Source organism: Micromonospora sp. ZG13, assembly GCF_059359355.1.
The window spans coordinates 113,665-343,250 of sequence record NZ_JCADBQ010000003.1; the positions used below are offsets into that span (position 1 = coordinate 113,665).

The 229,586-nt window shown below is 73.8% G+C and carries 205 protein-coding genes, 2 tRNA genes, 1 other RNA gene and 5 pseudogenes (2 of these 213 only partly in view); 73 read left to right on the top strand and 140 right to left on the bottom strand.

Annotated features, from left to right (window positions below; genetic code table 11):
* Positions 1-383, bottom strand: partial view of a hypothetical protein gene (locus AC5L34_RS08060; protein ID WP_494824309.1) — the start only. It extends 496 nt beyond the left edge of the window; the window shows 383 of its 879 coding nt (coding positions 1-383); it begins with the start codon at positions 381-383; the stop codon falls past the left edge of the window.
* Positions 384-562: 179 nt separating this feature from the next.
* Between AC5L34_RS08060 and AC5L34_RS08065 the strand changes: the two genes are divergently transcribed.
* Complete coding sequence (locus AC5L34_RS08065; RefSeq protein ID WP_494824311.1) at positions 563-1,204, top strand: NAD(P)-dependent oxidoreductase; 642 nt, start codon at positions 563-565, stop codon at positions 1,202-1,204.
* 13 nt (positions 1,205-1,217) lie between these two features.
* Here the strand turns inward: AC5L34_RS08065 and AC5L34_RS08070 are convergent, their stop codons facing one another.
* Positions 1,218-1,682: a PPOX class F420-dependent oxidoreductase gene (locus AC5L34_RS08070; RefSeq protein WP_363898277.1), complete on the bottom strand. Its 465-nt coding sequence runs from the start codon at positions 1,680-1,682 to the stop codon at positions 1,218-1,220.
* A 94-nt stretch (positions 1,683-1,776) separates the two neighbouring features.
* The gene (locus tag AC5L34_RS08075) at positions 1,777-2,418 is read right to left on the bottom strand and encodes a DUF6642 family protein (protein WP_089001809.1); all 642 of its coding nucleotides are present in this window, start codon (positions 2,416-2,418) and stop codon (positions 1,777-1,779) included.
* 305 nt (positions 2,419-2,723) lie between these two features.
* Here AC5L34_RS08075 and AC5L34_RS08080 point away from each other — a divergent pair, with 305 nt between their 5' ends.
* Positions 2,724-3,512, top strand: a complete 789-nt coding sequence (locus AC5L34_RS08080) for a D-Ala-D-Ala carboxypeptidase family metallohydrolase (protein ID WP_441174197.1) — start codon at positions 2,724-2,726, stop codon at positions 3,510-3,512.
* Positions 3,513-3,687: 175 nt separating this feature from the next.
* Here AC5L34_RS08080 and AC5L34_RS08085 read toward each other — a convergent pair whose 3' ends face one another.
* From AC5L34_RS08085 to AC5L34_RS08095, 3 genes are all read right to left on the bottom strand, one after another.
* Positions 3,688-4,122, bottom strand: coding sequence for a hypothetical protein (locus tag AC5L34_RS08085; RefSeq protein ID WP_441174198.1), 435 nt, complete (start codon positions 4,120-4,122; stop codon positions 3,688-3,690).
* A gap of 99 nt (positions 4,123-4,221) precedes the next feature.
* Positions 4,222-4,947, bottom strand: coding sequence for a response regulator (locus AC5L34_RS08090; protein ID WP_494824658.1), 726 nt, complete (start codon positions 4,945-4,947; stop codon positions 4,222-4,224).
* Complete coding sequence (locus AC5L34_RS08095; RefSeq protein WP_494824314.1) at positions 4,926-6,179, bottom strand: sensor histidine kinase; 1,254 nt, start codon at positions 6,177-6,179, stop codon at positions 4,926-4,928. Before AC5L34_RS08095 ends, AC5L34_RS08090 begins: the two co-directional genes overlap by 22 nt.
* Positions 6,180-6,313: 134 nt before the next feature.
* Between AC5L34_RS08095 and AC5L34_RS08100 the strand changes: the two genes are divergently transcribed.
* From AC5L34_RS08100 to AC5L34_RS08115, 4 genes are all read left to right on the top strand, one after another.
* Positions 6,314-7,210 carry an ABC transporter ATP-binding protein gene (locus AC5L34_RS08100; protein WP_494824315.1) on the top strand — a complete coding sequence of 299 codons (897 nt, stop codon included), beginning with the start codon at positions 6,314-6,316 and terminating at the stop codon, positions 7,208-7,210.
* The gene (locus AC5L34_RS08105; protein ID WP_441174201.1) at positions 7,207-8,004 is read left to right on the top strand and encodes an ABC transporter permease; all 798 of its coding nucleotides are present in this window, start codon (positions 7,207-7,209) and stop codon (positions 8,002-8,004) included. The genes AC5L34_RS08100 and AC5L34_RS08105 overlap by 4 nt, the downstream gene beginning before the upstream one ends.
* Before the next feature lie 2 nt (positions 8,005-8,006).
* Positions 8,007-8,750: a YqeB family protein gene (locus AC5L34_RS08110; RefSeq protein ID WP_494824317.1), complete on the top strand. Its 744-nt coding sequence runs from the start codon at positions 8,007-8,009 to the stop codon at positions 8,748-8,750.
* Between the two features lie 135 nt (positions 8,751-8,885).
* Entirely contained in the window at positions 8,886-10,301 is a 1,416-nt protein-coding gene (locus AC5L34_RS08115; protein ID WP_494824319.1) for an amino acid permease, read from the top strand.
* On the opposite strand, the gene AC5L34_RS08120 is transcribed toward AC5L34_RS08115, so the two are convergent.
* From AC5L34_RS08120 to AC5L34_RS08150, 7 genes are all read right to left on the bottom strand, one after another.
* Positions 10,265-10,948, bottom strand: coding sequence for a 4Fe-4S cluster-binding domain-containing protein (locus AC5L34_RS08120; RefSeq protein ID WP_494824321.1), 684 nt, complete (start codon positions 10,946-10,948; stop codon positions 10,265-10,267). The two genes, AC5L34_RS08115 and AC5L34_RS08120, sit on opposite strands and share 37 nt — an antisense overlap.
* The gene (locus AC5L34_RS08125) at positions 10,941-11,930 is read right to left on the bottom strand and encodes a ComEA family DNA-binding protein (protein WP_494824322.1); all 990 of its coding nucleotides are present in this window, start codon (positions 11,928-11,930) and stop codon (positions 10,941-10,943) included. Before AC5L34_RS08125 ends, AC5L34_RS08120 begins: the two co-directional genes overlap by 8 nt.
* Entirely contained in the window at positions 11,914-12,129 is a 216-nt protein-coding gene (locus AC5L34_RS08130; protein WP_089001817.1) for a DUF2997 domain-containing protein, read from the bottom strand. The genes AC5L34_RS08125 and AC5L34_RS08130 overlap by 17 nt, the downstream gene beginning before the upstream one ends.
* Positions 12,126-12,578: a hypothetical protein gene (locus tag AC5L34_RS08135; RefSeq protein WP_494824324.1), complete on the bottom strand. Its 453-nt coding sequence runs from the start codon at positions 12,576-12,578 to the stop codon at positions 12,126-12,128. The genes AC5L34_RS08130 and AC5L34_RS08135 overlap by 4 nt, the downstream gene beginning before the upstream one ends.
* Positions 12,579-12,609: 31 nt before the next feature.
* Positions 12,610-14,241 carry an AAA family ATPase gene (locus AC5L34_RS08140; protein ID WP_441174207.1) on the bottom strand — a complete coding sequence of 544 codons (1,632 nt, stop codon included), beginning with the start codon at positions 14,239-14,241 and terminating at the stop codon, positions 12,610-12,612.
* A gap of 154 nt (positions 14,242-14,395) precedes the next feature.
* Positions 14,396-15,868, bottom strand: coding sequence for a serine hydrolase domain-containing protein (locus AC5L34_RS08145; protein ID WP_494824326.1), 1,473 nt, complete (start codon positions 15,866-15,868; stop codon positions 14,396-14,398).
* A gap of 146 nt (positions 15,869-16,014) precedes the next feature.
* Positions 16,015-16,527 (bottom strand): ArsR/SmtB family transcription factor, encoded by a 513-nt coding sequence (locus AC5L34_RS08150; RefSeq protein ID WP_441174209.1) that lies wholly within the window; start codon positions 16,525-16,527, stop codon positions 16,015-16,017.
* Positions 16,528-16,632: 105 nt separating this feature from the next.
* Here AC5L34_RS08150 and AC5L34_RS08155 point away from each other — a divergent pair, with 105 nt between their 5' ends.
* Positions 16,633-17,565 (top strand): ParA family protein, encoded by a 933-nt coding sequence (locus AC5L34_RS08155; protein WP_494824328.1) that lies wholly within the window; start codon positions 16,633-16,635, stop codon positions 17,563-17,565.
* Positions 17,562-18,098 carry a hypothetical protein gene (locus AC5L34_RS08160; protein ID WP_494824330.1) on the top strand — a complete coding sequence of 179 codons (537 nt, stop codon included), beginning with the start codon at positions 17,562-17,564 and terminating at the stop codon, positions 18,096-18,098. The genes AC5L34_RS08155 and AC5L34_RS08160 overlap by 4 nt, the downstream gene beginning before the upstream one ends.
* Before the next feature lie 33 nt (positions 18,099-18,131).
* On the opposite strand, the gene AC5L34_RS08165 is transcribed toward AC5L34_RS08160, so the two are convergent.
* Positions 18,132-19,112: an MBL fold metallo-hydrolase gene (locus AC5L34_RS08165; protein WP_441174212.1), complete on the bottom strand. Its 981-nt coding sequence runs from the start codon at positions 19,110-19,112 to the stop codon at positions 18,132-18,134.
* Between the two features lie 154 nt (positions 19,113-19,266).
* Positions 19,267-20,247, bottom strand: a complete 981-nt coding sequence (locus tag AC5L34_RS08170) for a serine hydrolase (protein WP_494824332.1) — start codon at positions 20,245-20,247, stop codon at positions 19,267-19,269.
* A 59-nt stretch (positions 20,248-20,306) separates the two neighbouring features.
* Here AC5L34_RS08170 and AC5L34_RS08175 point away from each other — a divergent pair, with 59 nt between their 5' ends.
* From AC5L34_RS08175 to AC5L34_RS08185, 3 genes are all read left to right on the top strand, one after another.
* The gene (locus tag AC5L34_RS08175; RefSeq protein ID WP_441174214.1) at positions 20,307-21,263 is read left to right on the top strand and encodes a LysR family transcriptional regulator; all 957 of its coding nucleotides are present in this window, start codon (positions 20,307-20,309) and stop codon (positions 21,261-21,263) included.
* A 338-nt stretch (positions 21,264-21,601) separates the two neighbouring features.
* Positions 21,602-22,612 (top strand): ATP-binding cassette domain-containing protein, encoded by a 1,011-nt coding sequence (locus AC5L34_RS08180; protein WP_101414329.1) that lies wholly within the window; start codon positions 21,602-21,604, stop codon positions 22,610-22,612.
* A complete protein-coding gene (locus tag AC5L34_RS08185; protein ID WP_494824334.1) occupies positions 22,609-23,460 on the top strand; it encodes an ABC transporter permease in 852 nt (283 codons plus the stop codon). Before AC5L34_RS08180 ends, AC5L34_RS08185 begins: the two co-directional genes overlap by 4 nt.
* Before the next feature lie 100 nt (positions 23,461-23,560).
* On the opposite strand, the gene AC5L34_RS08190 is transcribed toward AC5L34_RS08185, so the two are convergent.
* The 4 genes from AC5L34_RS08190 to AC5L34_RS08205 all read right to left on the bottom strand — a co-directional run bounded on the left by AC5L34_RS08190 (position 23,561) and on the right by AC5L34_RS08205 (position 28,464).
* On the bottom strand, positions 23,561-26,983 hold the full coding sequence (locus tag AC5L34_RS08190; RefSeq protein ID WP_494824335.1) for an ATP-binding protein: 3,423 nt from the start codon (positions 26,981-26,983) through the stop codon (positions 23,561-23,563).
* Positions 26,984-27,111: 128 nt separating this feature from the next.
* Entirely contained in the window at positions 27,112-27,429 is a 318-nt protein-coding gene (locus AC5L34_RS08195; RefSeq protein WP_494824336.1) for a hypothetical protein, read from the bottom strand.
* Between the two features lie 80 nt (positions 27,430-27,509).
* Positions 27,510-27,770 carry a hypothetical protein gene (locus tag AC5L34_RS08200; protein WP_363623956.1) on the bottom strand — a complete coding sequence of 87 codons (261 nt, stop codon included), beginning with the start codon at positions 27,768-27,770 and terminating at the stop codon, positions 27,510-27,512.
* 16 nt (positions 27,771-27,786) lie between these two features.
* Entirely contained in the window at positions 27,787-28,464 is a 678-nt protein-coding gene (locus AC5L34_RS08205; protein WP_441174221.1) for a hypothetical protein, read from the bottom strand.
* A gap of 256 nt (positions 28,465-28,720) precedes the next feature.
* On the opposite strand from AC5L34_RS08205, the gene AC5L34_RS08210 reads away from it, so the two are divergent.
* On the top strand, positions 28,721-29,620 hold the full coding sequence (locus AC5L34_RS08210; protein WP_494824339.1) for a cellulose binding domain-containing protein: 900 nt from the start codon (positions 28,721-28,723) through the stop codon (positions 29,618-29,620).
* 120 nt (positions 29,621-29,740) lie between these two features.
* Here the strand turns inward: AC5L34_RS08210 and AC5L34_RS08215 are convergent, their stop codons facing one another.
* From AC5L34_RS08215 to AC5L34_RS08225, 3 genes are all read right to left on the bottom strand, one after another.
* The gene (locus tag AC5L34_RS08215; protein WP_494824340.1) at positions 29,741-30,646 is read right to left on the bottom strand and encodes a hypothetical protein; all 906 of its coding nucleotides are present in this window, start codon (positions 30,644-30,646) and stop codon (positions 29,741-29,743) included.
* 285 nt (positions 30,647-30,931) lie between these two features.
* A complete protein-coding gene (locus tag AC5L34_RS08220; RefSeq protein ID WP_494824342.1) occupies positions 30,932-32,257 on the bottom strand; it encodes an AAA family ATPase in 1,326 nt (441 codons plus the stop codon).
* 22 nt (positions 32,258-32,279) lie between these two features.
* Positions 32,280-33,128 (bottom strand): sugar phosphate isomerase/epimerase family protein, encoded by an 849-nt coding sequence (locus tag AC5L34_RS08225; protein WP_494824344.1) that lies wholly within the window; start codon positions 33,126-33,128, stop codon positions 32,280-32,282.
* 183 nt (positions 33,129-33,311) lie between these two features.
* Here AC5L34_RS08225 and AC5L34_RS08230 point away from each other — a divergent pair, with 183 nt between their 5' ends.
* Both AC5L34_RS08230 and AC5L34_RS08235 read left to right on the top strand, forming a co-directional pair.
* Positions 33,312-36,584 carry an NACHT domain-containing protein gene (locus tag AC5L34_RS08230; protein WP_494824346.1) on the top strand — a complete coding sequence of 1,091 codons (3,273 nt, stop codon included), beginning with the start codon at positions 33,312-33,314 and terminating at the stop codon, positions 36,582-36,584.
* A gap of 109 nt (positions 36,585-36,693) precedes the next feature.
* Entirely contained in the window at positions 36,694-37,014 is a 321-nt protein-coding gene (locus AC5L34_RS08235; RefSeq protein ID WP_494824348.1) for a GYD domain-containing protein, read from the top strand.
* 166 nt (positions 37,015-37,180) lie between these two features.
* Here the strand turns inward: AC5L34_RS08235 and AC5L34_RS08240 are convergent, their stop codons facing one another.
* The 5 genes from AC5L34_RS08240 to AC5L34_RS08260 all read right to left on the bottom strand — a co-directional run bounded on the left by AC5L34_RS08240 (position 37,181) and on the right by AC5L34_RS08260 (position 41,013).
* Positions 37,181-38,014 (bottom strand): peptidase, encoded by an 834-nt coding sequence (locus AC5L34_RS08240; protein ID WP_494824350.1) that lies wholly within the window; start codon positions 38,012-38,014, stop codon positions 37,181-37,183.
* Positions 38,011-39,315, bottom strand: a complete 1,305-nt coding sequence (locus AC5L34_RS08245; RefSeq protein WP_441174647.1) for a VWA domain-containing protein — start codon at positions 39,313-39,315, stop codon at positions 38,011-38,013. The genes AC5L34_RS08240 and AC5L34_RS08245 overlap by 4 nt, the downstream gene beginning before the upstream one ends.
* 62 nt (positions 39,316-39,377) lie before the next feature.
* Positions 39,378-39,653: a DivIVA domain-containing protein gene (locus AC5L34_RS08250; protein WP_441174230.1), complete on the bottom strand. Its 276-nt coding sequence runs from the start codon at positions 39,651-39,653 to the stop codon at positions 39,378-39,380.
* Positions 39,653-40,723 carry an FAD-binding oxidoreductase gene (locus tag AC5L34_RS08255; RefSeq protein WP_441174231.1) on the bottom strand — a complete coding sequence of 357 codons (1,071 nt, stop codon included), beginning with the start codon at positions 40,721-40,723 and terminating at the stop codon, positions 39,653-39,655. The genes AC5L34_RS08250 and AC5L34_RS08255 overlap by 1 nt, the downstream gene beginning before the upstream one ends.
* Positions 40,720-41,013 carry a hypothetical protein gene (locus AC5L34_RS08260; RefSeq protein WP_441174232.1) on the bottom strand — a complete coding sequence of 98 codons (294 nt, stop codon included), beginning with the start codon at positions 41,011-41,013 and terminating at the stop codon, positions 40,720-40,722. The genes AC5L34_RS08255 and AC5L34_RS08260 overlap by 4 nt, the downstream gene beginning before the upstream one ends.
* A 293-nt stretch (positions 41,014-41,306) precedes the next feature.
* Here AC5L34_RS08260 and AC5L34_RS08265 point away from each other — a divergent pair, with 293 nt between their 5' ends.
* From AC5L34_RS08265 to AC5L34_RS08285, 5 genes are all read left to right on the top strand, one after another.
* A complete protein-coding gene (locus AC5L34_RS08265; protein WP_441174233.1) occupies positions 41,307-42,365 on the top strand; it encodes a DUF5919 domain-containing protein in 1,059 nt (352 codons plus the stop codon).
* Positions 42,362-43,195, top strand: a complete 834-nt coding sequence (locus tag AC5L34_RS08270; RefSeq protein WP_441174234.1) for an inositol monophosphatase family protein — start codon at positions 42,362-42,364, stop codon at positions 43,193-43,195. Before AC5L34_RS08265 ends, AC5L34_RS08270 begins: the two co-directional genes overlap by 4 nt.
* A gap of 339 nt (positions 43,196-43,534) precedes the next feature.
* Positions 43,535-44,287: a hypothetical protein gene (locus AC5L34_RS08275; RefSeq protein WP_441174235.1), complete on the top strand. Its 753-nt coding sequence runs from the start codon at positions 43,535-43,537 to the stop codon at positions 44,285-44,287.
* A 64-nt stretch (positions 44,288-44,351) separates the two neighbouring features.
* A complete protein-coding gene (locus AC5L34_RS08280; RefSeq protein WP_441174236.1) occupies positions 44,352-44,975 on the top strand; it encodes a hypothetical protein in 624 nt (207 codons plus the stop codon).
* Positions 44,976-45,195: 220 nt separating this feature from the next.
* On the top strand, positions 45,196-48,270 hold the full coding sequence (locus AC5L34_RS08285) for a DEAD/DEAH box helicase (protein ID WP_441174237.1): 3,075 nt from the start codon (positions 45,196-45,198) through the stop codon (positions 48,268-48,270).
* Positions 48,271-48,410: 140 nt separating this feature from the next.
* Here AC5L34_RS08285 and AC5L34_RS08290 read toward each other — a convergent pair whose 3' ends face one another.
* Together AC5L34_RS08290 and AC5L34_RS08295 are read right to left on the bottom strand one after the other, a co-directional pair.
* Entirely contained in the window at positions 48,411-48,713 is a 303-nt protein-coding gene (locus AC5L34_RS08290) for a helix-turn-helix domain-containing protein (RefSeq protein WP_441174238.1), read from the bottom strand.
* 2 nt (positions 48,714-48,715) lie between these two features.
* Positions 48,716-48,964, bottom strand: a complete 249-nt coding sequence (locus tag AC5L34_RS08295; protein WP_441174239.1) for a type II toxin-antitoxin system RelE/ParE family toxin — start codon at positions 48,962-48,964, stop codon at positions 48,716-48,718.
* A 350-nt stretch (positions 48,965-49,314) separates the two neighbouring features.
* On the opposite strand from AC5L34_RS08295, the gene AC5L34_RS08300 reads away from it, so the two are divergent.
* The 3 genes and pseudogenes from AC5L34_RS08300 to AC5L34_RS08310 all read left to right on the top strand — a co-directional run bounded on the left by AC5L34_RS08300 (position 49,315) and on the right by AC5L34_RS08310 (position 50,789).
* Positions 49,315-50,325: a hypothetical protein gene (locus tag AC5L34_RS08300; protein WP_441174241.1), complete on the top strand. Its 1,011-nt coding sequence runs from the start codon at positions 49,315-49,317 to the stop codon at positions 50,323-50,325.
* 12 nt (positions 50,326-50,337) lie between these two features.
* Positions 50,338-50,604, top strand: a pseudogene (locus tag AC5L34_RS08305) (macro domain-containing protein); the annotation flags it as partial.
* A gap of 68 nt (positions 50,605-50,672) precedes the next feature.
* Positions 50,673-50,789: a macro domain-containing protein gene (locus AC5L34_RS08310; protein WP_441174242.1), complete on the top strand. Its 117-nt coding sequence runs from the start codon at positions 50,673-50,675 to the stop codon at positions 50,787-50,789.
* 23 nt (positions 50,790-50,812) lie between these two features.
* Here AC5L34_RS08310 and AC5L34_RS08315 read toward each other — a convergent pair whose 3' ends face one another.
* A complete protein-coding gene (locus AC5L34_RS08315) occupies positions 50,813-52,021 on the bottom strand; it encodes an aminoglycoside phosphotransferase family protein (protein ID WP_441174243.1) in 1,209 nt (402 codons plus the stop codon).
* A gap of 204 nt (positions 52,022-52,225) precedes the next feature.
* Between AC5L34_RS08315 and AC5L34_RS08320 the strand changes: the two genes are divergently transcribed.
* The 3 genes from AC5L34_RS08320 to AC5L34_RS08330 all read left to right on the top strand — a co-directional run bounded on the left by AC5L34_RS08320 (position 52,226) and on the right by AC5L34_RS08330 (position 56,899).
* Positions 52,226-53,773: a sigma-70 family RNA polymerase sigma factor gene (locus AC5L34_RS08320; protein WP_441174244.1), complete on the top strand. Its 1,548-nt coding sequence runs from the start codon at positions 52,226-52,228 to the stop codon at positions 53,771-53,773.
* Positions 53,774-54,359: 586 nt separating this feature from the next.
* Positions 54,360-56,213 (top strand): hypothetical protein, encoded by a 1,854-nt coding sequence (locus AC5L34_RS08325; protein WP_441174245.1) that lies wholly within the window; start codon positions 54,360-54,362, stop codon positions 56,211-56,213.
* Between the two features lie 5 nt (positions 56,214-56,218).
* On the top strand, positions 56,219-56,899 hold the full coding sequence (locus AC5L34_RS08330; protein ID WP_441174246.1) for a hypothetical protein: 681 nt from the start codon (positions 56,219-56,221) through the stop codon (positions 56,897-56,899).
* A 67-nt stretch (positions 56,900-56,966) separates the two neighbouring features.
* Here AC5L34_RS08330 and AC5L34_RS08335 read toward each other — a convergent pair whose 3' ends face one another.
* Positions 56,967-58,199, bottom strand: coding sequence for a multidrug effflux MFS transporter (locus AC5L34_RS08335; protein ID WP_441174247.1), 1,233 nt, complete (start codon positions 58,197-58,199; stop codon positions 56,967-56,969).
* Between the two features lie 79 nt (positions 58,200-58,278).
* Between AC5L34_RS08335 and AC5L34_RS08340 the strand changes: the two genes are divergently transcribed.
* Positions 58,279-58,722 (top strand): MarR family winged helix-turn-helix transcriptional regulator, encoded by a 444-nt coding sequence (locus AC5L34_RS08340; RefSeq protein WP_441174248.1) that lies wholly within the window; start codon positions 58,279-58,281, stop codon positions 58,720-58,722.
* A gap of 81 nt (positions 58,723-58,803) precedes the next feature.
* On the top strand, positions 58,804-59,244 hold the full coding sequence (locus AC5L34_RS08345; RefSeq protein ID WP_441174249.1) for a VOC family protein: 441 nt from the start codon (positions 58,804-58,806) through the stop codon (positions 59,242-59,244).
* Between the two features lie 4 nt (positions 59,245-59,248).
* On the opposite strand, the gene AC5L34_RS08350 is transcribed toward AC5L34_RS08345, so the two are convergent.
* The 4 genes from AC5L34_RS08350 to AC5L34_RS08365 all read right to left on the bottom strand — a co-directional run bounded on the left by AC5L34_RS08350 (position 59,249) and on the right by AC5L34_RS08365 (position 64,570).
* Positions 59,249-59,737 (bottom strand): WapI family immunity protein, encoded by a 489-nt coding sequence (locus tag AC5L34_RS08350; protein ID WP_441174250.1) that lies wholly within the window; start codon positions 59,735-59,737, stop codon positions 59,249-59,251.
* 93 nt (positions 59,738-59,830) lie between these two features.
* Positions 59,831-60,268 carry a membrane protein insertion efficiency factor YidD gene (gene yidD, locus AC5L34_RS08355; RefSeq protein ID WP_441174251.1) on the bottom strand — a complete coding sequence of 146 codons (438 nt, stop codon included), beginning with the start codon at positions 60,266-60,268 and terminating at the stop codon, positions 59,831-59,833.
* A 474-nt stretch (positions 60,269-60,742) separates the two neighbouring features.
* On the bottom strand, positions 60,743-61,888 hold the full coding sequence (locus tag AC5L34_RS08360; RefSeq protein ID WP_441174252.1) for a hypothetical protein: 1,146 nt from the start codon (positions 61,886-61,888) through the stop codon (positions 60,743-60,745).
* Positions 61,889-62,191: 303 nt separating this feature from the next.
* The gene (locus tag AC5L34_RS08365) at positions 62,192-64,570 is read right to left on the bottom strand and encodes an acylase (protein ID WP_441174253.1); all 2,379 of its coding nucleotides are present in this window, start codon (positions 64,568-64,570) and stop codon (positions 62,192-62,194) included.
* Positions 64,571-64,743: 173 nt separating this feature from the next.
* On the opposite strand from AC5L34_RS08365, the gene AC5L34_RS08370 reads away from it, so the two are divergent.
* Positions 64,744-66,264 carry a gluconokinase gene (locus AC5L34_RS08370; RefSeq protein ID WP_494824357.1) on the top strand — a complete coding sequence of 507 codons (1,521 nt, stop codon included), beginning with the start codon at positions 64,744-64,746 and terminating at the stop codon, positions 66,262-66,264.
* Between the two features lie 10 nt (positions 66,265-66,274).
* On the opposite strand, the gene AC5L34_RS08375 is transcribed toward AC5L34_RS08370, so the two are convergent.
* The 7 genes from AC5L34_RS08375 to AC5L34_RS08405 form a co-directional block, all read right to left on the bottom strand.
* The gene (locus AC5L34_RS08375) at positions 66,275-66,559 is read right to left on the bottom strand and encodes a putative quinol monooxygenase (protein ID WP_089001854.1); all 285 of its coding nucleotides are present in this window, start codon (positions 66,557-66,559) and stop codon (positions 66,275-66,277) included.
* 26 nt (positions 66,560-66,585) lie between these two features.
* Positions 66,586-67,344, bottom strand: coding sequence for a MerR family transcriptional regulator (locus AC5L34_RS08380; protein ID WP_441174255.1), 759 nt, complete (start codon positions 67,342-67,344; stop codon positions 66,586-66,588).
* 174 nt (positions 67,345-67,518) lie between these two features.
* A complete protein-coding gene (locus AC5L34_RS08385) occupies positions 67,519-69,726 on the bottom strand; it encodes a trypsin-like serine protease (protein WP_494824359.1) in 2,208 nt (735 codons plus the stop codon).
* Positions 69,727-69,882: 156 nt separating this feature from the next.
* Positions 69,883-71,412: a hypothetical protein gene (locus tag AC5L34_RS08390; RefSeq protein ID WP_494824361.1), complete on the bottom strand. Its 1,530-nt coding sequence runs from the start codon at positions 71,410-71,412 to the stop codon at positions 69,883-69,885.
* Positions 71,413-71,476: 64 nt separating this feature from the next.
* Complete coding sequence (locus AC5L34_RS08395; RefSeq protein WP_494824363.1) at positions 71,477-72,586, bottom strand: hypothetical protein; 1,110 nt, start codon at positions 72,584-72,586, stop codon at positions 71,477-71,479.
* A 92-nt stretch (positions 72,587-72,678) separates the two neighbouring features.
* Entirely contained in the window at positions 72,679-73,098 is a 420-nt protein-coding gene (locus AC5L34_RS08400) for a hypothetical protein (protein ID WP_441174259.1), read from the bottom strand.
* Positions 73,099-73,398: 300 nt separating this feature from the next.
* Positions 73,399-73,632, bottom strand: a complete 234-nt coding sequence (locus AC5L34_RS08405) for a zinc-ribbon domain-containing protein (RefSeq protein WP_089001858.1) — start codon at positions 73,630-73,632, stop codon at positions 73,399-73,401.
* A 107-nt stretch (positions 73,633-73,739) separates the two neighbouring features.
* On the opposite strand from AC5L34_RS08405, the gene AC5L34_RS08410 reads away from it, so the two are divergent.
* Both AC5L34_RS08410 and AC5L34_RS08415 read left to right on the top strand, forming a co-directional pair.
* Positions 73,740-74,105, top strand: coding sequence for a type II toxin-antitoxin system RelE/ParE family toxin (locus tag AC5L34_RS08410; RefSeq protein WP_441174260.1), 366 nt, complete (start codon positions 73,740-73,742; stop codon positions 74,103-74,105).
* A complete protein-coding gene (locus AC5L34_RS08415; protein WP_494824366.1) occupies positions 74,102-74,419 on the top strand; it encodes a helix-turn-helix domain-containing protein in 318 nt (105 codons plus the stop codon). The genes AC5L34_RS08410 and AC5L34_RS08415 overlap by 4 nt, the downstream gene beginning before the upstream one ends.
* Before the next feature lie 73 nt (positions 74,420-74,492).
* Here AC5L34_RS08415 and AC5L34_RS08420 read toward each other — a convergent pair whose 3' ends face one another.
* The 4 genes from AC5L34_RS08420 to AC5L34_RS08435 form a co-directional block, all read right to left on the bottom strand.
* Positions 74,493-75,371, bottom strand: a complete 879-nt coding sequence (locus AC5L34_RS08420) for an SRPBCC family protein (RefSeq protein ID WP_441174262.1) — start codon at positions 75,369-75,371, stop codon at positions 74,493-74,495.
* On the bottom strand, positions 75,364-75,921 hold the full coding sequence (locus AC5L34_RS08425; protein WP_101414288.1) for a helix-turn-helix domain-containing protein: 558 nt from the start codon (positions 75,919-75,921) through the stop codon (positions 75,364-75,366). Before AC5L34_RS08425 ends, AC5L34_RS08420 begins: the two co-directional genes overlap by 8 nt.
* An 88-nt stretch (positions 75,922-76,009) precedes the next feature.
* The gene (locus AC5L34_RS08430; protein ID WP_441174264.1) at positions 76,010-77,353 is read right to left on the bottom strand and encodes a class I SAM-dependent methyltransferase; all 1,344 of its coding nucleotides are present in this window, start codon (positions 77,351-77,353) and stop codon (positions 76,010-76,012) included.
* Positions 77,350-78,750, bottom strand: coding sequence for an FAD-binding oxidoreductase (locus tag AC5L34_RS08435; protein ID WP_441174265.1), 1,401 nt, complete (start codon positions 78,748-78,750; stop codon positions 77,350-77,352). The genes AC5L34_RS08430 and AC5L34_RS08435 overlap by 4 nt, the downstream gene beginning before the upstream one ends.
* 109 nt (positions 78,751-78,859) lie before the next feature.
* Between AC5L34_RS08435 and AC5L34_RS08440 the strand changes: the two genes are divergently transcribed.
* Positions 78,860-79,144 (top strand): DUF427 domain-containing protein, encoded by a 285-nt coding sequence (locus AC5L34_RS08440; RefSeq protein WP_363624043.1) that lies wholly within the window; start codon positions 78,860-78,862, stop codon positions 79,142-79,144.
* Between the two features lie 6 nt (positions 79,145-79,150).
* Here the strand turns inward: AC5L34_RS08440 and AC5L34_RS08445 are convergent, their stop codons facing one another.
* From AC5L34_RS08445 to AC5L34_RS08475, 7 genes are all read right to left on the bottom strand, one after another.
* Complete coding sequence (locus AC5L34_RS08445) at positions 79,151-79,615, bottom strand: hypothetical protein (protein WP_494824369.1); 465 nt, start codon at positions 79,613-79,615, stop codon at positions 79,151-79,153.
* Between the two features lie 246 nt (positions 79,616-79,861).
* Positions 79,862-81,817, bottom strand: a complete 1,956-nt coding sequence (locus AC5L34_RS08450; RefSeq protein WP_494824370.1) for a VWA domain-containing protein — start codon at positions 81,815-81,817, stop codon at positions 79,862-79,864.
* Between the two features lie 2 nt (positions 81,818-81,819).
* On the bottom strand, positions 81,820-83,283 hold the full coding sequence (locus AC5L34_RS08455) for a magnesium chelatase ATPase subunit I (RefSeq protein ID WP_441174267.1): 1,464 nt from the start codon (positions 83,281-83,283) through the stop codon (positions 81,820-81,822).
* 186 nt (positions 83,284-83,469) lie between these two features.
* Positions 83,470-84,537: a hypothetical protein gene (locus AC5L34_RS08460; protein ID WP_494824371.1), complete on the bottom strand. Its 1,068-nt coding sequence runs from the start codon at positions 84,535-84,537 to the stop codon at positions 83,470-83,472.
* 77 nt (positions 84,538-84,614) lie between these two features.
* On the bottom strand, positions 84,615-85,286 hold the full coding sequence (locus AC5L34_RS08465) for a response regulator transcription factor (RefSeq protein ID WP_357661184.1): 672 nt from the start codon (positions 85,284-85,286) through the stop codon (positions 84,615-84,617).
* The gene (locus tag AC5L34_RS08470; RefSeq protein WP_441174269.1) at positions 85,283-86,527 is read right to left on the bottom strand and encodes a sensor histidine kinase; all 1,245 of its coding nucleotides are present in this window, start codon (positions 86,525-86,527) and stop codon (positions 85,283-85,285) included. The genes AC5L34_RS08465 and AC5L34_RS08470 overlap by 4 nt, the downstream gene beginning before the upstream one ends.
* A gap of 179 nt (positions 86,528-86,706) precedes the next feature.
* On the bottom strand, positions 86,707-87,675 hold the full coding sequence (locus AC5L34_RS08475; protein ID WP_363898467.1) for an aldo/keto reductase: 969 nt from the start codon (positions 87,673-87,675) through the stop codon (positions 86,707-86,709).
* Between the two features lie 75 nt (positions 87,676-87,750).
* On the opposite strand from AC5L34_RS08475, the gene mgrA reads away from it, so the two are divergent.
* Positions 87,751-88,746, top strand: a complete 996-nt coding sequence (mgrA, locus tag AC5L34_RS08480; protein WP_441174270.1) for an L-glyceraldehyde 3-phosphate reductase — start codon at positions 87,751-87,753, stop codon at positions 88,744-88,746.
* Between the two features lie 13 nt (positions 88,747-88,759).
* Here the strand turns inward: mgrA and AC5L34_RS08485 are convergent, their stop codons facing one another.
* The 3 genes from AC5L34_RS08485 to AC5L34_RS08495 form a co-directional block, all read right to left on the bottom strand.
* Positions 88,760-89,701, bottom strand: coding sequence for a phytanoyl-CoA dioxygenase family protein (locus AC5L34_RS08485; protein WP_157747210.1), 942 nt, complete (start codon positions 89,699-89,701; stop codon positions 88,760-88,762).
* A gap of 221 nt (positions 89,702-89,922) precedes the next feature.
* Positions 89,923-89,995: transfer RNA gene (locus AC5L34_RS08490), tRNA-Ala, on the bottom strand.
* A gap of 111 nt (positions 89,996-90,106) precedes the next feature.
* Positions 90,107-90,697: a YqgE/AlgH family protein gene (locus AC5L34_RS08495; RefSeq protein ID WP_089001872.1), complete on the bottom strand. Its 591-nt coding sequence runs from the start codon at positions 90,695-90,697 to the stop codon at positions 90,107-90,109.
* A 151-nt stretch (positions 90,698-90,848) separates the two neighbouring features.
* Between AC5L34_RS08495 and AC5L34_RS08500 the strand changes: the two genes are divergently transcribed.
* Positions 90,849-91,652, top strand: a complete 804-nt coding sequence (locus tag AC5L34_RS08500; protein ID WP_494824374.1) for an S-methyl-5'-thioadenosine phosphorylase — start codon at positions 90,849-90,851, stop codon at positions 91,650-91,652.
* 58 nt (positions 91,653-91,710) lie between these two features.
* The gene (gene mdlC / locus AC5L34_RS08505; RefSeq protein WP_441174272.1) at positions 91,711-93,306 is read left to right on the top strand and encodes a benzoylformate decarboxylase; all 1,596 of its coding nucleotides are present in this window, start codon (positions 91,711-91,713) and stop codon (positions 93,304-93,306) included.
* Positions 93,307-93,447: 141 nt separating this feature from the next.
* On the opposite strand, the gene AC5L34_RS08510 is transcribed toward mdlC, so the two are convergent.
* The 10 genes from AC5L34_RS08510 to pruA all read right to left on the bottom strand — a co-directional run bounded on the left by AC5L34_RS08510 (position 93,448) and on the right by pruA (position 102,648).
* Positions 93,448-94,410, bottom strand: a complete 963-nt coding sequence (locus tag AC5L34_RS08510) for a hypothetical protein (protein WP_494824376.1) — start codon at positions 94,408-94,410, stop codon at positions 93,448-93,450.
* 40 nt (positions 94,411-94,450) lie between these two features.
* Positions 94,451-94,921 (bottom strand): hypothetical protein, encoded by a 471-nt coding sequence (locus AC5L34_RS08515; RefSeq protein WP_441174274.1) that lies wholly within the window; start codon positions 94,919-94,921, stop codon positions 94,451-94,453.
* Between the two features lie 254 nt (positions 94,922-95,175).
* Positions 95,176-95,551, bottom strand: a transfer-messenger RNA (tmRNA) gene (gene ssrA / locus AC5L34_RS08520).
* Positions 95,552-95,657: 106 nt separating this feature from the next.
* Positions 95,658-96,137, bottom strand: a complete 480-nt coding sequence (smpB, locus tag AC5L34_RS08525) for an SsrA-binding protein SmpB (RefSeq protein WP_088979560.1) — start codon at positions 96,135-96,137, stop codon at positions 95,658-95,660.
* A gap of 135 nt (positions 96,138-96,272) precedes the next feature.
* On the bottom strand, positions 96,273-97,148 hold the full coding sequence (ftsX, locus tag AC5L34_RS08530; protein WP_441174275.1) for a permease-like cell division protein FtsX: 876 nt from the start codon (positions 97,146-97,148) through the stop codon (positions 96,273-96,275).
* Between the two features lie 65 nt (positions 97,149-97,213).
* On the bottom strand, positions 97,214-97,894 hold the full coding sequence (ftsE, locus tag AC5L34_RS08535; RefSeq protein WP_089001878.1) for a cell division ATP-binding protein FtsE: 681 nt from the start codon (positions 97,892-97,894) through the stop codon (positions 97,214-97,216).
* A gap of 118 nt (positions 97,895-98,012) precedes the next feature.
* A complete protein-coding gene (gene prfB, locus AC5L34_RS08540) occupies positions 98,013-99,134 on the bottom strand; it encodes a peptide chain release factor 2 (protein ID WP_089001879.1) in 1,122 nt (373 codons plus the stop codon).
* 305 nt (positions 99,135-99,439) lie between these two features.
* A complete protein-coding gene (locus tag AC5L34_RS08545) occupies positions 99,440-99,955 on the bottom strand; it encodes a PadR family transcriptional regulator (RefSeq protein WP_089001880.1) in 516 nt (171 codons plus the stop codon).
* A 152-nt stretch (positions 99,956-100,107) separates the two neighbouring features.
* Positions 100,108-100,911 (bottom strand): tryptophan 2,3-dioxygenase, encoded by an 804-nt coding sequence (locus AC5L34_RS08550; protein WP_441174278.1) that lies wholly within the window; start codon positions 100,909-100,911, stop codon positions 100,108-100,110.
* Positions 100,912-101,019: 108 nt separating this feature from the next.
* Entirely contained in the window at positions 101,020-102,648 is a 1,629-nt protein-coding gene (gene pruA / locus AC5L34_RS08555) for an L-glutamate gamma-semialdehyde dehydrogenase (protein ID WP_441174279.1), read from the bottom strand.
* Between the two features lie 351 nt (positions 102,649-102,999).
* On the opposite strand from pruA, the gene AC5L34_RS08560 reads away from it, so the two are divergent.
* Positions 103,000-104,181 carry a hypothetical protein gene (locus AC5L34_RS08560; protein ID WP_494824379.1) on the top strand — a complete coding sequence of 394 codons (1,182 nt, stop codon included), beginning with the start codon at positions 103,000-103,002 and terminating at the stop codon, positions 104,179-104,181.
* A gap of 61 nt (positions 104,182-104,242) precedes the next feature.
* On the opposite strand, the gene AC5L34_RS08565 is transcribed toward AC5L34_RS08560, so the two are convergent.
* Positions 104,243-104,752 (bottom strand): DUF6912 family protein, encoded by a 510-nt coding sequence (locus AC5L34_RS08565; RefSeq protein ID WP_441174281.1) that lies wholly within the window; start codon positions 104,750-104,752, stop codon positions 104,243-104,245.
* A 215-nt stretch (positions 104,753-104,967) separates the two neighbouring features.
* Between AC5L34_RS08565 and AC5L34_RS08570 the strand changes: the two genes are divergently transcribed.
* Both AC5L34_RS08570 and AC5L34_RS08575 read left to right on the top strand, forming a co-directional pair.
* Complete coding sequence (locus tag AC5L34_RS08570; protein ID WP_089001884.1) at positions 104,968-105,195, top strand: helix-turn-helix domain-containing protein; 228 nt, start codon at positions 104,968-104,970, stop codon at positions 105,193-105,195.
* 104 nt (positions 105,196-105,299) lie between these two features.
* Positions 105,300-105,896, top strand: coding sequence for an Rv3235 family protein (locus tag AC5L34_RS08575; RefSeq protein ID WP_494824381.1), 597 nt, complete (start codon positions 105,300-105,302; stop codon positions 105,894-105,896).
* Positions 105,897-106,009: 113 nt separating this feature from the next.
* Here AC5L34_RS08575 and secA read toward each other — a convergent pair whose 3' ends face one another.
* Positions 106,010-108,931 carry a preprotein translocase subunit SecA gene (secA, locus tag AC5L34_RS08580; protein ID WP_494824383.1) on the bottom strand — a complete coding sequence of 974 codons (2,922 nt, stop codon included), beginning with the start codon at positions 108,929-108,931 and terminating at the stop codon, positions 106,010-106,012.
* A gap of 160 nt (positions 108,932-109,091) precedes the next feature.
* On the opposite strand from secA, the gene AC5L34_RS08585 reads away from it, so the two are divergent.
* Entirely contained in the window at positions 109,092-110,255 is a 1,164-nt protein-coding gene (locus AC5L34_RS08585) for a GNAT family N-acetyltransferase (RefSeq protein WP_441174284.1), read from the top strand.
* The gene (locus tag AC5L34_RS08590) at positions 110,252-111,361 is read left to right on the top strand and encodes a GNAT family N-acetyltransferase (protein ID WP_441174285.1); all 1,110 of its coding nucleotides are present in this window, start codon (positions 110,252-110,254) and stop codon (positions 111,359-111,361) included. The genes AC5L34_RS08585 and AC5L34_RS08590 overlap by 4 nt, the downstream gene beginning before the upstream one ends.
* A gap of 134 nt (positions 111,362-111,495) precedes the next feature.
* Here AC5L34_RS08590 and hpf read toward each other — a convergent pair whose 3' ends face one another.
* The 5 genes from hpf to mtrA all read right to left on the bottom strand — a co-directional run bounded on the left by hpf (position 111,496) and on the right by mtrA (position 117,367).
* Positions 111,496-112,125: a ribosome hibernation-promoting factor, HPF/YfiA family gene (gene hpf / locus AC5L34_RS08595; protein ID WP_441174286.1), complete on the bottom strand. Its 630-nt coding sequence runs from the start codon at positions 112,123-112,125 to the stop codon at positions 111,496-111,498.
* A 249-nt stretch (positions 112,126-112,374) separates the two neighbouring features.
* Entirely contained in the window at positions 112,375-113,079 is a 705-nt protein-coding gene (locus tag AC5L34_RS08600; protein WP_441174287.1) for a ComF family protein, read from the bottom strand.
* A gap of 5 nt (positions 113,080-113,084) precedes the next feature.
* Positions 113,085-114,881 (bottom strand): LpqB family beta-propeller domain-containing protein, encoded by a 1,797-nt coding sequence (locus tag AC5L34_RS08605; RefSeq protein WP_441174288.1) that lies wholly within the window; start codon positions 114,879-114,881, stop codon positions 113,085-113,087.
* The gene (mtrB, locus tag AC5L34_RS08610; protein WP_441174289.1) at positions 114,878-116,665 is read right to left on the bottom strand and encodes an MtrAB system histidine kinase MtrB; all 1,788 of its coding nucleotides are present in this window, start codon (positions 116,663-116,665) and stop codon (positions 114,878-114,880) included. The genes AC5L34_RS08605 and mtrB overlap by 4 nt, the downstream gene beginning before the upstream one ends.
* A 12-nt stretch (positions 116,666-116,677) precedes the next feature.
* A complete protein-coding gene (mtrA, locus tag AC5L34_RS08615; protein ID WP_089001893.1) occupies positions 116,678-117,367 on the bottom strand; it encodes an MtrAB system response regulator MtrA in 690 nt (229 codons plus the stop codon).
* Between the two features lie 199 nt (positions 117,368-117,566).
* Here mtrA and AC5L34_RS08620 point away from each other — a divergent pair, with 199 nt between their 5' ends.
* Genes AC5L34_RS08620 through AC5L34_RS08640 form a run of 5 tightly spaced genes read left to right on the top strand, consistent with a single transcriptional unit; the run spans position 117,567 to position 122,830 of the window.
* A complete protein-coding gene (locus AC5L34_RS08620; RefSeq protein WP_494824386.1) occupies positions 117,567-118,409 on the top strand; it encodes a hypothetical protein in 843 nt (280 codons plus the stop codon).
* Positions 118,406-118,972, top strand: a complete 567-nt coding sequence (locus AC5L34_RS08625; RefSeq protein WP_494824388.1) for a DUF4129 domain-containing protein — start codon at positions 118,406-118,408, stop codon at positions 118,970-118,972. Before AC5L34_RS08620 ends, AC5L34_RS08625 begins: the two co-directional genes overlap by 4 nt.
* Positions 118,969-120,534: a DUF4350 domain-containing protein gene (locus tag AC5L34_RS08630; RefSeq protein WP_494824389.1), complete on the top strand. Its 1,566-nt coding sequence runs from the start codon at positions 118,969-118,971 to the stop codon at positions 120,532-120,534. The genes AC5L34_RS08625 and AC5L34_RS08630 overlap by 4 nt, the downstream gene beginning before the upstream one ends.
* Entirely contained in the window at positions 120,531-121,523 is a 993-nt protein-coding gene (locus AC5L34_RS08635; protein ID WP_363624103.1) for an AAA family ATPase, read from the top strand. The genes AC5L34_RS08630 and AC5L34_RS08635 overlap by 4 nt, the downstream gene beginning before the upstream one ends.
* Entirely contained in the window at positions 121,520-122,830 is a 1,311-nt protein-coding gene (locus tag AC5L34_RS08640; RefSeq protein WP_494824391.1) for a DUF58 domain-containing protein, read from the top strand. Before AC5L34_RS08635 ends, AC5L34_RS08640 begins: the two co-directional genes overlap by 4 nt.
* Before the next feature lie 25 nt (positions 122,831-122,855).
* Here AC5L34_RS08640 and AC5L34_RS08645 read toward each other — a convergent pair whose 3' ends face one another.
* Positions 122,856-123,848: a stage II sporulation protein M gene (locus AC5L34_RS08645; RefSeq protein WP_441174294.1), complete on the bottom strand. Its 993-nt coding sequence runs from the start codon at positions 123,846-123,848 to the stop codon at positions 122,856-122,858.
* Positions 123,849-123,947: 99 nt separating this feature from the next.
* On the opposite strand from AC5L34_RS08645, the gene AC5L34_RS08650 reads away from it, so the two are divergent.
* From AC5L34_RS08650 to AC5L34_RS08665, 4 genes are all read left to right on the top strand, one after another.
* Positions 123,948-124,925, top strand: a complete 978-nt coding sequence (locus AC5L34_RS08650; RefSeq protein ID WP_494824393.1) for an RDD family protein — start codon at positions 123,948-123,950, stop codon at positions 124,923-124,925.
* A gap of 95 nt (positions 124,926-125,020) precedes the next feature.
* Positions 125,021-125,467 carry a hypothetical protein gene (locus AC5L34_RS08655; protein ID WP_494824395.1) on the top strand — a complete coding sequence of 149 codons (447 nt, stop codon included), beginning with the start codon at positions 125,021-125,023 and terminating at the stop codon, positions 125,465-125,467.
* Positions 125,464-126,336, top strand: a complete 873-nt coding sequence (locus AC5L34_RS08660; protein WP_494824397.1) for a tetratricopeptide repeat protein — start codon at positions 125,464-125,466, stop codon at positions 126,334-126,336. Before AC5L34_RS08655 ends, AC5L34_RS08660 begins: the two co-directional genes overlap by 4 nt.
* Complete coding sequence (locus tag AC5L34_RS08665) at positions 126,324-126,491, top strand: hypothetical protein (RefSeq protein ID WP_441174298.1); 168 nt, start codon at positions 126,324-126,326, stop codon at positions 126,489-126,491. Before AC5L34_RS08660 ends, AC5L34_RS08665 begins: the two co-directional genes overlap by 13 nt.
* 137 nt (positions 126,492-126,628) lie before the next feature.
* Here the strand turns inward: AC5L34_RS08665 and ahcY are convergent, their stop codons facing one another.
* The 13 genes from ahcY to AC5L34_RS08730 all read right to left on the bottom strand — a co-directional run bounded on the left by ahcY (position 126,629) and on the right by AC5L34_RS08730 (position 142,172).
* Positions 126,629-128,128, bottom strand: a complete 1,500-nt coding sequence (gene ahcY, locus AC5L34_RS08670) for an adenosylhomocysteinase (RefSeq protein ID WP_089001900.1) — start codon at positions 128,126-128,128, stop codon at positions 126,629-126,631.
* Positions 128,129-128,430: 302 nt separating this feature from the next.
* Positions 128,431-129,594: a mannose-6-phosphate isomerase, class I gene (gene manA / locus AC5L34_RS08675; protein WP_441174299.1), complete on the bottom strand. Its 1,164-nt coding sequence runs from the start codon at positions 129,592-129,594 to the stop codon at positions 128,431-128,433.
* Positions 129,595-129,597: 3 nt separating this feature from the next.
* A complete protein-coding gene (locus tag AC5L34_RS08680; RefSeq protein WP_441174300.1) occupies positions 129,598-130,596 on the bottom strand; it encodes a cation diffusion facilitator family transporter in 999 nt (332 codons plus the stop codon).
* 76 nt (positions 130,597-130,672) lie between these two features.
* Positions 130,673-131,869, bottom strand: a complete 1,197-nt coding sequence (locus AC5L34_RS08685; protein ID WP_334609861.1) for an SIS domain-containing protein — start codon at positions 131,867-131,869, stop codon at positions 130,673-130,675.
* On the bottom strand, positions 131,866-132,048 hold the full coding sequence (locus AC5L34_RS08690; protein ID WP_121396478.1) for a Trm112 family protein: 183 nt from the start codon (positions 132,046-132,048) through the stop codon (positions 131,866-131,868). Before AC5L34_RS08690 ends, AC5L34_RS08685 begins: the two co-directional genes overlap by 4 nt.
* 62 nt (positions 132,049-132,110) lie before the next feature.
* The gene (locus tag AC5L34_RS08695; protein WP_441174301.1) at positions 132,111-133,496 is read right to left on the bottom strand and encodes a phosphomannomutase/phosphoglucomutase; all 1,386 of its coding nucleotides are present in this window, start codon (positions 133,494-133,496) and stop codon (positions 132,111-132,113) included.
* 69 nt (positions 133,497-133,565) lie between these two features.
* A complete protein-coding gene (locus AC5L34_RS08700) occupies positions 133,566-134,864 on the bottom strand; it encodes a hypothetical protein (RefSeq protein WP_441174648.1) in 1,299 nt (432 codons plus the stop codon).
* A 278-nt stretch (positions 134,865-135,142) separates the two neighbouring features.
* Positions 135,143-135,817, bottom strand: a complete 675-nt coding sequence (gene nfi, locus AC5L34_RS08705; protein WP_441174302.1) for a deoxyribonuclease V — start codon at positions 135,815-135,817, stop codon at positions 135,143-135,145.
* A gap of 62 nt (positions 135,818-135,879) precedes the next feature.
* A complete protein-coding gene (locus AC5L34_RS08710) occupies positions 135,880-136,272 on the bottom strand; it encodes a hypothetical protein (RefSeq protein ID WP_441174303.1) in 393 nt (130 codons plus the stop codon).
* Between the two features lie 325 nt (positions 136,273-136,597).
* Entirely contained in the window at positions 136,598-137,050 is a 453-nt protein-coding gene (locus AC5L34_RS08715; protein WP_441174304.1) for a hypothetical protein, read from the bottom strand.
* Positions 137,047-141,396 (bottom strand): toxin glutamine deamidase domain-containing protein, encoded by a 4,350-nt coding sequence (locus AC5L34_RS08720; protein ID WP_494824402.1) that lies wholly within the window; start codon positions 141,394-141,396, stop codon positions 137,047-137,049. The genes AC5L34_RS08715 and AC5L34_RS08720 overlap by 4 nt, the downstream gene beginning before the upstream one ends.
* A gap of 18 nt (positions 141,397-141,414) precedes the next feature.
* Positions 141,415-141,753: a hypothetical protein gene (locus tag AC5L34_RS08725; RefSeq protein ID WP_494824404.1), complete on the bottom strand. Its 339-nt coding sequence runs from the start codon at positions 141,751-141,753 to the stop codon at positions 141,415-141,417.
* Positions 141,753-142,172, bottom strand: a complete 420-nt coding sequence (locus AC5L34_RS08730) for a YbaB/EbfC family nucleoid-associated protein (protein ID WP_231925779.1) — start codon at positions 142,170-142,172, stop codon at positions 141,753-141,755. The genes AC5L34_RS08725 and AC5L34_RS08730 overlap by 1 nt, the downstream gene beginning before the upstream one ends.
* Positions 142,173-142,246: 74 nt before the next feature.
* On the opposite strand from AC5L34_RS08730, the gene AC5L34_RS08735 reads away from it, so the two are divergent.
* A complete protein-coding gene (locus AC5L34_RS08735) occupies positions 142,247-143,479 on the top strand; it encodes an SUKH-3 domain-containing protein (protein WP_494824406.1) in 1,233 nt (410 codons plus the stop codon).
* A gap of 22 nt (positions 143,480-143,501) precedes the next feature.
* Here the strand turns inward: AC5L34_RS08735 and AC5L34_RS08740 are convergent, their stop codons facing one another.
* Positions 143,502-144,941: an aldehyde dehydrogenase family protein gene (locus AC5L34_RS08740; protein WP_494824408.1), complete on the bottom strand. Its 1,440-nt coding sequence runs from the start codon at positions 144,939-144,941 to the stop codon at positions 143,502-143,504.
* 219 nt (positions 144,942-145,160) lie between these two features.
* On the opposite strand from AC5L34_RS08740, the gene AC5L34_RS08745 reads away from it, so the two are divergent.
* A complete protein-coding gene (locus AC5L34_RS08745; protein ID WP_494824409.1) occupies positions 145,161-147,104 on the top strand; it encodes a proprotein convertase P-domain-containing protein in 1,944 nt (647 codons plus the stop codon).
* A gap of 61 nt (positions 147,105-147,165) precedes the next feature.
* Here the strand turns inward: AC5L34_RS08745 and AC5L34_RS08750 are convergent, their stop codons facing one another.
* The 10 genes and pseudogenes from AC5L34_RS08750 to AC5L34_RS08795 form a co-directional block, all read right to left on the bottom strand.
* Entirely contained in the window at positions 147,166-147,978 is an 813-nt protein-coding gene (locus tag AC5L34_RS08750; RefSeq protein WP_494824411.1) for an ABC transporter permease, read from the bottom strand.
* 55 nt (positions 147,979-148,033) lie between these two features.
* Entirely contained in the window at positions 148,034-148,939 is a 906-nt protein-coding gene (locus AC5L34_RS08755; RefSeq protein ID WP_441174311.1) for an ABC transporter permease, read from the bottom strand.
* Positions 148,936-150,102, bottom strand: a complete 1,167-nt coding sequence (locus tag AC5L34_RS08760) for an ABC transporter ATP-binding protein (RefSeq protein ID WP_494824413.1) — start codon at positions 150,100-150,102, stop codon at positions 148,936-148,938. Before AC5L34_RS08760 ends, AC5L34_RS08755 begins: the two co-directional genes overlap by 4 nt.
* Before the next feature lie 5 nt (positions 150,103-150,107).
* Positions 150,108-151,292, bottom strand: coding sequence for a polyamine ABC transporter substrate-binding protein (locus AC5L34_RS08765; protein WP_494824415.1), 1,185 nt, complete (start codon positions 151,290-151,292; stop codon positions 150,108-150,110).
* Positions 151,293-151,653: 361 nt separating this feature from the next.
* Positions 151,654-152,631, bottom strand: coding sequence for an ABC-2 membrane transporter-related protein (locus AC5L34_RS08770; RefSeq protein ID WP_441174314.1), 978 nt, complete (start codon positions 152,629-152,631; stop codon positions 151,654-151,656).
* A complete protein-coding gene (locus tag AC5L34_RS08775) occupies positions 152,628-153,527 on the bottom strand; it encodes an ABC transporter ATP-binding protein (RefSeq protein WP_441174315.1) in 900 nt (299 codons plus the stop codon). The genes AC5L34_RS08770 and AC5L34_RS08775 overlap by 4 nt, the downstream gene beginning before the upstream one ends.
* Positions 153,524-153,919 (bottom strand): GntR family transcriptional regulator, encoded by a 396-nt coding sequence (locus AC5L34_RS08780; protein WP_441174316.1) that lies wholly within the window; start codon positions 153,917-153,919, stop codon positions 153,524-153,526. The genes AC5L34_RS08775 and AC5L34_RS08780 overlap by 4 nt, the downstream gene beginning before the upstream one ends.
* A 381-nt stretch (positions 153,920-154,300) precedes the next feature.
* Entirely contained in the window at positions 154,301-154,501 is a 201-nt protein-coding gene (locus tag AC5L34_RS08785; protein WP_441174317.1) for a DUF397 domain-containing protein, read from the bottom strand.
* Positions 154,492-155,259: pseudogene (locus AC5L34_RS08790) on the bottom strand (helix-turn-helix domain-containing protein). The gene AC5L34_RS08785 and the pseudogene AC5L34_RS08790 overlap by 10 nt, the downstream one beginning before the upstream one ends.
* Before the next feature lie 443 nt (positions 155,260-155,702).
* Complete coding sequence (locus AC5L34_RS08795; protein WP_089001915.1) at positions 155,703-156,071, bottom strand: DUF3499 domain-containing protein; 369 nt, start codon at positions 156,069-156,071, stop codon at positions 155,703-155,705.
* Between the two features lie 152 nt (positions 156,072-156,223).
* On the opposite strand from AC5L34_RS08795, the gene AC5L34_RS08800 reads away from it, so the two are divergent.
* Positions 156,224-156,673, top strand: coding sequence for a metallopeptidase family protein (locus AC5L34_RS08800; protein WP_089001916.1), 450 nt, complete (start codon positions 156,224-156,226; stop codon positions 156,671-156,673).
* Positions 156,674-156,708: 35 nt separating this feature from the next.
* Here the strand turns inward: AC5L34_RS08800 and AC5L34_RS08805 are convergent, their stop codons facing one another.
* The 3 genes from AC5L34_RS08805 to AC5L34_RS08815 form a co-directional block, all read right to left on the bottom strand.
* The gene (locus AC5L34_RS08805) at positions 156,709-156,966 is read right to left on the bottom strand and encodes a WhiB family transcriptional regulator (RefSeq protein WP_007455784.1); all 258 of its coding nucleotides are present in this window, start codon (positions 156,964-156,966) and stop codon (positions 156,709-156,711) included.
* Positions 156,967-157,777: 811 nt separating this feature from the next.
* A complete protein-coding gene (locus AC5L34_RS08810; RefSeq protein WP_494824420.1) occupies positions 157,778-160,285 on the bottom strand; it encodes a bifunctional FO biosynthesis protein CofGH in 2,508 nt (835 codons plus the stop codon).
* A gap of 248 nt (positions 160,286-160,533) precedes the next feature.
* Positions 160,534-161,493, bottom strand: a complete 960-nt coding sequence (locus AC5L34_RS08815) for a hypothetical protein (RefSeq protein WP_494824422.1) — start codon at positions 161,491-161,493, stop codon at positions 160,534-160,536.
* Positions 161,494-161,591: 98 nt separating this feature from the next.
* Here AC5L34_RS08815 and cofD point away from each other — a divergent pair, with 98 nt between their 5' ends.
* A complete protein-coding gene (gene cofD, locus AC5L34_RS08820; protein WP_441174320.1) occupies positions 161,592-162,539 on the top strand; it encodes a 2-phospho-L-lactate transferase in 948 nt (315 codons plus the stop codon).
* Positions 162,536-163,624, top strand: coding sequence for a coenzyme F420-0:L-glutamate ligase (locus AC5L34_RS08825; RefSeq protein ID WP_441174321.1), 1,089 nt, complete (start codon positions 162,536-162,538; stop codon positions 163,622-163,624). The genes cofD and AC5L34_RS08825 overlap by 4 nt, the downstream gene beginning before the upstream one ends.
* Positions 163,625-163,636: 12 nt before the next feature.
* On the opposite strand, the gene AC5L34_RS08830 is transcribed toward AC5L34_RS08825, so the two are convergent.
* Both AC5L34_RS08830 and AC5L34_RS08835 read right to left on the bottom strand, forming a co-directional pair.
* Positions 163,637-164,641, bottom strand: coding sequence for an ArsR/SmtB family transcription factor (locus tag AC5L34_RS08830; protein ID WP_441174322.1), 1,005 nt, complete (start codon positions 164,639-164,641; stop codon positions 163,637-163,639).
* A gap of 278 nt (positions 164,642-164,919) precedes the next feature.
* Positions 164,920-165,954 carry a hypothetical protein gene (locus AC5L34_RS08835; RefSeq protein WP_494824424.1) on the bottom strand — a complete coding sequence of 345 codons (1,035 nt, stop codon included), beginning with the start codon at positions 165,952-165,954 and terminating at the stop codon, positions 164,920-164,922.
* 198 nt (positions 165,955-166,152) lie between these two features.
* Between AC5L34_RS08835 and AC5L34_RS08840 the strand changes: the two genes are divergently transcribed.
* Complete coding sequence (locus AC5L34_RS08840; RefSeq protein WP_441174649.1) at positions 166,153-166,707, top strand: NUDIX hydrolase; 555 nt, start codon at positions 166,153-166,155, stop codon at positions 166,705-166,707.
* Here AC5L34_RS08840 and AC5L34_RS08845 read toward each other — a convergent pair.
* Entirely contained in the window at positions 166,676-167,767 is a 1,092-nt protein-coding gene (locus AC5L34_RS08845) for a mannose-1-phosphate guanylyltransferase (RefSeq protein WP_441174324.1), read from the bottom strand. The two genes, AC5L34_RS08840 and AC5L34_RS08845, sit on opposite strands and share 32 nt — an antisense overlap.
* A gap of 61 nt (positions 167,768-167,828) precedes the next feature.
* On the bottom strand, positions 167,829-168,974 hold the full coding sequence (locus AC5L34_RS08850; protein ID WP_101414235.1) for a glycosyltransferase family 4 protein: 1,146 nt from the start codon (positions 168,972-168,974) through the stop codon (positions 167,829-167,831).
* Between the two features lie 150 nt (positions 168,975-169,124).
* Here AC5L34_RS08850 and AC5L34_RS08855 point away from each other — a divergent pair, with 150 nt between their 5' ends.
* A complete protein-coding gene (locus tag AC5L34_RS08855) occupies positions 169,125-169,814 on the top strand; it encodes a TIGR03089 family protein (protein ID WP_441174325.1) in 690 nt (229 codons plus the stop codon).
* Between the two features lie 83 nt (positions 169,815-169,897).
* The gene (gene heR, locus AC5L34_RS08860) at positions 169,898-170,665 is read left to right on the top strand and encodes a heliorhodopsin HeR (RefSeq protein WP_441174326.1); all 768 of its coding nucleotides are present in this window, start codon (positions 169,898-169,900) and stop codon (positions 170,663-170,665) included.
* On the opposite strand, the gene AC5L34_RS08865 is transcribed toward heR, so the two are convergent.
* Together AC5L34_RS08865 and AC5L34_RS08870 are read right to left on the bottom strand one after the other, a co-directional pair.
* Complete coding sequence (locus tag AC5L34_RS08865) at positions 170,641-172,659, bottom strand: acetoacetate--CoA ligase (protein WP_494824427.1); 2,019 nt, start codon at positions 172,657-172,659, stop codon at positions 170,641-170,643. The two genes, heR and AC5L34_RS08865, sit on opposite strands and share 25 nt — an antisense overlap.
* 160 nt (positions 172,660-172,819) lie before the next feature.
* Positions 172,820-173,338, bottom strand: coding sequence for an acyl-CoA thioesterase (locus AC5L34_RS08870; protein ID WP_089001929.1), 519 nt, complete (start codon positions 173,336-173,338; stop codon positions 172,820-172,822).
* Between the two features lie 23 nt (positions 173,339-173,361).
* Here AC5L34_RS08870 and AC5L34_RS08875 point away from each other — a divergent pair, with 23 nt between their 5' ends.
* A complete protein-coding gene (locus tag AC5L34_RS08875) occupies positions 173,362-174,024 on the top strand; it encodes a hypothetical protein (protein ID WP_441174328.1) in 663 nt (220 codons plus the stop codon).
* A 41-nt stretch (positions 174,025-174,065) separates the two neighbouring features.
* Here the strand turns inward: AC5L34_RS08875 and AC5L34_RS08880 are convergent, their stop codons facing one another.
* Positions 174,066-175,229, bottom strand: coding sequence for an acyl-CoA dehydrogenase family protein (locus AC5L34_RS08880; protein WP_089001931.1), 1,164 nt, complete (start codon positions 175,227-175,229; stop codon positions 174,066-174,068).
* A gap of 249 nt (positions 175,230-175,478) precedes the next feature.
* Between AC5L34_RS08880 and AC5L34_RS08885 the strand changes: the two genes are divergently transcribed.
* Positions 175,479-176,906, top strand: a complete 1,428-nt coding sequence (locus tag AC5L34_RS08885) for a UDP-glucose dehydrogenase family protein (protein ID WP_089001932.1) — start codon at positions 175,479-175,481, stop codon at positions 176,904-176,906.
* 162 nt (positions 176,907-177,068) lie between these two features.
* On the top strand, positions 177,069-181,976 hold the full coding sequence (locus AC5L34_RS08890) for an SCO7613 C-terminal domain-containing membrane protein (protein WP_441174329.1): 4,908 nt from the start codon (positions 177,069-177,071) through the stop codon (positions 181,974-181,976).
* A 1,065-nt stretch (positions 181,977-183,041) separates the two neighbouring features.
* Here the strand turns inward: AC5L34_RS08890 and purE are convergent.
* From purE to mca, 7 genes and pseudogenes are all read right to left on the bottom strand, one after another.
* Positions 183,042-183,533 carry a 5-(carboxyamino)imidazole ribonucleotide mutase gene (purE, locus tag AC5L34_RS08895; RefSeq protein WP_089001934.1) on the bottom strand — a complete coding sequence of 164 codons (492 nt, stop codon included), beginning with the start codon at positions 183,531-183,533 and terminating at the stop codon, positions 183,042-183,044.
* Positions 183,534-183,586: 53 nt separating this feature from the next.
* Positions 183,587-184,768, bottom strand: a complete 1,182-nt coding sequence (locus tag AC5L34_RS08900; RefSeq protein ID WP_441174330.1) for a 5-(carboxyamino)imidazole ribonucleotide synthase — start codon at positions 184,766-184,768, stop codon at positions 183,587-183,589.
* 90 nt (positions 184,769-184,858) lie between these two features.
* Positions 184,859-185,584 (bottom strand): annotated as a pseudogene (locus AC5L34_RS08905) (hypothetical protein); the annotation flags it as partial.
* A 65-nt stretch (positions 185,585-185,649) separates the two neighbouring features.
* Positions 185,650-186,904: pseudogene (locus AC5L34_RS08910) on the bottom strand (thioredoxin domain-containing protein); the annotation flags it as partial.
* An 84-nt stretch (positions 186,905-186,988) separates the two neighbouring features.
* Positions 186,989-189,478: a putative bifunctional diguanylate cyclase/phosphodiesterase gene (locus AC5L34_RS08915; RefSeq protein ID WP_441174651.1), complete on the bottom strand. Its 2,490-nt coding sequence runs from the start codon at positions 189,476-189,478 to the stop codon at positions 186,989-186,991.
* 221 nt (positions 189,479-189,699) lie between these two features.
* Positions 189,700-189,993: a hypothetical protein gene (locus AC5L34_RS08920; protein ID WP_363904647.1), complete on the bottom strand. Its 294-nt coding sequence runs from the start codon at positions 189,991-189,993 to the stop codon at positions 189,700-189,702.
* A 48-nt stretch (positions 189,994-190,041) separates the two neighbouring features.
* Positions 190,042-190,923 carry a mycothiol conjugate amidase Mca gene (mca, locus tag AC5L34_RS08925; RefSeq protein WP_441174331.1) on the bottom strand — a complete coding sequence of 294 codons (882 nt, stop codon included), beginning with the start codon at positions 190,921-190,923 and terminating at the stop codon, positions 190,042-190,044.
* A gap of 193 nt (positions 190,924-191,116) precedes the next feature.
* On the opposite strand from mca, the gene AC5L34_RS08930 reads away from it, so the two are divergent.
* Complete coding sequence (locus tag AC5L34_RS08930) at positions 191,117-191,551, top strand: DUF4307 domain-containing protein (RefSeq protein ID WP_441174332.1); 435 nt, start codon at positions 191,117-191,119, stop codon at positions 191,549-191,551.
* 155 nt (positions 191,552-191,706) lie between these two features.
* On the top strand, positions 191,707-192,204 hold the full coding sequence (gene greA, locus AC5L34_RS08935) for a transcription elongation factor GreA (protein ID WP_441174334.1): 498 nt from the start codon (positions 191,707-191,709) through the stop codon (positions 192,202-192,204).
* A 150-nt stretch (positions 192,205-192,354) separates the two neighbouring features.
* Here greA and ilvA read toward each other — a convergent pair whose 3' ends face one another.
* Genes ilvA through AC5L34_RS08950 form a run of 3 tightly spaced genes read right to left on the bottom strand, consistent with a single transcriptional unit; the run spans position 192,355 to position 196,181 of the window.
* Positions 192,355-193,575, bottom strand: a complete 1,221-nt coding sequence (gene ilvA / locus AC5L34_RS08940; protein WP_089001942.1) for a threonine ammonia-lyase — start codon at positions 193,573-193,575, stop codon at positions 192,355-192,357.
* A gap of 50 nt (positions 193,576-193,625) precedes the next feature.
* Complete coding sequence (locus AC5L34_RS08945) at positions 193,626-195,023, bottom strand: amidase (RefSeq protein ID WP_494824433.1); 1,398 nt, start codon at positions 195,021-195,023, stop codon at positions 193,626-193,628.
* Between the two features lie 15 nt (positions 195,024-195,038).
* Entirely contained in the window at positions 195,039-196,181 is a 1,143-nt protein-coding gene (locus AC5L34_RS08950; RefSeq protein WP_441174336.1) for a cystathionine gamma-synthase, read from the bottom strand.
* A 114-nt stretch (positions 196,182-196,295) separates the two neighbouring features.
* Here AC5L34_RS08950 and AC5L34_RS08955 point away from each other — a divergent pair, with 114 nt between their 5' ends.
* From AC5L34_RS08955 to AC5L34_RS08985, 7 genes are all read left to right on the top strand, one after another.
* Complete coding sequence (locus AC5L34_RS08955) at positions 196,296-196,706, top strand: HIT family protein (protein ID WP_494824435.1); 411 nt, start codon at positions 196,296-196,298, stop codon at positions 196,704-196,706.
* A gap of 566 nt (positions 196,707-197,272) precedes the next feature.
* On the top strand, positions 197,273-197,935 hold the full coding sequence (msrA, locus tag AC5L34_RS08960; RefSeq protein WP_089001946.1) for a peptide-methionine (S)-S-oxide reductase MsrA: 663 nt from the start codon (positions 197,273-197,275) through the stop codon (positions 197,933-197,935).
* Positions 197,936-198,198: 263 nt separating this feature from the next.
* On the top strand, positions 198,199-199,983 hold the full coding sequence (locus AC5L34_RS08965) for an N-acetylglutaminylglutamine amidotransferase (protein ID WP_441174338.1): 1,785 nt from the start codon (positions 198,199-198,201) through the stop codon (positions 199,981-199,983).
* A gap of 2 nt (positions 199,984-199,985) precedes the next feature.
* Complete coding sequence (gene ngg / locus AC5L34_RS08970) at positions 199,986-201,800, top strand: N-acetylglutaminylglutamine synthetase (RefSeq protein ID WP_441174339.1); 1,815 nt, start codon at positions 199,986-199,988, stop codon at positions 201,798-201,800.
* Positions 201,797-202,981, top strand: a complete 1,185-nt coding sequence (locus tag AC5L34_RS08975; protein ID WP_441174340.1) for an osmoprotectant NAGGN system M42 family peptidase — start codon at positions 201,797-201,799, stop codon at positions 202,979-202,981. The genes ngg and AC5L34_RS08975 overlap by 4 nt, the downstream gene beginning before the upstream one ends.
* 346 nt (positions 202,982-203,327) lie before the next feature.
* Positions 203,328-204,257 (top strand): ribonuclease Z, encoded by a 930-nt coding sequence (locus AC5L34_RS08980; protein ID WP_441174341.1) that lies wholly within the window; start codon positions 203,328-203,330, stop codon positions 204,255-204,257.
* Entirely contained in the window at positions 204,254-204,763 is a 510-nt protein-coding gene (locus AC5L34_RS08985; protein ID WP_441174342.1) for a GNAT family N-acetyltransferase, read from the top strand. The genes AC5L34_RS08980 and AC5L34_RS08985 overlap by 4 nt, the downstream gene beginning before the upstream one ends.
* Positions 204,764-204,817: 54 nt before the next feature.
* On the opposite strand, the gene AC5L34_RS08990 is transcribed toward AC5L34_RS08985, so the two are convergent.
* Both AC5L34_RS08990 and AC5L34_RS08995 read right to left on the bottom strand, forming a co-directional pair.
* On the bottom strand, positions 204,818-206,188 hold the full coding sequence (locus AC5L34_RS08990; protein ID WP_441174343.1) for a cystathionine beta-synthase: 1,371 nt from the start codon (positions 206,186-206,188) through the stop codon (positions 204,818-204,820).
* A gap of 77 nt (positions 206,189-206,265) precedes the next feature.
* Positions 206,266-206,622 carry a YkvA family protein gene (locus tag AC5L34_RS08995; RefSeq protein WP_441174344.1) on the bottom strand — a complete coding sequence of 119 codons (357 nt, stop codon included), beginning with the start codon at positions 206,620-206,622 and terminating at the stop codon, positions 206,266-206,268.
* Positions 206,623-206,769: 147 nt separating this feature from the next.
* Here AC5L34_RS08995 and AC5L34_RS09000 point away from each other — a divergent pair.
* The 3 genes and pseudogenes from AC5L34_RS09000 to AC5L34_RS09010 form a co-directional block, all read left to right on the top strand.
* Positions 206,770-207,830: pseudogene (locus tag AC5L34_RS09000) on the top strand (SGNH/GDSL hydrolase family protein); the annotation flags it as partial.
* Positions 207,819-208,622: an SGNH/GDSL hydrolase family protein gene (locus tag AC5L34_RS09005; RefSeq protein ID WP_101414210.1), complete on the top strand. Its 804-nt coding sequence runs from the start codon at positions 207,819-207,821 to the stop codon at positions 208,620-208,622. The pseudogene AC5L34_RS09000 and the gene AC5L34_RS09005, both read left to right, overlap by 12 nt.
* Positions 208,623-208,699: 77 nt before the next feature.
* On the top strand, positions 208,700-209,962 hold the full coding sequence (locus tag AC5L34_RS09010) for an acetyl-CoA C-acetyltransferase (RefSeq protein ID WP_441174345.1): 1,263 nt from the start codon (positions 208,700-208,702) through the stop codon (positions 209,960-209,962).
* 250 nt (positions 209,963-210,212) lie between these two features.
* Here AC5L34_RS09010 and AC5L34_RS09015 read toward each other — a convergent pair whose 3' ends face one another.
* The 3 genes from AC5L34_RS09015 to AC5L34_RS09025 form a co-directional block, all read right to left on the bottom strand.
* A complete protein-coding gene (locus AC5L34_RS09015; RefSeq protein ID WP_441174346.1) occupies positions 210,213-210,533 on the bottom strand; it encodes a hypothetical protein in 321 nt (106 codons plus the stop codon).
* 223 nt (positions 210,534-210,756) lie between these two features.
* Positions 210,757-211,572 carry a Bax inhibitor-1/YccA family protein gene (locus tag AC5L34_RS09020; protein ID WP_363893701.1) on the bottom strand — a complete coding sequence of 272 codons (816 nt, stop codon included), beginning with the start codon at positions 211,570-211,572 and terminating at the stop codon, positions 210,757-210,759.
* Between the two features lie 110 nt (positions 211,573-211,682).
* Positions 211,683-211,763 (bottom strand) — tRNA-Leu (locus tag AC5L34_RS09025).
* 102 nt (positions 211,764-211,865) lie between these two features.
* Here AC5L34_RS09025 and AC5L34_RS09030 point away from each other — a divergent pair.
* Positions 211,866-213,698, top strand: coding sequence for a DUF6311 domain-containing protein (locus AC5L34_RS09030; protein ID WP_441174347.1), 1,833 nt, complete (start codon positions 211,866-211,868; stop codon positions 213,696-213,698).
* A gap of 132 nt (positions 213,699-213,830) precedes the next feature.
* On the opposite strand, the gene AC5L34_RS09035 is transcribed toward AC5L34_RS09030, so the two are convergent.
* From AC5L34_RS09035 to AC5L34_RS09095, 13 genes are all read right to left on the bottom strand, one after another.
* Positions 213,831-215,162: an NAD(P)/FAD-dependent oxidoreductase gene (locus AC5L34_RS09035; RefSeq protein ID WP_441174348.1), complete on the bottom strand. Its 1,332-nt coding sequence runs from the start codon at positions 215,160-215,162 to the stop codon at positions 213,831-213,833.
* Between the two features lie 104 nt (positions 215,163-215,266).
* Entirely contained in the window at positions 215,267-215,827 is a 561-nt protein-coding gene (locus AC5L34_RS09040) for a hypothetical protein (protein WP_089001958.1), read from the bottom strand.
* A gap of 232 nt (positions 215,828-216,059) precedes the next feature.
* The gene (locus AC5L34_RS09045; protein ID WP_441174350.1) at positions 216,060-217,466 is read right to left on the bottom strand and encodes a DUF58 domain-containing protein; all 1,407 of its coding nucleotides are present in this window, start codon (positions 217,464-217,466) and stop codon (positions 216,060-216,062) included.
* Positions 217,466-218,470: an AAA family ATPase gene (locus AC5L34_RS09050; protein WP_089001960.1), complete on the bottom strand. Its 1,005-nt coding sequence runs from the start codon at positions 218,468-218,470 to the stop codon at positions 217,466-217,468. Before AC5L34_RS09050 ends, AC5L34_RS09045 begins: the two co-directional genes overlap by 1 nt.
* Positions 218,467-219,054 (bottom strand): hypothetical protein, encoded by a 588-nt coding sequence (locus tag AC5L34_RS09055; protein WP_441174351.1) that lies wholly within the window; start codon positions 219,052-219,054, stop codon positions 218,467-218,469. The genes AC5L34_RS09050 and AC5L34_RS09055 overlap by 4 nt, the downstream gene beginning before the upstream one ends.
* A 64-nt stretch (positions 219,055-219,118) precedes the next feature.
* Positions 219,119-219,865 carry a DUF4129 domain-containing protein gene (locus AC5L34_RS09060; protein WP_494824441.1) on the bottom strand — a complete coding sequence of 249 codons (747 nt, stop codon included), beginning with the start codon at positions 219,863-219,865 and terminating at the stop codon, positions 219,119-219,121.
* 78 nt (positions 219,866-219,943) lie between these two features.
* Positions 219,944-220,684 carry a uracil-DNA glycosylase gene (locus AC5L34_RS09065; protein ID WP_441174353.1) on the bottom strand — a complete coding sequence of 247 codons (741 nt, stop codon included), beginning with the start codon at positions 220,682-220,684 and terminating at the stop codon, positions 219,944-219,946.
* The gene (locus AC5L34_RS09070) at positions 220,677-221,363 is read right to left on the bottom strand and encodes a dienelactone hydrolase family protein (protein WP_089001964.1); all 687 of its coding nucleotides are present in this window, start codon (positions 221,361-221,363) and stop codon (positions 220,677-220,679) included. The genes AC5L34_RS09065 and AC5L34_RS09070 overlap by 8 nt, the downstream gene beginning before the upstream one ends.
* Positions 221,364-221,564: 201 nt before the next feature.
* Entirely contained in the window at positions 221,565-222,047 is a 483-nt protein-coding gene (locus AC5L34_RS09075) for an LppU/SCO3897 family protein (RefSeq protein ID WP_441174354.1), read from the bottom strand.
* Positions 222,048-222,164: 117 nt separating this feature from the next.
* On the bottom strand, positions 222,165-223,187 hold the full coding sequence (locus AC5L34_RS09080) for an HAAS signaling domain-containing protein (RefSeq protein ID WP_441174355.1): 1,023 nt from the start codon (positions 223,185-223,187) through the stop codon (positions 222,165-222,167).
* Positions 223,184-223,516, bottom strand: coding sequence for a PadR family transcriptional regulator (locus tag AC5L34_RS09085; RefSeq protein WP_089001967.1), 333 nt, complete (start codon positions 223,514-223,516; stop codon positions 223,184-223,186). The genes AC5L34_RS09080 and AC5L34_RS09085 overlap by 4 nt, the downstream gene beginning before the upstream one ends.
* Before the next feature lie 1,093 nt (positions 223,517-224,609).
* Complete coding sequence (locus AC5L34_RS09090) at positions 224,610-225,539, bottom strand: Ppx/GppA phosphatase family protein (RefSeq protein WP_494824661.1); 930 nt, start codon at positions 225,537-225,539, stop codon at positions 224,610-224,612.
* A 27-nt stretch (positions 225,540-225,566) separates the two neighbouring features.
* Complete coding sequence (locus tag AC5L34_RS09095; protein WP_494824444.1) at positions 225,567-226,565, bottom strand: ArsR/SmtB family transcription factor; 999 nt, start codon at positions 226,563-226,565, stop codon at positions 225,567-225,569.
* Positions 226,566-226,663: 98 nt separating this feature from the next.
* Between AC5L34_RS09095 and AC5L34_RS09100 the strand changes: the two genes are divergently transcribed.
* A complete protein-coding gene (locus AC5L34_RS09100; RefSeq protein ID WP_494824446.1) occupies positions 226,664-227,563 on the top strand; it encodes a CE1 family esterase in 900 nt (299 codons plus the stop codon).
* A 74-nt stretch (positions 227,564-227,637) separates the two neighbouring features.
* Here AC5L34_RS09100 and AC5L34_RS09105 read toward each other — a convergent pair whose 3' ends face one another.
* The 4 genes in view from AC5L34_RS09105 to eno are tightly spaced (at most 34 nt apart) and all read right to left on the bottom strand, a layout consistent with a single transcriptional unit that may run on beyond the window.
* A complete protein-coding gene (locus tag AC5L34_RS09105; RefSeq protein ID WP_363893663.1) occupies positions 227,638-228,174 on the bottom strand; it encodes an amino-acid N-acetyltransferase in 537 nt (178 codons plus the stop codon).
* 2 nt (positions 228,175-228,176) lie between these two features.
* Entirely contained in the window at positions 228,177-228,734 is a 558-nt protein-coding gene (locus AC5L34_RS09110; RefSeq protein ID WP_089001973.1) for a DUF501 domain-containing protein, read from the bottom strand.
* A 34-nt stretch (positions 228,735-228,768) separates the two neighbouring features.
* Complete coding sequence (locus AC5L34_RS09115; protein ID WP_494824448.1) at positions 228,769-229,407, bottom strand: FtsB family cell division protein; 639 nt, start codon at positions 229,405-229,407, stop codon at positions 228,769-228,771.
* 32 nt (positions 229,408-229,439) lie between these two features.
* Positions 229,440-229,586, bottom strand: partial view of a phosphopyruvate hydratase gene (gene eno / locus AC5L34_RS09120; RefSeq protein WP_101414196.1) — the end only. The gene runs 1,137 nt beyond the window's last position; the window shows 147 of its 1,284 coding nt (coding positions 1,138-1,284); its start codon lies beyond the right edge, outside the window; it ends in the stop codon at positions 229,440-229,442.

Here is a 229,586-nt window from a genome sequence, read left to right on the forward strand (position 1 = left end):
TCCCGGGCCCACTGCGTCCAGTCGCCCGACCAGACCGGTCGGGTGGGGATGTCCGCCAGCGGCGCCTCGACCACCCAGCCGTCCGTCGGGTCGTGGCCCACGCGGACCGCGACCGTGAACGGCAGCGCGTCGGGGTCGGGCGGAGGCGGCGGGGGCGTGCCGGGTAGGAGACCCCAGGCGAGGAGCCAGGCGGTCAGCACCGCCGTGACGACGGCCGCGAGGACCCCGGCGAACCAGCGGCCGGCGGGCGGGCCGGCGGGTGAGAGCCGACGCAGCAGCGACCACAGCCGATCCGACCGGCGCGTCCCCGGTTCCTCCGCCGGTGCCGTCGACGGACCGGGGGGCACGGGCGTCTCGGCGGGCGCGTCACGTTCCTCCGTCATCGCGTCCACCCCCGCCCTCAGCGGTCACGGCCCGATACCAGTGCACCCCGACACCGGGCGAGGGCGCAAGGGCGGTTGCGCCGGCCGGTATCCCCGGTCCGCCAGCGCGCGGCGGCACCGGTCAATAGCCTGGAGACGGGCTACGTCCGCCGGGCCGGACGGGCCGGGCGGGAGGCGGTATGAGCAACATCGTCGTTTTCGGCGCGGGTGGCACCGCGGGCTCGCGGATCACCGCCGAGGCGGTCGGCCGGGGTCACCGGGTCACCGCCGCGGTGCGCCGGCCGGAGGCTACCTCGTACCTGCCACCGGCCGTCACGGTGGTGACCGGGGACGCCACCAGCGAGCGGAGCGTACGGGAGCTGGCGCCCGACACGGACGTCATGGTGGTGGCGATCGGCGGCGGCGAACACGACCTCTGGCTCGACGCGGCGCGGAACCTGGTCGGCGGCCTGCGGGGCATGCCGGGCGCGCCCCGGATCGTCCACGTGGGCGGCGGCTCGACCCTGCTCACCCCGAAGGGCACCCGTTACCTCGACGAGCCGGACTTCCCCGAGGAGTACCGCGACGCGGCACTGGGGCAGGCCGACGCCCTCGACTTCTACCGGTCCTCGGCCGACGGGGTGACCTGGACGTACGTCTCCCCGCCGCCGCTGGAGTTCCATCCGGGCGAGCGCACCGGGCACTACCGCACGGGCGGCGACGAGCCCGTGACCGACCACGAGGGTCGCTCGGTGCTCAGCTACGAGGACCTGGCGGTGGCGATCGTGGACGAGATCGAGCAGCCGCGCCATGAGAACGCCCGCTTCACCGCCGCGTACTGAGGGCGGGGGCGGGTCAGTCGGCGAGGTGGGCCGGGAAGCCGCCGGTGGCGATCGGACCCCAGGCGTCGATGGTGACCCGGATGAGCGACTTGCCCTGACGCAGCATGGCCGCCCGGTACTCGTCCCAGTCCGGGTGCTCGCCGGAGATGCAGCGGAAGTACTCCACGAGCGGTTCCAGCGCCTCCGGCAGGTCCAGCACCTCGGCGGTGCCGTCGAGGTGTACCCACGGGCCGTTCCAGTCGTCGGAGAGCACGCACGCCGACACCCGGGGGTCGCGGCGGACGTTGGCGACCTTGGCCCGCCCGGGATAGGTGGAGATCACCAACCGTCCCTCGCCGTCCACCCCGGCGGTGACGGGGGACGACTGCGGCCGGCCGTCGGCGCGGGTGGTCATCAGCACCACCCGGTGCCGCGGCCGGAGGAACTCGGTCAGCTCGGCCCGGTCGACCCGGGTGTTCGTCGCGATGCTGCGTGCCATCGTTCGTTCCTACCAGGGCGCCCGCCGCACGGCGACCGCACCGGCCTACCCGGGCGCGGTGGCCCACCGGCCACGCGGGCGCACGCGGGCGACCTCACCGGGGTCGCGGGGCGGCGCGGCGGGCGGCGGGCTGGGCGGGCACGCGGGGGCGGACCGACGGCCGCCAGGCGCGGCCGTTGGCGTAGATCACCCGGAATCCGAGGTACGAGGCGAGCGGCGCCCAGTGCGCCGAGCCCATCCGCAGCTCGGCGGCGTTGTGGCGCTGGCCGTTGGCCAGCACGTCGAGCAGGACGGTTTCGAAGGCGGCCGATTCGACCCAGTCCACCTCGCGGGTGTACCCGCAGATCAGCGCCGCCCCCGTGGCGTCGAGGAAGCCGCGCAGCACCGCGTCGGAGGCGCGCAGCACCGAACAACTGCCGAAATAGAGCCGTCGGCCTTCGCAGCGACCCGCCATCAGCTCGGCGACGTCGGCGAGCGCCACCGATTCCCAGTCGGTGAGGCAGAGCCGGCTCGGCTCGCCGTGCATGGCGAAGAAGCCGACCCGGTGGTCGGCGTACTGCTTGAGCAGCCAGCGGTCGACGAAGTAGAACAGCTCGTCGCGGGTGGCCGCGTCCTTGTGGATGAAGCGGATCTTTCCGAGCCGTTCGAGCAGTTCGAGGGTGGGCAGGACGGAGCCGCGCTCGTTGAGGTCGCGGTGCCACTGGCCCTCGATGCAGAAGACGCCACCACGTGCCATGCCGCCCCCTCCCCCGCTCCCGCCGGCGCTGACGTTACCGGGTCGGACCGGCCGGCTCACATCACCCTGCGTGTGCCCGACTGCCGCTTTCCGTGCCTTTCGCGGTCCCCTGTCGTCGAATGCCGACCCTTGGGTGTTTCGCAATTCGCGTACTGCCCAGGCAACGCCCAGGAACGGCGAATCGTGAGGACAATTCTTGTTAATTGCCGCGAACCGTCCGTCGCCCTGCCAGGGTGGAAATCACGGGACGGGCAGGCCGATGTCCCGGACGCCACCCCAATCGCACTCCTATCGGGAGGACTTCTGTGCGCGTTAACACCCTGAAACGGGCCGCTGTCGCATTCGCCCTGGCGTTGCCGGCAGCCGCTGTCGCCACGGTGGTCGCCGCGCCAGCGGCCCACGCCGACGGCTGCTACACGTGGAAGCGCAACCTCTACCAGGGACGCTCCGGCGACGACGTCCGCCAGTTGCAGATCCGGGTGGCCGGGTGGGCCGGCAACCGGGACATCGTGGAGAACGACGGTCGCTACGGACCGAAGACCGCCGCCGCCGTCAAGCGGTTCCAGTCCGCGTACGGGCTGCGCGCCGACGGCGTCGCCGGGCCGCAGACGTACGGCAAGCTCTACGACCTCCAGGACAACGACTGCACGCCGCGGCACTTCAGCTTCAGCGAGATGGACGACGGCTGCGGTCGCGGCGGCTGGAGCGGCGGTCCGCTCTCCCCCGCGCAGACCAGGCAGAACGCGCTGCGCACGATGTGGAAGCTGGAGGCGATGCGGCGCAGCCTCGGCGACAAGCCGCTCTACGTCAGCAGCGGCTTCCGCAGCCGTGTCTGCAACAGCCAGGTCGGCGGGGCGTCGGACAGCCAGCACCTCTACGGCAACGCCGCCGACCTGACCTCCCGCACCAGCTCCCTCTGCCAACTGGCCCGCGACGCGCGCAGCCGGGGCTTCAGCGGGATCTACGGGCCCGGCTACCCGGACCACGACGACCACGTGCACGTGGACTCGCGACGGGAGAACGACCGGGACGACACCCCGAACACCACCAGCTGGTCCGCGCCGGACTGCGGGATCGGCGCCGGCAACGACTGACCCGCCCGGACGGCCACGCCGGGCGACCGGGCGGCGACGGTCACCGGCGGTCGACGGGTGACGGATGAGAGGTGACGCCGGCAGGTGGCACGGCGACGCCGGCCCGGGACGCGGGATGACACCCCGTGTCCCGGGCCGGTTCCGTTCCCGGTCGTGCCGGCGGGCGTACCCCCGCTCAGCTCGCCCGGGGCCAGCGCGGCGCGGTGGTGGGGGAAGCCACCGGCCGGCCGGGGCCGGCGGGCCGGGCGCCGGGCGCGACCGCCCGCGGACCGCCCGGGTGCCCGGCGGACGCGCGGGAAGCCGGCGCGGGGCCGGTCACCGTGAACGGGAACGGCACGTGCACGAAGGGGTTGCCGTGCCGCACCAGCGCGTCGACCTGCCGCTCGTTGAGCCCGTGCCGCTCCAGCACCCGCCGGCCCCAGCGGTGCAGCCGGCACGGGTACGTCGCGCCGTCGTTGCGGCACAGCGGGCCCGCCGGCCACTCCTCGGCGGCGTGCACCACCACGGCCCGCACCGCGAGCCGGACGTCCTCGGGGGTCAGCGACGCCGGTACCGGCACCTCGCCCAGGATCTGGTCGATGGGATCCGTCGACTGCTCACCAAATCGCACGGCAGACCTCCCGCGGCTCCGGCAGCGGTGCGGCCGACCCGCCGCACCGCATCCTCGGCGACTGGTACGGCCCGGCGCGCCGAAAGGTTCAACCCCGCCTCAGACGAGGCCGGCGTCGTGCACCAGCAGGGCGACCTGGACCCGGTTGTTGAGGTCGAGCTTCACCAGCAGCCGCGACACGTACGCCTTCACGGTCGCGACGCTCATGAACAGCTCGGCGGCGATCTCCGCGTTCGTCCGGCCCCGCCCGACCGCGACCGCGACCTCGCGCTCCCGCTCGCTGAGCCCGGCGAGCTGACGCCGCGCCCGCTCCCGGCGTGGCTCCGGGCCCCCGGGCGCGCCGGGCGCGGTCACGTGGTCGATCAGCCGGCGGGTGACCGCCGGGGAGAGCGTCGCCTCCCCCGCCGCCACCCGGTGCACCGCCCGCACGATCTCGGCCGGCGGGGTGTCCTTGAGCAGGAAGCCGCCGGCCCCCGCCCGCAGCGCCCGGAGCACCTGCTCGTCGGCGTCGAAGGTGGTCAGCACCAGCACCTCCGGCGGGTGCGGCGACGCGCGCAGCGCCTCGGTGGCCGCGAGGCCGTCGACCCGGGGCATCCGGATGTCCATCAGCACCACGTCGGGCGCGCAGGCGGCCACGGCGGCGGGCACCTCGCCGCCGTCGGCGGCCTCCCCGACGACGAGCAGGTCCGGCACGCCGCCGAGGATCATCGACAGCCCGGCGCGCACCAGCGCGTCGTCGTCGACGATCAGCACCCGCACCGGCCGGTCGGCGGTGGGGCCCGGCCCACCCCCGCCCGGCCCGGTCACGCCGGCCACGGCAGCCAGGCGGCCAGCCGGAAGTCGCCGGAGTCGTCCCGCCCGTACTCCAGCCGGCCGCCGGCCAGGCTGACCCGCTCGGCGATGCCGACCAGGCCCGTGCCGGCGCCGGGGATCGCCGGGTCGGCGACGCCGCCGACCGGCCACCGGTTGCGTACCTCCACGGTCAGCCCGTCACCGGGTGCGCCGGCGACGTCGACGGTGACGGCCGCCCCGACGGCGTGCTTGCGGGCGTTGGTCAGGCCCTCCTGCACGATGCGGTAGACGCTGCGCCCCACCGCCGCGGGCACCTGCTCCCCCGCCGTGACCACGTCGCGGACACCGACCCGCACCCCGGCCGCCCGCGACTCCTCGACGAGCGCGGGCAGGTCGCCCAGGGTCGGCTGTGGGCGCTCCGGGTCCTCCTCGGTGACGGTCTCCGCGCGGAGCACCCCGATCACCTCGCGCAGGTCCTGCAGCGCGGCGTGGGCGCTGCCCCGGATCACCCCGGCCGCCCTCGCCACCTCCCCCGGCGGCGCGTCCGGCCGGAACTCCAGCGCGCCGGCGTGCAGGCTGAGCAGCGAGATCCGGTGCGCCAGCACGTCGTGCATCTCCCGGGCGATGCGGGTGCGCTCCAGGTGCCGGGCCTGCGCCACCCGCAACTGCTGCTCCGCCTCGGCCCGCTCGGCGCGCTCGCGCAGCGACACGACGAGCTGCCGCCGCGCCCGGACGAACATCCCCCACGCCAGCACGCAGAGGCTGATCACCACTCCCCAGAGCGTCGTCGCCCAGTACGGCATCTGGGGGTCCGGGCGCAGGTAGCTGAAGGCGAAGTTGGTGACCAGACCGGCGGCGGTCACCCCGAGCGCGACAGCCGTACGACGGTGCACCACGGCCGTGAAGTAGAAGATCAGCAGCGGGACCGCTGACGCCATCGAGAACACGGTCAGCGGCAGGGTCGCCACCGTCAGCCCCAGCGGCCAACGGCGGCGCGCCCAGATCAACGCGCAGCAGACGAGGCCGAGCACGGCGTCGACCGGGACCATCCAGCGCTGCGGCAGCGGGGTGGCGAACTCGGGGTCGGGCGACGCCGCGTCGGCCGTGGCGAGCAGGACCCAGCCGAGGGAGAGCAGGAAGCAGAGGCAGTCCACCACCCAGTCGCGGGTGGTGCGCCGCGGCAGCCGCCCGGCCCGGGCCGTCGGGTCGACGCTCAGCGCCCCCGGCAGCAGCCAGGGGTGCTCCGGTACGGCGGCACTGGTCACGCCCGCAATGCTAGGCAGCCCCACGACGGGCCGACCAGCTACCAAAGTCGAGACCAGGGTGTCGACCAAGGTAGCCACCGGACTGCACCGTCGGCCGCAGCGCACGGCCGGGTGGCTCCGGCAGCGTGACCGGCATGATCGACGTGGAACACCTCACCAAACGGTACGGGCGGCACACGGCCGTCGACGACGTGTCGTTCCGCTGCGGGCCGGGCACCGTCACCGGCTTCCTTGGGCCCAACGGCGCCGGCAAGTCCACCACCATGCGGATGATCTGCGGCCTCACGCCGCCCAGCGGCGGCGGCGCCACGGTCGGCGGCCGGCCGTACCGGGAACTGCCGAACCCGGGACGCGAGGTGGGCGTGCTGCTGGACGCCTCGGCGCAGCACGCCGGGCGCACCGGGCGGGAGGCGCTGACCGTGGCCGCCGCCACGATGGGGGTGGACCGTGGGCAGGTGGCCACCAAGCTCGACCTGGTCGGGCTGAACGAGGTCGCGGCCGGGCGCCGGCTGCGGGCGTACTCCCTGGGGATGCGCCAGCGGCTCGGCCTGGCGCACGCCCTGCTGGGCGACCCCCGGGTGCTGATCCTCGACGAGCCGGCCAACGGCCTGGACCCGGAGGGGATCTTCTGGATGCGCGGCCTGCTGCGCGACTTCGCCGACCGGGGCGGCACCGTGCTGCTCTCCTCCCACCTGCTGCGCGAGGTGGAGGCGGTCGCGGACCGGCTGGTGGTCATCGGGGGCGGCCGGATCGTGGCCCAGGGCGACAAGGCCGAACTGCTGGCCGGCGGCGGGACGCTGGTCCGGGCCCGCGACGGCGTGGCGCTGCGCGGCGCGCTGGAGCGGTCCGGGCTGGCCGTCACCGAGGGCACCGAGGGGCTGCTGGTGCACGCCGACGCCGGGGCCGTCGGGCAGGCCGCCGCCGACGCCGGCGTCGCCCTCACCGAGCTGCGGGCAGCCGGCAGCGGCGGCCTGGAGCAGCTCTTCCTCACCCTGACCGCCGGCGCGTCGACCCAGGAGGCCGTCCGATGAGCACCACCACCACCGCCAGCCCGCCCACCGCCGCCGCCACCCCCGGCCATCCGGGCGTACGCCGGCCGTCGCTGCTCCGGCTCACCGGGGTGGAGCTGCGCAAGCTCGTCGACACCCGGGCCGGGCTCTGGTTGCTGATCACCATCGGGCTGCTGGCCGCCGCCCTCGTGGTGGTCCAGTTGATCTGGGCGGACGACGCCGCGCAGACCTTCGACAACTTCTTCGTCCCCTCGATGCTGCCGATCGGCCTGCTGCTGCCCGTGCTGGGCATCCTGTCGATCACCGGGGAGTGGTCGCAGCGTACGGCGCTGACCACGTTCGCCCTGGTGCCCCGCCGGGGCCGGGTGATCGTCGCGAAGCTGGCCGCGATGGTGCTGGCGGCGCTGGCGTCGGTGCTGGTGAGCCTCGGCGTGGCCGCCGCCGGCACGCTGGTCGCCGGGGTCACCGGCGGCGCCGGCAGCTGGCGCCTGGAGTGGGCCCTGGTGTTGCACGCCGTGGTGCTCCAGGTGGCCAACGTGCTGATGGGGGCCGGCTTCGGCCTGCTGCTGCTCAACACCCCGCTGGCGATCGTCGGGTACCTGCTGCTGCCGACCCTCTGGTCGATCCTGGGCGAGATGATCCGGCCGCTGCGTGGCCCGGCGGGCTGGCTCGACACGGGCCGGACCATGGAGCCGCTGCTCACGCCGGACGTGACCGCCGGGCAGTGGGGACGGTTCGCCGTGTCGCTGCTGGTCTGGCTGGCCGTTCCACTGGTCGCGGGGCTGATCCGCACGCTGCGGCGCGAGGTGTCCTGACGGTGGACGGCTACGGCGCACCCACCGTCGTCGACGGCGGCGCGGCGGAACTGGCGATCCTCTGGGGCGGCTTCCCGGCGCTCGGCGCGGGCGCGGGGTGGCTGCTCGTCACCGGCGCGGAGTGGGTCGCCGGGCTGCCCTGGGCCCCGGCGCGGGACCTGTTCGAGGTGGTCGCCCGGCTACCGGACCCGCAGGCCGGCATCGGCGGAGTGGCCCTGGGCACGCTGGGCGGCCTGCTGGTCGCCGCCGTGGGCACCGCCGAACGCCTCGCCGTCAGCGTCGACACCGAACGCGTACGGCTGCGTCGCGACCGCGCGGACCGGGAGGTCGGGCGGCGGGCGGTGCGCGCGGTCTTCGTCGACGGCAAGGACCTCGTGCTGCTCGGCGCGGACGACCAGGAACTGCTCCGGGAGCGTTCGGACCTGGCCGCCGCCCGGCTGCGCGACGCGTTCCGCGCGCACGGCTGGCCGTGGACCGACGGCGACCCGCACCGGGACGCGTACCGGCGGTGGGTGCCGGGCCTGCCCGGGCTGCCGACCGGCGCGGACGCGCTGCTGCGGGCCCGGCAGCGCGCGCTCGACGCCGACCGGGGCGGCGAGGCCCGGGAGCTGCGCGGCGAGCTGGGCCGCGCGGGGGTGGTGATCCGCGACGACGGGCGACGGCAGTACTGGCGGCTGACCCGGGCCGCCCCGCGTCCCCGACCGGAGGACGCGGCTTCGGCCGAGCCGGAGGTCGACGGCCGGTAGCGGCCCGCGTCGCAACCCGGCCCGGGTGTCCTCGTTGGAGATTTACCGGCGTCGTTGCCGGGTACCCGCATGGGCATCGCAGCCGGCGGGTCGGGCACGCCGGACGGGTCGGGAAGGGGGACGACGATGACCTCCATGGGAAGGACGACGGGCGGCGGCGGCACGGGGATCTTCCGTCGCAAGCCGGTCGAGGAGATCGCCGACGAGACCGGTGACGGGCTGGCGCGCTCCCTCGGGCTCTGGCAGCTCACCGCCATCGGGGTGGGCGGCATCATCGGCGCGGGCATCTTCGCCCTGGCCGGCGCCGTCGCGAGCGAGACGGCCGGCCCGGCCGTGCTGGTGTCGTTCCTGATCGCCGGGCTGGCCAGCGCGGCGGCGGCCCTGTCGTACGCCGAGTTCGCGGGCATGATCCCCAAGGCCGGCTCGGCCTACACCTACGGCTACGCGGTGCTCGGTGAGGCGGTGGGCTGGTTCATCGGCTGGGACCTGCTGCTGGAGTACACCGCGATCGTGGCCGTCGTGGCGATCGGCATCTCCGGCTACTTCTCGTTCCTCGTGGGCGAACTGGGGGCGGACCTGCCCGCCTGGATGCTGGGCGCCCCGGGCACCGGCGAGGGGCGGGTGGTCGACCTGTTCGCGGTGATCCTCTGCCTGTTCATCGCCTTCCTGCTGAACCTGGGGATCAAGTCCGCCGCCCGCTTCGAGACGATTGTCGTCGGGCTGAAGATCGCCGTGGTGCTGTTGGTCGTCGTGGTCGGCTTCTTCCACATCCGCACCGAGAACTACTCGCCGTTCTTCCCCTTCGGGGTGGGTGGGGCGTTGACCGGCGCGGCCACGGTCTTCTTCGCCGTGTTCGGCTACGACGCGATGAGCACCGCCGCCGAGGAGTCGAAGGACGCCCGCCGGCACATGCCCAAGGCGATCATCTACTCGCTGGCGATCTCGATGGTCCTCTACGTGCTGGCCACGCTGGTGCTGACCGGCATGCAGAACTACCGGGACATCGACCCGGAGAGCGGCTTCTCCTCGGCGTTCGCCTCCGTCGGGCTCTCGGGCCTGGCCAGCGTGATCGCCGTCGGCGCGATCATCGGCATCCTCACCGTGATGTTCACCTTCATGCTCGGCGTCACGCGGGTGTGGTTCTCGATGAGCCGGGACGGTCTGCTGCCGGGCTGGTTCGCCAAGCTGCACCCGGTCCGCCGGGTGCCGAGCCGGGTCACCTGGATCGTCGGCGTGGGCTCGGCCCTGATCGCCGGCTTCCTGCCGATCCGGGAGGCGGCGGAGCTGACCAACATCGGCATCCTGCTGGCCTTCGTGGTGGTCTGCGTCGCGGTGATCGTGCTGCGCTACCGCCGCCCGGACGCGCCGCGTACCTTCCGGCTGCCCGGCATGCCGGTGGTGCCGGCGCTGGGCGCGGCCTTCTCCCTCTGGCTGATCACCTACCTGGCGCCGGAGACGTGGCTGCGCTTCGCCGTCTGGTTCGTGCTCGGCGCGATCATCTACGCCCTCTACGGCTACCGACGCTCGGCGCTGGCCCGCCGCCGGGGCTGAGGGCGGGCCACCGACGCCAGCAGCTCGTCGAGGGCGTCGACCTCGGCCCAGCCGTTCACCGCCACGCGGCCGGCGGCGTCGACGGTCACCTCGACCCGGTCGGGGCTGCGCGACACCTCGTCGAGCAGGCCCGGGAAGCGGCCGTCGAGCAGCACGAACTCCTGGTTGGTGGAGCCCACCCAGGGCCGCCGGGTGTCGATCCGGTCGGCCAGGAACGGCCCGGCGACGAGGAGGTCGGTCGCCGCGAGCAGCGCCGCGACGTCGTCGCGGCCCGCGTCGACCGCGCGACGCAGCCGGGCCGTGGTGTAACCGGTGAAGGTCATCACCGAACGACCGGCGGCGCGTACCCCGGCGGCGACGACCGCCAGCGGGGCGGCCTGGTCGAAGGGCTCGCCGCCCAGCAGCGTCAGCCCCTCGGTGCCGGCGTCGAGCACCCGGCGCACCAGGTCGGCGGGGGCCACCCGCTCCCCGCCACGGAAGGTCCACATATGCGGGTTGAAGCAGCCGGGGCAGCGGATCTCGCAGCCCTGCACCCAGACGGCCGTCCGCTCGCCCGGCCCCTCGGCGCGGGTGGCGGCCAGGAAGCGGGCCACCGCCACCGTCCGCGCGCCGGCCGACGGGCGGGGCGCGGGACCGTCGTCAGACATCGAGGACCCGGCCGGGCGGCGGCTGCCCGGGCGCCGGCCCGGCGGGCGGGACGCAGTCCAGGGTGTCGCGCAGGCGCGCGTACTCGTGGGGGGCCAGGTTGGCGGCGGCGGCGAACTCGGCCAGGCTGCCGAAGGACCCGCGCCGCTCCCGCTCGGCCAGGACCTGCCGGGCGCGCTGCGGGTCGAAGCCGGGCAGCGCGGCGAGGGCCTCCGGCCCGACCGTGTTGACGTCGACCTTCCCGGACTCCCCGTCGGCCCACGGGTCCGACGGCGGCGCGAGCGGCTCGGACCCGAAGGAATCGACCGGCTGGTACGGCACCATCGTCGGATCGGCCGCCGGCGGCGGATACCCGGCCGGCGCGGGCGGCTGTCCCACCGGCGACCCGGGCGGCTGGGCCGCCGGCCCGAACGGCTGGGGCGGGTACGGCGACGCGGCCTGCGGGTAACCGGCCGACGGGGGTGGGTAGGCGGCCGACGGGTACGGGGACGGGGACGGGTACCCCGCCGGTGAGCTGGGCGGGTACGTCAGCGTCATGCCCGGATAGGGGGCGGGCACCGGACCGGCGGGAGCCGCCCGGGGCAGCGGGGCCAGCGGGTACGCCCCGCCCGGCCACGCCGCCGCCGACCTGGCGCGGCGGTGCGTGAGCCAGCGCAGCCACGCCGGGTTGATCAGCGCGGCGTGCAGGATGCTGGACGCCCAGACGGCCAGGAGCACACCGACCGCCCAGTCGCTGACGGCGCTCTCCTTGTCCGACTCGCCGACGAGCATGAACGCCGTCCAGCCCACCACGGCGTAGACGATGCCGGGAATCCACCACGCCGCGCGGCGGGCCCGCACGCCCACGTAGATGAACCCGAAGCCGCCGAGGCAGCTGCACCCGAGGACGGGCAGCAGCAGCCACCAGCTCTGCAACACCTGCCAACTGGCGCTCGGCCTCGGCACGGCCGGGGGCGGCCAGCCGGGGCTAGGCGCGTTCGACATCGCGCTCCTCCTGCCGTGCGGGCACGGCGGCGCGCTCGTGGTCGGCGGTGTACGCGCTGCGTACCGTGCGGGCCGCCAGCAGGTCCTCCAGCACGGCGACGTAGTCGAGGCAGCCGTCGCCGAGCACGTCCCGGGTCTCGGCGCTCACGACGCCCTCGCTGGTCACGGTGACCACGATCCGTGGCTGCCGCGCCGTCACGACCGGCCCTCGACGGCGAACACCAGCCGGACGCTCGCGTCCTCGGCGACCTCTTCGGACTCCAGGCGCAGCCCGGCGGCGGGGGCCTGCTCGCGCAGCCGCTCCAGCACCGCCCGTTGGACCTGCCGCCCGTACGCGGCGTCGATCGCCCGGACCGCCTCGACGGCCCGCTGCTCGTCGACCTCGCCCGTGAAGTGGGCCGACCAGATGCTGTCCTCACCGCGCCGGAAGCCGGCCCGCACGTCGGCCCAGTCCGCGACGATCGCGTCGGGCTCGGCGGTGACCACCGCGGCGGTGTCGCGCAGCGCGGCGACGAGCAGCGTCTCGTCCCGCATCCGCGTCTGCACCTCGCAGACGACGTGGCCCTGCCCGTCCCGCCCGGCGGTGGCGGCGTGGGTCGCGGCGACGGCGGCGACGGCCAGCGGCAGGAGTATCAGTGAGACGCTCATCGGGACCCTTCCGTTCGTGTCGACGCCCACACTAGAACTCGACCGCCCGTCCGCCCTGACCCCGCTGCGGCCCCGGGCCGCCGGGCCGGGACCCGCCGGGACGGCCACCGAGATCCCAGTCCTCGGCGGCGGTGGCGGCGACGGCGCGGGCGTCGGCCCAGGAGCGTACGGCGTCGATGCGTTCCGCCTGGGTGACGCTGAGCGGCACCATGGCGACCAGGGCCCGGATCAGGTCGTCGCGGCGCAGTGGACGCCGTTCGGCGAAGGCGTCGAAGAGCCCCCCGACGACGGCCTGCTCGATCTCGGCCCCCGAGTACCCCTCGCTGAGCCCGGCCAGCTCGCCGAGCAGGGCGTCGTCGGGCGTCAGGGCGCCGGCGACGGCCGGGTTGCGCAGCCGCCGGGCGAGGTGCACCCGCCAGATCGACGCGCGCTCCGCGCGGGTCGGCAGGTCGACGAAGAAGATCTCGTCGAAGCGCCCCTTGCGCAGCAGTTCCGGGGGCAGCCGTTCGAAGTCGTTGGCGGTCGCGATGACGAAGACGGGCCGGGACTTCTCCTGCATCCAGGTCAGGAAGGAGCCGAAGACCCGGGCGGAGGTGCCGGAGTCGTTGGCCCCGCCGACGAAGCCCTTCTCGATCTCGTCGACCCACAGCACGCAGGGGGCGGTCGCCTCGGCGGTCCGGATGGCGGTGCGCATGTTCTGCTCGCTCGACCCGACGAGCCCGGCGAAGACGCGTCCGACGTCCAGCCGCAGCAGCGGCAGGCCCCAGGCCGAGGCGATGGCCTTCGCGGTCAGCGACTTGCCGCAGCCGGGCACGCCGGTGATCAGCACGCCCCGGGGGGCGGGCAGCCCGTACGCCGCCGCCTCGGCCAGCCAGGAGCCGTCCCGCTTGGCCAGCCAGCGCTTCAGGTTCTCCAGCCCGCCGACGTCGGCGAGGTCGACCGCGGCGTCGACGAACTCCAGCAGCCCCGACTTGCGTACGGTCTGCCGCTTCTCCTCGTGCACCACGGCGAGGTCGCCGCCGTCGAGCACGCCGTCGTTGACCATGGCCCGGGCGAACGCGTTCTCCGCCTCGTGCAGGGTGAGCCCGAGGGCCGCCTTGGCGAGCCGCTCCCGGCCGAGGTCGTCCAGCGCGATCCGGATCCGGCCGGTCGCGGAGTTGGCGGCGATCATGCCGTCCAGCACCCGCCGGATCTCCGTCTCGGTGGGCAGCGGGAAGTCGACGATCGTCACGTCCTTCTCCAGTTCCACCGGGATGTGCAGCACCGGCGAGACCAGGACGAGGGTGCGCGGCACCGGGCCGGCCTTGAAGGCCGCCACCACGTCCCGCAGCCGGCGGATGACGCCGGGGGTGCCGGGCCGGTCGCCGCTGCCGTGCGCGGGATGCAGGTCCTTGAAGATCAGCACGCTGGGCTGGTCGACGCGCAGCGCCACGGCCAGCGCGTCGTCGGGGTCGGTGGTGCCCTTGCGGGTGGTGCCGTCGGGCTGCACGAGGCCCGTCGTCAGCGACCAGGCCCACACCGCCCGGGGCGTACGGACGAGGGTGGCGTCCCGGGCGACGGCGCAGACCTCGGCGACCACCCGCTGTTCCTCGGACGACTCGACGTAGAGGACCGGGAAGCGCGCCTTGAGCAGCTGCGACAGCGTGTCGCGGAACGGCACCACACGCGCCCCCTTCCCCCGGACCGCAGAGCGACGCGACTCTAACAGCCCCACCCGCCCCCGGCCCGGGCGTCGATCACGAGGTCGTCGGCGCGTACCCCGGCGTCTCCCCCGCCGACCTCGTGACCGCCGTGCGCCCGTCCGCCGGGCGCGGGGTTCAGGGGCGGGCGATGATCATCACGGCCAGGGCCGCCAGGAGGGCGGAGAACGCCGCCGAGGTCAGCCGCCGCCACGGCGGGGCGCCGGCCAGCGGCGGCAGCCCCCGCCAGCGGTACGCGGCCAGCACGATCCCGGCCGCCGAGAGGCCGGCGCCGAGCGGCCAGAGCCAGCCGGGCACCACCGACCAGTTGCCCAGCCGGTGCCCGAGGCCGAGGTAGAGCACCGCCCAGGCGACGGCGGGCGCCAGGGTCAGCCGGTCGGGAGCCCGGCGGACGGCGCCGAGCAGGCTCAGCCCGCCGAGGAAGGTGAACACCACCGCGAGCCCCGCGGTGATCCAGACGGGCAGCGGCGGGCCGTCGCCGTCGGCGTCCCGCGCCGGTACGCCGAGCAGCCGCAGGGCGATCGGCTCGACGCCCTTGTCGGTGTTGCCGAGCACCACCACGCCCCGCCCGGTGGCCCGCTCGAAGCCGAGGTAGGTGCGGAAGCCGCCGGTGCCGCCGTTGTGCCAGACGATCTCGCGGTCGCCGTACCGGGTGGTGAACCATCCGTAGCCGATCCGGTTGCGGTCGTCCTCGGTGAAGCGCGGGGTGGCGGCGTCGGCGCCGGGGGCGGTGCCGGCGAGCGTCGCGCCGAGCAGCCGGGCCAGGTCCCCGGCGGTCGACCAGGGGCCGACTCCCGCCGGCGCGTAGCCGTCGGCGACCCAGGGCTCGGCCGGGCGACCGCCGGCCGTCGAGCCCTCGGCGTGTCCGGGCGGCAGGGCGTCGGCGTCGGTCGCCACCACGGTCGACGTCATGCCGAGCGGTCGCAGCAGCTCCCGGTCGAGCAGCTCCGGGTACGACGTGCCGGCCCGGGTGGCGAGCGCCTGCCCGAGCAGGGCCACCCCCAGGTTGGAGTAGTGGACCTCGCCGCGCCCGTCGCCGGGCTCTTCGCTGCCGGCGGCGTCGACGAGCCGACGCGCGTCCCGACCGGCGTACGGGTTGCCGCCGGTGACGTTCGCCCACCAGGTGTCGACCACGTCCCCGACCGAGGTGACCGCGAGCCGGGGCAGGCCGGAGCGGTGGCTGGCCAGCTCGGCGAGGGTGACCTCGCGGGCGGGCCCGGTCAGCGCGGGCATCAGGGCGCCGGCCGGCTCGTCGGGGCGTACCGCGTTGGTCGCGACCTGCCGGGCGAGGAGCATCCCGGTCATCGCCTTGGTGATCGAGCCGATCTCGAACGGGGTGCCCGGTTCCACCGGCCCACCGGCCGGGTCGCGGTCGCCCAGGCCGGCGGTGCGGACGAGGCCGTTCTCCAGCACGGCGACGGCGAGGCCACGGTGGCCCTCCGGGTCGGGCACCGCCGCGCGGACGTCGGCGGCCAGCGCGGCGTCGCCGGTGCTCTGCCCGCCCAGTCGGGGCGCGCGCGGCATGATCCCGATGGCCGCGACGGCGGCGACGAGGCCGACGACCAGGGCGAGGGCGGTTGGCTTACGCATTGGTGCTTCCCTCCGTCGGGGGCTTTCGGCGGGTCGGCACCCACCGGGCCCGGCGAGGCGTCAACCGGGCGACGGCGGTGGGCGGCGGGTCAGCGGCGGGCGACGGCGGTGCGGCGGTCAGCGGAGTGCGGCGCCGGTGCGGCGGGTCAGCGGCGGGCGGCGGTGAGGATGGCCAACAGCGGCACGACCCGTTCGGCCGTGACGGCGTAGCGGCCCCGGCCGGCGCTGTGCAGCCAGCCGGCGGCGGTGAGCTGGCGCAGGTGGTGGTGCAGTTGGCCGGTGGTGCCCAGGCCCTCGATCTCGGCCAGCTCGCCGGTGCCGTGCCGGCCGCCGAGGATCTCCCGCAGCAGGCGCAGCCGCACCGGATGCGCCAGGGCGCTCAGCACGCCGGCCAGCTCCGTCCAGTCGCCCGCGAGCACGTCGTCGACCATGCGCCCGTACTGCCAGTCGTAGCGCTGGTCGTCGAGGCGGACGGTGCCGGTGTAGAGCACCGCGCCGCCGCCGTCGGCCGGAATCCGTTGTTTCAGCCCGTCGAGCGCCCAGAAGACGTCGCCGGCCGCCGGCGCCGCCTCGACCGGGGGCGTCGCCGCCCCGAAGCGCTCCATCAGGGCGGCGACCTGCGCCTCCAGCGCACTCAGCCGTTCCTCGATCTCCGCCACACGTCGATAATACGAACATACGTATTTACGAGCAAGAGCGGGTCCCGGAGCGGGTGCCGCACCGCTCCGGCGGCCCGCTACCGTTCCCGGTCTGGGGAGGTGCCGGTGTACGTCGTATCGGTGATCAACTACAAGGGTGGGGTCGGCAAGACCACGGTGACCGCCAACCTCGGTGCCGAGCTGGCCAACCGGGGGATGAAGGTGCTGCTCATCGACCTCGATCCGCAGGCCAGCCTGACGTTCGGCTTCTACGATCCCGACGACTGGCGGGACCGGCTGCGCGACGGCCGGACGGTGAAGCGCTGGTACGACGGCCTGCGCGGGGACGTCCCCGCGACGACCCTGGGCGAGCTGGTCGTCTCACCCGGCCCCGCGAACGCGCGGCTCACCGGCGCGGGCCGGCTCGACCTGATCGCGTCCCATCTCCAGCTCGTCGACATCGACCTGGCGCTGGCCCGGGCCGTGGCCGACGGCGACGAGTACGACCGCGAGCTGTTCCGGGTACGCGGCTCACTGGCCGAGGGGCTGCACGACGACGCGCTCGGCGGCTACGACATGGTGCTCATCGACTGCCCGCCGAACTTCAACGTCGTCACCCAGTCGGCCATCATCGCCAGCGACCACCTGCTCATCCCGGCGAAGGCCGACTACCTGTCCACGTTGGGCATCGACTACCTGCACGGCAACGTCCGGGAGCTGGTCGACCAGTACAACGCCGACGCCCGCCGGTTCGCCACGACCCGCCGGCACCACAAGGTCGCCCCCGGCGTCGCCGGCGTGGTGTTCACCATGATCCAGGTCATGGCGCAGCGGCCGATCGCCGCCCACCAGGGCTACATGGACCAGGTGCGGGCGCTCGGCCTGCCGGTCTTCCCCACCTCCCTGCGGGAGAACGTCACCGCGTTCGCCACGAACGCCCCGCGCGGCGTGCCGGTGGTGCTCCGCGACCGGGTCGCCACCCCGGCCGTCCGCGACGAGCTGCGCCAGCTCGCCACCGAGTTCCTCGACCACCTCCAGCCCGAGCGGGTCGGGGCGTGACCGGGCCGGCCCGCGATGTCGCCGAACTGGTGGCCGCGCTGCTCCGCGCGCTGCCCGCCGCCGACCTCGCCGCGCTGGCCGAGGGACGGGCCCGCCTCGCGGTGGTGCCGGTCGACGCGGCGCCGCCCGCCGCGCCGACCGATCTGCTCGCCTCCGTCGGCAACCCGGCCACCGACGGGGCCACCCCGGCCACCGCGCTCCCCGACCGGGCCGCCCCGGCCACCGCATCCTCCGACCGGATCACCCGCGCTGGGCGCCCGGGCACGACAGCCGCCGCCCCCGCCCGGCTGCCCGCCCGGCGGGCGGCACCGGCGCCGGACCCGGCCCGGGCCCGCGCCGCGCTGGCGGCCATGGCCCGGCGCGACGACGGTACGGCGTACCTCTCCGGCTGGACCGCCCGCGACCTGCGGGTGCTCGCCGCGAGCCTGGAGCTGCGCGGGGTCGCCGGGCTACGCAAGGCGGACCTCGTCGGCCGGATCGTCGACCGCACCATCGGCTACCGGCTCGACTCCGCCGCCATCCGCCGGCTCTGATCCGACCGTGGCGGCCCCGGCCACCGACCGTCCTCAGAAGTGGTACGCGGTGTGGTACTCGGGCACGATCACGCGGCTGCGCGGGGAGACCCGGCGTACGGCCGCGACGAGCGCGTCGAGCCGCTCGCGGTCCGACGGCGCCACGGGCACCGGGTTGCGCAGCTCGGTCTCGAAGTTGTCGAAGTGCACCGGCACCACCACCTTCGGCCGGTCCAGGGCGTCGAGCAGCCGCTCGGCGTAGTCGGCGGTGGCCGTGCTGCTGGGCAGCGCGACCATGGCCACGTCGGGGGCCAGCCCGGTCAGGTTGCGCTCGGCGAAGTCGCTCGCGCCCATGAAGAACACCGACGGGCCGTCGGAGACCCGCAGCAGGTAGGCGAGGGTGTCGCCCTCGGGCAGGTCGGCGATGGTCGCCGGCTTCGGCGGCGGGCTGACCCGTACGCCGGGGAAGGCCATCGAGTAGGACGCGTTGCGGCTGTGCAGGGAGCTGACGACCTCCACGGTGTACGCGCCGAAGTCCAGCACCTCCCCGCCCCGCACCGGGCTTAGCCTGCCCGACGGCAGCCCGTACGCGAGCCCCAGGTGGTAGGCGGTGAGCGTGCCGATCACCCGGGCGCCGGTGCGCCCGACGATGTGCGGGGTGTCCATGTAGTGGTCCCAGTGGGTGTGCGTGACGAGCACCGTCTCGGCCCGGTCCACCAGGGAGTCGACGACGTCGGCGCGGACCTTCAGCTCGGTGGCCTGGTCGAAGGCGCCCTTGAACAGCCCGGTGTCGATCCGGCTGAGGAACGGGTCGACCAGGACCGTCCGGTCGCCGATGTCGATGCGCCAGGCCGACGTACCCCACCAGCGGAAGCTGACCGGGCCGCGGCGGCGGCCCACCGGGGCGGCGGCGACCGGTGCGGTGGTCGGCGGCACGGCGTGCGCCGGGGCGGCGCCGGCGAGCCCGCCGGCGGTGACCAGCGCGGTGCTGGCGGCGGCGTCGCGCAGGAAGCGGCGGCGGTCGAGGTTGGGCATGCGGAACTCTCCCCGTCGTGGTGCTGATCGGTCGGTGCCGAGCCAATCAGCACGAACCCCGCCCGGTCCAAGATCCGGGTCCGACACGGTCGATATCCGCCGGCATATCGGGCCAGCTCGGCGGGGTCTTCGGCGGGGTCTCGCGGCCGGAAAGTCAGCCGGCGCGCAGGGCCTCGACGGCGGTCCGGGCGGCCTGGCCCATCGCCAGGTCCACGTCGATGCGGCGGGTGGCGAGTTGGCTGGCGCGGACGAAGACGGCGACGGCGTACCGGCCGCCGTCGGGATACTCGACCACGCCGGCCTCCAGGTGCAGGCCCGGCAGGGTGCCGGTCTTGCCGGCCACCCGTACGCCGGGCGGGAAACCCGAGGCCAGCCGGGTCCAGAAGAGCTGCCGGGCCATCCAGCCCCGGACCATCTCGCACGCCTCGGGCGGGCCGGCCTCGTCCCGCCAGATCAGGCCGAGCAGCCGGGTGATCTCCCGGGCGGTGCTCGACGTGGTGTGCGCCGGGTCGAACATCCGCATCGCGCGGACCCGCTCGGGCGGCAGGGTCGGGAAGATCCGGGCGAAGTCCGCCTCGGTACGCGCGCCGACGTCGGCGAGCATCGTCTCGACCAGCTGCCGGGGGCCGCCGACGATCCGGGTACGCGGCAACCCCAGCTCGGCGGCCAGCATCGGCAGCACGTCCGCCCCGACCCGGCGCAGCAGCAGGTCGGCGGCCGTGTTGTCGCTGACCGACATGGCGAAGTACGCCAGGTCCCGCAGCGACACCTCGGCGTCGTCGGCGCAGCCGGCGATCCCCCACCCGCCGAGCCGGTCGTCGGCGGTGACGAGGACCCGCTCCCGGGGGTCGAGCTGGCCGGCGACGACCTGCCGGGCGAACTCCAGCACCAGCAGTACCTTGAAGATCGAGGCGATCACCACCTGCTCGTCCGCCCGGAGGGCCACCTCCCGCCGGCCACCCGGTCGTCCCGCTCCCGCGAGCCCCGGCCCTCCCGGCCCCGCCTGTTCGTCGGCCGCGACGCAGCTCCCGTCGGCCGCGTCGCAGCTCCCGTCGGGCGCGTCGAGGTCGACGGCGTGCAGGCAGCCGACGACCCCGGCCCGTTCGAAGATCCCGCCGATCCGCTCCGTCGCCACCTGCGCACCGTAGCCGCCGCCCGCCGGCCCGCGTCGGGGCGCTGGCGTAGGGTCCGGCCGTGGACCTGCTCCGGCACCTGCGCCACTTCGTGGTGGTCGCCAACGAGCTGCACTTCGGTCGCGCCGCCGAGCTGCTCGGCATGGCCCAGCCGCCGCTGAGCCAGTCCGTGCAGCGCCTGGAGCGGGAGCTGGCGGTCGAGCTGTTCGACCGCTCCCGCCGGCAGGTGCGGCTGACCGTCGCCGGCCAGTTGCTCCTCGGCGAGGCCGAGGAACTGCTCGCCGGGGAGGGCCGGCTGCGCAACCTGATGCGGCAGGTACGCGACGGGGTGTCGGGGGTGCTCCGGGCCGGGGTGCCGCCGGAGACCCCCGCGGTGACCCTGCGCGAGCTGCTCGACCGGCTGGCCGGGCGCGCCCCCGGCCTCGACGTGGACCTGCACGAGCTGACCAGCGGCGAGCAGGAACGGATGCTGGGCGAGGGGCGGCTGGACGTCGGCCTGCTCCACCACCCCGTCACCGACGGCGGGCTGCGCCTCGGCGCCGCCGTCGACGTACCGCTGGGGGTGCTGCTGCCGCGCGCCTCGACGCTGGCCCGGGGCCGGGAGGTCGAGCTGGCGGCGCTGGCCGGCCTGGACCTGGTGACCGCGCCCCGGGCCACCGCGCCCGGCTGGCACGACCACCTGCTGGAGGTCTGCCGCCGGCACGGGTTCACCCCCGGCCGGGTCCGCCCGGCGCGCAACCCGGAGTTCCTCTTCGGCCTGGTGCTGGCCGGCGGCGGGGTGGCCGTCGAACCGGCGGCGACGGCCCGTCGGGAGCCCCGGATCGCCTGGCGGCCGATCGCCGGATCACCCCTGGTCCGACGCACCTCGGCGGCCTGGCCGCGCCGGGCCGCGCATCCGGCCGCGCCGATGTTCGGGCAGCTCGCGGCGGAAGTGCTCGCCGACGGGTCGGAGCCCCCGCCACCGCCGCCCACGCCGTCGCCCCGCCCCTGGCCGGTGCTCTTCGACGAGCCGGCCTGACGCCCGCCGCCCCGCCAGTTCCGATCTGGCGGGGCGCTGGCCGTCGTCTAGCGCCTCCCGGGTGGGACCGGAGCCGGGAGGGGGACCCCGACGTACAACCACAGCTTCCCGGGCTCGTTGAAACAGAGTCGACCACGCGTACGACGGGTGGCCGAACCGGTCGGCATCGTGTCGTACGGGTGCGGTTCCATCGGCCGGTACCCGACCGGCTCCGCACGGTCTTCAACCGCGCCGCACGCCGGCACGACGGGCTACGTCGGCCGGGTGGACCCGCGCGACGGTCGTGCCCCGCGCCCGTACGTCTCCTGAACGTGTCACGCATGAGGAAGGTAGAACGCATGAAACGCACCACCGGCCTGGCCATCGAGGCCGAGGGCCTGACCCGGTCGTTCGGGGACACCCGGGCGCTCGCCGGCATCGATCTCCAGGTCCCGGCCGGCACCGTCTACGGCCTGCTCGGGCCCAACGGCGCCGGCAAGACCACGGCGGTACGGGTGCTGGCGACGCTGCTGCGCCCCGACGGCGGGCGGGCCCGCGTCTTCGGTCACGACGTCGTCACCGAGGCCGACGCCGTACGCGCCCGGATGAGCCTGACCGGCCAGTACGCCTCCGTGGACGAGGACCTGACCGGGCTGGAGAACCTGATGCTCCTCGCCCGCCTGCTCGGGCACCGCAAGCCGGCCGCCCGGGCGCGCGCGGAGGGCATGCTCGCCGCGTTCGGCCTGACCGAGGCGGGCGACCGGCAGGTCAAGAAGTACTCGGGCGGCATGCGGCGGCGCATCGACATCGCGGCGAGCATCCTCAACACCCCCGACCTGCTCTTCCTCGACGAGCCGACGACGGGGCTGGACCCGCGCAGCCGCAACCAGGTGTGGGAGATCGTGCGGGCCGTCGTGGCGCACGGCACGACCGTGCTGCTGACCACGCAGTACCTGGACGAGGCCGACCAGCTCGCCGGCCGCATCGCGGTGGTGGACCACGGCCGGGTGATCGCGGAGGGCACCCCGGGCGAGCTGAAGTCCTCGGTCGGCTCCGGCACCGTCCACCTGCGACTGCGCGACCCCGGGCAGCGGCCGGAGGCGGAGAAGCTGCTCCAGGCGGCGCTCGGCGTACCGGTGCAGCTCGCACCCGATCCGGTCGCGCTCACCGCGCGCGTCGGCGGGGCCGGCAGCGACCTCGACGCCGGCGCGCAGGCCGCCCGCGCGCTCGGCGACCTGGCCCGCGCCGGGATCGTCGTCGACGACTTCTCCCTCGGTCAGCCGAGCCTGGACGAGGTCTTCCTGGCCCTGACCGACCACCCCGCCGTCGCGGCCGACGAGCGGGACGATGAGCTGGAGGCAGCCCGATGAGCAACGCCACCACGACCGGGCGCGCCCCGTCCGTCTACGTACCGTCGGCGGAGGCGCTCTGCACCGTCCTCGCGCCCGGCGCGCGACCGCCCCGACCGAGCGCGCTGTCGGCGTCGCTCGCGTTCGGCTGGCGCGCGCTGCTGAAGATCAAGCACGTGCCGGAGCAGCTGTTCGACGTGACGGCGTTCCCGATCATCATGGTGCTGATGTTCACGTACCTGTTCGGCGGCGCCCTCGCCGACAGCCCGCGTGACTACCTCCAGTTCTTCCTGCCCGGCATCATGGTGACGAGCGTCGTGATGATCACCATGTACACCGGGGTGGGGCTGAACACCGACATCGAGAAGGGCGTCTTCGACCGGTTCCGCACGCTTTCGGTCTGGCGGCCCGCCCCGCTGGTCGGCATGATCTTCGGCGACGTGCTGCGGTACGTGCTGGCGGCCGTGGTCATCCTCGGCGTCGGGCTGGTGCTGGGGTTCCGGCCCGACGGGGGGCTGCCCGGTGTGCTGGCCGGGATCGGCCTGCTCGTGGTCTTCTCGTTCGCGTTCTCCTGGGTCTGGACGTTCTTCGGTCTCGTCCTGCGCAGCGAGAAGTCCGTGATGGGGGTGAGCATGATGGTGCTGTTCCCGCTGACCTTCCTCAGCAACGTGTTCGTCGAGCCCGCGACGATGCCCGGCTGGCTCCAGGCGTTCGTCAAGGTCAACCCGATCACGCAGCTGGTGGCCTCGGTACGCGCGGTCATGTCGGGCACGTCGGACGCGTCGGCCACGATGTGGACGCTGCTGTGGAGCGCCGGCTTCGTGGTGGTCTTCGGCACGCTGACGATGTACCGCTACAACCGCCGCTGACCGATCCACCGGACGGGCGTCGCGTGGGTCGCGGCGTCCGTCCGCCGGGCCGGCTGCGCGCGGCTGCCGGCGTGCGCGAGGGGGATCGGTCGCGGATCGGCTACAGGCGCCAGGGCAACGGGTCGGGCGGGAGGTAGCGGCAGGTGCTGCCCGTGGACACGGTGTCGCGCAGGTGGCCGGCGAGCGCCGGGTGGCGCTGGTCGAGCTTGCGCAGCGCGTCCCGGATGCGGGCGGTCACCGCCTTGCGGGCCCGCTCGGCCTCGTCGCCGAGGCGACGGCTGCGACCGGCCAGCCCGGCGGCGGCGCGCAGCTCGGCGAGCAGGGCACCCCGCTCGGCGTCGAGGTCGGCCATCCGCCGCCGGTCGCCGCGCTCGGCGGCCCGGTCGATCTCGTCGTCGAGCCGTTCCAGGTGCCGCCGGTAACGGGCCTTCGCCTCGTCGTCGAGGACCGGGTCGCCGCCCATCCGGCGGGCCGCGACGAGTTCCGGCCCGGCGGTCGGGTCGAGCAGTTCGACCGCAGGGACGTCGACGCCCGGCCGGCTCAGCAGCACGTGCAGGTCGCGCAGCCCCTTCGCGTCGGGCAGATGCACCACCACGCCGGCGTACGCGAGCTGCCAGACCGGCCCGTCGCGGCGGAACCCGTACGCCCGGCCCGGCGCCTGCTCGCCGGCGGACGCCTGCCTGCCGCCGGACGGCTGCGCCACGGCGGCACCGGTCGGAACGGCGGCGCCGGCCGGCACCCGCGGCCCGGTCGCCGCCCGCGGTTCGTGCGGCCCGGTCGCCGCCTGCGGGCCGGGCGGCCAGACGACCGCCACCTGCGGAGCGGCGACGAGGTTCGGGACCGGGCCGGTGATCGCGAGGAGGGCCCCGGAGTGGCCGACGGGCGGCGCCCCGGCCTCCTCTGCGCCGGTGAGGCGTCGGGTCACCTGGTGCATGCCCAGGTCGGTGGCGTCGCGGGCGGTGGCCTCGCGCAGCGCGGCGGCGGCCGCGACGTCGCCGGGGCCGTCCCGCCCGGTCAGCGCGTCGGCCAGGGCGGCACGGGCCAGGACCGACCACGGGCGGGCGCCCAACCGGTCGGCGGAGTCGCGGGCGGCGGAGAAGCCGGCCACCGCGTCGTCCCAGCGTCGCTGCGCGGCGTCGACGAGGGCCAGCCAGTGGTCCACGGGGCCGCTCAGGTCGCAGCCGAACAGCGCCGACATCCACTGCCCGCGGTGCGGTCGCAGGGCCTCCCGGACCTCGGCGCAGCGCCGGGGGTCGCGGGTCGCGGCGGCGACCCCGGCGCGCAGCCGCAGCCACAGCGGCGACACCGCTCCCGGGTACGCCGTGCCGGCGGCCTCGATGCCGGTGACCAGCCGCAGGGCCGACCCGGTGTCGCCGCGTTCGACGGCGGTGATGCCCCGGAGCAGCTCGGGATGGGGGTAGCCGGTCGAGGAGAGCTCGTCGAGGAGGGCGGCGTCGGAGCGGCCCTGGAGGTGCAGCCGGGACCAGCGCAGATGGTGACCCATGAAGGCGAAGTCGGAATGGTCCCACTCGCCGACGCCGGCCAGCTCGCCGAACAGCTCGTCGGCCCGGGCGAAGTCGCCACGGAACGCGGCGATGATCGCGTCGTCCATGGTGGCGGCGGCGCGGTGCCGCACGTCGCCCCGTCGGGCGCCGGCCACGAAGGTGGCGAACTCGTCGTGGTAGCGGGGGTCGCCCAGTTCCAGCAGCGCGACCCAGCGCAGCGCGGTGGCCCAGAGCACGGTCTCCGCGTCGCCGCCCCGGCGCGCCACGTCCCGGATCTCGGCGGTGATCGCGGCCCGGTCGCGGGCCGAGCCCAGCCCCCAGGTGGTGTCGTGGCGGGCCCAGAGGCTGAAGGTGAGCGCCTCGTCGTCGTGCCCGCGCCGGGCCAGGGACTCCGTGGCGGCGATCAGATCGGTGACGAGCGTGCTGACCGGGACGGCGCCGGCGGACTCGCCGATCAACCGCCGGTACGCCTCCCGCACGACGCCCTCCGGGTCGGGGACACGTCTGGAGCCGTCGGCGTGGCGGCGGTGCACGACGAGGGCGACGTGGGCCAGCACCACCGGGTCGTCGACCGCCACGGCCAGCGTGACGGCCTCGGCGAGCAGCCGCCGGGCCTCGTCGCCGCCGCCCGCGTGGTGCAGCAGTTGACCCAGCTCGATCATGATCTTCACGCGGCCGGCCGGGTCCTCCGCGACCTCCAGCGCCCGGCGGAAGTGCACCACCGACTCGTCCACCGCCAGCCGGCCACCCGCGTCGCGGGCAGCGGCGACCAGCAGCTCGGCGGCGCGCGACGGGTCGAGGTGGGCGCCCGCGAGATGGGCGTGCCGGGCCAGGTCGGCGGGGATCAGCCGCTCGGCGAGCGCCGGCGCGCGGTCGACGGCCCGCACGAGCGCGGCGTGCCGGGAGCACCGGTCGTCGTCGGGCAGCGCGTCGTAGAGGGTCTCCCGCACGAGGTCGTGGACGAAGGCGAACCGGCCACCGCCCCGGGACACCACGAGCCGGGCGGTCACCGCCCGGTCGAGGAGCCGGTCGGCCTGCGCCGCGGGCGTGCCCGCGTACGCGGCGAGGACCTGGCGGTGGAACTCCCGGCCGAGCACGGCGGCGGCGGTGAGTGCCTCGACGACCGCCGCCGGCAACTGGGCGAGACGGCGGCGCACCGCCTCCCGTACGCCCGGGGGGATCGCGCCGACCCGCCCGTCGGCACGCCAGATCCGGGCGGTCTGCTCCACGAAGAACGGGTTGCCGCCGGTGCGCCGGTGCACCTCGTCGAGGAGAACGGCGTCGGGTGCCCGGCCCGCCGTGCGGGTCATCAGCGCGGCCACCTCGTCGCGGGACAGGCCGGTGAGGGTGAGCGTGGTCGCCTTCGCCACCAGTGGCATCAGCAGCTCGCGCAGCGGGTGGTCGGGGGACTCGACCTCGGCGTCGCGGTAGGTGCCGATCAGCAGCAGCCGCTCGAACCAGGTGTGCTGGGCGGCGAACCGCAGCAGCCGCATCGAGGCGGGATCGGCCCAGTGCAGGTCGTCGAGCACCACCACGACCGGACGGCGCTGCGACGCCGCGACCAGCGCGGTGGTCACCGCGTCGTGCAGCGCGAACTCCTCCTGCTCGACGAGGTCGTCGCCGGCCGGACCGCCGGTCGCCTCGTCGGCCTCGCCGTCCGTCGGCTCGCCGGCGGTGCCGCCGGTCGCCTCGCCGAGCAGCGCCGCGAGGCCCGGCTCGGCCGCCTCGCGGGCCACGGCCCAGTCGTCGGACGAGCGACGCAGACCGCGTAGCACCTGCACCCAGGGCCAGTAGCCGGGCGCGCTGTCGGAATCCCAGCAGGCCGCGCCGAGCACCAGCGCGCCCCGCCGACGGGCCTCGCCGGCCGCCGCCGTGACCAGCGTCGTCTTGCCGATGCCCGGCTCCCCGGCGACGAGGACCAGGCCGCCGTGGCTGGCGGTCACCCGGTCGACCTCGGCGCGCAGCAGGGCCGCGGGATGCTCCCGCCCGATGACGGCCTCGTCGTACCGCGGATCCATGACGCCCAGACGGTAGCGGAACGGTGGGACATCGCGAGCCCTTTACGCGGGGCGACGCCGCGGCGGACGGGCGTCCGCTCGGATCCACCCGGCGGTTGGTCGCCCACGAGGGCGGGGCGGTCAGGTGGTCAGCGGGCGTCGGTGACCACCTGGGAACAGGCGGCACAGGCGGCGCGGCCCTGTTCGGCGTACCACCGGCAGGTCCGGCGGATCGCGCAGCGCGGCAGGTCGTCCTCGGCTGGACCGGCGACCTCCCGGAACGACGCGGCCACGCGTTCACCGAGGCCGCAGTGCTCGCCCGTCCAGAAGCCGCACTTCGCGGTGACGCACGGGCCGGCGAGCCGGTACCGCGACTCGACCGGGGTGTCCGTGCCGGCCTGGGCGAGCGCGACCTCGGCCGGGAGCGGCGGTGTGACGTAGGCGACCCGCCCCGCCGGAGTGATCATGCCGAGGAACACCGTGGCATTGGCCGCGGGGGTACTCGGGCACATCCGCTCCGGCGGGTCCGGCCGGTGGACGGGATCCGTCACCGCTGCATCCAGAAGCCGATGTCGTTGATCTTCTGGCCGAGTTCCTCGGCGAACGGGCCGTCGATGACCCACATGCCGTACCACTCGGGGCGGAGCTTGATGTTGGCGTGCCCGACGGCGAGCGGGTTGGTCAGCCGCTTGCCCGCGGCGGTGAGCGCGTTGAGCCCGGCCTTCTGGATCTCGCTGGCGATGAGGCTCTGCTGTTCGGTCGTCAGATCGACACCGTCGACGACGAAACGGAATTCGCTGCGTGCCATGTCCTACCTCCGATGGTCAGTACGTGTCGGTCCGCAGCCCGCGCCGCAGGCCCGCCCTGGTGAAGGCCGCCCAGCCGGAACGGGAGGTCGGGTCGGCGGTGTGCCCGGCCCGCCCCAGGTGCTCCCGCCAGTCCGCCGCGTCGGCGCCGCGCAGCCCCCACAGTTCGCGGCAGGCGGTGACCGCGAACGCGACCTGCTCGGCCGAGCCGGTCCAGCCGGCGGGGCCGTCGATCACCCGGAGCGCGCCGCCGGCCTCGACGCGTACCGACGGGAAGTGGTGGTGCAGGCTGGCGAGGGTGGCCAGGTGAGCGGCGTCCGACCGCCCGGCGGCGAAGGCGTCCCGCGTCTCGTCGTCGCGGGTGACCCGGATGGCGTGCAGCGTGAAAGCGGCACCGTCCGCGCCCACCCGCCCCGACACCTGCACCGGCGGGCTCCAGGCGTGCGGTGAGTTGGCCGACCAGAAGGCCAGCCAGGCGTCGAGACGTTCGTGGAAGTCGGCCTGGAAGCGGGCCGGCGCACCCGCGAGCCGGGCGGTGGCGATCCGGTCCCGCACGACGAGGGACCGGGCCGGCGCCGCTGCGCCGGCGGGTGGTGCGGCGCGGGCGGCGCCCGCCGCGCCGACAGTGACCGCCGAGGCGGCAGCGGCGCCGATCAGTATCCGCCGCCGGGACAGTGAGGTATGGGAATCGTTCATGGTCCGCCTTTCGTGGACGGCCTGTGCCACGAAACGCTATCGACAGACGTAGATCGTCTGGGCCGTCGATCTATCGGTAGACCGACATGAATCCAGGTGATCGACGGCGGCGCGAATCCGGCGGCTGTGCTGTCGGCCGCCGTCGCACCGGAGACGGGCCGAAGTCCACTTCGGAAGGCGACGACACCCGAGGCCGACACCCCGGGGAACACCTAACGATTGATAAGCGTCCATTCCTGCTCGTAGCATCGCCACCATGCGTGTCCGTCGCGTCACCACCGCCGTCGTCCTCGCCGCGCTGCTGGGCCCGCTCGCCGTGGATGCCGCACGGGCGGACGACGCCCCCGCGCTCACCACGCCCGGCAGCCCGGTCGTCGTGGTCGACCAGCCGCACCTGCTCACCCTCTCCTGGGCGCCCTCGACCTGGGTGGGCGAGCCGGCCGGCGAGGAACCGATCACGTACGAGGTGCGGGCGCAGCTCGGCCCGCACGTCTACCGCAGCCTCGGCAGCACGACCGCCACCACCCTGACGCTGACCAACCTCGCGCCGGGCAGCGAGTACCGGCTCGTCGTCAACGCCTACACCCTCGGCGGCTACTCCGACCCCTCCCCCGTCACACCGGTCCGCACGGCGTACGGGCGGGCGAAGGTCAGCTACCTCAACCTCGACTGGTCGCCGACGGACAACCAGATCCAGCACGTCCTCCAGGTCGTCAACACCGGCACCGGGCCGCTCGACCTCGCCGACGTGCGGGTGCGCTACCACGTGACCTTCGAGGGCGGCGACACCTCGCTGGTGCTCAACTGCGACTGGGCGGCGCTGGGCTGCGACCGGATCCGGCGCACGACGACGCTCTTCCCGCCGCCCCTGCCGCCCGGCGGGCCGTCGACGCCGGCACCCACCCCGACGCCGACCCGCTTCCCGCCGCCGGGCACGCCGATCCCCGGCTGGGTGGAGCTGACCTTCACCGACGGCGTCCTCGCCCCGGGCGCGTCGTCCGGGCCGATCCAGTTGCGCCACCACCGGCCCGGCTGGACCGACATCGACGAGCGCGACGACCCGAGCTGGCGCGCCGCCACCGGCCAGTGGGCCGACAACAGCCGGATCACGCTCGACGTCGACGGCGTGCGCGAGTTCGGCGACACGTTCGCCTGACGCGCGGCGACGACCGCTCGCGAACACGGGCCCGACCGGCCGGAGTGACGGCGGCGGCGCGGGGTTCGGCCGGTGGCGCCGGCCCCGGGTCGGGGCGACGCCACCGGCCGGTGCCGCCGGCTACGCCGTCGCGCAGATGGCGTACGCGGTGCTGGTCCAGTTGCCGGTGAACGTGTCCTCCTCGTACGCGCCGACGGTGGCGGTGGCCGGCGCGGCGGCGGGACCGCCGTTGGGGCGGAAGTCGTCGACCACGCCCTCGCCCGTGACGCCGTTGAGTTCGTAGCCGGCCCCGGTCAGCACCTTGCCGAACGGGCAGGCCGCGGCGACGCTGTGGAAGTCGTTCGAGTCGCTGGGGCTCACCGCCGAGATGCGGGCCAGGCCCGCCAGGGGGTTGGCGCAGATCGCGTACGCCGTCGCGGACCAGTTGCCGGCGAAGGCGTCGGCCTCGTACGCGCCCACGAAGACGGAGGTCGGCGCGGCGGCCACGCCACCGTTGGGCCGGAAGTCGTCGACCACCGCCTCGCCGGTCGCACCGTTGAGCTCGTAACCCGTCCCGGTCAGCACCTTGCCCACCGGGCAGGTCGCCGTGACGCTACGGAAGTCGTTCGAGTTGCTGGCGCTGGCCGCCGAGACGCGCACCAGTCCCGTGACCGGGTTGGCGCAGATGGCGAACGCGGTGAGGGACCAGTTGCCCGCGAACGCCTCCGCCTCGTACGCCCCGACGGTGACGGCGGTCGGCGCGACGGCCGGGCCGCCGTTGGGCCGCAGGTCGTCGACCACCGCCTCGCCGGTCGCACCGTTGAGCTCGTAACCCGTCCCGGTCAGCACCTTGCCCACCGGGCAGGTCGCCGTGACGCTACGGAAGTCGTTCGAGTTGCTGGCGCTGGTCGCGGCGATCCGGACGAGGCCGGGGACGGCGGCCGACGCGGGAGCGGCGGGGACGATCACCCCGGCCGCCACGGCGGCGCCGAGGAGGAGGGCGACCGCGCGGGGTCGGGGCCGGCGGGCGGCTGGCTGAGCTGACATGTGACTCTCCTGTCTGTCGCCTCGGTGGCGGCCTCCCGCAGATGTGGGGTCCGACCGGCACGAAGGCGGTGCGATTGACGAATCTCACGCTAGGTAGTCACTCGACCAGGCATTATCTCCAAGCCGACTACGTCAAGTAGTCGACTGCTCGCCCCGACGACGGAGCGCCAGCCCGCCCGAGGGCCCGCGCCGACGCCGCGCGGCCCCCGGACGGCGTACGCGGCCGTCAGCGCGCGGTCGGCCACCACCCGTGGCGCGGCCGGCGGCGAACGGCGTACGGCCGCGTCAGGCGGTCGCCGTCGTGGCGGCGAGCAGGGCGAGGATCGTCTGGTTGGCCTCCCAGCCGTCGGGGAACCTGACCGGCACGTCGAGGTGCACGATCTCCGTCGACGGGTGGGCGTCCAGCAGCTCGCCGATCCCGGCGCGCGCCACGACGACGCACGCGTGCCGGTGCCGCGACGTCAGCACGCACAGCCGCCCCGACTCGAGGTGGAACGCGGTCGCGTCGCGGCGGCCCGACAGCGGGTGCAGCACGATCGTCACGTCGTACTCCCGGCCCTGGAGCCGGTTGGCGGTGTCGACGGTGATGCCCGCCCCGGCCTCACCCAGGTGCGCGCGGATGGCCGCGACCTGGTCACGGTGGGCGGCCCCGACGGCGATCCGGTCGGCGGTGACCGGCGCGCCCGCCGGGGCGTGCTCGCTGACGGCGACCGCGCCGCGCTGGAGCACCCGCAGCGCCAGGGCCGCACAGGCCGAGGCGGCCTCGCCATCGGTACGCAGGGTCTGCCGCGCCGGCAGCTCGTGCAGGGCCCAGCCGGTGGCGGCGGCCAGCTCCACGGTCCGGTCCAGGGCGTCCCCCGCCCCGGGCTCGGCGAGGTGCAGCGCCCGGTCGGCGGGGCCGGTGCCGGCACGGAACCCGGTGAACGGGTAGAACGCCGCCGCGACCACCGGCGCCGCCGAGGCGGGCAGCCGCCACGACACCGGCAGCCGGTGCACGGGCAGCTCCGGGTTGTGCCGCAGCAGCACCGCCACCGCCGACTGCATCGGGTCCCAGGTCAGGCCCGTCCAGCGACCCGTCTCCACGGTCGAGAACGGGTCGAGCTGACCGGGGTCGCCGACGAACAGCGCCCGCTCGAACCGCCCGGCCACGCGCAGCAGGGCGTCCGAGCGCATCTGGTACGCCTCGTCCACGATCGCCCACGGCCAGGAGCCCTCGGCGACCGTGGCCCACTTGGCGGCCGTACCGATGATGACGGCCGGACCGCCGAGGTCGGCGACCTTCGCGGCGACCCGGACCGTCTCGTGGCCCCTGACCCGCTCGGACGGCCGGTAGTCGGCGGCGGACAGCCGGCCGATGCGCAGCTCGGGCGCCTTGCGCGCCAGCCGGTCGATGAGGTCGTCGACCTGCTCATTGGTCTGCGCGACGATGATCAGCGGCTCGCCGGCGGCGGCCAGCTCCACGGCGGCGCGCACCACCAGGGTCGACTTGCCGGCCCCCGGCGGCGAGTCGACCACGACGCCGCGATGGTCGCCGGAGCGCAGGTCGGCCAGTACGGCGGTGATGACCCGCTCCGCCTCGACCGCCGGCGGCACCTCCAGCCCGGAGCGCATCGATCCCACCTTCCCCCGAGGTCTACGGGAGATTACGCCCGGTCAGGCCGCGCAGGAAGGCCAGCCCCTCGACGGCGAGGGTGTCGGGGTCGGCGGTGAGGGGCCGCCACACGGACATCGGCACGGCCAGCGCCTCGGCGGTGAACGACTCGATGTTCACCTGGCCGCGGTAGCCGATGCCGGTCAGGGCGTCGAACATCCCCGGCCAGTCGAGGTGGTCGCCGCCGGGCACCCCACGGTCGTTGCCGCACACCTGCACGTGCGCGAGCCGGTCGCCGGCCAGCCGGACGGCGGCCGGCAGGTCGCGCTCCTCGATGTTCAGGTGGAAGGTGTCCAGGGCGAGGCCCAGGCCGGGGACGTCGGCCACCACCTCCAGCGCCTGCTCGACGGTGTTGAGCAAGCTCGTCTCGAACCGGTTGAGCGGTTCGAGAGCGATCGTCACGCCCTGGCCGGCGGCCTCGTCGGCCAGGGGCCGGAGCCGCTCGACGAGGCGCGCGACGGTGGCCCGCCGGGCGTCCGCGTCCAGCAGCCACCGCCGGCCGGCCGGCGCGTAGAGCGGGCCCGCCACCACGGCGGCCCCCACCCGGCCGGCGGCCCGCACGCACTGCCGCACGAACTCTTCCGTACGCCGTACGACCTCCTCGTCGTCGGCGAGCAGGTCGTGCTCGGGCAGCAGGCCGGCGCAGACGGCGGGGGCCAGGCCCAGCCCGGCGAGCAGGCCGGCGGCGCGGTCGGGGTCCCAGTCACCGGGCGCCTGGACGGTCAGCTCGACGGCGTCGAAGCCCCAGGCCCTGATCCGTGGGGCCAGTTCGGCGAGCGCCTCGTCGGTCAGCGGCGCCGCCCACGCCCACGTGTTGATGCCGATGCGCATCCGTACCCTCTCGCCGTCGCCTCGATGAGACCGTCGACTGTAGAGGGTCCGGCGCCTCTGGCGTGACCGGCCGGCGCGGGAACGCCGAAACCGGGCTCCCACCTGCGGGAACCGCATTAACGTGAACGTGAGGGCCGGGACGCCTCCGTCCGTCGACCGGCCACGTCGACCATGGGGGTGTCCGTGCGCGGGCCGAAACGTGGTCCGGTCTGGGCGGCCCAGCTGTGGCTACGCCAGCGCCGGCGCCGGTGGCGTACCCGACGGGAACGCCGGACGGAGCGGGACCGCCGCCGACGGTCCGACGAGCGGGCCAGCGGCCGGGTGCGGTGGCGCTACCGCCGCTGGCTGCGGTGGACGATCGTCGCCGTCGCCTGGGCGTTGCTCGGCTGGACCGTGCTCTCCCTGGTCCTGACGGTCCTCGACACCGAGCCGCGCCTCCTGCCGGTCACCCGGTGGTGCGGGGGAAACCAGCCGAGGGCGTACTACTGCGGGCAGGTGCAGGGCTTCGTCAAGCCCCTGATGGTCGCGGCGCTGGGCGTCGCGTTCTTCTACTACTGGCGCTACGTCCCGGTCCGCCGCTGGTATCGGCACAGCGTGATGCGCAACAGCCGGATGGTGCTGCCCAGCGCCGAGCGGGGCCTCGACCCGAGCGACGTCGTCGGCCGCGACGAGCTGTGCGAGTTGCTGATCCAGCGGCTGCGCGACCGGGCGACCCGGCGACCGCTGCTCCTGGTGGGCGGCATCGGCACCGGCAAGACGGCCACCCTGGCGCGACTCGCGGAGATGCTGATGGCCGCCGACGTCGTACCGGTCGGGGTCGACCTGCGCAGCGTCACCGATCCGGAGAAGCTGAACTTCCGCCAGCTCGCCCTCGCGCAGTTCGAGAGCACCATCGACACCCGGCTGCGGTCCTCGGGCGAGGCCGACCGGATCTGGCGGCGGCTCTGGCTGGAGAACCGCCTCGTGGTGCTCGCCGACGGGCTGGAGGAGAGCCTCGCCGACGCCGGCGAGCCCGCCGACCGGGACAGCGTGCTACGGGACGCGATCCACACCGCGGTCCGCGAGCGCCTACCCCTGGTGGTCGCCTCGCGTCCCGACGATCCGCTGCGCGGGCTGGACGCGCTGCTGCTGCAACTGGAGCCGCTCGCCCAGGGCCCCGCCCTGGAATACGTGCGGGCCCGCAGCCACCGCTCGGAAGCGGGCCACCGGTGGGACCGCATCAGCGAACTGGTCAAGGCCGCCGACGTCGCGGACTCGCCGTTCTACCTGCGGATCATCGGGCAGCTCCACGAGGTCGACCGGCTGGACCGCGTCGAGCCGACGGGGCCGGGCAGGGCCGCGCTGCGGTGGTGCCTGCTGGAGGAGTGGTACCACGCCACCGTCGCCGGTGACCTGTACGAGGACTACGGCCTGCCGCAGGTCGAGCGCTCCGACGCGATCGAGGTGCTCTCCGCCCTCGCCTGCCTCGGACTGCGCGACAACCGGCTGTTCGTGCGGACGACCGAACTCACCGGCGGCGACACCGCAGACGCCAGCCGGCAGTGGATCCTGACCGAGCTGCGGAACCGGCTGTGCAAGCTCGACGCCGACAACGCGCAGGACGTCGGGCTGGCCGAGACCACCGGGGACGCGCTGAACATCGTGCTGAAGCGGCAGGACGGGGTGCGCTTCCAGCACGGCGTCGTCCAGGCGTACCTCGGCTCGCGCTTCCTCACCGCCGCCACGCGCGACCCCGGCTTCCTCGCCCGGGCCTTCGGCCACCACCACGGTCCCGGGCGGGAGCTGCTGGCCGCCCTCACCCTGCACGCCCGCAGCGCGGGCGCGTTCGAGCAACTGGACGGGCGACGACGGCCGACCGTACGGGCCGGGAACCTGCCGCGCCTCGGCGACGCCGTACGGCGGAAGGTGGGGCTGCCCGTCGACAGCCGGGACGCGAACGCCACCCGGAAGAGGTCGATCGACTTCCTGCGGCGGCTCTGCGACGAGGCCGCGCGGACCCGCAACCGCACGCGGGCGCTGGAGATGTTCGCGGCCGCGCTGGAGATGGACGCCGCCACCGGGCACACCTCGCACCGGCGACTGGCCGACGCCATCCGCGGCGCCTGGTGCCACTATCAGGGCGACGGGTCCGTCACCGACCGCCCGCTCGAGGACGCCAAGATCGCCCTCGTGCACCGGTACGGCGACGCCGCCCGGCAGCTCGTGGACCGGCCACCCGCCCCCACCGGGTTCCGGTCGCAGCGGCCCACCCCGCAGTACGACCAACTGTTCCTCATGATGGCCGACGAGACGTCCTACCTTCCCCGGCTGGCCGCGGCCCGCGAGATCGCCGCCGGCGGCAACGCGGCCGTACGGGCGCTGCGCAACCTGCCGTTCGAGCAGGCGGACGACTCGCCGGGCCGGGAACGACTCGACGAGGTGCGCACCTGGCTGACGCCGTCGCTGTTCCTCTACGCCGACGACGCGCACGCCCCCGGCGAGCCGAACTGGCGGCACGAGGCCCACCGGGCCCTGCGGCACTGGGTGCACCGGCTGGTCACCGACGCCACCGACGGCGCCCGCGTCTACGAGCTCACGCTCGCCCAGGGGTTCCGCCTCGCGGCGAACTGCCGGGTCTATCCGGCGCACCGCAGCCTGCTGATCGAGGAGGCCGAGAAGGCGCTGCGGCACTCCCGGTTCTGGTACTCCCACCTGGTGCTCATCCAGGCGCTGACCCTGCTGGCCCTGCCCCGCGACCCCGGCGAGACGCTGCGCGAGCGGGGCCACGGATCGGACCCGCGCGGGCTGGTCGACTTCTGGACCTCGATCGCCGGCGGCCGAGACCGCGCCCCGTACCGCCACAGCGGCACCGACCATCCGCTCGTCCGCAAGGTCGCGGACCTGTGCGTCGAGTCGCTCGTCGACCGGCACCCCGAACGACGCTGCTGGATCGACGAGCGGGAGATCGTCGGGCGGGTGGGCACGGTCAGCCCGCAGCCCGGCATCCGCCGGCTCCAGGACTCCTGGCTGCCCGCCTCGCACGGCTGGGCCGTCCTGGAGCCCCGGGCGCAACGGCTGCTGGCCGACGTGATGCTGCTGCTCAACCTCGCCGACCGGGGCCAGAACGGCATCGAGCGGGCCCGCCGGCTCACCCGGGCCAGCCGGTCCGACCTGCCCCCGTGCCTCACCATCGACCGCAGCGCCATGCGGGTCACCCTCAGCCGCCGCCAGGCGCACGACGTCCAGCCGGGCTCCACCTGCATCGACGACTGCCCGTTCCGGCTGTGCCCACTGCCACCGAAGGGCGACGAGCTGCCGTACCAGATGGAGGAGGTCTTCTGCGCCCACCAGATCGACCTCGTCGGGCACTGGTTCCGGCCCGGCGCGCGGGCCGACTGGCAGGCGGTCAACCGCAGGGACCTGCGTACGTTCTGGCGCGAGATGTCCGAACGGATGGCGCCAGCGTGGCGGAAGTGAGCTGGCGAGCCCCGGCGTTCTGGCTCCGCCCGGCCGCGTCCCGGTGAGCGGCAGGACTAGACACCGGCAGACCGGGTACGCGCGGCCGGGATCTGGAGGTGGTGCCCGGATGGCGAAGTTCCTGTTCACGGCGACCTACACGGTCGAGGGGATCAACGGGTTGATGAAGGACGGCGGGACGAGACGCGCCGAGGTGATCCAGGCGTTGATCGAGAACACCGGCGGCCGGATGGAGTCGCTGCACTTCGCGCTCGGCACACACGACGCGTACGTGATCTGCGACCTTCCCGACCAGCAGACCGCCGTCGCCCTGGCCGCCACGATCCGGGCGGCCGGCGGTTTGGACACCCGGGTCAACCCGCTCCTGACGCCCCAGGACATGGACGAGGCGCTCCGGATGAAGGTGGCCTACCGGCCGCCGGGAGCCTGACCCGTCGACCCGCTCACCACGGGAGTCGACGTGACGCTGTGGGCTGCCACGGTATTCCGGCCGAATCCCGGCGGTGGAGCAGGGCGGGCAGGACCTGTTCGGTCGCGCCCGCCCTGCCGTCATCGTCGATCTGTTCGTGTACTCGCGCGGTGACCGTACGTAGGCCTCAGCCGACGCGCTGGCGGGGGCGGGTCAGGGCGAAGCCGACCACGCCCGCGACGGCGGCCAGGATGCCGCCGGCGATGGTCCAGTACCAGCGCGACGACAGGCTCGGCCACCGGACCCAGTCGAACCAGCCGTCCTCCTCGTCACCGGCCGCCGACGGGGCTGGCGCGCTGGCGGTCGGGTCGCCGGCGAGCACCTTGCCCGGGTTCACCGCCGGGACCAGGGGCTCCTTCAGGTCGCCGCCCTCCGGCTCGGTGTCGTCGTCGGACTCCACCCCGACGAGCAGGCTCACCTCGATCGGCAGGCCCAGCTCCTGCTCCGGCAACTCGGTGCCGGACAGCCGGACGTAGTACGTGCCCGGCAGCGGGTCACCCGACCACGGCTCGGCCCACGAGCGCACCTGGCGCAGCTCGCAGTCGAGTTCGACGGTGGCGGCGCTCTTGGACGCCACCGGGGCCTGTGCCCCGGCGACGCACGCCTGCCGGCGGCGCAGCCCGTCGAAGACCTCGACGGTCCAGGTGGAGTCGCCCTTCCGGCTCGCCGCGGCGGGCAGCGACACGGTGGCCGCCACGTGATGGGTGTCCCCCGCCTCGGCCGTGAACGACCAGTACAGGTAGTCGCCCACGGAGGCACCGACCCGTACGGGCTGGCCGGGGCTGATGCCGGCGGCGGTGAGGAACGAGGTGCCGGCCTTGTTGATGGTGGCGGCCCCCGGCGACGGGGTGGGCGTGTCGGCGCCGGCGGCGGCCGGCAGCGCGACGGCGATACCGGTGGCGGCGAGCAGCACCGCCGCCCGGCGGGCCGAGATCAGGGCCGGAGCCTTCCGCATCGTCATCGGGTCCTCCAGACCGCTACCCACCAACGGGTCAGCCAACCAACGATCAACCCACTGAGCAGACCCGCGAGGGTCAGTACGCCCAGCAGCACCCAGCCCCGGCCGAGGCCCGGGCTGTTCGGGGCGGGCGACGCGTCGACCAGGTCGACGGTCAGTTCGAGCGGCATGCCCGGGGCCTGACCGGCACCCGCCTTGGCGGAGAAGGAGTTGCTAACGACCAGGCAGACGACGGTGGGCTCGGGAGCCTTCTCCGTCGAGTCGGAGAAGAGGCCGCCCTCGTCGCCGTCCTCCGACTCCTCCTCGTCGTCGTCCGCCGCCGCCCAGCGCACGCCGGTCGACAGCACGTCGGTACGACCGCTGCCGGCGTCGTTGCCCCGGACCAGTTCCCGCCCGTCGGTGGCGGTGGCCCGCAGCAGTACGCCGTAGTCCCGGTTCAACGGCCGGTCCAGGCCGATGCTCACCGAGGCCCGCAGCTCCTGCCCCGGCTGGACCGGGATCCGGTACCACCGGTGCTCCTCGAAGCGCTCCCGGTCGGTGTAGACGCCGGGGGTGAGCACGGGTGCCTTGGCGCAGACGTCGGTGCCGGCCACCTTCGCCGGCGTCTTGGCGTGCGTGTCCTTGGCCCGTTCCACGAGCTGTTTGATCCGCCGGGTCAGGTCGTCCTTGCTCTGCGCGGAGGTATAGGTGCCGCCGGTCGCCGAGGCGATGCAGACGAGCTGCCTGCGTACCTTCTCGTCGGGGATGAGGCCGAGCGTGTCGACCACCAGTTTGGTGCCCTGGGCGGCCAGCTCGCGGGCCACCTCGCAGGGGTCCGGCGGCGCGCAGGTGTCCTCGCCGTCGGTGATGAGCACGATGCGCCGGGTGGTCTCGCCGGTGCCGAGGTCCTTGGCCGCCTCGCGCAGGGCCAACCCGACGGGGGTGAAGCCGGTCGGGCGCAGGGTGGCGATGGCGTTCTTGGCCTTCACCCGGTCGACGGGGCCGACCGGTACGAGCTGCTGGGTGTCCTGGCAGCCGACCTTCTTGTCGTCGCCGCCGTAGGTGGCACCGAGGACCCGGATGCCGAGATCCGTCGTCTCGGGCAACGCGTCCACGACGTCGTTGAACGCCTCCTGCGCGACGGCGATGCGGGAGCGCCCGCCGATGTCCTTGGCCCGCATCGAGCCGCTCACGTCGAGCACCAGCTCCACTTTGGGCGGTTCGACGGGCTCGGTCTCGTGCTCGTCGGCGTAGGCGGGAACGCCCAGTGTCGGGAAGGCCACCAACAGTCCTAAAAGGACTGCCGGAAGCCGTCGTTTGATCATCACGGCGCCGATCCTAGTGATCATCGTGCTCGTGGCCGATCGGGTGGCGTCACTCCGTCCACTCAGGAGGAACCGGCCTGCCGGGCGCGCGAGCGCTCCTCGGCGTGCCGGGTCTGCCAGGTGCGCAGCGCCTCCTTGATGCGGTGGTTCTCGGCGCGGGTCAGGTCGAGCTGGCGGGTGCGGTCGCGCAGCTCGTGGGCGAGGCGGCACAGCAGCGCGTCGACCTCGTCGACCCGGTAGCCGCGCCGGCCGAGCGGCGTACGCGGCAGGGTGACGTCGAGGACCCGGTCGGGGGTGAGCGGGCCGGGCAGGGCGTGGCGGCTGCGGTAGACGGCCATCAGGGCACCAGCTCCGCCGGCAGGTGGATGCGGTCGGCGGACACCCCGGCGGCGAGCAGCCGCAGCCGCGCACCGGCGAGCATCGGGGGCGGGCCGCAGACGTACACGTCGTGCTCGGGGCGGCGGTGGCCGAGGGCGACGGTGAGGGCGTCGCCCCGCTCGGCAGGCTCGGCGCCGGGGTCGTGGCTGAGGGCGGGCACGACGGTCAGCCAGTGGTGGGCACGCTGGAGGCTGTCGAGGGCGGGCGCGTCGTACAGGTCCGCGAAGGTGCGCGCGCCGACGACCAGGGTCACCCGCCGGCCGTCGGGCGCGGCGGCGACCTGCTCGACCAGGGCGCGCAGCGGCGCCAGCCCGGTGCCCCCGGCCACGAGCAGCAGGTCCCGCCGCGCGGACGGGTCCAGGCAAAGCCCGGCGTCACGCGGCGGGCCGAGCCAGAGCAGCTCGCCGGGGCGTACGTCGTGGACGAGGCTGTGGGCGACGGCCCCGGCGGCGATGGCGCGGACGTGCAGCTCGACGGTGCCGTCGGGGCGCGGGGCGTTGGCCGGGGAGAGCCAGCGCCAGCGGCCGGGCCGGCGCGGCGTGCAGACCGGGACCGCCTGGCCGGGCCGGAAGGGCAGGCGCTGCCAGGGGCGTACGGTCAGAATGGCGATCGTGTCGCACGGCCGGTCGTGGCCGATCACCTCGGCGGGGCACCAGGCTGGCCCGTCGTCGGCGCGGGCGACGGCGCGGCGCACGGCCTCGTCGGCGCGGCGGCCGGCGTGCTCCCAGGCATCGGCGAGCCGCCGCGTCCACAGTGGGCGGGCGTGCCGGGCGACGGCGGCGAGCAGCGCGTCGCCGATCGTGGCGGCGTGTGGCAGCAGGCCATGCTGGCGGTACGCGCGGCCGAGCACCGCCAGCAGCGCCGCCCGCCCGGCCGGGCCGTCGCCGCCGACCGTGAGGCGGCCGAGCGCGGCGAAGAGCAGCGGCGCGTCCCGCTCGGGGAGCAGGCCGGGGCGACGATCCTCCAGCGTGCACCAGAAGTCGTCGACGCCCCGCTCGACGGCCGTCTCCCAGGCGGCGGCGATGGTCACGCGCCCACCTCGCCGGCGAAGGCCCGGCGGGCGCGGGCGATCCGCTCGTCGGGCACGTCGAGCGCCCAGAGCACCCCCGCCAGGTAGTCGACGACGCGCCGGTGCTGCTCCTCCGACAGGCCGAACCCGCGCCACGGGTCGGTCGCCGGCTGGCCCTCGACTGCCGCGGCGAGGCCCGCCGCCAGGTGCGCGCCGAGCCGCTCCAGGTCGACCCCGATGAGGTACGGCGACAGCTCCGCGTCCGCCACCACGAGCCGCAGCCACTGGCCGACCACCTCCTGCACGGTCACGCCCAGCCGCCCTGCTCGGGTCGGGCTTCGGCTTCCTCTGCGGTGGCGATGGTCAGTGCCGGGATGACGTCGATCAGGGTGGTCACGTTCTTCTGCCCCTCGCGTTGCGGCTGGTGGAGTGGCGCCGGGGTGGGCGGGAGCGGAGCTGTGTCGTTCGGGGACCGACGCAGTTCCGGAGCCAGCACCCGCCCCGGGCCATAGATCCACCATTTCTGAGCTTCGGGAAGACCAGAACGACCACGCACTGCACTTGGCCAGTAACTGCGCTGCATCTGCTGCCGGTAAGGTGCACGATGACCGTTCTCGACATGATCGAAGGCGGCACGATGACACCCGTGCAGCGATGGACCGGCCGCGAGACGAAGACACTCCGCCATGCGCTCCGCATGAGCATCCGTGACTTCGCCGTGCACCTGGGCGTGGCCGAACGGACCGTTTCCAAGTGGGAAGCCGGCGGGGAGTACGTGAACCCCCGCCCGGAGATGCAGGCGGCCCTGGACACTGCCCTCGCCCAGGCTGCCCACGAGGCGCAGCGCCGGTTCGCCGCGGCGCTACCTCAGGCGAACCCGCCAGCCCCGGGCTCCAGGGACGTGCTCGACCTTGGAGCCGCCGCGCGCGAGCAGGTTGCCCGAACTCGTCAAGCCCTCGGACTTAGCGTCGGAGACTTCGCCGCCGCGCTGGCCCGAACGCTGACTTGGCGGCCCACCGGTGACGACATCACCAACTGGGAGACGAGCACAGTCCCACCCGGCGATGTGGTCCTCGCGCTCTCCGCGATTCTCGACCCGTCCGGCGCGGGCAACGTGGGTGAGGAGCGGTTCGGAGACCTCGTCGCCGTCCACCCGAACCGCTCCGAGTTCTCCACCAACATTCCGCCCGATCAACTGCTCGGCGGCGCGAGCACTGTGCGCGCCGTTGGCCTGTCGCTCAACCTCCTGTCGCAGGGTTACCCGGATCGCCGCTGGCACGAGCTGGTCGAGGCCGGTGCGCACGTCCGCCTTCTGTTCCTCGATCCATCGGGGCAGGCTGTCCAGGCACGCGAGGCGGAGGAGGGCTTTCCGGCGGGGCAGTTGTCCGGGCTGACGAAGCTCAACATCGAAACGCTGATGCGTGTACGTGACCGGCTACCCGACGGGTTCCACGACCGCATGGAACTGGCGGTCTACGACGATACGTTGCGCTTCAACGTCATCCTGGTCGACGATCTCTGCGTCGCGCAGCCGTACCTCGCGGAGAGCCGAGGGGTCGACTCCCCCGCGTTCGTCGCCAGACGGAGACAGGCTCGCGGCGGACTGTATCCGGTGTTCGAACAGCACTTCGAGACGCAGTGGCGACGGGGGCAGCAGTTGTGAGCGACTACGGGCCACTGTTGCCTGTTGCGATCGAGGCGGTTGCGCGGGCGGCCGAGGACATGCGGCGTAAGCCACCGGGTGCACTCACAGCCAAGGGCGACCGCGACATGGCGTCCGCGTTGGACTACGAGATCGAGCGCAGCGTCCGCGAGCTTCTCCGCGTCGCGACTCCCGACATCGGGTTCCTCGGCGAGGAGGACGGCATCAGCGGGTCGGGAGAGCTGCAATGGGTGCTCGATCCGATCGACGGAACGGCCAACTTCGTGCGAGGCATCCCGCTCTGCGCGGTGTCGCTCGGGCTGCTGCACCGCGGCGAGGCGGTCCTCGGCGTCATCGAGCTGCCCTTCCTCCGCAACCGTTACGCCGCCGCTCAGGGCGACGGCGCAACGGTCGACGGCAGCCCGATTCAGGTGAGCCAGACGAGCCGACTGAGCGAGGCGATCGTGGCCATCGGCGACTACGCCGTTGGCGAGGGTGCGGCGGACAAAAACCGACTCCGGCTCGCCCTGACCGCGCAGCTCGCCGAGTCCGTGCAGCGGGTTCGAATGACCGGCACGGCGGCGCTTGACTTGGCATGGCTGGCCGAAGGCAAGCTCGATGCCGCGCTTACGCTATCCAACCATGTCTGGGATATGGCAGCCGGTGTGGCCATCGCCCGCGAGGCAGGCGCTCAGGTAGTGGACTGGGACGGCACCAGGTACGGCACTAACTCGTCCGTAACGTTGGGCGTCACGCCCGCCCTGGTTGATCACACGCTCAGTCAGTTCCGAGGGCACGAGTCACTCCTTCTGTCCGAGATCCGACAAACAACCACCACAGATATCGAATAGATGAATCGAATCACCCCAAAGTTGCACGGCTGTGGGCTGTGGAGGCTACACAAACCTTCGGTTGCTGACTATTGTTTCGCTCCGCCACCCCTCACGCCCAGAAGCAGGCTTAGATCTCCCCGTATCAGCAAACAGCACCGAGAAGTTGCCACCGATCTCAAACGAGCCCATGAGCCGATCCAAATCTCTTCATCCCCACAGGCACTCCAACCAGCCACCACGGTCCCGGTCGCCGCACCGATCAAGCCCTAAGTGCACAAATGTGACCATCCGCAGCGGAAGGGCAATCATCAAGTTTCAGACCGGCAGGAATCCCATTTAACCAACAAAGGAGCACCCTTGAACGAAGAGCAGATTCAGGACCTCCTGTCAGCTCTTGAAGAACTTCTGCGCGAAACCGGATTAGAATTCCTCGTAGATCAAGAGAGAATTCTTGCCGCCGAGGGAATTACGCATAGTCCAAACGATACCCGGCGACAGTCCTCTCGCACGGCGCACACCCCACCACGGACAGGAGAGGGCATCACGGATTACCTTACGCTAAGTTCAATCACCATAGACGCCAACCCCGAAGTTCCACAGAGCGGGGTCGGGCGACGCACACCCAGACCGCGCTTCAGCAATGAGGATGCGGTCGTCACACCTTTAACAACCAGGCAGAGGCTGCAGCTGCTTCTCGACCTAATCGAGGTCGCCACTGCCGGATCAGTGGCCATTGAGCAGGAAATAGCAATCGAGCTGTCGAATATCCGGGAAGTAGCGACACATCGAGACCCAGCGCCCTCGACCCGACTTAGTGAGGACGACAGGGGCGACGGCGGCTCCCTTTGGATAGACACATGGAGTGGTCGCATAGAATTCGCCGACCCCCCGGAAGCAGAGGTAAGGGGGCGGGTGGGGGAGCCGTGGCGGCTTCCAAGCCTAGAGGAATCACAGGCAGCAGCCTCTAGGGCAAGGGCAGTTGTGAGCCTGATCGACGAGATCCGCGCCCAAGCGGAGCTTTCCCGCAGCGACTGGCTCATGCCGGGCGACAGAATTGCCAGAAACGACATCTGGGAACCTGCTAGGAGACAACATGGCACCCGCGGGTGAATCCCCGACCGGCAGGACTCCTCACGATCTTCTTAAACAGCTACGGGACGCTATTCCTGCAGCCATGCCTACCGCACTCTCGGCTAGTGGACCTTCACCAACTGCCGGCAACGACCTATACGAGGCTTTCCTGTTCACGGTCGTATTAAAGGCCGCAGCAGAGGAAGGCTTTGAGATATCCTTTGAGGACGGATCCAACCTGCCGCCGACGATCTTCCGCCTTCGCCGCAGCCCTGGGCGGCTCCCCACTGGAGGTAGTTTTACGCACGCCGTCCTAACCCTTCCAAATAGCCAAAAGGACCCACTCGAAGTCCATACGGGAATCGCCGTTATCGGCAGGAGTAAGGTGGCACACGAAGCAGACGTCATCGTTCTCCCGCAATCGAACGCCGATCGCTGCCGTCAATTGGGAATCGATCCGCCCAGCAGTAGCGCGATCCTCACTGTTGAAGGGAAGTACTACACAACGCCCGTCAGCCTGGGAATGGGAAGACAATTTTTGGGACTTGCTGCGGACCTCTCGAAGAAATGCATCTTTGCAGCAACCGTAACGAGCTCATCCCTGGTTCATCTGCTTGAAGGGAGGCGGCAGGAGTTTGAGGTGGGCGTACTTCCCGGACGAAAGGCAGAACTGGATCTCCAGGCGCGCTTCGCCATCGCGCTCCGCAGCTATCGACAGCGACGTTGAGAAGATCTTTATTGGCTAGCACACTTTCAGCGCTGAGGGCTCCTACTCTTCAAACGATAACAGATACTCACGACTGCACTCTTCCGAGCCCAGCCAATAAATAGAACTTTCACCGACCGCTGGAGCTCGCTCGCATGGCTACAGTTTTCCCATCTTGGACTGAGGCCGTCCCCGAAGCACGGCTGGCCATATCTATTTTTATGAGCAGTGGGATTCACAAATGACTGATGTTGAGCAGGGCATCTACGAGCACCTCATCACCCGCGAGCTGGCCGGCCGCCTCCAGCACGTCGACCCCGCCCTCGTCCAGCACCACAAGCTCGACCCCGCCGACGCCCCCGACGCTCTCGCCCGTCACCTCGCCGCCCTGGCCCACCGCGCCCTGCACGCCGTACCGAGCGGCGACGACAAACTCCACCGCCAGATCGAACTCGCCAACCGCATCGCCGACGCCATCGCCGCCGAAAGCCCGCAGGCATCGACGGCACAGGACCAGGTCACCGACGCCAAGCACCTCCTGCACGCCGTCGCCGCCCCACCCACCCCTCCCGCGCAGCCAGCATTTCCGCAGCGCCCCACCACCCCGCTCTCCACCGGCGCGCTGCTCGTCAACGGCCGCCACCAGCCCCGCATCGGCCACGAGGTCACCCACGAGATGGCGTCGGCGGAGCATGTCGACCTGCTCTGTGCGTTCATCAAGTGGTACGGCCTGCGCATCGTCGAGCCCGCCATCCGCGAGCTGATCGCCCGGGGCGGCAAGCTGCGCGTCATCACCACGACCTACCTCGGCGCGACGGATCAGCGGGCCCTCGACCGGCTCGCCGAGCTGGGCGCCGAGATCAAGGTGTCCTACGAGACCAGGACCACCCGACTGCACGCCAAGGCGTGGCTGTTCCGCCGGCACAACGGCATGAGCACCGCGTACGTCGGATCGTCCAACCTGTCGAAGACCGCGCTGATCGACGGCGTGGAGTGGAACGTGCGCGTCTCCAACGTCGAGCAGCCGCACGTCATCGACACGTTCACCGCCACCTTCGAGGACTACTGGAACGACCCGGCGTTCGAGGACTACGACGCCAGCCGGGACGCCGAGCGGCTACGCAACGCGCTCAGCGGGGAGCGGCGCGAGGACTCGCCCACGCAGATCGCCAACCTGGACGTGCGGCCGTACCCGTACCAGGCGGAGATCCTCGCCGACCTGGACGCCGAGCGGCAGGTGCACGGCCGGCACCGGAACCTGGTGGTGATGGCGACCGGCACCGGCAAGACGGTCGTCGCGGCGCTGGACTTCCGGCGCCTGCACCGCAACGGTCAGGTCGACTCGCTGCTCTTCGTCGCCCACCAGGAGCAGATCCTCACCCAGAGCCTGGCGACGTTCCGGCAGGTGATGCTCGACGGCAGCTTCGGCGAAACGCTGGTCGGGGGCAAAACCCCGACCAGGTGGCGGCACGTCTTCGCCTCCATCCAGTCGCTGCACCGGCGGGAGATCGACCCCGAGGCGTACGACATGGTGATCGTCGACGAGTTCCACCACGCGGAGGCACCGACGTACGCCCGACTGTTGGAGCGGCTTCGGCCGCGCGTACTGCTGGGGCTGACGGCGACCCCCGACCGGGCCGACGGTCGCGATGTACGGCGGTGGTTCGACGGCCGCGTGGCGGTGGAGCTGCACCTGTGGGAGGCGTTGGAGCGGCAGTTGCTCGCGCCGTTTCAGTATTTCGGGCTGCACGACGACGTGGACCTGTCGCGGCTGCGCTGGAAGCGCGGCCAGGGGTACGACCTCGGCGAACTCGACGGCCTCTACACCGGCAACGACGCGCGGGCCCGGCTGGTGCTGACGGCGGTACGCGACACGGTCGACGTGGACCGGATGCGGGCGCTCGGGTTCTGCGTGAGCATCGCCCACGCCCGCTTCATGGCGGAGTGGTTCACCCGGCACGGAGTGCCGTCGGCGGCGGTGACCTCCCAGGTCGACCGGCCCGTGCAGCAGGACCTGCTGCGGGAGTTCAAGGCCGGCAAGCTGCGGGTGCTCTTCACCGTCGACCTGTTCAACGAGGGCGTCGACCTGCCGATGGTCGACACGATCCTGATGCTGCGGCCCACCGAGAGCGCCACGATCTTCCTCCAGCAGCTCGGCCGGGGGCTGCGCCTGGACGACGACAAGCCCTGCCTGACGGTGCTCGACTTCATCGGCGGGCAGCACGCCAACTTCCGCTTCGACCTGCGCTGGCGCGCCCTGACCGGGGTCAGCCGCAGGGAGATCAGGGATGCCGTCGAGCAGGACTTCCCGTCGCTGCCCAGCGGGTGCCACATCCAGCTGGACCCCGTCGCCCGCCGGGTCGTGCTCGACAACCTGCGTACCGTCATGCCGACGTCGAAGAACGGTCTGCTGGCGGAGCTGCGGCACCTCGGGGACGTCAGCCTCGCCGGGTTCCTGCGGGAGACCGGCGTGGAGATCGAGGACGTCTACCGGTCGGCGACCATCGGCGGGTGGACCGGGCTGCGGCGGCTCGCCGGGCTGGAATCGTCGACGCCGGGGCCGGACGACCGGGAATTGGGCCGGGCCATCGGGCGGATGCTGCACCTCGACGACCCGGACCGCCTGAACCTGCTGGCCCGGGTGGCGGCGGGCCAGCGGCCGGACGCTGGGCGACTCTGGGACATGCTGCACTTCGACCTGTGGGGGCCGAACGCGCCGCTGGCCTCCCGGGACGAGCGGCTGGCGCGGCTCTGGGCGGAGCCGGCCCGCTGCGGCGAGCTGCGGCAGGTGGCCGAGGTGCTGCGCGACCGGATCCACCGGGTCACGCCGGAGCCGCTGTCGGCGGAGGTGCCGCTGCGGGTGCACGCCCGCTACAGCCGCAACGAGGCGTGCGCCGCCTTCGGCATGCCGAACCCGGGATCGCTGCGCGAGGGCGTCAAGTGGCTGCCCGACGCCCAGGCCGACCTCTTCTTCGTCACCCTGGTCAAGTCGGAGGCGCACTACTCCCCCACCACCATGTACGCCGACCGGGCCATCACCGACAGCCTGTTCCAGTGGGAGTCGCAGAGCACCACGTCGTCGGCCTCGGCGACCGGCCAGCGCTACATCCACCATGCCTCGCGCGGCTCGACGGTGCACCTGTTCGTACGGGAGACCCGGGTCGCGGACCGGGACCTGGGCGCACCGGCCTACCTCTACGCCGGCCCGATGACCTACCGGGAGCACACCGGCGACCGGCCCATGCGGATCATCTGGCGGTTGGCGCACGCCCTGCCCGCCGACGTCTACGCCACCGCCCGCACCATCGCCGCATGAGCACCCGCCAAGAGGGGTTGGACCGGCTGACCTCCCTGCGGCTGCATCAGCGCCCGCGCACTCGTGGAGCAGCACTTACCGCCCCACGTGCGAGTCTCTCGCCGCATAGGAACGACGAACCGATTCGGGGAAGGAACGGCTCAGGCAGCTTCGGCGTCGTCCGGAGCGAATCTGACGTCCAGTTTCATGCTGAGCGCGCGTGCGAGACGTTCCAGGACCGGCAGGGTTGGCACGGTGCCGCCAGCCTCGAACCGGGCAACGGCGGACTGGGTCATTCCCGCAGACTTCGCTAACTGACTCTGGCTCCACCCCTTGTGTTCCCTCAGGTGCCGCACCTCCTGCCCAAGCTCGAAGGCGATGCGCGTCGCCTCGTAAGCCTCGGCGGCTCCTGGTTCCGCCATCCGGCGGTCACGCAGGTCGTTCCAGTCGACGCGATCACTCACCACTACGCCCCCTCGTTCACCGTGTGCCGCTCCGCCACGCATCGCTCAAGCGCCCGGCGGGCTCGTTCCACCTCCCGGTCCTCCCGCATACGCGTCTTGCGAAACACGGTCAGCAGGATGATCCGCCGATCGGAGGCTATCCAGTACGTCACCCGGACTGCATCGCGCTCCAGGTAGAAACGCAGCTCTCGCAGCTTGCCGTCGAGCTGCCGGGAGTGCGGCTGGCCGAGCAGAACTCCCCCTACTCCCAAGTAGGTCGATATAGAACGCCGCTCGCGCGAAGTCTGCGCTTGACAGTCCCTCCAACCAGTCTCGAACCTCTGGATCCAGCTCCACGCTACCCGAGGTCATAGCATCGATGCTATGGCCTCGTGACAATTCCCCTGGGCATTGCGCCCCGCATGTCGTTACGAACTGCTTGTCAGAATGCGTGTGCCGAGGCGTCCACCACCCGGTTGCTGGCGATGGCGAGTTCCTCGTCGGTGAACAGCAGCCGGAAGGGTGGCCGGGGCACCACGGACGGACGCTGGCCCGGCGGGATGACGAGGGCGCCAACCCGGGCAGAGCCGTTGCCTCTGTGTCCGGTGGATAGCATCGCGCGATGCAACCGACCTATGTGACCTTCGCCGGAAGTCCGGCGGCGACCGCGAATGCCGACCTGCGCATCGACCGCGGCACCGCGACCGGGGGGCATCTCACGCTCGGCCCCGACGGGTGCGTGGAGATGACGTTCGACGTTCCGGCGGCGGACGCCGGCGGGGAGGCCACCCTGGGGATCGTGGCGCTCGTGTCCAGGTCGGGCGGTGCCCCCGGGTTCGCGCCGCTCGACATCACCGTCAACGACCGGTGCCTGGTGCACGGCTGGCGCATCCCCGGCGGCGGCGACCTCTTCCAGCAGATGGACTTCGTCATACCCGCCGGCTGGCTGCGGCCGGGCGCCAACAGGCTCCGGCTCGCCACTGCCGTCGACGCCCGCAGCATGCTCTGGCTCAACCGGATCACCGTCGACGCGGTGTTCGACCGGGGCCGTTCCGCGCGGGCCATGGACCAGCGCGAGGCCGAGGAACCGGTGCTCCGGTACTCGACCCGACTCCTGCCGGCCAAGGGCCGCCGGTGGCAGCCCGGCCCGGACATCACCGTGTACGTGGACCGGGGCGAGCAGAGCCTGCTGGCCGACCTCGCCTGGGCGGACGCCTCCGGCGCGGAGTACGCGGTCACCCTCACCGCCGAGCTGAACGCCTTCTACGGCTGGTGCCGACCGGCTGGCGGAGAGCCTCCGCGCGAGATCCGGGGCTCGCTGACCGGGCGGTGGCACGCCGATCACCCCGACGCCGCCGTGACGAGGCGCTCATTCACGACGGAGGAGGGATGGGGCGGCGGCTGGCACCGCTCGAGCGAGATCACCTTCGCGATCGGCGCCGACTCGTTGCCACTGACCAGGGCCAGTTGGCGGGACAAGCGCGGCAACATCGGAACTGTCGCGTTCACCGGTCCCGGCGACGCCTTCGTCGGCACATACCAGCGGGTGGGCGAGGGCGCCATCGGCTACCGTGGCCGCTCACCCAAAGTGACCAAGGGCGAAGAGCACAAGGGTGGTGTCACAGCCGGCTGACAGCATGGTGCGGTGATCGGCATCCGGCACGGCGACCTTCTCGACGCGGACGTCGAGGCCCTCGTCAACCCCGTCAACACCGTCGGCGTGATGGGCAAGGGCCTCGCCCTGACCTTCAAGCGGGCACACCCCGCCAACTTCACCGCCTACCGCGCCGCGTGCGCCGCCGGCACCGTCCGTCTCGGGCGGATGTTCGTGTACGACTCACGCGTGCCGGGTCGGCACCGCTACGTCATCAACTTCCCGACCAAGGGTCACTGGCGTTCATCGTCCCGCCTCGCTGACATGAAGCCGGGTTACCCGATCTGGTACGCGTCCTCCGCCACGACCGCATCGCCTCGGTGGCGGTGCCGGCTCTCGGCTGTGGCAACGGCGGCCTCGACTGGGCCGAGGTCCGCCCCCTGATAGAGGCCGCTCTCGCCGGCCTGCCCGACGTTGAGGTGTCTCTGTACGGACCCGCGTAACCCATGCCGGCCCGGAACGAGGCCTACCTGACGGCGTGCCCGCCGCTGGGGATTGCCGGCCCGATTTGCGCGAGTGCCTGCTCAAGGTAGGTGTCGACGTCGGTCGCGTGGTAGATCCGTTCGCTCGCCTCGATGCCGTCGAGGAACATCGCGTACACCGCCGCCATTCGCAGCGCCGCGACCGGCCGCAGCAGTTCCACGGCCCGCTCCGGCTCGCAGCCCGGCACCTCGGCCCGCCACCGCGCGCACCACTCGGCGAGCACCGGGGCGGCGACGTCGTCGGCGAGCCCCTCGGCCAGCCGCAGCGCGTCGAACGCCGGGTGTCCCACGAACGCGTCGCCCCAGTCGATGACGACGTGCCGCCCGGCGTCGGCGCGTACGTTGCCGGGGTGCAGGTCGCCGTGCACGAGGGTGTCCGGCAGCCCGCACCCGCGTACCTCGTCGAGCCGCGCCTCCAGCCCCGCCAGCAGGGCCTGCACCGGCGAGGTGTCGTGGCCGGCCAGCCGATCGCGGATCCAGCCGGGCAGGGCGTCGGCGCGCAGGTCGGGTACGCCCGCCGCGACCAGCTCCGCCACGTCCGGGACGGACCGCACCTGCACCGGGTGGAAGCCGCCGGCCATCGCCAGCCGCTCCTCGATCGGCGCCCCGTAGCGGTCCTCGCCGGGCACGTGCTCGATCAGCATCCGCCCGTCGCCGTCGTCCGCGAGCAGCGTCGACGTCTTCCCCGGCGCGGCCCGGCCGAGCCAGCGCAGCACGGCGGCCTCGTGCCGGAAGAACGCCGGCACCTGCTTCAGCCAGGCCGTTCCGCCCGGCCCGTCGAGCCGCCAGACCGCCGACAGGTTCCAGGTTCGCTGCTGGGTGACGGTCTCGGCCGGGCGGCCGAGCCGCCGCAGCTCCCCCGTCGCCCAGGCCAGGCTGCGCGCCGGGCCGCCCGGTTCGGCGTACGGGGCGCGCAACGGGTCCGCCGACAGGTCCACCTCCGCGGGGAGGAGCGGCGTGGCGGGCGGCTCGTCGACCTGTCCGAGGTACGTCACCGTGCCGCCGATGGTGCCGGTGTCGTCCCCGCTGAGCAGGCGCAGGACGGCGACCTCGACGCCGTACCGTCGGCGGGCCTCGGCCACGACGGGGGCGATCTCCTGCCACCACGGTGATGGCACGTCGAACGGCGGCAGGGCGCCCAGCGGGGCGCCGGCGGCGTCGACCAGGGCGAGGGTCACGGTGCGGTGGGACACGCCGGCACGCTACCGGCGCCCGCCGGGCCGGGGCGACCGTTTAACACCCCACGTCGCGGCGGCCCCTGTGGCATGCCGGGGGCGCGCTGGTGGCCGGTACTTTCAGAGGCGCCCCGACGACGACGTGAGTTTGTGTGACCTGGACAGGTGCCAACCAGTCTCCACGTAGGTACGAGGATGTCTCGTGAAGGCGAGGTTGTGAGCGTGACCGATCACGCGTACCCGATCAGGACCGACATGTCGGCGGTGGTGGACGCCGCGCGTCGCGGCGACCAGGCGGCAATGGACGAACTCGTCTCGCACTACCTGCCACTTGTCTACAACATCGTGGGCCGGGCACTGAACCGGTCGGCGGATGTCGACGACGTCGTGCAGAACACGATGTTGAGCGTCGTGCGGGGGCTGGCGGGCGTGCGCGACCCGCGGCTCTTCCGGTCGTGGCTGGTGGCCGTCACCATGAACGAGGTTCGCACCTCCCGCCAGTACCGGCACACCGCACCGGCGTCGCCGGAGGACATCGACAGCGTGATCGATCCGGGTTCCGACTTCGAGGATCTGACCCTGACCCGGCTCCGTCTCTCCGACCAGCGCCGCGAGGTCGCCCTGGCCACGCGCTGGCTGGACGACGACCACCGCCACCTGCTGTCCCTGTGGTGGCTGGTCGAGGCCGGTCACCTCTCCCGCGCCGACCTCGCCGACGCCCTGCACCTGGACCCGCACCACGTGACCGTCCGCGTGGCCCGGATGAAGGCACAGCTGGACATCGCTCGTCTGGTGGTGCGGGCCCTCGCCGCCCGGCCCGGCTGCGCCGGCCTGCTCGACACGGCCTCCGACTGGGACGGCCGGCCGGCGCCGGTGTGGCGTAAGCGGTTGGCACGGCACATCCGGACCTGCGCGTACTGCCCGGACGTCACGTCGGACCTGGTCCCGGCCGAGCGGCTGCTGGCCGGCCTGGCGCTCACGCCGCTCCCGGCCGGTCTCGCCTGGCACGTCACGCAGCGGGTGCGCACCGCCGCCGGCGCGTCCCGGGGCGCCGCGTCGGCGGGCGGCCACGCGAAGACCGCCGGGTTGCTGGGGCAGGCCCGCGTCGCAGCGGTGTCCCTACCCAAGACCCTGGTCGGCGTCCTCGCGGCCGTCGCCGTGGTCGGAGGCGGAGGTTTCATCCTCGCCGGTTACGCCGCCGAGCCGAGCAGGCAGCCGTTGAGCGCGACAGGCGCGCGGTCCTCGACAGCGGTCACCGCACCGGCCTCCGGGACGACCGAGCCTGCGCTCGCGTCCCCTACCCCGACGGCGCTCGACCGGTCCCCCACCCCCTCGCGCTCCGCCTCCACCATGCCGCCGACGCCGACGCCGACCAAACCATCGAAGACCAGATCGCCGACGCCCACGAAGTCGCCGACCAGGTCTGCCGGCACGTCCACCGGCGTGTCCGCGGCGGAACAGCGTCTGCTGGTGCTGCTCAACGAGCGGCGTCGCGCGCTCGGGCTGCCCGAGGTCAGGCTGCGCACGACGGAGCAACGCGCCGCGGATGCCTGCGTGAAGCAGAACCTGGACGCCGGCACCTTCGAGCACTGCGGCCACGAGGTCCTGTGGGCGTCCTCGGGCAACTCCTCACCCGAGCAGATGATCGAGGCCTGGTTCAACAGCCCCGGCCACAAGACGGCGCTGACCTACGCCAGTTCCCGCTTCGCCGGCCCCGCCATCGTCTGGAACGGCACCCGCCAGATCGCCGCCATCAACATCGACTACTGAACATCCCGCACCTGCGAGGGTGGCCCGGTGCCACGGCGCGACCGGCCCGACGCCAACCGGTGCCGGGCCGGTCGCCCGGCCGGCTCAGCCGCCGCATCCGTCGCGTCCGGCGCGCGATGACTGTCACACCCGCGCAGGCGTCCGGACATACACCCTCTTGCATTGAGGCCATAGGCTGTCACCGACGGTGCCGGTCACCTCACGGGGAGGCATCATGGTCCAGGGCGCAGCATCCGACGACGCACAGCCGGAGCAGCAGCCGACGCACCCTCCGCAGGCACCGGTGCCTGCGCCGCCCGGGCAGGCCAGCCCGGCGACGGGTCCGGTGCCTGCCCAGCCCGGCCCACCGGCCACATCGCCGCCCGCGCCCACCGGCCCGACGCCGGGTCCGACACCCGCGCCCACCGGCCCGACGCCGGGTCCGACACCCGCGCCCACCGGCCCGACGCCGGGTCCGACACCCGCGCAGGCCGGCCCGACGCCGGGTCCGACGCCTGCGCAGGGCGGCCCACCGGCGGGCCCGCAGCCCGCACACACCGGCTTTTCGCCGGGCCCGCCGCTGCCGCCCCACGCCGCCGGGGCACCGGTGCCGCCGCAGTACCGGCCGGGGCCCGCGCCCGGGCAGCCGTGGGCGGGAGCCCCGCTGCGCGCGACCACGCCCCCGCCGTACCCGGGCTATCCGCCACCGCCACCACCCCCGCGCCGCAATCACACCGCGCTCCTCCTCGGCCTCGGCGGCGGCGCCCTCGCGCTGCTGCTGGTCTGCGCCCTGCTCGGCGTCTTCCTGGTCCGCACCGTCGGCGACGACCCCGACGCGCCACCCCTCGACCCGCACGTCGCACGGCAGGTCGCGGCGGCCGGCGACCTGGCCGCCGCGGCGGTGACCGTGGCGGGTGTGCCCGGCGCCCGCTACACCGGCTGGTTCACCGACGACGGCGACCGGGTCACCGTCGACGCGCGGGTCACCGCCGAGGGCTCGACGTTGGCGCAGCTCGGCGTGAACGGTCACCGCCTCCAGGCGCTGGACACCGGCGAACGCACCTTCGTCAAGGCCCCCGCCGCCTACTGGCGCGGCACGGGCGTACGGGCCGACGTCGTCGCGGAGTACGGCCGGCAGTGGGTGCAGGTCGCCGACGACCATTTCGGCCTCGACCTCGGCGACTCGCTGGCCCCCTCGACCCTGGCCGAGGTGCTGGCGGGCGAGGGCGTCGCCGACCTGCCGGTCCCCGGCGCCACCACGACGGTCGACGGCGTGCCGGTGCAGGTCATCGACGCGGGCGGGATGCAGGTCTACGTGACCACCGCCGAGCCGCGGCAGGTCGTCCGGGTGGCGGCCCGGGCGGGCACCGGCCCGACGGTCACCGGCACCCGCAACGACCACGGATCGGGAGGCGTACGGCTGATCGCCCGGGGCGAGCGGGCCGACGACGAGTTCGAGTTCGACTTCGCCCGCCTCACTCCCGAGGAGACCGAGGAGTTCTTCCGCACCCTGGCCGCCCGCGTCCAGGAGCTGCGCAACTCGGTCGACTCCCAGGTCAGGTTCACCCTCAACGGGGCGATCACCCTCGCGCCGTGCACGGTCAACGGGTGCCGCGCCAACGTGACGGTGTCGAACCGGGTGGTGTCGAGCTCGCCGTACCTGTCGGTCAACCGGCCGGTGAACGCGTCCATCACCACCTCGATGACGCTGGACGGCCGCCCGGTCGCCACCTGCACCACGACGAAGAGCATGCGGCCCAACGGCAGCGTCACCACGTCCTGCTTCGCCCGCTACCGCATCCCCCCGTCGCGGAACCCCAGGGTCCACACGGTCCGCGCCCAGGCGTCGACGGTCGCGCGGGCGCTCGTCCAGGCCGACATCAAGGCGCTCGCCGACGACCTGGCCAAGGAGCTCATCCGCAACCGCCGTCTTCGGGGCACGCCCACGCCGACCCCGGCGGGCACGGCGCCGAACGCCCCCACGGCCAGCGCCAAGCCCCAGGCCACCCGCAGCGCGATGGTCTTCCCCACCACGACGTCGCCCAGCCTGACGCCCGCCCAGCAGCAGACGAAGGCCCGGGTGGAGCAGCTCGCGCGGCAGGCCTGCCGGGAGGTCACCCGGCAGCCCCACCACACGGCTGCCACCTGGGGCACGGCCGTGCACTCACGGTTCGCCGAGCTGATCGAGGCCGAGGGCGGCAACCTGCACAGCGAGGTCTCCTACCTGCGGGGCCGCCTCGCGCCGATGCGCTACAACCCGTACTTCGGGCGCAAGGCCTGGCCCGCCGGCAGCGCCCGTGCCGACGTCGTGGTGGGCGCCGACCCGCTGAAGCCCGAGTTCTTCCTCGATCTGAAGACGGGCGACGAGGGGCTCAAGCAGGACTGGTACGACAAGCTGCACCGCAACCTGCCGGCGCAGTACCGCAACAAGCAGCTACCGGTGTTCGAGGTACGGTGCTGAGCGTCATGGACACGCAGGTGTGGATCGAGGCGCTGAGGCGCCACGTGATCCCGGCGCTGGGCGACGGGTGGGAACTGGCCGGCGACTCGCTCGTCCGCACCCCGGTCGGCTGGACGGCTGCGCGGGTCGTACCGCAGCCGTCGGCGCACGGGCCGGCGTTCTTCCTGCACGCGCAGGTGCAGTTGCTGGCCGAGCCGGAGCCGGAGAGCTACACCTGCGGATTCCGGCTCGGCCGTTGGGAGGCACCGGGCACCCTGGCCGCGTACGCGCCGATCGCGGCTCAGGTGGTCGACACGATCGTCTCCCGTGCCGTGCCGTTCTTCGACCGCCACGGGTCGCTCGACGGATACCTGTCGCACCTGCGGGAACGGTTGGCCGACCTCGACCCGGGGCAGGAGTGGATCGACATCCTGCTCGACGAGGAGCTGACGTACACCCACCTGCTGCTGGGTGATCTGCCTGCCGCCGAGGTGACGGCCGGGTTCGCCGAGCGTGCCGCCGAGCAGAACCGCCGGGACCCGCAGCCCCTGGACTGGGTCGAGGAGGCCGCCGGACGGGTGGCCGAGGTGATCACGGCGGCGCGTCGCGACCCCGCCGAGGCACGGGAGATCCTCGCCGGGCACGCCCGCGCGAACGCCGGGGAGCTGTGGCTGACCGGCACGGCGACGCCGGACCTGAGCCGCTAGCCGACCATCTGACCTCGGGCCCGCCCTCCGCGCCGACAGCGACGGCAACGGCGGTCAGGGGCGGCGGTCAGGGGCGGCGGGTGCGGGCCAGGGTGCCGACGACGGCGAGGGAGGCGGCCGCCGCCCCGGCGAGCACCACGGCCATCGGGACGGCGCTGCCCTCGCCGCCCAGGCCGACCAGCGGCGCGGCCATCGCCCCCACCAGCGACTGGATGGTGCCGAGCAGCGCGGCGGCCGTGCCGGCGTGGGCGGGGTGCCGGTCCAGGGCGAGCGCGGTGCCGTTCGGCATCACCATGCCGAGGGAGCCCATGAAGACGAAGATCGCGACGGCCACCAGAGGCAGGCTGCCGAGCAGCGCGCCGGCGAGCAGGACGGCGGCGGCCAGCACCCCCACGCCCAGCGGGCGCAGCAGCAGGGTGCGGGGCGCGAAGCGGTCCAGCAGGCGGGCGTTGAGCTGGCCGGCGGCGACCAGGGCGAGCGCGTTGACGCCGAAGATGAGGCTGAACGCGCCGGCCGAGACGCCGAAGACGTCCTGGAAGACGAAGGACGACCCGGAGATGTAGGCGAAGAGCGCGGCGAAGGCGAGGCCCTGCGCCAGCGCGTACCCCAGGAAGATCCGGTCGGTGAAGAGCGAGCGGCCGGCGGCGGCCGTGGCGGCGAGGCCGCCGGTGCTGCGCCGCGCGGCGGGCAGCGTCTCCGGCAGCCGCCACGCCACGGCGGCGGCGAGCAGCGCGCCGGTCACGGCGAGGGCGACGAAGACGGTACGCCAGTCCCCGAAGCGCAGCACCAGGCTGCCGAAGGCGGGCGCGGCCATCGGGGCGACGCCGAAGACCAGGGTGAGCCGGGAGAAGTACTTGGCGGCCTCGCGCCCGGAGTAGAGGTCGCGGACGACGGCGCGGGCGACGACGACGCCCATGCCGCCGGCGAAGCCCTGCGCGAGGCGCGCCGCGGCCAGGGTCTCGGCCGTCGGCACGGCCGCGCACACCAACGACAGCAGGGTGTACGCGGCGACGCCCACCAGCACGGGCCGGCGCCGCCCGAAGCGGTCGCTGAGCGGGCCGGTGACGAGCTGGCCGAGGGCCATGCCGATGAGGCACGTGGTCAGCGAGAGCTGGATCTGCGCCTGGCTGGCGGACAGGTCGCGGGTCATCTCCGGGAACGCCGGCAGGTAGGTGTCGAGGGAGAGCGGCCCGACGGCGGTGAGCGTGCCGAGCAGCACCAGCAGCACGACGGCGGCCCGCCCGGTGGGCGCGGCGACGCGCTCGCCCGGTGGTACGGGTGGCGCGGTGGCGTGCGGCATGGTGGTCCCCTCACTGACGGCTCGGCCCGGTTACGATAGCTCTGACTACAGAGCTATTGCGCCGACGAAGGGCCTGACTGTGACGGACGAGACGGTCGACCAGCTCGGCGGAGCGCTCGGCGACCTGCACCGGATGCTGCGCCGGACCGCCATCCAGCGGGTCGGCCGCACCGTCCTGCCGGACGCCCAGGTGGAGGTGCTGCGGCTCGTGCAGCGGTGGCCGGGAATCGGCGTCCGCGAGGCCGCCGAACGACTCGGCACCGCGCCGAACACGGTCAGCACCCTCGTCGGCGAGCTGACCACCGCCGGCCTGCTGCGCCGGGAGCGCGACCCGGCCGACCGCCGTACCGTCCGACTGGAGCTGACCGACGCGGCCCGGGAGCGGATGGCCGCGTACGGGCGGCACCGCCGCGACCTGCTCGCCGCCACCCTGGCCGAGCTGGACGGCGCGGACCGCGAGACGCTGCTCGCCGCCGCCCCCGCCCTGCGCCGCCTCGCCGACCGGATGACGGGCCAGGCCTGAGCCACCGGAGCCGGGACAGCCTGCGGGCTCGACGCTACGGTGGCGGTGGACGGTGCCGGGTCGTAGGTGGAGGGTCGCCCGATGATGGAGCAGCGGATCAGCCTCGTGACGCTCGGCGTCGCCGACGTGGCCAGGGCACGCGCCTTCTACGAGCGGCTCGGCTGGCGCGGCCAGGAGGTCGAGGAGACCGTCTTCTTCCAGGCCGGCGGCTTGGCGCTGGTGCTGTGGAGCCGGGAGAAGCTGGCCGCCGACGCGGGCGTGCACGACCGGGGCGCGGGCGGCTTCGGCGGGACGACGCTGGCGCAGAACGTCCGCTCCCGGGGCGAGGTCGACAAGCTGCTGACGGCGGCGGCCGACGCCGGGGCGCGGGTGACCGTGCCGGCACGCGAGACCTTCTACGGCGGCTACGCCGGCTGCTTCGCCGACCCCGACGGGCACGTCTGGGAGATCGCCTGGAACCCGGGCCTCCCCCTCGGCCCCGACGGCTCACTCACCGTCCCCGACCTGAGCCCACCGGGCTGAGCGGTCAGCAGGTGGCACGGCGGGGGTACGCGTCGGCCTCCCGCGCCCACTGCTCCGCGGCCACCGAGAGGGCGTCGGCGGAGACGGTGAGCGTCAGCGGGTAGACCGCGCCGGGCGGCTGCCGCCGCATCCACGGCGGCAGGGACTCGTACGCGAACTCGACCGTCAACGCGAGCCGGCGGCGACGCAGCACGCGGGTGCGGAAGGCCAGGTTCGGCTCGGTGAAGCGGGCCACCGCCGACGGCTCCGCCGGGTCGCTGGTCGTCTCGGCCTGCTGTCGCAGCCAGCCCGCCAGCGCGTACGCCTCGGTGACCGTCAGGCAGGGTTCGAGGTGCGACCAGGCCTGCCCGTCGGCGGTGCGGGCGTCGGTCTCGACGAGCAGCCAGTCGTCCCACTCCGCCGCCTCGTCCGGGTCGTCCGGCGGCTCGACCCCGGGCTGGTAGCCCACGGGCCGCATTCTCACCCGGGCACCGTCGTCGGAGCGGATCTCCATGCTGTCATCATGACCGATACCGAGGCGCGGATGGGGGGCATATCCGCAGCTCAGAGCGCCGCGACCAGCAGCGCAGCGGTCGCCGGCACCCGGTCAGCGCACGGGGTCGTGGGTGCCGCGCGGCACGTCGGGCCGGCAGCGGCGCACCCGGTCGGCGGCCATCCGCCCGCCGACAGCCAGCCCGTACCGCTCCACGGCGGCCAGCCCGTACGCGCTGCACGTCGGGGTGAAGCGGCACTGCCCGGGCCAGCGGTGCGACAGCCAGCGCCGGTAGCCCAGGATCGCGGCCCGTCCGGCCCGGTCCACCAGCGGCGCGCGCCCGGCGGCGATGGTGGGCCCGGCGGCGTCGGTCGACGGCGCCGAGGCCCGGCCGGGCGCCACGAGCCGGGCGGCCAGCGCGCCCAGGGTCAGCAGGGTGGAGAAGAGCCCCAGGTCGCAGCAGGGGATGTCGCAGTTGCAGGCGTCGCAGTTGTCGAAGCGGCTCTTCTTCTTGCGACGCCGGTCGCTCTTGAGGTGGATCACAGGGAACATCATGCGACGGCCGCGCCACCCCGGATTCCTCGGATGGCGTCGCATCGCCTCGGCGGTAATCGGCGAGCCGGCCCGGCCGGGCTGCCCCGCCGGGGGCGCGTGCTGGTCGAAGGCGCAGGGACAGCGGGTGGAGAGCTGGGGCGTGTTCCCGGTGGTACCGGAGAGCGGCTCGTTGCGACGCTGTCGAGCTGAGTCGTCTGCGACATCGGGTGTTGGTATCCGGCGCGCGGTGCCGCCAGCGGGCGGTGAATCGTCTACGACATCAGCTCGACAGCGTTGCGCACGTCAGCCCTCGCCCCGACCGGGGTGCCGCGGAGCCGGTGCGGACGCCCCCGCCAAGCCGGACGACGACACGCGGCCCGTCGCCTCCGCCGGCCCGTCACCTCCGCCGGCCCGTTGCCCCAGCCGGCCCGCCGCCGCCCGGCCAGGTGGCGCAGCCGGCCCGTCGCAGCCCGGCCAGGTGGCGCAGCGGGGTCAGCGCCAGACCGTGCGGCGCACCCCGTCGTGCGCGGCGCAGGCGTCGCGCCGCCCGCCCGTGAGGCTGACCGAGCCGTCCCCGCACTGCACGAGGTGGCCCCGGCCGGCCCAGAACTCGGGCACGCAGTCGAACCAGTCGCAGACCTCGACGGCCGGCCTGCGGATGCGCTCGCCGCCGCAGAAGTCGTACCCCATCGGGTTTGCCGGGGCGCCGCAGCGCGGCTCGCGGGCGGGCGTCGGCGTGGCGGCGGTGCTGCTGCGGCGCGGCTTCGACACGGCGGGCGGCGCCTTCGCCGGCGCAGCCGGCAGGACGACAGGCGGGGCGGCGGTGCTCGGCGCGGGGGTCGCGGCGACGGCGACCTCGGAGCCGGTCGGGTCGGAGGGATCGGTGTCCAGCAGGGCCGCGGGCACCAGCAGTGCGATGCCGGCGGCGACGGCCACGGTGCGCCGGCCGCCGGGCACGAACGCGAAGTGCCGGGCCTGCGCGGGGGTGGCGATCTGCGGCCGGAACGGCTTGAGCTGCGCGTGCTCGGCGATCGCCTCGTCGAGCTGGTCGAGCACCGCGCCGCGCTGCTCGATGGCGTCGGCGAAGGCCAGGGTCAGCTTGAACCGGAAGTCCGCGGCGACGTCGGCGGGGAGCATCAGACCGGAGGTACGCCGCCGGTCCAGCACCTGCATGAGGGTGACCGGCGCGTGCGGGTCGTGGGCCAGGCCGGTCATCCTCCCGTACGACCAGTCGCGCCGGCCGCGACCGCCGAGCAGCACCAGCCGGCGGTTGGTGATGACCGCCATGCCGGCGTCGGCGACCCGGACGCCGTCGGGCCGGCGTGGCCGCGGCGGCGCGGCCGCCGGGGCGACCGTCAGGTCCGGCGCGGGCAGCACGGTGGTGTGTCGGACCTCCACCAGTTGCGCGGCCGGCAGCACCCAGAAGACCACCTCGTCGGGCGCGAGCTCCAGGGGTAGGCCGGCGCCCGCCTCGGCCGAGCCCTGGAACTCCTCGGCGAGGGTACGCAGGCGGCGCAGCTCGTCGTCGCGTCGTCGCCATGCCTTGTCGGCGCTGCGGAACTCCCGCCGCCGCCGTTCGTTCTGCCGGTGCACCCACCGGTACCGCCACGTGGAACCCGTCGAATCAGTCCTTGCCACGCCGACTCCTTCGCCGCGCAGGCCACCAACCGGGGTGTCACAGCTGTCAACTGCGACAACGCCCGGCGGGGACACGCCGTAACGGGGCAAATTGGCCGAACGACGGGCGAAATCGGGCGAGAGGAGGATTTCGCCGAGTCGATTCGCATCCGTCGGGCGTGTCGACGGCGAGCGCCGAGCGCCGAGCGGCGGACGCGAGCGTAGGCGCCGACGGGGTGTGGCCCGCACTCCCGCACGGCGCAGCCGGGAACGCGGTCGCGCCCGCCCGGTCGCGGTGACCGGGCGGGCGCGACGGACGGCGGGTCAGTGGCGGCGGCCCTCCCCCACCCGGTAGGTGCGCAGGTTCGGGTCGGCCTTGATCTGCGCCTCCGTGTACTTGATGGTGTCCCAGCCCTTGCCGGAGTAGAGCCGGGTCTGGTCGGCGTACCAGGGAGAATTCGGGTTGCTCGACTGGGAGTAGGTGAGGATCTGCCGGCCCGAGGGGCCGTCGCGGCCCAGCTCGACGGCCATCACGAAGGACGAGCCGTGGACCACCTTCGGGTAGCCGACGCCGGGCGCCAGCGGACTGATGATCAAGTTGAAGACGCCGGCCTCGGCGCGTCCACCGTGGATCGGGATGCGCCGGTCGCCGCGCGGCTCGGTCTGGATGTCGCCGAGGCGCGCGTCGAGCGGGATGCCGGCGAGCTTGCGGACCGCGTCGGCGAGGGCGGTGAGCACGCGCGGGTCGGCGGTGTTCAGCCGGCTCGGCGTACGCACCGGGTCGGCGGCGTCGAACGCGTCGGCGAACCGGATGCCGCCGGCCAGGGCGAACTCGGTGAACAGGTGCGCGCCCCGACTGTCCAGGTCGACCCGCAGGTCCCAGCCCTTCAGCGCCGCGCACGCCCCGCGCAGGTCGACGGTCGTCCCGTCCGAGGCGGTCGCCGTCGGGTGCGCGGCGCACAGCGCCACCAGGTCGTCGCGCAGCAGCTCGCCGCCGTACGCGCGGTTGCCGAAGACCGTCTGCCAGAGCCGGGACGTGGTGTAGCCCCGCCCGGGCAGCCCGTCGGTGCCGGCGAGCCGCTCCCGTACCTGCTCCACGCCGAGGCGCGTACGCAGGCTGCGCTCGGTGCGCTCGTTGCCGATGATGCGCGGGTAGCCCTCCAGCGGCGCCTCGGGGTTGGCCAGCCAGTGGCTGTCGTTGGAGTTCGTCACGTAGTCGGCGCGGAAGCGGACCGGCAGGTTGGCCGGGCCGAGGATGCCGGGCACCACCGCGTCGCGGTCGCGGCCCAGCGCGCAGGCCGACCGGGAGCCGTCGAGGACGGCCTGGCCGCTGGAGGCGTAGAGCGGCTGGAACGGCGCGGGGATGCAGGCGGCGGCCAGCTCGTCGGTGACCCGGGGCACCACCGAGTGGTCGGCGTAGAGCGCCTCGCCGCGGGCGTCGGCGGCGATCACGTTCACCCAGGGCAGGAACTGGTGCCGGTCGAGGACCCGCTTCAGCTCGCGTACGGTCTTCGCCCGGCCCATCTCCAGCCAGCCGTCGAAGGCGCGGTTGTTGGTGGCGTTGACGTCGGTGATCGCGTACGCGGCGGTGGCGGTCCAGTCGAAGGTGCCGGGGACGACGACCACCGGCCCGAAGTGGGTGTCGTGGAAGGTGCGGCTGACCGGCACGGTGCCGCCGCCCGGGGCGGGCACCTGGACGGTGACCGTGCGGGTGGTCATCTTCCGGGCCCGGCCGTCCACGTAGTACGAGGTGGGGTCGCCGGGGACCAGGGCGAGGCGGTGCCAGACGAAGCGGCGGGCGGTGGAGACGGTGTGGCTCCAGGCGAGCGTGCGGTTGTGCCCGATCTCGATGACCGGGTCGCCGATCAGCGCCGCGCCCTCCACGTCGTAGCGGCCGGGGACCTTCAGGTGCATCCGGTAGAAGCGCTCCGCGCCCTCCCACGGGAAGTGCGGGTTGGCCAGCACCATGCCGCCGCCGTGGGTGGTGGCCCGCGCGCCCAGCCCGTACGCGTTGCTGCCGACTCCGGCGGGCGCGCCGTCGCGGGCGGCGACGACCGCCGCGGCGCCCGGCGCGTCGAGGACGGCGGCCGGGCCGGTGGCCGTGGGCGGGGCGGCGGCGACGATACCGTCGAGCACCGCCCGGGAGCTGGCCCGCACCATGCTGGCCCAGCTCGTCCGCCACATGTCCAGCTCGGTCAGCGGGCGCACCCACGGCTTGCCCCGGCAGGCCGGGTCGGTGAGGTTGGCCGCGCCGGTGCGGCGCAGGTAGCTGTTGTAGCCGGCGACGAAGCCGCGGATCTGGTCGCGGACCTCGTTCGACGGGGAGTGCACGCCGTCGCGGGGCCCCTGCAACAGCCGCTCTGCGGTGCGGTCGTCGATCGCCTTGCGGTGGAACAGGTCGCTGCGCACGTTGGCGTCCGTGGGGCTCGCGGCGCCGAAGTAGCGGGACCGCTCGGCGTTGACCGTGACGACCTTCTCCGCGATGACGCAGATGTTGTCCTCGGCCTGAACGTGGCCGACGCCGAAGCCGAGGCTGGCGAAGGTGCGGGCGGTGATGTGCGGAACGCCGTACGACGCCCGGCGGATCTCCGCCGAGTAGCCGCCGTCCTGGTGCCGCGCGGCGGCGGGCGGGACGCCGGCGACCGCCGTGGTGGCGACCGTGGCGAGGGCGGTGACCAGCGCGCAGAGCGGCTTCGGCCTCATCGTGACTTCCTCCCCGTCGGGTGGACGTGTGAAGCGTTCACACTGACGGGCATTCTCGCCGGGCGCGGGCGTGCCGAGGAAGACCCGGTCGGGAAACAGGTTGTTCCCCCTACGGGCCGCCCGGACGCTGGGTAACGTCGGCGGCACCCAGGGCCGACGAGGGGGTGGGGCCGGTGGGTTACCCGCTCCGCCCGGTGGTGATCGGCGTCGACATCGGCACCACCAGCACCAAGGCGATCGCGTACGACGTGGACGGTGTGCGCCTCGCCCACCACTCGGCGGGCTACCCGCTCGACGAGCCGCACCCCGGCTACGCAGAGCAGGACGCGCGGCACATCCACGCGGCGGTGCTGGAGGCGATCGGCACTGTCGTGGCGGAGCTGGACCGCCCGGTCGCCGGGCTGAGCTTCGGCACGGCCATGCACAGCCTGATGGGCCTGGACCCGGACGGCCGCCCGCTCACCCCGTCGGTCACCTGGGCGGACTCGCGGGCCAGCCGACAGGCCGAGCGGCTGCGCGCCGCCCCGTCCGGGCTGGCGCTGCACCGCCGCACCGGCACCCCGGTGCACCCGATGGCGCCGTTGCCCAAGCTGCTCTGGTTCGCCGAGCAGGAGCCGGTGCTGTTCGGCCGGGTGGCGTACTGGGTGGGCGTCAAGGACTGGGTGCTGCTGCGGCTGTGCGACACGCTGGTGACCGACCACTCGGTCGCCTCCGCCACCGGGCTGATGGACCTGCGCCAGCTCTCCTGGGACTCCGAGGCGCTCGGCATCGCCGAGATCACCGCCGAGCAGTTGCCGCAGCTCGTGCCCACCACCACCGTGCTGCCCGGCCTCACCGCCGAGGCCGCCGCGGCCACCGGGCTGCCCCGCGACACGAGGGTGGTCGTCGGCGCCGGGGACGGCCCGCTGGCCAACCTCGGGCTCGGCGCGGTCGCCCCGGGCGTGATGGCCTGCTCGATCGGCACCAGCGGCGCGATGCGGGTGATGGTGGAGCACCCCGGCGTCGACCCACTCGGCGGGGTGTTCTGCTACGCGCTGACCGAGGACCGCTGGGTGGTCGGCGGGGCCATCAACAACGGCGGCATCGTGCTGGACTGGGTCGGCGAGGCGCTCGCCCCCGAGCTGGGCGAGGACGCCGAGGAGTTGCTGGCGCTGGCCGCCCGGGCACCGGTGGGCTCCGGCGGCCTGATCATGCTGCCGTACCTGCTCAGCGAGCGCGCCCCGCACTGGAGCGCGCTGCCGCGCGGCGCGTACGTGGGGCTGACCAACGGCCACCGCCGCGCGCACCTGGTGCGGGCCGCGCTGGAGGGCGTCTGCCAGCAGCTGGCGCTGGTGCTGGCCTCGGTACGCGCCGCCGGCAACGAGGTCCGCGAGATCCGGGCCGGCGGCGGCTTCTCGCGCAGTCCGCTGTGGCGGCAGATGCTCGCCGACGTGCTCGGCGTGCCGGTGCGCTTCCCCGCCGGGCACGAGGGCTCCGGTTTCGGCGCGGCCCTGCTCGGCATGCAGGCGCTGGGGCTCATCCCGTCCGTCGACGTCGCCGCCGACCTGGTGCGCATCGAGCAGACGGCGTACCCCGACCCGGCCGCCGCCGCCACCTACGCCGCCCTGCTGCCGCTGTTCAACGAGCTGTACGACGCGCTGGTCCCCACCTTCACCTCGCTGCGCCGCCTCGCCCCTGGCTTGTCGCCGCAGTGACCCGGCCCGGTCAGGGCGCCTCGACCCCGGAGATCAGGTAGCGGTGCACCTCCGCGCCGCGGATCGCCACGGTCTGCTCCTCGGCGGGGCCGGATCCCCGGAAGTCGAGCAGTTGCTCCTCGGACTCCCAGCGCTCGTAGACGTTGATCCGGCCGGGCTCGACCAGGTCCGCGCCGATCGCGAAGTCGACGCAGCCCGGCGCCGACCGTGCCTGCCGGACGACCTCCACGCAGTCGGCGAGGTAGGCGTCCCGCTGGTCCGGGTCGACGTAGAGACTGCCGGCGACGATGAGCACTGCTGACCTCCGGGGACGGCCGCGCCTCAGGCGCGGGTGATCGCGTTGGCGTGGATGGCCTCACCCAGGTACGCGGCCATCCCCGGCCTGATCGTCTCGAAGTACGCGGTGAACCGCTCGTCCGACACGTACATGTCGGCCAGACAGGTGTGCAGCTCGAACGGGCAGTCGTAGAACCAGCGGCTGATGAGCTGCCGGTGCTCCTCGGCCAGGTCCATCGCCGCCGGCCCGTCCGCGGGTGCCCCGGAGGACATCACCTCGACGAACCGCCGCGCCCAGTCCTCGTTCTCGGCCTTGTTCCGCAGCCAGTCGTCCTTCGTGTAGCGGGAGACCCGCTCGTTCGACTGGCGGTACGCGTCGGTGTCGCCCCAGCGCTGCTCGACCTCCTCGGTGTGCGCGTCCGGGTCGAAGTCGCCGAAGACCTCGAACCGCTCCTGCGGGGTGAGTGGAATGTTCAACTTGCTCGCCTCCATCGCGAACTCGATCGCCGCGACCATCTCCTGGAGCTTCCTGATCCGTACGGACAGCAGCTCGTGCTGGCGGCGCAGGTGCGCCGCCGGGTCGCTCGCCGGGTCGTCGAGGATCGCGGCGATCTCCTCCAGCGGGAACCCCAGCTCCCGGTAGTAGCGGATGTGCTGCAACCGCTCCAGGTCGGCGTCGTCGTAGCGCCGGTAACCCGTGCCGCTGCGTCCGCTTGGCGAGAGCAGTCCGATCTCGTCGTAGTGGTGCAGCGTCCGCACGGTCACGCCGGCCGCCTTCGCCACCTGTCCCACCGTGTAGGCCATGGTTTCCCTCCCTTCCGCCAACGAGGCTCCCGCCTGCCGTTACGTGAGGGTCAAGCCCGATTCTGCGACCCGCGTCACGCGGGCGGCGGGCGTTCGGCCCATGCCGCCCGAACGCGTGTGGGCCGCCCGGTCTCCGGGCGGCCCACACGGTTGGTGCGTCAGATCGTCAGCGTCTCACCAACGCCGGGTGCTGTCCGGCCACGAGTCGTACGGCACGGCCGACAGGATCGGGTCCCATCCGCTGCTGGTGGTGCCCGTCGGCACGTAGGCGGTCACGTCGGTGCCGCTGCCGTTGAACGGGCTGTTGTCCAGGTGACCGGTGACCACGCCGTCGGCCGCGCGCCGGTAGTAGTGGCCGCCGCCCGGGGAGAAGAGCGAGGTCATGTTGCCCCAGCCGGTCGTCACCAGATCGTCGCGGTGCCACACGTTGCTGGCGTCGATGTCGTACGCCACCAGGATGGTGCCGGCCGTGGCGACCAGCCGGTTCTTGCCGGTGGCGGCCAGCGTGGGCAGGCTGAACCCGGAGGCCTGGGTGCCGTCGCCGTTGTAGACCGTCCAGCCAGGGAAGTCGCCCGGCCCCGGCTTGGCCTTGGTCACCTTGTAGCGACGCAGGAAGCCGCTGGCCGTGCCGAACAGGCCGCCGTTGCCGTCGTAGACCAGCCGGTCGTGGCTCCACCCGCTGGTGGCGATCGGCGCGGACACGGTGAAGGCCAGCGGCTCGTGGCTGGTGACGTCCACCCGGTAGAGGTGCGAGTTGGTGCCGGTCATCACGATGGTGTCCGAGTTGAGAGCGGCCATCGCCCTCGGGGTGAAGCCGAGGGTCTGCGCCGAGACGGTGCTGACCTTCTTCGCCCCGGTCACCGGGTCGAGCGCGGTGTACGACAGGCGCCCGTCGGGGCTGGTGCCGAAGACCGAGACGAGCCCGGTCCAGGGCCGAGCGGAGAGCAGCGTCTGGTTCCAGCCGGACGTGCTGACCGGGTCGGTGGGGAAGCTCTGGATGTCGGTGCCGCTGCCGTCGACGGGGTTGGCGTCGCGGTAGCGGTCCAGCCGGCCGGTGGAGCTGCGGGCGTAGTAGAGGCCGCCGCCGGGCGAGACGAGGTGCGTCGGGCCCGCCCAGCCCGTGGTGGCCAGCGCGTTGACCGCCCAGCCGCCCGGCCCGTCGCCGTAGACGCGGTAGGAGAGCAGCCGCCCGTCGGAGACCGTGCCGAGGATCCGCCCGGGGGCCGGCGAGGTGATGGTCTTCTGAGCGAAGCCGGAGGAGACCGCCACCGTCCGGGTGAGGTCCGCGCCGGTCGGCTTGGCGCTGGTGATGGTGCGCCGGTAGAGCTGGTTGGTGCTCCCGTTGATGTAGTAGAGGGAGCCGTAGCCGTCGTAGACCATCCGGTCGTACGGCGACCAGCCGCTGGCGATGCTCGTCTTGGTGAAGGTCAGCGGGTCGTACCCGGTGACGTCCACCCGGTACACGGTGCCGCCGGTGTCGTTGATCAGGATCGTGTTCTCGTTCAGCGTCGCCATCGCCTTGGGCGTGAAGCCGAGGGTGGCCGTCGACTGCCGGTTGGCCCGCAGGTCGCCGGTGGCGGAGTCGATGACGCCGTAGGTGAGCTGCCCGCTGGCGAGGACGCCGAAGATCTGCACGTCGGCGAGCTGCTCGCGGACCCAGGGTCCGAGGTCGTCGACGCGGGTGGCGGTCGCGCCGTCGCGGGTCTCGGTCGAGCCCAGGCAGCCCTTCTGCCAGGACGTGGCGGCGATGGCGACCAGCTCGACGGTGCCCGCGACGTCGCGGAACGCCGGGCCGCCTGCGTCGCCCTTGCAGAGAGTGGCGCCGGCCGACGCCCCGACCAGCCCGACGGACCCGCCGGTCACGTCCTGGACGGTGAAGGAGCCCTGGTGCAGCCGGTCCGGCACCCACTCGGTGGCGGTACGGCCGTAGCCGGTGACCCGCAGAGTCTCGGCGGCGGTCGGCGCGGCGGTGGCGAGCGCGACCGTGGGCACGCCCGTGGCCGGGGCGGAGAGCCGTGCCAGGGCGAGGTTGCGGTCCGGGTGGGGCACGACGTGGGTGACGCGACGCTGAGCGCCGGACGCGGTCGTGAGGTCGGTGCGGCCGACGAGCGCGGTGGTCGTCCGGGTGGGCGCGCCGGCGACGGCCGGGGTGGTCCCGTCGGCGAAGCAGGACTTCGCCGTCACCATCCAGTTGGGGTCGATGAGCGCGCCCGAGCAGGCGTGGACGTCACCGAAGGTGATCTTGGCGTTGAAGAGGTAACTGCCGTCCGGAACCGGATCGGCGGCGGCGATCGCCGAGGCGGAGCCGCCGCCCAGCAGACCGGCCGCGAGGGTTGCGCCCAGCAGGGCGGCGCCCCACCGGCGTGCGCGACGAGATGACAATGCGTTCCCCCGTGTCTCTAGGTGTCATCCGGGCCGGATCAACCGGCCGGACAGAGCGCATGCTATCGAGCCCGATGCATGACCGGGGACCTCACTCGCAAAGCCTCCACCGAGGACAAATGGCACCCAACCAGCCTGTGTCCGATCCGCGTCCCCTCAGGACCACTCTTCCGTCGGGTCGTCGTCCGGAACCGGCCCGGCCGAGCCGACGCCACCTGCCGGGGCGGCGGCCGGCGGGCCGCCGTGCGTCCACGGTGTCTCCTCCGGCGCCGGGAACGTCCCCGCCGGCATGAACGCGTCCGACAGGGTCGTGTAGCAGAGCCGCTCCCCCACCTCGGGCACGCTGCCCGGCGGCGCGGTCAGCCCCCGCCCCATCCCGCCGGAGAGCTCCAGCACCACCTCGGTCTTGCCGTCCGGCGCCGGGGTCACGAAGACCACCCGGGCCTTCTGCGCCGGCCGGGCCGGCGAGTACAGCGCCGCGCCGGTCGGCATCGGCACCGGCTCGGTGGTCACCAGCTGGATCCGGGGGCGCAGCACCGGCCGCTTGCCGGTGTCGTCCACGCGCTTCGGGTCCGCCAGGGTCACCTCGCCGACGAACGCCTCCCCGGTCAGCCGGTGCTCCGCCATCACCAGCGGGTCGTCGTAGGCGCGCTGCACCGCGTACGAGGTCAGGGCCCGTTCGAGCCGGTGCAGCCGCTGGGCGGCGGTGACCGCCCCGTCCCGGCGGGGCTGCGGCGCGCCGCCGGCGTCGACGTGCTCGGCGTAGCCGGTGAAGGCGTCCTTGTCGCCGTCCCACCGGCCGGGCACCCGGGCGCCGGGCGGCAGGGCACGCAGCAACCCCACGCCGCGCCACATCAGCTCCCAGGTGGGCGCGAGCTGCTCGTGCAGCAGGCGCCGCAGCTCCGCGTACGCCCCGGCGCGCGCGACCGGGTCGTACTCGGCGGCGGTGTACGCGGCGATGGCGGGGGCGAGGAGCGTGTTGTCGAAGTCGGGGTCGGTGGCCGGGCCGGCGGGCGGGCAGGTCGCCGGGTCCTCGGCCCGGGTCGCCGCCTCGGCGCCGGTGAGCCCGGCGGGCGGGTCGATCCAGCCGAGCAGCGCCGGCAGGTGCAGGTCCTCCACCACGCTCTGCCCGGTGGCCCAGTGCAGGCTCAGCGCGTCGGTCATCGCCAGCAGTGCCGACGAGCCCGGGTGCTCGGCCCGCTCGGCGAAGAAGGTGAGCCAGCGCCCGAGCACCGGCACCGACGGGTGCACCGGATACTCCCCGTCGGGGCGGCGGAACCGGGTGGAGCGGCCGAGCAGCCGCAGGAAGGTGATCCCGGCGGGGTTGGGCACCAGCAGTTGCGGGGCGTCGACGTGGCGGTACCGCACGTCCCGGCCCCGGTCGACCGGCACCGCCTCGGAGACGCCCCGGAACCCGTCCAGGTGGGGCAGCACGATCGCGGCCAGCTCGGCGGCGAACGCGAACCGCTGGTCGCGGTTGCGGGGCTGCGGCACGATCAGCAGCCGCGCCGCGTCCGGCGCGTCGCCCACCAGTGCCGCCAGCGGCGCGTTCGCCTCGCCGGCCATCGCCAGCGGCACCAGCACCAGCGGCCGCTCGGACAGGTGCAGGTGCCGGACGGTGGCGACCGGCTGGGCCACGCCGGCGGCCAGCGCCTGGGCCCGGGCGAACGCGCGCAGCGTACTCACGCGTGCCCACCCCGTCCGGCGGGCGCGGCGCTCGGCGTGGTCGGTCGGGGCGCGTGGGGCGTACTCATGCGGGGGTCCCGGTGAGGGCGTCGGCGCGCAGCCGGGCGGCGGCCCGCAGCAGCGCGGCGGCCTCCTCCTGCCCGGGCTCCGGGGTGCGCTCACCGGCGGCCAGCGCCAGCACCTCGTCGACCTCGGCGATGCCGCCGAGCGCCTCGCGGACCGGCCGGCCCAGCGCCCCGGTGTGCCCGCGCGCCTCGTCGCGGCAGAAGTACGCCAGCTCGCAGGCCGCCAGGCAGTCGGGCGCGTAGCGGGCCGTCACCCCCGACAGCGCGGCGAGCAGCGCCGCGGGCTCGGCCGTCACGTCGGCGGTGAAGTCCCCGGGCACGGCGGCCAGCAGCGCGTCCAGCCGGGCCATCCGGTCGAGCTGGCGACGCAGCACCAGCAGTTGCTTGCGCACGTCGACCAGGCTGGCCACCGGCTGGTTGGCGAAGTCGCGCGGGCAGACCAGCACCGCGTCGTGCGACACCAGCTCCGGGTCGTGGCCGGCGGCGGCGAGCAGCTCGCGCAGGGCCAGCACGTAGACGGCGGCCTGGATGGCGGCGGCGGACACCTTGGCCGGGTCGGCCTGGCCGTCGACCACCGGGAACGACTTGATCTCGACGACGTGGAACCGGCCGGCGAGCCGGGCGGCGACCAGGTCCGGCTCCAGGTGCACCCGGCGGCCGGCGACGTCCAGGCCGAGCAGCGGGTGGTCGAACAGCGCGGCGGTGTCGTCGGGCCCGCCCGGGGTGGCGTCGGTCAGCAGCGCGGCGGAGCGTCGGTGCCGGGCGGCCGTGTCGTCCTCGACGCCGTCGCCGAGGTCCGTCCAACTCGCCGCCGCCGGCACCGGTACGCCCAGCCGCTCGGCGACCAGCCGCAGCAGCTCGGCCCCGCCGTCGGCCTTGACCTGCGCCTCGAACGCGTTGCCCCGGGTGATGGCGAACCGGGACTGCCCGAAGCGGGCCGGGAACCCGATCCGCTCGGCCAGTCTGGGCTTGTCCACCCCGGCGCCGTCCAGTACGGCCCGCCGGGTGCAGCCCGGGTTGCCGGTCAGGGCGGCGATGGTGCGGGCGTTGTGCCGCCTCGGTGGCACGCCGCCGCGGATCGCGGCCAGTCGTTCCTCGGTGCTCGTCACGATCCGCCACGATAGGCGGTTCCCGCCGCCCGTGCCCGGCGCCGCCCCGGCCGGTGGCACCCGCCGCAGGGGCCGACCGGGACGGAATCGGCTCAGAGCATGGTGGTGAACGGCCCCAGGACACCGCAGCAGAGCAGCCCGAAGACGCCGAGCGTGAGCAGCGCGATGCTGTAGTTCGACCAGAGCCCGAACTTCGTCACGTCGGTGCCGTACCCGTCGTAGGCGCGGTTGCGCCAGCCACCGAAGCGGAACGACAGGTGGTACGCCACGCCGGGCTGGGCGACCAGTGCGGTGGTGATCAGCGGCAGGCCCAGGAAGTCGGTGTACCGGACGTCGTGCGGCCCGGCGGGGATCACCACGTGCCAGGTGCCCTCACCGGGGATCGGCACCGACTGGCCGTCGATCTTGAACTTGCTCGTGGTCGGTGCGGGCACGATGTAGGGGCCACGGTTCACCGAGACGACGAGCACCGCGTAGCCCGGCGGGGGCGCGATCGGGTGGGGGTACACCATGGGCGTCACGGGGCCGGGCATGTGCGGGTACGACGCAGGAGGGGGGTACGACACCGCCACATCCTGGCACGACCCGACCAGCCTGCCGAGAGCTGACGGATCACGGACCGGTCAGCGCCCGGCGGAGCGGTTCCAGGGCGAACGGGGCAGGGCGGTGCCGGCCAGCGGTCGGCGGTCGCGGCGACGGCGGCGACGTCCGGGAGTGCACGGCGGCCGGGAGACGGTGTGCACCGGGGCCGGCGCGGGCACGGCGGGCTGCCGGCCGATCAGCCAGCAGAGGAAACGGGCCATCGGTGGTGTTCAGCCGACGGGGAGGCGCTCGGCCTCGGCGCGGGAGATGTCGTACTGGACGCCGCAGAAGGTGCACTGCTGCACGTAGCGGGTGCGGATCGGGATGATCGGCACGAAGAACAGGCTGAACTTCGTCGACCGGCGCGTGATCACCTGCGCGGCGTGGTTGCGGCAGTTGCGGCAGACCTGCTGCACCACGCCGGACTGGCTGACCTTGGTACGAAGGCCGAAGATGAAGAACATCGCCCTTCACTACCCACCGGAGGCCCGACTATCACCTGTGAATTCTCCGCTTTCCGCGAAGGGAAGCATGCCCGGGACCAGGGTATAGCATTAGCTATACTCGGCTCGTGGAGCAGGAGGAGTGGGACATCTTCGTGGTCGACGAGGTTCGCGAGTGGATAGACGACCTCGATCCCCCGACCCTTGCGCGGGTCGTCCACGCCATCGACGCCCTGGCCGAGGCAGGGCCGGGACTCGGCCGGCCGCTCGTCGACACCATAACGGGGTCGGCGATCGCGAACCTCAAGGAGCTGCGGCCAGGCTCGGTCCGTATCCTCTTCGTCTTCGACCCCTGGCGTTCCAGCATCCCGCTCGTCGCCGGCGACAAGGCGGGACAGTGGGACAGCTGGTACCGACAGGCCATTCCACTGGCCGAGCAACGCTATGAGATCCACCTGAAGGAACGGGCACAGCAGGAGGGGGGACGACGGTGAGCAGCCACGTGCGCTGGAAGGACGTCCGGGCGGAGTACGTGCGCCGCGCCGGGGGCGAGGATGCGGTGCGGGCCGGCAAGGAGGAACTCCTCGCCGAGGTCGTCGGGCATCGCCTGGCCGAGATCCGCCGCGCCAGAGGGTTCACCCAACAGCAGATCGCTCAACGGATGGGCGTCACCAAGGGCCGCGTCTCCCAGATCGAGCAAGGCAGGATCTCGGGCCAGGACGTGGTGGCCCGCTACGCGGCGGCCCTGGGCGGGCGACTGCACCAGGCCATCTACTTCGACGACGGCGACATCGCCGCCATCGCCTGACGGCGCCGAAGGTGCCCGGCCCGCGCCACAGGCCAGGCACCTTCGGTCGCACGGCGCGCCCCGGGGGCGTACGTCAGCTCGTCGCCTTCGCGGACTCGGGTTCCAGGCCCGGCACCTCCGCCGGGAGCCAGATGGGCTGCCAGTCCTTCATCTCGTGGAAGCGGCGCAGCTCGAACAGCCCCGAGACCGACCCGGCCCAGGCCCCGTACGGCGGGTTCTGCTCGTCGAAGCCGGACTGCACGAAGGTCAGCTTCGTCTTGCCCTGCGACTCGGCCAGTTCCCAGGTGCTGACGCCCGTCGGCCCCCAGTCCACCGACAGCTTCCGGTCGGGCTCCAGGTCGACGACCTTGGCCGCGTAGCCGGACTCGAAGCCGCCCATGGCGTAGCGCCCGCCGACCCACGGCTCGATGCCGATCGGGTAGCCGAACCAGGCGCTGGCCTGCTCGGAGTCGGTCAGCGACTCGAACACCTTCGCCACCGGCGCGTCGATCAGCAGCTCGCCGCGCATCTCGGCGGAGGTGAAGTCGACCTTCGGCAGCAGCGGCTGACCCTCCAGGTGGGCGGCCAGGTTGGCGATCGACAGGCTCCAGAACGTCTGGAGCACGCCGCGGATGGTGCTGCCACTCATCGCCTCGGCGAAGTCGAAGTGGCTCTGGGTCAGGGTCAGCACGGTGGTGTCGGGGCCCTCCGGGCGCAGGGCGAACTCGGTGGTGGTCTCGACCCCGTCGAGCAGCCAGGCGAAGCGCAGCGTGTCGTCGTCGACGTGCAGCAGCCGCTGGTGCGGCGCGTCGCCCTCCGGGGTGTGCCGGCCCCAGAACTCGTACCGTCGCGGCAGCTCGACCTCGGCGTGCTCGGCGAGCCAGACGCGCAGCTCGGCCGGGTCGGTCAGGGCGCGGCGGACGGCCTCGGCGGGCGCGGCGAGCCGGACGGGCAGCCTCATCGGTTCAGTCACGGTCTTTCCCCTTCGGATAGCAGGCCACGGCGAGTTTGAAGGCGTCGCCCTCGGCGCCCCCGTAGCGCGTGAACAGGTCCCGCAGAGTGCTCTGCAGGTCGTGCAGGAACTGCTGGCGCAGCTCCGCCGGCACCCGGATCTCGCCGGCGACCCCGATCGAGGGGAGCTCGGGGGCGGCGCGGTCCAGCCCGGCGATGTCCTCCTGGACCTCCTCCATCAGGTCCAGCAGGTGGCCGAGGCTCAGCTCGTCGCGGGCGCGGCGCAGGCCGATCCGGCCGACCAGCCGGGGCGACAGCCAGTAGGACCGGGCGGCGGCCTGGTAGATGCCCTCGGTGATGCCCCGGACCTTGCGCTCGTCGACGAGCTCGACGAGCCCGGCGGCGACGAGCTGCTTGACGTGGTAGTAGACGCGCTGCGGTGTCTGCTCCAGCCGGGTGGCGACCTCGGTGCAGGTGCGCGGTTCGGCCAGTTGACGCAGCACCTCGACGCGGTGCGGCTTGAGCAGGACCTCGGCCTGCTCGATCTGTTCCAGGTACAGGACGTCTCTCATGGCAAAATCAGTTTGTACGTACAAAATCTGTTTGTCAATTGGTTCGACGACAGCCGCGCCGACGGGCGGCGCGGCTGTCGGACGCGGATCAGGGCAGCCAGTCGGGGCGCAGCGGATAGCCGCTCGCCCCCTCCGGGCCGTTGCGGGTGGCCAGCACCTGGTGCAGCTGGATGCCGTTGCGCTCGAAGGCCAGCCGGGAGCCGGCCATGTAGAGACCCCAGACCCGGGCCGTGCCCGCCCCCACCTCGGAGACGCAGAAGTCCCAGTGCGCCACGAGGTTGCGGCACCAGGCGGCCAGGGTCAGCGCGTAGTGCAGCCGCAGGTTCTCCTCGTGCTGCACCTCCAGCCCGACGTCGTGGATCTCGCCGACCAGGCGCCCCGGGCCGGCCAACTCCCCGTCCGGGAAGACGTAGCGGTCGATGAACGCGCCCGAGCGGTGCGGCGCGCGGTTGTCGGCCCGGGTGATGCAGTGGTTGAGCAGGCGGCCGTCGGGCCGCAGCCGGTCCCGCAGGGCACCGAAGTAGGTTGGGTAGTTGCGTACCCCGATGTGCTCGGTCAGGCCGATCGAGGAGACCGCGTCGAACTGCTCGCGCGGCGCGTCCCGGTAGTCGAGGTGGCGCACCTCGGCCAGGCCGGTCAGCCCCTCCCGCTCGATCGCCGCCCGCGCCCACTCGGCCTGCGCCCGGGACAGGGTCACCCCGAGCGCCTTCACCCCGTACTCGCGGGCCGCGTGCCGGACCATGCCGCCCCAACCGCAGCCCACGTCGAGCAGCCGCATCCCCGCCCTGAGCGCCAGCTTCTGGGCCACCAGGTCGTACTTGGCCGCCTGCGCCTGCTCCAGCGTGTCGTCGGGCGAGCGGAAGACCGCGCAGGTGTACGTCATCGACGGGCCGAGCACCTTCTCGTAGAAGGCGTTCGAGACGTCGTAGTGGTGGGAGATCGCGGTGCTGTCCCGCAACCGGGAGTGCCGCAGCCCGTTCATCAGGCGCTTCCAGCGCGGCTGCGCCTCCTGCGGCGGAGGCGGCGGCGGCATCAGCCGCTCCCAGCCCAGCCCGCGCACCAGGGCCAGCCCCTCGGCCAGCGACGGCGTACGCAGCCGCAGCTCGTCCTTGAGCACCCGCAACGCCTCGTACGGGTCGCCCGGGTGCACCCCCTGCAACGCCAGGTCGCCGCCGACGTACGCCCGGGCCATGCCCAGGTCGCCCGGCGCGGTGAGCAGGTACGTCAGGCCCCGTTCGGAACGGATCGACAGGGTGATCCCGGCGTCGGCCGGGCCCACCGCGCTGCCGTCGTACCCGGTGACCCGCACCGGGAGGGCCCCGGTGGTCAACGCGCGGACGACGTCCGCCACGGTCGGACCCGGGCGCCGGCTCCCCGCCGGCGGGCTGGCGGGAGCGCTCGCCGCCCCCTGGTCTCGATCGGTCAGGCTCATGCTCGTGCTACCGCCTTCTCGTACAGTCCGGTGAGCCGGTGGTCCGGGTCGTAGCGGTCCCTCACCGCGCGCCACGTCGCGCCGCCGTAGAGCCGGTCGAAGGAATCCCGGTCGTAGTACGCGTCGGAGTAGAGCGACTTGTGGCCGCCCAGCTCCGACACCATGCGCTCGATCGCCCGGTTGACGTCGCCGTCGGCGGCGCCCTCCTTGATCGGCACGCTGCCCCAGAAGCCGATGTTCACGTAGTTCTGACCGGCCCGGAGCGGATACAGCGGCCAGGCCCGACCCGATCCGGGACCGGCCGGTTCGCGCAGCCGCAGCGGGCACAGCCAGACCGGGGTCATCCCGACCGTGCCGGCGAACCAGCGCAGGAACTCCGCCGTCCGCTCCAGCGGGATCTCCACGTCCTGTACCACCCGCTCGCGCGCCGGCTGACCGCGCAGGCGGTCGATCCGGGCGGCCACGCCGTGCCGGTGCTCCAGCCGGACCAGCCGGTGGTAGACGTCGCTGCGTCGCCACCGCGCCGGCCAGACCCGCCGGAGGACCGGGTGCTGCACCCCGAACGCCGCCGAACACCAGAACCAGTCGGTGTCCCAGCGCCAGAGATAGTCGTACGTGGTCAGTGCGTCGCGGGTGCGCCGGCGCAGCGACCGGTAGTAGATGTCCTGTCCCGTGTAGTCGCTCGCCGCCGGCACGTCGTCGGTGAAGGTGCCGAGCACGAGGTACGCCTCGCCGGGGCTGAACATCACCCCGTCCATCACGTCCACCGCCTCCCCGCCCCAGGACCGGGTCGCGGTGACCTCGGCGAGCGCGTCGGCCAGAGCCTCCAGCCGGGTGAAGCGGACGTTGCGCAGGGCCACGAAGCGGCGTACCGGCTGAAGCTCGATGCGCAGCCGGGTGGCGTAGCCGAGGCTGCCCAGCGAGTTGGGGAACGCCGCGAAGAGGTCGGCGTGCTCCCCCTCCGGACGGGCGGTGACGAGCGCACCCGCCCCGGTCAGCACGTCCATCTCGACCACCGACTCGTGCGGCAGGCCGTTGCGGAACGAGGTCGACTCGATGCCGAGCCCGGTCACCGCCCCGCCGAGGGTGATGGTGCGCAACTGCGGCACCACCAGCGGCATCAGCCCGTGCGGCAGGGTCGCGTCGACCAGGTCCTCATAGGTGCACATGCCCTGCACGTCGGCCGTGCGGGCGACCGGGTCGACGGCGAGCACGCCGGTGAGCCCGGTGACGTCCAGACCCGGCGCGCGCGGGGCGGACCGGGGGCGGAACAGGTTGGAGGTGCGCTTGGCGAGGCGCACCGGTTCGCCCGCGGGCACGGCCGCGTACGACCGTCGCAGCCGGGCCACCGCGCCCTCGTGGTCGACCGGATGATGATCCACACGGACCGCACACATGCGATCACTGTACGCGCCGCGGCGCCCATCGCGGGGGACGCGACCAGGCGCGTCCGCGACATGACCGGACGACTGGCCGCAGCCGGCCGACCGGCATAGCGTGGGAGCCATGCCGAGAGCCGTCTGGAACGACCTGGTCGTGGCCGAGAGCGACGACACCGTGCTGGTCGAGGGGAACCACTACTTCCCGCGTGCCGCCCTGCGCGACGACCTCGTCCGCGAGTCCGACACGCACACGGTGTGCCCGTGGAAGGGCACGGCGTCCTACTACACCCTCGAACACGAGGGCCGGACCAGCGCCGACGCGGTCTGGTACTACCCCGAGCCGAAGCCGGAGGCGGAGCAGGTCCGCGACCGGGTCGCCTTCTGGAAGGACGTCCGGGTCGTCGACTGACGAGGCTCAGCCGGCGCGCAGCATGCGCAACTGGGCCAGGTGCTTCGGCAGGTGCACCCGGGTGTGCAGGTCCAACGTGCGGGCCCAGGGCAGCAGCTCGTCCACGACCAGGTCGAAGCCCTCGCGCAGGTGGGTCTCCACCGGGGTCTGGGCCGCCGGGCCGAGCCGATCGGTCAGGGCGCAGAGCTTCTGGCTCGTGGCCCGCAGCAGGGTGGCCAGCCCGTCGAGCCCACCGCACTCGGCGACCAGCGCGTCCACCTGGGGACGGTGGATGGTCTCCAGGTCGTAGTACGCGAACGGCGAACCGGCGAGGACCGCCTCGGTCGCCTCGGTCATCAACTCGTCGTTGGCGGCGAGGTGCGCGACGATCTGCTCGGCGCTCAACTGCCCGGCCGGCGGCACCCCGAACCCGCCCGCCTCGACCTCCGCGAGCACCTCCGCGTACGCCCCCCGCAACGCCCCGCTGTCCATGTCCCCAGTCAATCCCGGCCCGCGCTGTCCGGCCCGGCGTTCCCGCGGACGGTTCACCCGGAAGGGACCGGCTGGAACGCGTGCCGGAACGCCGCAGGCCGAAGGGCTGATCGAGCGCTGTCGAGCTGCCCCGTCAACAGGACCAGGGGCAGCGGCCGGCAGCTCGACAGCGTTCGAGGTGGTACCACCCTGAGCCGAGCCGAGCCGAGCCGAGCCGCAGCCGCTCGGTTCCGTCGAATCCGCCGGTCAGCGCCGTCGGGGCTGGCGGGTGCGCAGGTAGTCGGAGACCACGTACTCGCCGAGGTCCTCCAGGTCCGGCGTGAACATGCGGCCCTTCGAGCGGCGGGCCACCGCATCGACGAAGCGGCGCAGGCCGGGGTCGTCGCCGAGCATGAACAGGTTGAGCGTGGCGCCGTAGCGGGTGAGCCGGTCCACCTCGCGTACGGTCGCCTCGATCGTCTCCGGCAGCGGCGGCCAGTGGAACAGCGCCTCCCCGTCGTCCGGGTCCAGGTGGGCGGTCGGCTCCCCGTCGGTGACCACCAGCACCACCGGCTCGGCGTCCGGGTGCCGCCGCAGGTGCCGGGCGGCCAGCCGCAGCGCGTGCTGGAGGTTCGTCCCCTGCCGCAGGTCGGGCTCGACGGCAGCCAGCTCCTGCTGGGTCAGCGGCAGCGCCTCCAGGCCGAATCCGACGATCTGCAACGCGTCCTGCGGAAACCGGGTCGCCATCAGGTGCGCCAGCGCCAGCGCGGTCTGCTTCATCGGGCCCCACCGGCCCTGCGAGATCATCGAGTAGGACAGGTCGACGCAGAGCACCACCGCCGCCGAGGCCCGCCGCTCGGTCTCGACCACCTCGAAGTCCTCGACGGCCAGCTGCACCGGCACGCCGGAGCCGGCGCGGCGGACCGCCCGGGTCAGCGTCCGCACCACGTCGAGGGGCTGCTCGTCGCCGTACCCCCACGGCCGGGAGCCGCCGCTGACCTCGCCGGCGGCGCCCGCCGCGCGCAGGTCGTGCTGGCCGCGCGGCCCGGCCGTCAGGTCGGCGAAGACGCGCCGCAGCGCCGTGCCGCCGAGCCGGCGCAGCGCCTTCGGGCTCAGGGTCAGCCCGTCGGCGTCCCGGCTCACCCAGCCCTGCCGGCGCAGCTCCCGCTCCAGCTCCCGCAGCCGGCGTACGTCGTCGGCGGCGTCCCGGCCCAGCGTCCGGGCCACCGCGTCGACGTCGACGTCTTCCAGGGTGGCGCCCGGATGCTCCTGGTCGAGCTGGTCCAGCAGCTCGTCCAGCTCGGCGATCTCGCCGAGCGCGCCGGCGGCCTCGCCGTAGCCGAGCGGCCGCTCGCCCCGCACCCGCTCGCCCGGGCCCCGGTGCAGGTCGGGGCGGAGCGCGCGCAGGTTGGCGTCCAGCGCGGACAGCTCCCCGGCGAGCCGGTCGCCGAGCGACTGCCGCATCAGGCCGGCCAGTTCCTCGCGCTGGCGCTCCGACAGCGAGCGCATCAGCCGCTCGCCGGCGGCCGACCGCCGGGCCAGTACGTCGACCAGCTCGTCGACGTCGGCCGGCTGCTCCGGGAAGAACTCGCCGTGCCGGCGCATGAACTCGGCGAAGGCGTCGGTGGTGTCCTCCGACCGGGCGTGCCGGGCGAGCAGGTCGTTGAGGTCGCGCATCATCTCGGCCAGCCGCTGCTGGGCGGCCGGGTCCGCCGAGGCGCGCACCGCGTCGCGCAGCCCGGCGAAGCGCTGGCCGAGCACGTCGTCGCGCAGCCCGTCGAGGATCCGCTGGTACGTCTCGCGGGCTTCGTCGCTGGCCCACCGGTAACCGGTCAGCTCCTCCACGGCCCGGGCCGTCGAGCGGGGCAGGTTGTCCAGCACCGCCTCGGCGAACCGCGCGTCGTCGTCGCCGCGCCCGCGCAGCTCGTCCCGCTCGGCGGCGAGCGCCTGGTCGAGCAGGGCCCGGGCCCGGGTGACGGCCCCGTCCAGGTCGCCCCGGCGCAGCGCCTCCCGACGCAGCCGCCTGGCCCGGGCGGCGAGGTCGTCGAGGCCGCCGCGCCCCTGGGGCCCGTGCCGCAGCAGGCCGCGCAGCGCCTCCCGCAGGCTGCCGCCGGCCAGCACCTCGGCGCCGACGGCGTCCACCGCCCCCCGCACGTCGTACGGGGGCGCGAGCGGGTCGGGGCCGCCCCGCCACTGCCCGTACCGGAACCGGTTGCCGGCCATGCTCAGGCCCGGCCGCCGTAGCGGGTCCGGCCGGAGTCGGTGACGTCCTTGCCGAGCCGCCGGGTCAGGTGCAGCCCTTCCAGGACGAACTCCACGCCGGCCGCCGCCTGCTCGGGGCTGGGCGCGTCGCCCAGCCCCAGCCGGTCCAGGGCCTTGGCGAGCCCGGGTACGGTGCCCACCTGGCGCAGCAGCTCGGCGGAGCCGACCAGCTCCCCGGTCTCGATCACCGCGTCCCCGTCTACGAGGGCGGTGAAGCCGGAGAGGTCCAGCCCGGCCAGCCGGGCCCGGAACGTCTCGGCGGTCGCGGTACGCAGCAGGTGGCCGAGGATCTCCACCTCCCGGCCCTCCTCGCCGCTCTCGAACTCGACCTTGCCGCGCAGGGTCGACGTCACCGGCACCGCGTCGCCGACCCGGGCGACCGGTGCCTCGGGGCGTACCCCCTCGGGGGTGTCGGCGACGGCCAGCAGGCCGGCGCGGCGCAGCGCGGCGGCGGCGACCGTCTCGGCGGCGGCGATGGCGAAGCGGGCGGAGACCCCGGAGCGAGGGTCCACCGACGGCGACTCGCGCACCGCGCGGGCGAACCGCGCGAGGACCTCCAGCACGTGCTCCGGCACCTCGGCGACCAGGTCGGCCTCCTGCCGGATCAGGGCCAGCTCCAGGTCGAGGTCGACCGGGTAGTGGGTGCGGACCTCGGCGCCGAAGCGGTCCTTCAGCGGGGTGATGATCCGGCCCCGGTTGGTGTAGTCCTCCGGGTTGGCGCTGGCCACCAGGAACAGGTCCAGCGGCAGCCGCAGCTGGTAGCCGCGGACCTGGATGTCCCGCTCCTCCAGCACGTTGAGCAGCGCCACCTGGATCCGCTCGGCCAGGTCGGGCAGCTCGTTGACGGCGAAGATGCCCCGGTTGGTGCGCGGGACGAGCCCGAAGTGGATGGTCTCCGGGTCGCCGAGGGTGCGCCCCTGGGCGATCCGGATCGGGTCGACGTCGCCGATCAGGTCGCCGACGCTGGTGTCCGGGGTGGCGAGCTTCTCGCCGTAGCGCATCGAGCGGTGCAGCCAGGCCACCGGCAGGGCGTCGCCGGCCTCGGCGACCAGCGCCCGCGAGGCCGGGGTGAGCGGGTGCATCGGGTGCTCGTTGAGCACCGAGCCGGCGATCACGGGGGTCCACTCGTCGAGCAGGCCCACCAGCGAGCGGATGAGCCGGGTCTTGCCCTGGCCCCGCTCGCCGAGCAGCACCATGTCGTGCCCGGCGAGCAGGGCCCGCTCGACCTCGGGCAGCACCGTGTCGTCGTATCCGACGATGCCGGGGAAGCGGTCGGCGCCGGAACGCATCCGGGCCAGGAGGTTGTCGCGGAGTTCCCGCTTGACCGTGCGGTACGCGTGGCCGGCCGCCCGCAGCTCGCCGAGCGTGCCGGGCAGGTCGGCCGGTGGGGCCGGGGTAACCGGGGAAGGCGCAGTCACCCGACCCACGCTAGCTCACGAGGCGACGCGGCGACCTCGTCGAAAGCTCACTCCCTATCCCGGACGGCGGCGGGCGGGGCGCCGCCGACCGGCCGCTCGCCCGCACGGCCCGTCGACGACACCCCCCATCCGCCACGCGTCCCGGGCCGGGCACCCCCCGTCAGGTCCCCCGGCCCGCAACCGCGTGCGGCGGCCTCAGCCGCGCCCGCAACGCCGGCAGGCGCCCCGGCGGCGCAGGTGGTACGCGTACGTGGCGGCGCCGAGCGCGACGCCCCAGAGCGGCCAGAGCAGCATCGGGGCGGTGGCCAGGCTGAGCCCGCCGGAGAAGTCCCAGAAGTCGGGGCTGGCGAGCAGGCCGAGGCTCGCCGCGGTGACCGCCACCGCGACCAGGGTCGCCGGGACGACGGCCAGCGCGACCGGCACCGGCCGCCCGGCCAGGCCCACCGTCCAGCGCGGGAACCGTTCCCCCCACCGCTGCACCAGCCCGAGGGTGAGCACCGCGCCCACCAGGGCGAAGCCGCCCAGCCCGGCACCCGCCCAGACCAGGCCCGACTCCCGCATCTCGTCGAGGAACGACCGTTCGATGCCGAGCGGGACGTCGAGCGCCCAGGCGAGCCGGGTGACCGCGTACAGGGCGGGGATGGTGGCCGCCGTCCAGGCCGCCACGCGTCCCCAGCGCGCGGCCGAGGCGGGCGAGGTCCAGCCGTGGTCGACGCCGTCGCGACCGCACGCCGGGCAGGCGCCGGCGGTGCGCCGCTGCCAACGCAGCGCCGCCCCGGCCAGCAGCACCCCGCCGACCACGGCCGCGAACCGGACGGACAGCGCCCAGGTGAACACCTCGGCGTAGTCGACCGGCGGCCAGCCGAACGGCGCGCCGACGAGCAGGATCGGGGCGTAGCCGAGGATCGTCAGCACCCCCACGTCCGGCACGACGACGGCGAGCAGGAAGGCGACGGCCCAGGCGTACGCCAGCAGCAGGGTGCGCAGCGGCCGGGCCGGGCTGCGGGCCGGCCCGGTCATGGCGAGCGCGGCCACCGCGGCGCCGAGCAGCAGCACGGCGAACAGGGGTGGCCCGAGGTCGGTGGGGACCAGCCGGAGCAGGTTGGCCTCGCCGCCGCGCGGATCGTTCGCCCCGAACGGGTAGCCGGCGCCGGTGACGGCGCTGACCAGGGCGAGCAGTCCCCAGAGGCCGAGCCAGCCGGCGGCGACCGGGGCGAGCCGGTCGAGGGCCGGTCGGTGGGTGGGAGCGGTGGTCGTCGTCATGCCTCCCAGCCTCGGCCGACGGGCCGCGCCCGCCCTCCCGTGCGGCGGTGAACCGGCTCCCCCTCGGGAGGGAAAGCTCAGCCCGACGGGGTGACGAATCCCGACTCGTACGCGGCGATCACCGCCTGGGTGCGGTCGCGTACGCCGAGCTTGGCCAGCACGTTGCCGACGTGGGTCTTCACGGTCTCCACCCCGACCACCAGGTGCGTGGCGATCTCCGGGTTGGACAGTCCCGTGGTCATCAGCCGCAGCACCTCGGCCTCCCGGTCGGTGAGCCGGGCGGACGCCAGCCGGTCGGCGCCCCGCCCCCCGTACGCCCCGGCGAGGCGGCGGATGGCGGCGGGGAAGAGCAGCGACTCGCCCCGCGCCACCACCCGGACCGCCTCCACCACCTCGGCGGGCCGGGCCCGCTTGAGCAGGAATCCGCTGGCCCCGGCGCGCAGCGCCTCGTAGACGTACTCGTCGTTGGCGAACGTGGTCACCACGAGGACCCGGGGCGGGTCGGCGGAGGTGGCGAGCAGCCGTCGCGTCGCCTGGATGCCGTCGATGCCGGGCATCCGCACGTCCATCAGCACCACCTGCGGGCGCAGCCGGGCCACCAGCGGCGGCACCTCCGCGCCGTCGGCGGCCTCGCCGAGCACCCGCAGGTCGGGTTGGGCGTCGAGGATCGCCCGCAGCCCGACCCGGATCAGCTCGTCGTCGTCGACGATCAGCACGCCCGTGCTCGGCGTCGCGGTCCCGGTCGTCATCGGCCCTCCTCGAACGGCAGCCGCACCCGGATGCGCCAGCGGTCGCCGTCCGGCCCGACGGTCAACCGGCCGCCCAACAGCAGCACCCGTTCCCGCATCCCGTCCAGGCCCCGGCCGCCCCGGCCCGGGTCCGCGCGGCGCGGCCGGCCCAGCGCGTTGTCCAGCTCCAACTCCAGCGCGTCGGCGTGCACGTCGAGGCGCAGCGCGACCGGCCCCCGGCCGTACCGGGCGGCGTTGGTCAGCCCCTCCTGGACGATCCGGTAGCCCTCCCGGGAGACCGCCGCCGGCAGGTCGGCCGGGTCGCCGGTGCGCCGGGCGTCGACCGGCAGGCCGGCCGCGCGGGTGTCGGCCACCAACCGGTCCAGGTCGGCGAGCGTACGCTGCGGCGCGGGCGCCGCCGGCCGCCCGTCGGGCTCGCGGAGCAGCCCCAGCACGTGGTCGAGGTCGTCCATGGCCCGTCGCCCCGCCTCCTCGATCGCGCCGAGCGCGCGCCGGACGAACTCCGGGTCCCGGTCCAGCAGCTCGCGGGCGGCCCCGGCCTGGAGGGTGGCGACGGTGAGGGCGTGGCCCACCGAGTCGTGCAGCTCCCGGGCCAGCCGGTTGCGTTCGGCCAGGCGCGTGGCGCGCGCCTCCAGGGCCGCGATCCGTTCCGCCGGGGCCGGGCCGAGCAGCACGGGGGCCATCGACACCGCCAGCGCGCCCAGCCCCGCCACGGCGTAGCCGAGCGTCACCAGCACCACGACGCCCGCGACGGTCAGCCAGCCGGTGTCCCGCCCGTCGAGCGGCCCGAACCGGTCGCCGCCGGTCATCCCCGTGTCGAGCCCGAACTGCTGCCCGATGAAGGCCAGCGCCATGGGCACGGCGCTGAACAGCGCGGCCACCACGAGCCCGCCGCTGATCAGGTGCAGCCCGATCCAGAGCGCCGAGCGCAGCCGGGTCTCCCGGTCGGCGGCGTGCCCGGGGGCCGGGTCCGGCAGGTCGACGCCGAGCAGGGTCCGCGCGGCGGCGATCTCCAACGCCCGGGGTCCGTCGAGGAAGACCGGGACCGCCGCGATGGTCGCCGCGACGGCGAGCAGGGACAGCACCAGCGGCCGGGGCACGTCCGAGCGGGTCAGCATCTGGGCGAAGGCCACCGCGAGCAGCACGTACGGCAGCGCGAGCACCCCGCCGAGCAGCAGGAACACGCCGCGCCGCCAGGTGCTGGCGGCCACCAGCGGGGCGACGACCGTGCGGGGCTTCACCGGCCCATTCTGTCCCGGTCCCGCCCCGGGCCGACTCCCCCACGTCGGGGAGATCGGCGGACGGGCGGGCCGCCCGGCCGCCCCGGCGCCCACCCGGCCGGGTGTGGCCCGACGCCGGTCAGCTCAGCGGCGGCCAGCTCGACGCCGTCAGTCCGGCGGCGGTGTGTCCGGCGGCGGGGTCACCGGCCGATCCGGGCCCGCAGCAGGCGGGGCGCCGCCGCGAGGCCGGTGATCGGGCGGAACTCCTTGGCCGCCCGCGCGAGCGCGGCGTGTTCGTCGTCGGCCAGGTCGATGTCGGCGGCCGCCGCGTTGCGTTCGACCTGCTCCACGCCGGACGCGCCGGGGATGGCCAGCACGTTCGGGTGGCGCAGCAGGTAGGCCAGGGCGATCTGGCTGGGGGTGGCGTCGTGGGCGTCGGCCACCTGCCGCAGGGTCTCGATCAGGGTCGCGCCGCGTTCCAGGTTCTCGGGCAGGAAGTACGGGTTGGCCCGGCGTACCGCGCCGCTCGGCGGGTTCTTCGCGTCGTAGCGGCCGGAGAGGAACCCCTGGGCGAGCGGGCTGTACGCGATGACGACGCGGCCGGCCTGCTTCGCGTACGGCAGCAGGTCGTGCTCGGGCCCACGGTCGATCATGCTGTAGCGGACCTGGTTGCTCAGCACCCGCCGGCCGAGCGCCGCCTCGGCGACCTGCCAGCGGCGCAGGCCGTAGTTGCTGACGCCGACCTCGCCGACCAGCCCGACGTCCTGCAACGCGCGCATGCCGCGCATCGTGGTGTGGTCGGCGACCAGCGGGTTGGCCTGGTGCACCTGGTAGAGGTCGAGGTGGGTGACGCCGAGCCGGGCGGCCGAGGCGACCGCCCGCTGCTGCACCACCGGGGCGACCGGCAGGATCGGGAAGATCTTGGTGGCGAGCACCACCTTCTGCCGGTCGTCGCCGAGGGCGTCGCCGAGGATCCGCTCGCTGCGGCCGAAGCCGTACAGCTCGGCGGTGTCGAAGACGGTGATCCCGAGGTCGACGGCGCGCCGGACGATGTCGGCCGCCCGGCGCTCGTACTCGGGGCCGTAGCCCCACTCCCGGGACCCGAACTGCCAGGTGCCGAGGCCGATCTTGGACAGGGGCTTCGGGGTGTCGAGCTCGACGAAACGCATGGCCCCGAAACTACCCCGGCGTCCGTTGTCCCAGGCCCGTTCGCCGCGCGTCGGCGGCCGGCGGGGCTAGGCTCGGTGACCGTGACCTACCTCGCCGCGGACCAGCGCTACGACAAGATGACCTACCGGCGCAGCGGACGCAGCGGGCTGCGGCTGCCCGCCATCTCGCTCGGGCTGTGGCACAACTTCGGCCCCGACCGGCCGTACGAGCGGCAGCGGGACATCGTGCGCCGCGCCTTCGACCTCGGCGTGACCCACTTCGACCTGGCGAACAACTACGGGCCACCGCCGGGCGCCGCCGAGGAGAGCTTCGGCCGGATGCTCGCCACCGACCTGAGGGCGTACCGGGACGAGTTGGTCGTCTCCACCAAGGCCGGGTACCTCATGTGGCCCGGCCCGTACGGCGAGTGGGGCTCGCGCAAGTACCTGGTCTCCTCGCTGGAGCAGTCGCTGCGCCGCCTCGGGCTGGACCACGTCGACATCTTCTACTCGCACCGCTTCGACCCGGACACCCCGCTGGAGGAGACGATGGGCGCCCTGGACGCCGTCGTGCGGGCCGGCAAGGCGCTCTACGTCGGCGTCTCCAACTACGACTCGGCGCAGACCGAGCGGGCCGCCGCGATCCTGCGCGACCTGGGTACGCCGCTGCTGATCAACCAGCCGTCGTACTCGATGTTCAACCGGTGGACCGAGGACGACGGCCTGCTCGACACGCTGGAGCGGGTCGGCGCGGGCTGCATCGCGTACAGCCCGCTGGCCCAGGGGCTGCTCACGGACCGCTACCTGGGCGGCATCCCCGAGGATTCCCGGGTGCGCACCAGCGTCTTCCTCAGCGAGGGCGACCTCGACGAGGCCAGGATGGCCACCATCCGGGCGCTCGGCGCGGTCGCCGAGCGGCGCGGCCAGTCGCTGGCCCAGCTCGCGCTCGCCTGGGCGCTGCGCGATGCCCGGATGACCAGCCTGATCATCGGGGCGAGCAGCGTGCCGCAGCTGGAGGCGAACATCGCCGCCCTCGACAACCTCGACCTCGGCGCCGACGAGCTGGCCGAGATCGAGCGTCACCTCGGCTGAGCCGGCGGCGTCCTCAGTAGATGTCGGCGTACGGCGACGCCCGGGAGAAGGCCCTGAGCACGTCGAGGTCGTAGCCCTCCTCGAAGTTGGTCAGCTCGGTCAGCAGGTCCTCGGGCTCGTAGCGGTAGCGGCCGGCCCAGGTCTCGAACGACTCGACCCGGGCCGGGTCGGCGGCGCTGAAGCAGCGGTAGCCGCGCGGCGAGTTCCGGATCACCTCGTCGACGGCCGGGGCGAACCGGATGTCGATGTTCCACCGGATGCGGTCCGACACGTTGGGCGTCGAGCGGTGCAGCGTCGTGTCCGTGAAGATCACCACGTCGCCGGGCTCCATCCGGGCCGTGCTGACCGGGCCGTCCCCGACGGCCTCGTCCGACGTGCCGTACTCGCCGTTCGGCAGGCGGTCGCGGGAGATCCAGCCCCGGGTGTGCGAGCCGGTGACGAACTGGAGGCAGGCGGTGTCCTCGTCGACCGGCACCAGCGGGATCCACGCCGACAGCAGCGGCCCGACCGACGGGTCCCAGCCCTTGTAGTAGTAGGCGTCCTGGTGCCAGGCGACCTGCTGGGTACGGCCGTGGGGGTCACGCGGCCGGGCGTTCCACACGCCGTGCGCGTAGACCTCGTCACCGATCAGGCTGCGCACCGGCCCGAGCAGCTCCGGGGTGCGCCACAGGTCGTACACCGGGCGTCCCACCAGGATCCGCCGCCAGGCGGCCGGCACGCGGACCTGGCTGGACTCGATCAGGCGCAGGTAGCGCTGGTCGTACGGCAGGTCGGCGAAGGTCTCGGTGACCACTCCCCGCTGCTGCCACTGCCGGGCGAGGTGGTCGACGACGCGGCTGAACGAGCCGTGCAGCGCGTCGAGCGTCGCGGTGGGGAGCACGCCCCGCAGGATCAGGTGCCCGTCGCGCCGGAACTGCTCCGACTGCTCGGCTGTCAACGCGTGGGGGTGATCCACCATCGGCTCCTTCGCGGCGCGCCACGGGATCGGCCCCACCACCGGGCGGGGAAGGGCCTCCAGTGCGGCGATCGTGGCACGGGCGCCGACGGGCGACAACGCCTCATTCGTGGGACGGAACCCCTATTCCGCTCGCCGTCGGCGGGCGGCGGTGCGGGACCACGCCGGAAAGCCGAAAGCCCTGGGGCGGGACGACTCCCGCACCAGGGCTTTCGCAAGGGTGGAGCCGAGGGGACTCGAACCCCTGACCCCCACACTGCCAGTGTGGTGCGCTACCAGCTGCGCCACGGCCCCTTGCCTCGTCCCGGTCACCCGGGCACGAGAGAACTATACACAGCGCCCGTCGCATGGTCATCTCGCGGGGGGCCACCCGTCGGCGGGCGCGGCACCCGGGCGTCCCGGCGTTCAGTTGAGCGCCACGTCCGGCGGGAAGTGCGCGACCGCCGCCATCATGCCGCCCTGACGGCGCAGCACCATCGGCCACAGGTCGTCCGGCCGGTCGACGAAGGCGTCGCCGGGCAGCGCGTCGAGGACGAACCAGGAGCCGTCCTCGATCTCCTGCTCCAACTGCCCCGTGCCCCAGCCGGAGTAGCCGGCGAAGACCCGGATGCCGGTGATGCCCTCGCGCAGCGGCCCCGGGTCGACGGAGAGGTCGAGGGTGCCGACCGCCCCGGAGACCTGGTGGAATCCCCTTAGCCGCTGCACCGGGTGCCGCATCCGGGCCAGGCAGATCGCCGAGTCGGGCTGCACGGGGCCGCCCTCGAAGAGCACCGCCGGGTCGCGGGCCAGGTCGCTCCAGTCGCCGAGCACGTCGGCGACCGGCACCTCGGTGGCCCGGTTGAGCACCACACCGAGGGCGCCGCCAGGCTCGTGCGCCACCAGCAGCACGACCGTACGGTCGAAGTTCGGATCCTTCAGCGCCGGCGTCGCGACCAGCAGCCGCCCGGTCATCGACCCCGTCGCCCGCCCGCCGATGGCCTGCCCCTCTCCCTGCATGCCGGACACCCCGTCAGACCGACCGGACCGGGACGCCCGGGGGCACCGGTGTCATCCGCGCTGTGAACGCCATGCCTGGCACCATAGCTTGCCCCCGGGGCGGTGGTTAAGGTCTGACGGTCGGTTGATCGACAGACACGAGGGAGGACCGATGGGTCCCACGGCGGAACTCGCGGTGATCGGTGGCTCAGGGCTCTACGCACTGCTCGACGGCGCGACCGAGCACGTGGTGGAGACGCCCTACGGGCCGCCGTCCGACGCCGTCACCGTCGCCGAGGTGGGCGGGCGGCGGGTGGCGTTCCTGCCCCGCCACGGCCGCGACCACCGCCACCCGCCGCACCTGATCCCGTACCGGGCCAACCTCTGGGCGCTGCGCTCGCTCGGCGTACGCCAGGTGCTCGCCCCCTGCGCCGTGGGCGGCCTGCGGCCGGAGCTCGGGCCGGGCACGTTCGTGGTGCCCGACCAGCTGATCGACCGCACCAGCGGGCGGACGCAGACCTACTACGACCGGGGCGCGGTACACGTCTCCTTCGCCGACCCGTACTGCCCGGCCGGGCGGCGTACGCTGCTGGCCGCCGCGGCCGGCCGGGACGTGCCGGCGGTCGACGGCGGGACGGTGGTGGTGGTCGAGGGCCCGCGCTTCTCCACCCGGGCCGAGTCGCGGTGGTACGCCTCGATCGGCGGCGCGGTGGTCAACATGACCGGCCACCCGGAGGCGGTGCTCGCCCGCGAGCTGGCCCTCTGCTACTCCTCGATCGCCCTGGTCACCGACCTGGACGCGGGCGTCGAGGGCGGCGGGGCGGTGACGCAGGAGGAGGTGTTCCGGGTCTTCGGCGAGAACACGGACCGGCTGCGGGGCATGCTGCTGGCGGCCGTCGCCGAGCTGCCGACCGAGCGGGACTGCGACTGCGGGCGCGCGCTGGACGGCATCACCCTGCCCTTCGCGCTGCCCTGAGGCGCGAGGGGGGCGAAAGGCCCGGACCGCCCGAGTCGTCCCGATAGATTGGGAGACGATGGCTACGGTCCGCGACACCACGTACGACCTGCTCCGTGCCCTCGGCCTGACCACCGTCTTCGGTAACCCGGGCTCCACCGAGGAGCCGTTCCTGCGGGACTTCCCCGACGACTTCCACTACGTGCACGCCCTGCACGAGGCGTCGGCCGTCGGCATGGCGGACGGCTACGCGCAGGTCACCGGCCGGCCGGCGCACGTCAACCTGCACACCGCCCCCGGCACGGGCAACGGCATGGGCAACCTGGTCACCGCGTGGCACAACCGCACCCCGCTGATCGTCACCGCCGGCCAGCAGACCCGGGAGATGCTGCTGGCCGAGCCCCGGCTGACCAGCCGGCGGGCCACCGAGCTGCCCCAGCCGTACGTCAAGTGGAGCCACGAGCCGGTGCGCGCGCAGGACGTCCCGGCGGCGCTGATGCGGGCGTACGCGACGGCCGTGCAGCCGCCCGCCGGGCCGGTCTTCCTCTCGCTGCCCCTCGACGACTGGGCGCAGCCGTCCGGCCCGCCGCCGGCGGTGCGGACGGTGGCCACCCGGTTCGCCCCCGACCCGCACCGGCTGCGCGAGTTCGCCGACGTGCTGGCCGCCAGCCGCGCGCCCGTGCTGGTGCTCGGCGCGGCCGTCGACCGGGCCGACGGCTGGCCCGCCGCCGTGGCGCTGGCGGAGCGGCTGGCCGCGCCGGTCTGGTCGGCACCCGCCCCGGAGCGGGCCGCCTTCCCCGAGGACCACCCGTTCTTCCGGGGAGTGCTCCCCTTCGCGATCGGGCCGCTGTCGCAGGCCCTGGACGGGCACGACACCGTGCTGGTGGTGGGGGCGCCGGTGTTCCGCTACTACCCGCACGTGCCGGGCGAGCACCTGCCCGCCGGGGCGCGTCTGCTGCACGTCACCGACGACCCCGACGAGGCGGCCCGGGCCCCCGTGGGCGACAGCCTGCTCGGCGACGCCGGGCTGGCCCTGGCCGCCCTGGTCGACCTGCTCCCGGCGGCGGACCGGCCGGCGCCGCCGGCGCGCCCCGACCCGCCGCCGCCGGCCGACGGGCTGCCGCTGGAACCCGACGCCCTCTTCGCCGCCCTGGCCCGGCACTGGCCGGCCGACGGGATCCTGGTCCAGGAGTCGCCGTCCAACCTGCCGGCGCTGCGCCGCCGGCTGCGCGCCACCCGCCCCGGGTCGTACTTCACGATGGCCAGCGGCGGCCTCGGGTACGGCCTGCCGGCGGCGGTCGGCGTCGCGCTCGCCCAGCGCGACACCGGACGGGGACGGCCGGTGGTGGCGGTCATCGGGGACGGGTCGTTCCACTACTCGGTGCAGGCGCTCTGGACGGCCGCGCGGCTGCGCCTGCCGCTGGTCGTCGTGGTGCCGGTCAATCAGCAGTACGCCATCCTGAAGGCCTTCGCCGCGTTCAAGGACACGCCCGGGGTGCCCGGGCTGGACCTGCCCGGGCTGGACCTCACCGCCATCGCCCGCGGCTACGGCTGCGCCGCCACCGTCGCGCAGACCCCGGAGCAGCTCGGCGAGGCCCTGGCCGCCGGGCTGCACGCGGACGGCCCGACGGTGCTGCCGGTGCCGGTCAGCACCGAGGTGCCCCGCCTCCTGTGAGCCGCCCGGTCCGCGCCGGGCGGCCCGCTCCGTCAACTCCCAGCGCGGCGCCGATCTCGCCGGCCCGGGACGGTGGCGTGACTGCCCTGTGCCGGCGGCTGCGCGAGCGCGGGGGTCCGGCCAGGACCGGCACCCGGCGCGTCAGCTCGACGCGAGGCGCAGCGGCGCGCCGGTGAGCACGTCGAGGACCGGCCGGCCACCCAGCGGCGCCTTCAGCGTGGCGGTGACCGGTTCGAGCTTCAGCATCGAGTTGCACACACCGGTGGCGGTGACCACGCTGCCGCCCACCACCACGACGTCGTCGCGCTCCTGCACCAGCGGCGTGATCCCGGTGTCGCAGCTGCCCACGCCGAGCCGCCAGGTCAGCTCGGCGCCGTCGACGGACTGGACGTCCTGGGCGCCGACCACGCCCTGCGGGGCCGGGCCGGCCGGCGGGGCGGGCTCGGGCGGTGCGCTGACGGCCTGCGGCGCCACGGCGAGCCGGGCGACCGGCGCGGCAAGTTCCTCGACGGTGAACAGCCACGCCGGCACCTGCGCCTCGCCCCGGCTGGTGCGCACGGGCGCGGTGCCCAGCTTCACGGCGGTGACCGTGAGCGGAACGCAGGCGGTGTGCGGGGCGCTGCTCACCGGGCCGTCAGGGCCCGGCTCGATGGTGGGACCACCGCCGGGGAGCTTCGGCCCGGGGTCCCGGGGACGGCCGTCGCACGGCGGCGGGTCGCCCTGGTCGAGCTGCCCGTACGCGGTGGCGGCGCTGACCAGCGGGACGCTCAACGTGCCGTCCGGGAACCGGATGGCGCCGTCGGCGGGCTTCGCGGTCGGCAGGTCGATCTGGTCGCGGTACCAGCCGCTGCGGAAGGCGACCCTGGTCTCCTCGGTGAAGCCCGGGTCGCCGACGAGCACCGTCGGGTCCTGCAACGGCACGTAACCGGACTTCCACGCGGGGAGCGGTCGCCACGCGTCGGCCACCTCGGTGGCCCGCTGGGCGAAGGCGTCCCGGCGCGGGTCGGCGGCGGGCGCGTCGACAGCGGGGTCGGAGCCGGCCGGCGCGCACCCGGCGACGATCATCAACAGTGGAAGGCCCAGCAGGGCGGCGGTACGGCGCATGTCGGTTGGACGCCGGCACGCGCACGCCGGTTCCCCGCGATCAGGTCTCTCCGCCGAGATCCGTCTCGTACGCCTCCCAGAGCAGGTCCGCGCCGCGCTGCCGGTGCCCGGCGAGGACCCGCAGCAGGTACCCGGCCCGGCCGAGCAGGTCGTCGACCGAGGCGTCCGGCGCCTCCGCCGCGTGCTGGAGGGCGGCCAGCGCGGCGGTGATCACGACGTGCTCCCGGGCCAGCAGCCGTACGCCGCGTGCCAGCCGGGGCGCCTGGCCGAGCAGCTCGGCGTACAGGCCGGCGGGCCCCTCGGTGACCCGGACGTGCTCGGTGAAGCTCCGCCGCACGGGGCCCAGCCCCACGAGGAGGCGTTCCCGCCAGCGCGGTTCGGCCGGCGCGGCGGCCAGGGCCCGGGCGAGCGGGTGCAGGTCCCCGAGCCCGGTGACGGCGGGCCGGCGCGCGGCGGGCGGCCGGAGCCCTCCGGAAAGGGTGGGCGGCTGCTGGATCGGACCGGTGACCATGGGCACCTCCCGCGTCGCGTCTGACCGCGTACAGCGATGGTGGACCCGCCGCGTCGCCCTGTCCAGGGGCCGGCCCCACCTCATCCGTCCCGCCCGCCCCACCTGTCCCCTGAGGCCCAGCAACCTCACAGCACGGGACGGCCCGGCGGCACCACGGCCCAGGGCGGCCCGGCGGCGCCACGGCCCAGGGCGGGCGGCCGGGGCCGGACACGACGATGCGCCCCGGTCGCGTGGACCGGGGCGCATCGTCTGGGTGGTGGAGGTGCCGGGAATCGAACCCGGGTCCTTCGCCGGTTTGTCAGGGCTTCTCCGAGCGCAGCTCGCTATGCCTCTACTCGGCCCCACCGCTCACGCGAGCAAGTTGGTGTGACGGGCCCAGTCGCTGATTGATCTCGCCGCACGGACCCCGCGACCGGGTCCGATTGGCCAGCCTTCTAGCTGATGCCGGCAGACTGGGTCGAAGGCACTCCCAGGCCGACAGACTCACTACTCGCCTCAGGCGGCGAGAGCGAAGTCAGCGCGATTGTTCTTGGCGCTTATTGGTTTCCGACGACCGATTCTCGAGACGACGTCGGCTTCCTCGGCTCGCTTCCCCTGTCGCTGCGTACGAAGTCGAAACCAGTCACCCCCTCGACAGGCCGCCCATGTGGCGGCACCGACAAGCGTAACGCCTACCGCAACGGGTTTCATCCCGAGCCCCGGGGGCTGACGCGCCGACCGGGACGAATGCGACAGATCAGTCGTCCATTCCCTTGCCACGCCGACCGGCGACCCGGGCGATCTCCCGGTCCGCGTCCCGCTTGGCGAGGTCCTGCCGCTTGTCGTACGACTTCTTGCCCTTCGCCAGGGCGATCTCCACCTTCGCCCAGCCGTCGGAGAAGTAGACCTGCAACGGCACCATGGTCAGGCCGCCCTCGCGGGTCTTGCCGATCAGCCGGTCGATCTCCAGCCGCTTGAGCAGCAGCTTGCGGGTCCGCCGGGGCTCGTGGTTGGTCCACGTGCCCTGCGTGTATTCCGGGATGTGCATCCCGTGCAGGTAGAGCTCGCCGTTGCGCTCCTGCGCGAACGCGTCGACCAGTGACGCGCGCCCGGCCCGCAGCGACTTGACCTCCGTGCCGGTCAACGCCATGCCCGCCTCGTAGGTGTCGAGGATCGCGTAGTCGTGCCGGGCCTTCTTGTTGGAGGCGACGACCTTGCGTCCCTTTTCCCGTGGCATCGGCGCCACCCCCTTTCCGGTGATCCGCGCCGGACGTCACCGGCCGCGGGGCGGAGATCATGCTACCCGAACGACAAGGACCCTCCCGCGCCGTTTATTCCTGGCGCGGAAGGGTCCTTGTCGAGCCGTACGGCGTCAGACCCGCAGGTAGAAGCGGAGCGTGACCCAGGCGGTCACCGCGCTGACCAGGGCACCGACCCCGGCCATCAGCGGGAACATGAACAGGATGTCGCCCCAGCTCACCGGCGAGAGCAGACCCTGCAACGCCTGGAGCGACCCGTCGAACAGCAGATACTTGGCCGCGATCAGGGCCACCAGGCCGAGCAGCGAACCGATCAGACCGGCGACCACGGCCTCCAGCACGAACGGCGCCTGGATGAACCAGTTCGACGCGCCGACCAGCTTCATGACCGCGACCTCACGCCGCTTGCTGTACGCGGCCACCTGGATCGTGTTGGCGACCAGGAGCAGCGCGGCGACGGCCATCACGATGGCGGCGGCCAGGGCGATGTTCTGGATCGAGGTGAGGATGTCGAAGATCTTGTCCAGCAGCCGACTCTGGTCGACGATCTCGTCGACGCCCTCGGTGTCCTTGTACTGGTCGTAGATGCTCTTGTACTGCTCAGGATTGTTGAGCGTGAGCCGGAAGGACTCGGGCAGGCTGTCCGCCTTCACGGCGCTGAGCAGGTCCGGAGCGTCCTGGAACATCTCCTGGAAGCGCTTGTACGCCTCGTCCTTGTTGACGTAGATGCTCTCCTTGACCAGCGGGTCGCCCTCCAGCTTGGCGGCCAGCGCGTCACGCTGCTCGGGGCTCACCTCCTGGTCGAGGAAGATGGAGACCTGGATGTTCTTGTAGTACAGGTCCTTCATGTCGTCGACCTGGCGGTACATCAGACCGCTGGCGCCGAGCATGGTCAGCGAGACCGCCATCGTAATGATCATCGCGATGGTCATGGTCACGTTGCGCCACAGTCCGACCAGTACCTCGGACAGGACGTATTTCACGCGCATCGGGATTTCCTCCGGGTCTCCGGCATGAGGTGTTCGTCGTCAGGCTGCGCAGGGGTGGCGTCGGCTCAGCCGTAGACGCCGCGGGCCTGGTCGCGCACGATGCGGCCGCTCTCGATCTCGATGACCCGGCGACGCATCTGGTTCACGATGTTGGAGTCGTGCGTGACCATCACGACGGTCGTGCCGGTGCGGTTGATCCGGTCCAGCAGGCGCATGATCTCGATCGAGGTGTCCGGGTCCAGGTTTCCGGTCGGCTCGTCCGCGAGCAGGATCAGCGGACGGTTCACGAACGCCCGGGCGACGGCGACCCGCTGCTGCTCACCACCGGAGAGCTCGTGCGGGTAGCGGTGCTCCTTGCCACCGAGCCCGACCAGCTCCAGAACCTCGGGCACGACCCGGCGGGCGACCGCCTTGGTCTTGCCGATCACCTCGAGGGCGAACGCCACGTTCTCGTACGCGGTGCGGTTCGGCAGCAGCCGGAAGTCCTGGAACACGCAGCCGATGGAACGCCGGAAGTGGGGTCGCTTCCAGGAACGCATCGACGTGACGTCCTTGCTGTTGACGACGACCCGCCCCTTGTTGGGCGAGACCTCGTGCAGCAGCAACTTGATGATGGTGGACTTGCCGGAGCCGGATGGACCGATGAAGAAGACGAACTCGCCCTTCTCGATCGAGACGGACACGTTGTCGAGCGAAGGCCGGGACGCCTTCGGGTACGTCTTCGTCACTTGCTCAAGCTGAATCACGGGTGGTGAGTCTACGCGGTGTAACCGGGGAGCCAAGCCCCACGCCCCGCCGTTGCGAGTCGCGTCATCCAATTCGGGCGTACCGGAGAGATCGACGACGCGCTCCGCCCACGGTCGATCACGCAGCGTCGCCGGCGAGCTGCTGCTGCTTGCGCCACCGGATGCCCGCCTCCAGGAACTTGTCCAGGTCGCCGTCGAAGACCGCGGTCGGGTTGCCCGTCTCCTGCTCGGTCCGCAGATCCTTCACCATCTGGTACGGGTGCAGGACGTACGAGCGCATCTGGTCGCCCCAGGAGCCGGCGGCGTCGGTCTTCAGGCCCTGGAGCTTGGCCTGCTCCTCCTGGCGCTTGCGCTCCAGCAGCCGGGCCTGGAGCACCCGCAGCGCGGAGGCCTTGTTCTGCAGCTGGGACTTCTCGTTCTGGCAGGTGACCACGATGCCGGTCGGGATGTGCGTGAGCCGCACGGCCGAGTCGGTGGTGTTGACGCTCTGCCCGCCCGGGCCGGAGGAGCGGTAGACGTCGACCCGCATCTCGTTCTCGGGGATCTCGATGCTGTCGGTCTGCTCGACCACCGGCAGCACCTCGACGCCGGCGAAGCTGGTCTGCCGGCGGCCCTGGTTGTCGAAGGGGCTGATCCGGACGAGCCGGTGGGTGCCCGACTCGACACTGAGCGTGCCGTACGCGTAGGGCACCTTGACCGTGAAGGTGGCCGACTTCAGGCCCGCCTCCTCGGCGTAGGAGGTCTCGTAGACCTCCGTCGGGTAGCCGTGCCGCTCGGCCCAGCGCAGGTACATCCGCAGCAGCATCTCGGCGAAGTCCGCCGCGTCCACCCCGCCGGCGCCGGCCCGGATGGCGACGAGGGCCTCCCGGGAGTCGTACTCGCCGGAGAGCAGGGTGCGGACCTCCATCTCCTCGATGGCCTTGCCCAGCGAGGCGATCTCCGCCTCGACCTCGGTGAGCACCCCCGGGTCGGACTCCGCCTCGGCCAGCTCCAGCAGCACCTTGGCGTCGTCGAGCCCGGAACGGAGGCTGCCGAGCTTGCTGATCTCGCCGTTGACGTACGACAACTGGGAGGTCACCTGCTGGGCCTTCGCCTGGTCGTCCCACAGGTCGGGCGCGGAGGCCTCCTGCTCCAGGCGGTCCTTGTCCGCGCGCAGCCGGTCGATGTCGAGCACCGCCTCGATGTTGCGCAGGGTGGCGTCGAGGTCCTTGAGCTGTTCGGCGTAATCGGCAGCGGTCACGACAGACAAGGGTACTGCTCGTGCGAGGAGTGAGCTTGCGAGCCCCGCAGTCACGAGCCAAAAAGGTGCCGCTCGTGCGAGGAGTGAACCTACGAGACTCCGCAGTCACGAGCCGAAAAGGTGCCGCTCGTGCGAGGAGTGAACCTACGAGACCCCGCAGTCACGAGCCGAAAAGGTGCCGCTCGTGCGAGGAGTGAACCTACGAGACCCCGCAGTCACGAGCCGAAAAGGTGCCGCTCGTGCGAGGAGTGAACCTACGAGACCCCGCAGTCACGAGCCGAAAAGGTGCCGTCGGGCCGGGGCGGTCAGCCGACCGGGGCGCTCTTCAGCCAGGACAGGGCGGCCTTGTGGTAGGCGACGGCGAACTCCAGCGCGCTGGCGTCGTACGCGTCGCCCTCCTTCTTGGCGTTCTTGACCTGCTCCCGGACCTTGGCCAGGGCCTCGGTGTGGTATTCGTTGGCCGCCGCCTGGAGGTTCTTGAGCTGGCTGGCCGAGTGCAGCTCACCGAAGGCGATCCGCAGGGCGATCGGATTGCGGATGGTGTCCCGCCCCGGCTCCTCGGCCAGCCAGCGGGAGAATGTCCGTTTTCCCGCTGCGGTGATCGCGTACGGCTGGCTGGAACGCGGGCCGGGCTTGCCCATCCGGACCAGGCCCCGCTCGGCCAGCACCGGCAGCTCCCGGTAGACCTGGCTACGCGTCATCGACCAGTACGGCGCCAGCCGGCGCTCGGCGGCGGCCATCAACTGGCCACCTGTCATGGGGCCCTCGTGGAGCAGCCCGAGCAGGGCCGCCGCCGTGGGGTTGACTCCGGAATCCGCCATGCCCCTCACGCTGCCACTTTGCCGACCCGGCGTCCAGGATTTGGCATTTTCGCCACCCGGTCGGGTTCCTATGTGCACTGTCGGCGCGAGACAGTCCGCCGGGGAGGCGGGCGGGACGGTCCCCCGGGGAGTCCCCGGGGGAAGCCCGGGGGTCACAGCCGGCTACGCAGCTCCCACAGCTCCGGGTAGAACCGGGTCTCCACGCGCGAGCGCAGGTACGCCCCACCCGCCGAGCCCCCGGTGCCGGGCTTCGTGCCGATCTGCCGCTCGGCCATCAGCACGTGCCGGGCCCGCCACAGCGAGAACGCCTGGTCGTGGGCGACCAGCGCCTCCGCGAGGTCCCACAGCGGCCCGAACCGCTCCCGGTCCCCCGCGATGGTGGTGTACGCGGCGAAGCGCGACTCCTCCTCGGCGACGTCGAAGCCGGCCCTGCCGAGCACGGCCAGGAAGCCGTCCCAGAGGCTCGGCTCGGCCAGCCGCCGTTCCAGGCGCTCCCGCTCGGCGTCGGGCAGGCCCCGGAAACGGCGCAGGTAGTCCGGGTCCTTCAGGCCGGAGAGGAACTCGATCTCCCGGAACTGGGCGGACTGGAAGCCCGAGGCCGGGGCGAGCTTGGTGCGGAAGGCCAGGAAGTCCTGCGGGGTCATCGTGTCGATCACGTCGACCTGACCGATCAGGACCCGCTCCACCACGTGGCAGCGCTCCAGCCGCACCCGGGGCAGGTAGGTCTCGCCGGCGAGCAGCCGGTCCCGGGCGTCGGTCAGCTCCGCGAGCAGCAGCTTGAACCACAGCTCGTAGACCTGGTGGATGGTGATGAAGAGCAGCTCGTCGTGGGAGGCCGGGTCGGACTCCGGCACCTGGGCGGCCAGCAGGTCGGCCAGCCGGAGGTAGTCGGTGTAGGTGAGCAGGCCACCCTGCTCGCCGAAGTGGGGGTCCTGAGCGGGGGTGGGGTGGGTCACAGCGGCCACGGTACCGCCGTACGGCTGCCCCCGCCTCTCCCCGGTAGGGGTGCGGGGAAGGGCCCCCTCCCGTGCGCTCGACGCCGGGAGGGGGCCCTTCGGCACGCCTCAGCCCATGTGGGGGTAGGTGTGGTCGGTCGGCGCGACGAAGGTCTCCTTGATCGTGCGGGGCGACATCCACCGGACGAGGTTGTGCCAGGAGCCGGCCTTGTCGTTGGTGCCGCTGGCGCGGGCGCCGCCGAAGGGCTGCTGCCCGACCACCGCGCCGGTCGGCTTGTCGTTGATGTAGAAGTTGCCGGCGGCGTACCGCATCTTCTCGGCCACCGCGTCGACCACCCGGCGGTCCGTCGCGAAGATCGACCCGGTCAGGGCGTACGGCGCGATCGACTCGGCCTGGGCGACCACGTCGTCGAAGCGGCCGTCGTCGAAGACGTGCACGCCGAGGATCGGCCCGAAGTACTCGGTGGTGAAGGTCTCGTGGGCCGCGTCGGTGCACTCGAAGAGCGTCGGCCGGACGAACCAGCCCACCGAGTCGTCGGCGGTGCCGCCGGCGAGGACCCGGCAGGCGTCGTCGCCGCCGATCAACTCCAGCGCGGCCGTGTGCCGGTCGAACGCCCTGGCGTCGATCACCGCGCCGCCGAAGTTGCCGAAGTCGGTGACGTCGCCGTAGGTGAGGGACTCCGCGGTGGCGGCCAGCCGGTCGCGCAGCCCGCCCTCCCACAGCGAACGCGGGACGTACGCCCGGGACGCCGCCGAGCACTTCTGGCCCTGGTATTCGAAGGCGCCGCGGATCAGGGCGGTGTGCAGGGCGTCGACGTCGGCGCTGGTGTGCGCGACGACGAAGTCCTTGCCGCCGGTCTCGCCGACCAGCCGGGGGTAGCCGCGATAGCGGGAGATGTTCTCGCCGACGGTCCGCCACAGGTGCTGGAAGACCTTCGTGGAGCCCGTGAAGTGGATGCCGGCCAGGTCGGCGTCGGCGAGCACCACGTCGGAGACCTCCTCGCCGCGCCCGGTGACCATGTTGATCACGCCGGGGGGCAGGCCGGCCGCCTCGAACAGCCGCATGGTGAAGTGCGCGGCGAACTGCTGGGTCGGGCCCGGCTTCCAGACCACGGTGTTGCCCAGCAGGGCCGGCGCCGAGGGCAGGTTGCCGGCGATGGCGGTGAAGTTGAACGGGGTGACCGCGTAGACGAAGCCCTCCAGCGGGCGGTGGTCGAAGCGGTTCCACACGCCCGGCGACGACATCGGCTGCGCCTCGAGCAGCTCCCGGGCGAAGTGCACGTTGAACCGGAGGAAGTCGATGAACTCGCAGGCGGCGTCGATCTCGGCCTGGATCGCCGTCTTCGACTGGCCGAGCATGGTGGCCGCGTTCAGCGTGTCCCGCCACGGGCCGGCGAGCAGCTCGGCGGCGCGCAGGAAGATCGCGGCCCGCTCCTCGAACGGCAGGGCCCGCCACATCGGGGCGGCGTCCTTGGCCGCCTTCACGGCGGCGCGGGCGTCGTCGTGGGTGGCGTGGGCGGTGACGCCGAGCACGTGCGCGTGCCTGTGCGGCTGCACGACGTCGATCGACTCGCCGGCGGCCATCCGCTGCTCGCCGGCAATGGTCATCGGCAGGTCGATCCGCTCGGCGGCCAGCTCGGTCAGCCGCCGCTGGAGCCGTTCCCGGTCGGTGCTGCCCGGCTCGTAGTTGCGCACCGGCTCGTTGCGGGGCTCGGGTACGGAGAACACGGCGTCCATCAAGGCTCCTGGCGATCTCGGCAGCGGTGGCGAAACCGGACCCGCGGGCACCGGCCGGACGACCGGCGCCGACGCCGCGCCGGGTTCACCGGTCACGACAGCGGGGCCTTTCCCGATTCTTCCACGCCCCGCCCCCACCGCCGTCCCACCCGTGGCCGTCGCCGCCGCGTCGCCGCCCCGCGCCAGGCTTCATCGATCGAGGGCTCCTCCGCCGGGCCGGCGGGCTCGTCGACCCGGGCCCGGGTCGGCGGCGGGAGGGCGGGCACGGGGAACGGGGCTCGTGGACGCGTACGCTGGGTGGCCGGTGAACTGCCGGCCCACCGGGGCCGGGCGTCCGTCGGAGGGAACACGATGACCAAGCAGCCCGGCAGCTCCGCAGCCGCGGAGTCGGACCGGTCGGCGTCGGCCGCCGACGCCGCCACGACGGACGCCGTCGGGGACGCCGCCGCCGAAGCATCGGACCGGTCGGCGTCGGCCGCCGACGCCGCCACGACGGACGCCGTCGGGGACGCCGCCGCCGAAGCACAGGACGCCACCGGCGCCGGACCGGTGGACACGACCGACGCGACCGGGGCCGGGCCCTCCGCCGACGCGCGGGGCGGTACCGCTGCGGCGTTCGCGCCCGGGGCGCCGGTGCTCGCCCTGCTGGCCCTCGGGTGGCTCGCCGCGATGCTCTGGTCGACCCGCGAGGTGATCAGCTCGGCGGCAGCCGGGCTCACCGCCATCAGCCTCTCCGCGTTCGCCCTGCCGGGGGTGATCTCGGCCGCGCTGGTCGCGGGCGCCGGCTTCGCCCTCTTCGGCGTGGACCTGCTCGCCCGCCGGGGCAGCGACCGGGTCACCCTGCGCTTCCTGGCGGCGATCGGCACCGGCCTGCTCGTCGGGCTCGCCGCCGCGTTCGCGATCAACCTGACGTACGCCGACAACGCGACCACCAACGTGATCGCCGCCACCACCGCCGCCGCCGCGACCATCGGCGGAGCCGTCGCCGGCGCCCGCAGCGGGCCCGTGGTCGGGGCCGTGGTGGCCGCCGCCCTCGGCACGCTGATCTTCGTGGTGGCCTTCAGCCGGGCCCGCGACCCGCTCTTCGACCTGTTCGGCAGCGGCGACGGCCAGGAGTCGCTGTTGAGCGCGGCCAAGTGGGTCTCGCGCACCGAGTCCCTGCTCGCCGGCCTGGTGGCCGGGCTGCTGGCCTTCGGATACCTGACCCTGGCCCGCCGTCGGGCCGCCCGGCTCGATGCGGCGGCGCCCGCGCCCCGCTGGCCCGCCTACCTGCTGGCCGGGGCCGGCCCGGGCCTGCTCCTGCTCGTGGCCGAGGTGATCATCCGGGTCGGCGGGCGGTCCCTGCTCGACCTGGCCGGTGCGCTGAGCGAGGCGGACGCGGTGGCCCAGACCTCGCTGGGTACCTCCCGGATCGACAACGCCATCTGGGTGCTCTTCGTCGGCGCCCTGACCGCGATGATCGCCTTCGGCCGCACCCTGGGGCCGGCCCACGCCGACGACGACGAGCCGGCCGAGACCGCGTTCACCCGCTGACCCGGGCACCAGCCACGCCCGCCGGCGCGGTCGGCGCCCCGTCGGTGCGGGCGGCGGTCGATCAGGAGGTGGCGCGCAGCAGCAGGTCCAGCTCGGTGACGTCGTACCACTCCAGCTCGTGGTCCTCGGCACCGTCGACCGTGAACTGCGCGTCCGCGTCGCCGGCCAGGGCCTCGGTGACCGCCTCCGTCGCGGCGGTGACGTCCTCGACCGCGTCGGCGCCGTCCACGTGGACGGCCGCGACGGCGCCGACCGGCACGGGGTCGCCCAGCTCGACCGCGCTGGAGCCCAGCTCTCCGTCGCCCCGGGCCACCGCCGAGGCGGGCAGGTCCACCGAGACGACCACCCGGCGGCGGGGCGCGTCCGGGTCGGCCCGCAGCAGTTGCAACGCGTCCTGGGCGGCCCGCGTGAAGGCGACGTACTCCAGCTCCTCCTCGTCGCCCTCGGCGTACCACTCGCGCAGCGTGGGGGTCACCGCGTGCGCGGCGGCCACCGGCAGCCCGGGGCCGCGCAGGAGGGTCAGCATCGGAACGGTCGCCGGCACGTACACCCGGACAAGCTGCTCGGTCACCGGTCGTCTCCCCCGCTCAGGTTCCGTGCCGGCCTCCGCCGGTCCCGGCCGATCATGCCCTATCCCGTGACCGTCATACACCGCGACCTGTGCGGGCGGAAGCGCCCCGCCGGTGTGTCCCGCGAAGGCGTCGCCGCAGGTCGCGACCCGTCGGCTGGGCCACGTCGGTGGTCGGTGGCAAACTGAACCAAACGACGCCAACCCCGGGGGTTCTCGTGGAGCCGAGGTTCCTGCTGCTCTCCGACGTGGCCACCGAGCTGAACGTGTCGGACTCGCAGGTCTATCACATGGTGCGCAGCGGCGAGCTGCCCGCGATCAAGATCGGCGGACGCGGCCAGTGGCGCGTGGAGCGTGCCCGGCTGGAGGAGTACATCGAGCGCAAGTACGCCGAGACGGCCGAGTGGGTGCGCAGCAATCCGCTGACCGAGCGCGACCCCGAGTAACCGGGCCGATCCGCCGGGCATTGACCGAGGGCTCTGCCATGCCCGAGAATGGAGTCCGTCGAAGGCAAACGGAAGCAAACGCAGGAATCATGGGAGGTTCCCGGATGACCGACCCCCGCCGTCCCGGGCCGGCGCGGCCTCCCGTCCGGCTGCGTCCCGCCCCCTCGTTCGAGCCGCCGTTCACCGACGACGACGCCGCCCACTGGCCGGCCCCGGGCCACGCCCAGCTCGTGCTCGACCTGTTCGAGCCGGCCCGACGCGAGGCCGACCGACCGCTCGGCCGCCGGCAGCGACCCGCGCCGACCGGCCCCGGCCGGCGCAGCGCCGCCCCGCTGCCGCTCGACGCGCTCGTGACCGCCACCCCCGAGGCGACCCGGGCCGCGCACCGCTTCGTCGGCACCTGCCTTGAGGTGATCAACGGCTACCGCCCGCCCGGGCAGCTCAGGCCGCTGCTCGATCCGTCCCGGGCCGCCGGGCTGCTGCCCGAGCTGGCCCGCGCCACCGCCCGCTCCGGTCCGGTCCGCCGCCGGTCGACCCGGCCGGCCGTACGCCTGCGTCGGCTGCGGGTCTGCGAGCCGCGCGCCGCCGCCGTCGAGGTCGCCGCGGTCCTCGCCGGCGCGGGCGGGCGCACCTGGGCGATGGCGCTGCGCCTGGAGCACCGCCGGGGCAGCTGGCTCTGCACGGCCCTACAGGTGCTCTGAGCGTCCGGGCTCCGGCCACGGCGCCCGGACGTTCGCCGAGACGGAAGCGAGCCGTGGTCCACGAGGACCACGGCTCGACTGCTCCGGCGGGCGCGGGCCCGCTCAACTGCTTGTCACGCGCCGCCGTTGGGGGAGCCGTGGCAGCGCTTGTACTTCCGGCCGGACCCGCACGGGCACGGCGCGTTGCGGGACGGGCCGTTGCCGGCCTCCGCCTGCCCCGGCGCCACCCGCCGGCTGCTGGCCGCCGGGACGCCCGGGCCGCGCTGGCCGGACGCCGGGCGCTGCGGCGCCGCCGGGGCGGTCGTCCCCGGCGCGGCCGGGGCCGCCGGGGCCGGGCCACCGACGCCCAGCGCCGGCGCCTGCTGCTCGGCACGCTCGACGGCCACCGCGCCGGCACCGGCCTCGCCGTCGATGGTCGGCGCGGAGTATTGCAGGCCCTGCTGCTGCGGCGCCCGGCCCAGGCCCTTGGCCCGGATCTCGACCGGCTTGTCGAGCAGCTGGACCTCCTCGGCCTCCGGCTCCGGCTCGTTGACCTGCACCTCGAGGTTGTAGAGGAAGCCGACCGTCTCCTCCTTGATGCCGTCCATCATGGTGGCGAACATGTCGAAGCCCTCGCGCTGGTATTCCACCACCGGGTCGCGCTGGGCGTACGCCCGCAGGCTGATGCCCTCCTGGAGGTAGTCCATCTCGTAGAGGTGCTCGCGCCACTTGCGGTCGATGACCTGGAGCAGGACCATCCGCTCCAGCTGGCGGGTGCCCTCCTCGCCGAGCTGCTCCTCGCGCCGGTCGTACGCGGCGTGCGCGTCGTCCTTGAGGCGGGAAAGCAGGAAGTCGGCGTCGATGCCGGCCCGCGAGCCGCCGGCCTCCTCCTCCAGCTCCTCGATGGTGATACCCACGGGGTAGAGCTGCTTGAGGCTGGCCCAGAGCTGCTCCAGGTCCCAGTCCTCGCCGTAGCCGTCGGCGGTGGCCCCCCGCACGTACGCCTCGACGACGTCGTCGATCATGTTGCGGACCTGGTCGGAGAGGTCCTCGCCGTTGAGCACCCGCAGCCGCTCGGCGTAGATCACCTGGCGCTGCTTGTTCATGACCTCGTCGTACTTGAGGACGTTCTTGCGGATCTCGGCGTTCTGGCCCTCGATCTGGGCCTGCGCGCTCTTGATCTGCTTGGTGACCATCTTCGACTCGATGGGCACGTCCTCCGGGATGTTGAAGCGCTCCATGACCGCCTCGACGGCGCCGGAGCGGAAGCGCTTCATCAGCTCGTCCTGGAGGGAGAGGTAGAAGCGGGACTCGCCCGGGTCACCCTGCCGGCCCGACCGACCGCGCAGCTGGTTGTCGATGCGGCGGGACTCGTGCCGCTCGGTGCCCAGCACGTAGAGGCCACCGGCGGCGGCGACCTCCTCCGCCTCGGCGTCGCAGGCCTGCTTCCACTGGGGCAGGACCTCCTCCATCGCCTTGGCGTACTCCTCCTCGTGCTCCATCGGGTCGAGGCCACGCTGGCGCAGCTCGTTGGCGGCGAGGAACTCGGCGTTGCCGCCGAGCAGGATGTCGGTGCCACGACCGGCCATGTTGGTGGCGACGGTGACGGCGCCCTTGCGGCCGGCCTGGGCGACGATCTCGGCCTCACGGGCGTGGAACTTGGCGTTCAGCACGGAGTGCGGGATGCCGCGCCGGCGCAGGAGCTGGGAGATGATCTCGGAATTCTCGACCGAGACCGTGCCCACGAGCACCGGCTGGCCCATCGCGTGCCGCTCGGCGATGTCCTCCACCACGGCGTTGAACTTGGCCTTCTCGGTCTTGTAGATCACGTCCGGCCGGTCCTGCCGGACCATCGGCCGGTGGGTCGGGATCGTCACCACGCCGACCTTGTAGACCTTGTTGAACTCGCCCGCCTCGGTCTGGGCGGTACCGGTCATGCCGGAGAGCTTCTCGTAGAGGCGGAAGTAGTTCTGGAGGGTGATGGTGGCCAGGGTCTGGTTCTCCTGCTTGATCTCCACCCCCTCCTTGGCCTCGATCGCCTGGTGCATGCCCTCGTTGTAGCGGCGGCCGTGCAGGATGCGCCCGGTGAACTCGTCGACGATCAGGACCTCGCCGTCGCTGACGATGTAGTCCTTGTCGCGCTTGTAGAGCTCCTTGGCCTTGATGGCGTTGTTGAGGTAGCCCACCAGCGGGGTGTTGACCGACTCGTAGAGGTTGTCGATGCCCAGCCGGTCCTCGACCTTGGCCACGCCGCGCTCGGTGACCGCGATGGTGCGCTTGGAGTGGTCGACCTCGTAGTCGCCCTCGCCGTCCTTGCCGGGCTGGAGCCGGGCCACGACGCCCGCGAACTCCGAGTACCAGCGGGCGGAGTGCTCGGCCGGGCCGGAGATGATCAGCGGGGTGCGGGCCTCGTCGATCAGGATCGAGTCGACCTCGTCGACCACCGCGAAGTTGTGGCCGCGCTGGACCAGCTCCTCCTTCGACCACGCCATGTTGTCGCGCAGGTAGTCGAAGCCGAACTCGTTGTTGGTGCCGTACGTGATGTCGCACTCGTAGGCGGCCCGGTGCTCGGTGGCCGGCCGGTTGGGCAGCACCACGCCGACGGTGAGGCCGAGGAACTCGTGCACCCGCCCCATCCAGGCGGCGTCCCGCTGGGCCAGGTAGTCGTTGACCGTGATGACGTGCACGCCCTCGCCGGAGAGCGCGTTGAGGTAGACCGGCATGACCGAGGTCAGGGTCTTGCCCTCACCGGTCTTCATCTCGGCGATGTTGCCGAAGTGCAGCGCCGCGCCGCCCATGACCTGGACGTCGTAGGGCCGCTGGCCGAGCACCCGGGCGGCCGCCTCGCGGCAGACCGCGAACGCCTCCGGCAGCAGGTCGTCGAGGGTCTCGCCGTCGGCGAGCCGCTCCTTGAACTGGTCGGTCATGCCGCGCAACTCGTCGTCGGTGAGGTTGACGTAGTCGTCCTCGATCGAGTTGACGGCGGCGGCGATGGCCTTCAGCCGGCGCACCATACGGCCCTCGCCCGCGCGGAGGACCTTTTCCAGAATCGACACGGATCAACGCTCCCCTAGACAGTCTCGAACCATCGTAGGCGCTCCATCGGCGCGATGGTCACTGGTGGCGGCCCTCCGAGTCGGCGAAACCGACATAACACGCCCGGCACGCGCCGCGCCGCCGAAATCCGGTTACGCCGTCCGCGAACGGTCCGGCACGATGGCTCGGGTGGAACCTGTGGAGATCACCGAGGACGGCCTGCTGCTGCGCCCCTGGCGGGCGACCGACGCCGACGCTGTGCACCGGGCGTGCCAGGACCCGGACATCCAGCGCTGGACCACCGTACCTCGCCCGTACCTGCCCGAACACGCACACAGGTTCGTGACCGAGGTAGCCACGGCGGACTGGGCGACGGGCACCGGGACGCCGTTCGCGGTCTGCGACGCCGCCACCGGCGAGTTGCTCGCCTCCTGCGGGCTCGTCTCGATCGACACCGGCCTGCGCTCCGGCGAGATCGGCTACTGGACCGCGCCCTGGGCCCGGGGTGCGGGCGTGGCCGTCCGGGCCAGCCGCGCCGTCGCCCGCTGGGCGTTCGACGCGCTGAAGCTGCGCCGGCTGATCTGGCAGGCCGAGGTGGGCAACCACGCCTCCCGCCTGGTCGCGCTCCGGGCGGGCTTCCGCGTCGAGGGCCGGCTGCGCCTCGCCGACCCCGCCCCCGACGGCAGCCCCGCGGGCTGGATCGGCTCACTGCTCCCCGGCGAGGTGCCCGCACCCGGCGAGACCGGTCCCGTCGGCCCGGGCACCCTGGAGGCCCGCCGCGCCGCCGTATTCGGCGCACCCCCGCCCGTCCTCTTCGCCACCGCCGGCGGCACCGAGATGCGGCTGCGTCCCATGGAGGAGCGCGACCTGGACGCGATCGTCGACACCTGCCGGGACCCGGAGACCATCCGCTGGACCAGCCTGCCCGATCCCTACGAGCGGGCGGACGCCGAGTCGTACCTGGCCTACACGCGCAGCACCTGGGCCGGCGGCAGCAGCGCCTGCTTCGTGGTCGCCGACGTCGACGACCGGTACGTGGGCACGATCGACCTGCGGCTCTCCGCCGCCGACCCGCTGCTGGCCGACGTGGGCTTCATAGCCGACCCCCGGGCCCGGGGCCGCGGCCACCTGTCGGCCGCGCTGACCGCGCTCAGCGCCTGGGGCTTCGCCACGCTGGGCCTGGCCCGCATCGAGTGGCGGGCCAACGTCGGCAACACCGCGTCCCGCCGGGTCGCCGAGAAGGCCGGCTTCACGGTCGAGGGCATCGCCCGGGGCGGGCTCACCCACCGCGACCAGCGGGTGGACGTCTGGGTCGGCGCGCTGCTGGCCGGGGACCTGGCATGACGCCGGAGACGATCGAGGCCGACGGGGTGCGGCTGCGGCAGTTCCGCCCCGCCGACGCCGCCGACCTCGCCGCCGGCTGCGGCGACCCGGTCAACCTGCGGTTCAACCCCGGCATGCCGCAGCCGTACACCGAGGCCGACGCCCGTTGGTGGATCACCGAGGGCGCCCCGGCCGCCTGGGCCAGCGGCGGGGCCGCGTACGCCATCGCCGATCCGGCCACCGACCGCCTGGTCGGCGGCGCGGGCATCGGCCAGGTCGTGACGCCGCGCCGGCAGGCGGAGGTGGGCTACTGGGTCGCGCCGTGGGCGCGGCGGCGCGGGGTCGCCACCGCCGCGACCCGGGCCCTGGCCGACGCCGCGCTGCGCCACGGCGTCGACCGGCTGGAGCTGCTGACCCACGCCGAGAATCCGGCCAGCCAGCGGGTGGCGCTCGCCGCCGGCTTCCGCCACGAGGGCGTACGCCGGGCGGCCGGCCAGCTGCGCGGCGGCGGCCGGACGGACCTGCTGGTGTGGGTACGGCTCGCCGACGACCCGCCCGGCCCGGCCCCCCGGGCGCTGCCCGACCTGCCCGAGGGCCGGCTGACCGACGGCGTGGTGACCCTGCGCCGGCTCGGCCCGGACGACGTCGACCTGATGTACCGGCTGCACTCACGGCCGGAGGTGGTGGCGAACCAGGCCCCGCCGGTGCCGCCGACCCGGGCGGCCATCGAGCGGCGCTGCCTGACTGCCGAGAGCGCGTGGCTCACCGGGGCCATCGCCCGGCTGCTGATCCTCGACGCGGTCACCGGCGAGCCGGCGGGCAGCTGTGGGCTCAGCATCTCCGACCCGGCGGCCGGTGAGGGTTCGGTCGGCTACGCGCTCCTGCCCGAGCGGCGGGGACGCGGGCTGGCCACCCGGGCGGTGCGGCTCCTGGCCGGCTGGGCGTTCGGCCCGGCGGGGCTCGCCCGGCTGGTGGCCGGCACCGTGCCCGACAACACCCCCTCGCACGGGGTGCTGGAGCGGGTGGGATTCCGCCGGGAGGGCCTGCTGCGCGGGCGCCTGCCGGGACCGTCCGGCACCCGCCTCGACGACCTGGTCTTCGGGCTGCTCCCCGACGATCTGCGCTGACCGGCGGCAGTCCGGGAGGTACGCCGGGCGTCGACGCCGCGCAGTCGAGCGCCGACGCGGCGGGCGGGCGGGCCGCCCGGAGGCCGGCCCGGGGCCGTGGTGGCGGCGTGGGCCACCACCACGGCGCGGGCGGCTCAGGCGTCCAGGGAGATGATTCCGTAGTCGTAGGCGTGCCGTCGGTAGACGACGCTCGGGCGGCCGGACTCCTTGTCCTGGAACAGGTAGAAGTCGTGGCCGACGAGTTCCATCTGGAACAGGGCTTCGTCGACGGTCATCGGCTCGGCGGGGTGCACCTTCTCCCGCGCGATGTGCCAGGGCTGGTCGTGCTCCTCCTCGACCCGTTCGGCCACGGCGGTGGCCGTGGCGGAGCCGTCGGGGGACGCACCCAGCGGCCCGTCGAGACCGGCGACCGGCAGGCCGGCGGTGGCGGCGGCGACGGAGAGCGGCGCGTGCCGTCCGCGGTGGACGCGGCGGCGGTCGGCCGCCCGGCGCAACCGGGTGTCCAGCTTGGCGATGGCCGCGTCGAGCGCGCTGTAGAAGTCGTTCGTGCAGGCCTCCGCCCGGATCACCGGGCCACGGGAAACGCAGGTGATTTCGACGCGCTGGCAGTGGTCCGCCTGGCGCGGATTGCGCTCGTGGAAAAGCTCTACATCGACACGAATAAGTTTGTGATCGTAACGTTCGATCTTCGCGAGTTTCTCCGCCACGTGCACCCGGTAGTGATCCGGCACTTCGACGTTACGGCCCTTGACCACGATGTCCATGTGACCTCCCTAGTTCGGACGGTCGTTCGTTCCAACATCCGGTCGTGCGCCCCCGGGGGAGGTCCCACTCGGCGTCGACCGGTCAGTGCGGCTACGCCTCCTTTCACCGCCGGGAGCGGGTGGAAAGACCTCCTACCCCCGACACGAAAACGCTAACTCCAATTCGCCCGACAGTCACCCCCAGTCGCCGGGACGGCCCACAATTTTTCACGGCTCATACACCAACGGGTGAAACGGAAACACGCAGCGCTACGGCCGGTGCCGTTTCTCGGTCGCGGCGAGCACCGCGGCGACCGTGGGTGACAGCCCGCTCGCCGTCAGCGCCCGCCCCACGGCGGCGAGGGTGGCGCCGGTGGTGAGGATGTCGTCGAGCACCACCACCGCCGCCCCGTCGGGCACGGACGGCACCCGCGGGCGGACCCGGAAGGCCGACTCGGCCGCCGCCGCGCGGCCGGCGCTGTCCAGCGTCACCGAGTCGGGTCGGGGCAGGGCCCGCAGGGGACGGCGCACCCGCACCGGCCAGCCCGCCCGGCGCAGCCGGTCCGCGCAGTGCCGGGTCAGCCGGCCGAGGTGGTCGCCGTAGCGGGCGCGGGCCGCCGCCGCGGTGTCCGGCACCGGCACCAGCGTCACCGGGCGGGCCTCACCCACCGCCGCCGCCACGACCTCGGCGAGCAGCGCCCCCAGCGGCCGGGCCAGCCCGTGCCGCCCGTGGTCCTTGTACGCCAGCAGCGCCTCCCGCAGCGGGCCGGCGTACGGGCCGAGGGCGACGCAGGGCGGCAGGTCGGGCGGGGCGGGAGTGGGGCGTACGGCCCTGGGGCGCAACGCGCCGAGCGCCGCCACGCACTCCGGGCAGACGCCGTGCCGCAGCCCCGGTCGGCGTTCCCGGCAGCCGGCGCACTCCACGGGCAGCACCAGGTCGGTGAGGTCCGCCCAGAGCCCGCCGAGATCCCGCACGGAGATCAGTAGAGGAAGAAGGGGGCGGTCGGGTTGCCGGCGCGCGCCCCGGCCGACGGCGGCGTGACCTCCTGCACCTGCTGCGGCTGGATCCGCTCGAACGGGCTGCTGCGGTACGCGACCCCGTTCGCCTCGTACATCGCGGCGCCGAGGCGACCCACCGCGTTCGCCGGGTACGCGGCGAGGTGCGTCACCCGGGCGCCGATCTTGTCCTCCAACCGGCTCTCCCGGGCGCCGTCCACGCTGACCTCGTAGACCGCTGGGCGGCCGACCGCGCCCGCGAGGACCAGGGTGTTCTCGCCGTACCAGTCGACGGCCGACAGGCTGGTCAGCCGGGTGTGCAGCCGACGGGCCGGGCCGGGGGTCGCCCCCGCGCCGTCGGGGCTGAGGGCGGCGACGTAGAGCGTGCCCCCGGCGATGACGGCGATCCGGTGCCCGTCCAGCGAGGCCGCCACGGCGGTCACCGGACCGGGTACGCCCAGCGGCACGGCGGTGAGCTGCGCCTGGGCGTCGAAGCGGTAGAGGCTCCCGTCGGCGACCACGAGCCCGGCCGGCTGCCCCCGGTACGTGGAGCGCAGCCAGACCGGCTGGCCCATGGCGGCGTACCCCTTGGCGCTGCGGGTGAAGGTGGCCACCGGGTCGGTGCCGGTGCCGACGGAGAGCCACTGGCGGTTGGCGTCGGAGACCACCAGCGCCGCCAGGATCTGGTTGTCGGCGCGGCTGAGCCCGGCGGAGACGACGTTCCGGTTCGCCTTGGGGTCCACGGGCACCGGGCCGGTCGGCTCTCCCGGGTAGGCCAGCGGGTGGACGGCGCCCTCGTAGACGCAGAACCGCTGGAAGCTCTCCGGGAGCTGGTGCACCGGGCGGTCCAGGCGGCGCCGTTCCAGGTCGGGGATGAACTCCTGCGACTGGTTACGGATCTTGATGTCGAGCGGCCCGTCGAGGTCCGACAGCGACCAGGCGAGCTGCGTGCCGAGCTGCTCCAGCCGGGCCTTGTCCTCCGGCATCTCCAGGTCGACCTCCCAGCGGCCGTCCGTCCGGGTGGCGTTGTTGATCAGGCGGGTGCCGTCCGGCAGCCGGCGCACGGCCGTGCCGAGCCAGGCCGAGGGCCCGGCGGTCAGCCACTTGACCACCTCGCTGACCCGCCGCTCGTCCGGCACGGCGAGCGGCAGGTAACGCTGGTCGGGGACGAGCCGGGTGCGGTCGTTGTTCCAGAAGTAGATCGTCCGGCTCTGGTAGTACGTCTCCAGCGCCTCGACGCTGAGCAGCAACGCGGTCGGCGGGTTCGCCACGTACAGCCCGCCGTCCGTCAGGCCGTCCGGCCCGGCCTGGCTGCGCAGCTCGAAGGTGTAGGTCGTGGTGCTCGTCTCCGGCGGGGCCAACGTGCCGTCCGTGCGCAGCTGCCCGACCTGCTGCACCTTGAGGGTGACCTCGGTCCGGTCCGGGGCGTAGACGGGCACCGGCTCCTCGGTGAGCCGGACGACGGCCAGCGTGACCTCGCTGCCCTGCTTGGTCTGGAGGCGGTCGCGGTCCGCCGGCACGATGAACTGCCGGACCCGCTGGTACGCCCCGTCCGGTTCGCCGGCCGCGGCGGAGAGGAAGTTCTGGACGAACTGCTCGGCGTCGGTGCCGGCCGCGCTCCGGCTCGGGGGCTCGCCCCGGCTGCCGCTGGTCGAACCGCCCTCCGCCGCCGGTCCCGGCCCGTCCACCCGGACCTCGGTGTTCTCCGGAATGCCGCAGCCGGCCACGCCGCCCAGCAGCAGCGCGCCGCCGAGCAGTCCGGCGAGCAGCCGACGCCTCACGACCCCACCTCCGCGTGCCCACCGTTGCCCGGCCGCCCCGGACCGACGGTCAGCGCGCCGTCGGTGCCCGGACCGATCGCGAGGGCGCCCTGAGTGCCGGGGCCGATGGCCAGCAGCCCGCCCGACCGGGGCCCGCCGAAGGGCAGCGCGGCGTCGGCCGGCACCAGGCGCAACGGCGAGGTGGTCAACCGGTCGCCGGCCCGCGACGGCAGGGTGAGCCGGAACTGGGCACCCTGTCCGGGCGCACCCCAGGCCTCCAGCCAGCCGCCGTGCAGCCGGGCGTCCTCCAGGCTGATCGACAGGCCCAGCCCGGTGCCGCCGGTCTGCCGGGCCCGGGACGGATCGGCCCGCCAGAAGCGGTTGAACACCAGCTTCTCCTCGCCCGGCTTGAGCCCCACCCCGTGGTCGCGGACGGTGATCGCCACCGCCGTGTCGTCCATTCCGAGCGTGATCAGCACCGGCTTGGCCTCGCCGTGCTCGACGGCGTTGCCGACCAGGTTGCGCAGCACCCGCTCCACCCGCCGGGGATCGACCTCGGCGATCACCGGGGTGCCGGGGACGTCCAGCTCGATGGCCACGCCGACGCGCTCCGCGAGGCCGGCCAGCCGGTCGGCCACCCGGTGCACGACCGGCACCAGGTCGGTCGGCTCGGAGTCGAGCATGGCGAAGCCGGCGTCGAAGCGGCTGATCTCCAGCAGGTCGGTCAGCAGCTCCTCGAACCTGTCCAGCTCGGCCTGGAGCAGCTCGGCGCTGCGCGCCACCGCCGGGTCGAACTCGTCGCGCTCCGCGAAGATCAGGTCGGCGGCCATCCGGACCGTGGTCAGCGGGGTGCGCAGCTCGTGCGAGACGTCGGAGGTGAAGCGGCGTTGCAGCCGGGACATCTCCTCCAGCCGCAGGATCTGCCGTTGCAGGTTGGTGGCCATCTGGTTGAACGACGCCGCGAGCAGGGCGAGGTCGTCCTCGCCGTTGACCACCATGCGCTGGTCGAGCAGGCCGGCGGAGAGCCGCTGGGCCGTCCGGGCGGCGACCCGTACCGGGGTCACCACCAGCCGGGTGACCAGGCCGGCGAGCAGGCCGAGCAGGAGCACCAGGGCCGCTCCGGTGGCGGCCACGGTGTCCCGGACCTCGGCGGCCGTGGCGTCCTGCCGGGCCAGCGGTACGAGGTAGTAGAGCTCCACCTGACCGAACCGGGTGGGCACCGGGGAGCCGTAGACCAGGTACTTCGTGCGCTCCTCGCCGAGGCGCCCCGTGCGGATCTGGCTGGCGACCTTGCCCCCGGCGACCGTCTCGCGCAGCTCCGGGCTGATCAGCGGACGGACGTTGACGGCGGGCGAGGAGCGCGGCTGGATGGCGTCGGTGTGGTTGTCGGCGGCGAGCGCCACGATCACGCCGGTGGTCTGCTGCGGGTCGCCGCCGGCCAGGTAGTTGACCGTGCCCTCGATGGTCTCCTGGAGCTGCGTCTCCTGCGGCTGGTTGTAGAGGCCGAACTGCTTCGCCGCGTAGTCCGCGCCGCTGCCCAGCCGCACCCGCACGTCCGTCTCGACGTTCTCCACCAGGATGCCGGTGATCTTGTCGGCGATCAGGTAGGCGAAACCGCCCACCAGCAGACTGGACGCGACCAGTGTGATGGTCACCACCCGCAGTTGGAGCGACCGCCGCCAGGCCTGGTGCAGGCCGGCGAGCAGGCGCGCGGCCCGGCCGTGCACGCCACGCCACAGCTCCCGCGCGGCGACGCGCCGGCGCGGGACTGCCGTCGGGGGGTCCGGGATGGGGGAGGTGGCCACAGTGTGACCAGGCTATCCGGTGCCCGCCTTGTAGCCCACGCCCCGCACGGTGAGGATGATTTCCGGCCGCTCCGGATCCGGCTCGATCTTGGCCCGCAGCCGCTGCACGTGCACGTTGACCAGCCGCGTGTCCGCCGCGTGCCGGTAGCCCCAGACCTGCTCCAGCAGCACCTCGCGGGTGAAGACCTGGCGCGGCTTGCGGGCGAGCGCGACCAGCAGGTCGAACTCCAGCGGCGTCAGCTTCACCTCCTCGCCGTTGCGGCTGACGGTGTGCGCCGGGACGTCGATGGTGATCTGGTTGCCGGGCGGCCCGATGGTCAACATCTCCGGGGCGACGTCCTCGCCGCGGCGCAGCCGCGCCCGCATCCGGGCGACCAGCTCCTTGGGCTTGAACGGCTTGACCACGTAGTCGTCGGCCCCGGACTCCAGGCCGAGGACCACGTCGACCGTGTCGCTCTTGGCGGTCAGCATGACGATCGGCACGCCCGACTCGGCCCGGATCGACCGCGCCACGTCGATGCCGCTCATGCCGGGGAGCATGAGGTCGAGCAGGACGATGTCGGGGCGGTTCTCGCGGAACGCCGCCAGCGCCCGCTCGCCGTCGGCGACGAACGAGGGCAGGAAGCCCTCGCTGCGCAGGACGATGCCGAGCATCTCGGCGAGCGCGGGGTCGTCGTCGACCACCAGTACCCGGGCTCTCATGGGGTTAATGTTTCCATCCCCTTCAGTTAGGTGGGATCCCCGTCACCCGGCACGGTACTGCCGTGGGACGTCGCCGCCCAGCAACAGGTGCCCGGCGTCGCCGCCCCGACGTGCGGGTCCACCCGATCGGAACGGGCGTGTCACCATGATCCCCGCGTGCGCCGTCACGCGCCACCGCCGTCCCTCCCCAGGAGTACGCGTGCCCGACGCCGGCCCGACCGCCGTGCTTCCGCGCCGCCCCCTCACGGTCGGCGAGCTGCTGGACTCCGCGGTCCTGCTGCTGCGCGCCCAGGCCCGGGTGCTGGTGCCGGTCGCCCTCGCGCTGGCCGTGGCCGAGCAGCTCCTGCTGTACCCGCTGCGCCTCTTCGCTGGCACGGCGCCGCCCGTGTGGTTCCTGGAGTCCGGGCGGTTCGGGGCGTACTGGCTGCTGCTGGCGGTGGGCGCGGCGACCGAGGCGGTGGTCGTCCTGCTGCTGGGCAACCCGGCCGCCCGCGCCGCCGGGGCCGCGCTGCTCGGCCGTACGGTCGGGGCCCGGGAGCTGCTCCGCCCGGCCGGCGCGCGCTGGGGCGCCACCCTGCTGCTGGCCGTCCTGGTCGGCGTGGTGATGTGTGGGTTCGCGCTGTTCGGGCCGGTCTGGATCGTCGGTTTCGCCCTGCTCGGCGCCGTGGCGCCGGCGCTGGTCGTGGACCGGGTGCACCCGCTGCGCGCCCCGTTGCGCTCCGCCGCCCTGGCCGTCCGGGGCGCCGGCCGGGCCGGCTGGATCCGGCTGCTCGGCTACCTGGTGTGGTGGATCGTGCGCCTGGGCCTCGGCATCGGCGTCTACCTCGGGCTGGACTCGTTCGACCTCGTCGACCGGGCCTGGGCCGGCTGGCTGTCGCTGGCCGTCTGGGCGGGCGTGAACGCCGTCGCCTACCCGGCCCTGGCCTGCCTCGACGCGGTGCTGCACCTGGAGACCCGGATGCGTACCGAGGGACTGGACATCCGGCTCTCCCGGGCCAGGGCGGGCACGCCCGGGGCTGTCCTGCTGGCGGCCGGGCGATGAGCTTCAGCCGGTGGTGGACCGAGACCACGGCGGCGCTCGGCGACCGGGTGCCGCTGCCCCTGGTCGCGCTGCTGCTGGTGCTCGCCACGGTGCTGGTCGCGGTCGGCTGGTACACGTTCCCGGCCTGGATCCCCCGGCGGCTGCCCCGGCTGCGCCGACGCCGCAGGCCCGCGCCGCCGGAGGCCGCCGGGCAGCCGGTCGTCCCCGCGCCCCGCGAGCCGGAGCTGGCGGCCGCCGCGTACGTCTCCCTCGCGGACCGGCTCGCCGCCGAGGGCCGGTACGCCGAGGCCGTCCGGGAGCGGCTGCGGGCGATGGTCCGGGAGCTGGCCGCCCGCCGCGTGGTGCAGCCGCAGCCCGGCATGACCGTCGTCGAGCTGGTACGCGCCGCGACGGACAGCCGGCCGCAGGTGGGCCCGCCGCTCGGCGCCGCCGGGGCGGTCTTCTCCGAGGTCTGGTACGGCCAGCGCCCCGCCTCCGTCGAGCACGACCACCGGATGCGGGAGCACGCCGCCGAGCTGGACCGGGTGCTGACCGGGCACCCCGAGGACGGGCCCCGAGCATGAGCGCACCCGCCACCGCCGCCCCGCCGGCCCCACGGACCGCCGCCGCTCCCCAACGCCGCCGGCACCGGCTGCTGATCCCGCTGGGCCTGGCCGCACTGCTGCTGACCACGACCCTGGTCACCCACGCGGTCGACCAGCCCGACCCCGACGACCGGGGGTTCCTCTCCCCCGTCGCGACCGGGGACGACGGCGGCAGCCGGCTCGCCGACGCGCTGCGCGAGCGGGGCGTCACCGTGCAGCGGGAGACGGAGACGCTGCCGGCGCTGCTGGCCGCCCGCAGCGGTGCGACCACGCTTTTCGTGCCCGCGCCGACCCTGCTGCACCCCGACACGGTCGGCGCGTTGGACTCGCTGCCCTCGACCACCAGGCTGGTGCTGGTGGATCCGCCGCGCCGGGTGCTGGAGGCGGTCGGGCTGCCCGTGGAGCCGGCCGGCCGCCGGTGGGCCGCGCAGGCGGTGGGGCCGGACGCGCGGGGCCTGCCCTGCCCGTTGCCCGAGCTGCGCCAGCTGGGGCGGGCGGCGGTCGGGCTGCAACGCTACGCGGCCACCCCGGGCGCCTCGGCGCCCGTCCGGTTCTGCTTCGCCGACGGGCTCGCCCTGCTGCCCCGGGTCCCCGACGCAACGGTCGTGGTGGGCGCCAGCGACCCGTTCCGCAACGACCGGATCGACGAGTGGGACAACCGGGCGTTCGCCACCGCGCTGCTCGGCGGGCCGGGTCGGGTGGTGTGGCTCGACCTGGACGGCCCCGAACCCCCGCCGGTCTTCGGCAACGGCAGCACCGGCCGCCCGGCCTGGTCGCCCACGCCGGGCGGCTCCACCGGGGACGGCCGACCGGGCAGCGGAGACGGCGACGGCACCGGCACCGGCACCGGCGACGGGGATCCCGGCGGTCCCGGCGGGAACACCGCCGGCGACAGGAACGACGACGGCGAGGGCGATTCGCGGGCCGACCGGCCCGCCCCGCCGAACCCGCTGTGGTCCGCCTTCCCCCGCTGGCTGTGGGCGTTGCTGGCCCAACTCGCCGTGGCCGCCCTGTTGGCCGCGCTCTGGCGGGCCCGGCGGCTCGGCCCGCCGGCTCCCGAGCCGCTGCCGGTCTCGGTCCGCTCGGCCGAGACGGTGCTCGGCCGCGCCCGCCTCTACGAGAAGGCCGGTGCCCGGGACGCGGCCGCCCGGACGCTGCGGGCCGCCGCCCTCGACCGCCTGACGCCCCGGTTGCACCTGCCGCCGACCGCGCCGCCGGCCGACGTGGCCGCCGCGGTGGCCGCCCGTACCGGCGACGACCCGCGGTGGACCGACGAGGTGCTGCACGGCGCCGAGCCCGAGACCGACGGGGACCTGCTGGACCTGGCCCGCGCGCTGGACCGGCTCACCCGCGCCGTCGCCCCGCACACCGCCGACGGACCGCCCCCGCCCGCCGGGGTCCCGCACCCGGCCGCGGTGCCGTTCCACGAGGGACCGCCCCCGGCCACCGACGGACCGCCCCCGGCCGCCGCGCCGCCCGCCGAGGGGCCGCCACCGCCTGCCGCACCGCATCCGCACCGAGCCGAAGGAGACCCCCGGTGACCCGACCCGCCGGCACCGCCGAGCCGTCGACCATCGAGCCCGTCGACCCGCGCGCCGCCCTGCACCGGCTGCGTACCGAGGTCGCCAAGGCGGTCGTCGGGCAGGACGCGGTCGTCACCGGCCTGGTGATTGCCCTGCTCTGCCGCGGGCACGTGCTGCTGGAGGGCGTACCGGGCGTGGCCAAGACGCTGCTGATCCGCACCGTGGCCACCGCCCTCGACCTGGGCTCCAAGCGGGTGCAGTTCACCCCGGACCTGATGCCGGGCGACGTCACCGGCTCGCTGATCTTCGACCCGCACACCGCCGCCTTCACCTTCCGCGAGGGGCCGGTCTTCACCAACCTCCTGCTCGCCGACGAGATCAACCGGACGCCGCCGAAGACCCAGTCGGCGCTGCTGGAGGTGATGGAGGAGCGGCAGGTCTCGGTGGAGGGCGATCGGCGGCCGCTGCCCGACCCGTTCATCGTCGCCGCCACCCAGAACCCGATCGAGTACGAGGGCACCTACCCGTTGCCGGAGGCGCAGCTCGACCGCTTCCTGCTCAAGCTCACCGTGCCGCTGCCCAACCGGGACGAGGAGCTGGGCGTGCTCCGCGCGCACCACGCCGGCTTCGACCCCCGCGACCTGGCCGCTGCCGGCGTACGGCCGGTGGCCGACGCGGCCGACCTGGCGGCTGCCCGGGCGGCGGTCGGCCGGGTGCACGTGGCCGAGCCGCTCTTCGGCTACATCGTCGACCTCTGCCGGGCCACCCGCAACACCCCGGCGCTGGAGCTGGGCGCCTCGCCCCGGGGCGCGACGGCGCTGCTCAACACCGCCAAGGCGTGGGCCTGGCTGGCCGGCCGTGACCACGTCGTACCGGACGACGTGAAGGCGGTCGCCCGGCCGACGCTGCGGCACCGGCTGCGGCTGCGCCCCGAGGTGGAGTTGGAGGGCGTCGGCGTGGACGCGGTGCTGGACACGGTGCTCGCCACCGTGCCGACGCCGCGATGACCTGGCGGGCGGCGCTCCTGCTGGCGGTCGGCGCGCTGACCCTGCCGGCCTGGCCGGCGCCGTTCGTCGGGCTGCTGGTGATGACCGGGGCGGTGCTGCTGCTGGTGCTGCTCGACCGGGCGCTGGCCGCGCCGCCGGGTGCGCTCACGGCCGCCCGGCAGGGGGACCGCGCGGTCCGGCTCGGCGGCACCGCCACCGTCGCGCTGCTGCTGCACAACCCCTCCGGCCGTACGCTGCGGGCCAAGGTCCGCGACGCCTGGGTGCCCTCCGCCGGTGCCCGCCCCGACGTGCCCCCGTCGCGGCTCGTACGCGTCGATCCCGGCGTGACCGTGGCGCTGCCCAGCCGGCTGACCCCGCTGCGGCGGGGCGACCGGCCGGCGGTGGCGCTGACGGTGCGCTCGTTCGGGCCGCTGGGGCTGGGATTCCGGCAGCGCTCCGGCCGGCCGGCCACGCCGCCGTGGACGCTGCGCGTGCTGCCGCGCTTCGACTCCCGCCGGCACCTGCCGGAGAAGCTGTCCCGGCTGCGGGTCATCGACGGCACCCAGGTGAGCCGCGGGCGGGGCCAGGGCACCGAGTTCGACACCCTCCGCGAGTACGTGGTCGGCGACGACGTGCGCTCGATCGACTGGCGGGCGAGCGCGCGCCGGGCCGACGTGCTGGTGCGTACGTGGCGGCCGGAGCGGGACCGCCGGCTGCTGTGCGTGCTGGACACCGGGCGGACCTCGGCGGTGCGGGTCGGCGACGAGCCCCGGCTGGACACCGCCATCGACGCCGCCCTGCTGCTCACCGCCCTCGCCGCCCGCGCCGGCGACCGGGTCGACGTGCTCGCGGCCGACACGGCCGTACGGGCCACGGTCACCGGCACGGGCGGGCCGGCCCTGCTGCCGCGCGTGGTGCACGCCCTCGCCCCGCTCCAGCCGACGCTGGCGGAGACGGACTTCGACCTGATCGCCGGCGAGCTGCTGCGCCGGCAGCGCCAGCGCAGCCTGGTGGTGCTCTTCACGGCGCTGGAGGCGGGCGCCCTCGGCGAGGGGCTGCTGCCGGTGCTCCCCCGGCTCGCCGCCCGGCACCGGGTGGTGGTCGCGGCGACGCACGATCCGGTGCTGACCGCCCTCACCACCGCCGTCCCGCAGCGCCCGGCGGACGCCTACGCCGCCGCGGCGGCCTGGCGGGCCCTGGCCGAACGCGACCGCGTCCGCACCGCCCTGGGTCGCCACGGCGTGACGGTCGTGGACGCCCCGGCGGGCCGCCTGGCCTCCACGCTGGCCGACGCCTACCTGCGCCTCAAGGCCCTCGGTCAGCTCTGAGGCGGCTCGGGGCCGGCACCGAGGGTCAGCGTCCCGGGTGGAGATCGAGGACGTCGTCCCCGTCGTGCGCGCCGGAGGGTGCGGCACCCGCGCGGCGGCCGAGGAGCACCACGTACGCCAGGAAGGCGAGCCAGACGGCGGCGCCCACGGCGACGCGCAGCGGGACCGGCACGGGCGCCGGGGTCACGAACGCCTCGATGACGGCGGAGACCGCGAAGAGCCCCACCAGCCCGACCGCGACCAGGACTCCCTCGCGGCCGGCCCGGGCCACCGCCTGCCCCCGGGTGAGCTGTGTCGGTGGCGCGATCCAGGACCAGCCGATGCGCAGGCCCACGCCGGCGGCCACGAAGACCCCGGTGAGTTCCAGCAGCCCGTGCGGGGTGATCAGGCCGAAGAAGACGTCCGCGCGGCCGTAGGCGACCATCACCCCGCCGACCACGCCGATGTTGAGGGCGTTCTGCCAGAGCAGGTAGAGCACCGGCACGATCAGCACCCCGGCGGCGAGGCACTGGGCGGCGAGCCAGGCGTTGTGCGTCCACAGGTGGAAGGCGAAGGTCGGCGCGGCGTACTCGGTGTAGTAGCCGGCGAACCCGGACTCGACCAGGTCGGCGGCCGCCTCGTCGCCGATGAAGGCCGCCGCCGTCTGCGGGTTGTCGGCCACGTACCAGATCAGGAAGAGGCTGAGCAGGGTGAAGCCCGTCGCCACCCCGCACCACCAGGGCCAGGCGCGGTAGACGGCGGCGGGGAAGCCGGCCACGAGGAACCGCCCGACCGCCGCCCACGACGGGCGCGGTCGGCCGGTGAGCCGGGCGCGGGCACGCAGCACCACCTGGGAGAGCTGGCTGACCAGCGCCGGGTCGGGTGAGCGGCTGCGCAGCACCGACAGCTGGGTGGTGGCCCGCTGGTAGAGGGCGACCAGCTCGTCGACCTCGGCGGCGTCGAGCCGGCCGCGCCCGGAGAGCTCCTCCAGCCGTCGCCACTGTCCGCCGTGTTCCGCGACGTACGCGTCGAGATCCACCGTCACCCCCGTCCGGGGATCATAGTGTTCACTGTCGGGGTGAGAGCACAACCGCGACCCGCACCGTGGGCAGACGCCGGGCTGGTCAGCGGAGAGGCCGTGGAACTGGACGTCCGGGCCGCCCGGATCGGCTCCCGGGTGCTCGCGCTGCTGCTCGACGTCCTGGCCCAGGCGGCCCTCATGCTGGCGCTGTCCATGAGCGTCGGCGCCGCGCTCCTCGGCCTGCCCGACGGGCTGGTCGACGGCGCCCTGGCCGGCGGGCTCGCGACGGTGGGCCTGATCCTGGTGCTGGTCGGCTACCCGGTGCTGTGCGAGCGCTTCAACCACGGCCGCACGCTGGGCAAGATGGCCGTCGGGCTGCGCGTGGTCAGCGCCGACGGCGCCCCGGTCGCCGCGCGGCAGTCGTTGATCCGGGCGCTGGTCGGCGTGGCCGTGGAGTGGCCCGGCCTGGTGCTGCCGCTGCTGAGCTGGGTGGCCGGGGTGTCGGTGATGCTGACCGACCGGCGCGGGCGTCGGCTGGGCGACCTGGTGGCGGGCACGCTGGTCGTGCACACCCGCGCGGCGACCGCCTGGCGGCCGGTTCCGACGGCGGTGCCCGCGCTGGCCGGCTGGGCCTGCACGGCGGACCTCAGCCGGCTGGACGACGGCCTGGCGTTGGCCGCCCGGCAGTACCTGGCGCGGGTGCACCAGCTCGCGGAGCCGGCGCGCGGGCGGCTGGGGCGCGGCCTGTGGACCGAGGTCTCCGCGGTGATCGCGCCGCCCCCGCCCGCGGGCATGCCCGAGTCGGTCTACCTGGCCGCGGTCCTCGGCGAGCGACACCGACGGGCGCGGTACCGGCTGGCGTTCGGCCGGACGGCCGCCGCGTCGCTCTGGCCCGAACTGGTGCTCGCGCCGCCCGCACCCGCGAACCCGATCCGGCCGCCGGCGCCCGACCTCGCGCCGGTGCCCCGGACCGCCATGCCGGCGCAGGCCACGCCCGCGCAGGCCGTGGCGGCGCGGGCCGTTCCGGCGGTACGGCCCGCGGCTGCCCCGTCGGCGTGGGACGGCGGCGGGTCGGTCCCCGACGCCGGCAGCTGAGCGGGCTGGACGGTCGCCCCGAACCGTCCGGGGGGAGGCGGGCCGCGCGTCGATTGTGGCAGGATCCGGCTCGCCCCTACCGAGACAGGATCACCGTGGCCGACGACCTGTTCACCCCCACGATCGCGCCGGCGGCGTACGAGACGCGGCGCCCGCCGTGGCGGCCCCAGTCGTTGATCTTTCCCGCCGTCTTCGGCGGCCCGACGGCCGTCACCGTGCTCGCCCTGCTCAACGGGCGCCGGCTCGGAGTGTCCCGCCCGGCACAGTTGGCGGTGCTCGGCACCGGGCTGGCCGGGCTGCTCGCCCGGCTGACGATGACGCTCGCGATCGTCGACGACGGGGCCGGCCGACCCGTACGGCTGGTGGGGGCGCTGGCCGGCGCGCTGGTCTGGCTGGTGGCCGCCGCCACGCAGAAGCGCCCGTTCCGGTCGTACGAGCTGCGTGGCGGCCAGCCCGCGTCGTTGTGGCTGCCCGGCCTCGGGGCGGTGCTGGTGCTCGGCTTCACCGAGGCCGTCCTGGTCTTCCTGGTGGCCGTCGCGTGACCGGCCCGGAGACGCAGCTCGCCCGGGTCGCCCACCTGCTGGAGGTGAACCGCCCGGAGCAGGCCCTGACGGAGGTCGACCGGCTGCCCGCCCCGCTGTCCACCAGCCGGCTCGCGTTCCGGCTGCGGGCGGGCGCGCTGACCGTGCTCGACCGCTGGGACGACGTGGTGACCGTGGCGCGGCAGGGGCTCGCCGAGCACGGCCCGGACGCCGAACTGCTCGGCCGGCTCGGCCTCGCGCTGCGCCACCGCCGCGAGCACGCCCTCGCCGAGCGGGCGCTGCTCGACGCGCTCGCCATCGAGCCGGAGAACCCGTGGCTGCTCTGCCAGTACGCCGACCTCTGCTTGGCCGCCGGCCAGCCGGACAAGGCGGAACGCCTGGTGGCCCGCGCGGCGGCGATCGCGCCGGACGCGCCGGCCGTCTTCGCCTCGCGGTTCCAGCTCGCGTACGCCCGGGGTGACGACCGGGCGGCCGAGCGGGTGGCCCGGGAGTTCCTCGGGGCGTGGCCGGGCAACCCCGTGGCCCTCGCCCTGCACGGCGTCGCCGCCGCCCAGCGCGGCCGGGTGGGCGCCGCGCACCGCGCCTTCGGGCAGGCGTCGGCACAGGACCCGACCGACGCCGACTACGCCGACGCCGCCTGGGAGACCCGGGTGTACGCGCACCCGCTGCTGCTGCCGTTGCGTCCGCTCTACCGGCTGGGGATCCTGCGCACCTGGCTGCTCGCGGTCGGCGTGATCGTGCTGCTCTCGGCGGCCGGCCTGGACGTGCTCGGCGGCCTGTTCGCCCTGGCCTGGATGCTCTTCTGCGTCTGGTCGTGGATCGCTCCGCCGCTGGTCCGCCGGATGGTGCTCGGCCGGTGGCGGTCGTGAGGGCGTTCGGGCCGTGGCTGGCCGTCCTCGCCGTGGTGCTGCTGCTCGACGCGCTGCGCCTGCGCGTGCTGGCCGCCGTGGTGTCGGTGGCGTGGCTCGCCTGGTGCGTGTGGAGCTGGGTCCGCCCCGCCCGCCGCCGCTCGCACCGGGACTGACCGCCCGGCGGCACGCGTCCGCCCGCGCGGCAACGCCGGCCGGCTCGCCCCCGTGCCGGCGGCGCGCCCGCCCCCGGAAAAGCCGACCGGGCCGGCCGCTCGGCGGGGAGCGGTCGGCCCGGTCGGTGCGGCCGGGATCAGTACCGGTAGTGCTCCGGCTTGAACGGGCCCTCCACGGAGACGCCGAGGTAGGACGCCTGCTCCTTGGTCAGGGTGCTCAGCTTGGCGCCGAGCGCCTCGAGGTGCAGCCGGGCGACCTTCTCGTCGAGGTGCTTGGGCAGCACGTAGACGCCGATCGGGTATTCCTCGGTCTTGGTGAACAGCTCGATCTGGGCGATCGTCTGGTTGGCGAACGAGTTCGACATCACGAAGCTCGGGTGGCCGGTGGCGTTGCCCAGGTTCAGCAGGCGGCCCTCCGACAGCACGATGATGGCGTGCCCGTCGGCGAACTTCCAGAGGTCGACCTGCGGCTTGATGTTGACCCGCTCGACGTCGGAACGCTTCGCCAGGCCGGCCATGTCGATCTCGTTGTCGAAGTGGCCGATGTTGCCGACGATGGCCTGGTGCTTCATCCGGGCCATGTGCTCGTTGGTGATGACGTCGAAGCAGCCGGTGGCGGTGATGAAGATGTCGGCCTGCTCGACCACGTCGTCCAGGGTGGCGACCTGGTAGCCGTCCATCGCCGCCTGGAGTGCGCAGATCGGGTCGACCTCGGTCACCACGACCCGGGCGCCCTGCCCGCGCAGCGACTCGGCGCAGCCCTTGCCGACGTCGCCGTAGCCGAGCACGACCGCCATCTTGCCGCCGATCAGCACGTCGGTGGCGCGGTTGATGCCGTCGATCAGCGAGTGGCGGCAGCCGTACTTGTTGTCGAACTTGCTCTTCGTCACCGAGTCGTTGACGTTGATGGCGGGGAAGAGCAGGGTGCCGGCCCGGTGCATCTCGTAGAGCCGGTGCACGCCGGTGGTGGTCTCCTCGGTCACGCCCTTGATGCCGGCGGCGATCCGGGTCCACCGCTGGCCGTCCTCGGCGAGCGAGCGGTGGAGCACGCCGAGGATGACCGCGTACTCCTCGGAGTCGGCGGACTCGACCGGCGGGACGGCGCCGGCCTTCTCGAACTCGGCGCCCTTGTGCACCAGCAGGGTGGCGTCGCCGCCGTCGTCGAGGATCATGTTCGGGCCCTGCCCGTCGGGCCAGGTGAGCACCCGCTCGGTGCACCACCAGTACTCCTCCAGGCTCTCGCCCTTCCAGGCGTAGACCGGAACGCCGGCCGGGGCCTCGGGGGTGCCGTCGGGGCCGACCACGATCGCGGCGGCGGCGTGGTCCTGGGTGGAGAAGATGTTGCAGGACGCCCAGCGGACCTGCGCGCCGAGCGCGACCAGGGTCTCGATCAGGACGGCGGTCTGGATGGTCATGTGCAGCGACCCGGTGATCCGGGCACCGGCGAGCGGCTGGGCGTCGGCGAACTCACGACGGATCGCCATCAGGCCGGGCATCTCGTGCTCGGCGAGCTGGATCTCCTTGCGCCCGAACTCGGCGAGCGACAGATCCGCCACCTTGTAGTCGCCCTCGGCGAGAGTGCTCGGCCGGGCCTCGGACGGCGTGCCACTGGCGGACGCCGGGAGGGTGCTGGTCATGGAATCTCCTGTCGGACGATGTGCTGCGCGACCATTCACCTTACGCTCGCGAGCCGCCGCCGCGAGGACCGGCCGGGTGAAGAGGACACGAAGACATCGGCGGACAGCGCACGGGGCGACCGGTCGTGGACGAAGTCCCGTCCATGGCCGCCCGCCCCGTGCATCCCCCCGGTTTGGTTCCCCCGCGCGCGTTCTCGGACCGTCGTCGCGATAACGCTGCGTACCCATAGAGTCACACTGCGCCAAGGGAGAGTCAAGCTATTCCGGAAAAGTCGGACTCGTGTCGCCGCCCCGGGCGCCGGTCAGCGCAGGCCGCAGCTCGCGACGTACGCCTCCCCCGCGCCGCCCACCCGCAGCGCTCCGGCGGTCGCGCTGCCGACGGCGGCCCGACCGGGCCCGAGCGTCACCGCGCCGGCCCCATCGTCGACCGAGACCTCGCCGGAGCGGCAGAGCACCACCCGGGGCCCCGGCACCTCGACCGTCACCTGCGGCAGCCCCGCGTCCACCGTCACCCGGTGCAGCGCGAAGTCCTCCACCGGCACCGGCCAGGTGACCAGCCCCGGGGCCACCTCCAGCGGCGGCACCACCGGGTCGTGGAGCACCTCGAAGCGCAGCACCCGCAGCAGCTCCTCGACGTCCACCCGCTTCGGCGTCAGCCCGCCGCGCAGCACGTTGTCGCTGGCCGCCATGATCTCCACGCCGGTCCCGCGCAGGTAGGCATGCAGGTTGCCGGCCGGCATCCAGATCGCCTCGCCGGGCGCCAGCCGCACCCGGTTGAGCAGCATCGCCACCAGCACCCCGGGGTCGCCCGGGTAGGCCGCGGCCAGGTTCCGAGCCAGCTCCGCGTCAGGCCCCGCGACCGGCGCCGACGCCACGGCCGCCACCAGCGCGTCGCGCCGGTCGACCGGCCAGGTCAGCAGCAGCCGTACGGCCTCGCGCAGGCCGGCCGGGCCGGTGCGCAGCGCCGCCAGCACCGGCTCCAGCGGGGGTACGCCGAAACCGGTCAGCACCGCCGCCGAGGCGGCCGGGTCCCGGAAACCGCAGAGCGCCTCCATCGGCGAGAGCGCCACCAGCAGCTCCGGCTTGTGGTACGGGTCGACGTAGTTGCGCTGCCCGTCGGGGCGGGCCGCGTCGGCGGCGTGCCCGGCGCGGGCCTGCTCGGCGTCCGGGTGCGCCTGGAGGCTCAGCGGGGCGTCGGCGGCGAGCACCTTGAGCAGGAACGGCAGCCGGGTGCCGAACCGGCCGACCAGCCGCTCGCCGAGCCAGTGGTCCGGCTCGGCGAGCAGCAGGTCGGTCAGGCTCACCCGGTTGCCGTCGCGGTCGACCGCGGCCGGGGCGCCCGGGTGGGCGCCCAGCCACAGTTCGGCCTCCGGGCCGTCGCTCGGCACCGGCCGCCCCTGCAACTCGGCGATGGCCGAGCGGGACCCCCAGGCGTAGTCGCGGATCGGACCGTGCAGCAGTTCCACCGGTCAGCTCCCGGGCCGCCCGGCGGCCTCACCCGGCTCGGCCCCCGCCGCGGCGGACGACGCCGCGCCGGCGCCCGCACGCTCGGCGGCGACGCTGTAGATGTCCGGCTCCAGGTAGATCACCCGGGCCGTCGGCACGGCGGCGCGGATCCGGGTCTCGACGGTGTTGATGCTGCGGGCCAGCACCTCCGCGGTGACGCCCGCCGGCACGGCCACCTTGGCGGCCACCATCAGCTCCTCAGGACCGAGGTAGAGCGTCTTCATGTGGATGATCCGCTCGAACTCCGGCCCGTCGGTGACCGCCTTCTCGATCACCGCGACGTCCTGCGCCTCGGCGCCCTCGCCGAGCAGCAGACTCTTGGTCTCGATGGCGAGGATGATCGCGATCGCCACCAGCAGCACACCGATCATCGCGGTGCCGACCGCGTCCCACCGGCCGTTGCCGGTGATCAGCGTCATGCCGACGCCGAAGAGCGCGAAGACCAGACCGACCAGCGCGCCCAGGTCCTCCAGCAGCACCACCGGCAGCTCGGGGGCCTTGGCCCGCCGCACGAACTTCACCCAGGACTGGTTGCCCCGGACGAGGTTGGACTCGACGATCGCGGTGCGGAAGGAGAACGTCTCCATGATGATCGCCGCCACCAGCACCACGACCGGCACCCAGTGCCACGAGGTGATGCCCTCCTCGTGCGACCACTTGTGGTACGCCTCGTAGAGGGCGAACAGGCCACCGACGCTGAACAGCACGATGGACACGATGAACGCGTAGATGTAGCGCTCCCGGCCGTAGCCGAAGGGGTGCTGCGGGGTGGCCGCACGCTTGGCCCGCCGTCCACCGAGCAGCAGCAGACCCTGGTTGCCGGAGTCGGCCACCGAGTGGATCGACTCCGCCAGCATCGACGACGATCCGGTCAGCAGGAACGCGACGAACTTGGTGACGGCGATGCCGGCGTTGGCCAGCAGGGCGGCGACGATCGCCTTCGTACCACCGTTGGCGCTCACGCGGTCGCTCCGTCGCGTCGCGCGGCCCCGCCGGGCGTCGGCGCGGTGCGCCGCTCGGCCCGTTCCCTGCTATCGCTCACTGGTTTGCCAGCTCCTTCATTTCCGTGATGGCCGGTACGGCCATCGGGTCCAGTCCGTGGGCCAGGGCGAGGTAGATCGAGGCGAAGTCCGGCACGGCGACCAGCGAGGCGAGCCGTTCCAGCGCGGAGCCGCCCTCGGCTGTCACCACGTCGCAGCGCACGCCCCGCCGCTCGGCGAGGGTCTGTACCGCGTCCGCGCGGCGCTCCTCGACGTCGAGCGGCTCGTCGGCGTCGTCCTCCGGGTTCAGCCCGCCGTCGCGCAGCAGGACCAACCGCAGCCGGGTGCCCGACGGCTCCTCCTCGTCGGGGTCGGCGAAGATGTCCCGCTCCCCCTCCGCCAGGCCGCCGAAGACGCCGTCGAGCAGGCCGACCCGACCACGCCCCGCCTCGCCGAGCGCACCGCTGACCACCGGGTAGCGGGCGTTGGCGGACAGGGTGTCGCCGAAGCGGCGGGCCGCGACGGTCGCCAGCGGCGACGAGCCCCAGACGATCGGCACCGAGCCGGCCAGGCCCAGGGCCAGCGACTTCGCCGGGTTGACGAAGGACTCGGCCGTCGGACGGCAGCGGTCGGCCTCCGCGTCCAGCCGGGCCGCGGTCTCCGCCAGGTCCGCCTCGTTGACCTTCACGAGGCCGAGCGTACGGGCGGCGAGCAGGACCGGCACGGTGAGCGCCCAGAGGCTGGCCCGGGCCGGGGCGCGCCGGGGCACCGGGATGAACGGCGCCCGGGCCCGCTCGGCCACGGACTGCAACTGCGAGTCGGGCGCGCCGACGGCGACCAGCCGGGCGCCCCGCCGGTGCGCGGCCTCGGCGGCGCCCAGCGCCTCGGGGCTGCGGCCGGAGGCGCTGACGGCGATCACCACGTCGGCGGCGCCCACCCAGCCGGGCACGCCGGCGCTGCGGTGCGGGATGACCGGCACCGGGCAGCGCGGCCCGGCCACGGTGGCCAGCACGTCGCCCGTACGCCCGGCGGTGCCGATGCCCGCGATGACGACCGCGCGGGGGCGGCCCTCGTCGGCGAGCACCTGGAGGTTGGCCTCGGCGGCCAGGGCGGCCGTCTCGCGGACCTGCGCCCCGGCGGAGGCGGTGTGCCGCAGCATGCCGCCCGGGTCGTGCTCGGCCAGCGCGGCCGGGTCGTCGAGGAGTGCCTCGTCGGGCTCGCGGCGGCCGCTGACCCCGGCCGTACCGTCGATCATGACTGCTCCGAAGGGCCGCGCGCCTCGTCCAGCAGCAGCACCGGCACGTCGTCGCGGACCTCGAAGATCCGGCCGCACTCGGTGCAGGTCAGCGTCTGCGCCTGCGCGTCGTAGTCGAGCGGGGCGTGATGCGTGTCCGGACAGGCGAGGATTTCCAGCAACTGCGGGTCCAGGGCCACGGCGCGGCTCCTTCCACGTATGCGGTTTCACCGATCGACGGTGCCGACCGGCGCAGGCGATCCTATCGGCGAACCCGGTCGAGCACCTCGTCGCGGAGGGCGGTCATCCGCTCCCGGGTCGGGGCCTCCACGTTGAGCCGCAGCAGCGGCTCGGTGTTGGAGGCGCGCAGATTGAACCACGCGCCGTCCGGGAAGCGCAGGGTCAGCCCGTCCAGTTCGTCGGCGTCGGCCTGCGGGTACGCGGCCCGCACCTCGGCCACCTTGGCGGCCTGGTCGGCCACCGTCGAGTTGATCTCGCCGGAGGCGACGTAGCGCTCGTACTCGGCGGCCAGCACGGACAGCGGCAGCGACTGCTCGCCCAGGGCGGCCAGCGTGTGCAGCGCGGCCAGCATGCCGGTGTCGGCGAACCAGAAGTCGCGGAAGTAGTAGTGGGCCGAGTGCTCGCCGCCGAAGATCGCGTTCGTGCGGGCCATCTCCGCCTTGATGAAGGAGTGCCCGACACGCGCGACGACCGGCTCGCCGCCGTGCTCACGGATGATCTCCGGCACCGCCTTGGAGGTGATCAGATTGTGGATCACCGTCGAGCCGGGGTGCTTGGCCAGCTCACGGGCCGCCACCAGGGCGGTGATCGCCGACGGCGAGACCGGCTCGCCCCGCTCGTCCACCACGAAGCAGCGGTCGGCGTCGCCGTCGAACGCCAGGCCGATCTCGGCGCCGTGCTCGATCACCGCGCGCTGGAGGTCGACCAGGTTGGCCGGGTCCAGCGGGTTGGCCTCGTGGTTGGGGAAGGTGCCGTCCAGCTCGAAGTAGAGCGGCACGATCTCCAGCGGCAGCGCCGGCAGGACGGTGTCGCCGAGCACGGCCGGAACGGTGTAGCCACCCATGCCGTTGCCCGCGTCGACGACCACCTTCAGCGGACGGATGCCGGAGAGGTCGACCAGCTGCCGCAGGTACGCCGCGTAGTCGGCCAGCAGGTCCCGGCGCTCGGCCGGCGCGGCCGACGCGTCGGCCGGGCGGGCCTCGTCCTTGTCCAGCAGGGCCTGCGCCCGCTCGCGGATCTCGGCCAGCCCGGTGTCCTGCCCGATCGGGCGGGCCCCGGAGCGGCACATCTTGATGCCGTTGTACTGCGCCGGGTTGTGGCTGGCCGTGAACATCGCGCCGGGCAGCCCCAGCGCGCCGGAGGCGTAGTAGAGCATGTCGGTCGAGGCGAGGCCCAGCTCGATGACCCCGCGACCCTCGGCGCGTACGCCAGCGGCGAAGGCGGCGGCCAGACCCGGACCGGTGGCCCGCATGTCGTGCGCGACGAGCACTTCCCCGTTCTGCTCGCCGAAGCCGTTCAGCACCTGCGCGAAGGCCGCGCCGAGGGCCTCGGCGGCGCGCTCGTCCCACTGGTCCGGCACCGTCCCACGGACGTCGTAGGCCTTCACGATCTGGGACAGATCAGACACCGGTCTCGCTCCTTGCGCCGCAGGTCGTCAACGGCCTGAGCGTATCGGAGGGGCGCCGCGCGGCCCGGCTCAGCCGGGGAGCCGGGGCATGAACACGGTGTGGTCGCCACCGCCGGCCTCCGGCGGCGGGTCGCCAGGCTTGCGTTGACCGGGCGGCGTGGAGGTCGGCGGATCACTCGGCCCGCCCTGACCGGACGGCGCGGCCGGCGGCTGGCCGTACTGCCCCGCAGCCTGTGGCTGGCCGTACTCCCCGGGTGCCGCCGGTGGGCCGTACGGTCCCGGTGCTGCCGGCTGGCCGTACTGTCCCGGTGTCGCGGGTTGACCGTACTGCGCCGGTGCCGGGGGCGCCGACCTGGGGCTGGCAGGCGGGGCCGACACGGGCGGGGAGGCTGGGGCGCCGGGCACCACCTGGGTGGCCTCCGGCGTCGGGCGGCTGCCGTACACGCCGCCCGCCGAGCGCGGCGCGGGCGTGCCGCCGTACAGGCCGGGGGCGGGGGGTTGCTGGCCGTACACCTGACCGGGCGGGCCGGGAGCCACGGTCGGGCCCTGCCCGGAGCGGTAGGTGGTGCCGCCGGGGTTGCGGGGCAGCGGGACGTGGCCCGGGTCGCCGGCCGGCTCCTTGTCCGCCCGGGAGCGGCGGAAGAGCAGGACGATGAGCAGGATCCCGACGGCGACCATCGCGATGCCGAAGAACATGACCACCGAACCGCCCGAGGACTCCTCCTCGGCGGCGTTACTGACGGAGCCGGCCCCCCGGCCGGCGACGGCGGCCAGGCTCGGGTCCTCCGCGCCGGCCCGCACCTCGGTGGCGGTCGCGCTCGGGGTCGGCGACGGCTTCTTCGAGGGCTTCGGCGTCGGCGAGGCCGACGCCCGGCCGCCGACCACGCGGGACGCCTCGGCGCCCCGGCCCAGGGCCCGCCCGAGAGCGTCGCTGGCCACGCCGCTCACGGTCAGCCGACCGGCCGGCGCCTCCGCGGCGAACGCCACCCGGTAGCGCACCGTGATGCCCTTGCCCTTGCAGAGCCTCGGGTTCAGCGGTGAGGTGGCCGACGTCGCGGCGCTGCCGCGACCCCCCGAGAGCGGCACCGGGAACCAGCGTCCGCCCACGTTGACCTGCACGCTGGCCTGGTCGGCGCGCAGGCCGGCCAGGCGCAGCCCCACGGCGGTACGCAGCAGCACGCAGCCGTCGCTGCGCTTGCGCACCTCGATCGAGACGCCTCCGGCGGAACCGCCGGCGGTGAAGCTGCCCGCCGAACGCACCCGGACCGAGTCGCCCTCGGCGAGCGCCGGCGTCGCGCCGAGCGCCACCAGGCCGCCCAGCAACGTGCAGACCGTCGCGAGCCGCGCCGCGTGCCGACGTACCGCCATGATCACCTCGCCGTTCCTCCCCCGACGGGGGTCCGCCGGTCAGGCTACTACCGGGGCCTGTCAGGGCCCGGTCATAGAGCACTCCGGATGTGCGCCGTATTACCCGGCAGGCCGGTCGAGGCACCTGACCCGGCCGAACGGTCGCCTGCTGTCGGCCTCGGGGTCAACCGGCCCCTCGACGGCAGAGAACGGCGGTCCCGCCCGGTCCGGGTCGCCAAGCCGGCGGCGGCTTCCGGCGACGAGCGCGTCCGTCCGGGTCATCGGCGCGGCGGCGGGCCTCAGGCGCCCCGGGTGGTCGCTCCGGCGGCGGCCAGTGCGTCGCGGCAGAGCCGGTCGGCCGTACGGGTGGTCTCCGGCAGCCGGTAGCGCGGCGTCAACGCCAGCACCCGCGCGGTCGCCCCGTCGAGGCTCATCCGGTGGCCGACGCTGACGAAGACCGGCTTCACGCCGTCGCGGGTACGCAGCACCCGACCCACGATCTCGTCCCCGTCGCGCAACGGCGCCCACGCCCCCCGCCGGTCGGTCGGCGGCGTCCACTCGCCGAGCAGCGGCGTCTTGCCCACCCCGATCGCCGGCAGGCCGGTCACCACGCCCAGGTGACAGGCGAGCCCGAACCGGCGCGGATGGGCCAGCCCGTGCCCGTCGCAGACCAGCAGCTCGGGCCGCACGGTCAGCCGGTCGAGCGCGTCGAGCAGCGCGGGCAACTCGCGGAAGGCGAAGAGCCCCGGGACGTACGCGAACGCGGGCCGGCCCACGCTCACCGCCGAGTCGACCACCGCGAGGGTCCGGGCGTCGAGCACGGTCACGGCCGCCGCGAGCCGGTCACCGCTCTCGGCGTACGCCACGTCCAGCCCCGCCACCGTCGCGGGCTCGGCCGGGCCGGGCCCCACCAGGTCCACCAGCGGCCGCAACCGCTCCTGTACGGCCAGCGCCTCCGCCACGCTGCCCGGCACGACCGTCCGAGGGTCCGGCGCCCCGGTCGTCCCCACCCGCACGGCTCCGGGTTCGCCCGACGTCACGACGGCCCGTCGGTACGCGACCTGTCGGCGCCCTGCCCGTCGGTACCCGGCGTCCCGGCACCCTCCGGGCTGACTCTCTGCCGCTCGGCGCCCTGCTCGTGAGCGTTCTGCCCGTCGCCGTCCTCGCTGCCGGGATCGCTGACGGCGTCCTTACTGTCGTCGTCGCTGTCGGCACTGTCCTCGTCTTCGCTGTCGTCCTGGGTGCTGCCGGCGCCCAGGGCCACGGCGAAGGCGACGCCCATGGCGATACCGATTGCCACACCGGTGGCTCCGTCGAGGGCTGCCAGGCCGATGACCAGGCCGAGCATGAGGCCGACCGGCCACGCCCAGGCGTTGGACTGCCACCTCCCCGGGCCGGACGACTTCTGCCCATTGTCTGATTCAGCCATTTCGCCATGGTATTCCGGCTCGGCAAGCCGACCTGAATCTGGCCTCTCCGCGACGGCGGGTCACCAGCCGGCTGGGAGCAGGAGACGCACCTCGGTTCATACGTGACCGCTGGTCCCGCAGCACCTGACGAGCAGGCCCACCCATCGACCGTGTCGCCGCCTGAGCAGGGATGATCGTCGGGTGGAGGAACGAGTTCGACCAGCCGAAGCGCCGGGTGAAGGCATCCCTGGAGAGGGCGGTGGCTCGGTCGACGGAGAGTCAGCCATACCAGCGCCCCGAGCCAAGGCTCGACGAGCCGCAACAGGTTTCCGCAGCGCGCCAAGCTCAGGAAGAACTGCTTCCCTCCACCCCCAATGAAGGATCGGCTGCGGGGTCACCCGCCTGTTGAAGTTGTTCTTCGAACATGACGAAGGTCTTTCTTCGAATACCTGCCACCAACGCCGACTCGTGCGGCGTGAGCGGTCGCCGTTCCAGGTCCGCCTGCTCCACGATCGCGTTCACTGTCTCGTAAAGCGCGAAGATCGGGCCGGCGCCGCGGAGGTACCTCCCTCGGTCATGTTCGGCGTACTCGATGAACTCATTGCGGGACAACTCTTCGATCTCATCGCCGCCGACAAGGAGGATCTTCCTGACGAGATCGTCGGCTCGCTCCCAGCCGCCATCAGCTTTCGAAAGCTTCCATCCAATCACATGGCCCACTTCATCAGCTACCAGCTTGACGGGAGTCTCGTAATAGCTGAAGAAGGCCGGGAGACTGCCCGGAGGTCGGTGGCTCACCGCTCTCCCCCTCCTTCCTGGTGGCGCTCCAGGGCGAGCCGAAACGCTTCCTGCTCCTTGAGAGCAAGTCCGTCCCTGATAGCCAGCTCTCTTGTCGTCAAGGGACGACCCTGCGATTCTGCCATGGCGTCAAGGTCCCTACGCACCTCGTAAAGCGCGTGCTCCCACTCTGCCACCTCATCCAACGCAAGGAGTTGCAGGCGAAGTTCAGCGATGTGATCGTTTGACATCCGCAAACTTAACAGCACATCTCGGTACCCGCTCAACTGGGGCCCAAGGAAACGATCCTTCTTAGCTACCACCTCGACGTCGGGATCCTGACCGATTCGTGAGAGTGCCTGATACAGGTCGCTCAAGCTGTCGAACTGGATCCTGGCTCCGGCGAGATCTTTTAGAGACGAAACATCGTTCCCATATTCCCTTATCTTGTCGAGTACGCGCTGATGGTCCTTGGGCTTTTCGCGCCAGCTTGCCAAGCCACGCCCGCCGGCCATTCGTACCGCCAGTTCGTTGAGTTCCAGTTGAGCCACCGACGCTTCCCTGTAGAGATTGCTGAGGTAGTCCAACCGATAGTTCTCGTCTTCCTTCCAGGAAGGGTCGAAGCCGGGCTGGTGGACCTTCCGCTTCCGAGGACTAACCGAGTCGCTGAGCACCTTCAGCTCGTCACTCAGAGATCCCTCAGGTGGCCGCACCTCTACGGTGGGCACCGCTTCGGGACCGGACTTCTCGATGTGATCCAAGACAGACCCGAGGACGTTGACCGCCTGTTGCTGACTGGCGAGGTGATGCAGTGTCACGGGACGAGCCGTCAGCGAAGTGGCCAACTCAGGCGCAGCGAGGACCATCCGCGCCAGGTCAGGTCGCTGCCCCAACTGTCGGACGAGGTTCTCGGCCAACATCGGCTCGTCCTTGGGCGGCTGCCGCCACGTCTCGTCCAGCATCCGCTGCACGCGCGGATCCGCAAACAGCCGCGCCACGTCTTCAGCGCCCGCGTCGTCAAGTTGCGGTACGAGTCGCCGGAGTGCCGAGGGGTCTACGCCGGCCGCCACCTCGGCCGGCGTCACGCCAGCGGCGAAGACCCGTTCCAGGTCGGGCTCTGCGGCCAGGATCGCGCCGACGGCAATCGGATTCCCCGCCCGTTCCGCCTGCGCGCGTTCCCGCGCCGTCCGCAGGTCCTCGGACGGTGTGTCGCTGCGTTCGGGGGCCGGTCCCGCCTCGTCGGACTGTCGTGGGAGCCCTGGTGGCATCGACCCGTCGGACGGCGCCGCGCCGGGACCATCGAGCAGGTGCATGCGGTTGAGGAAGATCTCGCCGTAGCCCTGGTCGGTGTCGACGGGTGGGTACTCCGGCAGGTCCGGTCGCTGGCTGAACCGCCCCCGCCGCAGCCCGCCCAGCGGCATCGGTCTGCCGTCCGAACCGATCACCAGGACCTCGGTGTCGACGGCGTTGTGCGGATGCGGGACGCCGTGGTGCCGGTACAGCGGCGTCGTCGAAATGGCGCCGGTCTGCGGGTCGAGGTAGAGAATGGTGCCGTTCTGGTTGAGAGCGACCCAGATGTGGGAACCGCCCTGTTCCCAGTTGTTGACGATAAAGGCGAAGCTGCCGTGGCCCCCGAGGCGGAGCTGGTCGTGGAGGTTGCGGTATCCCGTGTCGATGGCCCGCTGCCGCTCAACACCCTGGATGTCCTCGGTCGGCTGGCAGAGACGCTGGAAGCGTCCTCCGGTGATGTCCTCCACCCGCCCGATGCCGTCGCGTTCGCCGTTGATGGGGCAGGTGATGTCGCCCGCCAGGTAGGCGTCGAAGGTGCGGGGCGCGGCCACCCGGGGGCGACCGTGCATCCAGGTGTCGAACATCGACAGGGTGCAGTCGATGCAGTTGATGCCGCGGGTCGGGTCGGCCTGCGGTCCGCCGTCGTTGACCAACCCGAACCAGCCACCCACTCGTGGGTCGGCGTTGCGCTGCACGCTTCCGTCAGGTGCTCGGGGCACCTGACGCTCGATGTCGGTCTGGTGCAGGGCCAGCGGCGGACGCAGACCGCCGGGCCGACCGTAGTTCCGGGACCGGTCGATCGGCGGCGGGTAGTCGTCGCCCGTCAGCGCCGAGCGGTCGACGGTCTCCACAGCACCGTACGCCAAGTCGCCGACGTCGTCGTTGATCCGGCGGAAGTCCGCGCCCTCGACGGCGACGACGCCCGGAGCCGCCACGCCGACGAGGACCCTTTCCGCCATGTCGTTCTGCTGGTGGTACCAGCGCTCCCGGTCACGGGCACCCATGAAGTAACGCTCGGCGGCAGCACGATGTCCGGCCTGTGCCAGGCGGCGCCCCTCGCTGATCAGCCACCGGGCTTCGTCCACGTTCCGTTCTGCGGCCAGACGTAGGCGCTCCGCGCTGTCCAGACGGCGATTCTTCTCATGATTAGTGCGCTGGTGCTCGAAGTGACCTCGGTAGCGGCGGCGCTCGAACGCGTCCTGGTCCGCAGCCCATCTCGCGGCGTACCACTCAGGGGTGCGCGGGCGCGGAGGTGGCTGTTCTGCGCCCCGTGACGGGTGTGCCGTCGCCTCAGGCTTTCGGTTTGTCGATGGAGGGTCCACGGGTGCTTCCGGTGCCACGCCTGAAACGCGTGTGGATTCCACCTGCACACCCACGGTTCTCGTCAATGTCTCGCCGCCCGTGGCCGACCCCGCAGTGGTCACCGGGATGGCGGCGAGCGATGAGTTGGCCGCAGGGCCGTTGGTGACAGGTCCGCCGGTCGTCAGCGGACTAGTCGCCGCAGCGGCTGTGTGCTGCGCGGCCAGTCCCGCGCCGGGTGCCGTTTCGCCGACGGGGCCAGGGGTCGCCGGCCCGGCAGGAGCAACTACCGGAGCCGCCGGCGGCGCGACGGAGGAGAGAGTCGGGTCGAGGGGAGCTTCGGGTGCCTGTACCTGAGCCGCCGGGAGGATGGTCCGGTCCGCAGGATCATCGCCGGGCATCGGCATTGGAGCTTTCCGTGCTTCCGCGAATGCTTCCTCACCTGCAGGAGCGGGCCTGTGCATGGCGGAGACGGCATCGGAGGCAGGAGCCGGCGGGCTGGCTGAACTACCACGCTGCTCGGGAATCTGGCTGAAGGATTCGGGTGCACCAGCAGTGGGAGACGGAAGCGTCCCGGCCGCCGCCCTGGGCTCGATCGACAAGGCATCACTGCCGGCTGCTGGCACTGACGAGGACGTCCCCGCCTCTGGCGTCGAGAGCGGTTGGCGGGACGTCTCCACGCCTGGCAGCGAACCGGTGTTGGAGGTCGAGGGCTGTGCCTGGGCCGCACCCTCCACCGGGAGGAGTGTCATTCCGGCCAGGGCGCTCATCTGGCCGTTGAGCCGCGCCTGCAACGCCGCGTCGGCCTGGGCGGTGGCGGAACCCCGGACACCGGACGCGGCCGCGCGGGCGGCGTCCTCCATCGAGGTCAGCCCCTGGCCCGTGGCCAGGCTCGCGGCCTGGTCTGCCATGACCTCGCCGGCCATCTCGCGGCCGAAGTGCTCCCCGATCCGGGCTCCCCGGCCGGTGGCGTGCCGCCCGAGACCGGCCAGCGGTGCCACCGCCCCGCCGGCCATACCGCCGAGCGCCGTGGTCCCCAGCTCCGTCACGTCCAGCCCGTGCCGGCGACCCGTCGAGTTCTGGTAGGCCTGGGTGGCAAGGTTGATGCCGCTCTCCTCGGCTGCCTCGGACACGCCGCTCAGCGCCGCTCGCCGGCTGAACCCTCGCACGCCGCCCTTCGTGACCTCCTTCGCGGCCCGCTCGCCGGCCTCCTTGAGCCCCTGCTTGATCGACTTGCGGGCGAGCTGTGCCATCAGCCGTTTGAAGATCTGCTGCACGATCAGCCTGGTGGCCGTGATCGCCGCCCCGGCGGCGGGCGAGGCAGCACCCGCGGTGAGCACGGCCGCGACGGCCAGCGCCAGCAACTCGACCACCAGGATGCCCAGCTCGATCCAGACCTCGAGCTTGGCGCCCTCGATGTCGCAGCCGCACTCCTCCACCAACCGACCCAGCTCCGTACTGACGGCCAGCAGCACCGGCAGCGGCGCCTCGTCGCCCTCCGCCACCCGCCGCCAGGCGCTGTCGAAGGCAGCGGCCACCGCCCCGACCCCGCCGTAGCCGCTGCGCACCTCCCCGGCCGCGGCCACCGCGTCGGCCCTCGGCCCCGCCAGGACGGTCGCCACCGCATACCACTGATCGGCGAGTTCCCAGACCGCCCGTTCGTTGCCCTCGGGCCACTCCACACCGATCACCCAGTCGAGGGCCTCGTAGACCCAGCCCGGCAACTGCCACGGCGAGTAGTCCAGCGGGTGCGGGATGGGGCTCGGCAACACACTCATCCGAAACTCCTCAGCGGATCAACGCTGCTGGTGCCGGTCACCGACGCGCCCGAGCCGACCGGCACTCGCCGCGTCCGTCCGCAGGTTGGCGTCCACCGACCGGACCACGTCGGCACCGAGGCCCTCCACGTGCCGGCCGATCCCCTCCCACGTGCGCAGGACCAGCTCCTCGAAGCCGCGATATTTCTGCTCGAAGGCGGCCCCGATGTCGTCCTTGCCCCACGGCGACCGACCGCTCGCTGCCGCGATGGCACCGCCTGCCTCGCGGCGACGTGCCGTGATCGCCTCGCCGGACAACGAGAGGTCGACGCCCCCACGCCGAGCGCGCTGCGGGTCGAGCCAGAGCTGACCGTCCATCACTCGCTCCGGCGCAGCACGGCGTCGGCGCGGCCCAGCAGCGAACCGAAGTCACCCGTACGCAAGAAGTCCGTCGCCCCGGAGCCGGCAGGCAGGTAACCGGCCACGAGTTCCTGGGTGGCGGCGACCGCCGCGGCGCCGGCCCGGTGGACGGTGGCGGTGATCTTGCGGCCCAACGCCTTCGCGTCACGGTCGTTGAAGACGGACGGGTGCAGCTCCACCGAGATCACCTCGCCCCGGGCCCCGGCGGTGGCGGTCACCTGGCCGTCCTCGGAGCGCTCGGTCACCCGCAACTCGGCGAGCCGAACCTGTAGCTCGTCCAGGCCGGACCTGAGCCGCTGATAGTCCCCGTACACCTCGTCGAACCGCGCCCGCAGCGCACGATTGGCGTCCCGGTCCACACTCTCGGCCAACGCCACCCTCCCCCGGTTACCGTCGGTAGGGCGAACCATACCGGCCGCCACGAATCCGTGGGGTCCGGTACTTTCAAGCCGTGATCGATCGCCAACAGGCCGAGCAACTCGCCGCCGTGTGGGCCCGCCGCGAGTCACAGCGCCTGGGACACGAATGCCACCACAGCGTCGACGAGTTCGACCTCGGCTACATCATCACTTCCACCGTGCCCATCGAGGCCAGGACGGTGCCCGGCGACCTGCCGACCACGGTGGTGGACAAGCTCACCGGCGAGGTGACCACCTGGCCCCGCGTGCCCGCCGACACCGTCGCGCAGATGTACCGCCGGAGTCGGCCGACAGGCTTGCCTGTGCCTCGCACGGTCGATCCGGCAAGCCAACTGCTCCGCGAGATCCGCCGCCTGCCGACGCCCAACACGGCGGCGCACCTGACACTCGAAGGACGATTGTTCCGCGCGCACGGCGCCAAGGGCGACGTCACGCTCAACCACCACCCACTCGTACGCTCCTACCTGGACGGACTCCCCCCCGGGCACCTCGTACGCGGCGGCGAACGGCACGCCGAACTCATCGTCGTCTCCGACGTCCTGCACCACTACGACTACCACCGCGCCGCCGAAGGCATCGCCCCCCTCGGCATGGCCGACGCGGAAATGCTGCTGGGCGGCGCCCGCCTCGAGGTGTTCCGAGTGCGGGAGCCGGGCGATCCGTACGGCGGCAGGGCGGAGAGAGCCTGCGACTCGTGCCTCAACTTCCTGGTCCACTTCAACGCGTCGTCCTGGGCGGACCTCGCCTTCACCTCGGAGTGGCACCCGCAGCCGCAGCCGCCGCATCATCCGGGCCGCTTCCCCCCGGCTGTTGCCGACGCGCTGATGGATGCCGGCTGGGAAGACAGCGAGTTCAACCCCGCCCTGGCCGCCGGGGCGATCCGGGAGACCTGCGAGATCACGGGCCAACGGCACCGCCACGAGCCCTTCCCGGCGGCCGAGCGGGCGCTGACTGCCTTTCCCGCGATCGTGAGCAGTCGCCGGGGTCCCGGCGAGCAGGTCTGGATCAGTCGCTTCACGACCAATCCGCTCCGGAGCGCGCATTCGGCCGACACGCTCGCCGACTTCGCCGCCGTCCTCGGGGCGAGACTCTTTCCCGTCGGTTCGGAGCACGGTGACAGCATCTTCGTCGTGGACCAGCGGGGTCGGATCTTCGCGTTGGACCAGGCCGGCGAGTGGTTCCTCGGCGAGGACATCGACGCCGCGCTGACCACCCTGCTGCTCGGCCGGGCGCCGGCCCGCGTACGCGACGACGGCACCTGGTGAGCGGGCGGCGCCGGGCGAGCGGCTACAGCGACAGGCCGGTCAGCACCATCACCCGGGGCTCCGTGTAGTCGTCCATGGCGCTGCGCAGGCCCTCGCGCCCGACGCCGCTGCCCTTCACCCCGCCGTACGGCATCTGGTCGGCCCGGTACGACGGCACGTCGCCGACGATCACCCCGCCCACCTCCAGCGTGCGGTGCGCCGCGAAGGCCGTGTCGAGGCGGTGGGTGAAGACGCCCGCCTGCAACCCGTACGCCGAGTCGTTGACGGCGGCGAACGCGGCCTGGTCGTGCGCGACGCGGGCGACCACCAGCACCGGCCCGAAGACCTCCTCGGTACGGACCTTGGCGTCCGCCGGTACGCCGGAGAGCACGGTCGGCGGGTAGGTCGTGCCCTCGCGCCGGCCGCCCGTCTCGATGGCGGCGCCGGCGGTGACCGCCTCGTCCACCCACGCCTCGACCCGCGCGGCGGCGTCGGCGGAGATCAGCGGCCCGACGTCGGTGAGCGGGTCGGACGGGTCGCCGACGCGCAGTTCCCGCACCGCCGCGACGAGCCGGGGCAGGAACGCGTCGTAGAGCCATTCGTGCACGTAGACGCGCTGCACGGCGATGCACGACTGGCCGGCCTGGTAGTTGGAGAACGTCGCGATGCGGTGCGCGGCGAACGTCAGGTCCTCGTCGGTGTTCCAGTCCTCGCAGATCACGGCGGCGGCGTTGCCGCCCAGCTCCAGGGTGACGTGCTTCTCGGGCACGCGGCGGCGGATCGCCGCGCCGACCGGCCCGGAGCCGGTGAACGAGACCACCGGCAGCCGGGGGTCGACGACCAGCTCGGCGGCGCGCTCGTTGGGCAGCGGCAGGACCGAGAACATCCCCGCCGGCAGGTCGGTCCCGGCGAGCAGCTCGCCCAGCAGCAGCGCCGACAGCGGGGTGGCGGGGGCGGGCTTGACGACGATCGGTGCGCCGACGGCGATGGCCGGGGCGACCTTGTGCGCGACGAGGTTCAGCGGGAAGTTGAACGGCGTGATGCCGAGCACCGGCCCCTTCGGCACCCGCCGGACCAGGGCGATCCGCCCGGTGGCGGCGGGGTCGGTGTCGAGGCGTTGCAGCTCGCCGGAGAATCGCCGGGCCTCCTCGGCGGCCCAGCGGAAGGTGGAGACGGCGCGGCCGACCTCGGCGCGGGCCCACTTCAGCGGCTTGCCGTTCTCGGCGGTGATGAGCCGCGCGAACTCCTCGGCCCGTTCGGCGAGGCGCCGGGAGACGTGGTCCAGGGCCGCCGCGCGGGCGTGCGCGGGCAGGGCCGCGGCCTCCGCGGCCACCCCGGCGGCTGCCGCGACGGCCGCTTCGACCTGGTCGGCGGTGGCGAGGGTGGTACGACCGACGACGTGCCCGTCGTACGGGTGGTGGACGGTCAGCTCGCCCTCGCCGTGGGCGGGGCGGGAGGCGACCTGGAACGCGACGGAGTCCACACGCAGCAGCGTAGACCCTCCGCAGGGAGCTGATCCGCACGAGCGGGCGGCGGCCGGGACCTCGCGAGGCGTCGATGCATTACCGCAGTTCGCCCTCCAAACACAAGACGTCCTCACGTCTCCACTTTTTGCCGTGGAGGCCCTACGCTCGTGCTCACTTTGATCAATTGCGATCGATGGCGGGACCCGCCGTCGTGTAGCGAGAGGAACACCCGAGGGATGACACTCCCCTATCCAGCCGTGCGCCGCTGGCGCGCCGGTGTGCTGACCGCCGCCGTCGCCACCGCCGTGGCGTTCGGCGCCCCGGCGATGGCCGCCCCCGCCGAGGGACAGATCCTCATGGCCGGCGGCGCCACCGCCGTCGACGAGTCGTACATCGTGGTGTTCAAGGACACCTCCGTGGGCCGGGCCGACGTCACGAAGAAGGCGCGTGACCTCGCCGGCCGGCACCGCGGCGCGGTCAACCGGACGTACCAGAACGCGCTGCGCGGATTCGAGGCCCGGCTGTCCGAGGCGGAGGCCAAGCGGCTCGCCGCCGACCCCTCGGTGCGCTACGTGCAGCAGAACCACACCATGCGGATCAGCGGTACGCAAAGCCCCACCCCGTCCTGGGGCCTGGACCGGGTCGACCAGCGCGCGCTGCCGCTGAACAACTCCTTCACCTACCCGAACACCGGCTCGGGCGTGAAGGCGTACATCATCGACACCGGCATCCGGTTCAGCCACAGCGACTTCGGTGGTCGTGCCGTCTCCGGCTTCGACGCCATCGACGGCGGCACCGCCGACGACTGCAACGGGCACGGCACGCACGTGGCCGGCACGGTCGGCGGCACCGCCTACGGCGTGGCCAAGGGCGTCACGCTGGTCGGCGTACGGGTGCTCGACTGCGCGGGCAGCGGCACCAACGCCGGCGTCATCCAGGGCGTCGACTGGGTGACCGGCGACCACGCCGCCGGTCAGCTCGCGGTGGCCAACATGAGCCTCGGCGGCGGCTTCAACCAGGCCGTCAACGACGCGGTGGCCCGCTCCATCGCCGACGGCGTCAGCTACGGCCTCGCGGCCGGGAACGACAGCGGCGCGAACGCCTGCAACAGCTCCCCGGCCAGCACCCCGGCCGGTATCACCGTCGGCTCGACCACCAACACCGACGCCCGCTCGTCGTTCTCCAACATCGGCACCTGCCTGGACATCTTCGCCCCCGGCAGCTCGATCACCTCGGCCTGGCACACCGGCGACACGGCCACGAACACCATCAGCGGCACCTCGATGGCCACCCCGCACGTGGTCGGCGCCGCCGCGCTCGTGGTCGCCGCCAACCCGACGTTCACCCCGCAGCAGGTGCGCGACAAGCTCGTCTCCGACGCCACCAGCAACGCGGTGACCAGCCCCGGCACCGGCTCGCCCAACAAGCTGCTGTACGTCGGCGACGGCGGCACCACGCCCCCGCCGCCGCCCCCGCCGACCGGCTGCACCCAGACCAACGGCACCGACGTGGCCGTCCGCGACAACGCCACGGTGGAGAGCACCATCACCATCGCGGGCTGCACCGGCAACGCCGGCGCCGCCAGCACGGTCGCCGTCGACCTGGTGCACACGTACGTCGGTGACCTCGTCGTCAGCCTCGTCGCCCCCGACGGCAGCGCCTACCCGCTGCACAACCGCACCGGCGGCTCCGCCGACAACATCAACCAGACCTACCCGGTGAACCTCTCCTCCGAGGTCGCCAACGGCACCTGGAAGCTGCGCGTCCAGGACGCCGCCAGCGGCGACACCGGGTACCTGAACAGCTGGACGCTCAACCTGGGCGGCTCCGGCTCGACGGACTGCACCGGCAGCAACGCCAACAACGTGACCGTCAGCGACAACGCGACCGTCACCAGCAGCATCGCGATCACCGGCTGCACCGGCACCGCCTCGTCGACCAGCAAGGTCGCCGTACAGATCGTGCACACCTACATCGGTGACCTCGTCGTCAGCCTCGTCGCCCCCGACGGCAGCGCCTACACCCTGCACAACCGCACCGGCGGCTCCGCCGACAACATCAACCAGACCTACACCGTCAACCTCTCCTCGGAGACCCGCAACGGCACCTGGAAGCTGCGCGTCCAGGACGCCGCGTCCGGCGACACCGGCTACATCGACGGCTGGACCCTGACCCTCTAGGGTTCGTCAGCTCCAGGCACGGCCCGCAGCACGGCCGCGCCGAAGGGCCCCTCGCCACCGCTCACGCGCGGCGAGGGGCCCTTGTCGTCCGCCGCCCGCGTAGGGTGCCGGCCAGCACCAGCAGCAGCGCGACCGCGAACATGGCGGTGCCGATGACGTTGACCTGCGGCGGGATGCCCCGCTGGGCGGCACCCCAGACGTACATGGGGAACGTGACGGTGGTGCCGGCGTTGAAGTTCGTCACGATGAAGTCGTCGAAGGAGAGCGAGAACGCCAGCAGCGCGGCGGCCACGATGCCGGGCAGCGCCAGCGGCAGGGTGATCCGCCGGAAGGTCTGCCACTCGCTCGCGTAGAGGTCCATCGCGGCCTCCTCCAGCCGGGAGTCCATCCCGGCCAGCCGTGCCTTGACGGTGACCACCACGAACGACAGGCAGAACATCACGTGCGCGACGACGACGGTCCAGAAGCCCTGCGGCACCCCGGCGGAGACGAAGAGGGCCAGCAGTGAGGTGCCCATCACCAGTTCGGGGGTGGCCATCGGCAGGAAGATCAGCACGTTGATCCCGGAGCGGCCGCGGAACTGGTGCCGCGCCAGCGCGAACGCCATCAGGGTGCCCAGCACCGTGGCGAGCACGGTGGCGACGAAGCCGATCTGGACGCTGCGCACCACCGCGTCGCACATGTCGGAGGTGGCGCACGGGTTGCGCCAGTTGTCGAGGGTGAACTCGTTGAAGTCGTACGACAGGCGGCTGGAGGGGCGGTTGAAGGAAAGGGCGGCGACCACGGCGATCGGCAGGAGCAGGTAGCCGAGCACCAGCAGCGCCACGCCCATGATCCACCGGTCGGCCAGCCAGCGGGAGATCCGCGCGCTCACGGGGCCGGCCTCTCGTTCGCGACTGCGGGGCTCGGCTGCGCTGCACTCCTCGCGCTCACAGGACCTCCTCCGTGCCGGCCCGGCGCAGGTAGCCGAAGACCACCGCGAGGATCGCCGCCATCAGCAGGAACGACAGCGCCGCGCCCTGCGGGTAGTCCAGCCGGACCAGGAACGCGGAGTCGATGACGTTGCCGATCATGTATTCGTTGGGGGTGCCGAGCAGTTCGGCGTTGATGTAGTCGCCGCTGGCCGGGATGAAGAACAGCAGCGTGCCGGCGACCAGGCCGGGCATGGACAGCGGCAGCGTGACCCGCCGGAAGGCCCGCCACGGGCCGGCGTAGAGGTCGCCGGCCGCCTCCAGCAGCCGGGGGTCGAGCCGCTCAAGGCTCGCGTACAGCGGCAGCACCAGGAAGGGCAGGAAGTTGTACGTCAGGCCGAGCACCACCGCGACGGGGGTGGCCAGCAGCCGGCCGTCGGCGCCGAGCAGGTGTACGTCGCGCAGCAGCCCGACGAGCCAGCCGTTGTCCGACAGGATGGTCTTCCACGCCAGCGTGCGCACCAGGAAGCTGGTGAACATCGGCGCGACCACGCAGACCAGCAGCAGGTTCTTCCACCGGCCGGCCTTCTGCGCGATGGCGTACGCGAGCGGGTAGCCGGCCAGCAGCGCCAGCACCAGGGCGGCGCCGGCGTAGAAGAAGGACCGCCCGAACTGCGGCCAGTACGCGGCCAGCGCGTCGGGGTAGTTGCCGAACGCCCAGCCCATCGCGTACCCGGTGGCGAGCGAGCCGGCGGGGTCGTAGAGGCTGGCGGCGGCGAGCTGCACCAGTGGCACCGCGAAGAAGAGCACCAGCCACGCCGCCGCGGGCAACAGCAGCAGGTACGGCAGGAGCCCCTGCCGTCCGGGCCGGCGGGGCGGCGCCGGCTCGCCGGCTCCGGTGGGCCGCCGGGCCGGGACGCTCACGAGGACGCGCCGACCGGCTCGTCCCGCACCGGCGCGCTCCGATCCTGCTCGCCGGTCTCCCGGGGCAGCAGGAAGGCGTGCCGAGGGTCCCAGTACGCGACCGCCTCCGCGCCCACCGGCACCGGCCGGGCGGTGCCCGTGTTGGCCACGAAGACCGACAGCTCGCCGCCCCAGCCGGTACGCAGCAGGTACTGGGTGCTCACCCCCACGTAGGAGGCGTCGGTGACGATGCCGGTGACGTGCTGGCACCCGGCGGGGACCTGGTCGGCGGAGTCGACCAGGTGCAGCTTCTCCGGGCGTACGCCCAGGTGGACCGGACCCCGCTCGACCCGGGCCCGGCCGACGGGCACCGAGAAGCGGCGGCCGTGCGCCGACACCGACACCTCGCCGCCGCCCGCGCCGGCCGCCTCGCCGGCGAGCAGGTTGGACTGGCCGAGGAAGTTCGCCACGAACGCCGTGGCCGGGTACTCGTAGAGGTCGGCGGGGGCGCCGAGCTGCTCGATCCGCCCGGCGTTCATCACCGCGACGGTGTCGGCCAGCGTCATGGCCTCCTCCTGGTCGTGGGTGACGTGCACGAACGTGATGCCGACCTCGGTCTGGATCCGCTTGAGTTCGAGCTGCATCCGCCGGCGCAGCGTCAGGTCCAGCGCGCCGAGCGGCTCGTCGAGCAGCAGCACCTGCGGGCGGTTGACCAGGGCCCGGGCCAGCGCGACCCGCTGCTGCTGCCCACCGGAGAGCTGGGCGGGGCGGCGGTGGCCGTGGTCGTCGAGCTGCACCAGCGCGAGCATGCCCATGACCTCGTCGTCGACGGAGCGGATGCCCCGCCGGCGCAGGCCGAACGCGACGTTCTCGAAGACGTCCAGGTGCGGGAAGAGGGCGTAGCTCTGGAAGACGGTGTTCACGGGCCGTTTGTGCGGGCGCAGCCGGGTGACGTCCCGTTCGCCCAGCAGCACCTGCCCGCCGGTGGGCTCCTCCAGGCCGGCGATCATCCGCAGCGTGGTGGTCTTGCCGCAGCCGGACGGGCCGAGCAGGGCGAAGTACGCGCCCTGCGCGACGGTCAGGCTGAGGTCGTCCACCGCCGTGACGGCGCCGAACCGCTTGGTGAGGTTGGCCAGCCGCAGGTCGCCGGCCGGGCCCCCGCGCCCCGCAGTCGTCCCACCCATCCCACTCACGCCCCGATGACCTGCTGGAACTTGCCCTCGTACTCGCGTTCCTGCTTCTCGTCCAGCGCCATGAAGACCTTGCACCTGGCGAGCATGGCGTCGTCGGGGAAGATCAGCGGGTTGGCGGCAAGCGTCGGGTCGATCTTCTCCATCTCGGCCTGGGCGCCCCGCACGGGGCAGATGTAGTTGACGAACGCGGCGAGCCGGGCGGCGATCGCCGGGTCGTAGTAGTGGTCGACGAGCCGCTCGGCGTTGCCCTTGTGGCTGGCCCTGTTCGGCACCACCACGTTGTCCGACCAGATCATCGCACCGGAGTCGGGTACCACGAACCTGATCTTGTCGTCGTCGAAGCCGAGCTGGACGGCGTCGCCGGACCAGCCGATGCAGGCGGCGACGTCGCCTCTGGCGAGTTCCGGCGCGTAGTCGTTGCCGGTGAACCGGCGGATCTGCCCGGCGGTGACGGCCTTCTTCAGTTTGGCGAGCGCGTCGTCGAACTGGGCGCCGGTGAAGTTCGCCGGGTCGTGGCCGTTCGACTGGAGCAGCAGGCCCATGGTGTCGCGCATCTCGGCCAGCGCGGTCACCCTGCCCTTGAGGTCGGGGCGGGTGAGCAGTTCGTCGACCGTACGGATCTCCCTGGTCACCCTGCCGTTGTAGGCGAGGCCGGCCAGGCCGGACTGCCACGGGATGGCGAGCTGGTCCTCGGGGTCGAAGGACCGGCCGCGCAGCGAGGGCAGCAGGTTGGCCTCGACGTTGGGCAGCTTCGACGTGTCGAGCTTCTGGACCCAGCCGAGCCGGATCATCCGCGCCGACATCCAGTCGCTGAGCACCATGATGTCCCGCCCGGTGGGCTGGCATCCCGCGAGCTGGTTCTGCACCTTGCCGAAGAACTCGTTGTTGTCGTTGATGTCCTCGGTGTAGGTGACCTGGATGCCGCTCTTGGCGACGAACGCGTCCAGGGTGGGTCGCTTGGCGGCGTCGGCGTCGTCCACGTCCACGTACTGCGGCCAGTTGGAGAACGTCAGCGTCTTCTCGGTGCCGGACAGGTCCTCGCTGACGCAGCCGGCCTCCGTCTGGGTGGCGGCCCTGGTGCCGCAGCCGGCCAGCGAGCCGCCCGCCGCCAGCAGCGCCGCCGAGCCGAGCGCGCCGGTCAGCAGCCCGCGCCGGGTGAGGGGCCGGAGGGGAGTTCGCATGTGACGACTCCTTGCGCGTTCGCCGGCGGTCGGGCGGGGTGACCTGCCGGCGAGGGGTCAGGTGCGGTGAACGACAGATCTTGGCATGAGCCGACGGCGACGACGGACGGCGGGTCCGTGTCCACCAACGCCCTTCCACGTCCTCCAGCAGCCAGACCGCCCCGCGAGCCCAACGGTCAAGGGGCCGCTTAGCTTGGCCTTGAACCTCCTCGGCGGGGACGGGGACGCTGGAGGTCTTCGGCTTCTTCTTGGCGTTGGCGCTGATGTGCACGTCGTGGCGGGGTGTGGATCGATTGTTGCGGCGGCCGGGTGGTCTGCCGGGGCCGGGGTGCTCACACGCTCACCGTAGGTCAAGATCAAGCTAGATCATTCGGCGCCGTACCCGCCACACCACCACACCGATCAGGACCGCCGCGACGGCGATGAACAGGGCCGCCTCGATGAGCTGGAACGTCCAGAACCGGTCGGCCGGGTGGTAGACCTCGAACTGCTGGATGCCCCGCGCGTGCAGGAACTGGTTGAGGTTGGTGCCGGCCCGGTTGGCGGCGCCCTCCAGCTCGTAGTACTCGGTCGAGCTCAGCCTGCGACCGGTGGCGTCTGCGTAGCCGTGTTCGATTATCCAGTCAGCGAAGCTGGGCACGGGCCGGTGCCCCGCCTGGTCCTTCGAGCCGCCGACGGGGACCGGCTCCATGGTGGTGAGCGGGGTGGCGTACGCGGGACGGGCCAACAGCCCCACCGACATCCGGGCGGCGAGGAACGCCCCGAACGCGACGCCGAACGCGGGCAGGCTGCGCCGCAGGATCGCCCCGGCGGCGGTGGCGACGCCGAACGCGAACAGCGCGTACGCCACCGGAACAAGTCCCTCCACGTCGAAGGCGTCGTACTGGAACCGCCCTTCCCACGCGTCGAACGGCTGACGGAACCAGGTGAGCACCGCGGTGAACATCCCGGTGAGCGTGACGGTGACGCCGGCCAGTGCCGCGAGCTTGGCCGTCAGCCAGCGCATCCGCGGCACGGCCTGCGTCCAGGCGAGTTGCCAGGTGCCGTCCTCCAGTTCGCGCGCGAGCAGCGGCGCGCCGAGGAACGCACCGATGACGACGGGGACCAGGTAGAAGGCCGCCAGGAGGTTCTCGACGTTCCCGTACTCCTCGTCGAGCCGGCGGAAGGAGGCCGCGCAGGCCTCGTTGACACCAACCTCCCCCGCACACCGGGCGGGACCGCCGGGGAACAGGTCGTGGGCCTGCGTCCCGAGCACGAGCAGGGCGATGCCGAACATGCCGACGAGCAGACCCAGGACGCAGACCTCGGTCCGGTGCTGGCGCCAGATCAACCACGTCATGCCGCCACCCCTGACGTGACCGCGGCGCTCGGCTCGGACGGCCGGCGCAGGTACGCCAGCACCAGGTCCTCCAGCGCGACCGGCTGGGCCTGCCACCCAGGCGCGGCCGGGATCGCGCCGTCGCGCACCAGCAGGGTCGTGTGCCGGTCGCTGTGGACGGCCTCCACGACGGCGCCGGCCCGGTCGAGGTCGGTGGCCGTGCGCGGGCCGACGAGCAGCCGGTGTTCGGCGAGGAGGGTGTCGATGTCACCGGTGAGCGTTACCCGGCCGTGGTTAAGCACGACCAGGTGGTCGCAGACGCGCTCCAGCTCGTGCACGACGTGGGAGGAGAACAGGACGGTCACCCCGCCTTCGGCCACCGCGCCCATGAGGACCTGCAGGAACTCGTGCCGGGCCAACGGGTCGAGACTGGCCACCGGCTCGTCGAGGACGAGCAGGTCCGGCCGCTTCGCCAGGGCCAGAGCCAACGCGACCTGGGCCTGCTGCCCGCCGGAGAGCGTTCCGGCCCTGCGGTCGAGCGGAATGCCCAGCTTCGCCAGCCGGCGCTCGGCCAGCCCCTGGTCGAACCGCAGGTTGCAGGCCCGGCCGAAGCGGAGCATCTCGGCGACGGTGAAGCGCTTGTACAGCGGGTGGTCCTGGGCCAGGAACCCGACCCGGGACAGAGTTTGCGGGGTGCTGGCGGTGACGTCGTGGCCGAGGACCTCCACCGTGCCGGTGCTCGGTGCCAGCAACCCGACGACCAGGCGCAGCAGCGTGGTCTTGCCCGCGCCGTTCGGCCCGACCAGGGCGATCACGCCGCCCGCCGGCAGGGCCAGGGTGCAGTCGCGCAGCGCCCAGCCCTTCCGGTACCGCTTGCCCACACCGTCGGTGCTCAGCGCGAACTCGGTCGCTGTCACGCCACGTCCTCATTCCTCGTCTGCTGGTGGACGGAAGCAAAAAGCGCGTTGACCGCCTGCTCGTCGAGGCCGGCCGCGTAGGCGCGGCGCAGCCAGGTCGTCAGGCCGCGGCGCAGCGACGTGTACGTCGATGCCGACATCGCGGCCGACTGCTGTTCATTGACGAACGTGCCCTGGCCGGGCCGGCCGGTGACCAGGCTCTCCTGCTCCATCTGCCGGTACGCCTTGGCGACGGTGTTCGGATTGATCGCCAGGTCCTCGACCACCTCGCGAATGAGCGGGAGGCGGTCACCGGGTTGAAGAAAGCCCAGCAGCACCGCCTGGCGGACCTGCTGGACGAGTTGCAGGTACGGCGGCACGCCGGAGTGGGTGTCGAGCCGGAAGACGAACACGGTAGCCCCTTACTGCTTTACTAGTACCGTAGTAAAGCAGTAAGTTGGCGGTCAAGAGAGCCGACGCGCCCGCACGACCGCGGCACCGGATCCGGGCGCACGCCGCGCCCCGACCGCGCGGGTACCCGCGCGGTCGGGGCGCGGCGGCGACAGTGACAACGGACCGGCGATGTACGCGATGAGGCGGCTGGCCGCGTGGACCGCGGCTGGGGCAGGTATCGGAGGTCTGGCGGGTTACCGGTAAGAATGGTCCGGCGCCAGGCCGGGCCCGAGGTTGAGACACAAGCTAGTCACCGCTACGCCGTGACTTCGATCAGACTCGACCACAGTCGCCTGAGCTGAAGCTGCGCGGACAGACGTGCAGCCTGCGGCACCGCCCGATCAGCCGGCGCGCCCGTCACGGCCGGCCGACCCGACGAACGCCCGCCAGGCGTCCGGCGCGAAGGTGAGCACGCCCCCGGCGCGGTCCTTGCTGTCCCGCACGAGCACCCGACCGGGCAGGTTGTCGGCCACCTCGACGCAGTTTCCGCCGTTGTTGCTGCTGCGGGTCGCGGTGCGCCAGCGGGCGTCGGTCATGTCCATGTCGTCGCCACTTCCCCGATCAGCTCGATCGACTGGCGTCGCGGCAGCGCCTCGCCGGCGACGCTCTCCCATCTCGCGCCCAGGCTAGCAATGTCGGCACTCTCGGTCACGACCTGACCGCGCAGTTGGTTGTCCAGATAGGCCGTCTCGGCGCCGTCGGGCAGCCGGATCAGCACGAACGGCCCGGCGAGGCCGGTGTGCCACGGCGCCTCGGCGGGGATCACCCGGACCTGCACGTGCTCCTGCGCGGCGACCGCCAGCAGGTGGGCCAGCTGCGCGGCCATCACCGCCTCGTCCCCCACCCGCCGGCGCAGCACCACCTCGTCGATCACGGCGACGAGCTGGGGCGGGGCGTCCCGGGCCAGGATCGCCTGCCGGGCGAGCCGGCCGCCCACGATCTCGTCGACCTCGGCCGCCGGCAGCAGGCCGCCGGTCGCCAGCACCGCGCGGGCGTACCCCTCGGTCTAAAGGAGGCCCGGCACGAGCAGCGGCTCGTACGACCTGATCGTGACGGCGTCCTGCTCCAGCTCGGCCCACGGCCGGAACCACGGCAGGTCGCGGCGGCGGAACGGCTCCGGCCACAGCTCGGCGGCGTCGCGCCCGAGGACCTCGGCGACGGCGAGCCGGGTCCTGGGATGCGGGATCCGGCCCGAGGCGAGCCACCGTCCCGCCGTCTTCGGGTCGACACCCACCTTCTCCGCCAGCGACTCGGCGGTCTCCCCCTTCTCGGCCATCGCCACCCGCAGTGCTTCGTTCACGATCCGACCTCCCGCGCCCGCGATCACACTGGGGCGCACGGTAGCCACGCTGAGTGCCCTTGTCGTCACGCTGCCGGCGTGTCGCGGCGGGATCTGTTTCGCGCGTCCGAGGTGCCCGACGACCGCCCGGAAAAGGCCCTGGACATGCTCCGCCGCAGCGTCGGACCAGGCACCGGAACGAGCGACGCCAGGCCAACCGACGTGCGGGTTGGACCGACGTGGAAGGTGGACCGGCGCATCGTTGGCGTGCCTGCGCCCAGGCTCGCCGACGGCCGGCGCCACCGGCGGCGGCGCCGCGATGTCGTAGACGGTTCAGCTCGACAGTGCCCGGCGCGCCCATCCGGCCCGCAGGCAGGGCTGCCGGGTCCGCGCGGGCTTCTCTCCCGGCTCCCGTGACTCCCGCCGCGACCTCTGCTACGGCCGGGACGCACCGAGGCGGCGGGTCAGTGGTTCGGGGGGATGACGCGCAGGTGACCCCTACGGCCCGTCTGGGGGGTCGAGTTGGTGGCCTGGTCGTCCTCGGGCGGGCGCGGGGCCACCGGGCGGGCGGCCTCGCGGACGGCCTCGGCGAGGGCGACCAGATCGTCGGTGGTGGGCGGCGGGGGCTCGAACTCGCCCTCGTGCCGGACGACGTCCCAGCCGCGCGGCGCCGTCAGGCTCCGGGCGTGCGGTTCACAGAGGTCGTACGTGTGCGGCTCGGCGAACGCCGCCAACGGGCCGACCACCGCTGTCGACTCGTTGTAGACATAGGTCAGCGTGGCGACCGCTTGCCGGGGGCAGCCATTACGGGAGCAGCGCCGTGGTGACCTCACGGCGGCAGGGTATCTCCATTACCGGGTCGGGCGCACTGCTTCGCGTTGCGACACGCCCGTCACGGTGATCACAATTCGGCCCGGTCGGTCGCGCCGCGCCGCGCCGGTGCCGCTGCCGCAGGCCAGGTCGGTGCGGGCGCTAACCTTTCCTCATGACGAGCCCGGAACACCGCCGCCCCGGCCCCGGCCGGCGCGCCCACCGCGACCGGCACGGCCGCGGTCTGCGCGGGCGGCTGGTGCCGGCGACGGTGCCGTTGGCGCGTACGAAGGCGGAGATCTTCGACGATCTGGTGCTGGACACCGTCGAGACCCTCGAACGGCGGTTCGCCAAGGAGTTGGCCGGCGTCGAGTTCGCGGTGGAGGACGTCCCGCCGGACCTCAACGTCTACGACTCCGACGTGCTGGAGGACGGCGAGGTGCCGCTCGCCCGGCTGCTGCCGGGCCGGCCGGGCCGACAGGAGGTGCCGCCGCGGATCGTGCTCTACCGCCGGCCGTTGGAGTTCCGTGCGATGGATCGCGAGGACCTCGCGGATCTCGTGCACGACGTGATCATCGAACAGGTGGCCAATCTGCTCGGGGTGGACCCCGACGAGTTGGCCTGAGCCGGGCGGCCCCCACCGCCCCGGCCCGGCAACGCTCAGGCGGCCCGCCGCTTGAGCTTGCGCCGCTCCCGCTCCGAGAGCCCACCCCAGATCCCGAATCGCTCGTCGTGGCCGAGAGCGTATTCGAGGCATTCCGTCTTCACCTCGCAGCGCGAGCAGATCCGCTTCGCCTCGCGGGTCGAGCCGCCCTTCTCGGGAAAGAACGCCTCCGGATCGGTTTGGGAGCAGAGCGCCCGCTCCTGCCACTCCGGCGCGTTTCCGAGCAGGTCGGCCACCTCAAGCTGGCCGTCCATCAGATGCCTCCTTGTCGCGCACCGGCGTCATCGCCGCTGCAACCCCCCACGCGGAAGGCGTGCTTGTCCGTACGGTCCCGATTTGTTGCGTTCCGTGCGAACAACCCCATTCAAATTACACGCGTGTAATGCGTGCGCCGTCAAGCCGGACTTGATAATGGAGTCGCCCTCCCGACAACACTCCGGACGGCCACCCGACCACCCGGCCCCGCAACCTGCCCTATCGATTCAGACCCCGGCCGAGTAACGCCCTCTCCGGCGAGTTGCCCGAGTTTTCTCCCGTGGCGCCTCCCCATCGGACCGACGGGGCAGGACGATGGAGACCCTCGGAAGTCACCCACCACGATCCGTTGATCTTGGTGGGGCACAGGTTAACCCGACTTGGCGCGTACCGCCCGCCGAGCCCGGGACGGCGACCGCGCCGCGCCCACCATGTGGACGCGGTGCGTCGGCGCGAGGCGGCCTCCCCGCTTCCGGTCAGCCGCCGACACGCTGCTGCGCTGGGCGCTTCCGGCGGCGCTCCACCCGCGACGGAAATCCCGCCCGATCGAAGCGCTTCGGTCCCAACAGGCGGTACGGACACGGCCGTCGCGCCCGCCCTGACGACGGCGCGGGACGCGGAATCCGGCGTGGACGATCGCCACGGCCGTCGATGTCCATCGCGGCCGACCAGGGCGGACCGGCACGCGACCGGTCAGTGCGGATCGACACGCGACCCGTCAGGGCGGACCACCGCGCGACCCGTCAGGGCGAGACCGCCGCGCGACCGGTCCGAGCGGGCTGCCGCGCGACCCACCGGGCGGCGGCCGGGCTAGGGCCGGGGGCTGCCGTACGCCGTCGTGCGCCTGCGGGCCGGTCGACCGGCGGCCGCCGCCATGGCGATCAACTGCTCCTCGGTACGCGCCGAGCCGTTGCCGGAGCCGGCCATCCGGGAGATCGTCTCCTCCATCAGCGTGCCACCCAGGTCGTTGCAGCCGCCCCGGAGCATCACCGCCGTACCCTCGTCGCCGAGCTTCACCCACGAGCACTGGATGTTGTCGATGCGGCCGTGCAGCAGCAGCCGGGCCATCGCGTGCACGACCCGGTTCTCCCGCCATGTCGGCCCCGGGCGGGCGATGCCCGCCAGGTAGATCGGCGCGTTGGTGTGCACGAACGGCAGCGCCACGAACTCGGTGAAGCCGCCCGTACGGTCCTGCACCCCGGCCAGCACCCGGAAGTGCGCGAGCCACTGCGCGGGGTGGTCCACGTGGCCGTACATCATGGTGGAGCTGGACCGGATGCCCAGCTCGTGGGCCGTGCCGACCACGTCGACCCAGGCGGCGGCCGGCAGCTTGCCCTTGGTGAGCACCCAGCGCACGTCGTCGTCGAGGATCTCGGCGGCGGTGCCCGGGATGGTGTCCAGCCCGGCCTCGCGCAGCCCGGTCAGCCACTCCCGCACCGACACGCCGGCCTTGGCGGCGGCGGTGACGATCTCCATCGGCGAGAACGCGTGCACGTGCATCCCCGGCACCCGCGCCTTGATCGCCCGGACCAGGTCGGCGTAGATGGTCACCGGCAGCTTCGGGTCGATCCCGCCCTGGAGGCAGACCTCGCTGGCGCCGGCCGCCCACGCCTCCTCGGCCCGGTCGGCGACCTGCTCCACCGAGAGCCGGTACGCGTCGGCGTCGCGCTCCCGCTGGGCGAAGGCGCAGAACCGGCAGCCGACGTAGCAGACGTTGCTGAAGTTGATGTTGCGGTTGACCACGTACGTCACGTCGTCGCCGACCGCCGCCCGGCGGACGTCGTCGGCGAGCCGGCACAGCTCGTCCAGCGCCGGCCCGTCGGCGGCGAACAGCGCCAGCGCGGCGTCGGCGTGCCTCGGCTCCAGCAGCGCGGCCGGGTCGTCGGCCGCCAGCCGCAGACCGGCCCGCAGGTCGTCGTCGGTCCCGCCCCCGCCGCCGGCGGTGACCTTTCCGGCCACCTCGGACCAGTCGCCGTAGACGTGGTCGAAGTCGCCACGCCGGTCGCCCGTCCGCCCGGTGGTGTCGATGGTGGCGTGCAGGTCGGTCCGTCCGCCGTACGTCTCGTCGGGCTCCTGCCAGGGGCGGCCCACCGGCCGGGCGTCCTCGACGGCCAGCCCCGTCGCCGGGTCGGCCAGCGCACCGACGTGCGGCAGCAGGCGCGGGTCCAGCCACGGGTCGCCGGCCCGCACGTACGCGGGGTAGATCGTCAGCCGCTCACGCAGCGTGAATCCCGACTTCTCCGTGTGCCGGGCCAGCTCGTCGATCTGCGGCCAGGGGCGCTCCGGGTTGACGTGGTCCGGGGTCAGCGGGGACACCCCGCCCCAGTCGTCGATACCGGCGCGCAGCAGCAGGTCGTACTCGCCCGCGATGAGGTTCGGCGGGGCCTGGATGCGGGCCTTCGGCCCGAGCAGCACCCGGGTCACCGCCACCGTGGCGGCCAGGTCGTGCAGCTCGGCGTCGGGCATGCCGCGCATCGCCGTGTCCGGCTTCGCGCGGAAGTTCTGCACGATCACCTCCTGGAGGTGGCCGTACTCGCGGTGGGCCCGGCGGATCGCGAAGATCGCGTCGACCCGCTCGGCCGGGGTCTCGCCGATGCCGATCAGGATGCCCGTGGTGAACGGCACCCCGACCCGGCCCGCGTCGTCGAGCACCCGCAGCCGTACCGCCGGCTCCTTGTCCGGCGAGCCGAAGTGCGGGCCGCCGGGCTCCGACCAGAGCCGCGTCGCCGTGGTCTCCAGCATCATCCCCATGCTGGGCGCGACGGGCTTGAGCCGCTGCAACTCCGACCAGGAGAGCACGCCCGGGTTCAGGTGCGGCAGCAGCCCGGTCTCCTCCAGCACCGCCACCGCGCAGGCGCGCAGGTAGTCCAGCGTGGAGTCGTACCCGCGCTCGTCCAGCCATTGCCGGGCCGCCGGCCAGCGCTCCTCCGGCCGGTCACCGAGCGTGAAGAGGGCCTCCTTGCAGCCCTGGGCCGCGCCCGCCCGGGCGATGGCGAGGACCTCGTCGCGGTCGAGGAAGGCCGCCGGCAACCGGTGGGGCACCGTCGCGAAGGTGCAGTAGTGGCACCGGTCCCGGCACAGCCGGGTGAGGGGAATGAAGACCTTCTTCGAGTACGTGACCACCCCCGGCCGCCCAGCCTCGCGCAGCCCGGCGTCGCGCACGGCGCCCGCCACGTCCAGCAGTTCGTCCAGCGCCCCGCCCCGGGCGGCCAGCAGCGCGGCGGCCTCGTCGACGTCCAGCGTCCGCCCGGTCGCGGCCCGGTGCAGTGCCCGCCGCACGCTCGCGTCGGTCGGGCCGGGCACGGTGCGATCAACCATCCGCCCAGCCTAGGCGCTCATCCGGCCCGTTCCGCCCCTGCCCACCTGGGCCCACGACGTGAACATGCGCACCCCCGCGCCCACCCTCGCCACCGTGCTGAGCCCGCCCCCGTCCTGCCGGCCCGCCCTCGCCGCGCCGACCAGCCCCTCGCCATGCTGGCCCGCCCCTCGCCATGCTGGAGTGGGTGGGACGGCGAGCGCCCCGCACGGTGGGCCGTGCGGGGCGCTCGGGTGGGACGTGGCCGCGATCAGCGAGGGGCGTCCGGGTTGTCGCCGGGATCGATGCGCTGGGTGCGGTCGGTCTCGTCGCCGGTGGGACGCGGGATCGCCTGGGTGGGCTCGGCGTGCTCGACGGGCTGGCGCGGGATCGCCTGGGTGGGGTCGGCCGAGGGCGGCGGGCCGAACGGCGGGGCGCTCTGCGGCTGGCCGAACGGCGGCGCGGGAGTGGCCGGGGGCGCGGACTGCGGCGCCGGAGCCGGGGGCGCCGACTGCGGTGCCGGGGCGAACGGCGAACCCTGCTGCGGGCCGCCGGCGAACGGCGCGGGCTGCTGACCGTACGGGGCGCCGTAGGGGCCCGGCGCCTGCCAGGCGCCCTGCTGGCCGGGGACCTGCTGACCCGGAACCTGCTGCCCGGGGACCTGCTGGCCCGGGGCGGGGTAGCCGCCCTGCTGCTGGGGCCACCCGGGCTGCGGCTGCCCGTACACGCCGGGCTGGGGCTTCGGCTTGGGCACGTGGTAGAGGGTGCGCCAGATCTTGAACACGACGTACGCGGCGACCGCGAAGAGCGCCAGCCAGGCCACGCGGCTGAGCAGGCCCAGGAAGGCGTCGAGGATCTCGCCCTCGGCCAGCCGGTCGACCGTCCAGAAGAGGAAGGTCAGCCCGCCGAACAGGGCGCTGACGGCGTACTCGCCCAGGGCGACCTGGGTGATCAGCTTCGCCTTCGGCACCGGGGGCTTCACGTGCGTGGCGAGCAGTACGGCCAGCAGCGGCAGGAAGACCGCCTCCACGCCGACGAAGGCGAAGAAGGCGCTGCCCGCCCGGCCGCCGAATGTGCTGTACTCGGTCGGCGTCACCAGCCGGATCAGGCCGACGAAGAGGAACACGGCGTTCGCGCCGAGGAGCACGAACGCGGCGAGTTCACGCAGCGGCTTGGTCAGCTGGCTGGCCTGCGTCGCGTCGTTGGACGCGGGCTCGGCGGGGCTGGTCACGGGATCCCCCTCGGGGCGAATGCGGACGGTTGCCGACGTGAGCCTAGTCTCCCCGCCCACCGGCGGACCGGAGGCGGCCCGTGCGCGAGGATGGGCGGATGCGCATCGTGGTTCTGACGGGCGGCATCGGAGGCGCTCGCTTCCTGGTCGGCGTGCGGGCGTACGCCCGCGAGGTCGGCGCCGAGGTGACCGCCGTGGTCAACGTCGGCGACGATCTGCTCCTGCACGGGCTCAAGGTCTGCCCCGACCTGGACAGCGTCATGTACACGCTGGGTGGCGGCGCCGACCCCGAGCGGGGCTGGGGGCGCGTCGGCGAGAGCTGGACGGTCAAGCAGGAGCTCGCCGCGTACGGCGCCGAGCCCACCTGGTTCGGGCTCGGCGACAAGGACGTCGCCACCCACCTGGTGCGGACCACGATGGTCAACGCCGGCTACCCGCTGCACTCGGTCACCGAGGCGCTCGCCGAACGCTGGCAGCCCGGCGTACGCCTGCTGCCGGCGACCGACGACCGGCTGGAGACGCACGTGGTGGTGGAGCTCGACGGCGGCCAGCGGGCGATCCACTTCCAGGAGTGGTGGGTGCGCCACCGCGGCGACGTCCCCACCCACCGGTTCGTCTTCGTCGGCGCGGAGACCGCCCGGCCCGCGCCCGGCGTGCTGGAGGCGATCGCCGGGGCCGACGTGGTGCTCATCGCGCCGAGCAACCCGGTGGTGAGCGTCGCCCCGATCCTGGCCGTGCCCGGGCTGCGCGAGGCGGTCGCCGACGGTCCCGCCCCGGTGGTCGGCGTGTCGCCGATCATCGGCGGCGCGCCGGTGCGCGGCATGGCCGACCGCTGCCTGGCGGTGCTGGGGGTGGAGTGCAGCGCGGCCGGCGTGGGGCGGCTCTACGGCGGTCGGCCGGCGGGCGGGCTGCTCGACGGCTGGCTGGTCGCCGAGGAGGACGCCGGCGCCGTGGTGCCGGAGGTGACGGTCCGCGCGGCACCGCTGCGGATGACCGACGAGGCGGCGACGGCGGCCATGGTCCGCGCCGCGCTGGAGCTGACGTGAGGTTGGAGATCCTGCCGGTGCCGGGCATCGGCCACGTGTCCGAGGGCGACGACCTGGCAGCCCTGATCGCCACCGCCGCGCCCTGGCTGCGCGACGGCGACGTGCTGGTGGTGACCAGCAAGATCGTCTCGAAGGCGGAGGGCCGCCTGGTCGACGTCCCGGCGGACGGCCCGGAGCGGCTCGCCGCGCGGGACGAGGTGCTGGCTGCCGAGACGGCACGGGTGGTGGCCACCCGGGGCGCCACCCGGATCGTGCAGACCCACCACGGCTTCGTGATGGCGTCGGCGGGCATCGACGCCTCGAACGTCGACAAGACCCGGCTCGTCCTGCTCCCCGAGGACCCGGACGCCTCGGCCCGGGCGCTGCGCGCCGCCCTGCGCGAGCGCCACGGCGTGGACGTCGCGGTGATCGTCAGCGACACGATGGGCCGGCCCTGGCGCAACGGGCTGACCGACGTCGCGCTCGGTGTCGCCGGGATGGACGCGATCCGCGACCACCGGGGCGAGGTCGACCCGTACGGCAACGAGCTCCAGCTCACCCAGATGGCGGTGGTGGACGAGCTGGCCGGCGCGGGCGAGCTGATCAAGGGCAAGTGTGACCAGATGCCGGTGGCGGTGGTACGCGGCTACCTCACCGCCCCCCGGCCGGACGATGGTGTCGGCGCGTCGGCGCTGGTCCGGGACGCGTCCATGGACCTGTTCTCGCTGGGCACCGCCGAGGCGAAGGCCGCCGGGCTGGCCGCCGCCGCCACCCTGGCGGACGGCCTCAACCCGACCCCGCCCGACCCGGCGGCCGTACGCCGGGCGATCGGCGCGGTCGCGGGGGTCGTCGCGCCCGGCACGGTCTTCAGCCTGGTAGGCGACGAGGAGGCCCGCGCCGGGCTGACCGCCCGGGTGCCCGGGTGGCCGGCGGAGGCGACGACGCTGGTGCTCGGTTCTCCGGCCACCCCGGCCGGCCCGGTCGATCTGGTCCGCTTCGGCGCCGACCTGCAACGTTTCCGCACCGCCCTGGCGACCGAGGGCGTCGCCTCCCTGCTGCTGCCCCCACCCCCCGGCACCACCGCCAGCGCCGCCCTGGCCCTGTGACGGCCCGCGCGCTCAGGAGTTGAGCATCGACCGCCCCAGCGGGGTCAGGGTGTGCAGGACGGTGTTGCGGTCGCGCTGGCTGACCAGGAGGCCGGCGTTGCGCAGCACGGTGGTGTGCTGGCTCGCCGCGGCGGCCGAGATGTTGAGCCGGCGGGCCACCTCGCCGGTGGTGCAGCCGTCGTCGCTGGCCGCCAGGACGGCGGCCCGGGTACGCCCCAGCAGCGCGGCCAGCGCCTCCCGCCCCGGGTCGGGCGTGCCGACGCCGCCGCCCTCGCCGGGGGCCGGCAGCAGGCCGCCGAGCCGGTCCACCGGATAGACCAGGACCGGCGGCAGCGCCGGGTCGAGCAGGGCGACCGGTGTCGACGCGCAGAAGAACGACGGCACCAGCAGCAGCCCGCGCCCGCCCAGGTGCAGCTCCCGACTGTGCGGGTAGTCGCGGATCTCCAGCACCCCCGACTCCCACCGCATGGCCGGCCGCAGGCTGCCCAGCAGCCCTTCCACCCCGCCGTCGAGCAGGGCCCGGGCCCGCCGGGCCCGGTCGGCCTCCACCGCCGCCTGGATCCGGGTCCAGTACGGATCGATGGCCAGGCCGCGGTAACGCTCCATCGCGCCGGTCAGGTCGCGCAGCGTGTCCGGCTCGCCCCGGGCCAGCGGAGCGGCGCCGGCCGGCAGGGAACTGCCGGCGGCGAGCAGCGCCAGGTCGCGTTGCAGCAGCGCCACGGGGGTGCTGCGGACCGCCTCCATGCCGGCCTCGAACCCCGACATGCTCTGGTACGGGGTGAGGAAGTCCGGGAAGTAGCCGCGGGGCGGGTTGAGCGTCAGGAGCAGCCGCAGCCCCGCCGAGTCACTGCCCTCACGCAGGCCGCGCGTCACGCTGCGCCGCCAGCCCGCCAGCAGCGGGTCCCGGCCACGGCCGGGCAGCAGGTGCAGGCTGAGAACCAGCTCCCACACCGGGTCCGCCGCCGGAGCCACCCGGGTCCGGAGGATGTCCTCGGCGGAAAAGTAGATCTTCAGCATGGACGGCTCCCGCGTCGCCCGGCAGGGGGGATGCCTGGCAACCGTTTGCACTGTACCTGGCCGGCACTTATCTCCGTTTTTAAGCGTGGGCTGAAAGACCTCGACGTCCCCCGGGGCCGTTGGGCATGCTTCCACTGCCCGCGCACGGGGGCGGGTGCTTCACCCGACACGCCCGGAACCGGGCACCCGGGGGCGGGGAAGACCGGCGGCCGGGCGACACCACGAGGGTCTGCGGCCTTGCTCCGCGGAGGTGTCGTCCGGTCGTCGGCCACCGCCGGTCAACCGACCCAGAGCGCCACCCGATGGTCCTCGTCGGTGACGTAGAAGCTCTGCCCGTCGCACTCGGCCACCCCCTCCACGTGGTGGAACGGCGCCAGCTCGGCCACCACCTGGCCGGGGACCAGGTGCCCGTCGCCGGGCGGGGGAAACCGGACGTGCCGGGAGGTGACCTCGCCGCCGGCCGGATGGTCGTCGAGCAGCACCGAGCCCTTGCCCAACGCGTCGATCGACCCGACGATCGCCGCGTAGCCGCCGTCGTCCGTGGGCGTGATCGCCCGGAAGCCGGCCAGCGCGCCGGGTGGCGTCACCCCCGTCAGGACGTACGCCCCCGACGCCTGCGGCCAGCTCGGCACGGGGTCGAACATGCCCGGCACCCCGGTCAGCTCGACCAGGATCGGCTCGCCGTCGGTGGTGACCGGGAAGCGCAGCCCGAGCAGGACACCGCCGGTCGGCGTGAAGGCCGCCGCCTCGACGTTCAGCGGCAGGTCGTCGGGGACGAGCCGGCTGACCCAGCCCTTCGCGCGGGCCGTGCCCCGGGCCACGGTCTCCCCGATGAACCGGGCCCGCACCCGCTCGCCCGGCGGCAGCGGGATGAACGCCGCCTTGAGCAGGGCGTCGTTGACCGCCCGGTGCAGCCGGAACCGGTTACGCACCACCTGCACCGGTAAGCGGCCCGCCGCCGCGTCGTCCTCACGGAACCGGGCCACGAAGGCGCGTCGCGGGCGCAGCGGCCCCGCCTTCGAGCCGAAGTGGGAGCCGAAGACGTACACCCAGCCGTCGTGGTGGGCCAGCGCCTCGCCGTCCTCCGTACGGCCGTTCTCCGCCCCCGCGTCGGCGGCCACGTGGTGGGCGACCCAGCGGCCGTCGTCCAGCTCCAGCAGCAGGGCCAGGCACTGCTCCACCGGCCCCTCGTCCAGCACGGTCCAGAAGCCGCGCCGGGCACCGTGCGCCCGCAGCAGCGGCGCGGAGCGCACCGGCAGCAGATCGCTGGCCTCGTTGCCGGCCACGACGAACTCCAACAGTCGCAAGGTCACCCGGCCAGGGTACGAAGCGCCGGCTCGTACAGTGTCGGCATGGCCGACTCCCCCACCGCCGCCGCCTCCCGACCGTCGCCGGACGCGGAGGCGCGGACTGCGCCGCCCACCGAGACGCCCACGGCCCCGCACGCCGGGGCGGATCAGGCGCGGCACGCCGTAGCGGACGAGGCGCGGCACGCCGAGGCGCACACGGCGCTGCACGCCGACGCCCTCGCGACGCTGAGCCGCTGGGAGCCCACCGGCCCGGACGCCGCCGAGGCGCGCGACCGCACCCTGGCGCTGCTGGCCGCCGGGCCGGTGGCGATGAGCCGGACGCACCGGCCCGGGCACGTCACGGCGAGCGCGCTGGTCCTCGACGCCACCGGGTCACGGGTGCTGCTCTGCCTGCACGGCAAGTTCCGGCGGTGGGTGCAGCTCGGCGGGCACTGCGAGCCGGTCGACCGGACCCTCGCCGCCGCCGCCCTGCGCGAGGCGGGTGAGGAGTCCGGCATCGCCGGCCTGCGGATCGACCCGGTACCGATCGACGTCGACATCCACCCGGTGAGCTGCCAGGGCGGTTCGCTGCACCACGACGTACGCTTCGCCGTGCTCGCCCCGCCCGGCGCGGTGGAGCGGGTCAGCGAGGAGTCCGAGGCGCTCGGCTGGTTCCCGCCGGACCGGCTGCCGCAGCCGCTGGCCGGCGGGACGGCACGCCTGGTCGCCCCGGCCCTCGCGACGCTCAGACGAGCCCCTCTTCGCCCCGTTCCTTGAGCTCGTCGACGACCTTCTTGACGTCCTGCGCCCGGTCCCGTGGGCAGACCAGCAGCGCGTCCGGCGTGTCGACGATGATCAGGTCGTGTACGCCGACGGCGGCCACCAGGCGCCCGGAGTGGGGCACCACGACCAGGGCGGTGCTGTCGCGCAGCAGCACCCCCGGCTTGGCGTCGACGCCGAGCACCACGTTGCCGTCCGCGTCGGCGGGCAGCACCTCGCCCAGCGTGTGGAAGTCGCCGACGTCGTTCCAGCCGAAGTCGCCCGGCACGGTCGCCACCCGGCCGGCGGTCGCCGCGCCCTCCATCACCGCGTAGTCGACGGAGATCTTCGGCAGCGTCGGCCAGACCGTGCCGAGCACGTCGTCCTGCTCCTCGGTGCCCCACGCCTCGGCGATCGCGACGATCCCGGCGTGCAGGGCGGGCTGCTGGCGGGCCAGCTCGGCGAGGAACACGTCGACCCGCCAGACGAACATGCTGGCGTTCCAGAGGTGCCGCCCGGAGCGCAGGTACGCCTCGGCCACCTCCGCGCTCGGCTTCTCCTTGAACTCGGCGACCGGCCGCAGCGGGCCCCCGTCGACCGGGTCCCCGGTCTGGAGGTAGCCGTAGCCGGTCTCGGCCCGCGTCGGGGTGATGCCGACCGTCATCAGCAGGCCCCGCTCCGCGCCGCGTACCGCCTGCAGGACCACCTCCCGCCAGCGCTCCGGGTCACCGATGAGGTGGTCGGCGGCGAAGGAGCCCATCACCGCCTCCGGGTCGCGCCGCGCGATGACCGCGGCGGCCAGGGCGATCGCCGCGCACGAGTCCCGGGGCGACGGCTCGACCAGGATGTTCTCCTCCGGCACGCCGGCGAGCTGGCGTGCGACCGCCGCCACGTGCGCGGTCCCGGTGACCACCAGGGTGCGCTCGGCGGTGGTCAGCGGGCCCAGCCGGTCCACCGTCGCCTGGAGCAGCGAGGCGGTGGAACCGGTCAGCGGGTGGAGGAACTTGGGGTGGCCGGCACGGGACAGCGGCCACAACCTCGTGCCACTGCCACCCGCCGGAATGACGGCGTAGATCACCCGCACATCATGCCCGATTCGCCTGACCGGGGACGCATTCTCGCGACGCCGGTCGCGGCGGTCAGGACCGGGCCCGGCTCCAGGCGGCGATGTGCACCTCGGCGCTGGACTCCCAGGTGAACTCCTTGGCCCGGTCGAAACCGGCCTTGGCCAGGGACAACCGCCGCTGCTCGTCGTCGAGCAGGGCGGCCAGGTCGGTGGCGATCTGGTCGGGCGCCTCGCTGGTGTACGCGACCGCGTCGCCGCCCACCTCCGGCAGCGACAGCCGGGGCGTGGTCAGCACCGGGGCGGCGCACGCCATCGCCTCCAGGATCGGCAGGCCGAAACCCTCCCCGTAGGACGGATAGGCGGCCACCAGGGCCCCGCCGAGGAAGCCGGGCAGGTCCCCGTAGCGGAGGTAACCCGGGCGGAGCAGCCGCAGGTGCGACGGGACCTCCGCCACCGCGCGGTCGATGTCGTCGTCGTGCCCCTGGCCACCGGCGATCACCAGGGCCGGCGGGTCCTCCCGCTCGGCCACCGCGCGCGCCCAGCCGCGGATCAGGTTCGGCACGTTCTTGCGCGGCTCCTTGGCGCCCAGGAAGGCCACGTAGTTGGTGCCGCCCAGCCCCAGCCGGGCCCGGACCCGGGCCTTCTCCTCGTCGCTGGGCGCGTGGAAGGCGGCGTGGTCGACGCCGTGGTACGCGACGTCGATCCGGGTGGGATCGGCGTCGAGCAGCCGGATCAGCTCGTCGCGGGTGGCCTTGCTCGGCACGATCACCCGGTTGGCGCGGCGCAGGGACGTCTTGATCGCGCTGCGGAAGAAGGTGCGCCGCGACTTGTCGTAGTGCTCCGGCTCGGTGAAGAACGTCGCGTCGTGCACGGTCACCGTGACGGGACAACCGGCGCGCAGCGGGCAGGTGTAGAAGGGCGAGTGCAGCACCTGCGCGCCCACCTGCTGGGCGAGCAGCGGCAGACCCGTCTGCTCCCAGGCGAGCCGGGCGGGGCGGTGCGCGACGGCGGCCGGGGCCGGGATGATCTCCGCGCCGGGCAGCATCCGGGTGTAGCGCTCCAGGTCGGTGCGGAGACAGACGACAGCCAGCTCCACCCCCGACCCGCACACCTTGCCGAGGGCGCCGAGCAGGCCGTCGACGTATCGACCGACACCACCACGGTCGACGGGGACACTCGTGGCGTCGATGAGCACGCGGGGCGGGCGACCGGCGGTCACGGGGCGACTCCTTGAACTGACGGGCCTGTGGGGAACAACACTCCGGCAAGCCTACGCCGGAGCGCGGCGCCCACGCTGACTGCGACCCGACGGTACGCCGACTTGTCGCCGTCATCGAGTACGGCCGCCGGGGGCGTATCGTTCGCGCCGATGGCCGACAACATTGCCCGGGTCTTCGCCGACGCGATCGCGACCGACCCGACCAGACCGCTGCTGACCTGGTACGACGACGCCACGGGCGAGCGGACCGAACTCTCCGGCGCCACGCTGGCGAACTGGGTGGCCAAGACGGCCAACCTGCTCGTCGACGAGGTGGCCGTGGGCCCCGGCGACGTCGCCGGGGTGGTGCTGCCCCCGCACTGGCAGACCGCCGCGGTGCTGCTCGGCTGCTGGTCGGCCGGGCTGACCGTCGCCGACACGCCGGGGGACGTGGACGTGCTCTTCGCCGCCGAGACGCGCCTCGACGAGGCGGCGGCCTGGTCGGCGGGCGAGCGGTACGTCCTCGCCCTGCACCCGTTCGCCCTGCCGATGCGCCAGGTGCCGGCCGGCTACGCCGACTACGTCTCCGAGGTACGCGCCCACGGCGACCACTTCAGCCCGTACGCCGCCGGCGGCCCGGGCGAGGCGGCGCTGCTGGGCCGCGCGGCCGCCCGCGCGACGGAACTGGGCATCGCCCCCGGCGACCGGGTCCTGATCGACACGGGCGCGTACCCCGACCCGGCCGACTGGCTGCTCGCCCCGCTGACGGTCGGCGCCACCACGGTCCTCTGCGCCAACGCCGACCCGGCCCGCCTGCCCTCGCGGGCCACCACGGAACGCGTGACCCGCCCCCTTCGCTGACCCCGCTTCGCGGGCACCTCAACTCCGCCAGCAGAGCCCCCATATGGCAACGAACGGACATTCCGGGCTCTAGGGTGGCGCACATGGGACGTCCACCAGCGGCAGGCCGTGATCGCTACCGGCGGCTGCGCGGGTTCAACGTGCTGGTCGGGCTGATCCTGGCCGTCGAGGGCGGTTGGATGTGGGCGGCCAGCAACGACCTGTCCCTGCCGATCACCGCGTCGTACCTGACGGCCGACCCGACGACGCTGCGCGACGCCACGCTCCCGGAGGTGGCCTTCCGACTCGCCATCGGGCCGGCGGTGGCGGTCTTCCTGCTCCTCGCCGCGCTCGACCATCTCGTCACCGCGGCCCCGGGCGTGCACCGCTGGTACGCGCGCAACCTGGATCGCCGCACCAACTACGCCCGCTGGATCGAGTACTCGGTCAGCGCCTCGATCATGATCGTCCTGATCGGGCTGTTCGTGGGGATCCGCGATCTCGCGGCGGTCATCGGGATCTTCGGCGCGAACACCGCGATGATCCTGTTCGGCCTGCTGTTGGAGCGGCAGCAGGTGCCGGGACGCGCCGACTGGAGCGCCTTCTGGTTCGGTTCGCTGGTCGGCCTGGCCCCCTGGCTGGCGATCGCCGTCTACGTCGCCCAGCCGCCGGAGATCCCCGGCTTCGTCTGGGCGATCATCGTCATCCAGTTTCTCCTCTTCGCGAGCTTCGCGCTCAACATGGCACTGCAGTACGCCCAGCGCGGTCGATGGCGTGACTACCGCTACGGCGAGGTCTCGTACATCCTGCTCAGCCTCGTGGCCAAATCCGCGCTGGCCTGGCTCATCTACGCCAACGTGCTGCGCACCTGACCACGGTGCTCGGCGAGGGTGGCGAAGGCCGTCAGGGACTCCGGGTTGGCCAGGGCGCCCCGGGCCGCCGCCGAGTCCACCGGGGTGCCGGTGAGGATCTTCTTCACCGGGACCTCCAGCTTCTTGGCCGACAGGGTGCGCGGGACGGCCCGCACCTGGTGGATCTCGTCCGGCACGTGCCGGGGCGACAGGGCGGTACGCAGCTCGCGGCAGATCTTCTTCCGCATCGCGTCGTCCAGCTCCAGCCCCTCGGCGAGCACCACGAACAGCAGCAGCTCACCGGCGCCGCCCTCGTCGTCCTCCAGGTGCACGACCACCGAGTCGACGACCTCGTCGAGCCCCTCGACCACCGAGTAGAACTCGGCGGTGCCGAGGCGTACGCCGCCCCGGTTGAGGGTGGCGTCGGAGCGGCCCGTGATCACGCAGCCGCCCCGGTCGTTGATCGTGATCCAGTCGCCGTGCCGCCAGACGCCCGGATAGAGGTCGAAGTACGCCTCCCGGTAGCGGCTGCCGTCCGGGTCGTTCCAGAAGCCCACCGGCATGCTCGGCATCGGCTCGGTGATCACCAGCTCGCCCAGCTCGCCGATCACCGGGGTCCCGTCGGCGGACCGGGCCTCCACCTTGGCGCCGAGCGCCCGGCAGGTGATCTCCCCGGCGTGCACCGCCAGCAGCGGCACGCCGCCGACGAAGCCGGTGCACACGTCCGTGCCGCCGGAGAGCGACTGGAGCTGAAGGTCGTCGCCGACCGTCTCGTACACCCAGGTGAAGCCCTCGGCGGGCAGCGGCGCGCCGGTCGAGCCGACCCCGCGCAGCGCGGACAGGTCGGCGGTCTCCTTCGGCACCAGCCCGGCCTTGCGGCAGGCCAGCAGGAACGGCGCGGAGGTGCCGAAGTACGTGGTGCCGGTCTCCTCCGCCAGCCGCCACAGCGCGCCCAGGTCCGGGTGGCCCGGGTTGCCGTCGAAGAGCACGATCGTCGCGCCCACCGCCGGCCCGGAGACCAGGAAGTTCCACATCATCCAGCCGGTGGTGGTGAACCAGAAGAACCGGTCCGCCGGGCCCAGGTCGTGGTGCAGGGCCAGCATCTTCAGGTGCTCCAGCAGGATGCCGCCGTGGCCGTGCACGATGGGCTTCGGCAGCCCGGTGGTGCCGGAGGAGTAGAGCACGTAGAGCGGGTGGTCGAAGGCGACCGGGGTGAACGTCAGCGGCTCGTCGGTGTCGGCGGCCAGCTCCGACCAGGCCAGCGCGCCCTCGAACGGGGCCAGCGTCCGGTCCGTGGCGCCACCCGAGGGCGCGGGGGCCGGGTCGAGGTAGGCGATGCCGACGGTGTGTTCCAGCGACGGCAGGGCGGCCCGGATCGCGGCCACCTCGGCGCGCCGGTCGACCGGCTTCTCGCCGTAGCGGTAGCCGTCCACCGCGACCAGTACCTTCGGCTCGATCTGCTGCCACCGGTCGGTGACGCTGCGGGTGCCGAACTCCGGCGCGCAGGAGGAGAAGATCGCGCCCAGGCTGCTGGTGGCGAGCAGGAGCACGTACGTCTCGGGGATGTTGGGCGCGTAGGCGGCGACCCGGTCGCCGGCGGTGACGCCGAGCCGGCGCAGCCCGGCGGCCACCCGGCGTACCTGCTCGCGCAGCTCGGCGGCGGTGAGGGTGACCGGCGCCCGGGTCTGGCCGTGCGCGATCACCACCGGGTCGTCGTCGGCCCGGCCGGGCATCCGCAGCACGTTCTCGGCGTAGTTGAGGGTGGCGCCGGGGAACCACCTGGCCCCGGGCATCCCGCGGTCGGTCAGCGTGGCCGTCGGCGGGGTGTGCGCCACCACCTCGAAGTGGTCCCAGACCGACCGCCAGAACGCGTCGAGGTCCGTGACCGACCAGCGCCACAGCTCGTCGTAGTCGGCGAAGTCCAGCCCCCGGTGCTCACGCAGCCAGCGCAGGTAGCTCCCGATCCGGGACCGCTCGCGTACGTCCGCCGGCGGCGCCCACAGCACGTCACCCACTGCTCCACCCTCCCCTGGCCCCGCACGACACTGTGAAATGGGCCGTGGCGCCATCTTGCCCTACCTCAGAGCGCCATTCTCCGCACCCGACCTCCGCCGGCGCACGTGCGGAGCCCACATGCCCCGGCCCCACCCTGTGTGGGCGGGCCTGGCGGACGCGTCAGCCGGCGCGGTGGGCCTGGATGGCGCGGCGGCGGGCCAGTCGGTGGGCACGGCGGATCTCCGCCTCCCGGAACCGGCGCTCGTCCTCCGGGCTCTCCGCCAGCACCGGCCGGACCGCCCGGGGCGCGCCGCCGAGGTCGACGCCCACGAAGACGAGGTACGCGGTGGCGACCCGCACCGGCTCGTCCTCGGCCGAGTCCCACCGCTCCGCCACGACCCGGACCCCGACCTCCATGGAGGTCTGCCCCGTCCAGTTCACCTGTGCGTGCGCGTGCAGCAGGTCACCGACCCGGACCGCCTCGGTGAAGACGATCTCGTCGATGGCGGCGGTGACCGCCGTACCGCCGCTGTGCCGGGCCGCGGCGGCCCCCGCCACGTCGTCGATGAACTTCATCAGCACGCCGCCGTGCACGGTGCCGTAGAGGTTGACGTCGACCGCGGTCATGATCCGGCTCAGGGTGACCCGGGAGTAGGAGGTCGGCTTGCCGGCCGGCGCGGTGGAGGGGTGCTCGGTCATGTCGAAGACGGTACGGTGCGCGGATGCGACATCTCTGGAGCTTCCTCGCGGGGTTGGTGGTGGTGCCCGTCACGTGGGTGCTGGTCACCCTCGGGCAGGACGGGTCGGCGGGCACCGTCGGCCGTTGGGTCGAGATCGGCACGTCGAACTCGGCCAATCTCATCGAGCCCGCCGTGTACCTCGCCGTCGGCGGGATCCTGCTCGGCCTGCTCGGCACGCTGCGCACCTCGCCGCTCGGCCCCCTCGTGGCCGGGCTGCTGCTCGCCGCCCCGTACGTGGGGATGTTCGTCGCGCCCTTCGAGGTGCGGGACCGCATCCCGGACGGCTGGAAGGTCTTCGGCGACCCCCTGCCGCTGCACCTGCCGGTCGAGAACGGCACGCTCTTCCTGATCGGCCTGCTGCTGCTCGTGGCCACCTTCAGCGGGCAGCGCTGGCGGCGCTGGCCCCGACCGGTGACCGAGCCGACGCCGGCGCCCGCCGAGGGGCCGGAGCGCAGCGACTTCACGCTGACCGACTGGCCGCCGGCCGAGCCGGCCGACCGGGACACCGCGCCGCCGAGCCTCGGCTACCCGGACCCGACGCCGACCGAGCCGCTGCCGCGCCGCACCGGCGGGGGGTCGCCGTGGTCGGCGCCGCCGCGCTCCGGCAACCGGCCGGAAGAGGACACCACGACCGAGATCCGGTGAGGACGCGGGCGGGCCGGTCGTCCGGCCCGCCCGCCGACCGGTCAGCCCTTCAGGAGCTGACGGGCCATCACGATGCGCTGCACCTGGTTGGTGCCCTCGTAGATCTGGGTGATCTTGGCGTCCCGCATCATCCGCTCGACCGGGTAGTCCCGGGTGTAGCCGTAGCCGCCGAGCAGCTGCACCGCGTCGGTGGTGATCTCCATGGCCGCGTCCGAGGCGAAGCACTTGGCCGCCGCGCCGAAGTAGGTCAGGTCGGCGTCGCCCCGCTCGGACTTGCCGGCCGCCGTGTACGTGAGCTGCCGGGCCGCCTCCAGCTTCATGCCCATGTCGGCGAGCATGAACTGCACGCCCTGGAACTCGGCGACCGCCTTGCCGAACTGCTTGCGCTCCTGGACGTACCCCTTGGCGTAGTCGAGCGCGCCCTGGGCGATGCCGACGGCCTGCGCGGCGATGGTGACCCGCGTGTGGTCCAGGGTCTTCATCGCGGTGCCGAAGCCGGTGCCCTCGGCGCCGATCATGCGGTCCGCCGGGATCCGGACGTTGTCCAGGTAGACCTCGCGGGTCGGCGAGCCCTTGACGCCGAGCTTCTTCTCCGGGGCGCCGAAGCTGACCCCCGGGTCGGACTTCTCGACCACGAAGGCGGAGATGCCCCGGGACCGGGCCGCCGGGTCGGTCACCGCGAAGACCGTGTAGAACTCGGAGACCCCGGCGTTGGTGATCCAGCGCTTCACGCCGTTGAGCACCCAGTGATCGCCGTCACGCACCGCGCGGGTGGTCATCGACGCCGCGTCGCTGCCCGCCTCCGGCTCGGAGAGGCAGTACGAGAACATCGCGTCGCCCGCCGCGACCGGGGTCAGGTACTTCCGCTTCAGCTCCTCGGAGCCGGCCAGCAGCAGCGGCATCGTGCCGAGCTTGTTGACCGCCGGGATCAGCGAGGACGAGGCGCAGGCGCGCGCCACCTCCTCGATCACGATGGCCGTGGCCAGGGCGTCCGCGCCCGCGCCGCCGTACTCGACGGGGATGTGTGGGGCGTGGAAGTCGGCGGCCCGCAGGGCGTCGTAGGACGCCTTCGGGAACTCGCCGGTCTCATCGGCCTCGGCGGCGTGCGGCGCCACCTTGGCCGCACAGACCTCACGGACCGCCTCCCGGATCGCCTCGTGTTCCTCGGGCAACCGGTAGACGTCGAACGACTGCTCTGCGGCCATGTCGGCCCCTCCCCTTCACCGCTATCATGCGCAGTCTGTAGCGTCTCCTGACCGCCGACGGCGCAGACTGAAGGATAGCGACAGAGTTCAGGTGATGTTACCGCCGCGTAGCCTCGAACGTGGCAGAGCGCCGAAGCCGCCCGGCGACGATGGAACCGACAGACGTTAGAGTCCCTCCGGTGCCCGCCCAGGCGCCGCAGCAGAACGCGACGCGACGACGCGACGCCAGCGCGAGCGGAGAAGACAGGCGTGACGATCCCGTACCCCAACACCCAGCCGATGCCCGCCATCGCCGCGGTGACGCCCCCCTCCGGTGCGCAGCGACCGCGGGTGACCTTCCTGGGCACCGGCTACCTCGGTGCGACCTACGCCATCTGCTACGCCGAGCTCGGCTACGAGGTGCTCGGCTTCGACGTCGACGCCGACAAGATCGCCATGCTGAACGCCGGCGAGGTGCCGATCCACGAGCCCGGCCTCGACGAGCTGCTCAAGCGCAACCTGGGCGCCGGGCGGCTGCGATTCAGCACGGACATCGCCGAGGTCGCCGAGTTCGGTGACGTGCACTTCATCTGCGTCGGCACGCCGCAGCGCGCCGACGGGATGGGCGCCGACCTGTCGTACGTCGAGGCGTCGGTCACCAGCCTGGCCCAGCACCTGACCCGCAAGGCGCTCATCGTCGGCAAGTCGACCGTGCCGGTCGGCACCGCCGAGTGGGTGGAGCAGCTGGTCAGCAAGCACACCCCCACCGATCTGGGGGTCGAGGTGGCGTGGAGCCCGGAGTTCCTCCAGGAGGGCTTCGCCGTCGACGACGTGCTGCGGCCCAACCGGATCGTCGTCGGCGTCAAGAGCGAGTGGGCCAACGGCATGCTCTACGCCGCCCACAAGGGCGTCTTCGACCTGGCCGCCACCGAGGACCGCGAGGTGCCCCTCGTGGTCACCGACTTCGCCACCGCCGAGCTGGTCAAGGTCGCCGCGAACGCCTTCCTCGCCACCAAGATCTCCTTCATCAACGCGATGGCCGAGGTCTGCGAGGCCTCCGGCGGCGACGTCACCCACCTCGCCCGGGCCATCGGCTTCGACCCGCGCATCGGCAACCGGTTCCTCCAGGCCGGGCTCGGCTTCGGCGGCGCCTGCCTGCCCAAGGACATCCGGGCGTTCCAGGCCCGCGCCCAGGAGTTGGGCGCCGGGGAGGCGCTGCGCTTCCTGCACGAGGTCGACCTGATCAACCTGCGTCGCCGGACCCGGGTGGTCCAGCTCGCCGCCGAGCTGCTCGGCCGCCGCTCCGGGCCCGCCGGGCCCGACCTCTCCGGCATGCGCGTGGCCGTGCTCGGCGCGACCTTCAAGCCCAACACCGACGACGTACGCGACGCGCCGGCGCTCTCCGTCGCCTCGCTGCTGCGCAAGGCCGGCGCCGACGTGCACGTCTACGACCCGCAGGGCATGGAACGGGCGCGCGCGGTGGCGCCCGAGCTGGTCTACGAGCCCGGCATCAACGAGGCCGTGACCGGCGCGGACCTGGTCTGCGTACTCACCGAGTGGGCCGACTTCCGCAACGCCGACCCGGTGGCCCTCGGCGAGCTGGTCGCCGGCCGCAAGGTGGTCGACGGCCGCAACTGCCTGGACTCGGCACTGTGGACGCAGGCCGGCTGGGAGTACCGCGGCATGGGCCGCCCCTGACGATCGACGACCGACGGCCGGTCGCGGAGCACGCTCCGCGACCGGCCGTTCGCCGTCCGCATGGACGATCTTTGTCCCGGACCCGCCGACAATTGTCGAAATCCGCGCCCACATTGGGCATGCTGCGAGGGTGGGAGTCCACAGTGCGGGTGGAGGGGTGTCGTGGCGACCTTTCAGTGCTCCTCGTGCGGCCGGGAGATCAAGCCGGCCGTCAGCTGCCCGCACTGCGGTGCGCACCAGCCACAGTGGGTCGAGCACCTGGCGCAGATCGAGCGGTCCATCGCGGAGATGAAGGCCCGCGAGGCGGCCATCGCCAGCGAGCAGCGGCAGATCGCCGCCAAGATGCAGGCCGCGCTCTTCCAGCGGGACATCCTCGCCCACGCCGGTGAGGAACGCCTCAAGCAGGCCACCCGCCCCCGCCGGGTGCTGCGCAAGAGGCCGGGCCGCCGGCCGCCCACGGCCGCCACCGGCGCCCCGCCCCGGGTCCCCCGGCAGGGCACCCCGGCCGGCCCGGAGGACCCGCCCCCGCCCCCGCCGTCGGCCGCCACCTGGCTCGACGCCGACGACCCGGAGCATCCACCGGAGGCGTCCTCCCGCGAGGTGCAGAACATCCCCCTCGGGCTCGGCGCGCTGCTGCTCGGCGTCGCCGCCGTGGTCTTCGCCGCGGTGGCCACCAGCTCCATGGACGCGCTGGCCCGGCTGGGCGTCCTGCTGCTCGCGACCGTGCTCATGCTGCTCGCCCCGCCGGTGCTGGCCCGGCGCGGGCTCACCTCGACCGCCGAGACCATCTCGGCCGTCGGCCTGCTCCTGGTGCCGCTCGCCGGCTACGCGCTGTGGGCGGTCGACCGGATCGGCAACGGCGGTGCCTCGGGCGCGATCTTCGGCGCCATCGTCTTCGCCGTCACCGCCGGCGTATCGTTCGGCTACGCGGGCTGGACGGGGCTGCGCGCGCCCCGCTTCGCCACCGTACTGGCCGCCCAGCCGGTGCTGCCGTTGCTGGCGTACGACCGGATCACCGGCCCCGGCGGCTGGGCGCTGGTGCTGACGGCGGTGGCCCTGCTCGACCTGTGGCTGGCGCGTTCCCCCGTCACCGTGGAGCGGCCGGTCCGCCAGGACCTGCCCGAGCCCCCGGCCGCGCCCGCGAGCGCACCCCGGCAGCGCCACGCCGACGGCCGGCCCGAGGGGGCGCCCGAGGAGGCCGGCGAGGTGCTCGACGGCGGGCTGCCGGCGCAGGACCGGGCCCCGGCCGGCCGTCCGGTGCCGTGGCTGCGGGAGCTGACCTGGGTGCTGCACGGGGTGGCGGTCGCCCTCGCCCTCGCGTACGCCGTCTCCGCCCTGCTGCGCGCGGGCACCGTGCCGGCCGCGACCGGGGCCGGGCTGGCGCTGCTGCTGGCTGCCGCCGTGGGGCTGGCCGGCACGCTGGTGCTGCGCCGGCCGCCGCTGCCCGACCTCGGCGCCGGGATCTTCACCCTCGCCGTGATCGGTGCGCTGAGCCGGATCGCCTCGGTGGCCTTCCCCGGGCGGGCGCTGCTGCTGATCGCCGCCGTCATCACGCTCACCGGGCTGGCCGTCCGGGCGGTACCGGAGGCGGCCCGACGCGGGCCGCAGCTCGCCTCGGCGGTCGCGCTCACCGTCAGCGGGGTGGTGGTCGCCGGTGGCGCCCTCCGCGCCGGGGTCGCCCCCGTCCGGGCCGCGCTGCCGGCCTGGGCGGCCGACCTGGACCGCTACCCGGCCGAGCTGGCGGCGGCCGTGGGCCCGGCCGCCTGGCAGCTCGCCGCGAGCGCCTTCCTGCTGACCGTCGCGGCGGTGCTGGCCCTGCCGTCCGAGATCCGCCGGGAGTTCGCCGTGGTCGGTGCGGCGCTGACCGCGCTCGCCGTACCCGCGTCGTTCGGCCTCGGATGGGCGGCCGCGCCCTGGCCGATGGTGCTGACGGCGGTCGGCATCGGGGTGGTCGGGCTCTCCGCCCGCACGGAACGCGCGGCGCTGGCGCACGCGGCCACCGCCGCCGGCGTCGGCCTCTTCGGCGCGGGTGCCGGACTGGCCCGGCCGGCGCTGACCACGGCGGTCCTGCTCACCCTGTTCGCCGCCGGGGTCCTCGTCGCCGTGGCGCCCCGGATGCGACTCGCCCCGGCGGCGGCCGACACCGTCTCGGCCTGGGCCGCCGGGGGCGCGGCGTTCGCCCTGCCGGGCGCGGTGGCCGCCTTCGTCGCCGCGACCGTGCCGGTCGACCCGACGCCCACCCCGGCGAGCCTGCGCGAGGTCACCGTCCCGGTGCTCGCGGCCAGCTTCCTGGCGGTCTGCGTCACCCTCGGCCACGCCGCCGTCGTGCAGGTCTCCCAGCGACGCATCCCGACGCCGCTGGCCGTCGGCACCGCCCTCGGCGCGGTCACGGTCACCGCCGCCGCGTTCGGCGCCCCGGGCGCCACCGCCGCCGACGCCTGGGTGGGTGGCCTGCTGCTCGTCGCCGGCGCCATGGTGGTGTTCGCCGGTCCCATCGACGCCGGCCGACGCTCCGACCTCACCCTGGACGGCTCCGACCTGGCCGCCGCGGCGGTCACCGCCGCCCTGATCGCCACCCTGGCCCGGATCGCGGCCGTCCTCGCTCCCGGCGGGCAGCTCGCCGTCGCCGCCGGGCTGGTGCTGGTGGTGGCCGTGGCCGCCCGGGCCATGCCGGAGGAGTGGCGACGCGGACCGACCGTCGGCCTCGCCGTCGGCGGCGTGCTGATCGGGCTGCTGGCCGGCTGGAGCGCGCTGCGGGGCGGGCTGGGCGTGCTCGCCACCCCCGGCCCGATCTGGAACGGGGACCTGACCGGCTGGCCGGCCGGGCCGACCGGCGGGTCGACGTGGCAGGCCCCCGTGGCCCTGGCGCTGCTCGGCGTCGCCGCCGCGGTGCTGCTGCCACCACCGTGGAAGTACGACGTGTCGGGCGTGGCGGCCGTACTCGCCACGATCGGCGCGCCGGCCGCGTTCGACCTGCCGTGGTGGTCGCCCGTCCTGGTCGGCGGCATGGTCGCCACCGTCTTCGGGGCGGCTGCCGTGGCCGCCGTCGATCCCCGGGCGGGCCTGTCCCGGGCCGTCGTGGCCGGCGTCGTCGCCCTGCACGCCGCCGGAGCGGGTCTGGTCCGGCCGTGGACCACCGCGCTGGCGCTGGGCAGCATCGCGCTGATCGGCCTCGTGGTGGCCGCGCTGGCCCGGTCGCTGGCCGTGCCGCTGGTGGAGGACATCGAGAACGAGGGGATGCCCCCGCACCTCGCCCAGATCGGAGGCGCCGCGGCCGGCGCCGCCCTGCTCGCGTTCCCGGGTGCCGTCGCGGCGCTGGCCGCCGAGTTCGGGCGCGCGCCGGAGGTGGTGCTCACCGCCGCGTTGGCCGCGTCGAGCCTGGGCCTGGCGGCGGTGGCGGCCGTCCGGCGGCGGGTCCCGCAGTACCTGCCCTGGGCGAGCGCGGCGGTGGCCGGTGGCGCCACGGTGAGCGCCCTGGCCGCCGTCCCCACCAACCAGCCCGTCGGTGTGTACGCCGCCGCCGCGGCCCTGCTCGGGGTGCTCGCCGAGCTGGTCCGGGGCGCGACCGAACCGCCGGTCGGCGCGGCCCAGCCCGTACGACGCTGGTCGGTGCTGCTCGACGGCGCACTGCGGCGGCTGCCCGACGACGGGACGCAGCGCCGCTGGCGGGTCAGCCCCGCCGCCGGTGCGCTCGCCGCCGGTGCGCTGCCCACCGTCCTGGCGCTGGTGTCGATCGCCCCGGCCCTGGTCGTCGCGCTGGTCGATCCGCACCGCAGCCTCGGCCGGGTCTGGCAGGGACCACCCCCGGAGCTGCTCACCCCGCCCCCCGAGGCGGTCGACCCGACCCACGTGCTGACCGCGCTGCTGCTCACCGCGACCGCCGCGCTGGCCGCCACCGGCTTCAGCGGCGGGCGGCGCTCCCGGGCGGTACCGGTCGTGCTGCCCGGCGCCGCCGTGACCCTGCTGATCACCCCGGCGTCGCTCGGCAACGGCTGGCCGGCGAGCACCCTGGCGGCGCTGTCCGTGTTCACCATCGCGATGCTGGGGCTGGCGCTCACCCCGCCCCCACCGCTGGTCGAGCGGGCCCGCTCGCTGCGCCTGACCCGGGTGCTCGTCTTCGCCATCGGGCTCGCCGCCGGGAGCGCGGGCCTGGTCGGTGGCCTGGCGACTCGGGAGCTGACCCTGTTCACCCTGGGTGGCGCCGTCGGCGTCGGCACGGTGGCCGCGATCTTCGGCACCACCCAGCGGGCGCGCATCCTCGGCTGGCTGTTCGCCTCGCTGATGGCACAGCTCTTCGTGCTCACCGCCGGCCTGGTGGCCGGGCTCGCGGCCGTCTGGTCCGCGATCGGCGTACTGGCGGTGGGGGCGGCCCTCCAGGTTTTCGCCGCGACCCTGCCCAGGCTGCGTCGCCCCGAGGCCCAGCGGGAGGCGGCCACCGTCGAGTGGAGCGGGCACGCTGCCGCCCTGATCGCCCTGGCGCTGGCCTTCGACTCGCCCCGGCACATCGCGGCGCTGCTCGCGGCCTGGGGCGCGGTCCTCGGTGTGGCGGCCACCCGGCCGGGTCGCCGACCGGTGGAGCGACGCATCCTGTTCTGGGCGGTGGTGGTCTGCGAGATCACCGCCTGGTGGATCCTGATGCGGGTCGCCGACGTGGCCCTGCCGGAGGCGTACACCCTGCCCTTCGCGGCGCTGGCCCTGCTCGTCGGCGTGCTGGAGCTGCGGCACCGGCCCGATCTGAGCAGCTGGGTCGCGTACGGGCCCGCGCTCGTCGCCGCCTTCGTGCCCACCCTGGCGATCGTGCTGGCGACGGACTCCAGCACGCTGCGCCAGGTGCTGCTGCTGCTCGGCGCCGTGGCCGTACTCGTCTTCGGGTCGATGAGCCAGCAACAGGCACCGGTGATCGTCGGCGCCGCCGTGACCGCCATCGCGGCGGTGCACGCGCTGTTCAGCCTGGGACCGTGGCTGGCCCTGATTCCCGTCGGCATCCTGCTGCTGGCGCTCGGCGCGAGCAACGAGCGCCGACGCCGAGCCCAGGAACGCCTCCAGACAGCCCTGCGCGGCATGCGCTGACACCGGGCCCACCCCCGGGGACGGGCGCGAGTGCGGGCCTGTCACCGGCGCCGCCCTATTCCGGGCGCAGGCCGCTTGCAGGCGCAGGCCGGCTGCGGCACTGGCTCGGTCCCGGGCGGGTTGCGCCCGCGACAGTCGACGGCGGGCCTGAAGCGCCAACGGAACGCCGGCGTGGTTCGGACTCGACCACACTGAGGGCGCGGGGCCCACGGTAGATGAACGTGCGCCGTCGGACGCGAGGACGACCGGGGCCGGACGGCGACGCTCGACCCGGGTCGCGCATCCGCCGCTCCCGCACGCCGGCATGCTGCACAACCCGTTCCTCGTGACGGCACCGACCACCGGACCACGAAGTGCCGGGCACGCGCCTGCCAGCCACGCGATCACACAGTGTAAGGCATGAGGAGCAACGGCCACCCGCCCTCTGTGCCCTTTGCTCTGCAGCCACCGGCGCACCACTCACAATGCGTTACGAGTCCTGGCCGCCTCGTCCAGACAACCAAAAGAGAAGTGCCAGCTCAGATGGGCGGTGCGTCGATGGATGCAGAGCAAAGGGCCCGAAGGGATCAGACCCCTCCGGGTCAAGATGGCAACGCTGAGTGACGGACTGCCCGGTTACTTCAAGTGACGACCCCCGTGGCCTATCGGCCTCCTGGTGGCCGATCCGGGCTCACGGGCAGCGGATCGGAGCGCTGGCGAGGCGGAGCAACAACGGCATCGGCCGAGCCGCCGATCCGGTAGCCCGGCCGCTGGATACCGCGCGAGACAGGTCCGGCGCAAGGGCAAGAACGACACGGAGAGCCAGGAGAGGCGCGAAGCGGTGCGGAAGGCGCAAGCTCGACAGGCAGGGGCGGAACAGCGCGAGGGGCGGAACAGCGCGAGGAACCGCACGGCGCGAGGGGCGGAGTGGGGCAGGAGACGCAGGCGCGGCGGGAAGCGCGAAGCGGCGTGGGAGGCACGACGCGCAGCGGAGCAGGCACCGCGTGGGAGGGCCTGGGCCAGAGGCGGCGCTTGTGCCGTCCGCCGGTCAGGTCGGCAGCCCCGGGCGGCATGGGGAGGCGCAGGTCAGGCGAGGGAGGCGCGCAGGGCGGCGTCCTTTTCGGCGACCAACTGCTCCAGGTCGGCCTGGTAGGCCGACATGCGGTCGAGCAGGGTGCGGTCGGCGGCGGCCAGGATGCGGACGGCGAGCAACCCGGCGTTGCGGGCGTTGCCGATCGACACGGTGGCCACCGGCACACCGGCCGGCATCTGCACGATGGAGAGCAGCGAATCCATCCCGTCGAGGTGCTTCAACGGCACCGGGACGCCGATCACCGGCAGCGGGGTGACCGAGGCGACCATGCCGGGCAGCGCCGCCGCGCCACCCGCCCCGGCGATGATGACCTTCAGGCCCCGGTCGGCCGCGGCGCGTCCGTAGTCGATCATCTTGATCGGCGTACGGTGGGCCGAGACGACCTCGACCTCGTAGGGCACCTCGAACTCGTCCAGCGCCTCGGCGGCAGCCCTCATCGTCGGCCAGTCCGAGTCGCTGCCCATGATCAGCCCAACGACGCTCACCGCGCTCTGCCTCTCGTTCGCGCCCTCGGGGCCGGCAACCTGACCTGTCACGCTCACTCGTGCCCCTCGCGCAGCCAGCGGGCGGCCCGCGCGGCCCGCGCCCGTACGTCGTCCAGGTCGTCACCGAGCACCGTGACGTGCCCGATCTTGCGGCCGGGACGCACCTGCTTGCCGTAGAGGTGCACCTTGGCGCCCGGCTCGGCCGCGAAGAGGTGGTGCAGCCGCTCGTCGATCGACATCCCGCCCGGGTCGCCGCCGAGCACGTTCGCCATCACCGCCACGGGAGCGGTCAGCGAGGTGTCCCCCATCGGGTAGTCGAGCACGGCGCGCAGGTGCTGCTCGAACTGCGACGTACGCGCGCCCTCGATGGTCCAGTGCCCGGAGTTGTGCGGCCGCATCGCCAGCTCGTTCACCACGATCCGGCTGCCGGCGGGCGCCGTCTGGTCGGCCACCTCGAACAGCTCCACGGCGAGCAGGCCGACCACGCCGAGCGCGGTCGCCAGGTCGATGGCGAGTTGCTGGGCGGCTACCGCCAGCTCCTCCGGCAGGCCCGGCGCGGGGGCGAGCACCTCGACGCAGATGCCGTCCCGCTGCACCGTCTCGACCACCGGATACGCGGCGACCTGCCCGAACGGCGAGCGCGCCACCTGCACGGCCAGCTCCCGGCGCAGCGGCACCCGCTCCTCGACGATCAGCCGGGTGCCGCCGGCCAGCAGGGTCTTCGCCAGCCCGTCGGCCTGCGTCGCGTCGTCGACCAGCCAGACGCCCCGGCCGTCGTACCCGCCACGGGCCGCCTTGAGCACCACCGGCCAGCCGACCTCGTCGCCGAACGCCACCAGGTCGGCGGGCTCCGCCACGGGTCGCCACGCCGGGTTCGGCGCGCCCAGCTCGCCGAGCCGCTCCCGCATGGCCCGCTTGTCCTGGGCGTGCAGCAGCGCGTCGGCCGGCGGGAAGAGCTTCACGCCTTCGGCCGCCAGCGTCCGGATGTGCTCGGTGGGGACATGCTCGTGGTCGAAGGTGACCACGTCGCAGGCCTTGGCGAAGGTGCGCAGCGCGGCGAGGTCGGTGTGGTCGCCGTACTGGACGTCGGCGGCGACCAGCGCGGCGCCGTCGTCGGGGGCCAGCGCGAGCACGCGCAGCGACTGGCCGAGGGCGATCGCGGACTGGTGGGTCATCCGGGCCAGTTGGCCACCGCCCACCATGCCGACAACGGGCAGACCGGTACGGGAATCCATAGCGGCGTCAGCCTATCGGCACGCCCCGCGACCTGTGTCGCCGGCTGCCGCATCCCCGACCCCCGGTCCCGGCCGCCCCGGCCGTGCGACTCAGCGCCGGCCGAGCTGGCCGATCAGGTCGTCCACCGCCGTCACGGGGCGCTCGCAGACGAAACCCCGGCAGACGTACGCGGTGGGCCGCCCGTCGACCATCGGCCGGTCGGCGAGCAGGGGCATGCCGGGCTGACCGGGGCGGCCCGCAACGACCACCGCGCCGGGTGGGGCGTGCCGGTGTGCCGCCGCGACCAGCGGGTCCCCGGCCGGGTCGTCCGTGACCACCGCGATCTCGTACGGTCCGGAGAGCAGCGCCTCCCCGACGGTGGCCGCGTAGCCGGTGAAGCGGGCGTGCCGGCCGACGATGGGCGCCACGGTCGACAGGGCCGCCTCGGCGGCTTCCCGGTAGCGGGTCTCGCCGGTCAGCGCCGCGTACGCGACCAGCGCCGCGACGATCGCGGAGCGCCCGGACGGGGTGGCGTTGTCGGTGGGGTCGGCGGGGCGGCTGACCAGCCGTTCGGCGTCGTCGGCGGTGTCGTAGAAGGCACCGCCCGGGGCGGCGAACCGCTCCAGCGCGACGTCGAGCAGTTGGCCGGCCAGCTCCAGCCAACGCCCCTCGCCGGTGACCTGGTGCATGGCGCAGAACGCCTCGGCGACGCAGCCGTAGTCCTCCAGCACCCCGGCGGGATCGCCGACCACCCCGTTGCGGGACACGCGGCGCAGCCGCCCGTCGACGATGTGCACCCTCGCCAGGTACTCGGCGGCGTCGCGCATCGCGCCATAGGTGCCGTCGGCGACGCCCTCCAGCGTCTGCGACCCGTCGTCGGGGCCGGCCGGCCCGAACGTGTCGGCCACCCGGTTGAACTCGGCGATCGCGGTGATGACCAGGCCGTTCCAGGCGGCGACCACCTTGTCGTCCAGGGCCGGCTGCGGCCGTTCCCGGCGGGCCGCGAGCAGCCGGTCGACGACGTCCTGCCAGCGCCGCGTCAGGGCCGGGTCCGCGTCGTCCACGTCCCGGGCGAGCCGCAGCACGCTGGTGCCGTGCTCGAAGCTGCCGGCCTCGGTGACGGCGAACAGGTCGGCGGCCCAGCGGCCGTCCTCCTCCCCCAGCACCTCGATGAGCTGGGTCGGCGTCCAGACGTAGGTCGATCCTTCGACGCCCTCGGTGTCGGCGTCCAGCGCCGAGGCGAACCCGCCGGACGGCGTACGCATCTCGTCGGCGAGGAACCAGGCGGTGTCCTGTGCGACCCGGCGGGCCAGCGGGTCACCGGTCAGGCGCCAGAGCTGGGTGTACGTCCGCAGCAGCAGCGCGTTGTCGTAGAGCATCTTCTCGAAGTGCGGCACGGTCCAGTGCCCGTCGACGGAGTAACGGGCGAAGCCGCCGGCGAGCTGGTCGTAGATGCCGCCCCGGGCCATCGCCTCGCAGGTGTGCCGGGCGATCTCCAGGCTGCGCGGGGAGCCGGTGCGCTGGTGGTGCCGCAGCAGGAAGAGCAGGTTCATGTGCGGCGGGAACTTCGGCGCCCCGCCGAACCCGCCGTTCGTGGCGTCGTACTCCTTGGCGAGCTGGTCGGCCGCGGCGTCGAGCAGCGCGGCGTCCAGCGGCGCGGTGGGCCCGCCCACGGCCTGCGCGCCGCCGATCGCCTCGACCACGGCGGCGCCCTGCTGGATCACGGCGTCGCGCTGGTCCCGCCAGGCGGCGGCGACCGACTGGAGCAGCCGGACGAAGTTCGGCCGGGGGAAGTAGGTGCCGCAGAAGAAGGGGGTGCCGTCGGGCGTGGCGAAGACGGTCATCGGCCAGCCGCCCTGCCCGGTCATCGCCTGGGTGGCGGTCATGTAGACGGCGTCGACGTCGGGGCGTTCCTCGCGATCCACCTTGATGGCGACGAAGTCGTCGTTGACCAGGGCCCCGACCTGCTCGTTCTCGAACGACTCGTGGGCCATCACGTGGCACCAGTGGCAGGCGGCGTAGCCGACCGAGATGAGCACCGGCACGTCCCGGCGCTTCGCCTCGGCGAACGCCTCGTCGCACCAGGGCCACCAGTCGACCGGGTTGTCGGCGTGCTGGAGCAGGTACGGGCTCGTGGCGTCAGCGAGTCGGTTCACCCGACGACCATAACCATCCCGTGGCGCGCCCGCCCGCGCTCCGGCACCCGACGGGACCGCCGCCTCGCAGGCGGCCTGGCGGGGTCAGGAGGCGCCGTCGGCGCGCAGCGGCAGGACGTTGGGGCGGGCCTCGTCGAGGAGGGTGCCCAGGACCGCGCCGATCTTGTCGGCCGGCATGGGCTTGAAGAAGTGGTAGCCCTGGGCGGCCGTGCAGCCCAGCTCGGCCAGCGCCAGGCGCTGCTCGGCGGTCTCCACGCCCTCGGCGACCACCCGCAGCCCCAGCTCGTGGGCGAGACCGACGGTGGTACGCACGATCGCCGCCGCCTCCGGGGAGTCGGCCATCCGGATCACGAAGGAGCGGTCCACCTTCAGCTCGTCGACCGCGATCCGGGTGAGGAACGTCAGCGAGGAGAAGCCCGTGCCGAAGTCGTCGACGGCGAGCTGCACGCCCATCGACCGCAGGGTGGCGAGCACCTCGTCGATGACCTCCAGCTCGCTCATCACCACCGTCTCGGTTATCTCCAGGACCAGCCGGTCCGGCGGCACCTGGTGCCGGCGCAGGGCATCGCCGATGTCGGCGGGCAGGCGGGGGTCGAGCAGGCTGCGCGCCGACAGGTTGACCGAGATCGGCACGTCGAGCCCGTCGCCGGCCCAGCCGGCGGCCACGGCGAGCGCCTTGTCCAGCACGTAGCGGGTGAAGGTGCCGAGCTGTTCGCTGTTCTCCACGGGGCGGATGAAGTCGTGCGGCCCGAGCCAGCCCCGGCGCGGGTGCCGCCAGCGGATCAGCGCCTCCACCCCGGTCGGCGCCCCGGTGGTCAGGTCCACCGCCGGCTGCAACGCCAGCACGAGCTGGTCGTCGGTCTTCAGCGCCTCGCGCAGCTCGGCCAGCAGGGCGAGCTGGTCGGTACTCGCGGCGTCCCGGGCGGAGTCGTACGCGGCGACGCTGCCGCCGCCCTCCTTGGCCTGGTACATGGCGATGTCGGCCCGGCGCAGCAGCTCGGTCAGGTCGGCGGTGCCGGCGTCGGCGACCACCACCCCGACGGAGACCTCGACGGACATCCGTACCCCGGCCACCTCGGTCGGCGCGGCGAGCCGCTCGGCGATCTCGCGGGCCTGCCGCAGCGCGTACGTCATCGGAGCGGCCCGGTCGCCGATCACCGGGACCGAGGTCAGCAGCAGCGCGAACTCGTCGCCGCCGAGGCGGGCGAGCAGGTCCCCGGGGCGGGCGAGGGTGCCCAGCCGGTTGGCGGTCAGCCGCAGCAGCTGGTCGCCGGCGGCGTGCCCGAGGGTGTCGTTGACCTCCTTGAACTGGTCGATGTCGAGCAGCAGCAGCGCGACCGGGTGGTCGTGGGCGAGCTGGCGCAGCGCCTGGTCGCCCTTGCTGAGCAGAGCAGACCGGTTCGCCAGCCCGGTGAGCTGGTCGTGCACCGCCTCGTACGACGAGCGGGCCGTGACCAGTCGCAGCTCCCGGTGGGTCGCGGCGTCGTGCAGCGCGGCGGCGACAGCGTCGCCGAACGCGGCGACGGCGTCGTGTTCCCGGGCGGTCGGGGGCGCGGAGCGCGGGAACCGGATGCGCAGCTCGCCCACCCGGGCCGCACCCACGGTGAGGGTACGCACCAGCTCGTGACCCTCGGGCTCGCTCCGGCCGGGCGGGGCGACCTCGCGGTCGACCAGTTGGCCGCCCGGATCACCCCGGTAGCGCCGCCACCGTCCGTCGCCGCGCGCCACGTCGACGTCGACGAGTTCGGCGTTGAAGACGGCCAGCGCGCCGGTCACCGCGGCCGTGGCGACGCCCCGCTCGTCGAGCTGGTTGAGCGCGGCGGTGGCCTCGGCGAAGGCCCGCCAGGTGCGGCGTTCCTGGTCGGCGCGCAACCGGTGCCGGTAGGTCTGCTGGAGCAGCCAGAGCGGCGGCGGGAGCAGCAGCAGCCAGCGCGCGTCGAGCTCCAGCAGCGCCACCACGACCAGGCCGACGGCCACGTTCCCGACGAACATGAGCAGCTTGCCCCGCAGCGCGGCGAGCAGCGGCGGCCCGACGGGGATGCCGTGGCGCAGCGCCAGGGTGGCGCCGCCGAGCCAGGCGGTGGCGAGGAGGTAGGTGACCGACCCCGCGAGCACGGCCAGGGCGAGCGCCGGGGTGGGCGTCGCCAGCAGCGGCTCGCCGAGCCAGGTGGTGACCGAGACGGCCAGGGCGGTGGCGGCGGTCAGGGAGGCGGTGATCCGGACGACCTCCAGGACCGGCCGCCGGTCGCCGAGCAGCGACATGGCCGACCAGGCGAGGGCGGCCCCGAGGAGCGCGGCGGAGGGGAGCCAGCCGGTGGGCGTCAGGTAGAGGCAGATGATCAGCGCCGCCTCGCCCCAGGTGATGCTCACCATCCCGGCGGCGGTGCGGAACCGCAGCCGGGCCAGCTGGGCGACGGCGAACACGGCGACGGCGAGCCCGAACCGGGCCGGCCCGCCGAGCGGGTCGTCTGCGGGCAGGCGGGTCGGCGCGGTCCACCCCAGGCCGGCGGCGACCAGGGCGGTCAGCGCGACGGCGACCGTGAGCAGGAGCAGCCGCGCGGGGGTGCCGCGGATTTCGAGCCGGTCGGTCGACTCGCCGGCCCTGCCGGAGGTCACCGAGCCGCTCCGCCCGCGGGCCGCTCGCCGTCACGACGGGCTGCCGCTGGTGTGGTGGTCATCGGCGCCCCCTCCCGCGCACGGCTCGGGAACTCTTGGTCCCCCCGGCGAGAGGCTAAGGCAAACCCGGTGGCCGCAACAGGGGGCGACGACCGGGTTCGACGTGAATCATGCGTGGACTAGCCGTTGCGACGCTGCTGACGCCCGGTGGGAGCAGGGGTGGATGAATCCTGCGCCTGCGTGCCCTCTGTCGGATCGACGACTTCCGCGTCCGCCCGGTCGAGCGTGGCCGGCGGGCCCTGCTGGGGGAACCGGTCGGGCAGGCGACGCAGCCGGGAGTTCATGTTGCGGATCAACAGGACGGTGGCGGCGGCCAGAACGAGGATGAGGAAGAGGCCCATCGGGCCGGCCAGGCCACCCGTGCGGGTGTCCCCGAAGTTGTTCTGGGCGAGCACCTGTGCGGCGGTCAGCATGGCGTTCCTCCGGATTGCGGTTGGTGACCAGGGTAGCCCGGCCCCGACTCAGCGGGCACAGGCCGTCTCGCGCACCCCGGCGAAGAGGTCCGACTCGGGCAGCGGGCTGTCGACCAGCGAGCGCACCAGCTCGAAGTCCTCCGTCGGCCACGCCCGCCGCTGCAGCTCCATCGGCACCTGGAACCAGAAGCCGTCGGGGTCGATCTGGGTGGCGTGGGCGCGCAGCGCGTCGTCGCGGACGGGGAAGTAGTCGGCGCACTCGACCCGGGTCGTGATCCGGGGCCCCTTGTCGGGGCGGTCCTCCCAGCGCTTGATCCACTCCTCGTAGGGCGAGTTGAGGCCGGCGGCGAGCAGTTCCTCGTGCAGCGCCATGATCTTGCCCTTGGAGAAGCCGATGTCGTAGTAGAGCTTGAGCGGCTGCCACGGCTCGCCCAGCTCCGGGTAGCGCTCCGGGTCGCCGGCGGCCTCGAACGCGGCCACGCTGACCTTGTGGGTCATGATGTGGTCGGGGTGCGGGTAGCCGCCCTCCTCGTCGTACGTCGTGACGACGTGCGGACGGAACTGGCGGATCAGCCGCACCAGCGGGCCGGCCGCCACCTCGACGTCCTGGAGGGCGAAGCAGCCCTCCGGCAGCGGCGGGAGCGGGTCGCCCTCGGGCAGGCCGGAGTCGACGAAGCCGAGCCATGCCTGCTCGACGCCGAGGATCGCCCGCGCGGCGTCCATCTCGGCCCGGCGGACGTCGGCGATGTTGGCCCAGACGTCCGGTCGGTCCATCTTCGGGTTGAGCACGCTGCCGCGCTCGCCGCCGGTGCACGTGACCACCAGGACGTCCACGCCCTCGGCGACGTACTTCGCCATGGTCGCGGCGCCCTTGCTCGACTCGTCGTCGGGGTGCGCGTGGACGGCCATCAGTCGCAGTTGCTCTGCCAACGTCGGCGCTCCTCGTCTCTAGCCCGCCGGCGGACCCCCCGCAGGACCGCCCGGCTGACCTGCCGGAATCCTCCCCCGCGCCGGGGACCTGCCGGTGCCGACCTGCCATATTTGACGACGGGACGGGCTGGGAGGATGGAACTCTGCCATTCTTGCCGATGCCTCCGACAACGACGCCAGGAGATACCCAGCGGTGACCGAGACGCACGCCACACTTCCGCCGGGCGCGCCCGCCTTCCCGCCGGGCCGGTACGGCCGCCGCCGGGAGCCGGGGCGCCGACGGCCGCTGCTGGCGGTGCTGCTGGCGGTCGCCATGGTGGCCGTCATGACCCTGGTCGCGGTGCGGCTCTACCGGCAGTACGGCGATCCGAACTACGACGCCGAGGTGATCACCTACACCGGGATCACCGACAGCCAGGTGCTGGTGGACTTCCGGGTCACCGTGCCGGAGGGCGGCTCGGCGGTGTGCCTGGTGCGCGCCCGCGACCGTGACGGCGCCGAGGTGGGCCGGGAAGAGGTGACGGTGACCGCCCGGCCCGACCAACGGCACGTGAGCACCCAGCACCGGCTGGTTACCACCGCCCGGCCCTTCATCGGCGAGGTGATGCGCTGCCGGCCCCCGGGCTGAGCAGCCACGACACGCTCCGGGCGCACCGGCACGGATGCCCGGGGCTGCCCCGGTGCCGGCGGCACCGGCGGTGCTCGAGCGCACCCTGTGTCGTACCGCACTGGTAGCTTGGAAGTTCACCTGTCAGCCAGCACGCACGAACGAGGAGACCGCCTGTGTCCACTGGCAACGAGGCGCCCGCCACCTGGCTGTCCCAGGACGCATTCGACCGGCTCCAGGCCGAGCTCGACGAGTTGATCGCCAACCGGCCGGTCATCGCCGCCGAGATCAACGCCCGGCGCGAGGAGGGCGACCTGCGGGAGAACGGTGGCTACCACGCCGCCCGCGAGGAGCAGGGCAAGGCCGAGGGGCGCATCCTCTACCTGAAGGAGCTGCTCCGCACCGCAAAGGTGGGCGGGGCACCGACCGCCGACGTGGTGTCGCCCGGCATGGTCGTGACGATCTACTTCGACGACGACAAGGACGACACCGAGACGTTCCTGCTCGGCTCCCGGGAGATCGCGTCGACCACCGAGCTGACGGTCTACAGCCCCGAGTCGGCGCTGGGCCAGGCGATCCTGGGCGGTCGGCCCGGCCAGACCTGCACCTACACCGCCCCCAGCGGGGCCGACATCAAGGTGACCGTGGTCAGCTTCGAGCCGTTCTCCGGCTGACCCCCGTCCGGCGGGCCCGGCCTGAGTCCCGCCCGCCCGGCAGACCGAGCGGACGGCACGCCCGCCGGTGACCCGGCACCGGGCGGCGACACGCCACCGGGCAGGTGGCGACGACGAACGACGCGGCGAGGCGTGACACCGGTCCCGGTGTCACGCCTCGCCGGCGAAGACCACCTGGTAGCCGCTGGCCCGCAACGCGCTGATCAGCGTGTCGGAGTGCTCGACCCCCCGGGTCTCCACCGACAGGGCCACCTCCACCTCGCCGAGGCGCAGGTGCGGGTTGGCCCGCTGGTGCTCCACGTCCACCACGTTCGCCCGGTGTTCGGCGATCTCGCCGAGCAGCGACGCGAGCTGGCCCGGCCGGTCGGAGCAGCGCACGGTCACCCGCAGGTAGCGCCCGGCGGCGGCGAGACCGTGCTCGATCACCCGCAGCATCAGCAGCGGATCGATGTTGCCGCCCGAGAGCACCGCCACCACCGGCGCCTGCACCTCGACGACGCCCGCCAGCAGCGCGGCCACCCCCACCGCGCCGGCCGGCTCGACCACCTGCTTGCCCCGCTCCAGCAGCATCAGCAGCGCACGGGAGATGTCCTCCTCGGAGACCGTGACGATCTCGTCCACCAGCTTGCGGACGTGGGTGAAGGTGAGCTCCCCCGGCCGGCCGACCGCGATGCCGTCCGCGATGGTGCCGAACGCCGGGAGGCGTACGGGCTCGCCGGCCACCAGGGAGGGCGGGAACGCGGCCGCCCCGGCGGCCTGCACCCCGATGATCCGCACGTCGGGCCGCAGCGCCTTGGCCGCCACCGCCATGCCGGAGACCAGCCCGCCGCCGCCCACCCCCGTGATGATCGTCCTGACCTCGGGGCACTGTTCGAGGATCTCCAGGGCCACCGTGCCCTGGCCGGCGATCACGTCCCGGTGGTCGAACGGGTGGATCAGCGTCGCCCCGGTCCGCTCGGCGTAGGTCTGCGCCGCGACCAGGGACTCGTCGACGGTGTTGCCGACCAGCTCGACCTGGGCGCCGTACCCCTTCGTGGCGGCCACCTTCGGCAGCGGCGCGTTCACCGGCATGAAGACGGTGGCGTGCGTACCGACGAGGCCGGCGGCGAGCGCCACCCCCTGGGCGTGGTTGCCGGCGCTCGCCGCGACCACCCCGTCGGCCCGCTCCGCCTCCGACAGCCGGGAGATCCGCACGTACGCGCCACGCACCTTGTACGAGCCGGCGCGTTGCAGGTTCTCGCACTTGAGCCACGTCGGTCCGCCCAGCGCCGCGCTGAGCGGCCGGGAGGGCTCTAGCGGGGTGGTGCGGACGACGCCCGCGAGCAGTTCCCGCGCGGCCCGTACGTCGGCGAGACCGACCAGTTCCGTCATGCCCCTGATCGTGCCACCCTGCACCCGCGCCGACGCGCGCACGCCACCTCTCAGACGGCGGCGGGGACGCGGGGGTAGCCGGGCGCGTGCCGGGGCCAGGGGGCCTGCATCTCGAACTGACCGGCGACGCCGAGCAGCAGCAGCTCGCTGCCGGGCGGGCCGACCAGCTGCACGGCGACCGGCAGGCCGTCCGGGCGGCGGCCCACCGGCACCACCAGCGCGGGCAGCCCGGCGATGTTCCACGGCGCGGCGAACGGGGCGTAGCGGATGCTGGCCAGCATGTTGGCCCGCCAGGACCGGGCGGACCAGCCCGTGGCCTCCGGCGGCACGGTCGCCAGGGCCGGGGTGAGCAGCAGGTCGACCGAGTGGTCGGCGAAGAAGCCGATCGAGCGCTCGCGCCAGGCGGCCCGGTCGGCCTCCCGGACGTACCCGCGCCGCTGCGCCCACTCGCCGAGGGCGACGTGGCGGCGGCTGCGCCGCTGGAGGCCGCGCCGGTCCAGCCCGGCGGCCCGCACGTCGGCGGCTGCCGCTGCGAACCAGGTGGCGATGCCCTGCAGGCCCAGCGCCGTCGGGTAGACCGGATCGGCGGGCACGGTGTCGTGGCCCGCGCCCGCGAGCAGCCGGCCGGCGGCGGCGACCGCGTCCCGGTTGGGCGCGTCCGCGTGCACCCCCCGCACCGGCGAACGCAGCGAGACGCCCACCCGCAGCCGCTGCGGCGGCACCAGCTTGTCCGGGCGACGGCCGGCCAGCACCGAGAAGCCCACGGCCGCGTCGGCGACCGTGCTGGTGAGCATGCCGTGCTCGGTGAGGCCGAACCAGTCGTCCGCGCCGAGCTGACAGGGGACCACGCCCCGGCCCGGCTTGAGCCCGACCAGGCCGCAGCAGGCCGCCGGGATGCGGATCGACCCGAGGCCGTCGTTGCCGTGGGCGATCGGCACCAGGCCGGCGGCGACGGCGGCGGCCGCCCCGCCGGACGAGCCGCCGGGGGTACGCCCGGTGTCCCAGGGGTTGCGGGTGACGGCGGTCTCGTCGTCGGTGATGCCCCAGAGGCCGAGTTCCGGCATCCGGGTCACCCCGAGGATCACCGCGCCGGCGCCGCGCAGCCGGCGGACCACCTCGTGGTCGGCCTCGGCCACCGGCGTACGCACGGCCGCCGACCCGTTCCAGGTGGGCAGCCCGGCGACGGCGGTGTTCTCCTTGACCGCCACCGGCACCCCGGCCAGCGGCAGGTTGGCCAGGTCCTCCTGCTCGTCGACCTTCTCCGCCTCGGTGATCGCCTCCCCGCCGCGTACCGTGCGGAACGCGGCGAGGTCGGCGTCGACCCGGACGATGTGGTCCAGGTGGTCGGCGACGACCTGGGTGGCCGTGACGTCGCCCCGGCGTACGCCCCGGGCGATCTGCTTGGCGGTCGCCCCCACCCAGGTCGGCATGATGTCCTGCACGGCCACCCTCCCAGCCAGCGGTCAGCCCAGCGCCTGCTCCAGATCGGCGAGCAGGTCGTCGACCGTCTCGATGCCGACAGACAGTCGCACGAGATCGCCGGGAACTTCAAGCGGCGAGCCGGCAGCACTTGCGTGTGTCATCCGGCCCGGGTGCTCGATCAGGGATTCCACGCCGCCGAGCGACTCGGCGAGGATGAACAGCTTCGTCCGGTTGCAGATCTCGACGGCGTGTTCCTCGCCACCGGCCGCCCGGAACGAGATCATCCCGCCGAAGCGGTGCATCTGCTTCGCGGCCACCTCGTGGCCCGGGTGCGCGGGCAGCCCGGGGTAGATGACCTGGCCGACCTTGGCGTGCCCGTCCAGGTAGGCCGCGATCCGCTCGGCGTTGTCGCAGTGCCGGTCCATGCGTACGCCCAGGGTCTTGATGCCGCGCAGGGTGAGCCACGCGTCGAAGGGGCCGTTGATCGCGCCCATCGCGTTCTGGTGGTAGCGCAGTTCCTCGCCGAGCCCGGCGTCGGCGGCCACCAGCGCGCCACCGACCACGTCGGAGTGGCCGCCGATGTACTTGGTGGTGGAGTGCACGACCACGTCGGCGCCGTGCGCGATCGGCTGCTGGAGGTACGGCGAGGCGAACGTGTTGTCGACGACCAGCAGGGCGCCCGCGTCGTGCGCGACGCCGGCCAGCGCGGCGATGTCGGCGATGCCGAGCAGCGGGTTGGTGGGCGTCTCCACCCAGACGATGCGGGTCCGGCCCGGCTCGACGGCGGCCCGGATCGCGTCGGGGTCGGAGACCTTCGCCGGGGTGTAGTCCAGCCCCCAGCGCTCGGCCACGCGCGCGAAGAGCCGGTACGTGCCGCCGTACGCGTCGTCGGGGATCACCACGTGGTCGCCCGGCTTGCAGACGGTACGCAGCAGGGTGTCCTCGGCGGCCAGGCCGCTGGCGAAGGCGAGCCCGACCGGACCACCCTCCAGCGCGGCGAGGCACTCCTGGAGGGCGTCGCGGGTCGGGTTGCCGGAGCGGCTGTACTCGTAGCCCAGCCGCGGCGCGCCGACGGCGTCCTGGGCGTAGGTGCTGGTCTGGTAGATCGGTGGGATCACCGCGCCGGTGCGGGCCTCGGGGTCCTGGCCGGCGTGGATGGCGAGCGTGTCGAAGCCGTGACTCATCCCGTGAGGCTAATGCCCCGTCCCGAGGGCTGGAACGGAACGGTCCTGTCGGGTCCGCGCCCGACGGGCCGGTGGAGACGTCTGTCGGCGGGGCGGCCGGCATAGCCTGGACCGATGAGCGGGTGTGTGTTCTGCGGGATCGTGGCGGGCGAGGTCCCCGCCTTCCGGGTGGCCGACGAGCCCGACGGGGTGGCGTTCCTGGACACCCGGCCGGTCTTCAAGGGGCACGTGCTGGTGGTGCCGCGCACGCATCTGGTCGCCCTGGCCGACCTTCCCGCCGAAGCGCTGGCCGGCTACTTCGGCCTGGTACGCCGGCTCGCGGTCGCCGTGGAGACCGGCACGGAGGCCGGTGGGACGTTCGTGGCGATGAACAACAAGGTGTCCCAGTCCGTCCCGCACCTGCACACCCACGTGGTGCCGCGCACCAGGGGCGACGGCCTGCGGGGCTTCTTCTGGCCGCGCACCCGCTACGCCGACGACGCCGAGGCCCAGACGTACGCCGCTCGCATCACCGCGGCCCTCTGACAGGCTGCGGGAGCACCCACGGCCTCGCCGGCCCCAGCGGCCCGGCGGCCCGGCGGCCCAGCGGCCCAGCGGCCCGCCCCGGCGGCCCGACGGCCCGGTAGCCCCAGCGGTCCGGCGGCCGGCGCGCCCCGGCGGGCGCGGCCGAGCCCTGCCTGCATGGCCTCCCGACACCCATCGCCGTCACGGAGAGTGGTAATCGCGCTACGTAACTCTCTGTGGCGGCCGCGAGCGGCGGCCGCGATGCCACCCTCCCGCCTTTGCTCTGCATCCACATCCGCACCACGGCTCCTACCTGCGACGACACGAAGCGGGGACACGGCTGCGGTGGAGCTCACCGCCACGCACGGTGACCGGTGCGTATGAGGATGCAGAGCAAAGCGCGCGAAGAGGGTCCGACCTGCCGACAGCTGACGTCACCGACAGTATTGGTATCGCGACCCGCGCGGCGCCTCATGCGGCGCCTCGTGCCCGTTTCGGCGGCGGCCCGCCTGAGTGTGGGCGGAGCGGGTAAGGAAGGCGGGTCCGGCGGTGTTGCACGCTGGGAGAGGTACGAGAGGAGTCCCACCGTGTTCCTGCGCCGTGTCAAGGCCGAGCTTCCCACCCCCGACCAGGCCCTGCCGGGTCGCCTGATCGCGATGCCGATCGCGGATCGGCACGAGGTGCTGGGCACCCCGCTCAAGGGGCCCTTCCCGGAGGGCTCGCAGGTGGCCGTGTTCGGCATGGGCTGCTTCTGGGGCGCCGAGCGGCTGTTCTGGACCCTGCCGGGCGTGATCACCACGTCCGCCGGCTACGCGGGCGGCATCACGCCGAACCCGACGTACGAGGAGGTGTGCTCGGGCATGACGGGGCACGCCGAGGTGGTCCAGGTGGTCTACGACCCCACCAGGATCAGCTACGAGGACCTGCTGAAGGTCTTCTGGGAGAACCACGACCCGACCCAGGGCATGCGCCAGGGCAACGACGTGGGCACCCAGTACCGGTCGACGATCTACGTGACCACGGACGAGCAGCTCGCCACCGCCCAGGCGTCCCGGGAGGCGTTCGCGCCGATCGTGGCGCGGGCCGGCAAGGGCGAGATCACCACCGAGATCGAGCGACTGGGTGAGTACTACTTCGCCGAGGACCACCACCAGCAGTACCTGGCACCCACGAAGAACCCGAACGGGTACTGCAACCACGGCCCGAACGGGCTGAGCTGCCCGGTGGGCGTCGCCCGTACGTCGGGCTGAGGGGCCGGCCAGCCACCGGCACACCGGACGGACACACCCAGGCGGACCGGTGCGGCGTCAGCCGCGCCGGTCGCCTGCCACCGGAACTGAGCGGTCGATCACATCCGCCCCCGACGGCGAAACGCCCCGGCTGCCACTCTTGACGCGCTCTGCCACCATGGTCGACACGGGGCGCGACGAAATCGCGCAGTGTAGCAAATCTTCAAGAAACCGTTATCATCCCAACGGGCAATCCTCGCTGCCCTCTGGCAGCATTGCCTGGCATGTGCGGACTTGCGGGAGAGTTCCGCCGTGACGGTTCACGCGCCGACGTGTCGGCGGTGGAACGCATGGCGGCCACGATGAGCGACCGGGGGCCCGACGACAGCGGCGTCTGGGCCCAGGGCCCGACCGCCCTCGGGCACCGACGCTTGAAGATCATCGACCTCTCCGCGGCGAGCGGGCAACCGCTGGTCGACCCCGGGGCGGGACTGACGGGCGTCTTCAACGGCTGCATCTACAACTACCGCGAGCTGCGCGCGGAACTCCAGGCCAAGGGCCACCGGTTCTTCTCCTCGGGCGACAGCGAGGTCGTGCTCAAGGCGTACGCCGAGTGGGGGCTCGACTTCGTCGACCACCTGGTCGGCATGTTCGCCGTGGCGATCAGCGAGCGGGACACGGGCCGGCTGGTGCTGGCCCGCGACCGGCTCGGCATCAAGCCGCTCTACGTGGCCGAGACGCCGGGTGTGGTGCGCTTTGCCAGCACCCTGCCCGCGCTACTGGCCGGGGGCGGCGTCGACACCGGCATCGACCCGGTCGCGCTCGCGCACTACCTGAGCTTCCACAGCATCGTGCCGCCGCCGCGCACCATCCTGCGCGGCGTCGCCAAGCTGCCCCCGGCGACCGTACGCGTCTACGAGGCCGACGGCCGCACCTCCGAGCGCGTCTACTGGGACCCGTCCTTCACCCGCTCCGCCGAGCGGGCCGGCTGGTCCGAGAAGGACTGGCAGGACGCCCTGCTGGAGTCGCTGACCACCGCCGTACGCCGGCGGATGGTGGCCGACGTGCCGGTGGGCGTGCTGCTTTCCGGCGGCCTGGACTCCAGCCTGGTTGTCGCCCTGCTCGCCGGCGAGGGCCAGCGCGGGCTCTCCACCTTCTCCATCGGCTTCGACGCGGTCGGCGGCCGGGAGGGCGACGAGTTCCGCTACTCCGACCTCGTGGCGAAGACGTTCGACACCGACCACCACCAGATCCGGGTGGCCGCCGCCGACCTGGTGCCGCCGCTGGAAGCGGCCGTCGCCGCGATGTCCGAGCCGATGGTCAGCCACGACTGCGTGGCGTTCTACCTGCTCAGCGAGGTGGTCTCGCAGCACGTCAAGGTCGTGCAGTCCGGCCAGGGCGCGGACGAGATCCTCGGCGGCTACCACTGGTACCCGCCGCTGGCGAAGGTCGGCCGGGACGAGGCGCTCGACACGTACGCCCGGGCCTTCTTCGACCGGGACGCGGCCGGGCTGGCCCGGGTGCTGAACCCGGCCTGGCTGACCGACGGCGACCCGGCGCGGGAGTTCGTGGCCGCCCACCTGGGGCGGGCCGGCGCCCAGACCGCGGTCGACGCCGGCCTGCGGATCGACACCCAGGTCATGCTGACCGACGACCCGGTCAAGCGGGTGGACAACATGACGATGGCACACGGGCTGGAGGCCCGGGTGCCGTTCCTCGACCACGAGTTCGTCGAGCTGGCCGCGAGCTGCCCGCCGGAGCTGAAGCTGGCGCAGGGCGGCAAGGGGGTGCTCAAGGAGATCGGCCGCCGCGTGCTGCCGCACGAGGTCATCGATCGGCCGAAGGGCTACTTCCCCGTGCCCGGCCTCACCCACCTGGAGGGCAAGCTCCTCGACCGGGTACGCGACGCGCTCTCCGCGCCCGAGGCCCGCCGCCGCGACCTGTTCCGCGCCGACTACGTCGACGCCCTGCTCGCCGACCCGAATGCCGAACTGACCCCGTTGAACGGAAACAAGCTGTGGCAACTCGGACTCCTGGAAATGTGGCTCCAGAGCCACGGAATCGACTGACCGTGACCGACACCCTGGCGACCGGCACCGCCCGGCCCGACCGGTCGCGCACCGGCCGGCGACGGGAGCGGGTGGGTCCCGGCGGCGACCCGATGGCGCCGGAGCCGGCGGAGCCGCCGACCCGGGAGGGCGACACCGACGTGGTGCTGGACTGCGGCTGGGGCCGGCTCGTCTTCGGGCAGACCTTCGCCGACCAGGCCGCCGTCGCCGCCGTGCTGCGCTCGGAGGCCGCCGGCTCCCGGGACATCTGCATCTACCTGCGCGACCCACACGTGCTGGTGTCCCGGCTGCCCGACGAGCTGTTCATCGATCCGTCGCTGACCTACCGGCTGCCGCTCGGCGGCGACCGGCCGACCGGCGACGGCGAGGTGCCGGGGCTGGCCATCCGCCCGCTGGCCGACGCCGCCGACGCGGACGCGGTGAACCGGATCTACGCCCGCAACGGCATGGTCACCGCCCCGGTGGACGTGCTCGTCGCCAACGCGCGCACCGACCGGTTCCTGCACCTGGTCGCCGAGGACGCCACCGGCGAGGTCGTCGGCACCATCACCGGCGTCGACCACGTCGCGGTCTTCGACGACCCGGAGAACGGCGCCAGCCTGTGGTGCCTCACCGTCGACTTCAACACCGCGCCGCCGGGCACCGGCCAGGCGCTGATCACCGCGCTGGCCGCCCGGCTGGTCGAGCGGGGTCGGGCGTACGTGGACCTGTCCGTGCTCGCCGAGAACGCCGGGGCGATCCGGCTCTACGAGCGGCTCGGCTTCTACCGCACGTCGACGCTCTGCGTGAAGCGGAAGAACCCGATCAACGAGCGCCTGTTCCTGCCCGCCACGCCGCAGGGGTACGACCAGCTCAACCCGTACGCGAAGATCGTCGCCGACGAGGCGATGCGGCGCGGCATCCGGGTGGAGGTCACCGACCCGGCCTGGGGTGAGCTGCGGCTGAGCAGCGGCGGACGGACCGTGCTGACCCGCGAGTCGCTGTCGGAGCTGACCTCGGCGGTGGCGATGAGCCGCTGCGACGACAAGCGGGTGACCCGCCGCATCCTCGCCGAGGCGGGGCTGTCCGTGCCGCGCGGCCGGACCGCCACCGGCGACGACGGCGACGCCGCCTTCCTCGCCGAGGTCGGCCGGGCGGTGGTGAAGCCGGCGCGGGGCGAGCAGGGCAACGGCATCACGGTGGGCGTACGCACCGCCGAGGCGCTGGCCGCCGCCGTCGAGCTGGCCGCCCGCTTCTGCCCGGACGTGCTGATCGAGGAGATGCGCGCCGGCGAGGACCTGCGGGTCGTCGTCATCGACCACGAGGTGGTGGCCGCCGCGGTCCGGCGCCCCGCCTCGATCACCGGTGACGGGGTGCACGACATCGCCGAGCTGATCGAGCGGCAGAGCCGCCGCCGGGCCGCCGCCACCGGTGGCGAGTCCCGGATCCCGCTCGACGACATGACCCGCGACGTGCTGGCCGAGGCAGGCCACGAGCTGCGCGACGTGCTGCCCGAGGGGCAGGTGCTGGCCGTACGCCGGACCGCGAACCTGCACACCGGCGGCACCATCCACGACGTCACCGCAATGCTGCACCCGTCGATCGCCGAGGCGTGCGTGGCGGCGAGCCGGGCCCTGGACATCCCGGTCACCGGGCTGGACCTGCTGGTCGGCGCCCCGGACCGCCCGGAGCACGTCTTCATCGAGGCCAACGAGCGGCCCGGCCTGGCCAACCACGAGCCGCAGCCGACCGCCGAGCGCTTCGTGGACCTGCTCTTCCCGGGCACCCGCGCGCCGCAGCGGCTCTGGACCCCGGCCGGCCCGGGAGGTGCGGCGTGAGCCCGAGGCCCCTGGAGATCGACCTGGACTACCTGCGTCAGGTGCTGGTGGAGCTGCTGGAGATCCCGAGCCCGTCGGGGCGCACGGACCACGTGCAGCAGTACGTCGGCGAGCGGCTCTCCGCGCTCGGCATCCCCTCCACGCTGACCCGGCGCGGCGCGCTGAGCGCCTGCCTGCCCGGCCCCCGCGCGACCGGCGCCGACCGGGCGATCGTGGTGCACACCGACACCATCGGCGGCATGGTCAAGCGGCTGAAGGAGAACGGCCGGCTGGAGCTGAAGACGATCGGTACGCACAGCGCCCGGTTCGCCGAGGGCGCGCACGTGCGGATCTTCACCGACGACCTGGAGCGGGTGATCACCGGCCAGGTGCTGCCGCTGAAGGCCAGCGGCCACCGCTACAACGACGACGTGGACCTTCAGGGCGTCGGCTGGCAGCACGTCGAGGTACGGGTCGACGAGCCGGTCGAGGACATCGCCGGGCTGCGTGCCCTCGGCATCGACGCGGGCGACTTCGTGGCGTTCCTGCCGAACCCGACGATCACCCCCAGCGGGTACGTCAAGTCCCGGCACCTGGACGACAAGGCCGGCGTGGCCGCCGTCCTGACCGCCCTCAAGGCGATGGTCGACGCCGGCGTACGCCCGGCGGTCACCGCGCACCTGCTGGTCACCGTGACCGAGGAGATCGGGCACGGGGCGTCGCACGGGCTCGACCCGGACGTGGCGGAGATCGTGTCGGTGGACGCGGCGGTGGTGGCGCCCGGCCAGCAGTCCCGCGAGGACGCGGCCACCCTGGCCATGGGCGACGGCGTGGGCCCGTTCGACTACCACCTGACCCGGAACCTGGCCTCGATCGCCGCCGAGCACGGGGTGGACCTGGTCCGCGACGTCTTCGAGTACTACCGTTCGGACGTGGCGGCGGCCGTGGAGGCCGGCGCGCACGCCCGGGTGGCGCTGCTCGGTTTCGGCGTGGACGCCACCCACGGCCACGAGCGCACCCACCTGGAGGGCCTGCGCCAGCTCACCCAGTTGCTCTGCCTGTATCTCCAGAGCGACCTGGTCTTCCCCGAGTGGGACGCCGAGCCGGAGGGCGACCTGGCCGACTTCCCGTCGCTGGCCGTTCAGCCGGCGAGCGAGGAGGGCCCGCGCGAGGGGCCGATCGGCATCGCCGAGAACGTCTGAGCGCCGGCCCGCCATTCCCCGACCTCGTGTGATCGAAATCCGTTGCCCGGGGCGCGAGGGGTGGATAGCGTGGCGGTACACGGGAAAGGAGGTGGTCCAGACTTGTATAGCAATCGGACTCGTGAGGTGGCTGTCCGCTAGCCGCTGTCCTCGACAGTGAAAACCACGTCCGCCGCGAGGCGGGCATGCACGATCGTCGAGACCGTGTGGCAGCGGTGCGGCGAAACCACGACAGCCACCCGACCCCCGGGGTGCCGGCCCAGTCCAGCCGGCCCGCGCGCGAGCGCGGAAGCCCCGGGGGTCGACCCTTTCCGCGGCCGGGTGGCCGACGCAGCCGGAGGTCACCGTGTCGATGCGCGAGCTGGTGGTGCTCGGGACGGCCAGCCAGGCCCCCACCCGGCAGCGCAACCACAACGGGTACGTGCTGCGCTGGGACGACGAGGTGATCCTCTTCGACCCGGGCGAGGGCAGCCAGCGGCAGCTCCTGCACACCACGGTCACGGCCACGGACCTGACCCGGATCTGCGTCACCCACTTCCACGGCGACCACTGCCTCGGCCTGCCCGGCACCATCCAGCGGCTCTCCCTGGACCGGGTGCCGCACCCGGTGGCGGTGCACTTCCCGGCCGGCGGCGCGGAATACTTCGCGCGCCTGCGGCACGCCTCCAGCTTCCACGAGACCGCCGAGCTGCGCGTCGAGCCGATCGAGACCGACGGGCAGCGCATCGCGCTGGGCGTCGGCACGCTGGAGGCCCGCCGGCTGCGGCACCCGATCGAGACGTACGGCTACCGGCTCGTCGAGCCCGACGGCTGCCGGATGCTGCCGGAGCGGCTGTCCGCGTACGGCATCGCCGGGCCGGCGGTCGGGGAGCTGATCCGCGTCGGCCACCTCGACCTCGACGGGCGTCGCGTCACCCGCGAGGAGGTGAGCGTGCCCCGGCCCGGGCAGCGCTTCGCCTTCGTCATGGACACCGGCCTCTGCGACGGGGTGTACGCCCTCGCCGAGCACGCCGACCTGCTGGTCATCGAGTCGACGTTCCTCGACTCGGAGGCCGCGCTCGCCGCCGAGGTCGGCCACCTCACGGCGGGGCAGGCCGCGCGGGTGGCGGCCGAGTCGGGCGTACGCCGGCTCGTGCTGACCCACTTCTCCCAGCGGTACGCCGACCCGGCCCGCTTCGCCGACGAGGCCCGCGCGCACTTCGACGGCGACCTGGTGATCGCCGAGGACCTGACGACCGTGCAGGTCCCGCCCCGGCGGGTAGCCTCGGCCGGGTGACGGTCACCCTGCGCCCCGCCACCGTCGACGACCTGCTGACGGTGGGTGCGCTGCACCAGCGTTCCCGGGTCGCCGCCTACTCGGCCTTCCTGCCGGCGCGGGCGCTGGCCGAGCCGACGCCCGAGGCGATGGGCGCCTACTGGACCGAGCGCTGGACGTGGGAGCGCGACGAGCACCGGATGACCGTGGCCGAGCGCGACGGCCGACTGGTCGGGTTCAGCTACCTCGGCCCGGACGACGAGGGCGACCCGGCGACCGGCCTGCTCAACGCCATCCACCTCGAACCCGCCGAGCGCGGGCGCGGCACCGGCCGCGCCCTGATGGTCGACGCGCTGGACGCCATGCGCGTACGCGGCTGGTCCCGCGCGGTGCTCTGGGTGCTGCGGGACAACGCGCACGCCCGGGCCTTCTACGAGCGCGGCGGTTGGACCCTCACCGGCACCGAACGCGACGAACACATCGGCCCGGCGGTCGTGCCCCAGCTCCGGTACGCCCGCCCGTTGTGAAGAACGCCCCCTGCCGCGCGCACCAGGCGTCGACAGGGGGCGTTCCTCAAGCGGTCAGCGCGCGCCGAGGTGGGCCAGCAGGTCCTGGCGGGTGAGCACACCCTTGGGCTTGCCGTCGACCAGCACCAGGGCGGCGTCGGACTTCTCCAGCAGGCCGACCGCCTCGCTCACCGGCTGCCCGCCACCGATCATCGGCAGCGGCTCGGCCATGTGCCGCTCGATGGTGTCGTGCAGGTGCGCCTGGCCGGTGAAGAGCGCGTCGAGCAGGTCCTTCTCGGCGATCGAGCCGGCCACCTCGCCGGTGACCACCGGGGGCTCGGCCTTGAGCACCGGCAGCTGCGAGACGCCGTACTCGCGCATGTAGTCGATCGCGTCCCGGACCGTCTCGGTCGGGTGCACGTGCACCAGCTCGGGCAGGCCGCCCGGCTTGCCGGCGAGCGCGTCGGCCACCGTCGGCTCCGTGCCGGAGTTGTCCAGGAAGCCGTAGCGGGCCATCCAGCCGTCGTTGAAGATCTTGGACAGGTAGCCCTTGCCGCTGTCCGGCAGCAGCACCACGACCACGTCGTCCGGGCCCGCCTTGCGGGCCACCTCGAGGGCGGCCACCACGGCCATCCCGCAGGAGCCGCCGACCAGCAGCCCCTCCTCGCGCGCCAGCCGACGGGTCATCTCGAAGGACGCCTTGTCGGAGACCTCGATGATCTCGTCGGCGACACCCCGGTCGTACGTCTCCGGCCAGAAGTCCTCGCCGACGCCCTCGACCAGGTAGGGCCGGCCGGTGCCGCCGGAGTAGACGGAGCCCTCCGGGTCGGCGCCGACGACCTGCACCCGGCCCTCCGAGGCCTCCTTCAGGTAGCGCCCGATGCCGGAGATGGTGCCGCCGGTGCCGACGCCCGCCACGAAGTGGGTGATCTCGCCCCCGGTCTGCTCCCACAGCTCGGGCCCCGTGGTCTCGTAGTGCGAGCGCGGGTTGGCCGGGTTGCTGTACTGGTTGGGCTTCCAGGCGCCGGGGATCTCCCGGGCCAGGCGGTCCGAGACGTTGTAGTAGGAGCGCGGGTCCTCCGGGGCCACGGCGGTCGGGCAGACCACCACCTCGGCGCCGTACGCCCGCAGCACGTCCTGCTTGTCCTGGCTGACCTTGTCGGGGCAGACGAAGACGCACTTGTAGCCCCGCAGCTGCGCCACCAGCGCCAGACCGACGCCGGTGTTGCCGCTGGTCGGCTCGACGATCGTGCCACCCGGCTGGAGGAGGCCCGCCTTCTCCGCGTCCTCCACCATCCGCAGGGCGATCCGGTCCTTCACCGAGCCGCCCGGGTTGAGGTACTCCACCTTCGCCAGGACGGTGGCCTGGATCCCGGCCGTGACGTTGCGCAGCCGTACCAGCGGGGTGTTGCCGATCAGCTCGACGACGTTGTCGTAGTACCGCACCTCGTTGTGCCCTTCTCCTCCGGCGCCGCCGGCGGCGGCCGGGCAGACGTCTTCTCGACGCCCCAGGGTACGTGGGTTCAGGACGCCACGTGTCCGGGGATCACCGAGCTGCGCCGGGCCTCCCACTCCAGGAACCGCTCGGTCTCGGCCAGCACGCTGCCGGCCAGCCAGGTCACCATGACCGCGTCGTCGGCCAGCCCGAAGATCGCCAGCGGGATCTCCGGAAGCAGGTCGATCGGCGAGACGATGTACGCCGTCGCCGCGGTCATCAGGGCCAGCCGCAGGCCGCCGTCGTACTCCCCCCGGGTGGTCGCCCGGATCATCCGGGGCAGCGCGCCCAACCGCGCCCCGAGCGACGGCCCGCCCCGCGACCCGGCCGCGAGGGCCCGGGCCAGCGCGCTGAACGCCGCGGTGCGCTTCAATGTCTTCCCCATGTTCGGCCCCTCTCCATGTGCCAGGATGACGCGTCGGCGCAACCGCCCCCGGTCACCCGTACAGGTACCCAGGACCGCCGAGTTCCAGGCACCCACGAGCCGACACGACGACAGCGGCGTGTCGTGCCGGCGCGATAATGTCGCTGTATGGGGGTCGCTGGTTCCGTCGTCCCGGTTGGTCCGCGCTGGCAGCGCGCCCGGCAGGTCGCCCGCCTCGCGGCGATCGGCACGGGTGCCACCGCGGCGGCCGCGGTCGCGACCGGCGGTGTGCTCCTCGGGCAGGCCCGCCAGGCCCGCCGCACGATCCCGATGGCGGAGGCGCCGCCGCCGCGCTGCGACGGCGTCTACGGCGCGAAGCTGCCCGGCCCGCCGGTCACGGTCGTCGTGCTGGGCGACTCGTCGGCCGCCGGCTACGGCGTGCACCGCCGCCGGGAGACGCCCGGCGCCCTGCTCGCCACCGGCCTGTCCCGCCGCCTGCAACGCCCCGTCCGGCTGCACCGCTTCGCCGTGGTCGGCGCCATCTCGGCCGTGCTGCGCCACCAGGTGGAGGCGGCCCTGGAGTGCCGGCCCGACGTCGCGGTGATCCTGATCGGCGGCAACGACGTGACCAACCGCACGCCGCTCGGCCTGGCGGTGCGCTACCTGGTCGAGGCGGTCCGCACGCTGCGCGCCGCCGGCTGCGAGGTGGTCGTCGGCACCTGCCCCGACCTGGGCGCCATCCAGCCGATCCGGCCGCCGCTGCGCTGGCTGGCCCGCCGCTGGAGCCGACAGCTCGCCGCCGCCCAGACGGTCGCCGTGGTCGAAGCCGGCGGCTGGACGGTCTCCCTCGGCGACCTGCTCGGGCCCCGGTTCGCGGCCGAGCCGACCCGGATGTTCGCCTGGGACCGGTTCCATCCCTCGGCGGAGGGCTACGCCGTGGCCGCCGCCGCGCTGCTGCCGACCGTGCTCTCCGCGCTCGGCGCGGGGCAGGAACGGCGTCCGACCCTCCTGCGGGGCGAGGGCGTACGGTCGCTGCCGCAGGCCGCGCAGGAGGCGGCCCGCCACGCGGGCACCGAGGTCAGCGGCACCCGGGTCCGGGGGCGCGAGCGCGGCCCCGCCGGCCGGTGGGCGCAGCTGCGCCGACGGGCCTTCTTCGGTGTCGGCGCGGTGCCGCAGCCCAGCCCCGCCGCCGACTCACCCACACTGGAGGGACTGGCATGAGCGAGCGCTTCATCCCCTCGGGGCTCGCCAACCGACTGGGCCGGGCGGCGACGCTCAGCCTCATCGCCGGCACGGTCGGCGGCGCCGCCGTCCTGGCCGGGCAGGCCTTCGCTGCCCGGCACCGCCGGTACGCCCAGCCGGAGCTGGCGCTCGCCCTGCGCGCCACGGTCGGGCGCGCCGACGCACCGCCGCTGCGGCTGGTGCTGCTCGGCGACTCGTCCGCCCTCGGCGTCGGGGTCGGCCGCCTCGACGAGACCATCGGCGGGCAGCTGGCCAACCTGCTCGCCGAGGGCCCGAACGGCCGCCGGGTGCACCTGTCCAGCGTCGGCGTCTCGGGCTCCCGCTCGACGGACCTGGCCACCCAGGTGGCCCGGGCGCTGCTCGGCGAGCGTCCCGACGTGGCGGTGATCCTGATCGGGGCCAACGACGCCACCACCCTGCGTCGCCCGGTGGAGGCCGCCGCCTACCTCGGGGCGGCCGTGCACCGGCTGCGCGAGGCCCGGGTCGAGGTCGTCGTCGGCACGTGCCCCGACCTGGGCGCCGTACGCGCGATCGCCCCGCCGCTGCGCAACGTGGTCGGCTGGTCGGGGCGGCGGGTGGCTCGCGCCCAGACGGCGGCGGTGCTCGACGCCGGCGGCACCGTCGTCGACCTGGCCACCGAGACCGGGGCGGTGTTCCGGGCCGACGCCGGCACGCTGTGCCACGACGGCTACCACCCCTCCGCCGACGGCTACCGGGTCTGGGCGCACGCCCTGCTCCCGGCCGTCGCCGCCGCCGCGGCGGTCGCCTCCCGGCACTGACCAGCCGCCGCGGGCGTGACATTTCCCGGCCGGTGGGCAGCTTCCACCCGAAGTTACCGACGGGTTAACGTTGGTTCATGCCGACTGAGTCGTCCCGCGACGCCGTCATCGTCGCCACCGCCCGCTCCCCCATCGGCCGGGCGCACAAGGGGTCCCTGCGCGACGTCCGCCCGGACGACCTCGCCGCGACCATCGTGCGGGCCGCCCTGGACAAGGTTCCCCAGCTCGACCCGACCGAGATCGACGACCTCTACCTGGGGTGCGGTCTGCCCGGCGGCGAGCAGGGCTTCAACATGGCCCGGGTGGTCGCCACCCTGATGGGCCTGGACACGCTGCCCGGCGCGACGCTCACCCGCTACTGCGCGTCCTCGTTGCAGACGACCCGGATGGCGATGCACGCGATCCGGGCCGGCGAGGGCGACGTGTTCGTCTCCGCCGGCGTGGAGACCGTCTCCCGGTACGCCCGCGGCAGCTCCGACGGGCTGCCGAAGGAGGCGCAGGCGCTGGTCGGCGGCGGTTGGGAGAACCCGCGCTTCGCCGCCGCCGCCGAGCGTTCCCAGGCCCGCACCCAGGGTGGGGCCCCCGTCTGGACCGACCCGCGCGAGGCCGGCGAACTGCCGGACATCTACCTGACCATGGGTCAGACCGCCGAGAACCTGGCCCAGGTGTACGACGTGAGCCGCGCCGACATGGACGAGTTCGGCGTACGCAGCCAGAACCTCGCCGAGAAGGCGATCGCCGACGGCTTCTGGGCCCGGGAGATCACCCCGGTCACCACGCCGGACGGCACGGTGGTCGGCACCGACGACGGGCCGCGTGCCGGGGTCACCCTGGAGGCGGTGTCCGGGCTGAAGCCGGTGTTCCGCCCCGACGGCCGCGTCACCGCCGGCAACTGCTGCCCGCTCAACGACGGCGCCGCCGCCGTGGTGATCATGAGCGCCCAGCGGGCCCGGGACCTCGGGATCACGCCGCTGGCCCGGATCGTCTCCACCGGCGTGACCGCCCTCTCGCCGGAGATCATGGGCCTCGGCCCGGTCGAGGCCACCCGGCAGGCGCTCAAGCGGGCCGGCATGACCATCGACGACGTCGACCTGGTGGAGATCAACGAGGCGTTCGCGGCGCAGGTGATCCCCTCCTACCGCCAGCTCGACATCCCGCTGGAGAAGCTGAACGTCATGGGCGGCGCGATCGCCGTCGGCCACCCGTTCGGCATGACCGGCGCCCGCATCACGGGCACCCTGCTCAACGCCCTGGACTGGCACGACAAGACGATCGGCCTGGAGACCATGTGCGTCGGCGGCGGCCAGGGCATGGCCATGATCGTCGAGCGCCTGAGCTGAACGCCCTGGGTCGCGCGCCCGAGCTGAGCGCCCTGGTCGACGCGCGCCCGAGCTGAGCGCCCTGAGCCCGGAGTCCTGAGCCCGGACGAGAGGGCCGGCCCTTGTCGGGGCCGGCCCTCGTCGTCAGGGTCCCCGTTGGACTATTGACAAGCAGGGTGGCCGGCCTGCACTGCCCCGGCCAGGCGCGCCCCGGCCCGGGCGGGCCTCGCCGTCGGGGCCGCAGCCCCCGATCGGCCACACGCGGATCGCGCTAGAGAATTCCGCGGGTCGCCGTCACCTCGGCGGCGGCCCGCGCCAGCACCTCCGGCGGCGGGGCGGCGGCGACCAGGTCGGCGGCCACCACCCGGAGCTGGTCGGGCAGCGCCAGGTCGTTGTCGAGCCGGGGCACCGTCCGCCGGGGCCCGCCCTCCGCGTCGGCGACCCGGTTGGCGATCTCCTGCACCAGCCGGTGCACGAGATCGGCGCGGGACACGTTGCCACCGGCGGCCGTGGCCGCCCAGCGGGGCTGCTGCCAGTGCCCGACCTGACGGACCAGCAACTCCACCGCCCGCCCCAACTCCCCCACGCTCACCCCGCCGAGTCTACGGACCACCCACCCCCACCCCAGCCGTCCCACCCAGCCCCAGCCCCGGCCCCGGCCGGCGATCATGAGGTCGGCGGCGGGAATCGCGATCAACTTCGCCGCCAACCTCGTGATCAACGCCCCGGAGAGGCGGGCGGGACCGGGGTGGAACGACGACGGCGCCCGCCCTCGCGGGTGCGGGGGCGGGCGCCGTCGGGCGGGCGGGCGACGGTCAGTCGTCGCCCTGGAAGTAGCTCAGCAGGCGCAGGATCTCGATGTAGAGCCAGACCAGGCTGACCAGGATGCCGAAGGCGGCGACCCAGGAGTAGCGCTGGGGCAGCCCCATCCGGACGCCGTCCTCGACCTCCTTGAAGCTGAGCACGAAGCTCAGCGCGGCGACGACGATGCAGACCAGGCTGAAGCCGATCGCCAGCGGGCTGCCGTCGCGCAGGCCGGTGTTGACGCCGAAGAGCGCGAACACGAGGTTGATCAGCATGACGGCGAAGAGACCCGCCATCACCGCGATCATGCCCTTGACGAACTTCGGGGTCGCCCGGATGACCTTCGCCTTGTAGAGGATGGCCATCACGAAGAAGACACCGAACGTGGCGGTCACCGCCTGGACCACGATGCCGTCGTAGAGCGACTCGAAGAACTTGCTGACCATGCCGACGAAAACGCCCTCGACGACGGCGTACGCGACGACCAGCGCCGGGTTCGCCATCCGGGAGAACGAGATGATCAGGCCCAGGACCAGGCCGACCACCGCCGCGCCGATCCAGGCCGCGCCGAGCAGCGCGTCCGGCACCAGCACCCAGGCGGCCGCGGCGGAGATGCCGAGGATGCCCAGGAGCGTGACGGTCTTGACCACCACGTCGTCGATCGACATGGTGTTGACGGTCGGCGGGGCCGCCGGGTAGCCGGCCTCCGTCGGGTACTGCTGTGGATAGCCGGGCTGTCCGTACGGCCCGGTCGGGGCGTACCCGGCGGAGCGCTCCCGCTCGGCCGCCTGGCCGAGCCGGGCGAGCACCGGGTTCGAAGTCTTCACTGTCAGGCCTCCCTCAGGGGGTCGTTGCACGTGAACGTGCACCCACAAGAGTAAACGCCCAGGGCAGTCCCGTGGAGATCGCCAAGCTGAGCGGAAGCTGAGAGTGGGCGTGCCCGGGGCGGGGGTCGAACCCGCACGCCTTGCGGCAGCCGCTTTTAAGGCGGCCGTGTCTGCCGTTCCACCACCCGGGCGGGTGACACCGCGCGGGTCGACACGCGTGGTGCAGTGTCACGTTAGCGGGTCGGCGGCGGCCCGGCGTACCCCGGCGTCCGGGTCGCACTAGGGTCGAGACCGTGAGCAGCACAGCCCCCACGGCCCCCGACGCCGTCCCTGACCAGGCTGTCGTCGCCACCGACCGCCCCGCCCGCCGGCTCCGGCCGGCACGCCTGCTGGCCGCCGTCCGCCGTCGCCGGACGGACGTCACCGTCGCACTGATCTTCGTGGCGCTGGCCGGGTGGCTCACCCACGGGCTCTGGCCCGACCCGGCGGCCCGGGTCCTCGCGCTCAACCCGGAGGACCAGGCCCTCTACGAGTGGTTCCTCGCCGTCGACTCGCGGGCGCTGCTCGGCGACTTCGACCTGCTCACCGGGCGGCTCAACGCGCCCGACGGGGTCAACCTGATGACCAACACCACGGTCATCGCGCTCGGCGTGCTCTTCGCCCCGGTGACCCTGCTGCTGGGCGCACCGGTCACCTTCGCCCTGCTGGCCCTGGCTAACCTGGCCGGCACCGCGATCGCCTGGTACCTGCTCTTCACCCGGGTCCTGCGCGCCCACCGGCTCGCCGCCGCGCTCGGGGCGGTGCTGTGCGGCTTCGGCCCGGGGATGGTCTCGCAGACCAACAGCCACCTGCACATGACGGCGCAGTGGCTGGTTCCGGTGATCGTCTGGCTCGTGGTCCGCCTGCTGCGCGCCGCCGACCCGGCGGGCGGCGTCGACGGGCCGGACCGCCGGCGGATGGTCAGCTCGGCCGTCGGCCTGGCGGCGGCGGTCACGGCGCAGGTCTTCGTCGGCGAGGAGGTGCTCTTCCTCTGCGCGGTCACGCTGCTGGTGATGGCGGTCGCCTACGCGGTGGCGGACCGGAACCTGGCCCGCCGCGCCCTGCCCGGCTTCGCCGGCGGGATGGCGCTCGCCACCGGGCTCGCCCTGCTCGTACTGGCCTGGCCGCTCTGGTTCCAGTTCGCCGGCCCGCAGGGCGTCGCGGACGGCATGTTCAGCCCGCACTACTTCTCCGCGGACCTGCGCAGCTGGTGGACGATCTCGCCGCTGTCCGTCGCGGGTGACGACGACGCCGCCCGGCTGACCACGGGACCGGCCGAGTACAACACGTTCCTCGGGCTGCCCCTGCTGCTGGTCGCCGCCGCCTGCGCGCTCTGGCTGGGCCGTCGCCCCCTGGTCGTCGCGTGCGTGGCCGGCACGCTGGTGACGGGGGCACTGTCGCTCGGCCCCCGGGTGGTCGTCGACGGCGAACGCACCGCCGTGCCGGGCCCGTACGCCCTGCTCTCGGGACTGCCCGTGGTGGACGGTGCGCTACCGATGCGGTTCGCCCTCGCGGTGCTGCCGCTGGTCGCCACCCTGCTGGTGCTGGCGGTCGACCGGGCGCTGCGCGGCGCCGGGCTGGCCCGCCGCCTGGTGCCGGTGGCGGTGGGCGTGGCGTTGCTGCCGCTGCTGCCCACCCCGCTGCCCACGGCCGCGCGCCCGCCGCTGCCCGACTTCGTCACCGGCGGGCACTGGCGCCAGTGCGTCGAGCCGGGCGGGGTGCTGGTGCCGGTGCCGCTCGCCACGCCCAAACAGCCGTGGCCGATGCGCTGGGCGACCGCCGCCGACGCGGCGTTCGGCATGCCGGAGGGCTTCTTCATCGGCCCGTACGGCCGGGGCGGCACGGCGGCGATGGGCACCTACCCGCGGCCCACCTCGGCGCTGCTGGCCGAAGTGGGCAGGCGCGGCGGGCAGCCGGTCGTCGACGACGGACAGCGCCGGCAGGCCGCTGAGGACGCGGACTTCTGGGGCGCCTCCTGCGTGGCCCTGGCCGTCGACACCCCGCACGCCGACAGCCTCCGCGGCACGCTGGAGCAGCTCTACGGGCCGGCGACCCGGATTGCCGACGCCTGGACCTGGCGCGTCTGACCTCGCGCCGGGCGCGCGGCCGCCACGCCCGTCGACCGGCCGCACGGCACGCGACGGCCCCTTCGCCCGGGCCGGCCGGACGTACGCGAAAGGCCCCTCCGCCCGGGGCGGAAGGGCCTTCGCGTGACGCGGTCAGCGCCGGCCGGCGCCGACCGGCTGGGAGGCCTCGGCGAACTCCTCGCGCGGATCGTGCAGCTGCCCCAGGGCGACCACCTCACGCTTGAGGAAGAACGCCAGGGTCCAGTCCACCACGACGCGGACCTTGCGGTTCAACGACGGGATCCGGCTCATGTGGTACGTCCGGTGCATGAACCACGCCGGCCAGCCGGTCATCTTGATCCCATACACCTGGGCCACGCCCTTGTGCAGGCCGAGGCTCGCGACGCTGCCGGCGTGCTTGTGCTTGTACTCCACCGGCTCCCGGCCGCGTACGACGTTGACGATGTTGTCGGCCATCCGGGCGGCCTGACGGACGGCGTGCTGGGCGCTCGGCGAGCAGTAGTTGCCGGGCTCCTTGGTCAGGTCCGGCACGGCCGCGCAGTCACCGGCGCTCCACGCGCCCTCGACCACCCGGTCGCCGTCGACCACCTGGAGAGTCGGCAGGCACGTGACCCGACGCCGCTCGTCGCGGGGGAAGTCCGTCGCGTCCAGCATCGGCGACGGCTTCACGCCGGCCGTCCAGACGATGGTGTCGGAGCGGAAGCTGTCGCCGTCGGAGAGCTTCACGACCCCGTCGACGCAGGACTCGAGGCGGGTGTCCAGCCTGATGTCCATGTTCCGCTTGAGCAGCTGCTGCACCGTGTAGGCGCCCATGTCCCGATCCACCTCGGGCAGCACCCGCTGGGTCGCCTCGACCAGCACCCAGCGCATGTCCTCCGGCTTCAGCTCCGGGTAGTACTTCAGCGCGTCCCGGGCCATGTCCTCCATCTCGGCGAGCGCCTCGATGCCGGCGTACCCGCCGCCGACGAAGGTGAAGGTCAGCGCGGAGCGACGCACGGCCGGGTCGGGGGTGGCGGCGGCCACGTCGAGCCGGTCCAGCACGTGGTTGCGCAGGTAGATGGCCTCGCCGATGGTCTTGAAGCCGATGCCGTGCTCGTGCAGGCCGGGGATCGGCAGCGTCCGGGACACCGAGCCGGGGGCGACGACGACGTGGTCGTACGGGATCTCCCGGGTGGGGCCGCTGATGGGCTGCACCACGGCGGTCTTGCGGTCGTGGTCGATCCGCGTCACCGCGCCCGCCACCACCTTGCACCGCCGCAACTCCCGCCGCAGCGGCACCACGGAGTGCCGGGGCGAGATGTTGCCGGCCGCCGCCTCGGGCAGGAACGGCTGGTAGGTCATGTGGGGCTGAGGGTCCACCACGACGACCTCAGCCTCACGGGAGCTGAGCTTCTTCGACAGGCGCAGTGCCGCGTAGAGACCGACGTGCCCGGCACCCACCACAAGGATCCGCTTCGGGTTCACGTCATCTATCTTTCCCGGCGCGGCGCGGCTAATCCCGCCCGCGCCCCTTCTCTGTGACGGAGCACAACCCCTGTGACCTGCACGACTTCCCCCGAAAGGGGTCGTCACCTGCGGCGCAGCAGCCACCCCAGCAACGCCGCCACCGCCACCGCCACGAGCAGACCGACCACCGTCGCCGCCTGGTGTCCGGTATCACCGCCGAGCCCGCCGACCTCGACCAACAGCACACCGAGGACGAAGGTGGCCAGGAGCACCCCGCCGGCCCGGGCCAGCCACCGCACGATCAGGTCGGGATCGACCACCGCGTCGTACGGGAGCACGGCCGCCAGCGCGCAGAGGGTGTGGGTGAGGTAGAGCACCGCCGCCACGGCGAGCAGCCGCCAGAGCGCGATCGGCCGGCCGTAGCCGTCGGTGGCGACCAGCCAGCCGCCGACCGTGACCAGCGCCGCGAAGGTCGGCCAGACCCGGCGCGGCCCGACCGCCGGCAGCACCGCCACCGCCACGAGCGCGAGCAGCGGCTGGCCGAGGAGCACCTCGGAGGGGTACGCCAGCACGAGGCCGACCAGCACGGTGAGGAAGATGCCCGCGCGCACCAGCAGCGGCGTCAGGCTGATCCGGGCGGCGGCGTACCGCAGCGCCCGGACCCGTTCGGTGACGGCGTTCAACTGTGCCGCCTTTCGTTCGCGACTGCGGGACTCCGCTGCGCTGCATTCCTCGCGCTCACCGGTGCCGCCTTTCGTTCGCGACTGCGGGACTCCGCTGCGCTGCATTCCTCGCGCTCACCGGTGCCGCCTTTCGTTCGCGACTGCGGGACTCCGCTGCGCTGCATTCCTCGCGCTCACCGGTGCCGCCTTTCGTTCGCGACTGCGGGACTCCGCTGCGCTGCATTCCTCGCGCTCACCGGCCCACCCTCGGGGCGGTCGCCAGGCGGGCCACGTCCCGCAGCACCTCGTCGAGGCTGCCCGCGCCGGCCCAACGCACCACGGGCACCCCGTGCTCGCGCAACTGCCCGATCATCGTGTCCCGGTCCAGCCGCCACAGCCGGTACGCCACCTCGGCCCAGCCCCGGTCCTTCGGCGGAGCGAGGTCCGCCGGCAGGGTGTCCACCGCGACCACGAACCGCCCGGAGCGCGCCAGCCGGGCCAGCATCTGTGCCGACCGCTCGTCGAGCAGCGGGGTGAGGACCACCACCAGCGCGTCGGCCGACAGCACCTGCGGGCCGAAGACCTGGTCGTACGGCTCGTGCGGGGAGGACTCGGCCCGCACCTCCAGCAGCCATTCCAGGACCGTGAGGTACTGCCGTCGACCGGTGGCGGGGCGCAGCCGACGCGCGGCGGGGCCGTACTCGAGCATCGACACCCGGTCGCCGCGGTGCAGGTAGTGCTCGGCGATCGCGGCGGCGGCCCGGACGGTGGTGTCCAGTACGGAGGCGGCACCGGAGACGCCGCCGGAGCGGCCGGCCTCGGCGAGCACGTCGAGCAGCACCACCACCTCGGCGTCGCGGTCGGAGAGGGTGGCCGCCACGTGCAACTGCCGGGCCCGCAGCGAGACCCGCCAGTCGATCCGGCGCAGCCGGTCCCCGGGGGCGAAGACCCGTACGCCGGCCAGCTCGCCGCCCTCGCCGGGCCGGCGCGAGTGGTGCGCGCCGACCAGGCCGGCGGCCCGGGGCATCGCCTCGACCGCGTCGAACGGCTCGGTCTTCGGGTAGACCCGTACCTGGGACGGCTCGGTGATCACGGCGCGGGAGACCAGCAGGCCCTGCGCGACGGCGACCCGGGCACCCGCCGGGCCGACGGGGTGCCGGCCCCAGCGCAGCGCCGTGCCGGTCAGCTCCAGGTCCACGGCCGCGGCGGTCGGTACGGCGGTCACGAAGGGCCGTTCCGCGACGGACGGGACGGCCGCCGACCGGGCGCCGGACGCCGCCGTGGCCCCGGCGATCGTCGCCCGCTCGACGCGCAGCCACGGCGAGATCCGGCTGCGCACCACCGCCACGTCGTAGTCGAGCTGGTCGGGGTTGCCGACGGTGACCGTGGCGGTCAGCTCGCCGCCCTCGACCAGGTGGCCGTCGTCGCCGGAGATCCAGACCTGCGGCAGGGCGGTCGGCCGGCGGCGCAGCGCGTACGCGGTGCCGAGCGCGAACGGGGCGGCAAGCACGACCAGGTCGACCCGGCCGAGCAGCACCCCCGCGATCAGCAGCAGCCCGGTGAGCAGGACCGCCCGACCGAGCGCCCCGGTGGGCACCCAGCCGGTCGCGGGCGGCGGCCCCGACGACTCGACCCGGGGCGGCACGGGGGACGCGACCATCAGCGCCCGTGGCCTGCGGCGTAGCTGGGCAGCGCACCGCTGGCGGGCGCCGGGGTCGCCTCCAGCACCTCACCGACCACGAAGGACGGGTCGACGCGGCGCAGCCACATCTCGGGGCGCAGCGTGATCCGGTGGGCGAGGGCGGGGGCGGCGACCTCCTTGACGTCCTCCGGCACCACGTAGTCGCGCCCGGCCATCACCGCCCGTACGCGCGCCAGCAGCAGCAGCGCCAGCGAGCCGCGCGGCGACGCGCCGACCAGCACCGACGGGTGCTCGCGGGTGGCGGCGGTCAGGGCGACGATGTATCGGCCGACGGAGTCCTCCACCACCACGTCCTCCAGGGCGGCCTGCATGGCACGCAGGGTCTCCGCGTCGACCACCGGCTTGATCTCCGCCTCCTCGCGGCGGCGGGCCATCCGGCGCCGCAGCACCTCCCACTCCTCGTCGGCCTCCGGGTAGCCGAAGGAGACCCGGAGCAGGAACCGGTCGAGCTGCGCCTCGGGCAGCGGGTAGGTGCCCTCGTACTCGATGGGGTTGGCGGTGGCCAGCACGTGGAACGGCTCGTCCAGCTTGTACGTCACGCCCTCCACGGAGACCTGCTTCTCCTGCATCGCCTCCAGCAGGGCCGACTGGGTCTTCGGCGGGGTCCGGTTGATCTCGTCGGCGAGCAGCAGGTTGGTGAAGACCGGGCCGGCCCGGAACGCGAAGTCGCCGCTGCGCTGGTCGTAGAGGAACGAGCCGGTCACGTCGGCCGGCAGCAGGTCGGGGGTGAACTGGAGCCGGCGGAAGTCCAGCCCGAGCGCCTGCGCGAAGGACCGCGCGGTCAGCGTCTTGCCGAGGCCCGGCAGGTCCTCCAGCAGCACGTGCCCGCCGGCCAGGATCCCGGCGAGGACCAGCTCCAGCGCGTCCCGCTTGCCGACCACGACCTGACCGACCGCCTCGAGCACCGACCGGGCGAGGTGGCCGACCTCGGCGGCGGGCATGCTGCGGTCCACGTCGTTCATATCTTCTCCAGTTCGGCGACGATCGCCGCGAGGTCGCGCGGCGACGGGGGGCGGCGGGAGGGGGTGCTGAGGAAGGTCCAGACCCGGTCGCCGAGCAGGACGCGGGCCCGCTCCGGGTCGGATTCGCGGGTCAGACCGTGGCGCTGGCGCAGCCGCTCGTCGGCCAGCTCGCCGATCCGCGGCAGGATCCGCTCGGCGAACCGTTCCCGGTCCTTCCCGGCCCAGTCCAGCGGTCGTTCCCAGCCGTTGATCGCGGCGCGCAGCGCGTCGCGGGCGCCCCAGTTCCAGGTGCCGTCGTCGTCGGTGGTGGCCGGCGCCCGGCCGCCGGAGCGGGGCGGGGGTGGGGGCGCCAGGGCGGCGACGACCCGGCGCACCAGGAACAACGCGACCACCCCGGCGACGAGGACCGGCAGCGAGACCCGCAGGCCGACCACGCGCAGGCCGGCGACGAGCACGACCACGACGGCCGCCACGCCGGCCACGGTGCGGAGCACCCGACCGACCCGCCCGTTCCGGGACGGCTCGGCGGGTGCCGGTCGCTCCTCCTCGAAGCTCAGCAGGTCGTCGATGCTGGTGCTGCTCACCGCGCCACCTCGCCACGCCGGGCGGGCACCGGCCGCGCCCCGACCACGCCGGCATCCGTCCCGGTCACGCGGGCACCTCGACGTCGGCGTCGGCCACCACGGCGGCGAGCTCGCCGCGCAGCCGGCGCAGCGCGGCCCGGGCCTGGTCGCGGGTGTGCTCGTCGACCTCCCGGGTGGCGTACCGGGCCTCGCGGTAGACGTGTGCGAACTCGGCCAGCACGTCGGCGCTGACGATCGCCGGGACGCCCGCCGACGGGTCGCCGCGCAGCAGGCGGCTGACCAGGTCGGTGGGGGTGTCGCCGGCCAGCCGGGGCACGCCGGCCCCGGCGGCGGCCTGCTCCAGGCGGACCCAGCAGGCGATCACCGCCGTACGGGGGTCGGTGGCCCGGTCGTCCAGCTCCTCCAGGCCGGCGTCGAGGGCGGCGGCCACCTCGCGGGCGGTGCCCTCGGGCGTACGCCGGGGCCGCCGGGTCGGCAACGCCCGGGTGGTGCGCCGCATCGCGCCCCGGACCAGCGTCCAGGTGAGATAGCCGAACGCGCCGAGCAGCGCCAGCCCGAGCAGCACGACGACGGTGGTGACGAGCCACCCCGGGATCTGCGCCCCGGTGGCCTCGGCGGTGTCGCGCGGCTCGACGGGGATCGAGGGGTCCGGCTCGGCGGTCGGATATTCCGGGACGTAGGGGATGTTGTCGGTGGCGGGCGGGATCCGGCTCGCGCCGATCGACGAGTGGGCGGACGACAGCGCGGCGACGGCCAGCAGGAGCACCACCGCCGCGACCGGCCACCACCTGCGCAGGACGCTGATCTGCATCGCGGGTTACCTCCGGGCCACCGGGGCGGGTCGCACGGGCCGACGCGTTCCGTCCGTCATCGCCACCGCCCCCGCGCCTCAGTCCACCCCGGCCAGTGCCTTCGCCCGGGCGAACACGTCGTCCAGCATCCCTGGTGTCAGCCGCCCGGTGAAGGTGTTCTGCTGGCTGACGTGGTAGCAGCCGAGCAGTTCCGGTGCGCCCGTGCCGGACCAGTGTGCCCCATGGCCGAACGCCGGTCGCGGGCTGGGCGGTCGCAGACCGTACACCTGGCGCAGCACCGGCCACCACGAGGCCCACGCGAACGCGCCCAGCGCGACCACGACGCGCAGGGTGGGCCGGATCAGCGTCACCTCGCGGTGCAGCCACGGCGCGCACGTGTCCCGCTCCTCGGGGGTGGGCTTGTTGTCCGGCGGCGCGCAGCGCACGGCGGAGAAGATCCGCAGGTCCCGCAGGGTCAGGCCGTCGTCGGCGGCGACGCTGGTCGGCTGGTTGGCGAGCCCGGCCCGGTGCAGCGCGGCGAACAGCACGTCGCCGGAGCGGTCGCCGGTGAAGATCCGGCCGGTGCGGTTGCCGCCGTGCGCGGCGGGCGCCAGGCCGAGGATGGCGATGCGCGCGCCGGCGACGCCGAGACCAGGCACCGGCCGCCCCCAGTACTCCTGGTCGCGGAAGGCCGCCCGGCGGACCCGGGCCACCTCCTCACGCCACCGCACCAGCCGCGGGCAGGCGAAGCAGTCGCTGACGGCGGCGTCGAGGTCGGCCAGGTCGGTCGCCCGCGCGGCGCGGGCGACCACCTCGTCGGGCGTACGGGACTCAGCCAAGCTTGGCCCGGAACAGTTCGAGGGTGCGGGCCCAGGCGGTGGCGGCGGCGCGCTGGTCGAAGTTCTCCGGCCGGTCCTCGTTGAAGAAGGCGTGCGAGGTGCCGGGGTAGTCGTAGACCTGGCAGGTGCCGCCGGAGGTCTCGATGGCGCCGCGGACGGTCCGTACGCCGTCGGCGGCGGAGGTGCCGTCCTCTTCGGAGCAGTGGATGAGCGCCGCCTTGCCCGCGTAGTCGGCCCACTCGGCGCGCATCCCGTCCCACGGCAGCCGGGGATAGAAGGCGGCGGTGGCGACGATCCGCTCGGAGCGCGTGGCCGCCCAGAGTGCCAGGCTCGCCCCGGCGCAGAAGCCCGCGCAGCCCACCTTGCCGGCGACCTCGGGCCGCCCGGCGAGGTAGTCGGCCGCGCCGGCGATGTCGGCGGCCGCCTCGTCCATCTGCGCGCTGTTCAGCATCTGCCGGGGCTCGTCGGGCTTGCTGGCCGGGCCGCCGTGGCGGAAGTCCGGGGCGAGGGCGACGAATCCGGCCTCGGCGAAGCGGTCGACCACCGCCCGGACGTGCGGCACGAGGCCCCACCAGTCCTGGATGACGATGACCGCAGGGCTGGTCGCACCGCCGGAGGGTATCGCGAGATACCCCTCGCTCGTCCCCCCGTTGCCGCGGTAGCCCACCATCTCGCCCATCGGCCGTCCTCCTAGCGGTCAGTCATCGTTGGCTGGTCGCACAGTGGTGTTACGTGCCGGTAGCCTGCCACGCCGTGAGCGCCCCGGGGAAGACGCCGGAACAGTGGCATTCACCTCCTGTTCGCCGGCCCGTAGCCGCGGACGCCGACGGCGGCGCGGACGTCGTCCGCGCCGCCGTCGGCGGTGCTGTCGTAAGGGAGATCAGGCCTTCTTCGTCAGGCACAGCAGGTAGCCGGTCTTGCCCGGCTCGATGCTGTAGTAGACGTAACCTTCCTGGCCCTCCTTGATGTACTGCCCGCACGCCTCCGGAGAGCGGGCCTGCGCCTGGGTCTGCCCGTCGACGCGGCCGACCACGTTGTAGGCGGCGTCGGTGGAGGTGCACTCGACGACCTTCGCGCCGTCGACCTTCTCCTCCTCGGTGCCGGTCACCTCGGGCAGCTCGGCGATGCAGTCGCCGGCCTTGGCCTCGGCGGTCTCGTCCTTGTTGAAGAAGTTGCCGATGGCCGAGCCGATGCCGAACTTGAGGCCGGCGACGACCAGGAACACGACGATCGCGCCCACGATGCCGAGCAGCTTCTTGGAACCGGACTTCTCGGCCTGGGGCTCCGCCGGGGGCGGCGCCTGGACGGCCGACGGGGGCTGGGCGGCGTCCGGCGCGGGGGGCGGTGCGACCTGCTCTGACACGCGATTTCCTTCCGGGGGGTGAGTGAGCAGACGACACCGTAGCGACCGGCACCGACAGCCGTTGCCCCGCTGGACTCATCCGTTCAGCTATTTCCCAGCTTCACGGCATGATCCGCTTCACGTCCGGGCCGGGGACGGGGTGCCGGTCGATGCCTGCGTCGGCGCGGGCGCCGTGCTCGGGGCGCCGCTCGGCGTGGGCGTGGGCTCGGTCGGGTCACCCGAGGCGGTGGGTGCCGGCACCGGCGGCACGCCCGTCGACGGCAGGGGACCGACCGGCGCCCGGGGCGCGAAGGGCGCCTGCTGGGGGCAGTACGGGTAGGTCGACAGCAGCGGGTTGCCGAGCCCGTTCGGGTCCCGTACGGCGGGGCAGTCCGGGTAGCCGAGGCGGATCGGGTCGCCGTTCTGGTCGAAGAGCCGGACGTTCTCCACCAGCCGGCCCTCGCTGTCGTAGACGAAGACGTCCCGGACGTGGTCGTAGCGCCCGTCGATGGAGGTCTGCTCGTAGCCGAAGTCGCCGGAGCCGACGCGCCCGTTCATGTCCGCCAGGCCCACCATCCCGAAGATCACCAGCACCGCCGTGCCGGCGTGCAGCAGCCGCCGCTTGGGCCGGGTCAGGCCCGGCGTGTGGTGGCCGAGCCAGATCGAGGCGAGCACGGCGCCGGCGAGCAGCACCAGGCCGGCCAGCGTGCTGCCGTTGAGCTCGGGCAGCACGCCGAACGAGTCGCCGGTCGTGATCACCGTGACGAGCATGGCGGCCAGGTAGCCGCGCAGCACCCACCACGCCGGGCGGAGCAGCCGGAGGAACTCGCTCGCGGTGGCGTACCCGAGGGGTGGTCCGAGTTGGACGTCCCAGCGGTGTGCCCGCGCGCGGAACCGGTCCACGGCGACGCCGAGGCGACGGTCCAGCCGGCGCCCACCGGTGCCGGCGACGGCGACCCCGGCGGCGGCGCGCAGCTCGGCCGCGTACGCCTCGGGTTCGCCGAGCCGGTCGACCAGCGAGCCGCCGGCCTCGGCGGCGACCTCGGCGAGGTGCTCCGGCAGGTCCTCGGTCAACTCGTCGCGGTGTGCCGGCGCCAGGTCGGCCAGCGCGGCCCGGACCCGGGCGGCGTAGTCCGCGATTTCCTGCTCCATGACGGTCATGCCGCCATCCCCCGATCGTCGAGCAGTGCGTCCATGGTGGTGGCGAACGAGCGCCAGAGCTTGCCGGACCGGGTGAGCTGGTCCCGGCCGGCGGCGTTGAGGGAGTAGTACTTGCGGTGCGGGCCGGATTCGCTCGGCACGACGTAGGTGGTCAGCAGGCCGGCGGCGTAGAGCCGGCGCAGCGTGCCGTAGACCGAGGCGTCGCCGACCTCCTCCAGCCCGGCGTCGCGCAGCCGGCGCAGGATGTCGTAGCCGTAGCCGTCCTCCTCCCGGAGCACGGCGAGGACGGCGAGATCCAGCACGCCCTTCAGCAGTTGTGTGGTGTCCACGCATTGCACACTAGTACGCAATGCGCAGTACCGTCAAAGGACGTGCGGGTCAGGCCGCTCGGCGTGCCGCGGCGTCCGCGACCCGCAACAGATCCCGCAGTACATGCACCAGCACACGAGCCTGCGCCAGGTCGATCGGCCAGCGCTCCGGGTCGTCGCCGGCTGACCTCGACCGCTTTGGTCTTGATCACCGAGCACCGAACGGTTTGCCCTCGCGGTCGCGGCGCCGCACCCTCCCATTCGCAACCATCACGTTCAGTAGCATCCCCCGCCAGGGGCCCTCCCCGCCTCAGGCGCTTTGCTTTGCAGCCATGGACGCACCAGTAACCGCACGTGACCTTCTGCCATCAGCCGCCAACCAGCTCAATTTACAAAACTGCTGCTCAGCAGCCCGGTGCCTCCGTGGCTGCAGAGCAAAGGGCGCGAACGGCTACCGCCGCAGCCCATACGCGCCGTCACGGTATGTCACATCGCGCGTTCATTACCGTGGGTTAGCTCGGGATGGATCGCCGCCGGCTCTTCCCGCGTAAACCTTGGGATGCCCTGACGCCCGCCCGGCGATCTGGCGTGCATGGCGCAGCCGGAAGTCAGACCTGCAGGCCGGCGAACGCCCCCGCTGGCGCCGCGATAGGAACGGGCCCCCCGGCCGCCGTCCAGCGCACCCCGGCCACCGCCGCCGCACCCAGCACGAGAATCGCCTCGGCTGTCGCAAGAAGACCTCGCACAGCCGGGAATCTATGAACACGAGACCAACCGGGCGAGCCGGCATGGTCCGCCGGTTGACCGGTTGCGCGCGCTCGACAACTCGATCAAGTCTTCGTTGGATGCGATGGCGGCTGGCTCAGTCGAGCAACCAGAGGTGCGGCTCCGTCAAGGGCTGCCATCCCAGCAACTGCGCCGACACCACCACGCGACCGCCGAGTGAGACGGCCGGGACCTTGTCCTGTCGACTCATCGGCGCAACCTATCCGCTCGACGTCGACCTCGAAAGCCCGTTGACGTCGAGCAGTTGGTCATTCGGCAAGTCGCCGGAGCAACTCCGCATCGCGATCGGCTCGCGGGTGAGGTCCGCGATTGCCGGCACGACTGCCGGTCAGGCAAGCGACCAGGCGATGCCGTCGAGGATGTCGTGCTCGGAGGCGACCACCGAGTCCATCCCCGCCCGCTCCATGATCACCCGGAGCACCAGGGCGCCCGCCCCGATGACATCGGCCCGGCCCGGGTGCATCACCGGGATCGCCAGCCGCTGCTCCCGGCTCTTGCCGAGCAGGTCGGCGGTCACGTCGGCCACCGCGTCGTACGGAACCCGGGCGTGGTGGATGCGCTCCGGGTCGTACTCCTGGAGGCTCTGGGCGATCGCGACCACGGTGGTGACCGACCCGGCGAGCCCGACCAGCGTGGCCGCCTCCCGGCCCGGCACGGCCGCCAGCGCCCGGTCCACCGCGACCGCGATGTCGGCCTGCGCGGCGGCGACCTCGTCCAGCGCCGGCGGGTCGCCGTGCAGGTGCCGCTCGGTCATCCGGACGCAGCCGATGTCCATCGAGATGGCCGCCTCGACGCCGCCCGCGCGGGTGCCGACGACGAACTCGGTCGAGCCGCCGCCGATGTCGACGACCAGGTACGGCTCGCGCGCGTCGGCGGGCAGCCCGCGCACCGCGCCGGTGAAGGAGAGCCGCGCCTCCTCGTCGCCGGTCACCACCTCGGGCGCGACCCCGAGGGTCCGCTCGACCATCTCGCGGAACTCGGCGGCGTTGGAGGCGTCCCGCGAAGCCGACGTGGCGCACATCCGCACCCGCTCCGCGCCCAGCTTCTCGATCTCGGCGGCGTACGAGGCCAGCGCCACCCGGGTGCGTTCGATCGCCTCCGGGGCCAGCCGTCCCGTCTTGTCGACGCCCTGGCCGAGGCGCACGATCTCCATCCGCCGGCTCAGGTCGGCCAGCGGCGCCTCCGGACCCGCCGAGGCGTCCGGCAGGTCGGCGACCAGCAGTCGGATCGAGTTGGTCCCGCAGTCGATGGCGGCCACACGCGTCGTCACGGCAGCAACCCTACGTCAGGCGGGGCCGGCCGGCCCGGCGTCGTCGTGGCCGAGCAGTTCGGCGCCGAGCGGCGTCACCCGGTGCAGCACGGCCCCGCCGTCCCGGACGCTGCTGACCAGGCCGGCCGCCCGCAACGCCCCCGCGTGCTCGGACGCCGAGGAGACGCTGATGCCGACGCCCCGCCCGAGCGTCGTGGTGGTGTGCCGACCCGGACGACCGAGGCGGCGCAGCACCGCCGCCCGGGTGGACCCCAACAGGCGGCCGAGCGGGTCGGCGACGCCCGCCTCGACCCGGCGCGGCATCGGCGCGGGATACACCACGAGCACGGGCCGGTCCGGCTCCACCAGCACCCGGGGATGCGGCCCGGCCAGCGGAGAGGGCAGCAGGAGGAGGCCGTGACCGGTGCCGGACACCGTCGCGCTCCACCACGTCCGCACCGTCAGCGTCAGCGACGGCGCCTCCCACCGGATCGCCGGGTGCAGCGCGTTCAGCAGCCCGTCCAGCCCCTGCGCGGCGAGCCGGCCGCTGGCCTCGGCCACCTGGTGCCCGTGCGCGTCGGTCAGGTCGGCCCAGTGCGGCGCGAGCACCGCGTCGTACCAGGTGCCCAGGGCCCGGCCGAACAGGTTCATCGTCTCCCCGTCGGCCTCGGCGAACCGCCTGCGCAGCGGCGTCGCGGGCAGCTGCGCGTACGCGGCGGTGACCTCCGCCCGGATGCGCCCGACGGGGGCGGCCCGGATCGCCTCCAGACCCGCGGCGACCGATTCCAGGCCGTCCAGCGGGGTGAGGAAGTCCGGCAGGCGCCCCCGGGCGGGCAGCAGGTGCCGCAGCACCGAGGCGGCGGAGCGGACCCGACCCGCCGCCGTCGCCGCGTGCGCGGCGGGGCCCGGCGCTGTCCAGGCCGCCTCCGCGTCGTACAGCGCCTGACAGGCAAGCATGGCCGTGCCGACCGGGTGCAGCCGGTCGGCGAAGCGGACCCGGCACAGGTCCGCCGGTCCCAGGCGGAGACGAAGCATGCCAGCAGACTGCCGCCCTTCGGCCGGGACCGAAAGGGTTGCCCGCGCCCGACGGCAGCATCCAGTGTGGAGCCCGGGGATCACGGAGGGGGCGGGGCGTGCGACGGACGGTGGCAGTGCTGACGGGGCTGGTTCTCGCCGTCGTCGCCACGGCGTGCGGCGGGGATCGGGGTCAGTCCCGTGCGGCGCCGGCCCCGTCGCCTTCGGGGGCCGTCGAGCGCCCCGCCGCCGGCGACCACCAGCTCGTCCTGTCACACGACGGGGTCGAGCGCCGCTACCTGCTGCACGCCCCGCCCGGCTACGACCCCGGCCGGCCCACGGCGCTGGTGATCGCCCTGCACTTCTATCCCGGCACCGGCGCCCGCCTGCGGGAGATGGTGGGGCTGGACGCCGTGGCCGACCGGGAGAACTTCCTGGTCGCGTACCCGGACGGGCGCAACGGCGGCTTCAACGCGCTGATCTGCTGCGGGACGACCGACGACGTCGGCTTCCTCAGGGACCTCACCGCCCACCTCGTACGCGCGTGGCGGGTCGATCCGGACCGGGTCTACCTCACCGGGATCTCCAACGGCGGGGACATGAGCTTCCGCGCCGCCGTCGAGTCCGAGGGCCTCTTCGCGGCCATCGGGGTGGTCAGCGGCGGCTACAGCGGCCCCCGGACGGCCGCCGAGACCTACGTGCCCCGGCGGCCGGTGTCGGTGATCACGTTCATCGGCGGGCAGGACCGCTACGCCGACGTCTTCACCGAGGGCGTGCGGACGTGGCAGCGGCGGCTGCGCTGCACACCGGTCTCCGGCGCGCCACCGGCGGGCGCACCGCGCGTCACCCGCACCGACGCGCGGTGCGGCGACGGCAGCGACGTCACCGTCTACACCCTGCCGGACATGGGGCACTCGTGGCCGGGCGCGCAGGGCGGCGAGCTGGCCGCCCCCGACGCGGGCCTCGTCGCCACCGAACTCGTCTGGGACTTCTTCGCCGCCCACCCGCGCCGCGGCTGAGCACCGCCGGCGGGCCCGGCTGACCACGCACACCCGGCGGCTGCGGGGCCACGCGAGCGCTGCCCGGAGCCGCGTCAGAGGCGCAGCAGCATGCGGGTGTTGCCGAGGGTGTTCGGCTTGACCCGTTCCAGGTCCAGGAACTCGGCGACGCCCTCGTCGTAGGAGCGCAGTAGCTGCTCGTAGACCGGCTGCGGCACGGGCGCACCGTCGATCTCGGTGAAGCCGAACGAGCCGAAGAAGCGGGTCTCGAAGGTGAGCACGAAGATCCGCGCGACCCCCAGCTCGCGGGCGCCGTCGATCAGCTCCGCGACGATCCGGTGGCCGAGCTTGCGCCCCCGGCAGGACGGGTCGACCGCCACCGTCCGGATCTCGGCCAGGTCCTCCCACATCACGTGCAGCGCGCCGCAGCCGACCACCGCGCCGTCGCCGGCGCGCACCGCGACCCGGAACTCCTGCACGTCCTCGTAGAGGGTCACGGTCGCCTTGCTGAGCAGCCGCCGGTCGTCGGTGTAGGTGTCGACGAGCCGCCGGATGCCGCGCACGTCCGAGGTGCGGGCCCGCCGCACCACGACGTCGTCGGCCCCCGCCACGCCCCCGTCCGCGCCCGCCATGGTCAGTCCGCCGCCGGCACGTCCACGCAGGGCCCGGCCGCCCACCACTTCTCCACCAGCTCCAGCGTCTCGTCACCGAACGGGTTGACCCCCGGCCCGGCCCCGAGCGCGTGCCCGAGGTGCACGTGCAGGCACTTCACCCGGCCGGGCATCCCGCCGGCGGAGATGCCCGCGATCTCCGGCACCTCGCCGATCGCGTCCCGGCGGGCCAGGTAGTCCTCGTGCGCGGCGCGGTAGCGCGCGGCCAGCTCCGGGTCGGCGGCCAGCCGGTCCGCCATCTCCTTCATCAGCCCCGCCGACTCCAGCCGGCTGCACGCCGCCGTCGCCCGGGGGCAGGTCAGGTAGAACAGCGTCGGGAAGGGGGTGCCGTCGGCCAGGCGCGGGGTCGTCTCCACCACGTCGGGCAGGCCGCAGGGGCAGCGGTGGGCCACGGCCCGGGTGCCCCGGGGCGGGCGTCCGAGCTGCGCGGCCACCGCGGCCAGGTCGGCCTCGGTGGCCGGCTCGCGCTTCGGCGGGGGTACGGAGTCCGCCGCCGGCTCCTGCGGTGGTACGACAGTCACGATGCTGGTTCCTCGTTCGATGCTCGGGTGCCGCTCACTTGTCGGGCTGCTCGCCGTTGGCGGCCTGCACGCTCGACCAGAGGGTGTCGTACCAGGAGGCGGGGGTGGCGGGCGTCGACGGGGCGGCGGACGAACCGGCGTCCCGGGCGGCGCCCTCCGGGTCGGAGAGCACCACCAGCAGCGTCTCGCCCGGCGGGCCCATGAAGAACCGCTCCCTGGCCTGGATCTTGATGTATTCCGGGTCCTGCCACTTGGCCGCGCGCTCGGAGAGCTCCTCGATCGCCTGGCGCTGGGCGGCCTGGGAGGCCTCCATCCGTTCGATGTCGGCCTGCTGGTCCAGGTAGACGCGCACCGGGTAGGTGTAGGCCAGGGCGAGCGCGATCAGCACCGCGAAGAGCACCGTGGCCCGCCCGGTGAGGCCCCGGGAGCGGGGTGCGGAGAGCCGCTTGACGGTGCCGGCGGCCGTCCGACGGGCCGCGGCGGGCCGGCTCGCGGAGCGTACGCCCTCGGCGCCCCGGGCCGCCCCCGGCGCGCGGCCGGCCGTGGCCCGCGACTCCGCGCGGACGCCGCCCTCGCGCAGCGGCGTCCGGGCACCCCGGGCCCCGCCCGGCCGACCGGTGCTACCCGGCCGGCGGGCGGGGCGCTGACCGCCCGGTGTGCGGCGCTGCTGCATCGTCACACCCCTCCCCCGAGGCCTCGCGCGTCTCAGGCCGAACGGTAGCGCGGGAAGGCGCCCGCCCCGGCGTACCGCGCCGCGTCGGCCAACTCCTCCTCGATCCGCAGGAGCTGGTTGTACTTGGCGACGCGGTCCGAACGGGCTGGCGCGCCGGTCTTGATCTGCCCGCAACCGGT

What these genes read in the sequence shown, in the direction of transcription:
- AC5L34_RS08065 (WP_494824311.1), top strand. Translation starts at nt 563, where the DNA reads ATGAGCAACATCGTCGTTTTCGGCGCGGGTGGCACCGCGGGCTCGCGG.
- AC5L34_RS08070 (WP_363898277.1), bottom strand. Translation starts at nt 1,682, where the DNA reads ATGGCACGCAGCATCGCGACGAACACCCGGGTCGACCGGGCCGAGCTG.
- AC5L34_RS08075 (WP_089001809.1), bottom strand. Translation starts at nt 2,418, where the DNA reads ATGGCACGTGGTGGCGTCTTCTGCATCGAGGGCCAGTGGCACCGCGAC.
- AC5L34_RS08100 (WP_494824315.1), top strand. Translation starts at nt 6,314, where the DNA reads ATGATCGACGTGGAACACCTCACCAAACGGTACGGGCGGCACACGGCC.
- AC5L34_RS08105 (WP_441174201.1), top strand. Translation starts at nt 7,207, where the DNA reads ATGAGCACCACCACCACCGCCAGCCCGCCCACCGCCGCCGCCACCCCC.
- AC5L34_RS08115 (WP_494824319.1), top strand. Translation starts at nt 8,886, where the DNA reads ATGGGAAGGACGACGGGCGGCGGCGGCACGGGGATCTTCCGTCGCAAG.
- AC5L34_RS08120 (WP_494824321.1), bottom strand. Translation starts at nt 10,948, where the DNA reads ATGTCTGACGACGGTCCCGCGCCCCGCCCGTCGGCCGGCGCGCGGACG.
- AC5L34_RS08125 (WP_494824322.1), bottom strand. Translation starts at nt 11,930, where the DNA reads ATGTCGAACGCGCCTAGCCCCGGCTGGCCGCCCCCGGCCGTGCCGAGG.
- AC5L34_RS08135 (WP_494824324.1), bottom strand. Translation starts at nt 12,578, where the DNA reads ATGAGCGTCTCACTGATACTCCTGCCGCTGGCCGTCGCCGCCGTCGCC.
- AC5L34_RS08145 (WP_494824326.1), bottom strand. Translation starts at nt 15,868, where the DNA reads ATGCGTAAGCCAACCGCCCTCGCCCTGGTCGTCGGCCTCGTCGCCGCC.
- AC5L34_RS08165 (WP_441174212.1), bottom strand. Translation starts at nt 19,112, where the DNA reads ATGCCCAACCTCGACCGCCGCCGCTTCCTGCGCGACGCCGCCGCCAGC.
- AC5L34_RS08180 (WP_101414329.1), top strand. Translation starts at nt 21,602, where the DNA reads ATGAAACGCACCACCGGCCTGGCCATCGAGGCCGAGGGCCTGACCCGG.
- AC5L34_RS08185 (WP_494824334.1), top strand. Translation starts at nt 22,609, where the DNA reads ATGAGCAACGCCACCACGACCGGGCGCGCCCCGTCCGTCTACGTACCG.
- AC5L34_RS08190 (WP_494824335.1), bottom strand. Translation starts at nt 26,983, where the DNA reads ATGGATCCGCGGTACGACGAGGCCGTCATCGGGCGGGAGCATCCCGCG.
- AC5L34_RS08195 (WP_494824336.1), bottom strand. Translation starts at nt 27,429, where the DNA reads ATGATCACTCCGGCGGGGCGGGTCGCCTACGTCACACCGCCGCTCCCG.
- AC5L34_RS08200 (WP_363623956.1), bottom strand. Translation starts at nt 27,770, where the DNA reads ATGGCACGCAGCGAATTCCGTTTCGTCGTCGACGGTGTCGATCTGACG.
- AC5L34_RS08205 (WP_441174221.1), bottom strand. Translation starts at nt 28,464, where the DNA reads ATGAACGATTCCCATACCTCACTGTCCCGGCGGCGGATACTGATCGGC.
- AC5L34_RS08210 (WP_494824339.1), top strand. Translation starts at nt 28,721, where the DNA reads ATGCGTGTCCGTCGCGTCACCACCGCCGTCGTCCTCGCCGCGCTGCTG.
- AC5L34_RS08215 (WP_494824340.1), bottom strand. Translation starts at nt 30,646, where the DNA reads ATGTCAGCTCAGCCAGCCGCCCGCCGGCCCCGACCCCGCGCGGTCGCC.
- AC5L34_RS08220 (WP_494824342.1), bottom strand. Translation starts at nt 32,257, where the DNA reads ATGCGCTCCGGGCTGGAGGTGCCGCCGGCGGTCGAGGCGGAGCGGGTC.
- AC5L34_RS08225 (WP_494824344.1), bottom strand. Translation starts at nt 33,128, where the DNA reads ATGCGCATCGGCATCAACACGTGGGCGTGGGCGGCGCCGCTGACCGAC.
- AC5L34_RS08235 (WP_494824348.1), top strand. Translation starts at nt 36,694, where the DNA reads ATGGCGAAGTTCCTGTTCACGGCGACCTACACGGTCGAGGGGATCAAC.
- AC5L34_RS08240 (WP_494824350.1), bottom strand. Translation starts at nt 38,014, where the DNA reads ATGACGATGCGGAAGGCTCCGGCCCTGATCTCGGCCCGCCGGGCGGCG.
- AC5L34_RS08245 (WP_441174647.1), bottom strand. Translation starts at nt 39,315, where the DNA reads ATGATCAAACGACGGCTTCCGGCAGTCCTTTTAGGACTGTTGGTGGCC.
- AC5L34_RS08250 (WP_441174230.1), bottom strand. Translation starts at nt 39,653, where the DNA reads ATGGCCGTCTACCGCAGCCGCCACGCCCTGCCCGGCCCGCTCACCCCC.
- AC5L34_RS08265 (WP_441174233.1), top strand. Translation starts at nt 41,307, where the DNA reads ATGACCGTTCTCGACATGATCGAAGGCGGCACGATGACACCCGTGCAG.
- AC5L34_RS08280 (WP_441174236.1), top strand. Translation starts at nt 44,352, where the DNA reads ATGCCTACCGCACTCTCGGCTAGTGGACCTTCACCAACTGCCGGCAAC.
- AC5L34_RS08285 (WP_441174237.1), top strand. Translation starts at nt 45,196, where the DNA reads ATGACTGATGTTGAGCAGGGCATCTACGAGCACCTCATCACCCGCGAG.
- AC5L34_RS08300 (WP_441174241.1), top strand. Translation starts at nt 49,315, where the DNA reads ATGCAACCGACCTATGTGACCTTCGCCGGAAGTCCGGCGGCGACCGCG.
- AC5L34_RS08330 (WP_441174246.1), top strand. Translation starts at nt 56,219, where the DNA reads ATGGACACGCAGGTGTGGATCGAGGCGCTGAGGCGCCACGTGATCCCG.
- AC5L34_RS08335 (WP_441174247.1), bottom strand. Translation starts at nt 58,199, where the DNA reads ATGCCGCACGCCACCGCGCCACCCGTACCACCGGGCGAGCGCGTCGCC.
- AC5L34_RS08345 (WP_441174249.1), top strand. Translation starts at nt 58,804, where the DNA reads ATGATGGAGCAGCGGATCAGCCTCGTGACGCTCGGCGTCGCCGACGTG.
- AC5L34_RS08350 (WP_441174250.1), bottom strand. Translation starts at nt 59,737, where the DNA reads ATGGAGATCCGCTCCGACGACGGTGCCCGGGTGAGAATGCGGCCCGTG.
- yidD (WP_441174251.1), bottom strand. Translation starts at nt 60,268, where the DNA reads ATGTTCCCTGTGATCCACCTCAAGAGCGACCGGCGTCGCAAGAAGAAG.
- AC5L34_RS08365 (WP_441174253.1), bottom strand. Translation starts at nt 64,570, where the DNA reads ATGAGGCCGAAGCCGCTCTGCGCGCTGGTCACCGCCCTCGCCACGGTC.
- AC5L34_RS08380 (WP_441174255.1), bottom strand. Translation starts at nt 67,344, where the DNA reads ATGGCCTACACGGTGGGACAGGTGGCGAAGGCGGCCGGCGTGACCGTG.
- AC5L34_RS08400 (WP_441174259.1), bottom strand. Translation starts at nt 73,098, where the DNA reads ATGGTGTACCCCCACCCGATCGCGCCCCCGCCGGGCTACGCGGTGCTC.
- AC5L34_RS08405 (WP_089001858.1), bottom strand. Translation starts at nt 73,632, where the DNA reads ATGTTCTTCATCTTCGGCCTTCGTACCAAGGTCAGCCAGTCCGGCGTG.
- AC5L34_RS08425 (WP_101414288.1), bottom strand. Translation starts at nt 75,921, where the DNA reads ATGAGAGACGTCCTGTACCTGGAACAGATCGAGCAGGCCGAGGTCCTG.
- AC5L34_RS08430 (WP_441174264.1), bottom strand. Translation starts at nt 77,353, where the DNA reads ATGAGCCTGACCGATCGAGACCAGGGGGCGGCGAGCGCTCCCGCCAGC.
- AC5L34_RS08435 (WP_441174265.1), bottom strand. Translation starts at nt 78,750, where the DNA reads ATGTGTGCGGTCCGTGTGGATCATCATCCGGTCGACCACGAGGGCGCG.
- AC5L34_RS08440 (WP_363624043.1), top strand. Translation starts at nt 78,860, where the DNA reads ATGCCGAGAGCCGTCTGGAACGACCTGGTCGTGGCCGAGAGCGACGAC.
- AC5L34_RS08445 (WP_494824369.1), bottom strand. Translation starts at nt 79,615, where the DNA reads ATGGACAGCGGGGCGTTGCGGGGGGCGTACGCGGAGGTGCTCGCGGAG.
- AC5L34_RS08450 (WP_494824370.1), bottom strand. Translation starts at nt 81,817, where the DNA reads ATGGCCGGCAACCGGTTCCGGTACGGGCAGTGGCGGGGCGGCCCCGAC.
- AC5L34_RS08460 (WP_494824371.1), bottom strand. Translation starts at nt 84,537, where the DNA reads ATGACGACGACCACCGCTCCCACCCACCGACCGGCCCTCGACCGGCTC.
- AC5L34_RS08465 (WP_357661184.1), bottom strand. Translation starts at nt 85,286, where the DNA reads ATGACGACCGGGACCGCGACGCCGAGCACGGGCGTGCTGATCGTCGAC.
- AC5L34_RS08475 (WP_363898467.1), bottom strand. Translation starts at nt 87,675, where the DNA reads ATGCGTTTCGTCGAGCTCGACACCCCGAAGCCCCTGTCCAAGATCGGC.
- AC5L34_RS08495 (WP_089001872.1), bottom strand. Translation starts at nt 90,697, where the DNA reads ATGCAGGGAGAGGGGCAGGCCATCGGCGGGCGGGCGACGGGGTCGATG.
- AC5L34_RS08500 (WP_494824374.1), top strand. Translation starts at nt 90,849, where the DNA reads ATGGGTCCCACGGCGGAACTCGCGGTGATCGGTGGCTCAGGGCTCTAC.
- mdlC (WP_441174272.1), top strand. Translation starts at nt 91,711, where the DNA reads ATGGCTACGGTCCGCGACACCACGTACGACCTGCTCCGTGCCCTCGGC.
- AC5L34_RS08510 (WP_494824376.1), bottom strand. Translation starts at nt 94,410, where the DNA reads ATGCGCCGTACCGCCGCCCTGCTGGGCCTTCCACTGTTGATGATCGTC.
- AC5L34_RS08515 (WP_441174274.1), bottom strand. Translation starts at nt 94,921, where the DNA reads ATGGTCACCGGTCCGATCCAGCAGCCGCCCACCCTTTCCGGAGGGCTC.
- smpB (WP_088979560.1), bottom strand. Translation starts at nt 96,137, where the DNA reads ATGCCACGGGAAAAGGGACGCAAGGTCGTCGCCTCCAACAAGAAGGCC.
- ftsX (WP_441174275.1), bottom strand. Translation starts at nt 97,148, where the DNA reads ATGCGCGTGAAATACGTCCTGTCCGAGGTACTGGTCGGACTGTGGCGC.
- AC5L34_RS08545 (WP_089001880.1), bottom strand. Translation starts at nt 99,955, where the DNA reads ATGGCGGATTCCGGAGTCAACCCCACGGCGGCGGCCCTGCTCGGGCTG.
- pruA (WP_441174279.1), bottom strand. Translation starts at nt 102,648, where the DNA reads ATGGACGCCGTGTTCTCCGTACCCGAGCCCCGCAACGAGCCGGTGCGC.
- AC5L34_RS08560 (WP_494824379.1), top strand. Translation starts at nt 103,000, where the DNA reads ATGACCAAGCAGCCCGGCAGCTCCGCAGCCGCGGAGTCGGACCGGTCG.
- AC5L34_RS08575 (WP_494824381.1), top strand. Translation starts at nt 105,300, where the DNA reads ATGACCGACCCCCGCCGTCCCGGGCCGGCGCGGCCTCCCGTCCGGCTG.
- AC5L34_RS08585 (WP_441174284.1), top strand. Translation starts at nt 109,092, where the DNA reads ATGGCTCGGGTGGAACCTGTGGAGATCACCGAGGACGGCCTGCTGCTG.
- AC5L34_RS08590 (WP_441174285.1), top strand. Translation starts at nt 110,252, where the DNA reads ATGACGCCGGAGACGATCGAGGCCGACGGGGTGCGGCTGCGGCAGTTC.
- hpf (WP_441174286.1), bottom strand. Translation starts at nt 112,125, where the DNA reads ATGGACATCGTGGTCAAGGGCCGTAACGTCGAAGTGCCGGATCACTAC.
- mtrA (WP_089001893.1), bottom strand. Translation starts at nt 117,367, where the DNA reads ATGAGAGCCCGGGTACTGGTGGTCGACGACGACCCCGCGCTCGCCGAG.
- AC5L34_RS08625 (WP_494824388.1), top strand. Translation starts at nt 118,406, where the DNA reads ATGAGCTTCAGCCGGTGGTGGACCGAGACCACGGCGGCGCTCGGCGAC.
- AC5L34_RS08630 (WP_494824389.1), top strand. Translation starts at nt 118,969, where the DNA reads ATGAGCGCACCCGCCACCGCCGCCCCGCCGGCCCCACGGACCGCCGCC.
- AC5L34_RS08640 (WP_494824391.1), top strand. Translation starts at nt 121,520, where the DNA reads ATGACCTGGCGGGCGGCGCTCCTGCTGGCGGTCGGCGCGCTGACCCTG.
- ahcY (WP_089001900.1), bottom strand. Translation starts at nt 128,128, where the DNA reads ATGACCAGCACCCTCCCGGCGTCCGCCAGTGGCACGCCGTCCGAGGCC.
- AC5L34_RS08685 (WP_334609861.1), bottom strand. Translation starts at nt 131,869, where the DNA reads ATGATCGACGGTACGGCCGGGGTCAGCGGCCGCCGCGAGCCCGACGAG.
- AC5L34_RS08700 (WP_441174648.1), bottom strand. Translation starts at nt 134,864, where the DNA reads ATGGCGGTACGTCGGCACGCGGCGCGGCTCGCGACGGTCTGCACGTTG.
- AC5L34_RS08710 (WP_441174303.1), bottom strand. Translation starts at nt 136,272, where the DNA reads ATGGCTGAATCAGACAATGGGCAGAAGTCGTCCGGCCCGGGGAGGTGG.
- AC5L34_RS08720 (WP_494824402.1), bottom strand. Translation starts at nt 141,396, where the DNA reads ATGAGTGTGTTGCCGAGCCCCATCCCGCACCCGCTGGACTACTCGCCG.
- AC5L34_RS08725 (WP_494824404.1), bottom strand. Translation starts at nt 141,753, where the DNA reads ATGGACGGTCAGCTCTGGCTCGACCCGCAGCGCGCTCGGCGTGGGGGC.
- AC5L34_RS08745 (WP_494824409.1), top strand. Translation starts at nt 145,161, where the DNA reads ATGACACTCCCCTATCCAGCCGTGCGCCGCTGGCGCGCCGGTGTGCTG.
- AC5L34_RS08760 (WP_494824413.1), bottom strand. Translation starts at nt 150,102, where the DNA reads ATGGGTGGGACGACTGCGGGGCGCGGGGGCCCGGCCGGCGACCTGCGG.
- AC5L34_RS08765 (WP_494824415.1), bottom strand. Translation starts at nt 151,292, where the DNA reads ATGCGAACTCCCCTCCGGCCCCTCACCCGGCGCGGGCTGCTGACCGGC.
- AC5L34_RS08770 (WP_441174314.1), bottom strand. Translation starts at nt 152,631, where the DNA reads ATGACGTGGTTGATCTGGCGCCAGCACCGGACCGAGGTCTGCGTCCTG.
- AC5L34_RS08785 (WP_441174317.1), bottom strand. Translation starts at nt 154,501, where the DNA reads ATGGACATGACCGACGCCCGCTGGCGCACCGCGACCCGCAGCAGCAAC.
- AC5L34_RS08800 (WP_089001916.1), top strand. Translation starts at nt 156,224, where the DNA reads ATGACGAGCCCGGAACACCGCCGCCCCGGCCCCGGCCGGCGCGCCCAC.
- AC5L34_RS08805 (WP_007455784.1), bottom strand. Translation starts at nt 156,966, where the DNA reads ATGGACGGCCAGCTTGAGGTGGCCGACCTGCTCGGAAACGCGCCGGAG.
- AC5L34_RS08810 (WP_494824420.1), bottom strand. Translation starts at nt 160,285, where the DNA reads ATGGTTGATCGCACCGTGCCCGGCCCGACCGACGCGAGCGTGCGGCGG.
- cofD (WP_441174320.1), top strand. Translation starts at nt 161,592, where the DNA reads ATGCGCATCGTGGTTCTGACGGGCGGCATCGGAGGCGCTCGCTTCCTG.
- AC5L34_RS08830 (WP_441174322.1), bottom strand. Translation starts at nt 164,641, where the DNA reads ATGCTGAAGATCTACTTTTCCGCCGAGGACATCCTCCGGACCCGGGTG.
- AC5L34_RS08855 (WP_441174325.1), top strand. Translation starts at nt 169,125, where the DNA reads ATGGCCGACAACATTGCCCGGGTCTTCGCCGACGCGATCGCGACCGAC.
- heR (WP_441174326.1), top strand. Translation starts at nt 169,898, where the DNA reads ATGGGACGTCCACCAGCGGCAGGCCGTGATCGCTACCGGCGGCTGCGC.
- AC5L34_RS08870 (WP_089001929.1), bottom strand. Translation starts at nt 173,338, where the DNA reads ATGACCGAGCACCCCTCCACCGCGCCGGCCGGCAAGCCGACCTCCTAC.
- AC5L34_RS08875 (WP_441174328.1), top strand. Translation starts at nt 173,362, where the DNA reads ATGCGACATCTCTGGAGCTTCCTCGCGGGGTTGGTGGTGGTGCCCGTC.
- AC5L34_RS08880 (WP_089001931.1), bottom strand. Translation starts at nt 175,229, where the DNA reads ATGGCCGCAGAGCAGTCGTTCGACGTCTACCGGTTGCCCGAGGAACAC.
- AC5L34_RS08900 (WP_441174330.1), bottom strand. Translation starts at nt 184,768, where the DNA reads ATGGATTCCCGTACCGGTCTGCCCGTTGTCGGCATGGTGGGCGGTGGC.
- AC5L34_RS08920 (WP_363904647.1), bottom strand. Translation starts at nt 189,993, where the DNA reads ATGCTGACCGCCGCACAGGTGCTCGCCCAGAACAACTTCGGGGACACC.
- ilvA (WP_089001942.1), bottom strand. Translation starts at nt 193,575, where the DNA reads ATGACGGAACTGGTCGGTCTCGCCGACGTACGGGCCGCGCGGGAACTG.
- AC5L34_RS08950 (WP_441174336.1), bottom strand. Translation starts at nt 196,181, where the DNA reads ATGAGTCACGGCTTCGACACGCTCGCCATCCACGCCGGCCAGGACCCC.
- AC5L34_RS08955 (WP_494824435.1), top strand. Translation starts at nt 196,296, where the DNA reads ATGAGCGGGTGTGTGTTCTGCGGGATCGTGGCGGGCGAGGTCCCCGCC.
- AC5L34_RS08965 (WP_441174338.1), top strand. Translation starts at nt 198,199, where the DNA reads ATGTGCGGACTTGCGGGAGAGTTCCGCCGTGACGGTTCACGCGCCGAC.
- AC5L34_RS08995 (WP_441174344.1), bottom strand. Translation starts at nt 206,622, where the DNA reads ATGGGGAAGACATTGAAGCGCACCGCGGCGTTCAGCGCGCTGGCCCGG.
- AC5L34_RS09005 (WP_101414210.1), top strand. Translation starts at nt 207,819, where the DNA reads ATGAGCGAGCGCTTCATCCCCTCGGGGCTCGCCAACCGACTGGGCCGG.
- AC5L34_RS09010 (WP_441174345.1), top strand. Translation starts at nt 208,700, where the DNA reads ATGCCGACTGAGTCGTCCCGCGACGCCGTCATCGTCGCCACCGCCCGC.
- AC5L34_RS09045 (WP_441174350.1), bottom strand. Translation starts at nt 217,466, where the DNA reads ATGGTCGCGTCCCCCGTGCCGCCCCGGGTCGAGTCGTCGGGGCCGCCG.
- AC5L34_RS09050 (WP_089001960.1), bottom strand. Translation starts at nt 218,470, where the DNA reads ATGAACGACGTGGACCGCAGCATGCCCGCCGCCGAGGTCGGCCACCTC.
- AC5L34_RS09060 (WP_494824441.1), bottom strand. Translation starts at nt 219,865, where the DNA reads ATGCAGATCAGCGTCCTGCGCAGGTGGTGGCCGGTCGCGGCGGTGGTG.
- AC5L34_RS09070 (WP_089001964.1), bottom strand. Translation starts at nt 221,363, where the DNA reads ATGGGCGAGATGGTGGGCTACCGCGGCAACGGGGGGACGAGCGAGGGG.
- AC5L34_RS09080 (WP_441174355.1), bottom strand. Translation starts at nt 223,187, where the DNA reads ATGACCGTCATGGAGCAGGAAATCGCGGACTACGCCGCCCGGGTCCGG.
- AC5L34_RS09095 (WP_494824444.1), bottom strand. Translation starts at nt 226,565, where the DNA reads ATGCTTCGTCTCCGCCTGGGACCGGCGGACCTGTGCCGGGTCCGCTTC.
- AC5L34_RS09105 (WP_363893663.1), bottom strand. Translation starts at nt 228,174, where the DNA reads ATGGCGGGCGCGGACGGGGGCGTGGCGGGGGCCGACGACGTCGTGGTG.
- AC5L34_RS09115 (WP_494824448.1), bottom strand. Translation starts at nt 229,407, where the DNA reads ATGCAGCAGCGCCGCACACCGGGCGGTCAGCGCCCCGCCCGCCGGCCG.